The organism is Paenibacillus sp. A14, from assembly GCF_036864815.1.
GTDB lineage: Bacteria > Bacillota > Bacilli > Paenibacillales > Paenibacillaceae > Fontibacillus > Fontibacillus sanfengchensis.
Window position 1 is genome coordinate 55,975 of record NZ_JBAGJD010000001.1, and the last position, 230,686, is coordinate 286,660.

General features: G+C 50.1%; 216 protein-coding genes, 5 pseudogenes and 2 riboswitches (2 of these 223 running past the window's edge). Of the genes and pseudogenes, 51 read left to right on the top strand and 170 right to left on the bottom strand.

The window, feature by feature from the left end; all coding sequences use genetic code 11:
• Both V4U88_RS00300 and V4U88_RS00305 read left to right on the top strand, forming a co-directional pair.
• A protein-coding gene (locus tag V4U88_RS00300) for a helix-turn-helix domain-containing protein (protein ID WP_334071220.1) crosses the window boundary here: on the top strand, window positions 1-169 show its final stretch. 746 nt of this gene lie to the left of the window's left edge; 169 of the gene's 915 nt are visible here — the last part of the coding sequence; its start codon lies off the left edge, out of view; the stop codon is at window positions 167-169.
• A 40-nt stretch (window positions 170-209) separates the two neighbouring features.
• A complete protein-coding gene (locus tag V4U88_RS00305) occupies window positions 210-989 on the top strand; it encodes an HAD family hydrolase (RefSeq protein WP_334071221.1) in 780 nt (259 codons plus the stop codon).
• Between the two features lie 51 nt (window positions 990-1,040).
• Here the strand turns inward: V4U88_RS00305 and V4U88_RS00310 are convergent, their stop codons facing one another.
• The 8 genes and pseudogenes from V4U88_RS00310 to V4U88_RS00345 all read right to left on the bottom strand — a co-directional run bounded on the left by V4U88_RS00310 (window position 1,041) and on the right by V4U88_RS00345 (window position 9,391).
• Entirely contained in the window at window positions 1,041-3,302 is a 2,262-nt protein-coding gene (locus V4U88_RS00310) for a type IA DNA topoisomerase (protein WP_334071222.1), read from the bottom strand.
• Window positions 3,303-3,465: 163 nt separating this feature from the next.
• Complete coding sequence (locus V4U88_RS00315; protein ID WP_334071223.1) at window positions 3,466-4,953, bottom strand: glutamate synthase subunit beta; 1,488 nt, start codon at window positions 4,951-4,953, stop codon at window positions 3,466-3,468.
• A 126-nt stretch (window positions 4,954-5,079) separates the two neighbouring features.
• Window positions 5,080-5,580, bottom strand: coding sequence for a dihydrofolate reductase (locus V4U88_RS00320; RefSeq protein ID WP_334071224.1), 501 nt, complete (start codon window positions 5,578-5,580; stop codon window positions 5,080-5,082).
• A 30-nt stretch (window positions 5,581-5,610) separates the two neighbouring features.
• Complete coding sequence (gene thyA / locus V4U88_RS00325; protein WP_334071225.1) at window positions 5,611-6,405, bottom strand: thymidylate synthase; 795 nt, start codon at window positions 6,403-6,405, stop codon at window positions 5,611-5,613.
• A 54-nt stretch (window positions 6,406-6,459) separates the two neighbouring features.
• Window positions 6,460-7,055, bottom strand: a pseudogene (locus V4U88_RS00330) (AAA family ATPase).
• Between the two features lie 15 nt (window positions 7,056-7,070).
• The gene (locus V4U88_RS00335) at window positions 7,071-7,508 is read right to left on the bottom strand and encodes an NUDIX hydrolase (protein WP_334071226.1); all 438 of its coding nucleotides are present in this window, start codon (window positions 7,506-7,508) and stop codon (window positions 7,071-7,073) included.
• Between the two features lie 53 nt (window positions 7,509-7,561).
• Entirely contained in the window at window positions 7,562-8,020 is a 459-nt protein-coding gene (locus V4U88_RS00340; protein ID WP_334071227.1) for a GNAT family N-acetyltransferase, read from the bottom strand.
• A gap of 516 nt (window positions 8,021-8,536) precedes the next feature.
• Complete coding sequence (locus V4U88_RS00345; protein ID WP_334071228.1) at window positions 8,537-9,391, bottom strand: undecaprenyl-diphosphate phosphatase; 855 nt, start codon at window positions 9,389-9,391, stop codon at window positions 8,537-8,539.
• Window positions 9,392-9,753: 362 nt separating this feature from the next.
• Here V4U88_RS00345 and V4U88_RS00350 point away from each other — a divergent pair, with 362 nt between their 5' ends.
• Window positions 9,754-10,044: an ArsR/SmtB family transcription factor gene (locus V4U88_RS00350; RefSeq protein ID WP_334071229.1), complete on the top strand. Its 291-nt coding sequence runs from the start codon at window positions 9,754-9,756 to the stop codon at window positions 10,042-10,044.
• Window positions 10,041-12,560, top strand: a complete 2,520-nt coding sequence (locus tag V4U88_RS00355) for a DsrE/DsrF/DrsH-like family protein (protein WP_334071230.1) — start codon at window positions 10,041-10,043, stop codon at window positions 12,558-12,560. The genes V4U88_RS00350 and V4U88_RS00355 overlap by 4 nt, the downstream gene beginning before the upstream one ends.
• Window positions 12,561-12,638: 78 nt before the next feature.
• Here the strand turns inward: V4U88_RS00355 and V4U88_RS00360 are convergent, their stop codons facing one another.
• From V4U88_RS00360 to pdhA, 6 genes are all read right to left on the bottom strand, one after another.
• A complete protein-coding gene (locus tag V4U88_RS00360; protein WP_334071231.1) occupies window positions 12,639-13,010 on the bottom strand; it encodes a cupin domain-containing protein in 372 nt (123 codons plus the stop codon).
• 14 nt (window positions 13,011-13,024) lie between these two features.
• Window positions 13,025-13,732: a hypothetical protein gene (locus V4U88_RS00365; protein ID WP_334071232.1), complete on the bottom strand. Its 708-nt coding sequence runs from the start codon at window positions 13,730-13,732 to the stop codon at window positions 13,025-13,027.
• A gap of 176 nt (window positions 13,733-13,908) precedes the next feature.
• Window positions 13,909-15,324 (bottom strand): dihydrolipoyl dehydrogenase, encoded by a 1,416-nt coding sequence (gene lpdA / locus V4U88_RS00370; RefSeq protein WP_334071233.1) that lies wholly within the window; start codon window positions 15,322-15,324, stop codon window positions 13,909-13,911.
• Window positions 15,325-15,330: 6 nt separating this feature from the next.
• Window positions 15,331-16,647, bottom strand: a complete 1,317-nt coding sequence (locus V4U88_RS00375; protein WP_334071234.1) for a dihydrolipoamide acetyltransferase family protein — start codon at window positions 16,645-16,647, stop codon at window positions 15,331-15,333.
• A 42-nt stretch (window positions 16,648-16,689) separates the two neighbouring features.
• Window positions 16,690-17,670, bottom strand: a complete 981-nt coding sequence (locus tag V4U88_RS00380) for an alpha-ketoacid dehydrogenase subunit beta (RefSeq protein ID WP_334071235.1) — start codon at window positions 17,668-17,670, stop codon at window positions 16,690-16,692.
• Window positions 17,671-17,706: 36 nt separating this feature from the next.
• Window positions 17,707-18,774, bottom strand: a complete 1,068-nt coding sequence (gene pdhA, locus V4U88_RS00385) for a pyruvate dehydrogenase (acetyl-transferring) E1 component subunit alpha (RefSeq protein ID WP_334072032.1) — start codon at window positions 18,772-18,774, stop codon at window positions 17,707-17,709.
• 255 nt (window positions 18,775-19,029) lie between these two features.
• Here pdhA and V4U88_RS00390 point away from each other — a divergent pair, with 255 nt between their 5' ends.
• Complete coding sequence (locus V4U88_RS00390) at window positions 19,030-19,758, top strand: alpha/beta hydrolase (protein WP_334071236.1); 729 nt, start codon at window positions 19,030-19,032, stop codon at window positions 19,756-19,758.
• Between the two features lie 91 nt (window positions 19,759-19,849).
• Here the strand turns inward: V4U88_RS00390 and V4U88_RS00395 are convergent, their stop codons facing one another.
• Window positions 19,850-20,485, bottom strand: a complete 636-nt coding sequence (locus V4U88_RS00395) for a trimeric intracellular cation channel family protein (RefSeq protein ID WP_334071237.1) — start codon at window positions 20,483-20,485, stop codon at window positions 19,850-19,852.
• Window positions 20,486-20,625: 140 nt separating this feature from the next.
• Between V4U88_RS00395 and V4U88_RS00400 the strand changes: the two genes are divergently transcribed.
• Both V4U88_RS00400 and V4U88_RS00405 read left to right on the top strand, forming a co-directional pair.
• Window positions 20,626-21,267 carry a thiamine diphosphokinase gene (locus tag V4U88_RS00400; protein ID WP_334071238.1) on the top strand — a complete coding sequence of 214 codons (642 nt, stop codon included), beginning with the start codon at window positions 20,626-20,628 and terminating at the stop codon, window positions 21,265-21,267.
• 287 nt (window positions 21,268-21,554) lie between these two features.
• Window positions 21,555-22,064 (top strand): C40 family peptidase, encoded by a 510-nt coding sequence (locus tag V4U88_RS00405; RefSeq protein ID WP_334071239.1) that lies wholly within the window; start codon window positions 21,555-21,557, stop codon window positions 22,062-22,064.
• A gap of 112 nt (window positions 22,065-22,176) precedes the next feature.
• Here V4U88_RS00405 and V4U88_RS00410 read toward each other — a convergent pair whose 3' ends face one another.
• The 20 genes from V4U88_RS00410 to metH form a co-directional block, all read right to left on the bottom strand.
• Complete coding sequence (locus V4U88_RS00410; protein ID WP_334071240.1) at window positions 22,177-22,833, bottom strand: response regulator transcription factor; 657 nt, start codon at window positions 22,831-22,833, stop codon at window positions 22,177-22,179.
• Between the two features lie 146 nt (window positions 22,834-22,979).
• On the bottom strand, window positions 22,980-24,014 hold the full coding sequence (locus V4U88_RS00415) for a MoeB/ThiF family adenylyltransferase (RefSeq protein ID WP_334071241.1): 1,035 nt from the start codon (window positions 24,012-24,014) through the stop codon (window positions 22,980-22,982).
• Between the two features lie 72 nt (window positions 24,015-24,086).
• The gene (locus tag V4U88_RS00420; RefSeq protein ID WP_334071242.1) at window positions 24,087-25,637 is read right to left on the bottom strand and encodes an ABC-F family ATP-binding cassette domain-containing protein; all 1,551 of its coding nucleotides are present in this window, start codon (window positions 25,635-25,637) and stop codon (window positions 24,087-24,089) included.
• Window positions 25,638-25,778: 141 nt separating this feature from the next.
• Window positions 25,779-26,774, bottom strand: a complete 996-nt coding sequence (locus V4U88_RS00425) for a hypothetical protein (protein WP_334071243.1) — start codon at window positions 26,772-26,774, stop codon at window positions 25,779-25,781.
• Window positions 26,761-27,315, bottom strand: a complete 555-nt coding sequence (locus V4U88_RS00430; protein WP_334071245.1) for a hypothetical protein — start codon at window positions 27,313-27,315, stop codon at window positions 26,761-26,763. The genes V4U88_RS00425 and V4U88_RS00430 overlap by 14 nt, the downstream gene beginning before the upstream one ends.
• A 12-nt stretch (window positions 27,316-27,327) precedes the next feature.
• Window positions 27,328-27,762, bottom strand: coding sequence for a hypothetical protein (locus V4U88_RS00435; RefSeq protein ID WP_334071246.1), 435 nt, complete (start codon window positions 27,760-27,762; stop codon window positions 27,328-27,330).
• A 4-nt stretch (window positions 27,763-27,766) separates the two neighbouring features.
• Window positions 27,767-28,258, bottom strand: coding sequence for an ABC transporter permease (locus V4U88_RS00440; RefSeq protein ID WP_334071247.1), 492 nt, complete (start codon window positions 28,256-28,258; stop codon window positions 27,767-27,769).
• A 20-nt stretch (window positions 28,259-28,278) separates the two neighbouring features.
• Entirely contained in the window at window positions 28,279-30,072 is a 1,794-nt protein-coding gene (locus V4U88_RS00445; protein ID WP_334071248.1) for a hypothetical protein, read from the bottom strand.
• 277 nt (window positions 30,073-30,349) lie between these two features.
• Window positions 30,350-32,089 carry an ATPase, T2SS/T4P/T4SS family gene (locus V4U88_RS00450; RefSeq protein ID WP_334071249.1) on the bottom strand — a complete coding sequence of 580 codons (1,740 nt, stop codon included), beginning with the start codon at window positions 32,087-32,089 and terminating at the stop codon, window positions 30,350-30,352.
• A 134-nt stretch (window positions 32,090-32,223) separates the two neighbouring features.
• On the bottom strand, window positions 32,224-33,060 hold the full coding sequence (locus V4U88_RS00455) for a hypothetical protein (protein WP_334071250.1): 837 nt from the start codon (window positions 33,058-33,060) through the stop codon (window positions 32,224-32,226).
• A complete protein-coding gene (locus V4U88_RS00460) occupies window positions 33,057-33,734 on the bottom strand; it encodes a hypothetical protein (protein ID WP_334071251.1) in 678 nt (225 codons plus the stop codon). The genes V4U88_RS00455 and V4U88_RS00460 overlap by 4 nt, the downstream gene beginning before the upstream one ends.
• Window positions 33,735-33,750: 16 nt before the next feature.
• Window positions 33,751-34,659, bottom strand: coding sequence for an SAF domain-containing protein (locus V4U88_RS00465; protein WP_334071253.1), 909 nt, complete (start codon window positions 34,657-34,659; stop codon window positions 33,751-33,753).
• Window positions 34,660-36,162, bottom strand: a complete 1,503-nt coding sequence (locus V4U88_RS00470) for a serine/threonine protein kinase (protein WP_334071254.1) — start codon at window positions 36,160-36,162, stop codon at window positions 34,660-34,662.
• 172 nt (window positions 36,163-36,334) lie between these two features.
• Window positions 36,335-37,420 (bottom strand): SAM-dependent methyltransferase, encoded by a 1,086-nt coding sequence (locus V4U88_RS00475; protein ID WP_334071255.1) that lies wholly within the window; start codon window positions 37,418-37,420, stop codon window positions 36,335-36,337.
• Window positions 37,417-37,764, bottom strand: a complete 348-nt coding sequence (locus V4U88_RS00480) for a cyclic-phosphate processing receiver domain-containing protein (protein WP_334072033.1) — start codon at window positions 37,762-37,764, stop codon at window positions 37,417-37,419. Before V4U88_RS00480 ends, V4U88_RS00475 begins: the two co-directional genes overlap by 4 nt.
• A 34-nt stretch (window positions 37,765-37,798) precedes the next feature.
• A complete protein-coding gene (locus tag V4U88_RS00485; RefSeq protein ID WP_334071256.1) occupies window positions 37,799-38,653 on the bottom strand; it encodes a deoxyribonuclease IV in 855 nt (284 codons plus the stop codon).
• The gene (locus tag V4U88_RS00490; RefSeq protein ID WP_334071257.1) at window positions 38,643-39,461 is read right to left on the bottom strand and encodes an Fpg/Nei family DNA glycosylase; all 819 of its coding nucleotides are present in this window, start codon (window positions 39,459-39,461) and stop codon (window positions 38,643-38,645) included. The genes V4U88_RS00485 and V4U88_RS00490 overlap by 11 nt, the downstream gene beginning before the upstream one ends.
• A 35-nt stretch (window positions 39,462-39,496) precedes the next feature.
• Window positions 39,497-40,303 (bottom strand): TIGR01457 family HAD-type hydrolase, encoded by an 807-nt coding sequence (locus V4U88_RS00495; RefSeq protein WP_334071258.1) that lies wholly within the window; start codon window positions 40,301-40,303, stop codon window positions 39,497-39,499.
• Between the two features lie 218 nt (window positions 40,304-40,521).
• Window positions 40,522-41,454 (bottom strand): ribonuclease Z, encoded by a 933-nt coding sequence (rnz, locus tag V4U88_RS00500; RefSeq protein ID WP_334071260.1) that lies wholly within the window; start codon window positions 41,452-41,454, stop codon window positions 40,522-40,524.
• A 121-nt stretch (window positions 41,455-41,575) separates the two neighbouring features.
• A complete protein-coding gene (gene metH, locus V4U88_RS00505; protein ID WP_334071261.1) occupies window positions 41,576-45,013 on the bottom strand; it encodes a methionine synthase in 3,438 nt (1,145 codons plus the stop codon).
• 191 nt (window positions 45,014-45,204) lie between these two features.
• Here metH and V4U88_RS00510 point away from each other — a divergent pair, with 191 nt between their 5' ends.
• Complete coding sequence (locus V4U88_RS00510) at window positions 45,205-45,744, top strand: 1,2-dihydroxy-3-keto-5-methylthiopentene dioxygenase (protein ID WP_334071262.1); 540 nt, start codon at window positions 45,205-45,207, stop codon at window positions 45,742-45,744.
• A gap of 63 nt (window positions 45,745-45,807) precedes the next feature.
• Here the strand turns inward: V4U88_RS00510 and V4U88_RS00515 are convergent, their stop codons facing one another.
• The 5 genes from V4U88_RS00515 to V4U88_RS00535 form a co-directional block, all read right to left on the bottom strand.
• The gene (locus tag V4U88_RS00515) at window positions 45,808-46,230 is read right to left on the bottom strand and encodes a FixH family protein (protein ID WP_334071263.1); all 423 of its coding nucleotides are present in this window, start codon (window positions 46,228-46,230) and stop codon (window positions 45,808-45,810) included.
• Window positions 46,231-46,268: 38 nt separating this feature from the next.
• Window positions 46,269-47,063 (bottom strand): HAD family hydrolase, encoded by a 795-nt coding sequence (locus V4U88_RS00520; protein ID WP_334071264.1) that lies wholly within the window; start codon window positions 47,061-47,063, stop codon window positions 46,269-46,271.
• A 59-nt stretch (window positions 47,064-47,122) separates the two neighbouring features.
• Entirely contained in the window at window positions 47,123-47,656 is a 534-nt protein-coding gene (locus tag V4U88_RS00525) for a hypothetical protein (RefSeq protein ID WP_334071265.1), read from the bottom strand.
• A gap of 51 nt (window positions 47,657-47,707) precedes the next feature.
• Complete coding sequence (locus V4U88_RS00530) at window positions 47,708-47,881, bottom strand: DUF896 domain-containing protein (protein ID WP_334071266.1); 174 nt, start codon at window positions 47,879-47,881, stop codon at window positions 47,708-47,710.
• A 131-nt stretch (window positions 47,882-48,012) separates the two neighbouring features.
• On the bottom strand, window positions 48,013-48,270 hold the full coding sequence (locus V4U88_RS00535) for a LysM peptidoglycan-binding domain-containing protein (RefSeq protein ID WP_334071267.1): 258 nt from the start codon (window positions 48,268-48,270) through the stop codon (window positions 48,013-48,015).
• 286 nt (window positions 48,271-48,556) lie between these two features.
• On the opposite strand from V4U88_RS00535, the gene lexA reads away from it, so the two are divergent.
• The gene (lexA, locus tag V4U88_RS00540) at window positions 48,557-49,183 is read left to right on the top strand and encodes a transcriptional repressor LexA (RefSeq protein WP_334072034.1); all 627 of its coding nucleotides are present in this window, start codon (window positions 48,557-48,559) and stop codon (window positions 49,181-49,183) included.
• A 334-nt stretch (window positions 49,184-49,517) separates the two neighbouring features.
• Here the strand turns inward: lexA and glnA are convergent, their stop codons facing one another.
• From glnA to V4U88_RS00640, 20 genes are all read right to left on the bottom strand, one after another.
• Window positions 49,518-50,846, bottom strand: a complete 1,329-nt coding sequence (glnA, locus tag V4U88_RS00545) for a type I glutamate--ammonia ligase (RefSeq protein WP_334071268.1) — start codon at window positions 50,844-50,846, stop codon at window positions 49,518-49,520.
• Window positions 50,847-50,864: 18 nt separating this feature from the next.
• Window positions 50,865-51,275 carry a MerR family transcriptional regulator gene (locus V4U88_RS00550; protein ID WP_148452392.1) on the bottom strand — a complete coding sequence of 137 codons (411 nt, stop codon included), beginning with the start codon at window positions 51,273-51,275 and terminating at the stop codon, window positions 50,865-50,867.
• A gap of 110 nt (window positions 51,276-51,385) precedes the next feature.
• Entirely contained in the window at window positions 51,386-52,639 is a 1,254-nt protein-coding gene (locus tag V4U88_RS00555; RefSeq protein WP_334071269.1) for a methionine gamma-lyase family protein, read from the bottom strand.
• 29 nt (window positions 52,640-52,668) lie between these two features.
• Window positions 52,669-53,982, bottom strand: a complete 1,314-nt coding sequence (gene hflX, locus V4U88_RS00560) for a GTPase HflX (RefSeq protein ID WP_334071270.1) — start codon at window positions 53,980-53,982, stop codon at window positions 52,669-52,671.
• A 13-nt stretch (window positions 53,983-53,995) separates the two neighbouring features.
• Window positions 53,996-54,973: an AAA family ATPase gene (locus V4U88_RS00565; protein WP_334071271.1), complete on the bottom strand. Its 978-nt coding sequence runs from the start codon at window positions 54,971-54,973 to the stop codon at window positions 53,996-53,998.
• Between the two features lie 146 nt (window positions 54,974-55,119).
• Complete coding sequence (locus tag V4U88_RS00570; RefSeq protein WP_334071272.1) at window positions 55,120-55,794, bottom strand: YdcF family protein; 675 nt, start codon at window positions 55,792-55,794, stop codon at window positions 55,120-55,122.
• Complete coding sequence (locus tag V4U88_RS00575; protein WP_334071273.1) at window positions 55,781-56,356, bottom strand: DUF402 domain-containing protein; 576 nt, start codon at window positions 56,354-56,356, stop codon at window positions 55,781-55,783. Before V4U88_RS00575 ends, V4U88_RS00570 begins: the two co-directional genes overlap by 14 nt.
• 138 nt (window positions 56,357-56,494) lie before the next feature.
• Window positions 56,495-59,167 carry a transglycosylase domain-containing protein gene (locus tag V4U88_RS00580; protein ID WP_334071274.1) on the bottom strand — a complete coding sequence of 891 codons (2,673 nt, stop codon included), beginning with the start codon at window positions 59,165-59,167 and terminating at the stop codon, window positions 56,495-56,497.
• 157 nt (window positions 59,168-59,324) lie between these two features.
• A complete protein-coding gene (gene hfq, locus V4U88_RS00585) occupies window positions 59,325-59,564 on the bottom strand; it encodes an RNA chaperone Hfq (RefSeq protein ID WP_334071275.1) in 240 nt (79 codons plus the stop codon).
• Between the two features lie 25 nt (window positions 59,565-59,589).
• Complete coding sequence (miaA, locus tag V4U88_RS00590) at window positions 59,590-60,564, bottom strand: tRNA (adenosine(37)-N6)-dimethylallyltransferase MiaA (RefSeq protein ID WP_334071276.1); 975 nt, start codon at window positions 60,562-60,564, stop codon at window positions 59,590-59,592.
• A complete protein-coding gene (locus tag V4U88_RS00595) occupies window positions 60,557-61,333 on the bottom strand; it encodes a class I SAM-dependent methyltransferase (RefSeq protein ID WP_334071277.1) in 777 nt (258 codons plus the stop codon). Before V4U88_RS00595 ends, miaA begins: the two co-directional genes overlap by 8 nt.
• A 17-nt stretch (window positions 61,334-61,350) precedes the next feature.
• The gene (gene mutL, locus V4U88_RS00600) at window positions 61,351-63,402 is read right to left on the bottom strand and encodes a DNA mismatch repair endonuclease MutL (protein WP_334071278.1); all 2,052 of its coding nucleotides are present in this window, start codon (window positions 63,400-63,402) and stop codon (window positions 61,351-61,353) included.
• Window positions 63,403-63,687: 285 nt separating this feature from the next.
• Window positions 63,688-66,483, bottom strand: coding sequence for a DNA mismatch repair protein MutS (gene mutS, locus V4U88_RS00605; RefSeq protein ID WP_334071279.1), 2,796 nt, complete (start codon window positions 66,481-66,483; stop codon window positions 63,688-63,690).
• 57 nt (window positions 66,484-66,540) lie between these two features.
• Entirely contained in the window at window positions 66,541-68,049 is a 1,509-nt protein-coding gene (locus V4U88_RS00610) for a putative amidoligase domain-containing protein (protein WP_334071280.1), read from the bottom strand.
• 241 nt (window positions 68,050-68,290) lie between these two features.
• Window positions 68,291-68,836 carry an outer spore coat protein CotE gene (gene cotE, locus V4U88_RS00615; RefSeq protein ID WP_334071281.1) on the bottom strand — a complete coding sequence of 182 codons (546 nt, stop codon included), beginning with the start codon at window positions 68,834-68,836 and terminating at the stop codon, window positions 68,291-68,293.
• Window positions 68,837-69,019: 183 nt separating this feature from the next.
• Window positions 69,020-70,012 (bottom strand): aromatic acid exporter family protein, encoded by a 993-nt coding sequence (locus V4U88_RS00620; protein ID WP_334071282.1) that lies wholly within the window; start codon window positions 70,010-70,012, stop codon window positions 69,020-69,022.
• A 1,053-nt stretch (window positions 70,013-71,065) separates the two neighbouring features.
• Complete coding sequence (locus tag V4U88_RS00625; RefSeq protein WP_416367235.1) at window positions 71,066-71,905, bottom strand: ABC transporter permease; 840 nt, start codon at window positions 71,903-71,905, stop codon at window positions 71,066-71,068.
• A gap of 3 nt (window positions 71,906-71,908) precedes the next feature.
• Window positions 71,909-72,694 carry an ABC transporter ATP-binding protein gene (locus V4U88_RS00630; protein WP_334071284.1) on the bottom strand — a complete coding sequence of 262 codons (786 nt, stop codon included), beginning with the start codon at window positions 72,692-72,694 and terminating at the stop codon, window positions 71,909-71,911.
• Window positions 72,695-72,733: 39 nt separating this feature from the next.
• A complete protein-coding gene (locus tag V4U88_RS00635; protein ID WP_334071285.1) occupies window positions 72,734-73,729 on the bottom strand; it encodes an ABC transporter substrate-binding protein in 996 nt (331 codons plus the stop codon).
• Window positions 73,730-73,896: 167 nt separating this feature from the next.
• On the bottom strand, window positions 73,897-75,525 hold the full coding sequence (locus V4U88_RS00640) for a sensor domain-containing diguanylate cyclase (RefSeq protein ID WP_334071286.1): 1,629 nt from the start codon (window positions 75,523-75,525) through the stop codon (window positions 73,897-73,899).
• 448 nt (window positions 75,526-75,973) lie between these two features.
• Between V4U88_RS00640 and V4U88_RS00645 the strand changes: the two genes are divergently transcribed.
• Complete coding sequence (locus V4U88_RS00645) at window positions 75,974-76,441, top strand: CBO0543 family protein (protein WP_334071287.1); 468 nt, start codon at window positions 75,974-75,976, stop codon at window positions 76,439-76,441.
• Window positions 76,442-76,459: 18 nt separating this feature from the next.
• Here V4U88_RS00645 and V4U88_RS00650 read toward each other — a convergent pair whose 3' ends face one another.
• The 3 genes from V4U88_RS00650 to V4U88_RS00660 all read right to left on the bottom strand — a co-directional run bounded on the left by V4U88_RS00650 (window position 76,460) and on the right by V4U88_RS00660 (window position 80,063).
• Complete coding sequence (locus V4U88_RS00650) at window positions 76,460-77,659, bottom strand: Acg family FMN-binding oxidoreductase (RefSeq protein WP_334071288.1); 1,200 nt, start codon at window positions 77,657-77,659, stop codon at window positions 76,460-76,462.
• A complete protein-coding gene (locus tag V4U88_RS00655; protein WP_334071289.1) occupies window positions 77,656-78,324 on the bottom strand; it encodes a TetR/AcrR family transcriptional regulator in 669 nt (222 codons plus the stop codon). Before V4U88_RS00655 ends, V4U88_RS00650 begins: the two co-directional genes overlap by 4 nt.
• Window positions 78,325-78,545: 221 nt before the next feature.
• A complete protein-coding gene (locus V4U88_RS00660; RefSeq protein WP_334071290.1) occupies window positions 78,546-80,063 on the bottom strand; it encodes a carboxypeptidase M32 in 1,518 nt (505 codons plus the stop codon).
• A gap of 135 nt (window positions 80,064-80,198) precedes the next feature.
• Here V4U88_RS00660 and V4U88_RS00665 point away from each other — a divergent pair, with 135 nt between their 5' ends.
• The 3 genes from V4U88_RS00665 to V4U88_RS00675 are packed head-to-tail and all read left to right on the top strand — an operon-like array spanning window position 80,199 to window position 82,319.
• The gene (locus tag V4U88_RS00665; RefSeq protein ID WP_334071291.1) at window positions 80,199-80,528 is read left to right on the top strand and encodes an iron-sulfur cluster biosynthesis family protein; all 330 of its coding nucleotides are present in this window, start codon (window positions 80,199-80,201) and stop codon (window positions 80,526-80,528) included.
• Between the two features lie 30 nt (window positions 80,529-80,558).
• Window positions 80,559-81,134 carry a beta-class carbonic anhydrase gene (locus tag V4U88_RS00670; RefSeq protein WP_334071292.1) on the top strand — a complete coding sequence of 192 codons (576 nt, stop codon included), beginning with the start codon at window positions 80,559-80,561 and terminating at the stop codon, window positions 81,132-81,134.
• A gap of 3 nt (window positions 81,135-81,137) precedes the next feature.
• Complete coding sequence (locus V4U88_RS00675; protein WP_334071293.1) at window positions 81,138-82,319, top strand: MalY/PatB family protein; 1,182 nt, start codon at window positions 81,138-81,140, stop codon at window positions 82,317-82,319.
• A gap of 135 nt (window positions 82,320-82,454) precedes the next feature.
• On the opposite strand, the gene V4U88_RS00680 is transcribed toward V4U88_RS00675, so the two are convergent.
• Entirely contained in the window at window positions 82,455-82,604 is a 150-nt protein-coding gene (locus V4U88_RS00680; RefSeq protein WP_334071294.1) for an aspartyl-phosphate phosphatase Spo0E family protein, read from the bottom strand.
• A gap of 456 nt (window positions 82,605-83,060) precedes the next feature.
• Between V4U88_RS00680 and V4U88_RS00685 the strand changes: the two genes are divergently transcribed.
• Both V4U88_RS00685 and V4U88_RS00690 read left to right on the top strand, forming a co-directional pair.
• Window positions 83,061-83,330: a hypothetical protein gene (locus tag V4U88_RS00685; protein WP_334071295.1), complete on the top strand. Its 270-nt coding sequence runs from the start codon at window positions 83,061-83,063 to the stop codon at window positions 83,328-83,330.
• A 21-nt stretch (window positions 83,331-83,351) separates the two neighbouring features.
• Window positions 83,352-83,504, top strand: a pseudogene (locus V4U88_RS00690) (ATP-binding cassette domain-containing protein); the annotation flags it as partial.
• 30 nt (window positions 83,505-83,534) lie between these two features.
• Here V4U88_RS00690 and V4U88_RS00695 read toward each other — a convergent pair.
• Window positions 83,535-85,064, bottom strand: coding sequence for an ABC-F family ATP-binding cassette domain-containing protein (locus tag V4U88_RS00695; protein WP_334071296.1), 1,530 nt, complete (start codon window positions 85,062-85,064; stop codon window positions 83,535-83,537).
• A 285-nt stretch (window positions 85,065-85,349) separates the two neighbouring features.
• Here V4U88_RS00695 and V4U88_RS00700 point away from each other — a divergent pair, with 285 nt between their 5' ends.
• Window positions 85,350-86,090, top strand: coding sequence for a TetR/AcrR family transcriptional regulator (locus V4U88_RS00700; RefSeq protein WP_334071297.1), 741 nt, complete (start codon window positions 85,350-85,352; stop codon window positions 86,088-86,090).
• 32 nt (window positions 86,091-86,122) lie between these two features.
• Here the strand turns inward: V4U88_RS00700 and V4U88_RS00705 are convergent, their stop codons facing one another.
• The 15 genes and pseudogenes from V4U88_RS00705 to V4U88_RS00775 form a co-directional block, all read right to left on the bottom strand.
• Window positions 86,123-86,503 carry a VOC family protein gene (locus tag V4U88_RS00705; protein WP_334071298.1) on the bottom strand — a complete coding sequence of 127 codons (381 nt, stop codon included), beginning with the start codon at window positions 86,501-86,503 and terminating at the stop codon, window positions 86,123-86,125.
• Window positions 86,504-86,528: 25 nt separating this feature from the next.
• On the bottom strand, window positions 86,529-87,134 hold the full coding sequence (locus tag V4U88_RS00710; RefSeq protein ID WP_334071299.1) for a TetR/AcrR family transcriptional regulator: 606 nt from the start codon (window positions 87,132-87,134) through the stop codon (window positions 86,529-86,531).
• 137 nt (window positions 87,135-87,271) lie between these two features.
• Window positions 87,272-87,499 carry a hypothetical protein gene (locus tag V4U88_RS00715; protein ID WP_334071300.1) on the bottom strand — a complete coding sequence of 76 codons (228 nt, stop codon included), beginning with the start codon at window positions 87,497-87,499 and terminating at the stop codon, window positions 87,272-87,274.
• Between the two features lie 158 nt (window positions 87,500-87,657).
• Window positions 87,658-89,475, bottom strand: a complete 1,818-nt coding sequence (locus tag V4U88_RS00720; protein WP_334071301.1) for an ABC transporter substrate-binding protein — start codon at window positions 89,473-89,475, stop codon at window positions 87,658-87,660.
• 125 nt (window positions 89,476-89,600) lie between these two features.
• Window positions 89,601-91,022, bottom strand: coding sequence for a hypothetical protein (locus V4U88_RS00725; RefSeq protein WP_334071302.1), 1,422 nt, complete (start codon window positions 91,020-91,022; stop codon window positions 89,601-89,603).
• A 17-nt stretch (window positions 91,023-91,039) separates the two neighbouring features.
• Window positions 91,040-92,761, bottom strand: coding sequence for an extracellular solute-binding protein (locus V4U88_RS00730; RefSeq protein ID WP_334071303.1), 1,722 nt, complete (start codon window positions 92,759-92,761; stop codon window positions 91,040-91,042).
• A gap of 50 nt (window positions 92,762-92,811) precedes the next feature.
• On the bottom strand, window positions 92,812-93,699 hold the full coding sequence (locus V4U88_RS00735; RefSeq protein WP_334071304.1) for a carbohydrate ABC transporter permease: 888 nt from the start codon (window positions 93,697-93,699) through the stop codon (window positions 92,812-92,814).
• 27 nt (window positions 93,700-93,726) lie between these two features.
• The gene (locus tag V4U88_RS00740) at window positions 93,727-94,692 is read right to left on the bottom strand and encodes an ABC transporter permease (RefSeq protein ID WP_442951861.1); all 966 of its coding nucleotides are present in this window, start codon (window positions 94,690-94,692) and stop codon (window positions 93,727-93,729) included.
• A gap of 82 nt (window positions 94,693-94,774) precedes the next feature.
• Window positions 94,775-96,415, bottom strand: a complete 1,641-nt coding sequence (locus tag V4U88_RS00745) for a response regulator transcription factor (RefSeq protein ID WP_334071305.1) — start codon at window positions 96,413-96,415, stop codon at window positions 94,775-94,777.
• A complete protein-coding gene (locus V4U88_RS00750; protein WP_334071306.1) occupies window positions 96,412-98,151 on the bottom strand; it encodes a sensor histidine kinase in 1,740 nt (579 codons plus the stop codon). Before V4U88_RS00750 ends, V4U88_RS00745 begins: the two co-directional genes overlap by 4 nt.
• A 155-nt stretch (window positions 98,152-98,306) precedes the next feature.
• Window positions 98,307-98,747 (bottom strand): annotated as a pseudogene (locus tag V4U88_RS00755) (LacI family DNA-binding transcriptional regulator); the annotation flags it as partial.
• A gap of 155 nt (window positions 98,748-98,902) precedes the next feature.
• Window positions 98,903-99,469 (bottom strand): delta-aminolevulinic acid dehydratase, encoded by a 567-nt coding sequence (locus V4U88_RS00760; RefSeq protein WP_334071307.1) that lies wholly within the window; start codon window positions 99,467-99,469, stop codon window positions 98,903-98,905.
• A 473-nt stretch (window positions 99,470-99,942) separates the two neighbouring features.
• Window positions 99,943-100,590 (bottom strand): FusB/FusC family EF-G-binding protein, encoded by a 648-nt coding sequence (locus tag V4U88_RS00765; RefSeq protein ID WP_334071308.1) that lies wholly within the window; start codon window positions 100,588-100,590, stop codon window positions 99,943-99,945.
• A 387-nt stretch (window positions 100,591-100,977) separates the two neighbouring features.
• Window positions 100,978-101,310: a DUF4064 domain-containing protein gene (locus V4U88_RS00770; protein WP_334071309.1), complete on the bottom strand. Its 333-nt coding sequence runs from the start codon at window positions 101,308-101,310 to the stop codon at window positions 100,978-100,980.
• Between the two features lie 178 nt (window positions 101,311-101,488).
• Window positions 101,489-104,617: a hybrid sensor histidine kinase/response regulator gene (locus V4U88_RS00775; RefSeq protein WP_334071310.1), complete on the bottom strand. Its 3,129-nt coding sequence runs from the start codon at window positions 104,615-104,617 to the stop codon at window positions 101,489-101,491.
• A gap of 251 nt (window positions 104,618-104,868) precedes the next feature.
• Window positions 104,869-104,955, top strand: a riboswitch (cyclic di-GMP riboswitch).
• Window positions 104,956-105,045: 90 nt separating this feature from the next.
• On the opposite strand from V4U88_RS00775, the gene V4U88_RS00780 reads away from it, so the two are divergent.
• Window positions 105,046-105,699, top strand: coding sequence for an anthrax toxin lethal factor-related metalloendopeptidase (locus V4U88_RS00780; RefSeq protein ID WP_334071311.1), 654 nt, complete (start codon window positions 105,046-105,048; stop codon window positions 105,697-105,699).
• Window positions 105,700-105,751: 52 nt separating this feature from the next.
• On the opposite strand, the gene V4U88_RS00785 is transcribed toward V4U88_RS00780, so the two are convergent.
• From V4U88_RS00785 to V4U88_RS00800, 4 genes are all read right to left on the bottom strand, one after another.
• Window positions 105,752-109,540 carry a MucBP domain-containing protein gene (locus tag V4U88_RS00785; RefSeq protein WP_334071312.1) on the bottom strand — a complete coding sequence of 1,263 codons (3,789 nt, stop codon included), beginning with the start codon at window positions 109,538-109,540 and terminating at the stop codon, window positions 105,752-105,754.
• A 157-nt stretch (window positions 109,541-109,697) separates the two neighbouring features.
• Window positions 109,698-109,789, bottom strand: a riboswitch (cyclic di-GMP riboswitch).
• Between the two features lie 305 nt (window positions 109,790-110,094).
• Entirely contained in the window at window positions 110,095-110,250 is a 156-nt protein-coding gene (locus V4U88_RS00790; RefSeq protein WP_334071313.1) for a hypothetical protein, read from the bottom strand.
• Between the two features lie 753 nt (window positions 110,251-111,003).
• Window positions 111,004-112,509 carry a hypothetical protein gene (locus V4U88_RS00795; RefSeq protein ID WP_334071314.1) on the bottom strand — a complete coding sequence of 502 codons (1,506 nt, stop codon included), beginning with the start codon at window positions 112,507-112,509 and terminating at the stop codon, window positions 111,004-111,006.
• Complete coding sequence (locus V4U88_RS00800; protein ID WP_334071315.1) at window positions 112,490-113,071, bottom strand: RNA polymerase sigma factor; 582 nt, start codon at window positions 113,069-113,071, stop codon at window positions 112,490-112,492. The genes V4U88_RS00795 and V4U88_RS00800 overlap by 20 nt, the downstream gene beginning before the upstream one ends.
• A gap of 127 nt (window positions 113,072-113,198) precedes the next feature.
• On the opposite strand from V4U88_RS00800, the gene V4U88_RS00805 reads away from it, so the two are divergent.
• Both V4U88_RS00805 and V4U88_RS00810 read left to right on the top strand, forming a co-directional pair.
• Window positions 113,199-113,672, top strand: a complete 474-nt coding sequence (locus V4U88_RS00805) for a MarR family winged helix-turn-helix transcriptional regulator (protein WP_334071316.1) — start codon at window positions 113,199-113,201, stop codon at window positions 113,670-113,672.
• Between the two features lie 35 nt (window positions 113,673-113,707).
• Window positions 113,708-114,448: a bleomycin resistance protein gene (locus V4U88_RS00810; RefSeq protein WP_334071317.1), complete on the top strand. Its 741-nt coding sequence runs from the start codon at window positions 113,708-113,710 to the stop codon at window positions 114,446-114,448.
• Between the two features lie 78 nt (window positions 114,449-114,526).
• On the opposite strand, the gene V4U88_RS00815 is transcribed toward V4U88_RS00810, so the two are convergent.
• From V4U88_RS00815 to V4U88_RS00860, 10 genes are all read right to left on the bottom strand, one after another.
• Complete coding sequence (locus V4U88_RS00815; RefSeq protein ID WP_334071318.1) at window positions 114,527-115,612, bottom strand: sensor histidine kinase; 1,086 nt, start codon at window positions 115,610-115,612, stop codon at window positions 114,527-114,529.
• Window positions 115,605-116,285 (bottom strand): response regulator transcription factor, encoded by a 681-nt coding sequence (locus V4U88_RS00820; protein ID WP_334071319.1) that lies wholly within the window; start codon window positions 116,283-116,285, stop codon window positions 115,605-115,607. Before V4U88_RS00820 ends, V4U88_RS00815 begins: the two co-directional genes overlap by 8 nt.
• Window positions 116,286-116,340: 55 nt before the next feature.
• Window positions 116,341-116,922, bottom strand: coding sequence for a class I SAM-dependent methyltransferase (locus V4U88_RS00825; RefSeq protein WP_334071320.1), 582 nt, complete (start codon window positions 116,920-116,922; stop codon window positions 116,341-116,343).
• Between the two features lie 77 nt (window positions 116,923-116,999).
• On the bottom strand, window positions 117,000-117,479 hold the full coding sequence (locus tag V4U88_RS00830) for a DedA family protein (protein WP_334071321.1): 480 nt from the start codon (window positions 117,477-117,479) through the stop codon (window positions 117,000-117,002).
• Between the two features lie 189 nt (window positions 117,480-117,668).
• The gene (locus tag V4U88_RS00835; protein ID WP_334071322.1) at window positions 117,669-118,571 is read right to left on the bottom strand and encodes a hypothetical protein; all 903 of its coding nucleotides are present in this window, start codon (window positions 118,569-118,571) and stop codon (window positions 117,669-117,671) included.
• Window positions 118,572-119,180: 609 nt separating this feature from the next.
• Complete coding sequence (locus tag V4U88_RS00840) at window positions 119,181-119,660, bottom strand: SRPBCC family protein (protein WP_334071323.1); 480 nt, start codon at window positions 119,658-119,660, stop codon at window positions 119,181-119,183.
• A gap of 422 nt (window positions 119,661-120,082) precedes the next feature.
• On the bottom strand, window positions 120,083-120,541 hold the full coding sequence (ahbB, locus tag V4U88_RS00845) for a siroheme decarboxylase subunit beta (RefSeq protein ID WP_334071324.1): 459 nt from the start codon (window positions 120,539-120,541) through the stop codon (window positions 120,083-120,085).
• On the bottom strand, window positions 120,528-121,022 hold the full coding sequence (gene ahbA / locus V4U88_RS00850) for a siroheme decarboxylase subunit alpha (RefSeq protein ID WP_334071325.1): 495 nt from the start codon (window positions 121,020-121,022) through the stop codon (window positions 120,528-120,530). The genes ahbB and ahbA overlap by 14 nt, the downstream gene beginning before the upstream one ends.
• A gap of 3 nt (window positions 121,023-121,025) precedes the next feature.
• Window positions 121,026-122,042: a radical SAM/SPASM domain-containing protein gene (locus V4U88_RS00855; RefSeq protein WP_334071326.1), complete on the bottom strand. Its 1,017-nt coding sequence runs from the start codon at window positions 122,040-122,042 to the stop codon at window positions 121,026-121,028.
• A gap of 22 nt (window positions 122,043-122,064) precedes the next feature.
• The gene (locus tag V4U88_RS00860) at window positions 122,065-123,240 is read right to left on the bottom strand and encodes a radical SAM/SPASM domain-containing protein (protein ID WP_334071327.1); all 1,176 of its coding nucleotides are present in this window, start codon (window positions 123,238-123,240) and stop codon (window positions 122,065-122,067) included.
• Between the two features lie 146 nt (window positions 123,241-123,386).
• On the opposite strand from V4U88_RS00860, the gene V4U88_RS00865 reads away from it, so the two are divergent.
• The 5 genes from V4U88_RS00865 (at window position 123,387) to V4U88_RS00885 (ending at window position 127,578) form a co-directional block, all read left to right on the top strand.
• Window positions 123,387-124,355: a hypothetical protein gene (locus tag V4U88_RS00865; RefSeq protein WP_334071329.1), complete on the top strand. Its 969-nt coding sequence runs from the start codon at window positions 123,387-123,389 to the stop codon at window positions 124,353-124,355.
• A 33-nt stretch (window positions 124,356-124,388) separates the two neighbouring features.
• Window positions 124,389-125,306 (top strand): helix-turn-helix transcriptional regulator, encoded by a 918-nt coding sequence (locus tag V4U88_RS00870; RefSeq protein ID WP_334072037.1) that lies wholly within the window; start codon window positions 124,389-124,391, stop codon window positions 125,304-125,306.
• 82 nt (window positions 125,307-125,388) lie between these two features.
• Window positions 125,389-125,907, top strand: coding sequence for a DinB family protein (locus V4U88_RS00875; RefSeq protein WP_334071330.1), 519 nt, complete (start codon window positions 125,389-125,391; stop codon window positions 125,905-125,907).
• Window positions 125,908-125,911: 4 nt separating this feature from the next.
• The gene (locus V4U88_RS00880) at window positions 125,912-126,481 is read left to right on the top strand and encodes a YdeI/OmpD-associated family protein (RefSeq protein ID WP_334071331.1); all 570 of its coding nucleotides are present in this window, start codon (window positions 125,912-125,914) and stop codon (window positions 126,479-126,481) included.
• A 188-nt stretch (window positions 126,482-126,669) separates the two neighbouring features.
• The gene (locus tag V4U88_RS00885) at window positions 126,670-127,578 is read left to right on the top strand and encodes an EamA family transporter (protein ID WP_334071332.1); all 909 of its coding nucleotides are present in this window, start codon (window positions 126,670-126,672) and stop codon (window positions 127,576-127,578) included.
• 692 nt (window positions 127,579-128,270) lie between these two features.
• Here V4U88_RS00885 and V4U88_RS00890 read toward each other — a convergent pair.
• On the bottom strand, window positions 128,271-129,128 hold the full coding sequence (locus V4U88_RS00890) for an AraC family transcriptional regulator (protein WP_334072038.1): 858 nt from the start codon (window positions 129,126-129,128) through the stop codon (window positions 128,271-128,273).
• A 106-nt stretch (window positions 129,129-129,234) separates the two neighbouring features.
• On the opposite strand from V4U88_RS00890, the gene V4U88_RS00895 reads away from it, so the two are divergent.
• The gene (locus tag V4U88_RS00895; RefSeq protein WP_334071334.1) at window positions 129,235-130,389 is read left to right on the top strand and encodes an epoxide hydrolase family protein; all 1,155 of its coding nucleotides are present in this window, start codon (window positions 129,235-129,237) and stop codon (window positions 130,387-130,389) included.
• 61 nt (window positions 130,390-130,450) lie between these two features.
• Here V4U88_RS00895 and V4U88_RS00900 read toward each other — a convergent pair whose 3' ends face one another.
• From V4U88_RS00900 to V4U88_RS00980, 17 genes and pseudogenes are all read right to left on the bottom strand, one after another.
• Window positions 130,451-130,837, bottom strand: coding sequence for a retropepsin-like aspartic protease (locus tag V4U88_RS00900; protein WP_334071335.1), 387 nt, complete (start codon window positions 130,835-130,837; stop codon window positions 130,451-130,453).
• Window positions 130,827-131,084 (bottom strand): hypothetical protein, encoded by a 258-nt coding sequence (locus V4U88_RS00905; protein WP_334071336.1) that lies wholly within the window; start codon window positions 131,082-131,084, stop codon window positions 130,827-130,829. Before V4U88_RS00905 ends, V4U88_RS00900 begins: the two co-directional genes overlap by 11 nt.
• Window positions 131,085-131,174: 90 nt before the next feature.
• On the bottom strand, window positions 131,175-131,855 hold the full coding sequence (locus V4U88_RS00910) for a serine/threonine protein kinase (RefSeq protein ID WP_334071337.1): 681 nt from the start codon (window positions 131,853-131,855) through the stop codon (window positions 131,175-131,177).
• 124 nt (window positions 131,856-131,979) lie between these two features.
• Window positions 131,980-132,549 (bottom strand): histidine phosphatase family protein, encoded by a 570-nt coding sequence (locus V4U88_RS00915; RefSeq protein ID WP_334071338.1) that lies wholly within the window; start codon window positions 132,547-132,549, stop codon window positions 131,980-131,982.
• A 64-nt stretch (window positions 132,550-132,613) separates the two neighbouring features.
• The gene (locus V4U88_RS00920) at window positions 132,614-132,892 is read right to left on the bottom strand and encodes a DJ-1/PfpI family protein (RefSeq protein ID WP_334071339.1); all 279 of its coding nucleotides are present in this window, start codon (window positions 132,890-132,892) and stop codon (window positions 132,614-132,616) included.
• A gap of 653 nt (window positions 132,893-133,545) precedes the next feature.
• On the bottom strand, window positions 133,546-134,478 hold the full coding sequence (locus V4U88_RS00925) for an aminoglycoside phosphotransferase family protein (RefSeq protein WP_334071340.1): 933 nt from the start codon (window positions 134,476-134,478) through the stop codon (window positions 133,546-133,548).
• A 185-nt stretch (window positions 134,479-134,663) separates the two neighbouring features.
• A pseudogene (locus V4U88_RS00930) lies at window positions 134,664-135,447 on the bottom strand (SDR family oxidoreductase).
• A 161-nt stretch (window positions 135,448-135,608) separates the two neighbouring features.
• The gene (locus V4U88_RS00935; protein ID WP_334071342.1) at window positions 135,609-135,818 is read right to left on the bottom strand and encodes a hypothetical protein; all 210 of its coding nucleotides are present in this window, start codon (window positions 135,816-135,818) and stop codon (window positions 135,609-135,611) included.
• Between the two features lie 127 nt (window positions 135,819-135,945).
• Window positions 135,946-136,422, bottom strand: coding sequence for a hypothetical protein (locus V4U88_RS00940; protein ID WP_334071343.1), 477 nt, complete (start codon window positions 136,420-136,422; stop codon window positions 135,946-135,948).
• A gap of 26 nt (window positions 136,423-136,448) precedes the next feature.
• A complete protein-coding gene (locus V4U88_RS00945; protein WP_334071344.1) occupies window positions 136,449-136,841 on the bottom strand; it encodes a hypothetical protein in 393 nt (130 codons plus the stop codon).
• A 63-nt stretch (window positions 136,842-136,904) separates the two neighbouring features.
• Window positions 136,905-137,285, bottom strand: coding sequence for a VOC family protein (locus V4U88_RS00950; protein WP_334071345.1), 381 nt, complete (start codon window positions 137,283-137,285; stop codon window positions 136,905-136,907).
• 126 nt (window positions 137,286-137,411) lie between these two features.
• On the bottom strand, window positions 137,412-138,254 hold the full coding sequence (locus V4U88_RS00955) for a nucleotidyltransferase domain-containing protein (RefSeq protein WP_334071346.1): 843 nt from the start codon (window positions 138,252-138,254) through the stop codon (window positions 137,412-137,414).
• Window positions 138,255-138,483: 229 nt separating this feature from the next.
• On the bottom strand, window positions 138,484-138,657 hold the full coding sequence (locus tag V4U88_RS00960) for a hypothetical protein (protein ID WP_334071347.1): 174 nt from the start codon (window positions 138,655-138,657) through the stop codon (window positions 138,484-138,486).
• Between the two features lie 156 nt (window positions 138,658-138,813).
• The gene (locus V4U88_RS00965) at window positions 138,814-139,605 is read right to left on the bottom strand and encodes a CPBP family intramembrane glutamic endopeptidase (protein WP_334072039.1); all 792 of its coding nucleotides are present in this window, start codon (window positions 139,603-139,605) and stop codon (window positions 138,814-138,816) included.
• Window positions 139,606-139,759: 154 nt separating this feature from the next.
• A complete protein-coding gene (locus V4U88_RS00970; RefSeq protein WP_148452267.1) occupies window positions 139,760-140,728 on the bottom strand; it encodes a helix-turn-helix transcriptional regulator in 969 nt (322 codons plus the stop codon).
• Window positions 140,729-140,923: 195 nt separating this feature from the next.
• Entirely contained in the window at window positions 140,924-141,403 is a 480-nt protein-coding gene (locus V4U88_RS00975) for a hypothetical protein (RefSeq protein WP_334071348.1), read from the bottom strand.
• Between the two features lie 180 nt (window positions 141,404-141,583).
• Entirely contained in the window at window positions 141,584-142,051 is a 468-nt protein-coding gene (locus V4U88_RS00980; protein WP_416367234.1) for a DJ-1/PfpI family protein, read from the bottom strand.
• Window positions 142,052-142,207: 156 nt separating this feature from the next.
• Between V4U88_RS00980 and V4U88_RS00985 the strand changes: the two genes are divergently transcribed.
• Window positions 142,208-142,537 (top strand): hypothetical protein, encoded by a 330-nt coding sequence (locus tag V4U88_RS00985; protein WP_148452263.1) that lies wholly within the window; start codon window positions 142,208-142,210, stop codon window positions 142,535-142,537.
• Between the two features lie 25 nt (window positions 142,538-142,562).
• Complete coding sequence (locus V4U88_RS00990; protein WP_148452261.1) at window positions 142,563-143,285, top strand: hypothetical protein; 723 nt, start codon at window positions 142,563-142,565, stop codon at window positions 143,283-143,285.
• Window positions 143,286-143,630: 345 nt separating this feature from the next.
• Here the strand turns inward: V4U88_RS00990 and V4U88_RS00995 are convergent, their stop codons facing one another.
• The 9 genes from V4U88_RS00995 to V4U88_RS01035 all read right to left on the bottom strand — a co-directional run bounded on the left by V4U88_RS00995 (window position 143,631) and on the right by V4U88_RS01035 (window position 150,098).
• On the bottom strand, window positions 143,631-144,131 hold the full coding sequence (locus tag V4U88_RS00995; protein WP_334071349.1) for a hypothetical protein: 501 nt from the start codon (window positions 144,129-144,131) through the stop codon (window positions 143,631-143,633).
• 19 nt (window positions 144,132-144,150) lie between these two features.
• A complete protein-coding gene (locus V4U88_RS01000) occupies window positions 144,151-144,522 on the bottom strand; it encodes a hypothetical protein (RefSeq protein WP_334071350.1) in 372 nt (123 codons plus the stop codon).
• Between the two features lie 217 nt (window positions 144,523-144,739).
• Complete coding sequence (locus V4U88_RS01005) at window positions 144,740-145,159, bottom strand: hypothetical protein (protein ID WP_334071352.1); 420 nt, start codon at window positions 145,157-145,159, stop codon at window positions 144,740-144,742.
• A 243-nt stretch (window positions 145,160-145,402) separates the two neighbouring features.
• Window positions 145,403-146,068: a hypothetical protein gene (locus tag V4U88_RS01010; RefSeq protein ID WP_334071353.1), complete on the bottom strand. Its 666-nt coding sequence runs from the start codon at window positions 146,066-146,068 to the stop codon at window positions 145,403-145,405.
• Window positions 146,069-146,126: 58 nt separating this feature from the next.
• A complete protein-coding gene (locus tag V4U88_RS01015; RefSeq protein ID WP_334071354.1) occupies window positions 146,127-146,519 on the bottom strand; it encodes a hypothetical protein in 393 nt (130 codons plus the stop codon).
• Between the two features lie 52 nt (window positions 146,520-146,571).
• On the bottom strand, window positions 146,572-147,210 hold the full coding sequence (locus tag V4U88_RS01020) for a hypothetical protein (RefSeq protein ID WP_334071355.1): 639 nt from the start codon (window positions 147,208-147,210) through the stop codon (window positions 146,572-146,574).
• A gap of 106 nt (window positions 147,211-147,316) precedes the next feature.
• On the bottom strand, window positions 147,317-147,775 hold the full coding sequence (locus V4U88_RS01025) for a hypothetical protein (protein ID WP_334071356.1): 459 nt from the start codon (window positions 147,773-147,775) through the stop codon (window positions 147,317-147,319).
• A 259-nt stretch (window positions 147,776-148,034) separates the two neighbouring features.
• Window positions 148,035-148,349, bottom strand: coding sequence for a hypothetical protein (locus V4U88_RS01030; protein WP_334071357.1), 315 nt, complete (start codon window positions 148,347-148,349; stop codon window positions 148,035-148,037).
• Window positions 148,350-148,649: 300 nt separating this feature from the next.
• Entirely contained in the window at window positions 148,650-150,098 is a 1,449-nt protein-coding gene (locus tag V4U88_RS01035; RefSeq protein WP_334071359.1) for an SEFIR domain-containing protein, read from the bottom strand.
• Between the two features lie 330 nt (window positions 150,099-150,428).
• Between V4U88_RS01035 and V4U88_RS01040 the strand changes: the two genes are divergently transcribed.
• On the top strand, window positions 150,429-151,622 hold the full coding sequence (locus V4U88_RS01040; protein WP_334071360.1) for a hypothetical protein: 1,194 nt from the start codon (window positions 150,429-150,431) through the stop codon (window positions 151,620-151,622).
• A gap of 483 nt (window positions 151,623-152,105) precedes the next feature.
• Here V4U88_RS01040 and V4U88_RS01045 read toward each other — a convergent pair whose 3' ends face one another.
• From V4U88_RS01045 to V4U88_RS01060, 4 genes are all read right to left on the bottom strand, one after another.
• Window positions 152,106-153,020 (bottom strand): hypothetical protein, encoded by a 915-nt coding sequence (locus V4U88_RS01045; RefSeq protein WP_334071361.1) that lies wholly within the window; start codon window positions 153,018-153,020, stop codon window positions 152,106-152,108.
• Between the two features lie 601 nt (window positions 153,021-153,621).
• On the bottom strand, window positions 153,622-154,599 hold the full coding sequence (locus V4U88_RS01050; RefSeq protein WP_334071362.1) for a hypothetical protein: 978 nt from the start codon (window positions 154,597-154,599) through the stop codon (window positions 153,622-153,624).
• A gap of 262 nt (window positions 154,600-154,861) precedes the next feature.
• A complete protein-coding gene (locus tag V4U88_RS01055) occupies window positions 154,862-156,673 on the bottom strand; it encodes an ATP-dependent nuclease (protein WP_334071364.1) in 1,812 nt (603 codons plus the stop codon).
• A gap of 425 nt (window positions 156,674-157,098) precedes the next feature.
• The gene (locus V4U88_RS01060) at window positions 157,099-157,374 is read right to left on the bottom strand and encodes a DUF6809 family protein (RefSeq protein WP_334071366.1); all 276 of its coding nucleotides are present in this window, start codon (window positions 157,372-157,374) and stop codon (window positions 157,099-157,101) included.
• 150 nt (window positions 157,375-157,524) lie between these two features.
• Between V4U88_RS01060 and V4U88_RS01065 the strand changes: the two genes are divergently transcribed.
• Window positions 157,525-157,743 carry a helix-turn-helix domain-containing protein gene (locus tag V4U88_RS01065; RefSeq protein ID WP_334071367.1) on the top strand — a complete coding sequence of 73 codons (219 nt, stop codon included), beginning with the start codon at window positions 157,525-157,527 and terminating at the stop codon, window positions 157,741-157,743.
• A 95-nt stretch (window positions 157,744-157,838) separates the two neighbouring features.
• Here the strand turns inward: V4U88_RS01065 and V4U88_RS01070 are convergent, their stop codons facing one another.
• From V4U88_RS01070 to V4U88_RS01095, 6 genes are all read right to left on the bottom strand, one after another.
• Window positions 157,839-157,973, bottom strand: a complete 135-nt coding sequence (locus tag V4U88_RS01070) for a hypothetical protein (protein ID WP_334071368.1) — start codon at window positions 157,971-157,973, stop codon at window positions 157,839-157,841.
• A 153-nt stretch (window positions 157,974-158,126) separates the two neighbouring features.
• Window positions 158,127-159,527 (bottom strand): ABC transporter substrate-binding protein, encoded by a 1,401-nt coding sequence (locus tag V4U88_RS01075; protein ID WP_334071369.1) that lies wholly within the window; start codon window positions 159,525-159,527, stop codon window positions 158,127-158,129.
• Window positions 159,528-159,608: 81 nt separating this feature from the next.
• Window positions 159,609-160,409 (bottom strand): endonuclease/exonuclease/phosphatase family protein, encoded by an 801-nt coding sequence (locus V4U88_RS01080; RefSeq protein ID WP_334071370.1) that lies wholly within the window; start codon window positions 160,407-160,409, stop codon window positions 159,609-159,611.
• A gap of 11 nt (window positions 160,410-160,420) precedes the next feature.
• Complete coding sequence (locus V4U88_RS01085; RefSeq protein WP_334071371.1) at window positions 160,421-161,143, bottom strand: carbohydrate ABC transporter permease; 723 nt, start codon at window positions 161,141-161,143, stop codon at window positions 160,421-160,423.
• 101 nt (window positions 161,144-161,244) lie between these two features.
• Entirely contained in the window at window positions 161,245-162,057 is an 813-nt protein-coding gene (locus V4U88_RS01090; RefSeq protein ID WP_334071372.1) for a carbohydrate ABC transporter permease, read from the bottom strand.
• Between the two features lie 205 nt (window positions 162,058-162,262).
• A complete protein-coding gene (locus tag V4U88_RS01095; protein WP_334071373.1) occupies window positions 162,263-162,976 on the bottom strand; it encodes a GntR family transcriptional regulator in 714 nt (237 codons plus the stop codon).
• A 147-nt stretch (window positions 162,977-163,123) separates the two neighbouring features.
• Here V4U88_RS01095 and V4U88_RS01100 point away from each other — a divergent pair, with 147 nt between their 5' ends.
• The 4 genes from V4U88_RS01100 to V4U88_RS01115 all read left to right on the top strand — a co-directional run bounded on the left by V4U88_RS01100 (window position 163,124) and on the right by V4U88_RS01115 (window position 168,786).
• A complete protein-coding gene (locus V4U88_RS01100; RefSeq protein ID WP_334071374.1) occupies window positions 163,124-163,729 on the top strand; it encodes a TetR/AcrR family transcriptional regulator in 606 nt (201 codons plus the stop codon).
• Window positions 163,710-164,216 (top strand): flavodoxin family protein, encoded by a 507-nt coding sequence (locus V4U88_RS01105; RefSeq protein ID WP_334071375.1) that lies wholly within the window; start codon window positions 163,710-163,712, stop codon window positions 164,214-164,216. Before V4U88_RS01100 ends, V4U88_RS01105 begins: the two co-directional genes overlap by 20 nt.
• Complete coding sequence (locus tag V4U88_RS01110) at window positions 164,213-164,869, top strand: hypothetical protein (protein WP_334071376.1); 657 nt, start codon at window positions 164,213-164,215, stop codon at window positions 164,867-164,869. Before V4U88_RS01105 ends, V4U88_RS01110 begins: the two co-directional genes overlap by 4 nt.
• A 785-nt stretch (window positions 164,870-165,654) precedes the next feature.
• Window positions 165,655-168,786 carry a CBM35 domain-containing protein gene (locus V4U88_RS01115; RefSeq protein WP_334071377.1) on the top strand — a complete coding sequence of 1,044 codons (3,132 nt, stop codon included), beginning with the start codon at window positions 165,655-165,657 and terminating at the stop codon, window positions 168,784-168,786.
• Between the two features lie 208 nt (window positions 168,787-168,994).
• Here V4U88_RS01115 and V4U88_RS01120 read toward each other — a convergent pair whose 3' ends face one another.
• From V4U88_RS01120 to V4U88_RS01150, 7 genes are all read right to left on the bottom strand, one after another.
• The gene (locus V4U88_RS01120; protein WP_334071378.1) at window positions 168,995-170,119 is read right to left on the bottom strand and encodes a DUF4432 family protein; all 1,125 of its coding nucleotides are present in this window, start codon (window positions 170,117-170,119) and stop codon (window positions 168,995-168,997) included.
• Entirely contained in the window at window positions 170,109-170,591 is a 483-nt protein-coding gene (locus V4U88_RS01125) for an HAD-IA family hydrolase (protein ID WP_334071379.1), read from the bottom strand. Before V4U88_RS01125 ends, V4U88_RS01120 begins: the two co-directional genes overlap by 11 nt.
• Window positions 170,572-170,817, bottom strand: coding sequence for an HAD hydrolase-like protein (locus V4U88_RS01130; protein ID WP_334071380.1), 246 nt, complete (start codon window positions 170,815-170,817; stop codon window positions 170,572-170,574). The genes V4U88_RS01125 and V4U88_RS01130 overlap by 20 nt, the downstream gene beginning before the upstream one ends.
• The gene (locus V4U88_RS01135) at window positions 170,798-173,056 is read right to left on the bottom strand and encodes a glycoside hydrolase family 65 protein (protein WP_334071381.1); all 2,259 of its coding nucleotides are present in this window, start codon (window positions 173,054-173,056) and stop codon (window positions 170,798-170,800) included. The genes V4U88_RS01130 and V4U88_RS01135 overlap by 20 nt, the downstream gene beginning before the upstream one ends.
• 51 nt (window positions 173,057-173,107) lie before the next feature.
• A complete protein-coding gene (locus V4U88_RS01140; RefSeq protein WP_334072040.1) occupies window positions 173,108-173,932 on the bottom strand; it encodes a carbohydrate ABC transporter permease in 825 nt (274 codons plus the stop codon).
• A gap of 20 nt (window positions 173,933-173,952) precedes the next feature.
• Window positions 173,953-174,828 (bottom strand): carbohydrate ABC transporter permease, encoded by an 876-nt coding sequence (locus tag V4U88_RS01145; RefSeq protein WP_334071382.1) that lies wholly within the window; start codon window positions 174,826-174,828, stop codon window positions 173,953-173,955.
• A gap of 87 nt (window positions 174,829-174,915) precedes the next feature.
• Window positions 174,916-176,277, bottom strand: a complete 1,362-nt coding sequence (locus tag V4U88_RS01150) for an ABC transporter substrate-binding protein (protein WP_334071383.1) — start codon at window positions 176,275-176,277, stop codon at window positions 174,916-174,918.
• 287 nt (window positions 176,278-176,564) lie between these two features.
• On the opposite strand from V4U88_RS01150, the gene V4U88_RS01155 reads away from it, so the two are divergent.
• Both V4U88_RS01155 and V4U88_RS01160 read left to right on the top strand, forming a co-directional pair.
• On the top strand, window positions 176,565-178,364 hold the full coding sequence (locus V4U88_RS01155) for a sensor histidine kinase (RefSeq protein WP_334071384.1): 1,800 nt from the start codon (window positions 176,565-176,567) through the stop codon (window positions 178,362-178,364).
• Window positions 178,357-179,964: a response regulator gene (locus V4U88_RS01160; protein ID WP_334071385.1), complete on the top strand. Its 1,608-nt coding sequence runs from the start codon at window positions 178,357-178,359 to the stop codon at window positions 179,962-179,964. The genes V4U88_RS01155 and V4U88_RS01160 overlap by 8 nt, the downstream gene beginning before the upstream one ends.
• A gap of 41 nt (window positions 179,965-180,005) precedes the next feature.
• Here the strand turns inward: V4U88_RS01160 and V4U88_RS01165 are convergent, their stop codons facing one another.
• The 6 genes from V4U88_RS01165 to V4U88_RS01190 all read right to left on the bottom strand — a co-directional run bounded on the left by V4U88_RS01165 (window position 180,006) and on the right by V4U88_RS01190 (window position 188,543).
• Window positions 180,006-181,577: a response regulator transcription factor gene (locus tag V4U88_RS01165; protein ID WP_334071387.1), complete on the bottom strand. Its 1,572-nt coding sequence runs from the start codon at window positions 181,575-181,577 to the stop codon at window positions 180,006-180,008.
• A gap of 77 nt (window positions 181,578-181,654) precedes the next feature.
• Window positions 181,655-183,502, bottom strand: coding sequence for a cache domain-containing sensor histidine kinase (locus V4U88_RS01170; protein WP_334071388.1), 1,848 nt, complete (start codon window positions 183,500-183,502; stop codon window positions 181,655-181,657).
• Between the two features lie 101 nt (window positions 183,503-183,603).
• The gene (locus tag V4U88_RS01175) at window positions 183,604-185,241 is read right to left on the bottom strand and encodes an extracellular solute-binding protein (RefSeq protein ID WP_334071389.1); all 1,638 of its coding nucleotides are present in this window, start codon (window positions 185,239-185,241) and stop codon (window positions 183,604-183,606) included.
• Window positions 185,242-185,289: 48 nt separating this feature from the next.
• On the bottom strand, window positions 185,290-186,162 hold the full coding sequence (locus V4U88_RS01180; RefSeq protein ID WP_334071390.1) for a carbohydrate ABC transporter permease: 873 nt from the start codon (window positions 186,160-186,162) through the stop codon (window positions 185,290-185,292).
• 79 nt (window positions 186,163-186,241) lie between these two features.
• Window positions 186,242-187,198, bottom strand: a complete 957-nt coding sequence (locus V4U88_RS01185; RefSeq protein WP_334071391.1) for an ABC transporter permease — start codon at window positions 187,196-187,198, stop codon at window positions 186,242-186,244.
• Between the two features lie 223 nt (window positions 187,199-187,421).
• Window positions 187,422-188,543, bottom strand: coding sequence for a glycoside hydrolase family 88/105 protein (locus V4U88_RS01190; protein ID WP_334071392.1), 1,122 nt, complete (start codon window positions 188,541-188,543; stop codon window positions 187,422-187,424).
• Window positions 188,544-188,655: 112 nt separating this feature from the next.
• Between V4U88_RS01190 and V4U88_RS01195 the strand changes: the two genes are divergently transcribed.
• Window positions 188,656-189,528, top strand: a complete 873-nt coding sequence (locus V4U88_RS01195; RefSeq protein WP_334071393.1) for an AraC family transcriptional regulator — start codon at window positions 188,656-188,658, stop codon at window positions 189,526-189,528.
• Here the strand turns inward: V4U88_RS01195 and V4U88_RS01200 are convergent.
• Together V4U88_RS01200 and V4U88_RS01205 are read right to left on the bottom strand one after the other, a co-directional pair.
• A pseudogene (locus tag V4U88_RS01200) lies at window positions 189,518-189,871 on the bottom strand (glycosyl hydrolase); the annotation flags it as partial. The gene V4U88_RS01195 and the pseudogene V4U88_RS01200 overlap by 11 nt on opposite strands.
• An 82-nt stretch (window positions 189,872-189,953) precedes the next feature.
• The gene (locus V4U88_RS01205) at window positions 189,954-190,121 is read right to left on the bottom strand and encodes a hypothetical protein (protein ID WP_334071394.1); all 168 of its coding nucleotides are present in this window, start codon (window positions 190,119-190,121) and stop codon (window positions 189,954-189,956) included.
• Between the two features lie 236 nt (window positions 190,122-190,357).
• Here V4U88_RS01205 and V4U88_RS01210 point away from each other — a divergent pair, with 236 nt between their 5' ends.
• On the top strand, window positions 190,358-191,251 hold the full coding sequence (locus V4U88_RS01210) for a S8 family serine peptidase (protein WP_334071395.1): 894 nt from the start codon (window positions 190,358-190,360) through the stop codon (window positions 191,249-191,251).
• Complete coding sequence (locus V4U88_RS01215; RefSeq protein WP_334071396.1) at window positions 191,197-192,243, top strand: S8 family serine peptidase; 1,047 nt, start codon at window positions 191,197-191,199, stop codon at window positions 192,241-192,243. Before V4U88_RS01210 ends, V4U88_RS01215 begins: the two co-directional genes overlap by 55 nt.
• 331 nt (window positions 192,244-192,574) lie before the next feature.
• Here the strand turns inward: V4U88_RS01215 and V4U88_RS01220 are convergent, their stop codons facing one another.
• Entirely contained in the window at window positions 192,575-193,969 is a 1,395-nt protein-coding gene (locus tag V4U88_RS01220) for an ABC transporter substrate-binding protein (RefSeq protein ID WP_334071397.1), read from the bottom strand.
• A gap of 391 nt (window positions 193,970-194,360) precedes the next feature.
• Here V4U88_RS01220 and V4U88_RS01225 point away from each other — a divergent pair, with 391 nt between their 5' ends.
• Window positions 194,361-194,789: a hypothetical protein gene (locus tag V4U88_RS01225; protein WP_334071398.1), complete on the top strand. Its 429-nt coding sequence runs from the start codon at window positions 194,361-194,363 to the stop codon at window positions 194,787-194,789.
• A 589-nt stretch (window positions 194,790-195,378) separates the two neighbouring features.
• Here V4U88_RS01225 and V4U88_RS01230 read toward each other — a convergent pair.
• The 4 genes from V4U88_RS01230 to V4U88_RS01245 are packed head-to-tail and all read right to left on the bottom strand — an operon-like array spanning window position 195,379 to window position 200,608.
• Entirely contained in the window at window positions 195,379-197,004 is a 1,626-nt protein-coding gene (locus V4U88_RS01230) for a response regulator transcription factor (RefSeq protein WP_334071399.1), read from the bottom strand.
• Window positions 196,983-198,752, bottom strand: a complete 1,770-nt coding sequence (locus V4U88_RS01235) for a cache domain-containing sensor histidine kinase (RefSeq protein ID WP_334071400.1) — start codon at window positions 198,750-198,752, stop codon at window positions 196,983-196,985. Before V4U88_RS01235 ends, V4U88_RS01230 begins: the two co-directional genes overlap by 22 nt.
• A gap of 59 nt (window positions 198,753-198,811) precedes the next feature.
• Entirely contained in the window at window positions 198,812-199,693 is an 882-nt protein-coding gene (locus V4U88_RS01240) for a carbohydrate ABC transporter permease (RefSeq protein WP_334071401.1), read from the bottom strand.
• Between the two features lie 18 nt (window positions 199,694-199,711).
• Entirely contained in the window at window positions 199,712-200,608 is an 897-nt protein-coding gene (locus tag V4U88_RS01245) for a carbohydrate ABC transporter permease (protein WP_334071402.1), read from the bottom strand.
• Window positions 200,609-200,830: 222 nt separating this feature from the next.
• Between V4U88_RS01245 and V4U88_RS01250 the strand changes: the two genes are divergently transcribed.
• A complete protein-coding gene (locus V4U88_RS01250; RefSeq protein ID WP_334071403.1) occupies window positions 200,831-203,404 on the top strand; it encodes a heparinase II/III domain-containing protein in 2,574 nt (857 codons plus the stop codon).
• Window positions 203,405-203,446: 42 nt separating this feature from the next.
• Window positions 203,447-203,767 carry a cupin domain-containing protein gene (locus V4U88_RS01255; RefSeq protein ID WP_334071405.1) on the top strand — a complete coding sequence of 107 codons (321 nt, stop codon included), beginning with the start codon at window positions 203,447-203,449 and terminating at the stop codon, window positions 203,765-203,767.
• A 65-nt stretch (window positions 203,768-203,832) separates the two neighbouring features.
• On the opposite strand, the gene V4U88_RS01260 is transcribed toward V4U88_RS01255, so the two are convergent.
• On the bottom strand, window positions 203,833-204,921 hold the full coding sequence (locus tag V4U88_RS01260) for a right-handed parallel beta-helix repeat-containing protein (RefSeq protein ID WP_334071407.1): 1,089 nt from the start codon (window positions 204,919-204,921) through the stop codon (window positions 203,833-203,835).
• Between the two features lie 331 nt (window positions 204,922-205,252).
• Here V4U88_RS01260 and V4U88_RS01265 point away from each other — a divergent pair, with 331 nt between their 5' ends.
• The gene (locus tag V4U88_RS01265) at window positions 205,253-206,332 is read left to right on the top strand and encodes an ankyrin repeat domain-containing protein (RefSeq protein WP_334071408.1); all 1,080 of its coding nucleotides are present in this window, start codon (window positions 205,253-205,255) and stop codon (window positions 206,330-206,332) included.
• Between the two features lie 101 nt (window positions 206,333-206,433).
• Window positions 206,434-206,595, top strand: coding sequence for a hypothetical protein (locus V4U88_RS01270; RefSeq protein ID WP_334071409.1), 162 nt, complete (start codon window positions 206,434-206,436; stop codon window positions 206,593-206,595).
• Between the two features lie 315 nt (window positions 206,596-206,910).
• On the opposite strand, the gene V4U88_RS01275 is transcribed toward V4U88_RS01270, so the two are convergent.
• The 3 genes from V4U88_RS01275 to V4U88_RS01285 form a co-directional block, all read right to left on the bottom strand.
• On the bottom strand, window positions 206,911-207,948 hold the full coding sequence (locus tag V4U88_RS01275) for a FecCD family ABC transporter permease (RefSeq protein ID WP_334071410.1): 1,038 nt from the start codon (window positions 207,946-207,948) through the stop codon (window positions 206,911-206,913).
• A gap of 220 nt (window positions 207,949-208,168) precedes the next feature.
• On the bottom strand, window positions 208,169-208,330 hold the full coding sequence (locus tag V4U88_RS26920) for a hypothetical protein (RefSeq protein ID WP_442951869.1): 162 nt from the start codon (window positions 208,328-208,330) through the stop codon (window positions 208,169-208,171).
• Window positions 208,331-208,617: 287 nt separating this feature from the next.
• On the bottom strand, window positions 208,618-209,187 hold the full coding sequence (locus tag V4U88_RS01285; RefSeq protein ID WP_334071411.1) for a TetR/AcrR family transcriptional regulator: 570 nt from the start codon (window positions 209,185-209,187) through the stop codon (window positions 208,618-208,620).
• A gap of 171 nt (window positions 209,188-209,358) precedes the next feature.
• On the opposite strand from V4U88_RS01285, the gene V4U88_RS01290 reads away from it, so the two are divergent.
• Entirely contained in the window at window positions 209,359-210,288 is a 930-nt protein-coding gene (locus V4U88_RS01290; protein ID WP_334071412.1) for a ketopantoate reductase family protein, read from the top strand.
• Window positions 210,289-210,381: 93 nt separating this feature from the next.
• Window positions 210,382-211,113 carry a type II toxin-antitoxin system prevent-host-death family antitoxin gene (locus tag V4U88_RS01295; RefSeq protein ID WP_334072041.1) on the top strand — a complete coding sequence of 244 codons (732 nt, stop codon included), beginning with the start codon at window positions 210,382-210,384 and terminating at the stop codon, window positions 211,111-211,113.
• 87 nt (window positions 211,114-211,200) lie between these two features.
• On the opposite strand, the gene sstT is transcribed toward V4U88_RS01295, so the two are convergent.
• The 3 genes from sstT to V4U88_RS01310 form a co-directional block, all read right to left on the bottom strand.
• On the bottom strand, window positions 211,201-212,430 hold the full coding sequence (gene sstT / locus V4U88_RS01300) for a serine/threonine transporter SstT (protein ID WP_334071413.1): 1,230 nt from the start codon (window positions 212,428-212,430) through the stop codon (window positions 211,201-211,203).
• 317 nt (window positions 212,431-212,747) lie between these two features.
• On the bottom strand, window positions 212,748-213,059 hold the full coding sequence (locus tag V4U88_RS01305; protein WP_334071414.1) for a YbjQ family protein: 312 nt from the start codon (window positions 213,057-213,059) through the stop codon (window positions 212,748-212,750).
• Window positions 213,060-213,242: 183 nt separating this feature from the next.
• On the bottom strand, window positions 213,243-213,872 hold the full coding sequence (locus V4U88_RS01310) for a YfbR-like 5'-deoxynucleotidase (protein WP_334071415.1): 630 nt from the start codon (window positions 213,870-213,872) through the stop codon (window positions 213,243-213,245).
• A 48-nt stretch (window positions 213,873-213,920) separates the two neighbouring features.
• Here V4U88_RS01310 and V4U88_RS01315 point away from each other — a divergent pair, with 48 nt between their 5' ends.
• Window positions 213,921-214,112: a hypothetical protein gene (locus V4U88_RS01315; RefSeq protein WP_334071416.1), complete on the top strand. Its 192-nt coding sequence runs from the start codon at window positions 213,921-213,923 to the stop codon at window positions 214,110-214,112.
• Here V4U88_RS01315 and ybaK read toward each other — a convergent pair.
• The 3 genes from ybaK to V4U88_RS01330 all read right to left on the bottom strand — a co-directional run bounded on the left by ybaK (window position 214,106) and on the right by V4U88_RS01330 (window position 216,688).
• A complete protein-coding gene (gene ybaK, locus V4U88_RS01320; protein ID WP_334071417.1) occupies window positions 214,106-214,597 on the bottom strand; it encodes a Cys-tRNA(Pro) deacylase in 492 nt (163 codons plus the stop codon). The genes V4U88_RS01315 and ybaK overlap by 7 nt on opposite strands.
• Before the next feature lie 224 nt (window positions 214,598-214,821).
• Window positions 214,822-215,838, bottom strand: coding sequence for a serine hydrolase domain-containing protein (locus tag V4U88_RS01325; protein ID WP_334071418.1), 1,017 nt, complete (start codon window positions 215,836-215,838; stop codon window positions 214,822-214,824).
• Window positions 215,839-215,863: 25 nt separating this feature from the next.
• Window positions 215,864-216,688, bottom strand: coding sequence for a MerR family transcriptional regulator (locus V4U88_RS01330; protein ID WP_334071419.1), 825 nt, complete (start codon window positions 216,686-216,688; stop codon window positions 215,864-215,866).
• Window positions 216,689-216,853: 165 nt separating this feature from the next.
• On the opposite strand from V4U88_RS01330, the gene V4U88_RS01335 reads away from it, so the two are divergent.
• The 4 genes from V4U88_RS01335 to V4U88_RS01350 all read left to right on the top strand — a co-directional run bounded on the left by V4U88_RS01335 (window position 216,854) and on the right by V4U88_RS01350 (window position 222,408).
• A complete protein-coding gene (locus V4U88_RS01335) occupies window positions 216,854-217,837 on the top strand; it encodes a LacI family DNA-binding transcriptional regulator (protein WP_334071420.1) in 984 nt (327 codons plus the stop codon).
• 154 nt (window positions 217,838-217,991) lie between these two features.
• Complete coding sequence (locus V4U88_RS01340; protein WP_334072042.1) at window positions 217,992-219,467, top strand: glycoside hydrolase family 32 protein; 1,476 nt, start codon at window positions 217,992-217,994, stop codon at window positions 219,465-219,467.
• A gap of 27 nt (window positions 219,468-219,494) precedes the next feature.
• Entirely contained in the window at window positions 219,495-220,481 is a 987-nt protein-coding gene (locus V4U88_RS01345; RefSeq protein WP_334071421.1) for a carbohydrate kinase family protein, read from the top strand.
• Window positions 220,474-222,408 carry a sucrose-specific PTS transporter subunit IIBC gene (locus V4U88_RS01350; protein ID WP_334071422.1) on the top strand — a complete coding sequence of 645 codons (1,935 nt, stop codon included), beginning with the start codon at window positions 220,474-220,476 and terminating at the stop codon, window positions 222,406-222,408. The genes V4U88_RS01345 and V4U88_RS01350 overlap by 8 nt, the downstream gene beginning before the upstream one ends.
• Window positions 222,409-222,566: 158 nt before the next feature.
• Here the strand turns inward: V4U88_RS01350 and V4U88_RS01355 are convergent, their stop codons facing one another.
• Together V4U88_RS01355 and V4U88_RS01360 are read right to left on the bottom strand one after the other, a co-directional pair.
• A complete protein-coding gene (locus tag V4U88_RS01355) occupies window positions 222,567-223,016 on the bottom strand; it encodes a DMP19 family protein (protein ID WP_334071423.1) in 450 nt (149 codons plus the stop codon).
• A gap of 269 nt (window positions 223,017-223,285) precedes the next feature.
• A complete protein-coding gene (locus V4U88_RS01360) occupies window positions 223,286-223,600 on the bottom strand; it encodes a thioredoxin family protein (RefSeq protein WP_334071424.1) in 315 nt (104 codons plus the stop codon).
• Window positions 223,601-223,710: 110 nt separating this feature from the next.
• On the opposite strand from V4U88_RS01360, the gene V4U88_RS01365 reads away from it, so the two are divergent.
• On the top strand, window positions 223,711-224,013 hold the full coding sequence (locus V4U88_RS01365; protein ID WP_334071425.1) for a putative quinol monooxygenase: 303 nt from the start codon (window positions 223,711-223,713) through the stop codon (window positions 224,011-224,013).
• Window positions 224,014-224,255: 242 nt separating this feature from the next.
• On the opposite strand, the gene V4U88_RS01370 is transcribed toward V4U88_RS01365, so the two are convergent.
• From V4U88_RS01370 to V4U88_RS01400, 7 genes are all read right to left on the bottom strand, one after another.
• Window positions 224,256-225,482: an MFS transporter gene (locus V4U88_RS01370; RefSeq protein WP_334071426.1), complete on the bottom strand. Its 1,227-nt coding sequence runs from the start codon at window positions 225,480-225,482 to the stop codon at window positions 224,256-224,258.
• A gap of 113 nt (window positions 225,483-225,595) precedes the next feature.
• Complete coding sequence (locus V4U88_RS01375; RefSeq protein ID WP_334071427.1) at window positions 225,596-225,772, bottom strand: hypothetical protein; 177 nt, start codon at window positions 225,770-225,772, stop codon at window positions 225,596-225,598.
• 100 nt (window positions 225,773-225,872) lie between these two features.
• Window positions 225,873-226,901, bottom strand: a complete 1,029-nt coding sequence (gene splB, locus V4U88_RS01380) for a spore photoproduct lyase (protein ID WP_334071428.1) — start codon at window positions 226,899-226,901, stop codon at window positions 225,873-225,875.
• Window positions 226,898-227,167 (bottom strand): transcriptional regulator SplA domain-containing protein, encoded by a 270-nt coding sequence (locus V4U88_RS01385; RefSeq protein ID WP_442951862.1) that lies wholly within the window; start codon window positions 227,165-227,167, stop codon window positions 226,898-226,900. The genes splB and V4U88_RS01385 overlap by 4 nt, the downstream gene beginning before the upstream one ends.
• A gap of 161 nt (window positions 227,168-227,328) precedes the next feature.
• The gene (locus V4U88_RS01390) at window positions 227,329-227,886 is read right to left on the bottom strand and encodes a polymer-forming cytoskeletal protein (RefSeq protein WP_334071431.1); all 558 of its coding nucleotides are present in this window, start codon (window positions 227,884-227,886) and stop codon (window positions 227,329-227,331) included.
• A 131-nt stretch (window positions 227,887-228,017) separates the two neighbouring features.
• Window positions 228,018-228,641: a response regulator transcription factor gene (locus V4U88_RS01395; RefSeq protein ID WP_334071432.1), complete on the bottom strand. Its 624-nt coding sequence runs from the start codon at window positions 228,639-228,641 to the stop codon at window positions 228,018-228,020.
• Window positions 228,625-230,686 carry the 3' portion of an ATP-binding protein gene (locus V4U88_RS01400; protein WP_334071433.1) on the bottom strand. 257 nt of this gene lie beyond the right edge of the window, so only the last 2,062 of its 2,319 coding nucleotides appear in the window; its start codon lies off the right edge, out of view; the stop codon is at window positions 228,625-228,627. Before V4U88_RS01400 ends, V4U88_RS01395 begins: the two co-directional genes overlap by 17 nt.

Consider the following 230,686-nt stretch of genomic DNA (forward strand, 5'->3'; position numbering starts at 1 on the left):
GGAGGAATTGCAGGAAACCGAAGAGCACTTGATGCATCATTTGATGAAGCTCCGCGTTGCCGGATTGCTACGGGTGCATCTCGTTGACCGGGACACCGAGAAATTCAGCATTCGCCCGGACGGAACCTCCGAACTCAATATGTTTCTTGAATCTTATATCCGGCTGTAATTGTTTAACTCTTGCCGTTTAGCAAAAGGAGTGACCCGTGATGAAATTGCCGCTGCGGCAGCAACTTATTTTTGACCTGGATGATACACTGGTGCATTGCAACATTTACTTTGAACGCATTCTCGATGAATTTGCCGGGCTGATCGTCTCTTGGTTAAGCGATTCGCGGATTTCGGCCGACGAAGTCCGCGGCAAGCAAATCGAAATCGACGTCGCCGGCGTCCAGAAAATCGGATTCGTCAGCACCCATTTCCCGCAATCCTTGATTGATACGTACCGGTATTTCTGCCGGCTGCTTGGCCGGGAGATTCGGCTGGCCGAAGAAGACAAGCTTCTCAAGCTCGGGATGAGCGTCTATGACCAGGAGGTCGAACCTTATCCCGGGATGGAGCTGACGCTGGAATTGCTTGAGCGCCAAGGGCATGAACTGTATCTTTATACGGGCGGCGAAACGGTCATCCAACAACGCAAGATCGAACAGATGAAGCTGGCCAATTACTTTCAGGACCGGATTTACATCCGTCGGCATAAAAATATCGATGCCCTGGAAGAGATTTTGTCGTCCCGGACTTTTGACCGTAAAAACACCTGGATGATCGGCAACAGTTTACGTACCGATATCGCTCCGGCCCTCTCCGCGGGAATTAATTCGATATACATTAAACACCCCACCGAGTGGTCCTACAATTTGATCGATTTGAAAAAGACGACGGACACGCAGATGTACACCGTCTCCTCCCTGACGGAAGTGCCGTCGATTATCGCCGAAAGCGTCACGGTTCGCCAGCGGAGGGTTAACTTCGCCTCTTCGAAGAAATAGAAAAGCAGCAACCCGGAATCGTTAAACAATAGTCCCGGGTTGCTGCTTTTGTTATGCGGTTGGCGATGCGGCGCGCTCCACTTCCAGCTTCCCGGTCGAACGATCCGCAAGCCGGATCCGCGCCTTAACCTCCCCGTCCGGTTGCTTGAAGGTCAGCAGTTGGGTCTGGCCCTTTTCCAGCAGAGCGTTTAGCATCGGGAGGGAAATTTGCTTGCCAGCGAATTCCTTCCAGATGACGAAGCCGCAGCCCTGCTTGAAATGCGTACAGCCGTATCCTTTGCGGCCTTCGATCAACTGGCCGCCGCAGCCTTCGCGCGGACAAGGCGCCAGCGGCTGCAGCGCGCCGGAACCCGAAGGCGCCGAACGGCGGGCTGCAGCCGCCGGCTTATCGCCGGTGTCTTTCGCGGCGGTCTTCCTCCCGCCGGCAGCGCGCCCGCGCTTGCCCTTCTCCGCTTCGCCCGGCTCGAACAACGAGGCGTCCGCCTTCGGCTGGGTGCGGACCTTCTCGATGATCGAACTGGTGAATCGCTTCACGTTCTCCATAAAAGCCTCCCGGGCGGCCTCCCCCTTCGAGATCTGATGCAGACGGCGCTCCCAATGCCCGGTCATCTCCGGTGAGGTCAGCAGCTCGACGCCGGCATGGCGGATCAGTTCGATCGCCGTCCGGCCCTTTTGTGTGACCGTGATCCGTTTGCCCTGCATTGTAATGTAGCCGACCTTCTTCAGCCGCTCGATTGTAGCTGCCCGCGTCGCGGGCGTTCCAAGCCCCGCTTCCTTCATCGCTTCGCGAAGCTCCTCATTTTCGAGCTGCTTCCCCGCGCTCTCCATCGCTTTCAGCAGCGTCCCTTCGGTGTAAGCCTTCGGCGGCTGGGTCGCTTTCTCCTTGGCTTCGGCCTCGGCGCACCGGACCGGCGCGTTCCGATCGATCGCAAACGGTTCGCTGACCAGCTCTTCCGCCTCTTCGTCCTCTTCCTGCTTCTTGCCGCGTCCGGTGGATTTCCCGGCATTGTCCTCCCCCGGGAGACAGACTTTCCATCCCAGCGAGCGGAGTTCCTTGACATTCGTTTTGAACGTTTCTCCTTCAACTTCCGTCAAGACCGTATGCTGTTTGTATTCCGCCGGGGGATAGAAATGGGACAGAAAGCGGCGGACTACGAGATCGTAAATGTTCTGCTCCTCTTTCCCCAGCGCCCCCGGACGGCGCAGCGTAGGCAGGATGGCATGGTGATCCTCAACCCGGGACGGATTGCAAACCGCCTTGTTGTTGACGTTCACGATCCCCGGGTTGCCGCCCTCCGCCAGCTCTTTGTAAGGCGTTGATTTCAGCATGTGCAGCGCTTTGTGCATGCCGTCGATATTTTGCTCCGTGACATAGTTGGAGCTCGTCCGGGGATAAGTGATCACCTTATGTTTCTCATAAAGCGCCTGCGCCAAATCGAGCGTTTTTTTGGCCGAATAGCCGTATTTGGCGTTGGCCTCCCGCTGCAGCAGCGTCAAATCGTAAAGCCTGTAAGGATATTCCCGCGTATCCTTCACTTCGTATTCCGCGATCCTGCCTTGCTTTCCGCGAACCTTATCGGCGATGGAGGCGGCGCGATCCTTATCTGTCAGCCGGTCCCCCTGCCAAGTCCCGGTGTACCTGCGATCGCCCTGCTCGAATTTGGCTTTGATTTCGTAGTAAGTCAGCGAATCAAAGTTTTCGATTTCCCTCTGGCGGTCGTAAATCAGCGCCAATACAGGCGTTTGTACGCGTCCGACCGACAGCAGGGTCCGGTGCTTCGTCGTAAACGCCCGCGAGGCGTTCATGCCGACGAGCCAGTCCGCTTCGCTGCGGGCCCGGGCCGCCAGCGTCAGATTCTCGAACTCGGCGCCGTCGCGGAGCTTCTCAAACCCTTGGGCGATGCTCTCCGCCGTCAAATCGGAGATCCAAAGCCGTTGAACCGGCTGCGTCAGCTTCAACTGTTGCTGGATCAAGGCGAAGATATACTGCCCCTCCCGCCCCGCATCGCACGCGTTGACGATTTTGTCGCAGCGTTTGGCCAGCTCGCCGATCGTTTTAAGCTGGTCCTTGGTCCGCGGGTTGGGGACGATCTTAAATTGTTCCGGCAGGATTGGCAAATCGCCGAAATTCCACCGCTTATATTTGTCGTCGTAGGCGTCAGGCTCGGCCAGACCAAGCAAATGACCGATCGCCCAGGTAATGATGCAGCGTTCCCCCTCCAAATAAGTCCGGTTGTTCTTCGCCCGCGGCTCGATGACCGCGGCGATCGTCCGCCCCATGTCCGGTTTTTCGGCGATAACGAGCGTTTTCATTGGTACGGGCCCCACTTTCCTAGCTTCCAAAGCGTTAATGCTTCCAGAATATAATAGAATTCATAAGTCTGCTCAAGAAAAAGGGCCGCGCGCCGCGCAGCCCTGTAGCTGAATCTATTATATCATATTTTTGGAGTCCGCTGAATACCGGAAGCTCGAAAAACTAGGCGAGAACGGTGGCGCCCATCAGGAATTTATCCACTTCGCGCGCCGCTTCGCGGCCTTCATGAATAGCCCATACAACAAGGCTTTGCCCGCGGCGCATATCGCCGGCCGCAAACACCTTATCGACATTGGTGTTGTACTTGCCGTAGCGGGCTTTGACATTGGACCGCCGATCCGTTTCCAACCCCAGTTCGCCAACGATCCCCTGCTCCGGACCGTCAAAACCGATCGCGATCAGCGCGAGCTGAGCCGGAAACACTCGTTCCGTGCCGGGAATCGGCTGGTAAATCTTGCGTCCCGTCTCGTCCACAATACGCTGGATCTGCACCGTGTGCAGCTCCTTCAAATTCCCCTGCTCGTCCCCGACAAACTTCGTCGTCATGATGGAGAACTCGCGCGGGTCGGAACCGAACAGCGCCTTGGCTTCCTCCTGGGCATAGTCCAAGGAATAGACGTTCGGGAACTGCGGCCACGGATTGTTGACAACGTCCCGCTCCAGCGGCGCTTTGGCATGCGTGCCGAATTGAGTGACACTGCGGCAGCCGTGACGCAGCGATGTCGCCACGCAGTCGGAACCGGTGTCCCCGCCGCCGATGACGATGACGTCCTTGCCTGCCGCCGACAAAAACTGGCCGTCCTGAAGCCCGGAGTCGAGATAGCTCTTGATCGATCCGTTCAAGAACGGCATCGCATAGTTCACACCGTTCAGGTTGCTGCCTTCGATATTGAACTCACGCGGTTTGGTCGCTCCTCCGCAGAGCACCACCGCATCGAATTCGTCCACGAGCTGCTTGGCCGGAATATCTTTGCCGATTTCCGTATTCGTGACGAACTTTACGCCTTCCGCCGCAAGCAGGTCCACCCGGCGCTGCACGACGGCCTTGTCGAGCTTCATCGTAGGAATCCCGTACATCAAGAGTCCGCCGATACGGTCGGAGCGTTCAAACACGGTGACTTCATGTCCCGCCTTGTTGAGTTGAGCGGCGCAGGCCAGTCCGGCCGGGCCGGAGCCGACGACGGCGACCCGGCGGCCGGTACGCTGCTTCGGAGGCTCGGGCACGACCCAGCCTTCCTCGAAGCCTTTATCGATGATCGCTTGCTCGATCGTCTTGATCGTCACAGGCTGTCCGATTAAACCTACCGTGCAGGAGCCCTCGCAAGGAGCGGGGCAAATTCTTCCCGTAAATTCGGGGAAATTATTCGTTTTATGCAGCCGGTCCAGCGCTTCCTTCCAAAGGCCGCGATACACCAGATTGTTCCACTCCGGAATCAGGTTGTGCACCGGACAGCCGGAAGTGCCACCCGTCATATCCATTCCCGTGTGGCAATAGGGCGTGCCGCAATCCATGCAACGGGCGCCTTGCGTCCGGAGTTCCTCTTCCGACATATGCTTATGGAACTCCTGCCAGTCCTGAACCCGTTCGGACGGGCTCCGGTCCGCCGGAAGCTGTCTTTTATATTCCATAAACCCTGTTGGTGTTGACATCTCAAACTTCCCCCATCCGTTTCTGTGAGAGTCCCCAAAAGCGGGGAAACTCTCACATTTCAGTGTATCTTGATGTTAGCATCCGGGGGAAACGTTATTAATGGATTATTGATATGATAATTTGCACTATTGCGCAGCAGGCTTTTGTCGTTCATAAGTCAAAAAGCGGTAATGGTAAGGATTCTTCTCATCACGAATTCCCTCTTTTTCCTGAACTAGCCTAAACTCCGACCCATCGAAATGCGGAAAAAAAACATCCCCTTCCACCTCTTCGTCGATCCGGGTCACAAGCAGCTTGTCGGCATACGGAAGAAAATGCGAGAAGACGCCCGCACCGCCGATCACCATCAACTCTTCCCCTTTGGCGAATTCCAACGCTTCCTCCACGGAATGGACGATTTCCGCCCCTTCCGCCCGGTAAGCATGGTCCGCGGTCAAGACGACGCTGCGCCGGTTCGGCAGCGGCTTGCTCCCCATCGACTCCCAGGTTTTACGGCCCATGACCATCGTCTTCCCGGTGGTCTGCTCTTTAAAAAACTTCAGGTCGGCCGGCAGCCGCCACGGCAGCTGATTATCGCGGCCGATGGCTCCGTTCTTTGACATCGCCCATATCAGTGTAATTCCCATCGGTCTTGGCCCCTTTCTCTCGGATTTCGGCTATACGGCAACGGTCGCCTTAATCGTTGGGTGATGCTGATAGCCTTCAAACTCAAAGTCTTCGTACACATAATCAAAGATCGACTCCGGCTTCCTTTTGATAATGAGGCGCGGCAGCGGATAAGGCTCGCGTGTCAACTGCGTCTTCACCTGCTCCAGATGATTGCTGTAAATATGGACGTCCCCGCCGGACCAGATGAATTCTCCCGGCTCCAGTCCGCACTGCTGGGCCACCATGTGCGTAAGCAGCGAGTAACTGGCGATGTTGAACGGCAGCCCCAGGAACGTATCGACGGAGCGCATCGTCAGCATGCAAGAGAGCTTCCCTCCGGCCACGTAAAACTGAAATACGAAGTGGCAGGGCGGCAGCTTCATGTTGTCGATCTCGGCCACGTTCCAGGCGCTGACCAGGTGACGCCGGGAATCGGGGTTCTTCTTGATCGCTTCGATCACATTGGCAATCTGGTCGATCCGGCGGCCGTCCGGCGCCTCCCAGGCCCGCCATTGCGAGCCGTAAACCGGTCCCAAATCCCCGTTCTCGTCGGCCCATTCATCCCAGATCCGCACGCCGTGCTCCTTAAGGTAGGCAATGTTCGTTTCCCCTTTCAAAAACCATAGGAGCTCATGAACCACCGATTTCAAATGGATCCGCTTGGTCGTCACCAGGGGAAAACCTTGACTGAGATCAAAACGCAGCTGTCTGCCAAAAACAGAAATCGTCCCCGTCCCCGTGCGGTCCTCTTTCGGCGTTCCGTTATCTAAAACGTCCTGCAATAAATCCAAGTAATTTCTCATTTCGACACCCTCTATCGATCAAATGACATCTTGTTTATTATAGCAAAGGCTTTTCTATTTCCCAATCCGGATATGTTTTAAAGTAAGGATGGCCCGGTCCCAAGCCTTCTTGAGTCGGGTTCGCTCGTCGGGCTGGAGCCGGATGCCGCAGTCGGCGGCAATCCGGACGACCACCTCTTCCCGGCTCAGACGATCGGTGTCCAGATGCTGCTCGAACAACGGATTCGCAAGCTCCTCCAGACAGCGTTCCACCTGCCGGGCCGGCCAGGAGTGTTCGCCATCGCCCCGCCTCTTCAACCGGGTCAGCAGCACTTCCCGTGAGGCCCATAATGTAAAATGCCGAACGGGTACGCCCTCGGTCCTTAATCTGCCCACAATTTCGCTAAAGTACGTCGCATTCGTTACGGTCATCGGAACAATCAGAATGCCGTTATATTCGGCGGCGATATTTTTCAGCATCGCATAGTTCATCTCACGCCACATCGGATAATCTTGAAAGTCATCCCTGCTCATCCCGCCCGGAAGGCGCTTCCGGATAAAAAACCGACCTCCTCGGGATCATAAACAAAAGATCCGGGAATTCTCCGGTGCAGCGCATAAGCGGCCGTAGTTTTGCCGGAGCCGAAAGCCCCGTTAATCCACACGATCATTCGGATCTCCTCCGTCTAGGTCCCCTTTTCTTTGCCTTCATCGCAGTAAGGGACCTCGTCCCCGTTCCGTACCAGCCCGCTGATCCCCGCCTCGTAATACGGCATCAGAGCATCCGCCCGGTCGATATCGATCCACGAGACCGCGGATATTTCCGAAGGGACGTTCGTTTCTTCTTTCCCGCCGAGGTGGTCGGCATGGAAGGTAAGCAGCAGGTAATGTTCCTGTTTCTCCGGAAAAATCACTTCATTCACCGCGGCCACCCCGCGAACGGCAATGTCGACGCCGGCCTCTTCTCTCACTTCGCGGATAAGTGCCGTTTCCAGCGTTTCGCCGGGCTCCACCGTACCTCCGGGCAACGTCCACGTATCGCGATTGTCCAGGTTTTGAACCATTAACACTTTTTGGTTGTCGGGACTTACGATCAAGGCATACACTATATCGATTCTTTTCATCCTATGCCATCCTTTTTCGAGGGATTCATCAAGCAGCCCTTCCCGGCTACCTCTTACAACGTCAAATAATAATGATAGAACCTCGTATCCCGGACATACCCCATGCTTTCATAGAGTTTCTGCGCAGACAGATTGTCCAAGGCGGTTTCCAGGGCAATGCCTTTCGCTTCGGTTAGCCGCGCCATTTCGGCCGCCGCCTTCAGGAGCTGCCGGGCGACACCTTGATTGCGCCAGTCCTCAAGTACGAACAGATCGTTCAGAATCCACGAGCGCTGCATGGAAATCGACGAGTATGCCGGGTACAGCTGGGCAAAACCGATAGCTTGTCTGTCGGCTTCGGCTCGGGCCAGCAAAATCACGGACTCGCGATGCTCCATCAATGTAAACAGAAACGCCTCGGCCCCCGCCTCATCGGAATCTTTTCCATAGAAAACCCGGTAATGATCAAACAGCCGTGCCACATCGGGCAAGTCACCGAGAGCGGCTTGGCTAATTCCAAATTTTGCGCTCATCAAAGCACCCTTTCTCTCTTCCCGTATTCTTGAATTAACCTCTACTATACCATCAATGTTCACTTCGTATAAACTATATAGGTTGAACTAAAGAATTGGCGTTGGTAAGGATGTGAAATGGTTTCGGAGATAGGTTGCCAACATCCACAATTGTAGATTTAAAGCGCCCCCGTCCGAGTCTACACATTAACGGGAAAAGCTCCCGTTAATGTACCGCTCTTGGTTCCTTAATAGGATTTAGCTGGAAAAGCTCCAGCTATTTCGCAGCCATTTTGCCGATATACACCATTTCAGACGGATTAGCGGGAGGTTTTCCAGCTAATTCGCCTCTGCAGCCGTTACACACCAAATTAACGGGTAGAATTCCCGTTAATTTGAACCAAACCATGAGTTGTAGGCCAAACTTGTGAAAAGAAACCTTTACACCGCTGTCTAATATGCAATTCAATAGTTCAACCTATAAACGAAAAAACCCAGGCCGAATACAATCTTCGGTCTGGGCCCGATCGGATCCTGCTAGTGGAACAAGCCGGCAATCCCGGCGATCAGGACGATAATCGCAAAAATCATCCGATAATAAACAAACACTTTCATCGGTTTCTTTTGCAGGTATGAAATAAACTTGCTGATGACGGCCAGCGCGACGAGAAACGAAACGACAAAGCCGACGCCGAGGGATATCAGTTCGGTCGAGGTCATCGACGAAAACCCGCCGATCTTCATGATTTTCAGGAAGCTCATGCCGACCATGACCGGAATCGCCAGGAAGAAGGAGAACTCCGCGGCAGCCACCGTAGTCAAGCCGGCCACCCAGCCGCCGATGATGGTCGAAGCGGAACGCGACATCCCCGGAATAATCGCGAGGCACTGGAAGGCGCCGATGATCAACGCCTGCTTGATCGTGACGTTCAACTCGTCGCCGCCGCCGTTCAATCCGTTGTTGCGGAATTTTTTCTCCGCGTAAAGCATCCACAGCCCGCCAAAAAACAGCGTGAACGCCACGACGACCGGCGTAAACAGATGTTCATCGGACCAGTCGTTCAGCAGAACGCCGAACACGCCGCCGGGGATACAGGCGATCGCCAGCATCAGCCAAAAGCGGAACCCCGATCTTTCAAAGCCGACCTTTTGCGGGAAGAAGTTGACCAGCGTATCCTTAATTTTGCCCCAATACAGGACGATGACCGCCAATATAGCCCCCAGTTGGATCACGTACGTATACATCTCCACATAAGACGGGGTCGTCCCTTTAAAGCCCAGCAGGTTTTCAAAGATGACCAGATGGCCTGTGGAAGAGACCGGCAAAAATTCGGTAACCCCTTCCACAATCCCCAAAATAATCGATTTCAGGATTGAAAAAATAGTTTCCATGCTTTAGAACTCTCCTTTTCCAGAACACATTCCGTTATTAAACAGTCTTGCGGTTAAAATAGACTGGCGTTGCTGCCAAGCCGCACATCGAGGCAGTAAAGATGACGACGAAAGACCGGACAGGTCGTACGGGTTGAATCCCACGGTTTTCATGCATCTTTTCAGCAGCCTGCACAGCTCCGCTTCGTCATCGACGATCAAAACAATCCGTCAAAGGTTCCCCCCAATCATGCAAGCTGTCCTCTATTATATACCTATCCAATACCAAGGTTCAAAAAAGAGTTTTTCCCTGGCCGATTGACATCAAAATCAATATATCGTAATATTCGAATATAACGATTTAAATTTTGGAGGTGTCCGGTTTGGACAACAACATAAAAGCTTATCATGACGCGGCCGAGATGCTGAAGGCCTTGGCGCATCCCGTACGACTCTGTATCGTGAAAGGACTGCTGGAAAAAAAGGAATGCAACGTCACATACATGCAGGAATGTTTGGATCTCCCTCAGTCCACGATCTCGCAGCACCTGCAAAAGCTTCGCACTCTCGGCATAGTAGTGGCCGAAAGGCAAGGTTTGGAGGTTAATTATCGGATTAAAAATCCCAAAATTGAGCAATTGATTACTATTTTACTTGAGGAGGAACTCTCTTGAACAACAACAAAGTGATCATCGTCGGAGGGGTCGCCGGCGGCGCCACCGCCGCCGCAAGATTACGGCGTCTGGATGAAGATACGCATATTATCATGTTTGAACGCGATGCCTATATATCCTTCGCCAACTGCGGTCTGCCTTATTACATTGGGGAGGCGATTAAGGACCGCTCCAAATTGCTGGTCCAGACCCCTGAGGCCATGTACAAACGGTTCAACATCGACATTCGAACCGAAAGCGAAGTCATTGGCCTGAACCCTCGCGAAAAAACGGTAACCGTACGCAGCAAATCGCGTGGGGTATACGAGGAATCTTACGACTCGGTTATTTTGTCGCCCGGCGCCAAACCGATCGTGCCTTCCCTGCCCGGGATCGACAGCGAGAAAATTCACACGCTGCGCAATATTCCCGATACGGACCGGATCAAGCGGAAAGTGACGGAGGAAGGCATTTCATCGGCCATCGTGATCGGCGGCGGATTTATCGGCGTGGAAATGGCCGAAAACCTGATAGAGGCCGGGCTGGAGGTGACTTTGATCGAAGGGGGACCGCAAATTCTCGCCCCATTTGATGCGGAAATGGCCTCCTTGTTGGCCAAAGAGCTGGAAGAGAAAGGCATCGGCCTGCTGTTCTCCGAGAAAGTTACGGCTTTTGAGGAACAAGGCTCAAGGATTGTCGTGAAAACTGCCAGCGGACTCGCGCTTTCGGCCAATATGGTCATTCTGGCCATCGGTGTCTCCCCGGACACGGAATTTCTCCGGGAAAGCGGGATTGAATTGGGGCCGAAAGGTCATATTCTCGTTAATCCTTACTTGGAAACGAGCGAGAAGCATATTTTCGCCGCCGGAGATGCCGTTGAAATCGTGGACTATGTCAACGGGACGAAAACGGCTATCCCCTTGGCCGGACCGGCCAATAAGCAAGGACGGATCGCCGCGGACAATGTATGCGGTTTGGGAACCCTCTACAATGGGACCCAGGGGACATCGATTATCAAAGTATTCGGTCTGACCGGGGCCGCGACGGGCAACAATGAGAAAACCCTGCTGCGCCTCGGGATTCCGTACCACGTTACTTATGTACATCCGAATTCCCATGCCGGATATTATCCGGGGGCCAAGCCGCTAACGATCAAACTGCTCTTTAACGGCGAAGGCAAAGTACTCGGCGCCCAAGCGATCGGAGCTGACGGCGTCGACAAGCGAATCGATGCGATCGCCACGGCCATCCGGCTGCGCGGCACGGTTCAGGACCTTACCGAGCTCGAACTCGCTTATGCTCCTCCGTATTCCTCCGCGAAGGACCCGGTGAACATGGCGGGATATACGGCAGAGAATATCCTCTCCGGCCAAACCTCCGTTTTTGTTCCGAAGAATTTGGACTTGCGCGATCCCGAACGGACGCTGCTGCTTGATGTTCGTACGGAAATTGAGCACGGAAACGGGCATATTCCCGGCTCGCTCAACATTCCTGTTGACGATTTAAGGCTCCGTCTTTCCGAACTGGATCCTGACAAGGAGATCTGGGTTTACTGCCAGGTCGGACTACGCGGTTATACGGCTTCCCGGATTTTGCGGCAAAAAGGTTTCCAGGTCCGCAATCTGACCGGCGGATACAAGACCTATCTGATGGCGACCTACCGGCCCAAGCCAGCCGGTGGAGCTGACAATGCCGGAACAGGGAGCGAAAGCTTACGCAGCTTCTCACCGGTCGTGGCTGCCGCCGAAACCGCAGCTACCGCTCAGGAACCGGTCGGCAACGAACCGAAGGCGGACGCCGAGCTGGATGCCTGCGGCCTTTGCTGCCCCGGCCCGCTCATCCGGGTGAAGCAAACTATCGATCAGCTTCAGAGCGGTCAAGTGCTGCAAGTCACCGCCTCGGATCCCGGATTTTACGAAGATATCCGGGCGTGGGCCGGTATGTCCGGCAACCGGATGCTGAACCTCCGCAAGAATCCGGACGGTATGATCGAGGCGTCTATTCAGAAAGGGATGTCAACAACCTCCAATCTTCGTTCCGATGGTGACACAGTTGTAACTCCGACGCCGGAAGGAACCTCGATGATCGTGTTCAGCGGGGATCTCGACAAAGCGATAGCCTCTTTTATCATTGCGAACGGAGCGGCGGCCAGCGGCAAAAATGTAACGATGTTCTTTACATTCTGGGGTCTGAATATCATACGCCGGCCGGAAAAGGTTCGCGTTTCGAAATCTCTCATCGGCAAAATGTTCGGTCGAATGATGCCGCGCGGCAGCCGGAAGCTGTCGCTTTCCAGACTGAATATGCTGGGACTTGGATCAAAAATGATTCGCGGTGTGATGAAAAACGGCAATATTTCCTCACTGGAAGAACTCATGGAGACCGCCCTGGCGCAAGGCGTCGAACTTGTGGCCTGTCAAATGTCCATGGACCTCATGGGCATCGACCGGACTGAACTGATCGATGGTGTTAAACTGGGAGGTGTCGGGTATTATTTAGGCAAAGCCGATCAGTCGGGCATTAATCTCTTTATTTAATTTAAGAATTGCGGAGAGGCCGACCCTTAAGCCGTCAAAACGACGCTGGGTCGGCCTCTTTACGTGCAACTATTCTACTTATTGGGCTCCACTTTCAGCTTCATCTGTCCCGCCGGGCGCCGGATACCGGTCATTTGTAGTGGGGGGCTGTGATATCACCAGAAACTCCAGATCTTCGCCGGATTTATTGAACACTTGGTGCGGCAGGTTTGGCGGGACGTTCAATCCCTCATGGGCCTGCAGTACCGTTTCGACTCCCCCGGCCTCGAGGGTCATTGTACCGGACAGCACAAAGAAAAATTGTTTCGCCTGTTTATGAAAATGCCGGGTTTCACACGTTCCCGGGGGCATTTTTTCATGGATGATGCTTCGGTCCTGTTCATGTACCAGCCGCCACCCATCGCAGCGGTCTCCCCAAATATAATGCTCCGCGTTCTTTTTACTAATCAATCACGATAGCTCCTTTATTTCTGCTCTACAAAGCGGGTTCCGTCAAAACGAAAGATCTGGAGTGTCGTTTCGCGCTGGCCCTTCATCGTCTCGTCATCATCTTCAAGCAGGGTCAAGGTATTCCAGCTGTACAGCGTATCGTCAATCACCTGATAACCTCCCGCGACAAGCGAATGTAACCCGGTTATCATCGCATTCCGCTCCTTGAGAACTCCTTTCCACGCTTCAACCCATTTTCCGTTTTCCACATGCCACAGGTGGACGTACTTTATGTCTAATCCCGTTCCGCCCGTACGTTCCACCGTTTCAAACAATTTCTTGGAATTCATTTCGATTGCCGGCCCCGGATGCAGCCGTTCCACTTTCCAATCCTTTTCTGCAATGAGCTTGTAAGTACCTGCTTTACTCCGATCGAAAACGAAAAATTGGCCCAAATGCGAGGCCCCGTCAATCCCCGCGATCACCTCAAGCTCCTCGTCATTATCCAGTTGCATTTCGACAAAAGACAAACCTTCAAAATAATAGTTTACCTTTCTTGCCCCTTGCTTTTTAATCCATTGCGTCACTTGTTTCTTGGACAGTGTCGTTTGCGTCTGCGGCTTACCGCCAGATTTGGCCTTGCTTGTAATTTCAGCCTTCGCCGGTCCCGATAGCGTCGTACCCGCGGCGAACATCATAACACAGAGAGCCAGTTTCCAACCTAACGATTTCCAATTCTTCATCTCTTCCTCCCACAGTACAATTCTATTAATAACAAAACGTATCAAATAAAGGAAAAGTTCGGCCAGACATAAAAAAGAGGGCAAGACCCAACATGCCGGTCCTGCCCTATCCATTTGCTTAGGAGAAATCCGCGTCCGCCGGAGATCAGGAGGACGCAAAAATGAGAGTTCAAAAATTAACGGGAGATTACGTGGATCGGATGACCTTCAACGAGTTCAGCCGTTTCCATGACGATTTCACCCAAGGTCGGGTGAGCGTGAATCGTCAGCGAAATGTCTTCCAGCGTAGCGCCCATTTCGATGGCGAGACCAAGCTCGGCAATCAGGTTGGAGGCTTCGATACCGACGATTTGCGCGCCGAGAACCACGTTGTTCTCCTCGTTAGCCACGATCTTGATGAAGCCGTCGGGCTGGTTCAGCGAAGTCGCACGGCCGTTACCCGCGAACGGGAATTTGCCGGCTTTGACTTTGAAGCCTTTTTCCTTCGCTTCTTTTTCCGTATAGCCTACGCTCGAGCATTCCGGATCCGTGAACACAACCGCAGGGATCGCTTTGTAATCCACAACGGATGGAAGACCGGAAATTACTTCGGCCGCCACTTTACCTTCATAAGAAGCTTTGTGGGCCAGCGCAGGTCCGGCAACGATGTCGCCGATCGCAAAGATGTTCGGGTTGCTAGTACGTCCTTGATGGTCAACTTCCACCAGACCGCGGTCGGTCAGCTTAACGCCGGCCAGTTCCAGACCGAGATCCCCGTCCGTATTTGGGCGACGTCCAACCGTAACAAGCAGGTAATCGGCGGTCACTTCTTTGGTTTCGCCGTTTACGGAGTACTTCACGGTCACGTTCTTGTCCGTTTGCTCGGAACTTTCGGCTTTGGCGTTGGTGATGATTTCGATGCCCGTTTTCTCCATGCTCTTCGTCACGAGACGGGTCATATCCTTGTCAAACCCTGCAAGCACGGAATCCATGCCCTCGATGATCGTTACTTTCGTGCCGAATTTCGAGAACATTTGACCGAGTTCGGCGCCGATATAGCCGCCGCCGATAACAATCAGGCTGCCGGGGATTTCTTGCAGATCCAGAGCTTCCGTGGAGGACAGGATGCGTCCGCCGAACGGGAATGCTTTCAGCTCGATCGGACGGGAGCCGGTAGCCAAGATGCAATGTTTGAAACGGTAGCGCGGCGATTCGTGTTCGTTGAACGCACGGGCTTCGTTTTCATTGATGAACATCACTTCACCGCTGAAAACCTCGATTTTGTTGCCTTTCAGCAAACCGGTAACGCCTTGGGTCATTTTCTTAACGACGCCGTTTTTGAATTCTTGCGTTTTCTTGAAATCAACCTTCACGTTTTCGGCAGTTACGCCGAAAGCGTCGGCATGCTGTGCGTTTTCGTAAGCATGCGCAGCGGAGATCAGAGCCTTTGAAGGAATACAGCCGCGGTTCAAGCACACGCCGCCGAGCTCCGATTTGTCCACGATAACAACTTTTTGACCCAGTTGGGCGGCACGAATGGCCGCCACATATCCGCCGGGACCTGCACCTACAACCAGTGTATCAATATCCAGAGAAGCGTCTCCTACTACCATGTTGTATTACACCTCCATAACAAGCAGCTCAGGGTTCGCGAGCAGTTGTTTAATATAATTCATGAAGTTTTGAGCCGTTGCGCCGTCGATCAGACGGTGGTCGAAGCTGAGCGACAGAGCCATCACCGGAGCGACGACGATTTCACCGTTCTTCACGACCGGTTTCTCGCTGATGCGGCCCGTACCGAGGATCGCCACTTCAGGATAGTTAATGATCGGCGTAAAGAACATACCGCCGGCGGAACCGATATTCGTGATGGAAATCGTGCTGCCCTTCATTTCGTTCGCGGACAGCTTGCCTTCACGGCCGCGGGCCGCCAAATCGCGGATTGCATCGGCGATCATCCAGATGCTCTTACGGTCGGCATCCTTGATCACAGGAACGATCAAGCCGTTATCCGTATCGGTAGCAATCCCGATATCGTAATGTTTCTTGTAGACGATCTCGTTGTTCTCTTCGTCGATCGATGCGTTGAGCGCAGGGAATTGACGGGAAGCGGCCACGAGCGCTTTTACGATAAACGGCAGGTAAGTGACCTTGATGCCTTTCTTCTCGGCCATCGGTTTCATGCGGGTACGGAACGCTACCAGCTCGGTTACGTCCACTTCGTCCATAATCGTAACGTGCGGAGCGGTGTAAGCCGATTTAACCATGGCGTTGGAGATCGCTTTACGGATTCCCTTGAACGGAACGCGTTCTTCTTCCGCGCTCACGCTAACCGGAGCCGCCGCTTGCGCTGCAGGAGCGTCCGCAGTTTTCGCCGCGCCGCTTGCCGCAGGTGCCGCCGCGCCGCCGCCGTTTTTGAACGCGTCGACGTCTTCGCGGGAGATTTTACCGGCTTTTCCGGTGCCGCTCACTTGTGTGATGTCGATGCCTTGCTCGCGAGCATATTTGCGCACGCTAGGCGTAGCCAGCACTTCACGGTTAGGAGCAGCCGGTGCTGCTGCGCCAGCGCCGCCTTCTTTGGCGTCAGCCGGGCTTGTTGCAGCCGGGGAATCCTTCGTTTCGGCTCCGCCTTGCGCCGCGTCGGCTTCTTGCGAGCCTGCTTGTTCCGGAGCGGGTTCCTGCTCAGGAATATCGCCTTCCGCGTCGATCACAGCCACAACTTGGCCCACGCGGAAGATCGCGCCGTCCGAACCGAACACTTCAAGTACTGTACCGTTTACCGGGCATGGAACTTCAACGACCGCCTTGTCGTTTTGTACCTCCATGACGATATCTTCATCTGTTACTTTGTCGCCGGCTTTGATGTGCATTTTAATAATTTCGCCTTCATGCAATCCTTCGCCGAGCTCTGGGAAGCGATATTCAAATTTTGCCACCTGGAAGACCTCCTGTTTTTCAATTTTTCGTATGCCGTTTCATTAAAATTCAAGTACTTTGTTGACGCCCTCGATGATCCGGGCCGGAGTCGGAAGCCATTGGTCTTCGATTTGCGCGAACGGATAAACGGTATCCGGAGGCGTAATGCGGAGCACTGGAGCTTCCAAGTGCAGGATCGCTTTTTCATTGATTTGAGCGATAATTTCAGCGGCCATACCGGCGGATTTTTGCGCTTCCTGTACGACGATAGCGCGGTTCGTTTTCTTAATGGACGCAAGAATCGTATCGATGTCCAGCGGCACGAGCGTGCGCAAATCGATCACTTCGGCTTTGATGCCTTTGCTTTTCTCCAGTTCTTCCGCCGCTTTTACCGCGGTATGAACCATCATGCCGTAGGCGATAATCGTTACGTCGGACCCTTCGCGGACCACGTTCGCTTTGCCAAGCTCTACTGTATACTCGCCTTCAGGAACTTCCGCGCGGAAAGCATGGTACAAGTTCAAATGCTCCATGAAGAATACCGGGTCATTGTCGCGGATCGCGGAAATCATCAGACCCTTTGCATCATACGGATTCGAAGGAATTACCAGTTTAATACCCGGAGTTTGCGCAATCAAACCTTCCAGGGCATCGGTATGCAATTCCGCCGCTTTAACCCCCCCGCCGTAAGGCGTACGGAATACAACCGGTGCATGATAGCGTCCGCCGGAACGGTAACGCATGCGGGCAGCCTGAACGAGAATTTGGTCCAACGCTTCAAAAATAAAGCCGACAAACTGGATTTCCGCAACAGGACGGAACCCTTGAATCCCCAAACCGACGGCCAGACCGCCGATGGCGGATTCGGCCAGCGGCGTGTCGAAGACGCGCTCTTCGCCAAATTCCTTTTGCAGTCCTTCCGTTACGCGGAACACCCCGCCGACATTACCAACGTCTTCCCCGAAAAGCACGACGTTCGGATCCCGATTCAACTCCACGCGCATCGCGTCGCGAATAGCTTCTTTCATATTCATTTGTGCCATTGCTTCATATCCTCCTCATTAGAACTTCTTCAAGGCTTATTTAAAATCGGCTTTTTGCTCTTCCAGATGCTTAGGCGTTTGTTCGAACATGCTGTCGATCAAACCAGGAACCGTCATCTTCTCGGTTTGTTCCGCCTTCTTGATTTGCTCGTTCACTTTCGCTTTCGCTTCCTCTTTCACGCGAGCCGTATCTTCTTCGGTCCAGAGGCCTTTCTTCTCCAGATACTTGGCAAGACGGGCGATCGGGTCCTTCTCGCTCCATTGTCCTTCTTCTTCTTTCGTACGATACTTACTCGTATCGTCGGACAAGGAATGCGGACGGAAACGATAAGTGACCGCCTCGATCAAAGTAGCACCTTCGCCGTTACGGGCACGCTCAGCGGCTTCTTGAACCGCGCTGATGACCGCGAACACGTCCATACCGTCGATCTTCACGCCGCGGATACCGGCGGCAACCGCCTTATGAGCAATGGATAATGCGGCGGTTTGTTTCGAGAATGGGGTCGTAATGGCATAGCCGTTATTTTGCACAAAGAAAATAACCGGCAGTTTGTAAACTCCAGCGTAGTTAAGCGCTTCGTAGAAATCGCCTTCGGACGAACCGCCGTCTCCCGTGTAAGTAATGGCAACTTGTTTTTGCTTCTTCAATTTATAGCCCATGGCGATCCCCATGGCATGAAGCACTTGAGCGCCGATAATGATTTGAGGCATAAGTACGTTGACGCCTTCCGGAATTTGTCCGCCATGCTGATGGCCGCGAGAGTACAGGAAAGCTTGATAAAGTGGAAGACCATGCCACACCAGCTGCGGCATATCGCGGTAGCCCGGGCAAACGAAGTCGTTCTTGTCCAAAGCGAACTCACTGCCGACCATCGTGGCTTCTTGACCGGATACCGGCGCATAAAAGCCGAGGCGGCCTTGGCGGCCCAGGTTGATGGCGCGCTCATCCCATGTGCGGGTGAAAACCATACGGTACATTAATTCTTTCAATTGATCATCTGTCAAGTTCGGGGCTTTATCTTTGTTGACAATCTCACCATCCAGTGAGAGGACGGTTAAAGCCTCGACTTCCTCGGTATATACTTCATAAGGAATCTTGCTCATTTTCTTCACCTCGACAAAATATTTGATTATCATGTTCCGCTGTTATAGAATTATTATACAACTGTTTCAGTCGTTAAGTCAAAGGAATTGCGCGTAAATGACTTAATTTTTTATCTTTGTTTATATAACAGCAGTAACACAATTATGTAACACAATCGGGTTCTGGTAGTGAATGCGTTTACCTCTCCCAGGGCTATCTTAACGTAATGAGGGGTCAAAAGCAAAATATCAAGACGATAAGGAGCGAGCCGAATTATGACGGATTCACGCTATTTAAAGCGGACTATTGTCAGAGAGGAAATCGACTGCAACAACTTGGGGGAAAAGCGAAAACTGCGCATTTACCTCCCTCCGGGCTACAATGAAATACTTAGTTACCCTGTCGTCTACTGTCAGGACGGCGAAGAGTTTTTCAACTTCGGGCGGATTGCCACCCATGCGAACAAACTGATTCTGGATGACGGTCTCGAGCCTTTTATTATTGTAGGCATTGAAGTCGACACTGCTGTCCGAACGGAAGAATACGCCCCTTTCGGCCATCGGTTCGAAGCCTATTGCCGCTGTATTACAGAAGAGATTATACCCTTTGTCGAACGCAATTATCCGGTACGGAAAGAGCCGGAGGAACGCGTGCTTGCCGGAGATTCTTTGGGCGGGTCCTTCTCTCTTCATCTGGCTATGAAAAATCCCGAACTGTTTTCCAAAATTATCAGCCTGTCCGGAGCCTACTATGACCGAACGCTCGCCATGATCGAAGCTGAACCGGATTTGTCCCATCTTTCCTTATATATGGTCGTCGGCCTTCAAGAACAGCAATATACCACCGACACGGGGACCTATAATTTTGTAGAGTTGAATCGCCGGGCCAAACAATTACTGGAGGAACGGGGCGCAAAGATAGTTTATTACGAGAGAGACGGCAAGCACCTTTGGGGCTTTTGGCAGCAGGAGTTACCGGGTGCGTTGACGCATTTTTTACAATAAGGTTTCATAGTCTTCTGACGAAAAAAAAGGATACCGCCTTATCCGGGCGATATCCTTTTTCTATTAATATGAAGTAACCATAATTTCGGGCTTACCCCTGTTCCGATTTGGTCCCGATGCTTCCCGTGCGAAGAGACCGGCTAGGCAGCTTCCATTTATAATGAACGGAAAGCATCCGGAAGAAGACAACCAAGCCGAACAGCAGCAGCAAACCGACGGTAGACGTAAAAAACTTCAACCCTACGGCGAGCCCGGCCAACATCGCCCACACGGCATAAATCTCATCCCTCAGTACGAGCGGCTTGCGTCCGGCCAGCAAATCCCGGATAATCCCGCCGCCGATTCCCGTTAGTACCGCAGCCACCAAAATGGCGCTGACCGGATGATTCATGCCGTTGGCATACAGCGCTCCCTGAATGGCAAAAGCGGACAAACCGATGGCATCAAACAGCGCTTCTGTCTTCTTCCAATGATGAATCCATTTCAGAGGCAGAACGAAAGCGACAAGGACCGATAAAACCGCAAGCATGATTAAATCCCCTTGAGCCCATAACGTCGTGACGGGAACTCCGATCAATACATTGCGGACAATTCCTCCGCCAAAGGCCGTTACGAGCCCGAGTACAAGCACGCCCAGAATGTCATACTCCTCTTCCATTGCCACAAACGCACCCGACATCGCAAACGCGATAGTTCCGATAATACTAAAAATGTCAAATAAGTGCATTTCTTACGCTCCGGCTCCTCTCTTCGGCGTTCAGTAACATTTGACCAGTCCATTGTATGCTTGACCCGTTCAATTGTGCAAGAGAAAAAACTGAACTATACTGGTAATAAGCGGGCCTACAACAGAAAGGGAGTTTTCTTATGGTAGCGAAACGAGTGGTTATTTTTGCCGGCGGAACCATCGACCCTGATTTCATTAAGGAAATTCGCAAGGAGGACCTGATTATCGGAGCTGACCGGGGAGCTTTATTCCTCGTCCAACACGGAATCCGCCCCGATATTTCGGTCGGAGACTTCGACTCCGTCATCCCGGAAGAATTGGAGCTAATCAAAGCGAATAGTCGGGAAATGATCGCTTGCGATGCGGTTAACAAAGATCTGACCGATACGGAGCTGGCTTTCGACCTTGCTATTGAAAGGCACGCTTCCGAGATCGTGATGACCGGCGTGATCGGCACGCGGATGGACCATACGTTATCCAACATACAGATGATGCTGCGAGGCATGCAGCACCAGATTACCAGCGTAATTTGGGACGCCAACAATTATATTACCCTCACCGGAACGAGCTGCGTCGTCGAGAATCGCGGTTATAAATATGTTTCCCTGCTTCCTCTGACCACGGAGGTAACAGGAATTCATTTGGAGGGATTTATGTACCCCTTGGACAACGCGACGCTTAAAATGGGGCAGTCGCTGGGAGTCAGCAATCGTTTGAAGGGCGACAAGGGAACGGTCCGAATTGAAAGCGGACTTCTCCTCGTGATTCAAAGCAAGGATTAAGGAACTTCACACGTTTAAATTAATACAAAGTTGTAACCTTTGTGCCGCCTTATTTTTACTAGTCAAGCACAAAAAAAGCCTTGATATATCAAGGCTTTTTTTGTGCTTCTTTACATTTACCCATCATTATTTCTTACTTTTTTGTAAACTTTAATTGTATTTTAATAATCGCCCTGAAACTCGCGCGGGCCCTGCATTTATAGGCGGCTTGCCAAAATTTAGGCAGTTAAAAACCTGTTATACTTCAATTCGAACCGGTCGACAAAAAAATTTGGAGGTACTACAACATGAAATTGCACAAACTATTCCAAAAAGTATTGACGGTAGGGATTGTCTCAACTATCGGATTCAGCACTCTGCTTGCAAGTGGAGCTGGAGCCGCACCGGCCCAAGCTGCGGAAAGCGTAGCGGTATCCAAGGGAACTCAAGTTGTTAACTACGGAAAAACGTTTATGGGCACTCCTTATAAATTTGGCGCATCAACATCGACAACCCGGGTTTTTGATTGCTCTTCCTTTATGAAACGGATTTTCGCCAAATACGGCGTAAATCTGCCCCGGACTTCCGTGGCTCAATCGAAAGTGGGACGTGCCGTCTCCAAATCGAATTTGAAAGCCGGCGATCTGGTCTTCTTCTCCAGCGGCAGCCGCGCTAACGGAAGAAACGTGACCCATGTCGCGGTTTATATGGGGAACGGCAAGATCCTGCACACTTACGGCAAACCGGGTGTTACGATTTCCAATCTGAATTCCGGAACCTGGAAAAGAACTTACTTAAAAGCTCGCCGCGTCCTCTAGTTTAAACAAACTTACCGAATTACGTCCAGAAACATCTTCAACCAAATCAGTAAGTTAACCGATGCCCGATAGCCTCTCTATCGGGTTGTTTGGTTTCTTGGGAGAATTCGTTTTATTGAATCACGTAGCCCGTTCCCCGGACCGTGTGAATCAGTTTACGGGGCCTCCCCTTATCGATTTTTTTGCGAAGGTGACGGATGTACACATCGACTACATTGGTCCCCGTTGCAAAATCGTAGCCCCAAACCTCTTGTAATATCTGATCCCGCTGACAGACATGCTCCGCCCGTTTGACCAAATATTTGAGCAAGTCGAATTCCTTCGGAGTCAGCTTAAGGAGCTCGTCGCCCCGGTAAGTCTTTCTCCCCTTTAGCTCGATCTTAAGGTCCTCGTAGTTCAGTTCCGAGACGTAGTCTTCGGTAAACCGGCCATAAAGCCGAATCAGGCTGCGGATCCGCGCCTTAAGTTCAACAAAGGGAATCGTTGCTTCAACAACTTCGATCATCCCGGCTTCCAAGGCGGTTACCAGTTCTTCGGAGTTCCATTCCTCCAGCATTACCAGGACGGGAAAACTGGAATATCCCCCCAACCGCTCCATCTCCCCATATAATTCACCGCCCTCTTTTTCAACCTGAAGCAGCAAAATACCGGGCATGTCGTTGATCAACTCGGCGGCGGTGTCCTCAAAATTAAAACACAAGCGAACCTTATACCCCGCTTCTTCCAATTTATTTTGTAACTGTATGCCGGCGGCATCGTTTTTGTGCATCAAAAGCACGCTATCCTTCATATCCTCCCGCCTCGCCCTAAACTTGTACAATCTTCGTAGTACTAACATGGTCAAAAAAAAAACAAACCATTCCGTCTGAACCGCGAAATGATTCGTTTTCGATAGAAAGTCAATCAACAGCTTACCTAACCCAAATACCGGTCATAGAGGGCTTTAGCCTCGGAAATATCCTTTGTCCCGTGAACGAGCGCTCTTCCGTCCTCGAACAAGACCATACGGATGTTATCCAGCGAGAAGGAAAGCAGAAAGGGATTGACCTCCACCTTTCCGTCCGACAGCTTCCCAAGCTTACCGGCCATGTCCGGAAGCGAAAGCGTGCGTTTGGAAGCGGGCCGGATTTGTACCGTATCCCTGCCGCACAGAACCTCGGTTTTGCGGGAATGGGCTGCGGATAAATAAGGGAAAGTTTTGTGCTCGCCGCAGGATAAACAATCCGGTCTTCTGGCTGCTCCCACCTTCATTTCCGTCTGCTCATTGCGCCACAGATCGAAGGTAAGCAGCGTCCCGCGCAGAGCTTCCTTATGACCTGTGAGCAATTTCAGCGCTTCCGTTGTCTGATGGGCCACGACCAGTTGAACCGCCGGTGGAATGACTCCAGCCGTATCGCAAGTGTCGCCCCCCAGAGGGACGACGCCAAGCAGACAATTTAAACAAGGGGTTTCCCCCGGCAAAATGGTCAACGTCATGCCATAGCTGCCGACGCATCCGCCATAGATCCAGGGAATTCCCTGTTTCTGCGAAATGTCGTTAATCACCAGACGGGTGTCAAAATTATCCGTAGCGTCCATGATCAGATCTACACCGCGGGAAAGTTCGTCCATTTCCTCATGCGTCACGTCCATGACATGACTTTCTACAATAATCTCGCTGTTAAGCGCCCGCAAGTGTCGCTCGGCTGCGACCGCCTTGGGAAGCCTCTGGGCGGCATCCGCCTCATTATAAAGTTGCTGACGCTGCAGATTGCTCCATTCCACATAATCCCGGTCTGCCACAATCAGGCGTCCGACGCCAGCGCGAGCCAGCGTTTCGGCGATCCCGGTTCCCAGCGCTCCCGCCCCGATAATCAGAACCGAGGATTCCGATAATCGCTGCTGACCCGCAGGGCCGATCGGCGGGAACAGCTTTTGGCGGGAATAGCGATCATGCCGTGCTCCATTCATCTTTACCTCACTATCCTTCCGCTCAGATATCCGGCATTATACACTTGACGTACGGACTACACTTTGTCCAGGTTATGCCCGGGTGGACCAGGCCTCAACGTCCCAAATCTTAGTGACCCAATCCTCATAGAAGTCAGGTTCGTGGGATACGAGCAGAACCGTGCCCTTGAAATCCTTTAAAGCCCGTTTCAATTCCTCTTTAGCGACCACATCCAGGTGGTTGGTCGGTTCGTCGAACAATATCCAGTTCGTCTCCCGCATCATCAGCTTGCATAGACGGACTTTGGCCTGCTCTCCACCGCTCAATGCCCTGAGTTGACGGGTAATGTGCTCGTTCTTTAGTCCGCATCGCGCCAGATGGGCACGGACCTCATGCTGGTTCAGATGAGGGAATTCGTTCCACACATCGTCGATCGGCGTCCCGTTTCCGGGACGGACCTCCTGCTCAAAATAAGACGGAAAAAGGAAATCGCCTTGATAGGTTTTCCCGCTTACCGGCGGGATTTTGCCCAGAATCGTTTTCAGCAGGGTCGATTTGCCCACCCCGTTGCAGCCGACGATAGCGATTTTTTCGCCCCGCTCGATAGTCATGGACATTTTGGGCAGCAAAGCATGCGTATAGCCGATCTCGAAATCGATGCCTTCAAATACGGTTTTGCCGCTGGCTCTCGCTTCCTTAAAACCGAAAATCGGCTTGGCCGCTTCCTCCGGCTTATCGATCCGCTCCAAGCGGTCCAATTGTTTCTCCCGGCTCTTGGCGCGTCCGGACGTCGAATACCGCGCCTTGTTGCGCTGGATGAAGTCCTCCTGCTTTTTGATGTATTCCTGCTGCTTCTCATAAGCATCGATATGCTGGCTTTTATTGATGTCGGCCATTTCCAGAAACTTATCATAGTTCGCAGTATAACGGGTCAACTTGGCGAATTCGAGATGGTAAACGACATTGACGACTTGATTCATAAACTCCGTGTCGTGGGAAATCAAAATAAACGCGTAAGGGTAATTTTGCAAATAATTCGTCAACCATTGGATATGTTCCACGTCCAGATAGTTGGTCGGCTCGTCCAGCAGAAGTACGTTCGGTTTCTCCAGCAAAAGTTTCGCGAGCAGCACCTTGGTCCGCTGTCCCCCGCTTAAAGCGGCAACATCGCGGTCGAGACCAATCGCGGAAAGCCCGAGGCCGTTGGCCATCTCCTCAACCTTGACATCGATGAGATAGAAATCGCCGATCTCCAGCTGCTCCTGGATTTCCCCCATCTGATTCAGAAGTTCCTCCAGCTCTTCCGGCGTAGCGTCCGCCATTTTATCCGTAATTTCCATCATTTCCTTCTCAAGCTCAAGCAGCGGAAGAAACGCGTCCTTCAATACATCCCGAACCGTTTTCCCGGGGGTCAGCTTGGAGTGCTGATCCAGGTATCCGTAACGCACCTTCGGGGTCCATTCCACCTTACCCTCGTCCTTCAGAAGTTGTCCGGTCAAAATATTCATCAGTGTGGATTTGCCCACACCGTTTGCTCCCACTAGTCCAACATGTTCCCCGGCAAGCAGCCGGAATGACACATTTTTAAACAGCGTTCTTTCACCAAAGTTGTGGGAAAGGTTCTCTACGGTCAATAAACTCATAATTAACGCACAAGCTCCTTCTATATGAAAAATAGGTTTGTTTCTTTCAAAAAGAGACATTCAAGAACCTATTTTAACATACGGAGAAGACGTCCGTAACCTCTCCGGATTAAATGATTGTAAAAGTTCGCACGCCTGGGGTCAAGGTGCCCGCAAAGGACAATGGGCTTCAAAATAACCTTTCCCCGCCGCATCCCTTTGGCTGGCGAATATTTCTAACGGCACAGTTCCGGATCCGTAATAACATGGGCTACCGCCGGCGAACCGGATTCCGGTCTCAGGGTCGCTCCACCCGTATACCGGCCTTTGTTTTGCAACCCTCCCGCCACCTAGCGCGTAATTGTTATAATGCTTGCTTCCGACCGGAATGCCCTGCAGAAAAACAAGGATTCCCACATCATCGATCGTATTGTTCCACGCCTCCCGCGGAATCGTCGGGAGCGTAAATATATAGTTGAAGCCAAGACTCCTCGCAAACACATTGTGATTGTCGATGACGCTGGACAAATCTGCTTCGATGGCGGAAACGATGACCGATCTGCGGACATTCTCAAAGGTTTCCTTTTGCTTAAGAAGCTCTATGGACAAAGCACCCCCGAGTTCTTCCCTTAAACCACGGTGCACTTCCCCCGAAGCTGTGTCGATTACCGTAATCTGCTCATCCAGGGTAAAATATATCGTGTTCCCTTCCGCATCGTGATAAACGTAGGCTTTCTTGGGCCACCAACGATGCCGAGCCAAAAGACTTCCGTCCTCTCCCGCTATCTCTTGTACTGCGTAAACATAGTATCCGTCATAATCGATCACTATGACCGCCGGGATGTAAGTCATCAATTGATCGCGGGATATCGCATCCTCATGCTCGCCCAAATTCAACATCAACGTTTCCAGCAGAGCGGATAGAGCCGCTTCCTTATCAGCCCGCATAAATTTGGAAGAACCGTAGCCCGATTCATAGCGCTGAAGCTCGTTTAGGCTTAGCATGCTTCCCGCGTCTTGAACCGCCGTCCTAAGCGCTGCCGTGTACTTGATCTGCAGCCGATTCGCCTCCCTGAGTTGCTCCGAATCCCAATGCAGCATAAACAGGGCCGGAAAGGCGAGAAGGACAAAAACGACGGCCCAATCAGTAATCTTCATTCAGCACCATCCCCCCGTAGGTGATCCGCTTGCCCGCCTCACTCCTGTTCCCCGGGCCGTAGACGAGATCCGCCAATGCATGAGAAGTGGGCCGGGTTTTGGGCTTCAAGGTGACTTGAACGAAGTCCCCCGCTGCCAGCTTGTATAATCTCTCTTCCGCTTCGGTTCCGCTCGCGTTCGCCGGAAAAAGAACCTCGAGGATCCGGTCAGTATAATAAGAGTCGTAAACCACGGAATACCGCCCTTGAAAGGTTGCAGGATCGGCCGGATCGCCGTATTCCGGATGGTATTTTTTTCTCCGGTGCTCGATTTCGATGTCGTACACGTTCCCGCCCATCTCCAGGTCCCGGGAAAAACCACGGTACATCTCCGGTGAAAAATATCCCTTATTCCTTACCGCGTCCGTAAATTGAACCAGCGAGTTGTACGCCGACAACATCTCGAAATCCGCCTCCCGCTGGGCAAATTCCACAGCAGGATATAAAAACAGGAGGATCAGGGCCAGCAGGGCAGCCGCGATTTTGGACAGCGGGTTACTCAATCCGCAGACCCCCTAAATTTTAATAAACGCAAGCTTATATAGTCGCTCCTGATGATCGTAATAACAGCGCGCTCTGTAATCGCCCTGCAGGTCGAGCACGGATAAAGCCAAACGTAAATCCCGATCCCCGTTCCCGCCCGGCTCATACACCGGTTCTCCATAATAAGGGATCTGTTTGGAATCCACGGTGACCTCCACTCCTTCGCCCGCCCACTCTCTTAAACCATACAATATATGCATCCCCTTATACCTCACCGCCTTATGCAGCCCCTCGGCTACCCTGCCGAACGTTGAAACGACGCTCACTCTCTGACCTTGAACAAAAGGGACTAACTTTTGCTGGGCCATGTCGAAATGCCGGCATTGTTCCAGCGTAAGGATGAGCGCGGTAAAACAAACGGATACGGCCGCTCCCAGCCATAGCATTTTTTTCAGGGAATCCAGCATAGGTTTACGACGCTACCGTCGTCTGCGTGAAAATGATCCCTCGCACTACGTTGGAATTGTCCTTAATGACCTTCGCTTTAAATTTCCCGCTGGGATTGACGTATTCGTTGAGTTTTTCATTCCATGTATTTCCGATATCGGCCGGGCTCCGGCCGCTCACCGAACCATACTCTTCGTTGGTAAGGGGTCCGCTGATGCGGAGGATGTCCCCGTACCATTGCCCTCCCGAGTTTTTCCCTGTTTTGATTTGAATTCCGAACTCTCCCCGGTCCTTGAATTTCCGCAATGCGTTGGTCACCTGTGATCCGCTCACCGTCGTGTCGTCATATACCGTAAAGGAAGCTTGCGACAGCTCGGTCTGGATATCCGAAAAATTGTTTTGGGCCGTTTTGGTTGCCTCCTGGGCGGATACGAACAAAATCACCACAATCGTGATGAGTGCGATAGTCAAAAAGATCCCTGCCGCCACCTTCAAGGCGGACGATGCGTTATTCATAAATTACAGCCTCCCGATTTTTAAATGTGCTGAATCTGCTTGAAATAAATGTCCATCTGTTGAAAACTCATCCATATTAGCGGGATAACAAGATAAGCAAAAATCAGGCAGTACATCGGGCAAAAACCGAGCATTCTTCCCCATCCCGCTTTAACATCCAGCGATTTCTCATAATCGAGCCGCCTCCGCTCGAATTGGTAGGACATATCACTTTCCAATTCGTCGAATGCGTCGCGGATCGTGATCTTCTCCGCGGCCAAAAGCAGCTTATCGCAAAGCTGCCTAAATTCGTCCAGCACTGCTTCTTCTTTCATTTCCCGCAACGCGTCTTCTCCTCCGTGGCCGTAATGGAGTAAGCATTTCTGCAGCGGTGCTTTAAAGATAACGGCATAGTTATGCAGCCAATCGAGAATCTCTTCCACCGAGATGCGCTCAAGCTCCCGTAAAATCGAAATCATCGTTTGAAACTGGTATACTTCATGCCGCATATCCATAAGCCTCATCCTGCGCTGAAATTTCAAAACCCAAAGCGGCGTAAAATAACCGGCGCAGCCCGCAAGAACGGATAAAAGCAGCTCCCACCATTTCATATACTCCTGATTCCAGCGATCCATTTTATCTAGAATTCGCTGCGTGATCGCGGCAAGCTGCTTCTCGTCCGGCTTCCCGCCGACAGCGGACCATCCCGTCGCCACGGCCTCCGCGATTTCCTTAGATTCAAGCTCCGCCTTCATGCCAAGCTTCAGCATGATCTGCCTATCCTGTTTGGCCTCCTTTGCGGCCGTTCGGCTGTCCTCTTCGGACATTGTTCCGAAGAAGACAGTATTGGCTGGCGGTTCACGCATAATCCACCCCCGGCTTTGCCCGTGCATATAGAAAAGGGAGCCGGTCGCCAAAAGCGTGCATATTCCGAAAACGGCTATCCTTCTGATTTGAAACTGCCCAACGTTGAGGTGATGATTGTTATCTTTCAATAATTGCTCAAGCCGGGAATAGGCTGCCGTAGACGAGCTTGGCGTGAATATTCCCCCCAGCTTGCGAACAAAGCTCAAACGCTGCAACTGAACTTCCCAAGGCAACCGCCGGCTTTGTCCTGCCCGGTAAGGCGGCATCACCCGGTCGCCCTTCAGCTTTTGCAGCAGAACATAACAAAGCAATATAACCACAAAAATGCCGATCTTGACGACCAATCCCAACTTGCTCAAATAAAACTGGTTCATCAGGGGAAAATTCATTCTCGCCCACCATTCAATCGGCTTGGTGAAGAAAAAAGGCACAAGTGCGATGATATTTAGCCCTTGCAATAAATAGTCCAATTTCTTGCGGCGAATCAGCTCCAGTTGAATTTCCTCGGCGAGTCCGGAAATTCCCCGCAAATATAGCGATCTGCGCTCTGTTTTTCGGTCCCCGAATTCCATGACAAGCCGGGATATTCCGGCAAACACTTTAAGGAAACGATTTGGCGCCGTTTCATAGTACTTATCCAACGCCTCATCCGGCTTGCTGTCGGTCAGAGCCGCATAAAGCATTTCCGCGTGGATGCCGATCTCCGCCGGAACCTGGTCAATCGATTCCTGAATGGAATCTTCCACCATGCCATGCCGATGAAAAGCATGCCTAACCGCCGTAAACCAGTCCAGCATTTGTTCCAGCAATTTTTGCTCCAGCCGATTCACGTATCCGTCGAGGAGATTCCCCTGAATCACGGCGATGGCGAGCAAAAGCGACACCGCAAAGACCAAGCCCGGATTCCAGGCGGTCAGCAACCCGAAGGCAGAGCCAAACAGCAAGGCAAGCAGAATCACGAACTTCATGGTGGCTCTTCTTAAGCTGAACTCATCATATCGATGAAGTAATGAAAGGCGCTGGCGAACTTTCATTACTTCATGGCGAAGGAGCGGGATTTTTACCGCTAACGCATAGGATCTCAGCAATATCGCGGAAAGTGTATTCCGCAGCCTTGACGGTATATTTTGCTCCGGCGTCCATGCAAGTCCCCGTTTTCGCTCCCTAATGCTTAACAGCCGGCCTAATCCATAAAGCAATGCGAACAGACAGAGAGACAGCCCAAAGATGACAACAAGAAAAGATTTAAGCTCCAAGCCGCTCCCCCCAATGCTTGTCCAAAAACTCCCCGAAACGAGCCGCTTCCCTTGGGGGCATCTCCCGAAGCATTTCTTCCTGGCACCTCATGGAAAGAGGTTCGGCCGGGAAATAACCGCCGTTGCGGTATTCCACAATCACTCTTTCCCTATACCCTTTGGAGCCCCCCGAAAGTCCGCCCAGGTTGTGCCGGCCTGCACCTTGTTTACTGCTCCCTCCAAGCTCATCATGCTTGCAGCATTCCGAAATCCGTTCGATATACCTGTTTCCTTGACGATCCTTGCAAAGATGAATATCGAAATCGAGCACCTTGGCCACCTGTGCCTCCGCGATCCGCTCATCCCGGAAAACACCCGTTTTAAGGAGTGAATTCCGTAGCGAATCCACCAGATCACGAAACGTTTTGGCATGGTGAGTAAAAATAGTAAACAGGCTGGCTACCTGTCCCATCTGTATCATCCAGGCCGCAACCTCATCTGTCGCAACTTCTCCCAGAATATTGACGGTCCCATCGGTTTTTTTCTGTACATCGAGCCCTTCCTGACCGGAGACGTACTCCGTTTCTCTAAAGCTCAAAATATTCCTTGCGGTATACATATGGCGGAGATGAAGCTCGAACGACATCTCTTGAACCCGCAGCGTGTAGGAGGGATCGATATGTTTTACAAGCGCCATGAGCAGCGTCGTTTTGCCGGAACCCTGGGAACCGGTAATAGCGGTAATCCGGTTGCCCTTCATCAAGAATTTCAATAGCTCGACGGGCAACTCCGCGTTTTTCCCTTCTACCAGACTTTCCACCGAGGCGCTCTTGACATCGAATTTGCGGACAAAAAACGCCCACGTCTCGGCAAAGGGAGGACGTACGACGACGACTCTCGAACCGTCCTTCATTTCGTTGACTTTAAAGCAGTTCGCCTCGGACAATTGGCCCGGCAAATTGAACTTGTAAATGTTTTGACATACCCGCTTTAGTTCGGCTTCATTTCCGAAGGAAAGGAAGGATAAACGCAGGCTCTTTCCTTTGTAAAAAATCCATACGCTATCCCAGGCGCGCGTCACCTTTCTCCCGTCCTCATCCAGCGGAATTTCCGGCCACTCTCCCGCAAACTCGGATACCGAGTCCCCCCACGCGGCGCTGTTTCCCGGCATCCCGCTGACTCCTCCACTGACCCCGTCGATATGCTGCTCCCGTATGGTATCGATTACGGAAAAGCCTTTATACATTTGATAGATCCGCTGCACGACCAGGTCAAGCTTTTCGGGGAATGAAAGCAGCCGGAACTCCCGGTAAAAAATCCGGTCCACATCGTCGGCCGTAATTTCAAAAACCTCCCCGCCCCCTTCCTGTGGGACCGGTTTCGGCCGATCGAGCCCATACTCTTCGATCATGGTCGATAGCCCGTCCGGACCATGTCTCTTCTCGTATAAGTAAAGTAAGATATCAAATCGGTCCTGAGCAGTCAGTTTTTCGCGCTCATCGAAAGGAATAATCCGTCCGATATTGCTTTCGTTGATACCGTAGCTTCCTTGCAGCAGATCGCGTATAAACATTTTCACATAACGTTTATCCTGCATATCGCCATGCACACATCCCTTAAGCGCCTGACGCAATTCGGCACGGGATTTCACTTTTCGCTTCCATGCCTCTTCGTTCATCCCCCAATCGTTGGCAGGGTTGCGGCTCAGCTCATGAATCTGATGTTTGATACAAGCAATCAGTTCGTCCATTGAATAGCGGTTTCGCGCATTCGTTTCATTCCCGGGCTCATCTTGGGCAATTCTGGCTCTAAACCACACAGCCAACAAGCAAGAAAGGATCAGCGCTAAGCATCCTAAGACGTTCACGGCTGCTCTGTCCACAGTTATGCCCCCTTTTCGCCGGACAATGGAGTTCCGCGTCCAGCCAACGTATATATCGCTTGGCAAAAGGGCATCAGCCCCCGCAGCATTTCATCCCTCACCTTTTTATACTGAGGCGCCGGGCAGTGGAGCCTGAAAAACTTCAGCAATTCCCGGTTATTCCACGCATCCGCGAATTTGGTGCTGTAGGAAATGCCATACACGGGAAGCGTGCATGCAAACCTCCGGCAAATATTGCGCACCGTCCACTGTGACCCGGGATCATAAGGATAAACGACGAGAATTTCCGCGACAGAAGAGCAGCCGGCTTCGCACTCCATTCCCAGAAAAAAAGCCTCGAGCTCCGACCGATCCTGGCGTAAAACCGCTACCCTCAAAGGGGCTGGCCCCCTTCTATACAGTTCCTTGGATTCGGTGCCGAACTTACCGGAGAAGGGGGTACGGGACAAACAAATATCGTAGACTTGTTCCGCGACCGAGTAGATGTTTTCCTTTTCCTCCATGCCTATATACGGATCAGGTCCACCCCGAGAACATCCGGTCAAAAGATCCAGTCTTCCCGTAACGACGGGCAGCGTATAATCCGGGAAGTTGTGCTTTGTCAGCTTTTGATTCGCGGCAAGTCTTCGTATCGCATCCATCCCGTTTTCCGCAAGAGGCGAAAGCGGAGCATAATAGTTTGCTTGAACGGAGAATCCTGCCTCCACCCCTGTCCCGCCGGGCTCTCCATTTAAAAGCAACAAACGCCCCGGATAAGTCAACGCCATGCCTATTGCGCTTGCCGCCGCCAATTGCGATGAACCTCCCCAGCCGGTATCCCCAAACACAATCCGGCTCATGCCCTTCTCCTTTCCGCTTGCCGGAGCGTCTTTCTAGTATCCCTGCCGGTCCATCCGGCCAATTCCTCGAGCATGATTCGCAGCGCCTTTTTATAGGACCTCGATAACCTGCCCATCCGCAAAATGTGGCGATGCTCATTCTCCAGCTGAACCGCCAGATTGCCCTCACACCACGGGATATCAAGCCCCTCCCTGGACCATTGAACCGGCAAACTCTCCATGCAGCTCAAAATATATTCCGGCTTCAAAAAACTGTCGACAGTCCGGATAAAAACCGGCCAAAGTTCGAGCCTCGACAACTCGGGCCAGCGTAAAAACAACTGCTTAAACCACTCCACCGTACGTTCCACTTCAAATCTGTCGAAAGAAGTGACCCATATCGCCTCATCTGCCTTGCTCCAGAGCTCCCTAGTCCCATAATGCATCGTTTCCATATCGTACAAACAGAAGTCGTACTCACCGGCAGGTTCAGCCAAAATCCCGTCACAAATGTCAAAGCCGCAAAACTCGGTGATCGGCATTCCCGTAGCGCCGCCACCAAGGATGTAGCGGTATTTCCCGCCATCGGTCAAATCCACCAGCAAAGCCCGCTTCCCCGCCTCGCTCAACGCTTTGCAAATATAAAGCAATAAATCCCTCTTATCGCTCTTTCCGGTAAAAACTATGCGTTTCAAAGCTACTTTCCCCCCTTTAATCGGATGGCCGCATAACAAACTGCTCTTCCTTCCCGACGGCCGTCGCCCCCGGGGCATTGCCGGACGCCTGGAGACCGGCAAATTCCGCTGCCGTCTGTGCCGACATTCCGGCCAAATCGGCCTCCAGTCCCGCGCGCGCGGATCGATTTAATGCTTGTTCCGCTTGACGTACGATGTTGGGGTCCTTCCGGATTAACCCAAGCACCGCATCGTTTGCCGGATATGTCGGTACCGCTTTGGCCTGCAGTCCCGGTTCCACATACAGTAAGGCGTAGATCGATGCTTTGTGCAGATAGGCATCGACGATGGCGCTCGATAGCGACAAAATCTCGGCTTCATTTAGCGTCATCGTGACCACGCCATTCGAGAGGGAACTCACCCGCTTCTTGGACAGTAAAATATAATCCTGACCCGTTGGAAATTGGATCCTTACATCCACGGTATCCTGTTTGGACAAAGTTCCGGGAAGTTGAATAAACCCCATCTCCCGGTAGCGCAAATCGGCGGATGTCGGCTCTTCCTCATATATCAGCGATTCCGTCAGCAACGTATTGGCCTGAAGCGGGAGCTTGACAGCTTTGCCGACAACCATGTCCCTGGAATTTAACAAGTCTGCGGGGACGGCTTGAGCCGGTAGCTCGATCGGGACCACATCCTCGGCCCGGATCATATACCCGGCAGGGAGGGGCCGGGAAGGGGCCCACCCGCGAATCTGCCGTTTCTCCGAAGCAGCTTCCTTCAACCGATTGATTTCGGCTTCCATAGCCTGTCGTATGGCGGCCGTCTGTTTTGCATGCTGATTGGTTTGAATAATCATCCAAGCTGTAAAAATAGCGCCGGTCACCCCCGCACCTATAGCGGCGGCCAGCATCAGTTGCTTCGTCTTTCTTCTCCATGGAAGCAATCAATCACGTCCCTTCCGTAGTTTTCGATTCCAGCGGATTCCATTGATCCTCCCTTTCTTTCCCGGAGGTGGAACCATCCCTTCGCACACCTCCATGAGGGCTTGTTCCATTAATTGACCTGGAGAAAACGGGCAGTTGTCGGCCGGAAGCCCGTACACCCTGACATCCCCCAATTGTTTGCGGAGAAATCGAATGACGTCCGGAGAGGCCATAGGGAGACAGCACGTCCAATTTCCTTTGCCAGCCAAGGGATACTCCATAAAAGCGAGTAAATCATCTTGCCTCCACCCCGCCCCCGGTGTAACCAATATCGACAGATCCGCCCGGGAAAACTCCTCCATCATTTCCTGGCGTCTGCTGGATCCCAGATCGCAAACGACGAACTCGTAGTGATTCGAAAAAATTTCTAGCAGTTCCATTTTGCTAGAAATATGAATGTATTCCACGCCGTGAAGCCTGAAGCCCCGAAAGTTCCCAGGGTGCTTTTGGCTTTCCTCTTCCCCGGCCCATCGGGCAATAGCCCGGAATGCCGTGGATCTCTCATCCGCCTCCACGACCGCTACGCTTCGTACGCTGCGGGATAACACGTGGGCCAGACTGATGGAGAGATGCGTGCCTCCGGAACCCGGAACGGTGCCCATCACGGCGATGATATGCGGGCGGCGGCCCCGCGACAAAGCTCCCGCCACCTCCTGAGGTCCGGGATGGCAAAGCCTCTTTAAAGCTCTCCCGGCTTCCTCGGCAGAAGCGAACCGTTCCTCCGGATTTTGTTGGAGCAGCTTAAAGACCGCCTCTTTCAGCGCCCCATATCCCCTGCCCCGAAACTCCCGGTCCGCGGCTTCCGACCAGGAACTGAAGCGGCAACCTGTCCCCAAATAAAGAAGTACAGCGCCAAGCGAGTACAAATCCGCCCTCCCGTCGCTTTGCCTCCCCCCATACTGTTCGGGAGCCGCAAATCCCGCCGTCCCGAGTTGAATCGTATCCTCAGACCGCTCCGGCTTATACTTGCGAGCGATTCCAAAATCGACGAATCGAATTTGTCCTTTGCCGTCGACCAGCAGATTGGATGGTTTTAAATCCCGGTGCACGATCGGCGGCCGACGGCTATGAAGGTACTGCAAGCCTTCGCAAATTTGCGACCCGAACCCGGCCAATTGCTCCACACTAAGCGCTTTTCTCTGATCCAGCACAAACCGGTCCAGATGAACCCCTTCCACTACATCCATGACCAAATACGAATGACCGGATTCTCGGAGTTGAATAAAATCCACAATTTGCGGCAGCCGCGGATGACTCAATCCGATCAAAAGCTTGGCTTCTTCTTCCGGACGGACCCCAATTCCCTCCATGCCGAAGCTTTCCTTCACGGCCCACTGCTTTCCCGGCAGCTTTAAATCGGAGGCAAGATACACCCGGCTCATCCCGCCTTCACCGATCACCCTCTCCAATCGATATCTGCCCGCCAGAACATCGCCAACACCAAAACCCGGAACGGACGGCACTTGTCCCCTCCTTTCCCGACGAAAAAAAAGCATCCCCTGTCCCGATCCGGTCAAAGACCGGACGGACAAGGGATGCTTTCCCATACGTCAAATTTGTATAATTTTGGAACTATTATAAACCAAAATATCCCAACCTGTAAAGAGGTTTTTTGTCTACTATTAATTTATCACATTAATATTTTATCATATACAATGTAATTTCATCACGGTTGTGAAACAGCTGCTTGGCCCGCTGGATCTGAAGCCGGGAAGCTTCAAAGGTTGCGGTAATCTCTTGGATGAGCGCCATAGGTTTCTTGCTCAGCAGCTTTACCGTCACAATGGCCGTTCCTCCGGGAACAAGAGCATAGAGCAGCTCCGTCACAAGTTTGGCGGTCAGCTTTGGATTCCAGCTCATGTCACAAACGAGGAGATCAAACTGGTGTTCGCGAAACTTAACGCTGTTCGCATTCTTTCGCAGATGGGTGAGCCGCGGATTTCGCAGCACATCTGGATGCAGTTTGGCCGGATCGACGGCAGTCACCTTCATCCCCCGCTCAAGCAGAAAAGAAGTCCAACCTCCCGGCGCCGCTCCGATATCCACAGCTTCCTGAAAAGAACTAAAGTCAATGCCGAAAATCGCCTCGGCCTCAAGCAACTTGAATTTGGCCCGGGAGATTTGCCCTTCCTCCCGCTGAAACCGGATCGCTCCGCCATTCCAATCGGATAAATTGTCCGCGGGTGCGGTTATGCCGGCCAGTATCCGTTCCTTGGCGGCAAACACGGAAACAATCCAATCCGCCTCTCTGACGACGATTTCCGCATCAATACCGTCCAGGCGCGCCTGGAGTGCCTCCTTCAGTTCGGCGGCGCTGCCTTCCCAGACCGCTTGCTCTGATTTACGCGTTTGGATCGCAATCTTGGCTCCATGTAGCCTAGCATCCGCCCGCAAAAAACGGGCAAGTTCCTCTAGCCCGCACTCGCTGTTACCGGATGGCTCTTCCTCCCCGCTAACCCACTCCCATTGCACGGCGAACAGATGGCGCAAAAATATCGGTTCTTTCTGGCGCAATGACGCTGCCACCTGCTGTTGTCCAGCCTTCAGCGACACGAGGAAAACCTCCCCGGGCACCAGCATCGTGCTTTTGACAGCCCCGAATTGTCTGCGAAGCTCTTCCTGCGCGTATGGAGCAAAGCCATGGTTGGCCGAGCATACCCATCTTGTTATAAATTCCGCTCCCGAATCCGTCCCGGTTTCCCGCTCTATCTCGTTGTTCAAAGCTTGCGCCCTCCCGCTTTACGTTCAATTTCCTCCAGCAATTCGAACGGAATAGGCCCGTTATGCAAAATGACATGCTCAGGCTTGTTTTGGTACAAAATTTCGTACATACTCTTCTTTCCGTACATGCTCGAGGTATGGAGGTAAATTTCGCGGGCGTACAGCCCTTCCCGCGCAATGGCGGCAGCCGCATCGGAACCGGTCTTTTCCCCCGGTCCCATATCGTAGTCCAGCGACAAGATGTCCACCTCCGCCACCCTAAGCAGCTCCAGACATTCATCTACGGACCTGACTAAAGTAAAACCTTCGGGACAACGTCGAAAGTCGTCCATATACACATGAATCACAGTCGTTCTTCCTTTCCGCGGTATTTCAGCCCTAGCCTTCCACCCATTGCCTGATCCGGTCCATATCTTCTCTGTAAGTGCCGTCGCTTCCGGCTTCACTCTCCAGAATTAACGGCTTCTCCTTCACCGGGCTGTTTTTTAGCAGTCTGCGAAAGCCGTTTTCTCCGATGTATCCCTGCCCTACTCTTGCATGGCGATCCTTCCGGGACAATGCAGGGTACTTGGAGTCATTTAAATGAACCGCGGCCAACGCGTCCCAAAAACCCAGTTCATTCGCTTTAGCCGCAAACGTGCCGTCCCGTTCTCCGGTCCACATGCCTGCGGCGAACGCATGACAAGTATCGAGGCAAAAGCCGACGAGCCCGGGGAAGTCGCACAACTTACGAATCTGCACAAGTTCCTCCACCGTCATCCCCATGTCTCCATGATCGCCGGCCTGGTTTTCGATCAGCAGTTTGGACTGTCCCTGCCAATCCCGAAGCACCTCATTAATACATTGTATAATATTTTGGTATCCTTGTAAGGGGTTTCTTTCCTTATATATTCCAAAATGCACAACAATTCCCACAGACCCGCAAGCCTCGGCAATTTCCAGATCATTCCTTAACGAATTCACCGTTCTTTCGAACTGTTCCTTCTGGGTCACGGAACTCACGGCCAGATTGCTCGGATAAGGCGTATGCGCAACGGATAAAATGTCATGATCCTGACAAAATTTTCGGCAGCGTGCCGCATCCTTCTCATCAAACCTTTTCACGGTCAAACTTCGCGGATTTTTGGGGAAATACTGAAAAGCTCCCGCTCCCATGCGGTATGCGGCCTCGGCGGCGCCGTAGTAGCCACCACGGATACTCATATGCCCCCCGATTTTAAGCTTAGCGGTCATACTGACAGCCCGGACTATAGAACACCTTGCGTCCGTTCAACTCGGTTTTTACGATGGCATCGCCGCAGCGAGGGCAGTTTTCCCCTTCCCGATCATAAACCCGGCACAATTCGTTTGCTCCTCCAGTCAGTGTATCGTTCTTCGTCAGAGGAAGCTCCATATATCCTCCGGCTTGCGTCATTTCCGTCAGAACTTCCTGCATGGCTTTGTAAACTGAAGCCACTTCGGCATCGGTCAAATTCTGCACTTTGGCCGAAGGTCTGATCCCCGCGGCAAAAGCGATCTCATCCGCATAACAATTGCCGATGCCCGCAATCACTTCCTGATTGACAAGCACGGTTTTCAGGCTGCCCCGGCGTTTCCGCAAAAGTTCGGCAAATAGCGCTTCATTCATTTTACGGCCAAACGGTTCGGGCCCCAGATGAGACAACGCTTCCTCCGCTTCTTTCGCGCTGAGCAAATGCAAATAGCCGAGCCTTAACCCTATAAAATAGAGGATCAAATCCTCGCCAAACGTGATTTCGATCTGCGTGTTCCGATCCGGGCGATCCGTCCCGGACCCCAGGTAAAGCAGCCCGCCCAACATCAGATGCAGCAGCAAACGGCGTCCGTTGTCCAGGTGAAACAATAAATGTTTGGCTCTCCGCTCGATAAAAATGACCTGTCTGCCTTGGAGTTCTTGAATGAAGTTCTCTTGAGGCAAATTGAGCGATTTCTCCCGGTTCACAACCACTTGAGAAATTTTAAGGTCCAAAATATGCTTGGAAAGCTGAATTCGGTAATTTTCCATTTCCGGCAATTCCGGCACGATACATCTTCCCTTTCATTCACGATGTAAAATATCTATGAAGAGCTGCCGATAAGCTTGCGCACTTCATTCAAATCCCGGCAGATTATATCCGGGCGGACCCCCGAGGCCTCAACATAGCCATCGAGGTTCTCCATGTTCGTTACGCCCGTCAATGTTAATATCGTCCCGCAACCTGCGCGAGCGCCCGCCGAAATATCCGTCAGCATATTGTCTCCGATCACCGCCACCTCTTCATGGCGGAGACCAAGTCTATCGATCGCATGCTTCATCAAGATGCCCGAAGGCTTACCGATCACAACCGGCTCCACACCCGATGCGGCCTGAATTGCTGCGGCTATTGTGCCCGCACCCGGCATAAGACCATCCTGGGAGGGAAGGAGCAGGTCCGGATTCGTCAGGACATATCCGGCTCCCCCCCGAATCCAGCGAGCGGCTTGTGTCAATGTTTCGTATGTAAAGTTCCGGGCGATTCCTTGCACAACATAATCCGGACGCTCCTCCACCAGCTCAAGACCCGCGTCCCGCAATGCCGTCAGCAGGCCGGTCTCCCCGATGGGAGCCACTCTGCAGCCCGGGTGACGATCCGCAATATACTCCGCCGCGGCGACCGCCGAGGTGCAAACTTCCTCACTCCGAGCCGGAATCCCCATGACCTGAAGATGCTCGGCCACCTCGGCGGGGGTTCGGGAGGAATTGTTGGTGACAAATAAATAGGGGATCCCTTGATCCCTTAATTCAGAGATAAGCTGGTCCGCCTGAGGTATCATACGGCTGCCATGATATAAAGTTCCATCCAAGTCAATCAAATAGGCCTTCCAGGCCGGCTTGGTTGTATTCATTTTCTTCACCTACTTGTATCCATTGTACAAATAAACCCGAGCCCCAAGCAAATTTCCCGGGCGCTTCCGCAGGTTTTCCGTCAAATGCCCAGTCACCCTTGCCAACTCCCGTCGAACGGGATCGAAGATGCCCAAATAACAAGGCTTTCACGCTATCAAAGTTTGCAACCGCCTGTCATTTCCTGCGCTTTCCCGGAAAATAAAACAGGCGCAGCTCCTTATTCCCCGCCTCTTTTGACCGGGTACAATTCGTGTTCCCTGGCGAGATGCGCATTCGGAAACACCGCCTGTGCCTCCTGCTGCAGCTCCTGAAGCTGGTTCTCATACTTATAGCGCGAACTGAAATGAGTCAGGTACAGATTTTTCGCCCCGGCTTGTTTGGCGGCCTCCGCGGCTTGTCTGGCCGTACTGTGATGATAGGTGAATGCCGTTTCAGCCAGATCATGCATAAACGTGGCCTCATGCACGAGCGCATCCGCTCCTTCCGCCAGAGGAACTACAGCCGGACAGGGCCGGGTATCGCCCAGAATGGTGACAACTCTCCCCGATTTGGGACGGCCGAGTACCTCCGCAGGTTCTATAATCCTGCCTTCGGGCGTCGTTACGCTCTCGCCCTTTTTCAGCTTGCCGAATAAGGGACCGGGTTGAATGCCGTATTGTCGGAGCAAATCGATATCCAGCTTGCCGGGAAGGTCCTTCTCGATCACCCGGTACCCGTAACTCGGAATCCGGTGATCCAGCTTGGCGGCTTCCACCCGGAACGTTTCGTCCTCAAACAGTCGCCCGCCTTCATGCTCCACAATCTCCAGCTTGTAGTTGATTCGCGATTCGCTAAGGCCGAGCGCCATTTGAACGAATTGCTTCAACCCCGGCGGGCCATACAATATTAAAGGAGTATCGCCGCCCTGATAAGCTCTGCTGGACAGCAATCCCGGCAGGCCAAAGAGATGATCCCCGTGTAAATGAGTGATAAAAATACATTCCAGCTTGCTTAGCTTCAAAGGTGAACGGAGAATTTGATGCTGGGTCCCCTCCCCGCAGTCAAACAGCCAAAAGGAACGCCGTTCATCCAGCAGCCGCAGCGCAAGCGAAGAGACGTTTCTTTCCAGCGAAGGTACTCCGGCATTGGTTCCCATAAAATATAACTCCATCGCATTACCTCCTAACCGGACGCTAATCCGTTGGTCTGCCCCAGCCCTCCATCTATAGGTCTATTCCATCGTCAATCGCCAAAACCCTCCGAAAACTCGGAGGGTTTGCAGACTGGGGTGTTTAAGCTTTATCCACGTTAAAATACTGCGCTTGCGGATGGGCGAATACCATCGCCGACACCGAGGCTTCCGGCTCCATCATAAAGCCTTCCGTCAGCTGAATCCCGATATCTTCAGGCTTCATCAATTCAAACAGCGGCTGCTGGTATTCGAGATCCGGGCAAGCCGGGTATCCATAAGATACACGAATCCCTTGGTATCTGGCGCCATGGCGCTGCTTCATCGTCATTTCCGGCGGATCCGGGAATCCCCATATATCGCGCATAATATGATGAACGCGTTCCGCCAAGGCCTCGGCCGTTTCCAGCGCCACCGACTGAAGGGCATGCGACCGCAGGTAATCCCCCTTGGCTTTCCACTCTTCCGACAGTTCCCGCACTCCCTGGCCTGCGGTGACCACAAGGAACCCGACATAGTCCATCATACCGCTCTCTACGGATTTTAGGAAGTCCGAAAGACAGAGAAACGGTTCTACACGCTGTCTTGGGAATGTGAACGTTTTGAGTACCCGGGTAAAGTCTGCCGGATCGTAAATGATAATATCGTTCCCCGACGATTGGGCCGGGAAGAAACGATACATCGCCTGGGCCCGGATGATCCCTTTCCCGGCGGCATCCCGCAGAATTTCGTCCACCGTCTCCTTAAGCTGGACGGCCTTCTCGTCCCCTTGAGCGAGCAGTTGGTCCACCGAACCGCGCAGGCCCAGATGATGGCCGAGCAGCATCTGCATATTAATATACGGAATAATATGATTGATCGGGTAATCCCGCAACACATGCCTGTCCAGGTCCGGCGGAATAAACACAGGAGCATCGGTCGAGATATTCGAGCGGACCGCCCGGCTTAATTCCGGCATCGGTGCCGCAGGAGCGGCTTGTGCATCGGCTTCCTTTTCCGCCTCGATGTCTTTCCGGATTACTTCACGGTGCGACGGATCCATCAGCTTATTGGCCAGATCCAGCCCGTCCATCGCGTCCTTGGCGTAAACAACCAGACCGTTATACTCCGGGCGTATCCGGGTTCTGGTAAATTTGCGGGTTAAAGCGGCGCCGCCGACGAGGATCGGCACGTCAATTCCCGCATTGCGCAAATCCTGAGCCGTGGTGACCATCTGCTGCGCCGACTTGACCAGCAGCCCCGACAAACCTACCGCGTCCGGAAGCTCTTCCCGACACGCTTCGATAATGCGCTCCGGTGGTACTTTTATACCCAAATTCACAATTTTGTAACCGTTATTGGCCAAGATGATCTCCACCAGATTTTTTCCGATGTCGTGAACATCGCCCTTAACGGTCGCCAGCAATATTTTCCCTTTAACGGAGGATTCGTTCTTTTCCATGAACGGCTCCAGGAAGGCCACCGAAGCTTTCATGACTTCCGCGCTTTGCAGCACCTCGGCCACGATCAGCTCGTTATTGTTGAACAGGCGGCCGACCTCTTCCATCCCCGCCATCAACGGCCCGTTAATAATTTCCAGAGCACTGTATTTTTTTAGGGCTTCTTCCAAGTCCGGGATCAGCCCGTCTTTCGTTCCTTCCACGACGTAGGAAGCAAGCCGTTCTTCCAGGGAGAGATGCACCGCTTTTTCCTGCTTCTCCACCTTTTTGTTTCGGAACGCCGCAACGAATGCGGCCAATGTCTCATCATTGGTGTTGTAAATCAGCTCTTCGGCCAGCCGCCGTTCCTCTTCCGGAATGGAGGCATAGCGCTCCACCTTCTCGGTGTTCACGATCGCATAGTCGAGCCCCGCTTTGGTGCACTCATATAGGAAGACGGAGTTAAGGACCTCACGCCCGGCTTCCGGCAGACCGAAGGACACGTTGCTGACGCCGAGCACCGTATGGCAGGAAGGCAGTGCCTCTTTAATCAGGCGAATCCCTTCGATCGTTTCCTTGGCCGAACCGATGTACTGCTCATCGCCGGTGCCGACCGGGAAAACAAGCGGATCGAAGATCAAATCCTCGGAATTCAGCCCGTAATTGTTCACCAGCAGATCATGCGAGCGTTTCGCCACTTCCAGTTTGTCTTCGCGCGTGATCGCCTGCCCCCGCTCATCGATGGTCCCTACGACGACCGCGGCCCCGTATTTGTGAATCAGCGGTGTTACTTTTTCAAACTTCTCTTCACCGTCTTCAAGGTTAATGGAGTTAATAATCGATTTGCCTTGGCAATAGCTGAGCGCCAAATCGAGTACTTGCGGGTCTGTCGTATCGATCATCAGCGGAACCTTGACCTTTTTGACGACCAGCTCCAGGAACAACTTGATATCCTCCGCTTCGTCACGGTCCGGATCCTGCACGCATACGTCGATCACCTGCGCTCCGTTTTTGACTTGGGCACGCGCGATTTCCGATGCTTCCTCGTATTTCCCTTCCACGATTAGCCGCTTAAATTTTCTCGATCCGAGAACATTCGTTCTCTCCCCGACCATATACGGCCGGTTGGCCGACTCGATATAGACCGGCTCAATCCCGGAAATCGCCGGCGGATGGATCCCTTCGATTTCACGGGGACGATATTGCCTCATTTTTTCCGCTAGCGCCGCTATGTGGGCCGGTGTAGTCCCGCAGCAGCCGCCGGCGATATTGAGCCAGCCCTGCTCCGCGAAAGCGGCCATCTTCTGGGCAAGCGAATCGGGCGACTCATGGTAATTCCCGTTTTCGTCCGGGAGACCGGCATTCGGGTGGCAGCTGACGCCCGCCTTCGCCATCTCCGAAAGCGTCCGGATATGGTCCCGCATAAATTCCGGGCCCGTAGCGCAGTTAAGTCCGACGGATATCGGGTTAAGATGCTCCAGAGAAATATAGAAGGATTCGATGTTCTGACCCGCAAGCGTCGTTCCCATCGGCTCGATCGTCCCCGAAATCATCAGCGGGAGTTTTTTGCCGGTGGTCTCGTAGGCCCGGTTGATCCCGATGCTTCCCGCTTTGACGTTCAGCGTGTCCTGCGAGGTTTCCAGCATCAGCGCATCGACTCCCGCATCGATCAAAGCCACGGCTTGTTCCTCATAGCTGGCCGTTAATTCATCAAATGTAACGCCACCGGTCACCGACAGCGTCTTCGTCGTCGGGCCGATAGCGCCTACGACATATCGCGGCTTGTCCGGCGTGCTGTATTTCTCCGCTGCGGAAACTGCCAAGCGCGCGGCCGCCAGGTTGATCTCCCGCGCCCGGTCCTGTAGATCATATTCAGCCAGTACCACGGAAGTCGCGCCGAACGTATTGGTCTCAATCAGATCGGCCCCCGCTTCCAGATACTGCTCATGAATCGTTTGTATGACATCCGGACGGGTAAGCACCAAAATTTCATTACAGCCGTCCAGTTCCTCTCCTCCAAAATCATCAGCCTTGAGGTCCACTTGCTGGATCATGGTTCCCATCGCTCCATCAAGGATCAATATTCGTTCTTTTATTAAAGATTCCAAGCTTGGTTTACTCATGATCTGTTCCCTCCCGTAAAACGTTAAGAATTAGTTTAACAGATTAAAGCGTCCAAGGAAAGGGAGATTACAAAATTGCTAACCCGCGTTCTCCCTGGATCAATCCCTTTTTATAATGAAAAGAAAGGGTCGACAACAGCGCCTCTTTCAGCTATAATTCAATCAAACTATTTAGAAAGCGGGGTAATCCTATGGCCGAAATAAGAATAAGAAAGACGAACGAAATTATTTCAGGAGAAGAAAAAGTTCGTGATTTTCTGGATAAATATGAAGTAATTTATGAGCATTGGGATACGAAAAAACTCCCGCAAGAACTGCGCGAGAACTTTTCGCTGAGCGACGAGCAAAAAGCAGCCGTCCTGGAAGCCTATCAGTCCGAAATTCAGGAACTCGCCGCCCGCCGCGGCTACCGGACCTGGGACGTCATCACCCTGTCGGAAGCGACGCCAAACATCGAAGAATTGTTGGCCAAATTCGAGCAAATCCATACCCATTCGGAAGATGAGATCCGGGCGATCATATCCGGAGCCGGCACTTTCATCATCAAAGGCGACGAACAAACCGGTTACTTTGACGTTAATCTCGTACCGGGCGATTTGATTTCCGTACCGGAAAACACACCGCATTTCTTTACCCTAACCGATGAACGCAAAGTTGTGGCCGTCCGCCTCTTTGTGGAGGAAGACGGTTGGATCGCCCACCCTTATGAGGATCCTTCCTTTCAAAAGTAAATCCATCTAAAAATGCAAACAAGGCTGCTTCCATAACGGGAGCAGCCTTGTTTTTGAGTATCGTTATTTAATCGTAAATCCCTCGGAAGGCATGGAATGCTGATCACGAGCGGTCACATGGGAAATGACATGGTACGTTCCCGGTTCTTCGAACGTCTTCTCCAATACGTAAAGCCCGTCGCCCGAGCCAGCAACTACTTCCTTACTGTGCTCATCTTCCGGTGAACCGTCCTTCCAGTACTCAAACATAACTTCTTTCGCATCATCGACATTCTGACCCTGGTGGGTAACCTTGGCTTCGAACCTTACAGGCTTTCCTGCGGTAACTTCCGCGGGATTCACCCGAAGCTCCACCTTTATCGGCTCAAGCATATTGGCATCGGCCGCAATGTGGTGGTCCGTCCCCTTAGGATTGCCGCATCCGCTTAAAAGCACCGCAAACAGCAGGGTCAAACCGATGATCCACAAACCGTTCTTTTTGTTCATGGCGTTTACCTCCCTACTACTTGTTCCGTCTCCAACGCTCAAGCATATTTCGCGATAATGTCATGCAGCTCCGCAAGATGTTTGATTTCAAAATCCGGTACAATTTCATCGTTCCGGCTGCGTCTGTGCCGGTTAACCCATACCGTGATCATTCCCACGCTAAGCCCGCCGCAGATGTCGGTCGTCAACTTGTCGCCGACCATCAAGCTTTCCTCCGGTTCCACCCCCAACCGTTCCAGCGCATGGTGGAAAATGGCCGAATCCGGCTTTCCTTTTCCAAACGATCCGGAAATGATAATTTCATTGAAATAAGGCGACAGTTCCGGAACACCGTCAAGCTTCTCTTGTTGCAGGGCGGGACATCCGTTGGTCAATAAGAGAAGCTTGACCTTGCCCTTCAATTCGCCGAGAATGCGAAAAGTCTCTTCGTAAACATGGGGCCGGGAACGGCGTTCCCGGCCGAACTGCGCTGCCAGCTCCCCAGCGAGCGCCTCGTCCTCCACACCGAGCGACTTTAAACCGCGGAGCCAGGATTCCTTCTGGTAAACGGGGGCTAGTTGTTCCAGTTGGCGGAATTCCGGCTGTTCCCCTGCCGAGAAGGTCGCCCACAATCCCTCAAACGGATTGATCCCGATCATTTTGGTAAACGGATAGGTTTCATAAGACGCGTACAACTCTCTGGCTTCCTTGCGCACCGATTCCTCGAGCTTCTCAGGATCGATCCCCACCGCTTCTCCCGCTTTCAGGCAAGTCGCTTCAAAAGATTCTTTAATACTGCGCTCATCCCACAACAAAGTGTCATCCAGATCAAAACATACGGCCTTGATAGTCATAGTTCACACACACACTCCCCCAAAATATTGACAACCTCAATTTCAATCTATACTAACCCTTATTCCTTCTCAAAGGAAACATGGTGTACTTTCGCATATTGCTCCAGATGTTCTCCCATCGCCTCCGTGTCAAAACGGTTGCGGACGCGGTGGAACACCCAATTGACGTCTTTACTCTTCGGAGTAATCGTGATTTTGCCGCGGCCTACCTTTATTTTGCTGATGTTGTTTGCTTCCAGAGTGCGGTCGCGGTTAAATTTGGACGTATACAGCCAGCCTTTATGAATTCGCAAATACGGCTTCCTGAGAAAAATCGTCAACGCCAGGATCAGATAAAGTACGATCGTGAGCCAAAACAAAACCGAGTTGACTTCCGAGGCATTACCGATCAACCCGACCACGGCATACAGAAGGGCAAGCAAGACCAGAGCTGCCGGAAGAAGAATGTTTCTTCCTCTAAAAACCTCTCCTTCCCCCTTGGCGCCTAACGAATACCGGGGATCCTGCCCCCCGCCGCCGATCCGGCTCGGCCCCTTTCCTTTCTTGTTCATGCGAACCCGATTACGTTCCACTTTCCTGTCAAACGAAGCCATGAAATTTCCTCCTACACCTAATGTTATGTAAGCCGAACCTTGCGGCCGGCGTTATTTATCCACGATTTCGATGGATTCAAGCTGTTGACGGAAGTTGTTCCGGATGTTCTGCAAATAAGTTTCCCGGAGCTGTGCCCGTTCCAGCTTCTCATCCTCCGTTAAGCCCACCGTTTTGTTTTTGCGGGCCAATTCATTGATCCGTTTCACCAGTGTATCTATATCCACTACATTTCCTCCTGTCTGATCATCCATATTCTATAAGCAACAATTCTTACTTTGACATGAGAAAAAGAGCTTGTCAAGGCAGCGGCCCCCGAATCCAAGCTCTTTCAGTTTCTTCATATATATAGGCGTGTTCAATCCGGCAAAACCAGTGTGTCCCCAGGATGAATATCGCTTACGGATAAACCGTTCACCCGTTTAATAGCCTCCACATACACACGGGTATCCTTTCCGCGGGGCTTATGATCAACCGCGATTTCCCATAGCGTGTCTCCAGGGGTAACAATGACGGTTTCCTTGACATGGGACCCTCCATCATTTGCTGCGGCAAAGGCGGTAACCACTCCGGTGCCGGTCATCGTCAAAAGAATCAACAGAAACGCAATCTTCATTACGCTTTTGCTCCATTCCGGAGAAAAACCGGGAACATGCCTCCACGAACGGGCAACCGGCTTATTATAAATACTTTGGTATGTAGTGTATCTTGGCATATCGAATCACTCCCCAAACAAATGTTCTTATCTCTTGATCTCAATATAACACGAACACTTGTTTGTTTCAATAGTTTTTCAGAACAATTGTTCGCATATATTAGAAAGCTTTAGAACTTATGTTTGTACGAACGACAGTTCTATGTTATAATTTTTCCAAACGTTACTAATGGGGTTGATGATCGTTATGTCCAAGGTTTCCAGCCGACAACAGGCTATTTTGGAATTTATACGCAATGAAGTTCGGATGAAGGGTTACCCTCCTTCAGTACGTGAGATCGGAGAAGCCGTCGGACTAGCCTCCAGCTCGACCGTGCACGGCCACCTCGACCGTTTGGAGAAGAAGGGCTTTATCCGCCGGGATCCCACCAAGCCTCGGGCCATCGAATTGCTGGGGCAGGAAGAATCGGAATCGCTCGGCATGTTCGCGCACAGCGTGACCCGGGTTCCGGTCGTCGGCAAGGTTACCGCCGGCATGCCGATTACGGCAACGGAGAACATCGAGGACTACTTCCCTCTCCCGCAGCATTATTCTTCAGACGGTGAGATCTTTATGCTTTCCGTTGTCGGGGAAAGTATGATTGAAGCAGGTATTCATAACGGGGATTATGTGATCGTTCGCCAACAGCAGACGGCCAACAACGGCGATATCGTCGTGGCTATGACGGAAGATGATGAGGCTACGGTGAAGACTTTTTATAAAGAAAAGGATCACATCCGCCTTCAACCTGAGAACTCGACAATGGAGCCGATTCGGCTCAAGAATGTCGTTATTCTCGGCAAAGTCGTCGGTTTATTCCGCGACCTGCACTAATCTATTCCCTAATTCGCATGATGAAGAGGCTCCCTTTCCCTGGGCAGCCTCTTTTCATTTTGCAATAAGTTGCCTATACGTTCGTTAGATCGTCCTGCGGTAAATAACGTTTCATTCCGGACCGCTCTTCCCGCCAAATTCGCTTCAACCACAGTCTGCGCCGATGGTATTTTTTCAATGCGAACACCATGTCGTATCAGCTCCTTGGCGTTAGCATGCCCAAAAGCCTGATTTTCATCAGTCGTCCCGTCATGGAATGCACATATTGGCGGAAAACCACAATCCAGTCTCATAAAAAAAGCCCCTGATGCCTAAGCACCAAGGGCTCTTCCTATTAATACAATGTCATGTACTGATCGCGTTCCCATTGATGGACTTGCGTGCGGAACATGTCCCACTCGATTTCTTTCAGTTCATAGAAATGAGTCAACGCATGGTCGCCGAGGGCATCGGTGATGATCTCGCTGCGGATCAACTCGCCGAGCGCTTCCTTCAAGTCGGATGGCAAGCTTGGAATGCCTTCTTCCACACGCTCTTCTTCGGACATCACATAGATGTTCCGGTCTACCGGATCCACGAGCGGCAGTTCGTTCTTGATGCCGTCCAGGCCGGCTTTGAGCATAACCGCCAGTGCCAGATAAGGGTTTGCGGCCGGGTCCGGGTTGCGGACTTCGACGCGCGTGCTGAGGCCGCGGGAGGCCGGAATCCGGATCATTGGGCTGCGGTTGCTGGAAGACCATGCCACATAGCAAGGTGCTTCGTAACCTGGAACCAGACGTTTATACGAGTTCACGGTCGGGTTCGTGACGGCGGCAAAAGCGCGGGCGTGCTTCAAGATCCCGGCCATGTAATGACGGGCTTCCTTGCTCAGGCCGAGTGTGTCGCTCTCGTCATAGAAAGCGTTGACGTCATCCCGGAACAACGACTGGTGACAATGCATCCCGGAACCGTTCACGCCGAACAACGGCTTCGGCATAAATGTCGCATGCAGGCCATGCTGACGCGCAATCGTCTTTACCACGAGCTTAAAGGTTTGAATTTGGTCCGCCGCCTTGATGGCGTCGGCATATTTAAAGTCGATTTCGTGCTGACCCGGCGCCACTTCATGGTGGGAAGCTTCGATTTCAAAGCCCATTTCCTCCAGAGTCAAAACGATTTCGCGGCGGCAATTCTCCCCGAGATCCGTAGGAGCCAAATCGAAATAACCGCCTTGGTCGTTTAATTCCATCGTCGGGTTGCCCTTTTCGTCGGTTTTGAACAGGAAGAACTCCGGTTCCGGACCGACGTTCATCGACGTATAACCCAACTCTTCGGCTTCCTTCAGCACACGCTTAAGAATACCGCGAGGATCCCCGGCGAACGGCGTGCCGTCAGGCATATATACGTCACAAATTAAACGGGCTACGCGATCTTCGGCAACCCATGGGAAGATAACCCAAGTATCCAGGTCAGGAAAGAGATACATGTCGGATTCTTCAATCCGCACATAGCCTTCGATGGACGAACCGTCGAACATCATCTTGTTATCAAGCGCCTTCTCCAATTGGCTGACGGGAATTTCCACGTTCTTGATCGTTCCCAGCAGGTCGGTAAATTGCAATCGGATAAAACGAACATTTTCTTCTTTGGCGATACGTAAAATGTCTTCTTTTGAGTAACTCAAGATAACCTCTCCCTACGTTTATATTTTGAAAAAGCGGGACAGCTCGCCTTGGATCAAAGAAACCTGACCCGGTCTTTTCCCAGTGATGAGCTGCTGTTTCAGCATACGATAAAGCTGTGAATCTGTCATTTCTTTTCGTTTCTCTTCCGTATCTTTCGTGATGATCGTAGCTTCTCCGGAATCCTTATTCATCGGATTCATGACCTGCTTGATCCCGGCAATGTTTACGCCTTTGTCGATCAAGCCCTTGATCTCAAGCAACCGCTCGACGTCATTGAAGGAGAATAACCGTTGATTCCCCGAAGTCCGGGCGGGTACGATCAGCTGATGCTGTTCGTAATAACGAATTTGTCTAGCCGTCAAATCCGTTAACTTCATAACGATACCGATCGGAAACAAGGCCATGTTTCTGCGAATTTCGTCACTCATCGCTCTCAACCTTCCAGTAAATTAATCATGGATCTATTCTATGTCAACTATCCTAACATGTCAATAGATATGTTAGAAATACTTACAGAGATGTTTGGGCTGCATGTCAACTATATGAGGTCCCGCTCCAGCATCGTCTGCAGTGCCGTTAGTAGACCGAATTTCACATGAGAGTAGGTTAAGCCGCCCTGCATATACGCTATATAGGGCTCGCGAATCGGAGCATCCGCCGAAAGTTCCAGACTTCCGCCCTGGATGAAGGTCCCAGCCGCCATAATAACGGGGTGTTCATACCCCGGCATGTCCCACGCTTCGGGAACGACGTGTCCGTCCACGGCGGCGGCGCGCTGAATCCCCTGTACAAAGGCGATCAGCTGTTCCGGACCGCTGAAGGCGATAGCCTGAATCAGATCACTCCTTTTGGCGTTCCATCCGGGCCGGCTTTCAAAGCCGGCCTGTTCGAACACGGCCGCCGCCAGGACGCTGCCTTTCAAGGCCTGTCCCACCGTGGTAGGAGCCAGAAACAACCCCTGATAGATTGCCCGGGTCGTCCCCAGCATCGCGCCCACCTCGGCACCGATTCCCGGCGCCGTCAGCCGGTAAGCCGCCCGCTGTACCAACTCGGCTCGTCCGCAAATGTATCCGCCGGTTTCGGCCAGTCCACCCCCCGGATTTTTGATCAATGAGCCCGCGATCAGATCCGCCCCAACCTGGGTCGGTTCCAATTCTTCGGTAAACTCGCCGTAGCAGTTGTCCACAAACACGAGACAATCCGGCTTCAGCGCTTTTACCTTGCTGACCATTTCGCCGATCTGTTCCACCGTAAAAGAATCTCTCCAATCGTAACCCCGGGAACGCTGGATGCCGATGACCCGGGTCCTTTCGTTCACCTTGGCGGCGACGGCTTCCCAATCGACCGATCCATCGGGCAAAAGGGCGGCTTCATCGTAATGAATTCCAAAATCCCGCAATGAGCCCGTCCCATCCCCCGGTTTCCCAATGACCTTATGCAGCGTGTCGTACGGGCGACCGGTAATGTACAGCAGTTCGTCGCCAGGTCTTAGCATCCCGAAAAGCGCCGTCGCGATCGTATGGGTCCCCGACGCGAAATGCGGACGCACCAGCGCGGCCTCGGCGCCAAACACTTCCGCGTAGACAAGGTCCAGCACCTCGCGCCCCCGATCATTATAGGCATATCCGGTCGATCCGGCAAAATGGAAATCGCTCACTTGGTACTTTTGGAACGCTTCGATGACCTTCCACTGGTTGCGATCGACGATCCGGTCAATCTCCCGGTATTTTAACTCAACCCGCTGCTCTGCCGCTTCAATCCATTGAACTATTTTTTCCGCAAAAACCGCCATGATGACTCTACCTCTCCCCTTAAGTAACTTTATCTCTCATTTATCGGACATTCATGTGTCGGGATGGTGTAAGGAGCGAGGAGGTACCCGTATTTTTGAAAATCCTCCAAATTCACATTCACCGAATAAATCATGTCCTCTTCCTCGCATCGCTGCGAAACCACATCCCCGATTTTGTATACAATGGGGGTCAAATCTCCGCGCCGAGCGGGAATGCGGAAAGAACGCATCCCGCCGGATAGGAATTGCTGGACCGCTTCACCGATCCGTTCCATGTCATTCTCATTCAAGGCGCTGATTTTCAGCGCATCCTTGACGGCCGGCAGCATCTCCAATTGCTCAGGCTCGCACAGGTCAATTTTGTTATACAATACGAGTCTAGGTTTGTTCCCGGCCCCCAACTCCTCCAAAATCCGGTCCACCACCGCCATTTGCTCCAATCGTGCTTCGGACGAGGCGTCCACGACATGCACAATCAGATCGGCTTCATTCGCCTCTTCCAACGTCGCCCGGAAAGCGGCAACCAGATCATGCGGAAGATGCTGAATAAAGCCGACCGTATCCGTTAATACCACCTCTTTGCCGCCCGGCAGCCTCATGATCCGCGAGGTAGGGTCCAGCGTGGCGAACAGCCGGTTCTCTACCAGCACGTCGGCGGCGGTCAAAGCGCGAAGCAGCGTTGATTTCCCCGCATTAGTATAACCAACGAGCGCCAGTTGGACGACGCCGTTCTCCTGCCTCCGCTTCCGATGCAATTTGCGGTGCCGCGTCACTTCCGCCAGCTGTCGCTTCAGCTCGCCAATCCGCCGGCGGATATGGCGCCGGTCGGTCTCGAGCTTGCTCTCGCCGGGACCGCGCGTGCCGATGCCGCCGCCCAGCCGCGACAAATTTTTGCCCTGCCCGGATAAACGCGGCAGCAAATACGTCAACTGGGCGAGTTCTACCTGAATGATTCCTTCCCGCGTTTTGGCGCGTTGGGCAAAAATATCGAGGATCAGCTGGGTCCGGTCAATAATTTTGACATCCAGCATCTCCTCGAGATTGCGCACCTGCGCACCGGAAAGCTCCTGGTCGAAAATCGCCGTATTGGCTTGATGTTCCTGCAGAAGCCAGCGCAGCTCCAGTACTTTTCCCTTGCCGAGACAAAAACGCGGGTCCGGCTTCTCACGATGCTGCACCACCCGATCCGTGACTTCCACCCCTGCGGTATCGGCAAGCTGAACAAGTTCCTCCAGCGAATAGTCCGGATTGACCCCTTCCTCTCTGGTCCGTTGTGTAATCAGGCTGACCACAACGGCCCGGTCAGGCACCAGGGTCTGTGTCTCGTAGGGTGTTTTTGTCATCGTTCACGGCTCCTTACTTCTTATCCAGCCTCAAATCCTCCGTGCGAATGGTCATCAGTTCCAATTTGCCCGGCGAACCGCTGGTATATTGATTTAGCAAACGCACGGCTTGCTGGCGAATCGAACGTTCGATAATGTTGCGCACATGCCTGGCGTTGCTGAACAGGTGCTCGCTCTCACATTTTTCGCGTAACAAATGCTGCTGTAATTTGAGTATCGCCTGCGGCATCAAAATATAATCACGCTCTTTGACCATCCCCTCGGCGATCTGAATCAATTGATCGATCGTATAGTCCGGGAAATCGAGCTGAATCGGAAAGCGTGAAGGCAGTCCCGGATTCGTCGCCAGGAAGAAATCCATTTCTTCCGAGTATCCAGCGAGGATCAAGATAAATTGATTCTTCTGATCCTCCATCGCTTTGACCAGCGTGTCGATCGCTTCCTTGCCGAAGTCCTTCTCCCCGCCGCGCGCCAGGCTGTACGCTTCATCGATGAACAGTATCCCGCCGAGCGCTTTCTTGACCAAATCGCGAGTTTTTTGCGCCGTATGGCCGATGTATTCGCCAACCAGGTCGGCGCGTTCGACCTCGATCAAATGCCCTTTGTTCAAAACGCCCATTTTCTGAAACATCTTGGCCACAATCCGGGCCACCGTCGTCTTTCCCGTTCCCGGATTGCCTTTAAACACCATATGATAGACCTGGGCTCCGGATAATAACCCCGCTTCGGAACGCATGGCCGCTACTTGAAGCAAAGCAAAAATTTCGTACATCAGCTCTTTGACATGTTCGAGCCCGACCAATCCGTTCATTTCCTTTTGCAAGTCGGCAAAAAGCCCTTGATGGGGTAAACTTTTAACCCCGGCCGCAGCTTCGCTCTCCGCGGAGCTTTGGGAGACCACGGGAGGCTCGGAGCTGCGCAGAATGACATTGATTTGTCGGGAAGGTCTGTCCTCGGAAGAACCGCTTCTCGCCATTACACGCCCTGACATGTATGGATCACCTCTTATCGGAGTTGTTCAAGTCCGTACAAACGCGATACTTGTGACGATTGAACAAGCGTTATCGCCGGGAGACGGCAAACTCTTCTTAAATGTATTCTCTCTCCCGCTCCGTTATTAGAAGTTTTCCCTTTTTTCTATAACCACCCCAGGTAAAGAAGCAGCTGATCCAGTTTCCATTTGCTATACGCCAATACCTCACGCAACGTCGTTTGCGTTGGTTTCAGCACACTCGTTTCGGTCAGCGACAGCCCGGGATTGCGATAATCCAGCATTTCGGCGACTTCAAGCGCCCGGTTGCCGTGATACGTATGCGTGACAATGACCGCGGAATCATACCCCTTCTCTTGCATCAGATCCTGGCTGTACCTCAAATTCTCATATGTGCTCGTCGCCTGATTTTCCAAGAGCATATCCGAACGCGGGACCCCTTTGGCTTCCAAATAATTGGCCATTCCCTCCGCCTCGGTGTAATGATAATCCGGACGATCCAGGCCTCCCGTCAAAATAAACACACGAAACTTGCCGGCCTTATAGTCGCTCAAGGCACGTTCCAGCCGTTCTTTTAATCCGGGACTGGGAGCATCGCCCCACATCGACGCACCGAGCACGATGCCGACATCCGCCGGTTCGTCATACGTTCGATATGCGGCCGGATTCCGCTCCACACTGCCGATCTGGGCCAAACAAAAGAGAATCCAGCCGATTACGGCCGCTGCACAAAAAGCAAGCAGCCAAAACCAAATCCTGCGGCCCCTCTTCTTCTTCGTACCCAGGTTAAGCCCCGTCATATGCCCGTTATATCGTGTCATGCTTACCTCCCGGCCGCATGGAGTCGTTCAGGACGAAACCGGTGCGATAGTGCTCAAGCGACATTGAAAAATAAGGAAAGCGATGTTCCCGAATTGAATGCAACACTTCGCGGGCCGTCTCCATCGCCATATCGTAATCACGCACCGTGATGTACCCCCGGGTGAGCGCATCGTCCAGCTCATCCTCATCCAAAAGAAATACCTCTCCGTTCTTTAAGACGACGATATCCAAATACAAATCATCAAACCAAGGTACGCCCTGATCCGTCACCCCTTGGATTTTGCAGACATCGATATACCATTCCACGATTTCGCCCTGGTCGTCAAACATGGCGGTCACTACGTAATGCGCGCCCTTCGGGTAATACTGCAGCCAAGTGTACCCTTTATCGGCGATCCGGAACGTATGCCCTCCGTACGTCTTCCAAAGCGGGTCCTTTAATTCGTGAATACTGTACATCGTGACATAACCGGTAAACATATCGCTGTTCACATACCTGGATTTGAACTGCCGCTGCGTCACACGGCGCCAATTCGCGCGGTCTCCGAATTTTCGCTTCATAAGTAAGTTCCCTTTCAACACAATGTACATTCAGCTTATCACATTTAAAAGGGAGTCTCAAAAATGAAATTTTAAAATAATTCATAAAAAAAGCCGGTCTTTCAACCAAAGTGTTGAAAGACCGGCCTAAATCTGATCTTAAAAACCGCTGTTCGTGCCGTTGTTGCCGGCCGGATCGGAGATGTCCCCCCCGGTGATGCTGTCTCCGTTCTCATCCGGCGGAAGACCGGACCCGGAAGATCCGGCGTTGCCGTTCCCCGCCCCGTCAGGGGTCACTCCATCTTGGCCGTTTCCGGAGCCGTTGCTGCCGCCGTTTCCGCTGCCGTTTCCGCCGCCGTTCCCGGCCTGCCCCCCGTTGCCTTGACCATTTCCGCTGTTTCCTCCGCCGTTGTTTCCTGAGCCTGGGCCTCCATCGCCGCCATTCCCCGGAGGCAGAGTTCCTTGATCGCCATCCTGGCCGCCATTTCCTCCTTGGCCGGGAACTGCGCCCCCGTTGCCGGACCCATCGGTTCCGCCAACGTCACCCTGTCCGGGATCGATGTCATCCATCGGCGGCTCCTCGGCTTCAATCATGATCTGAGTAATATTGGAAGGATCGCTTTCAACATTGTTGACCGCATCATAGGCTTTTACGTAGTATTCGTAACTGCCGCCTGCCGTTACCCCGATATCCTCCGCACCGGGAGCCGCCGCTTCCATATAAAGAGAAAAGTCGGCTTCCGAGGCCTCGCGGCGGTAAATCCGGTACACTGCGCCCTCGGTGCTGACACCCGTCCAGTTCAGCGTGACTACCCCGGTCTCCGGACTGTACGTCGCCGAGAGATTCGCGGGCTTCGTAACCGCTGCTTCTTCCTGTTTAGGCGGTTCTTCCTTCTTCAAATTTTTCGGAACCGGGAAGTCCTTCACCGGTACGCCTTCGAGCGCCTCGGTCATCACCGCCGAGAATAACGCGGCCGCCTGACCGCTGCTGCCGTTCAGCAGGTGGTTTTTGTCCGGTTTATCGTACCCCATCCAGATCGCCGCCGTCCATTCCGGCGTGTAACCCACAAACCAGACGTCCCGGTTTTTGCTGCTTCGGAGGCCCTTGATCCCGTGCTGGGTCGTCCCCGTCTTACCCGCTACAGGCCGGTTCAGTCTGGCGCGTTTCCCCGTTCCGTCGTTAACGACATTTTGCAGCATTTGTGTCATTTGGTAAGCCGTTTGCTCACTGAGCACCCTTTTGGCCTTCGAATCATGTCTGTATCTTTCCTTACCGTCATGATCCACGATAGATTTGATCGAGTAAGGCTCGTTGTATTGCCCGCCGTTGCCGAACACACTAAAAGCCCCCGCCATCTCCAGCGTATTTGTCCCATGGGTCAGACCACCCAAAGCAATAGCCAGGTTGCGGTCGTTCTCGTCCATTTTAATGCCCATTTCCTGGGCATACTTGACGCCCGTTCCCACACCGACCTCGTTTAGGAGCCAAACGGCCGGAATATTCTCCGATTTCGTCAGCGCGGTCGTCATGTCGATCGTTTTGGAGTAACCATGCAAGTTCTTCGGACAATAGTCTCCAAAGCACTGTTTCTCATTGCTCAGCAGCGAAGTCGGAGTAAACTTGCCGCTTTCCAGAGCCGGCGCGTAGGAAACGATCGGTTTAAACGAGGATCCCGGCTGACGCCGGCTGTCCAGACGGCTGAACCCTTTCCGTTCATAATCGCGTCCGCCAAGCAGCGCAACCAGACTGCCGTTCTCATGGTTCATAATGACGATTGAACCCTGAACCTGCTGCTCATCCTTGCTCTTTTCAAAAAAGTCGTTGTTGGCAAACGCCTTCTCAACCGCTTTTTGCGCCTGGGCGTCCATCGTTGTGTAAATTTTGTAACCGCCGCGGTTCAACTGGTCCTCGGTAAGACCGAATTTCTCCTCGGCTTCGTTAATTACGTAATCTTTAAAGGCCTGATAACTGTCATTTTTAGCCGGTGGCTCATAAGTGTAATCCACTGCCTTCGCCTCGTCCCGCTCTGCGGCGGTGATATAGCCTTCCTCGTACATTAAGTCAAGCACCACGGAGCGCCGTTGCTTCGACAATTCCGGGTTACTGACCGGATTGTACTTGGACGGTCCCTTCGGGATGGCCGCAAGGGTGGCTATTTCCCATAACTTCAGATCTTCCAGGTTACCTTTGCCGAAATAACGCTGGGAAGCCGCTTTAATGCCGTAGGCTCTTTGACCGAAAAAGATCCGGTTGAGATAGAGCGTAATGATTTCATCTTTTGTATTATGGCGTTCCAGGGCCATAGCGATAGACATTTCGGTTGCTTTACGGAAAAACGTCTTATCGAAGTCAAGGAACATGTTTTTTGCGAGCTGCTGAGTAATCGTACTGCCGCCTTCTACCAGGGATCTGGCCATAATATCCTTGACCGCCGCACGGCTGATGGACCACAGATCTACCCCGTTATGCTCATAAAACCGTCTATCCTCGGTAGCGACAAATGCTTTTTTGACCAAATCAGGAATTTTATCAACCGGTTCGCTTTTTTCGATGGACAACTCCCCCATCAGCTTGCCGGTACGATCATATACTTTCGACGTTTCATAAATAACCAGTTTGTCTCTGTTTTCGTTGAGAATTTTCTCACCGCTAACCGTGATGTACATAAAGCCCGCAGTCCCGCAAAATATGGCAAAAGCAATCGTGAAAAACGCGGTCCACAGCAAGCGCTTGGGCGTAATCTTTTTTTTCTTCTTCCCAGGTTTCTTCGCTCCCGGTTTCGCAGAAGGTTTGCTGCTCCGCTCCAATCTGGAGGGTCTATTGGTAGACATGGTTTTGACTCCCTTCTTCCCGTCTCTATCTCTATCTGTATAATAGGGCCGCTGCCGGTTTGGGCCCGGAAAGAAAAGAACAACCTATCTTCAGGTTGCTCCGCTTCATTTCCTATACCATTAAACGTGCTGCAATCAAAAAAGTTTCAACTCGGACTTACCCCTCATTCTGGGAATCCTGCATAAGCGAAACATTGCGCTGAGGCTGGAACGTGGAGATCGCATGCTTGTACACCATTTGCTGGCGGCCGTCACTGTCGATCACGATAATATAGTTATCAAACGCTTTAATCGTCCCTCTGATCTGGAACCCGTTGATCAAGAAGACCGTGACCGGGATGCTCTCTTTACGCATTTGATTCAGACATGTATCCTGGATATTAATGGACTTGTTCATTCGCCGTACCCCCAATAGGAATCAATTAGTGTTTAGAATTATATTCAAGATCAGTTGAAAACTTTCCTGCTATTATAGCACGTACGGCCTCAAAATTCGCGGAAAAATTTGTGCCGTCGCCCACATCCACCCAGGAAATATCCTTCATATGGCGGAACCAGGAAAGCTGCCTTTTCGCGAAACGACGGGTATCCCGCTTCAAGTTGTCCACCGCGACGCCCAGCGGAACACCGTCCACGAGGTGCTCGGCGATCTCCTTGTATCCAAGCCCCTGCATCGATACCAACTCTGTGGTGTATCCCCGGTCCAGAAGTTCTCGTACTTCTTCGACCAACCCCGAAGCCATCATTTCGTCGATACGCTGTTCAATACGGTTATAAAGCATTTGGCGGTCCATTGTCAAACCGACCAGACAAAGGTCATAGGGAGATTGCCTGCTCTGCCGCGCCAGACTGGCGGACAGCGGTTCTCCGGTCATATGGTAGACCTCTAGGGCGCGAATCACCCGGCGCACATCGTTCGGATGCAGCCTTCCCGCCGTTTCGGGGTCGATGGCCGCAAGTTTGGCATGAAGCGCCTCGGGCCCCTGTTCATCGGCCAGCCGCTGCTGCTCCGCACGAAACGCCTCATCGGCCCCCGCTTCCGTAAATTGGAATTCGTAGCAGACGGATTCGACATAGAGCCCCGTTCCCCCGACGATGAACGGCAGATGTCCTCGGCCATGAATCTGCGGGATGAGCGACCGGCATTCCTCCTGAAAGCGCGCCACGGAAAAAGCCTCGTCCGGTTCCAACACATCGATCAAGTGGTGAGGAACGCCGTCCATTTCCTCGGGGCGGATTTTGGCCGTTCCGATATCCATTCCCCGGTACACCTGCATGGAGTCGCCGGAGATAATTTCGCAGGAGAACGCCTTGGCGATCTCGATGCTCAGCTTCGTTTTGCCGACGGCGGTCGGGCCGACCAATACCAGCAGCTTCGGTTTTTCATGATTAGTCAAGCGAAATCACTCCGTAGGCAATTTTGGTATGGGAGCGGGACTGCGTTTCGAAACCGAGACGCTCAAATTCGCCGCTTCCTTTCTTCTCCTTGAGGACCACCGTTCTGCGAGCAACCCGGCAGGCCTGCCGGATCGCCTCGGCATCCAGGCTGTTATTGTTCGCATAAGCGCGAAGCGGCGAGATGGCTGACGATTCTTGCACCGGGTCGCGGAACATCGGGTCGAAGTAAACCACGTCAGCGCTTTTGTCGGGCAGCCCCCTCAGCACCTCAAGATGCTCGGCCCGCTTGATAGTGACGCGCCGCAAGGCCTCGTCAAATTCTTTTACCCCGGATATGTAGTAAGCAAAACCTTCGTGCAGCAAACTCCACAACGGAAGCGAATCCTCCAGCCCCAGGACGCTTCCCTCGGTTCCGGCGCCGAGGGCGAACACGGCCGCATCGGCGCCGAGACCGGCGGTGCAGTCGATGATCGTATCGCCCGGACGAACCCGGGCCGCTTCCAGCATCGGATCACTCTCGCCCCTCAGCAATCGCTTGGCCCTGACGAAAGCCATACTGGGATGAAACTTCATTTCTTCCTGTTCCGGCCGATAAAGCCGCGCCCCGCCTTCCAGAATGACCAGAATGTCCTGGTCCCCGTGGCGGGCGGACAGCCTGGATAGCGATGTCCGGTTCCGCGGAATGTAGGGCACACCCGCCAGAGCCGCGAGAGCGGCAGCCCTGGAAACCGCCTCGCGCGCGGGATGATCTCCTGTCGTTATGATCACAATTCTCTTTCCTCCGTTCACATCACCCGTTTAAACAGCTTTTCCAGATCGTAATTGGAAAAGGATACAATAATCGGCCGGCCGTGCGGACAAGTGTACGGCTGCTTGCAGGCCGACAGCCGCTGCAAGAGCGTATCCGCCTCTTCGGTCGTCAGTTTCTGGTTCGCCTTGATGGAAGCCTTGCAGGAGACGAGGATAGAGGATTTTTCGCGCAGCTTGGCCAAATCGATGGCCCGCTCGCTGAGCACCCATTCCGCCATTTCCCGGATGATTTCGGCTTCCTCCCCTTGCGGGAACCAGTACGGGCAGGAGACGACCCGGAACGTCCCGCCGCCGAAATGCTCCAGGATAACGCCGGCCCGCTCAAACCACGACAGCCGTTCTTTCAGCTTCTCGCTTTCGGCAGGCGTGAATTCCAGCGTGATCGGAAGCAGCAGCTCTTGCGAGGCATCCGCCGGGTTACCGAATTTTTCATAGTAATATTCGTAATTCACCCGCTCATGGGCGGCGTGCTGGTCAACGAGATAGAGCCCTTGTTCATTCTGGGCGATCAAATACGTGCCATGATGCTGTCCGATCAGCGACAGCTCGGGAAATGCCGGCAGCTCGGGCGCCTGGTCCGGAGCGCCGTACAGCGCCTCCGGCACCGCCCCGGCCGCAGGCCTGCCGGCAGCGGCGTAGCCGCTCTGCGGCGCACGGACGCCGGGCTGGCCCGCGGCCGGGGCCTGGCGCGGCGGCTCTGGCGGCGCATAGGCGCCGGTGCGCGGCGGAGCGGCGGCCGCTCCGCCGTAGGCCGCGGCCTGCTCGCGCAGCGCGGAGCCGCCGGCCGCGCCCGCAACCGGCCGCGCCGGCGCGGCGTAGGCGTCGCCCGGCGGCGGCGCGCCAGGCCCCTGGGCCGCTCCGGCGGGCGTGCCCGCCTCGGCCGCGGCTGACATGGCCCCGCCGGGCTGGCCAACGCCGGGTTCCGCGGGCCACGTCGCGGCGGCGTCCCGCCGGGCCGCCGGGAAGTGAAATTGCTCCTGAATCACGGAACCGGAGCCAGACTTCCCGAGCTGCTGCTTGACCACCTGCGGAATAAGCACCTGCTCCGACAGCACGGCGCGGATGCTCTCTTCGAGGAACGCGTTAAGCTCCGCTTCCTTGCTGAACCGCACCTCAAGCTTCGCGGGATGCACGTTCACGTCAACCAGCGAAGGATGCATATCCAGCGAAATAACGACCAACGGATAACGATTGATCGGCAACAGCGTATGATATGCCCGAAGAATCGCCTGGTGCAAACCCTGGTTGCGGATATAGCGCCCGTTGACGATCGTGGACATGGCGCTCCGGTTGGAACGGGTCAGCTCCGGCAACCCGATGAACCCGGAAATTCGGTAATCCGGATTTTCGGCCGCGAGCGGAATCATCGATTTCGACGTATTGATGCCGTAGATGGAGGCGATGACCTGCAAAAGATCCCCGCCCCCCTGGCTTTGCAACAGCACGTTCCCGTTGTGTTTGAGCGAAAAGGCGATCTCCGGGTGGGCCAGCGCTTGACGGTACATCACGTCAGAGACGTGGCCGAGCTCCGTCTGGATCGTCTTCATATATTTCAGCCTTGCCGGGGTATTGTAAAATAATTCCCTAACCGTAATTTCCGTCCCTTGGGGAGCCGCCGTATCTTCATTTTCTTTAAGCGTTCCGCCCTCGATCGCGATCACCCGGCCCAAACCGCTGTCATCGCTGGAGGAGACCAGCCGGACCTTGGCCACCGCGGCGATACTCGGTAAAGCCTCCCCCCGGAAGCCCAGGCTGCGAATTTGGAATAGATCCCGCCCGGCCGTAATCTTGCTGGTGGCATGCCGGTAAAAAGCGGTCTCGCAATCCTCGGGCTCGATCCCCGAACCGTTATCCGTCACCCGGATCAGTTCAAGCCCCCCTTCTTCAACCTGGACTTCGATTTTGGTCGCACCGGCGTCCACCGCATTTTCCACCAGCTCCTTGACGACCGAAGACGGACGTTCGACCACTTCCCCCGCGGCGATCTGGTTGGCGATATGCTCGTCCAATATCGTGATTTTTGCCACAGCTCGTCCCTCCCTTGCTCAGCTGCTCGATTTACCGATTTTTCCTGGCTCCCGAGTAACGGGATGCTCTTCTTGAAATGTAACGGACGCAGCAGCCGCTATTTGTGCAAAAAAAACACCCATCCGGCTTTTAACGGAAGCTACAGCGCTTATTTTCGTTTTTTACCGCAAAGCCGCTGATTTTGAGTAAAATAGCGGCTATCATTTCCGTTACCACTTTAAAAAGGCCCTTTGAGGAGAAATAGCGCCTTTTATTTCCGTTAAAATGTTTCAGACGGAGTTCCGTCACAAATGTTTGGCTTTCTGCTTAAGCTCGTTAACCAGTTGCATGGCTTCGAGCGGCGTCATATTCATCAGGTCGGCGTTCTTCACCATGTTCACGATTTGACGCATTCCGGCATCTTCCGGAGCCGTTTTCGGCTTCTTCGCCGGGATCTCGTCGTCAAAAATAGACAACTGCACGACGCTTGTCTCGGCCTCCTGCGAATGACCGCCGGCTTGCGCCGCAGCGATCTGCGTTTCCATCGTCATCCCTTGGGTTTGCACCACTTGAGCCTGGGCCTGCGCCTGCTCTGTCACACTTCGAACCGCCTCACTTTGCATCGCCACGACTTGGGCCGCCGCCCCGGTCTCTCCCGTACCGGCTGCCGTTGCTCCCACCTCGTCCAGGCTCCCCGCGGTCACGGCGGCGGCGGCTTGCTCAAAGCCTTGCAGCAAGCCGTAAGCCCGCTCGATTATGCCGCCCGGCAGGCCCGCAAGCCGGGCGCAGTAGATGCCGTAGCTCGTATCGGCCGCGCCGGGGACGAGCTTGCGGAGAAAATGCACCTTGTCCCCGCTTTCCTGGACGGCCATCCGGTAATTGCGCAGGCCGGACAAGCTGTTCTCCAGGTGCGCAAGTTCGTGAAAATGCGTCGATACGAGCGCCTTGCAGCCGATATAATCGTGCGCGTACTCGATCACGGCTTGCGCGATCGCCATGCCCTCGCTCGTCGAAGTCCCGCGGCCCAGTTCGTCGATGATGATCAGACTGCGGGAAGTCGCTTTTTCGGTCATGACTTGAATGTCCGCCATTTCCACCATAAAGGTGCTCTGCCCGCCGATCAGATCGTCCGCCGCTCCGATTCGCGTGAAAATCCGGTCCACCAGCGGTATTTCCGCCCTCGCGGCCGGAACGAAGCTGCCGATCTGCGCCAGAATGGATATCAGCGCAACCTGTCTCATGTAGGTGCTCTTGCCCGCCATATTGGGACCGGTGATGAGCAGGATACTCGCTTCTTCTTTTTTCAGTTCCGTGCCGTTCGAAATGAAAGCCGTATCCTTCATCACGGATTCGACCACCGGGTGGCGTCCCTGCTCCACAACGAGATTGTAGCCGTCGGTCAGTACCGGCTTGACAAACCCGCCCTTGGAGGCGACCACCGCCAAGGAACGGAGGACATCGATCTCGGCGATCTTTTCGGCGAGCCGCTGCAGCCGTTCGATCTCCGCGGCGATCTTTTCGCGGATCCCGTTAAACAACCGGTACTCCAGATCGGCCATCTGTTCTTCGGCCTCCAGGATCAGCGTCTCCTTCTCCTTCAGTTCCGGCGTTACGAATCGCTCGGCGTTGGCCAGCGTCTGTTTCCGTTCATAACGTCCTTCCGGGAGGGCCGACAGATTGGATTTCGTCACTTCGATGTAGTAGCCGAACACCTTGTTGTAGCCGATCTTCAGCGATTTTATGCCGGTGGCCCGGCGCTCCGCCGCCTCCAGCTCCGCGATCCAGCGCTTGCCGTTCGTGCCCGCTTCGCGCAGCTCGTCCAACCGGGGATGATAACCGCCCTTAATGACGCCGCCATCCCGGACCGAGACCGGCGGCTCGTCCGCAATCGCCGTTTCGATGAGATCAGCCAGGTCGTTGCAATCGTCCATATCCGCCGCGATTTTCCGCAACGTGGAAGAAGTGGATGCCGCACAGAGCTCCTTGATCGCCGGAACCTTCCGCAGCGATCCCTTCAAAGCGATCATATCGCGCCCGTTGGCGCTGCCGAAGGCAATCCGCCCGGTGAGCCGCTCCAGATCGTAGATTTCCACCAGCGACTGGCGCAGGTCTTCCCGCAGGATAAACCCGCTATACAGGGTGTCCACCGCTTCCAGCCGCTCTTCAATCCGGCTGCGCTGCAAGAGCGGCTTGTCGATCCAGCGCCGCAGGAGCCGCGCTCCCATCGACGTTTCCGTCTTGTCGAGCAGCCAGAGCAACGAGCCTTTTTTCGACCGTTCCCTCACGGTTTCCACCAATTCCAGGTTGCGGCGGGTAAACGGGTCCAGAATCATATACTGCTCCGGCTCGTAGGCGGAAACTTTCGTCAACTGGCCGAGCGAACGCTTCTGCGTTTCGGCCAGATAGCCGACGAGCAGGGCGATGCACTCCCGGCGCTCGGTTTCCAGCCGGATCCAGGCGGCTTCGCCAAACTGCTGGCGCCCGGCTTCGTCTTTACCTTTATCCCAAGGGGTGAAGACGATCGCTTTGCCCAGCGGAGAAGCCTGCTCGCGGATCCAGTCCAGCAGCGCCCCGTCCCCGATCACTTCGGACGGATCGTAGATCCCCACTTCATCGCGCAGCCATTCCTTGCTCGCCGGAGCCGACGTAACGTAAAGTTCGCCGGTCGAAAGATCGCAGGACGCCACCGCCATCAGGCCGTTCCGCTCCGTGACGCACATCAGATAGTTGTTGGCGCGTTCGCCGACGGTTTTCCCTTCCATCACTGTCCCCGGCGTGATCACCCGAACGATTTCCCGCCGGACGACGCCTTTGGCGGCGGCGGGGTCCTCCACCTGCTCGCAGATGGCGACCTTGTAGCCTTTTTCGATCAGCCGGTGTATGTAGTTCTCCGCCGAATGGTACGGCACCCCGCACATTGGGATTTTTTCCTCCATGCCGCCTTCGCGACCGGTTAGCGTTATCTCCAGTTCTTTCGAAGCGAGCAACGCATCGTCAAAGAACATCTCATAAAAATCCCCCAGCCGAAAGAAGAGAAACGCATCCTGCGCCTGGGCTTTGACACTTAAATATTGTTGAATCATCGGCGTATAAGTAGCCATGTGCACCCTCCAAATTCCCTTTCATAGATTTCTATTATACCAGAAAGGAGGGAAAGCTTACGAGTCGGTTTGCAGTTTCCACGGGCCGCGGATGTCCGCGGATTCGTCCCAAACCTTGCCGGACTGGACGGCGTCCAGAAAGGGGGCGATATATTCCGCATAGTCCGGATACCCGGGGGAAGCGGCGATATCCCTCGCCAGCGGAGGCCACGTCTTGCGCAGCACCTGCTTGCGCGCCTCGTAGAACGCCTTTTGAACCGTCTGATCCTGCAGCGGGCGCCGCTGCAAGGAGCGATAATCTCTAAGGATAAGCGCCGCCAGCCCCAGAACGCCTTTCGCCACCAGCGGCGAAATCAAAAAACTGGGCAGCGTACGGTATTCGAAGCCGCCGTAGTCCTTGCGCCGGAAATCGCCCAAAAAGCCGTACAGCGGCCGCCTCCGCGCACTGCGGCTGTCCTCGAGCAGAGCCATCGGGAGAGCGAGGTAATTGTCGAGCGTGCGAAGCAGTTCCCCGGTCAGCGGGACTCCGCTGAAGTGCAGATGCCCGCCCAGGGGGAAGCCTCGCTGCGGCATGCCCCCGGCCTGCCAAAGCAGTTCGCCGTCGGTGATCGCCGACTTCGCCGCGCGGAAGGCGCGGAGCAATTGGCGCACGGAATCCCGCGGCTCCCTACCCGGCTCGGGCCGCAGTTCGGCAACCGGGAAGAGGCGCCGGCCCCGGTAGCGCAGGACATCGCAGCCCGCGATACCTTGCCGTCCCAAATATCGGGAAGCTTGCACCACTTTTTTCGTTTTGCCGTTGTAGAGCAAAAATTCCGGGTCCATCCCGATCAGCCGCTCGGAAAACCGGGCTTCCGCCTCCTCCAGCTCCCGAAGCAGCCCGGCCATCGCTTCGGCGGTAAGGGCCGCGGCTCTCATGCCCCCATAGGACGGAGAGGTACCCATCTTCTCCACCGTGAAGCAGCCCTCCGCGCCTGCCCGGATCACTACTTCCCCGAAATCGAGTCCAAAGGTATAAAGAGCCCGGACGGCGGTCTTCTCCAGGCGTCGCCAAAGCGGAGAAGCCGGTTCCGGTTCTCCCCCGGCCCCGGAAAACGGCAGGGTAACGGTCGAGGCCTGGACCGGAACCACGGTCAGAGCCCGCAGGTTGAACACGCTGACGGCGTATCGGCGTACATAGCCGCCATTCCGTCCGGTGGCTGCCCGGCCATCGCCGAGTTCCGCCAAAAGCCCGGCGGCCCGCAAACCGCCCTCGACCTTTTCCCAAGGGATTGCGGCAAATCGGGCCGCTTCGTTATTCAGCCTCCATTCCGTCACCGTCACCGTCACCGCCATCGCCGGATCAGCGATATAACTACCAGGCAACCCGTAAATGAATCCCCCCTCTTCCCGAGAAGCCCTTTCATTACCCTTCAAGGGTCCTCTCAGCAATTCATAAGGTCCTCCCTGATTTATGAACGCCCGCATTAACCTGCTGCTGAAAACCCCGCCTTCCAGCTTGATTTTCAGCACATGCTTCATTTCCATGCTCCGGCCCCTCTTTTCTCCGCAGATCACTACTTTATTCACAGGGAAATCTCCTGGTCATATACAGCTGCTCTTGGCTCGCGGCTCGCGGATCCGGTTTATCCGGAAAAGTTCCCTCGATTTCGCGGCCCAATCCCGAACCGTTTCAAGGCTTTTGATAAAAAAAATTTGAAAAATAAAACAAAAAGAGGGCAGCCGCCCTCGACGACGACGCCCCTGCCGCATATAGTAGACCATACCTGCAAATTCAAATTGCCGGGAAGATTAATACAGCTACAGCCGCTTACAGTTCGTCGTCGAGGAGGTCCGGATCCAGATCCTCGTAATCCCCGAGCTCGGATCCAAAATCATAATCTTTGTCCCCGTCCTCACCGCCAGGCACGACAAGAACATTCAGCTTCGTTTCGGCCACAAGCTCAACGGCGAATTCCCGCTCCACGCGAATCGCCACCCGGCCGTCTCCCGATACGCTTGCTTCAACGGTGCTCGGTTCCTGCGTCGCCTCCGCAAAAACCTCCACTGTCGAAGCGCGGTGTCTGGAATCCAAGTAACTGAGCGGCACATTTTCCACATACGACACGGTCTCCTTGGCAACCTCGGTCTGCGAATTTCTGTCATAGGAGTACCAGATGTTGATATCGTAAGTACCAATAACTTCAATTCCGTCTCCCGCCGCTACCGCCTCGTACTGGTGGTTGATGATCCACGCCCCCAGTATGCTCGTCGGTTTGTGTGGCGGAGTCACGGTATGTGTTACGGTAGAGAACTTACGACCTTTTCCGCAGATCGCTTTCGTGATAATCTCTCTACTTTGATATTTCAATGACATGATCGAAACCTCCTCCATACATCATTCATTACATATGTATGCAGGAACTGGGCGAATGTTGATTAGCCCAAGAGAAATAAATATGTGAAAGAAGCCCGGCTCTTTCGCCAGGCTTCTTTTTTACTGTTTATTCGCGCACCCGGCAGGATTTTCGCCGTGAATCCCCCCTAATCCGAAACTTCCTCAGCGTCCTCCGGCCACTTGACCCTTCTCTTTCCCCGTCGATTTGAGCGATGCGGGCGCCTTATCTTTTTTGGCGATATTCAGGTAATACGCTAGTTCCCGGCAAAGCTGCAATATCGCGGAACGGATTTCGAATTCTTCCCGGGTCGCCGGCAGTTCCATCCGCCTGAACTCCTTCTCCAACTCCGCAAGCATCAGTTCCGTTTGCCCCGTATATTCCTCGGTCAACACGTCCTGGCTCAGCCGATCGAACAATAAAGCCGTAATTTGTCCCTGCGGCATCCGCTGGTAAACAAAAGAGACCAACTCCAGCATGCTTTCGATCCGGCCAAGCTGCTCCTTCCGCATATAAAAATAAACGGACCAGGCATCGCTCGCCGAGATTAACTGATTCTCCAGAGCGCGCTTGGCCGAAGTCAGACCTTCGTCGACCCGCTGGCCCGCTTCAATGATTTCCTTCCCGTCCCAAAGGTGGTAAGGGTCGCGAAGAGACTGGGCGAGATGGCTGAAAATCACCGAAAACAACCCGTCGACTTGCCGCCGGATCTCGATCAGCTTCTCCTCCGCTTTGGGCATATAAGCCAGGTTTACCACCATGGCCGCCCCCAGCCCGATCACAAGCAGTTCGATCTGCGTAAGCATGACATGAGCGCTCAGCTCCTCTCCCCCGAAGACGCGAAACACGACAACAGAGCTGGTGACGATACCTTCTTTGAAATGAGCCCTGGTTATGAGCGGAAACGCGATAAGGATATACACAACCAGCACCCAGATATGGAATCCGAATATGTAAAAAAGGCCGAAGGCCAGCAGCAGTCCGAGCACCGACGCAAAAAAACGGGAGGTAACGGTGGCGATGCTCCGCTTCCGGGTGACATCCACCCCGAGGATGGCCAATAGACCGGCGGATAACGCCCCTTCCACACCGGCCAAATCCGCGACAATGATTGCGATTAATGTGGCGATTGCTGTTTTAATGACGCGAAATCCCATGAAACCACCCTATCATTCTCATAAAATATAGAAAAAAACGGCCTATTTCTTCATCCTATCGTACTTGATTTCCTCCCTTCAAACAATGGGGGGCCAAGAAAGTCAAATCCACCGACCAAGGCGGCGGCTCCCGTCAGCCATGGCGCTGTCCAATTTCAGACTTATTCGCCGCCTTAGCGAACTGGAGCCGGCCCCCCCGCAAAATCCTCCTGGACAGCGCTCGCCTTAGCGGCCTTTTGGGCCGCTATTTCGGCCCAGCGGGAATAATAGCGGTCAGGAAGGGCCTTAATTCACGGGAGCGGGCTCCGAAATTAGGGTTTGGTCCGCTTTTTCCAAAAATAAGGCCCTAAACGGCACTAGCGATGCACTAACCTTAACATGAAAGAAGAGTGTGGTTAAAAATGGGGTCCTATCTTACGCATGGCGTAGTCTTCCTTTTTTTCGGGAAAATTTCCATTGCCCTCCAAGACTTACCTGCATTGATCGAGTATGAATTCCTGCAAAAGGTCAGGCTTTCCGGCTGGTACTAACGTCTGAGAGGACTCTAACGGCTGTAGCAGCCGCTATTTAACGAAAAGTAGCCCTTTCGAAATTCTAACGGTAGTGAGCGCCGTTATTCCCCTGGATTCTCGCCTTAAAAGCCTGTTTATGCGAAAACAAGCGCCGTGGCGGCCGTTAGAATGGGAAATCGGCGTTTTCAGGACAAATAACGGCTGTGGCAACCGTTAGTGTTAATTTTCGTCTTTCTTGCAAGGCTGCTCATGCGACGGCGGTTAGGGAAATGGGACACGCCGGATCCAACTCGCCACACCGAGGCGACAAGTTTCAAAATAAGAAGTACCCTGTCAGGTTTGATGCAACTTCAGTGCCTAAACGGCCTCTATTTCACACCAATGAGCCGAATTCGACAAAATAGCTGCGCATAAAGCCCCTATTCATCTGTCCGGCTTCAAAGGGAAGCTGGCCGCCAGCCACTCATCCCTTGAACTCAATGAGAGGGGTCAGTGCAAAAAAGCCGCAGCTCATCGCTTCGGCTCATGCTGAATAGGGAGATCAACGACGTTCCTTGAGCAATATCCGCTCCACATACACGACAAGCTGATACATTCCCGTGGCGACAACCGCGATTATGACGAGGCTCGCCAGCACCAAAGTGAAGTTGAACACTTGAAACCCGTAGACGATTAAATAGCCCAGCCCGATTTTGGCGACGAGGAACTCCCCGACGATAACGCCTACCCACGCCATCCCCACATTGACCTTTAATGTGGACACGATCGCGGGAAAAGAGGCCGGCAAGATCGCCTTCATGAATACATCCCGCCGGTCCCCGCCAAAGGTCCGAATCACTTTAACGAGATTGTCGTCCACTTCGTTAAAGCTGTTATAAACCACAAGCGTGGTGACGATCACGGTGATGGAAAGCGTCGTAATCACGATCGCCGTGAATCCCGCGCCGAACAAAACGATAAAAATCGGACCGAGGGCGACTTTGGGCATACTGTTGAACACGACCATATAAGGTTCAAGCACCCGCGACAGAAAAGGAGACCACCAGATCAAAACCGCCAGCAGCGTACCGATTAGTGTACCGAGAAGAAAGCCGACCGCGGTTTCCCCCACCGTTACGGCCAAATGCGGCCACAATTCCCCGTTAAGGACATCCTTGACGATCTGCCCGCCCACTTTGGAAGGATAACTGAAAATCAGAACATCGACCCACCCCAGCCGGCCGGCCAGCTCCCACAATCCGATCAGGACGGCCAGCAACAGAAGCTGGGTCGCCAACACCAGCCGGCTCCCCCGCCGTTTGTGCCTCAGATGGTCGCGCCATTTGTCCTCGATCCAGGCGGACTTAGGCCCGCCCTTCTTGTTCGACATAGCCTCAGCCAATCGCTATTCCCCCTTTCCTTCAAGCGATTCGAGGTCCCGCCAGATTTCGTGAAACAGCTCATTGAACCCGGCCTCCTCGCGCGCATAGAACGGTTGGGCCTGGCGGATATTCTCCGGGATCACATAGGTGCTGCGGATTCTTCCCGGCCGCGCCGCAAGCACGATGACCCTGTCGCTGACCGCGATGGCTTCGGACAAATCATGGGTGACCAGTACACCGGTTTTCCCTCGCTGCCTTAAAGTATCCACCACCAGGTCTTCCAGTTGCAGCTTCGTCAGATAATCCAGTGCGGAGAACGGCTCATCCAGCAGCAGCAGATCGGGATTCGTCGCCAACGTCCTTACCAGGGCCACACGCTGCCGCATTCCGCCGGAGAGCTGGTGGGGATACCGATCCGCCGTGCCCCCGAGGCCCATGCCTTCGAGCAGCTCAAGCACGAAAGCTTGGCTGTCCTCCGACAGCCGCTCCGTTAGTTCCAGCCCCAACAAGGCATTGCTCAAAATGGTGCGCCAAGGGAACAAATAGTCCTGCTGAAGCATATATCCGACTTCCGGGGACGCCCCGGTCACCGGCTTGCCGTGCAGCAGGACCTCCCCTCTCGACGGAGGTAACAGGCCGGCGATCACGGACAGAAGCGTGGTTTTGCCGCATCCGCTGGGACCAACCAGGCTGATAAACTCGCCGGGCATGACCGACAGGTTCATCCCTTCCAGAGCAAGCACGGCCTCGCGGTCCGTCACATACACCAGATCCAGGTCTTTCAATTCAACGACAGGGACTTGACTCACTAAAGTCTCACGCTCCTTTCCCGCCCTTGTTATCCGACATTACTTGTTTGTGGACTCCGCAAAAGAGTTATCGGCCAGTTCTCTGAGTTCCACCCGCGCTTTCAACTCGCCCGCGTTTTCCATAACATTCAGCAGATTGTTCCAGCCCGCTTCCTCCAGCAGGGGAGATTCGGCGTACGACCCCTGCTCCAGATAACGTTTCACGGAGCTCGCCAGTATTTCTTGATCCGTGTCTTTGAAATAAGGAGCTATCGTTTTTGCCGTCTCCTCCGGCGAGTGCTCCTGTACCCAGATCTGCGCCTTATGAATCGCGTTCGTAAATTTTTGAACAAGCTCTTTATTCCGGGCGATATAGCTTTGTTTCGTCATATAGACGGTATAGGGAAGCCGGCCGCTCTCCGTGCCGAAGGAGGCGACGACATGCCCTTTTCCCTCCCGCTCGAAGATGGAGGCCTGCGGCTCGAACAACTGGACGTATTGTCCCGTGCCTGAGGCAAAAGCCGCGGCGATATTGGCAAATTCGATATTTTGAATCAGTTCCAGATCCGAGCGGGGATCGATGCCGTGTTTTTTCAAGGTGAATTCTCCCGCCATTTGCGGCATTCCGCCCTTTCTTTGGCCTAGAAAAACGCTCCCTTTCAGGTCGTCCCAGGCAAAATCCAGCGCCTCCTCCCGGGAGACGAGGAAGGTACCGTCCGTTTGGGTGAGCTGAGCAAAATTGATCACCGGATCCTCAGCCCCCTGCTGATACACGTATATCGAGGTTTCCGCGCCGACCAGGGCTACATCGATCGCACCCGACAGCAGCGCGGTCATCGTTTTGTCACCCCCCGCCGTCGTCTGCAGCTCCACCTTAAGCCCTTCCTCCTTGAAAAAACCTTTTTCCAGCGCGACATACTGTGGAGCATAAAAGACGGAACGGGTCACTTCGCCGATCTTCACCGTCGTATTCCCCTTGCCCCCGCAGCCGGCCAAAGCCCCCGCAAAGAAAATAACGAGTGTCATGGCCAACATGGCATAGCGCTTCCCCTTCATCTCTATCACCTCTTTTCTTGAAACTAGGATGATATCTATAGTGTAGTGTATGCGGAGGTCAAACAAATGGTTATGGACCTATCTCGATCCCCGCTCCCGCCCTGATGATTGGCCCATGGCAAAAAACCGCACCCTCGCAGGATGCGGCTAGTTCCTATGTCGCCCGGTTAGGCCTTGTCCTGTTCCTGAATCATCACCGTACGGTTGCGCCCGCTTTCCTTGGCTAGGTACAAGGCGTTATCCGCAAGATGAAACAGCTCCATGGCTGTGGAGGAATGCTGGGGGTAGAGAGCAACCCCGATAGAAATGGTTACGGGGTGATCGGCTACAAGAACCGCCTGTTCCACCGATTTACGAATCTGCTCCGCTCTCAGAAAGGCTTCGGAACGATCATGATTGCGCAAAAGGACCACAAACTCCTCACCGCCGAAACGGGAGCTGACATCCTGCTGGGTTACCCCCGCCCGAATTATGCCGGCCACCTGCTTCAACACGGCGTCCCCCGTCTGGTGTCCGAAGGTATCGTTGATGGTCTTGAATTTGTCGATATCCAGAACCAGAATGGCAAAAGGCATCCTTTGATCGATCCAGCTCCGGATCGTGTCCTCGAACGTTCTGCGGTTCATCAATCCGGTTAGGGCATCCGTCATTGCCTCCTGGGTTAACTGTTCGTTCTGCCGCCGGAAATTGTGGAGCGCCCTCACAACCGTTCGTGTCAGCAAATCCGCTTCCCGATTCCAATGGACCCGCGGCTTGGGCAGTTCCACGCCATCTTGTTCAAACTTCTGGACCAGATTGGTCAGAAAAACGAATGGATTGGCGATTTGGCGGGCCGTCCACACAACAATAAAGATTAAAACGGTAAGCGGGAGCAGCATCTGTAAAAGAAGCAGAACGACATGGATATACAGCTGATCATAGATCATCTTTGTAGGCGACACTACGACGATGCCCCAGCCGGTAGACGGAATCCGGGTATATCCCGCCAACGAATCCACTCCGTCTAAATTGATATACTGCTGCTTTCCGCTTTTCCCTTTCTCGAGTTGCTGGACAATCAGATTGGCGCTGATATCCTTACCGATCCGGTTATTGTCGGGATGATACAACACCTGCCCTTTGGAATCCACAATATAAAAGTAAGAAGTTTCGTTCTTTTCAAACTGACCGCCAAAGATTTGATTGAGGATGTTTTTGTCCTGCAGATAGATGGTGCCGCTGATAAATCCTTTGTAATTCCCGTTTCGATCAAAGATGGGCTCGCTGATAAATACAATGATTCGTTTGGTTACGGAAGTCATATACACTTCGGATATAAAAGCTTTCCGCGACCGCAAGGCGGTTAGAGCAGCCTGTGAAGTAATATGTGAACCGGCGGTCCCGATGGATTTCGGGGAGATGGCTCGAACCAATCCGGTTTCATCCACCAGCACAATGGAGTTAAAATAACCGCTGCTGTTTCGGATAAGATCAAGCCTGGATTCAAGCTCTTTTTTTTGCAGGGATACTCCCGACTCGCCAAAGGTAACGGCCGCATTGGTTAAACCTGACTGCATGAACTGAAAAAGCGAATCCATGGTTTTACTCATTTGAACCGCGGTGGACAAATTCAGGGTTAATGTATTATGGACTAGGGACCTTTTCTGCGTCTGTGTGGATGAAAGGATGGAAACGGTTAGGGTCAGCAAAACCGAGAGACTTACAAAGCCGGTAAAAACGGCTGTCAAACTAATCTTTCTTCTCTTCTGTTGCGGTTTGTAATGTGGCTTATGGTGCGGCTTGAAAAGCGAAATCATCTTTTGCGTCTCCCCCGAAGCTGATGCAAGCATTTACGATGATATAACATTAATGAAAAAGAACCGACAAGGCCGGTTCTCTGAAATTACGAAATAATATAACAGGAGGTTTCATGTCCTCCCCAAATGGGAGCCACAAAAAAAGCGGCGGACTCATCCACCACTATATCGAAAATTGGACTTAAAATCAACGAAATCTACAGGATTTGAAATACGGGCCGCTCCTTGACGAAATGTACGGGAACTCCCGGGAAATGCACCGATTGCTTTTCCGCCAGCAACCTCATCACGGGATTGATTCAGCAGCGAACCCCATCACGCTCATCCTAGCATGTTCGGCGAGAAGGGGCCATTGTATTTCAAGCAAAAATTTACTCAAATCTGCCTGGAGCCATGAAAAGGATTTAGGCCTGCCTGAAAGGGATATACTTCTTACGAGGTGGTTAAATTGCTGTTAAATTGGATTGTCGGTTTTTTGATTCCGTGGATCCCCGGAATTTTCTTGGTCAAACGGGACAAGAACGCGATGCTTATTGCCTTTCCTTCGGCCGGACTTATCTCGCTTCTGTTTAACGATTACGGGGTCTATAGAGAGTGGTGGATATTGACTCCGAAAGACATGGAATCCGTCCTTACTATTCCTTTTAACTTGGGCATATATCCCGTGGTCGCGTGCCTGATGCTCTACTGTATCAGACATACGAGTATTCACCCTGTGGTGATCGTCGCCTTGTCTTCCGCCTTGCTGACCGGTATGGAGCTTATCTTAGTCTGCCTGGACAGACTTCATTATGGAAAAGGTTGGAACGTAGGCTTGACGTATATTTCCTACATTGTGGCCCTAGCGTTGGTTTACGGATATTACCGGTTACATGGGTATTTTTTTACATCGCGGTCCCGGAGCGACAATCATTGATCCAAAAGCCGCCTGATTTTATTGGCTGGCGAGCAGTTCCCTGACGTCACGACGCATCGTTTGCGGAACTTCCCGTGTGGGACGGCCTATGCGAACGAGCATCTGGATGACTTCTCCGTCAGGGGCATACTCGCGGTGAATGCCATCGTACAGCTCCTTCATCTCCGGGTACTCCTCAAGCGCCTGGCTCAGCGGTTGCATCACCAGGCCCCTGCGGTGCGCTTCCAAGATTAAATTACCGTAAGCCATGCCGCTTTCAATCTGGCTTTTGCGGCTATTATCTTTCGAAAGAATCATAACATAGGCCGGCGTGCTGCCGACTGACTTCTCGGCCGATTGCACAAACCTTTCGCTCGCGGCTTGGCCGGTGTTCATCGAGGGAAATAACGTAACCAGCCCCTGCACCAAATACCGCATGAGCCCGCCGGTGCCCTGACCCTCGACGGAAAAACCGGACCGGTATGCATTTTTTTCACGTTCATTAGCGCGGAAAATATCGTCTGATTCCTCCATGACGCGGCTTACGCCCGCCTCGACAATGGCGGCCCTGAGCGCGTAACTTCCCAGCTTGCTTACGTTTGGCTCGCCCTGAAACACCTTTACGGTTACGCCGTTGTCCCCGCTTATGTCTTCGAGTGCTTTGATTTCGTCCACCGTAAGCCTGTCCGACCGATAGGCCGCTCTGTTCGTATCCGGCAGAAATAGGAAGTCATACAAGGACTCGCCTTGCCGATCGCTTTGTTCCAGCGTGACTCGGGCCACCGGTTTGGCATCCATGCTGGCCCGCAAGTTCCGTTCATCGAATGCCCCGCCCGGAAATAAAGCGATGTCCGTAAGGTAGCCCAGTTGCGATCCGGCAATCCGAACGTTCTCCAGAAACGTTCCCTGACTCACCATCGTCTGCCGGGAGAGCGGATCCACCATATCGGCCAAGCGTTCACTATCGGCGTACAGATAGAACACGTTCGGATTACTGCCGTCAAGCTTGATCTTCCACGGCTGCATGTTATGTCCGCTGGCGGCGAGCAGACCGTGAGCGGACAGACGAACGCGCGGGTCGCCAGATTGCTGGGCAACGTTTTTTTGCCAAGGCTCCAAATACTTGGGCGCCACGAACGCCCCGCCGATCAGCAGCAATGCCGCAACAGCGATCAGCGCCAATATCCCGATACCGCCTATCGCCATCATCACGATTTTCTTCCCCCTTCTTCGGTTCATTGGAAGTTTCCTCCATGCCCGGCCCGAATGGACGAAATCATCAACGCGAACGATTCCGAAATCAATCCCTCGGCCGTTAGCCCGTAATAGTTGTTAATATACTTTTCTTTCTTGCCCGCCGTATTAAAAACGCCGATGATACAGGCCCATAATACCAGCGCTGTATTCGCGGGATCCAGATCCGCGCGAACGGAACCCTCCGCAATTCCTTTTTTCAGCAAGCCGATTAAAACACCCATGACTTTTTCGCCAAGCGCATAGCATTCTTCCCTGGATTCGTCAGGAACCCCTTTTTGGAAATCGCGTTCTCCGGTCTCGTATTCCATGATGGCTTTGAAATAATCCGGAAACGTGCGGCTGAACCGGTATAGCGTCAAGGACATCCGCTTGATTTCCTCAATCGCGTCCGTAAAATCCCCGCTCTCCATATCTTCCTGCAGCATGGCGATAAGCCGCTTGTAACCCCGAATCATGATTTCGAAATAAATCTGCTCTTTGCTGTTAAAGTAGATGTATACCGTTCTTTTGCTAAATTCCGCTTCTTTGGCTACGTCGTCCATGGTGGCATATGGATACCCTTTGGCGAAAAATACCCGCTCCGCCGCTTCGATGATATCATTCCTGCGGATTTCCTGTTCCTTCTGTCTGCGTTCCCGGCTTCCCAATAGACTCCCTCCCTCGTTTTTTGCATTATCATGCAGTAAAGTAAACTGTGAGTTTACTTTATTATATCCTCTTGACTGCGCTTGTCAATGAACCTATTTAGGATGTTCATGCAAGCATATTCCCGCGTAAGCTGCTGCCCCCACTTTCAAACGCAAAAAAGCCGCCGTTGCATCACAATGGATGCCCCCGCGGCTTTTTTTCGCAGACCATTCGTCCGTGCTTACAGACCGTAGATAGCCTTGTACTTCCCTTCCAGATAGTCGGCCAAATATTCGGGATTCAATTCCTCTCCGGTCACGCTCAAAATAATTTCGGCCGGCTTCAACGCTTTGCCGTGCTTGTAGATTTTGTCGGTCAGCCATTCCTTGATCGGTTTGAAGTTGCCTTCCTTCACAAACCCCTCAAATTGCGGCAGCTCTTTCTGGAGCGTGCGGGCAATTTGCGCCGCGTACATATTGCCGAGCGCATAGGACGGGAAATAGCCGAAGCTGCCGCCGGACCAATGCACGTCCTGCAGGACGCCAAGACCGTCGTTCGGCGGCGTGAGTCCGAGATAGGTTTTATATTTCTCATTCCATACTTTAGGCAGCTCGCTGATCGGGAGATTTTCGTTAAAGATCATCTTCTCGATTTCATAACGAATGATGATATGGAGGTTGTAAGTGAGCTCATCGGCCTCGATGCGAATCAACGAGTTCTCCACCCGGTTCACGGCGCGATAGAAGTCGTCGACCGTTACGTCCTTCAACTGATCGGGGAAATGCTGCTGCAGGTCGGCGTAGTAGCGTTCCCAAAAGGCGCGGCTGCGTCCGACGAAATTTTCCCAGAACCGCGACTGGGACTCATGAATCCCCATGGATGTCCCCTCGCTAAGCGGGGTTCCGTTCAGTTCCTTGGCGACATTTTGCTCATACAGCGCATGGCCGCCTTCATGGAGCACGCTGAAGATCGAGCTCGTTACATCATCCTGCAAGTAGTTTGTGGTAATCCGGACATCGCCCTGATTCAGCGTAATTTCAAAAGGGTGCACCGACTCGTCCAACCGTCCGGCCTCGAAATCGTATCCGATCTGTTCGAGCAAATACCGCCCGTATTTTTCCTGCTGTGCTTTATCATACAGCTGATTCAGAAACGGAGCCTGCGGTTTATGCGGCGCAGACGTGATCTTGTCCACCAGTGGAACCAACCGGTCGCGCAGCTCGCCGAACACCTGATCCAGCTTTTTCACGGTCAATTCAGGCTCGTACATATCCAGCAAGGTATCGTAACGCGTTTCCTTCGGACCCCAATAATCAATGAATTCCTGGGTGAGTGCGACAATCCGGGTTAAATAGGGTTCGAAGCCGGCAAAATCCCCGTTCTCCTTGAAATCTTCCCAGAGCGTCTCGGCATGCGCCGTTAGCTCCGCGTATTCTTTGAATTTGTCCGGGGGAATTTTCACATTGCGGTCATACTCCTCTTTCACCAGCTTCACCAGGCGGCGGCCAGTTTCATCCAGTTCACCGAGGACGGTTTCGTGATGCAGGTAGCTCAAATACTCTCCCATTTCCTGAGAGGTTTGCAGCTTGAAAGCTTCCGTTGAAAGCACGCCGATCGTTTCCGAACGGGCTTCCGCTCCCTTCCGCGGCGCTCCGGTCCGCAGATCCCAATGCATCATCGCCACCGCTTCATGATAGCTTTTAATTTTCCGCAGTAGCTCTAGAAAGGATTTCCATGTATTTGCCGTTTGCTGCTTCATAATGGATCCCACCTCTATCCTCTAATTTTTCCATTCCTCTTGATGATACTTTTTACAAAACGTATAATCAAATTTTAAGACGGCCTTTTTGGTTTTTTCAAATGTTTTTCAGCAAAAATAAAGGAGATGTCGCCGATGAGAATTGAATTGGACTCGCGTGCGGAACATATGATCCGGGAAGCGATCGGGGATCAACCCGGTTTGATGCGGCTGGTCTATGATACGGAAAATTGCGGCTGCGGAATGAGCGGCGTTCCCAGTCTGCAGATTGCCCAAGAGCCCGGGCCCTATGATATCCCCATGGAAAATGACACCTTTCCCTTTTCCATCGACCGGATGCAGGCTGTCTTTTTTGAAGAACAGTTGATGCTTACCGCCGAGGAAAGCGGAGGAACATTCCGTCTGGACGGTGTCTCGCAGTTTTATAAGTCAAATATCCGGCTCACAGATCGCCGGCAACTGTAAAGTCCAAAATCGCGAAGGAGGAAGATCGTTATGAGTCAGCTACAATCCATTCTGGAGTACAATCGCACATTTGTTGCTAACAAAGAATATGAGGCCTATATCACGGACAAGTTTCCGGAGAAAAAAATGGTCATTGTCACCTGCATGGACACCCGGCTGGTCGAGCTCCTTCCCAAAGCCATGAACCTGCGCAACGGCGACGCCAAGATCATTAAAAACGCGGGCGCCGTCATTTCCCAGCCGTTCGGGAGCGTTATGCGGAGTCTGCTCGTGGCCATTTACGAGCTGAAAGCCCAGGAGGTTTACATTATAGGCCACACGGGCTGCGGGATGGCCTCGCTGAATTCCGAGCGTATGATCGATTCCATAAAGGAACGCGGCATTTCCCAGGACGTGCTGAGCACGCTGGAAAACTCGGGGATCAAACTAAAGAAATGGCTGCGCGGGTTTAACAACGAAAAAGAGGGGGTAATTCATACTGTGGAGATTGTGAAAAATCATCCACTGCTTCCCCCCCAAGTACCTGTTCACGGCATGCTCATCGACTCCACTACGGGAGAGCTTGAGCTTGTCGTGGACGGTTACGCCTCTCGAGGGGATGAATAGCCGATGAGTCATGATTTTAACGAACGCACCCAGCGCCGGGGAACACGGTCCTATAAATGGGACCAGGGCGAGAAACTGTTCGGGGACCCCGATGTCCTGCCGTTGTGGGTAGCCGACATGGATTTCAAATGCGCCCCGGCGATCGTTCAAGCGGTAAACGAACGGGCGGCTCAAGGGATCTACGGATATACGATCCGCACCGAAGATTATGTAAAGGCGATTACGGACTGGTTTCAGCGCCGGCATCATTGGACCATCGATGCCAATTGGCTGACCGATTCTCCGGGCGTTGTACCGTCGCTCAGCATCGCCGTTCAAACATTGACCGACCCGGGAGATGCCGTTATCCTGCAGTCTCCCGTGTACAACCCGTTTTATGACGTGATCCTGAAAAACGGGCGCAGACTGGCGGAGAGTCCGCTTCTCCTGAAGGAAGGCCGGTATGAAATGGATTACGGCCGGCTTGAAGGCCTGATGAAAGAAGGCGCCAAGCTGCTGCTGCTGTGCAGTCCGCAAAATCCGGGCGGCCGGGTCTGGACCAAGGAAGAGCTTGTACGTCTCGGTGACCTTTGCGTCAAATATGATGTCAAAGTAGTGGCCGACGAGATCCATTGCGATTTGGTATTTCCGGAGCACCGTCACTTTCCTTTCGCTTCCCTATCGGAAGCTTATGCCGAAAGAACGGTCACCTGTCTGGCCCCTTCGAAAACCTTCAACATTCCGGGGCTGCAAACGTCGTTTACCGTCATTTCCAACCGGGAGCTTAAGCGGAAGTTCGATCAAACGATCGAGGCTCTGGGGATCGGATCCGTCAACTTTTTCGGTCCGTCCGCCACGATTGCGGCGTACGATAAAAGCGAAGACTGGCTGGACGCGCTGCTCGGTTATGTAAAAGCAAATCAGGAATTTGCGGTTCGGTATTTGGCCGAGCATCTTCCCGACCTGATCCCCTTTCCGTCCGAAGGTACCTATCTGCTCTGGGTAGATTGCCGGAAGCTGCAGCTCTCGTCTACGGAACTCAAGCGGCTCATGTACAAGGAAGCCAAAATCGCCTTTACCGAGGGCTCGCTGTACGGCAAGAACGGCGAGGGCTTCCTGCGAATCAATCTGGCTTGTCCGCAGGATTTCCTGAAGGAAGCGCTCGACCGCTTTACTTCGGCAGTAACTGCCCACAAAGGTGTATAAAGTATAAATAAGCGGAATGCAGATCAATGCATTCCGCTTTTTTTTGCCAGTATCCCATTTTCGTTCCATCAACCCTATAATGTTCCGTATCCCTACGGATAAGCAGGGAGCCGCAGAACGCGGACTCCCTTTGCATTACTTCGCTTGCTGGTCCTTTTGAAACTCATTCAGCAACCGATCAAGCTTCTGACTCAAATTGACCAATTCCCGGTCGGCCAGGCGTTTGTACACAGCGAGTTTATTCAGTTCAGACCGGAGTTCCTCGATTTTGCGGATCAACTCCAAAGCGAACACTCCTGTAAATTCAAATATCTATGCGATACGTCCGCTGTGCACTGGCGACCGTTATGCGGATCCCACTCCGGCATTGTCCGCACCAACCCAAAAGTGGTATTACATTCTTTCGACAGTTTCACCTAAATAACCTCCTAAAAAGAGATTTTATGTAAAATTTAAAAGACACCCTCGACGTTCATTCTCGTCTATTCCTTGTTGTCCGAGCCGGGCGCTTGATCCCTGAGTTATACATCCATATAATAGATTAGACCTACACCAAATAATCCGGGAGGAATTGCCCATGGATGTCGATATTCGCGAAGAGCTCGATCCCATTTTCGAAACGATGGGTCTAATCTATGTAAGCTGCCACGCCGAAAAACAAAAAACGGAAACCATGCTTGAATTGCCCTTATCCGCAACAAGCCGATCCTCGTACTGGATGAGGGAACGTCCGCCATTGACATGCAGACCGCTTATGAAATTGAAAGCCGGCTGCTCACGTTGAAGGATCTGACGCTGATTACGATCACCCATAATATGAGCGAAGACCTCCTCAAACAATATGATGAAATTTTTTATATGGAAAACGGCCAAGTGGCCGAAAGAGGGACCTTGCAGGAATTGCTTCGCTTCGATGGCGGTTTCAAACGCTTTTACACGTTGGAACGAGAGCAAACGCCACCCTCAACCCGGGAGGAACAGTTGCCTTTACCAGTGGCTTCCCCTTCATAACGCACCTTGCTCTCCAACGACGAAACGTTGTCGGGCGGCATACAGCGTCGGCTGAGCATGGCGATGGCGTTGATTACGAACCCCCGCATCCTTTTCCTGGGCGAACCGACGCTCGGACTCGATGTGCTTGCCCGGCGTGAGCTGTGGAACGCGATTCTATGCAAAAAGCCAAAAAAGGCTGCCGATTGAGGCAGCCTTACTCTATCATCCTTCGATCTTCATCACCCGGTCCACCCATCCCCGATAAAAGGAATGCTCGTGCGATACGACCAGCACGCTGCCTTTAAACCGGACAAGGGCCGCCTGCAATGCCTCTTTGGTTTCCGCATCCAAATGGTTGGTCGGCTCATCCAGAATCAAGAAATTACATGGCGAAAGCATCAGCCGGCACAATTTCACCTTGGACTGCTCACCGCCGCTGAGCGTTCCGATCGCCTGGGCGGCGAGCGTGGCATTTAAGCCGCACTGCGCCAGACTGCGCCGGATTTCCTTCTCCTGCATCCGCGGATATTGCTCGGCCATGTAGCGAATTGGGGTAAGCTTAAGGTCTTCCCAAACGAGTTCCTGCTCAAAATAACCGACCCGGACGCTCTCCGCGAATTGAAAGCGTCCGCCAATCGCGGGGATGCGCCGAACCAGCGTATTCAGCAGCGTCGATTTCCCGATACCGTTAAAGCCGGTAATCCCCACCTTTTCTCCGCCTCCGACCGAAAAACTCAGCCCCGGCAGCAGCGGCCGGTCATAGCCGATCCGAAGCCCCTTGACTAAGAGCGACAGCTCCCCCGCAAGCGGGAGCTCCTTAAAGAAGAAAGAGGGCTTATGGACAAAAGCCGGCGGGGCCAGCCGCTCCATTCGCTCCAACTGCTTGCGGCGCCCTTGGGCGATACGGCTGTTGACCCCGGCGATATTTTTGCGGATGTACGCCTCGGTCTTTTCGATCTTCTTCTGCTGTGTGTGATATTGCCGCAGGTAATCCTTGCGCAGATGCTCCTTCTGACGAACAAAGTCGCTGTATTTGCCCGTATATTTCCGGATCGTTTCAAACTCGATGTCACAGATACAAGTCGTGACTTTGTCCAGGAAGTTGAAATCGTGGGAGACCAGGATAAACGCGCCGCCAAAACCGGACAAGAAGCCGGACAGCCAGTCCACATGCTCCTGATCCAGGAAATTGGTCGGTTCATCCAGCAGCAGTACATCCGGCTGCTCCAGCAGCAGCTTGGCGAGAATGACCCTCGCCCTTTGCCCTCCGCTCAGCTCCCGGATCGGCCGGTCAAGGCCCATAGCCTGAATGCCGAGCCCTTGGGCCACCTTATCAATCCGGCTGTCAATGGTGTAAAAGTCTCCTCCCTCCAGCTTCTCCTGAATCTTGGCCGCCTGCTCCAGCTTGTTATATTCGCCGGAAGCGGCCATCTCCGCATAGAGCTCGTTCATTTTATTCTCCAAGGCATACAGCTCGGCGAAAGCCGTTTTCAAATACGCCCGGATCGTATCCGTTCCCCGAATTTCGGCGTGCTGATCCAGATGACCTACCTTGAGGCCAGGCTGCCATTTCACCGTTCCGGAATCCGGAATCAGCGCCCCGGTCAAAATTTGAATCAGCGTGCTTTTTCCCGCTCCATTCTGGCCGACGATGCCCATATGCTCACCCTTGAACAACTGCAACCCGGCATTCCGGTACAGGGTTTTGTCCGCAAACCGGTGCGTCAAATCGTAAACTCCCAATAAGCTCATTCTTTATTCCTCTTTTCCATACATAATAAAAAAAGAGCAGAAAACCGCGCGTCATCAAGACGCCGGCCCTCTGCTCTTTCGGTTGGCTGCCACGGGAAAGATAGGCAAAGCCCCGAACCAAACACAAAGGGCCACGGACAAAGCATTGTCCATGGCCCTTTAATCAAGATAAGCACCGGGTTATAGCCGCACTGAAATAAGCGTAACGATTTCTACGCTTTTCGCGCTAAGCCATAACCCGATGAATACGGGAATCTAGGCGATTCCCCGATTAAGCTCCGCACAATGCTTCATCGTGAACAGTTGTACGGAGCGGAGTTTTCTAACCAGTTTGACAAGACGAATATACATCGCTTAAACACCTGCTTTTTCCAAAAATACGCCTTTATCATACCACAGAAGTTCCGATTTGGAAAAGAGAGCCCGAAAGGAACCTTGGGCCGGCCGCGGAGCGAGGCGGCGAAAAACGCCGTTTTTCAGGCGACGCTTGAGTTGATCGAACAGGCCGGTTCCCCCGGTTTGACGATCGATGCGGTTGCCGCCCACGCCGGGGTAAGCAAAGCAACCATTTACCGGTGGTGGCGGGACAAGACCATGCTGGTGCTAGAAGTGTTTCTGTCGCTGCTATCGCCTTGGGTGGATTTTGACGAAACCTTGCCGGTCCGGGACAACTTTATCCGCCAGTTAAAAGGGATGGCCGCTTTGTTCGATCAGCCGCTGGGCCGTTCCGTACTGTTCATGATCGCGGGCAGCGAAGCGGATTCGCAGGTGGTGGAGGGCTTTCATTCCTCCTATCTCAAGCCGAAGCGAAATGAAGCCAAGACATTCCTTGAAGCCGGAATCCGCAGCGGCGAGCTCCTCCCCGACATTGATTTGGACATTACGCTCGACCTGATCTATGCGCCTGTATATCATCGTTTCCTGGTGCACAAAAACACGCCGGACAGCACCTATATTGAGAAGCTGGTCGATTGCGTATTGAACCCTTTTACCTGCGATAGCAAAAAGCGGCAGCAGGGCTTATAACCCGGCCTCCGCTTTTATTTTCTTCAAGCCTATTAATTCAGTCTGTGCACCATCTCGTATTTGTTTCCGCAAGGATCTTCGAAATAGAAGGCATAATAGGTTGGACTGATGGGAAAAAGCTGCGGACCGGCATTAATCGTTCCCCCGCTCTGTTTGACCCGTTCGGCGATGCGATCCACTTCCTCCCGGTCGCTTGCCCAAAAGCCGATCAGGTTCCCGTTCGGCCGGTGTTCCGGGTCCTCGGTAATGGCAAAGTAGGGTACATCCGGTAGATTGCCCTCCCCGGCAAACACCTTCCAATCGGCACTATGATAAGTTTGCGTAAATCCCAACTCGGGCAGCAGACTTTCGTAAAAATGCGCAACCGCCTCCCAACGCTTAACCCTTAGATCGATATGACTGTATTTGTTCATCTCGTAACCCTCTCCTTTTTCGCTTTTATAACATATCGCGCTCCGGCTTCAATCCCCTGACAAACAAATCGGTGCTGGATTCAATAAACTCCGGAATGGAAAACCGGGACATCGCCGCTCCCCCTAGCAGCCGGGACATAAACGCCCCATAGTTCACCCACATGAAGTGAATAGCCTGGTCCTCCGCATCCGTTTGCATGATTTCTCCTTTATTCTGCATGTCCTGAAAATAATTCTTCAACAGCTCAAACAGTGCCAAAGGATGCTTCTGTGCGTTTTCGCGTATGTCCCTCAATTCTTCGTCCCTCAAAACAATCAGGAACAACTTGCGGTTTCGATCCATCATTTCATGATACACTCGACCGATCATCATCAGATCCGCTTTCAGATCCCAAAGGATGTTCTCTTCAAAAATTTTCGTCATCTCGACGGAATAATGGTAACGGTCAATTGCGCTTTCCAGCAGCTTCATCTTGCTGCCGAAATTCCGGAACAGGGTCATCTCGCTAAGCCCGGCGGCTGCGGCGATTTCCTTCGTCGACACGCCCTTGTACCCTTTTTCGGCCATCAGCTCAATGGCCTGGTTCATTAATTTGTCTTTCGTTTCGTTAACAGATGATTTGGTTGGCAAAGAGGATCCTTCCTTTAGTTTGGTTTGTTTTATTTGTCTGTTATCAATGTTTGTTAGTGCTCACTATCATAAAATATATGATCTGCATCCAAATGTCAATATATTCTTCCACGATGTCCCGCCGCATTTGGCTCGCTTTAAAATTCCTGCAAATCCGCAGGCTTTTTCCCGCGTTTCGGGCGAAAATTAAAAAAACCTGCAAATCTGCAGGTTTTTCCGGCATGACAAGCTAAATCGGCGAATTGTCCCGAAAATTGTTGCAGATTTGCAGGAATTTCCTGTCCCCAATCGTTCGGATTAAAAAATTCCTGCAGATCTGCATCTTTTACGTTCAGGCCACGCTTTTTTGTCAGCTCTCGGTTCAAGTCGTCACCCTTTTCGCCCCTCTACCTTTACACCTGTTCGCGCTTTACTCCTGATCATCTGCAACCTTTTCACGCATTACAAACCTATCCGTACTTTACTCCTGTTCACACCGGACTCCTGTCCGTCTTTCCTCCTGTTCGTACTACCCATGCCCGCTTTACGCCTGTCCGTTCTGCACCTGTTCGTACCTATACCAAAGCTCCCGGAAGTCCGCCCAGCCCCGCGAAGTGAACGCTACGCCTTCCAGCGACGAATCGTACGTAATATCGATGATTTTATGAACGAGGAACAGCATGGCTCCCTCATCGGCAAAGTACTGTTCCATCTCCTTGTACTCACGGAAACGCGCCGCCGGGTCTTCTTCGTTTTTGAGCCGGTTGACGTAGGCCTCCAGCCTGTGCCTGTGCTCGGGATCGAGGAACGGATAGATGAACCCCCATTCGAACAAAAACAAGTCAAACATCGAAATCACGCCTTCATGCGGTGTCGCCTCAAAGAGGAGCATATCGGTTTGCCGGAGGATTTCCGGATTCGGGACGTCGGCCCAATCCAGAATTTGCAGCTGAATCCGCACCCCATAGCGGAGCAAGGTCTCGCGAATGCATGCGGCATCCGGCTCATGCCGGTGATACGTCGTAAGCACCAGCGTTTCTCCCAGGTATCCCGCGTCCCGCAGCTCTTGTCCCCAATCTACCGCGGATGGCAAGGTACTCGCGTTCTCATGCCGCGCCCTGCCCGCCGTCTCGCTAAAAGGAAAGCCGCTGGCGATCCCATGCCGGATCCCGCCCAACGCCAGCAAGGCCTCGCGGTCGATCATCCGGTCGAGGATCCGGCGAAACGACTTGTTCTGAAGCGGGCCTTTCTTGCGCATGTTCAGCGTCAGCACATTCGTTCCGGAATACCGGGCTTCCGACTGGCCCAACCGGGTGGGAAACGGCGGAAGCTGCCCTTCCCCCAAATTCATAAACAACTGCCCCGATCCGTCCAAGCTCTCCTTGAAATATTCCGAGACCCGGACTACCTCGATCCGGTCCAAATGAGGCCGGTAACCGAAGTAGGCATCGAAGGCGGACAGAATACAGTGGTCCGGTGTTATTTTTTCGAGGACAAAGGGTCCCGTCCCCACCGAAAATCTCACGAAACCGTCGGAAATCCCGGATGTATCCACCACTGAAGCGGGAGTGAAGGCGACAAAATGCAAAAACAAGGCATTGGGACGTTTCAGCCGAAACAGCAGAGCATGCCTCGATTTCACTTCCATCACGTCAATGTCGTCCACCACCCAACGGTGCGGAGAGTCGAACAGCCTGGTGAAAGATTGCTTCACCGCTTCAGCCGTTAGAGGCCGGCCATTGTGGAAAACGACGCCTTTTCGCAAATGAAAAAGCCATTCGGTATACGATCCATTGGTTTCCCAGGCATGGGCCAATGCGCCCGAGAAGGCTTCGCGGTCCGCGTCGTATTGCACCAAAGTATCGAACACCTGCATAATCAAATGCGCATCCGAATCAAAGATCACCCGAGTGGGGTCCAGCGTGGTGATCGTCCGGTAAATCGGGATAACGAGCGCGTCTTTGGCTTCCTGATGGGGGGCATGAAGTTTTTTGTAGCCGAAAAAAGAGTTCACCCAGCCCACCAAGAAACGATCGGCTTCCGTCCCTTCACCAAATTCCTTCACCAGCTCAAGAGCTTCGCTGATGGCCCGCTCATTCAGAAGCGCCTCGGTTTTCCCCAGCAAAAACGCATCGAATTCCCGGTAAAACATCAGTTTCGATGTATTCCCGCGCCCGATCCCCGGCCTGAAGTCCAGCAATCCGTCCTCGACCAGCTTGTTCACAACAAGCTTGACATTGCGAGGCGTACAAACAAAAATTCCGGCCAGTTCCTGGGAAGACACCGGAATCTCTTGATGATTGGGGCAGTGCCGATAGACCTGCCTTAATCTGAGAAAATAATAGTCGTTGGTTGAGAGCATCGAAAAAACCACCTCTACCCGCTATTGTACCGGATCGGGTAGAAAAAGTCGCCAAGACAACCATCAAGTGATCCGCAGAAAACCGGACGTAAATATCTACGCCCGGTTTCTCCCCTCAGTCTGCGTTATTCCATGATGTCCAGCTCCGTGAAGACCGCTTCCCCGTGCTCGACGAAGAGTCCCAGCCCCCCGGGTTCGTAATCGTAAGCTCGGGCGGCCAACGCCGTATCGTTGACATAAAGGATCACAATATTTCCGCTTGTGATTACCTTAATCTCCGCCTCTTGCTCACCCGCTAACGGAACATACCTTTCTTCGACAAACAGCTGATCCCCATCGAACTTGTTGGAGCGGTCAAAAATCACCCTGTTCCTTGAAGGCTCCAGCCGAACCTGGCACCATTTCTCCAGCCGCTCTCCCTCGGTATGCAGTATGAGCCCGCATGCGAGGGTCTCCGGCGTCCAGCTTAGCTTCGCTCTAACCAGACAATCTTCGGTCATTCTTGCCACTTCAGCCCAGCCGAAACCGAAAGGTTCATGGCCGCGTATCCCGTTTTCAACCGTCCAAGTCCCGCGGCGAGCCACGGTTGCTTGAGGCAGCGCTTTACGGTACGAATCCTCCAAAGCTTGTACCGGCTTTACGCCGAGTGTGCCGTCCGGACGCTGTACCAATTCGTGCACCAGGGTGCTCCCCCCCCACTGGTACGGCTTCCTGTCGTCCATACCGGCGCGGAAGGCCTGCCAGCCGACCAGAAAGCGGTTTTTGCCGTCTGATACCGTTTTCGCGGCGTAAAAGCCCCGGCCGTCAAACATATCGTCGACCGCCGGCGTGATCCACGGCCCCTTCGGACTTTGGGCCATCCGGTAACGCGTCTCCCACCAGCGCGTATAATTTGAGAAGACCATGTACCACCAATCGCCCATTTGGAATATATCGTGGCATTCATGCGTAGCAAAGGTTCCAGGGGCGTAGATCGCCGTTCCGGCACGCCAGCTCGCCAAATCGGAAGACTTCATAATATGGGTGCATCCGCCGCGGTTGTGATCCGCGTCCTTCTCGGTCGCCGTCACGGCCATCCAATATTCCTGCTCCTGATCGTTCCAGAACACCTGGGGATCTCTCCAATGCAACCCGCCGTAATGCTCCGTGTCCGGCGCCACTTTAAACGAGGCATCCTTCTCCCAATGGATGAGATCGGTGCTTATAGCCCTCATCAGCACCTGTTCATGCTTGCCCGGCGTGTCCCGGTAGCTCTCGTTGAATCCGGTATAGTAGAAATGAAAAACTCCTTTGTGTTCCACGACGCTCCCCGTGCCGATATGCCAGTCCTGATCCTCCGGACTTCCGCAGGGGATCGCCATCCGCGGCTCTCCGTAATGAACGAAATCCTTTGTGAGGACTTCATAAACGCAGTACTTGTGCAAATAAAACAAATGAAAGATTCCCTGATGGTAGAACGGCATAAAGTCGCCGCAAGTATCCGGTCCCGGCATATTCTCGCGCTCGGCCTCGTGCAAATAAAATCGGTGTCTGCTTCCCTGTTTCATCTATTGCTGGCCTCCTCCTATTTGGCTTCAAAAGTGGTGTTATACCATTCATTCACTTCTTTGGTAATCTGGTCACCGCCAAGCTTCTTCCAATTCTCTACGAACGCATCAAAGTCGGAGACCGGAGCGCTGCCGGTGATGATCTTGATGAACGTCTCCTCCTGCAATTTGTCCAGCGTGGCGCCCTTCTGGCTCATCGTCGCCGTCGGCAAGCCGAACCAGGCCGACCGTTCGAGCAATTGGTTGTCGCGGTAATAGCCGATCACCTTCCAGGAGCTATCGGGACCGAGGAATTTATAGTAGTTCCAGCCCAGCGGATCGGCACCCTTATCCATCCCGTTGTCCATATAATTCTTGATCGTGTTGTAGTAACGGATCGCTTCCGGATGGATGTTTTCCACCTTTTCCTTGCCCTGCAGCACGTCGTTGATTTGCTTGAAGTATTTATTCGGTTTGTCCTCGGACGGATCGAGTCCGCCGAAGGCGTAAGCGGCGAAATTAATCCCGCTTTTCGGATCCACACCAAACGTATTCAGCGTTTCCATGGTCGTTTTCGGATTGTTGATTTTGTCCTGGAACAGGTTGATGATTTTCAAGAGCGCTTCCGGATGCTTGACATCGGCACGTACGGCAAAATAACGCTCCATCGTCACGGTCGTAACGGGCTTGGCCGGCTGGCCGTCGGCCGAAACGATCGGAACACAAATCCAATCAGCCTGCGGATTGTTCACGATGGCGTCCTTGGCGCTCATCCACGGCAATCCTTCCCGTCCATAGAACAGGCCGACCTTCCCCGCCGCGATATCTTCGCCGACCTTCTTCCAATCCTTGACGCCGAACTCTACGTCAATCAGATCCTCCGCGAACAGCTCTCTCAGCTTCGCCAAGGCTTCTTTCATCCCCGGCTTGATGGCTCCGTATGAAATCACCCCGTCTTCGCCGCGAATCCAAGCCTTGCCGTAGGCATGATAGGCGGCAAAGAAGCCTTCAAAGCTGCCGGTCGAACTGACTAGGTCTTTCTGAAAACCGATGCCAAACGTATCTTTGATGCCGTTGCCGTCAGGGTCTTCATTACGGAACGCCTTGGCGATCTTTACGACATCATCCAACGTCTTGGGGACCGGGAGATTCAGCTTTTCGAGCCAGTCCTGGCGAATCCAGATCATATCCGCCGTCGCGTCGAAGCCTCCCGTCTGCGGAATCCCGTAGAGCTTGCCGCCCACATACGCGGTCTTCATCTGGTTCCCGCCGTCCGCGTTTAAGGTGGCCTTCAACGTGTCCGAAGCGTATTTGTCAAAATACGGCGTCAAGTCGGCCAGCTTTCCCGCCTTGGCAAGTGTAAAGTAATCTTTTGCCGGAAGCGTCATCAGCTCGGGCAGATCGTCGGAGGCTACCGCCATCGTCACCTTTTGCTGGAAACCTTCGCCGGCTACCGCCCATTGATAATTGATTTTGATGCCTAGTTCGTTCTCGTAGGCCCGGGTCCAAACATTGTTGTTCAGATCGTCGCCGGGAAGGTATCTCTCATCCCCGTACAGGTTCTTCATCGCGGACAGCTCAATGGCCGGCTCGTACTTTACCAACGGACCGTCGTTTGCCGGCGTCGAAACGGCCCCGGTATCGGGCTGCTCCGGCTGACCCGATTTTGTCGCGCCTCCGCATGCCGTCATGGCGGCCATCGTCAGCACAAGCAGTATAATCAATGATCCTCTCAGCGCTATCGTTTTCCGTTTTTTCAAATTTCTCTCCCCCTTGATTAAACGTTGTTATGTCACGAATACCGACTTTTCTATCCTTTGACGCTCCCCAAGAGCATCCCCTTGACGAAAAATCTTTGCAAGAACGGATAGACCAGCAAAATCGGCAGCGTGCAAGCAAGAATCATCGCCGATCGCAGCGACCTGCCGGTGATTTCCAAAAGCTGCGGATTGTTCGCGAGCGCCGTCGACGAAAGCTGCGACAGATCCAGGTTCAGGACCATCGTTTGCAGAAAGGTCATCAGCGGATAACGGTCCGGCATGTTCATGAAAATCAGCCCGTCGAACCAGCTGTTCCAATGGCGGACGAGGATGAACAGCGTGATCGTTGCCAGTGAAGGCAGACTGAGCGGCAAATAGACCCTTACCATCGTAACCAGCCACCCGGCTCCGTCGATCAGAGCCGCCTCCTCCAACTCGCCGGGAATTGTCCGGAAGAAATTCAACATCAGCAGCACATTGAACATGGCCACCGCTTCAGGCAAAATCAGCGCCCAAACGGAATTGACCAGATGTAGCTCGTTGACCACAAGGTACGTGGGAATCAGGCCTCCGTTGAACACCATGGTCACCATGAAAAACCAAACGTAGAACCCTCTGAGGCGAAACACCTTTTTGGACTTGGACAGAGGATAGGCGACCAGAATGGTCAGCACGAGTTCCATGCCCCAGCCCAGGAAGGTCCGTTCCACCGTGATCCACAGCGATTTGAAAAATTGTGGATTTGCAAAAATGTATTGAAACGAGCTGGTATTAAAACCTTTTGGCCAAAGTCCGACCTGATTGGCCTCGACCACCGAGCGAGAGCTGAACGAGACCGCGATCAAATTCAGGATCGGCAGCAGGCAGATAAAGGCCATAAACGACAAGAGCAGAGCGTTAAAAACCACAAATACTTTTCTGGATGCGGAATTTTCCATAGCCGTAGCCCCCTTTCGTATAAGCGGCTAGAAAACCTTGTATCCTGCCCATTTGTTGGCCAGCTTATAGCCGATCACGATCAACACGAAGGACACGACCGATTTGAAAAAGCCGACGGCGGTGGCAGGGCCGAACTGCACATCCACGATCCCGATGCGGTACACAAGGGTGTCGATAATATCTCCTGTGCTGTAGACCTGCGGACTGTACAAGTTGTAGACCTGGTCAAAACCGGCCTGCAGCACATTACCGATACCGAGCACCATCAGCAGCAGCATGACCGGCGCCAGGGCAGGCAGTGTGACGTGAAGGGTCTGTTTCCATCTGCCCGCCCCGTCGATAATAGCAGCCTCGTATTGCGTCGGGTCGATCGTGGTGATCGATGCGAGGTAAATGATCGTCCCCCAACCGAATTCTTTCCAGACATCGGTGAAGACGAGCGTGTACGGAAAGGTTGCCGGGTCCCCGAGAAAAAAGATCGGCTTCATCCCCAGCCCGGCCAGCAGATTGTTAACGATGCCCGCCGACGGAGACAAAATATCGATGAGCACGCCGGCCAGCGCCACCCACGACAGAAAATGCGGCAAATACAGCATCGTCTGTACCGATTGCTTGAACCACCGGTTACGGACTTCATTAAGCAGCAGGGCGAACACGACCGGTACGATCAGATTGCCGACGATTTTCATCACGGCGATAAACAAGGTGTTCCACAGCACGTTGAAAAATCCAGGTAAATTGAAAACGTATTCAAAATTATCCCAGCCTACCCACCTCTGGTCGGAAAGACCGAAAACGGGTTGATAGTCCATAAAGGCGATGGATAAGCCCGCGATGGGAACATAACGGAAAATGAGGGTCAGGATGACCGCCGGCAAAAGCATGACATGGAACGGAAGCTCTGCCAGAAACCATTTTCTCTTCGGATTGCCGGATACTGCGATTCTAATCTCCCCCTTTTTAAAGCGCTTACTTTGCGATCGCAATTTCATTATCCGGCTTTTCGCGTTCCATTCCCATGCTAATCTTTGGACTTTTATCTCTATCCCTTTACCTGTTTTGAAGCTCCTCCCTTTAAGCGTGGCGATTCCTGTACTCCTGCGGCGTAAGGCCTTCTAGTATTTTGAAGTTTCGGATAAAATAGTTGGTGTTCTCATATCCGCATTTTTGAGCAATCTCGTAAATTTTCATTTTCGTGTGGGTCAGCAGCGAACGGGCCAATTCGATCCTGCAGCGGGTGATATAATCGTGGACCCCAATCCCCACCTCTCGTTTGAACATCCGCGAAAGATAACTGGGGTTGAAGCCTGTCGCCCGTCCGAGCGCATTCAAGGAGAGATCCGCCGCCAAATGCTGGTTGATATATTCTTTGATCCGGCTTATGGTCGTCTCCGCATTGGCCCGCCGCTCCGTGTCCGCCGCTTCGCACAGCGCGCGGCCCAGCTTGTTCAGATACGCGGCCCGCTCCACCCAGCTCGGCATTTGCGTGGGCGAGTACAGCAGCGTCAAGTCGATGTCCTCCGGCAGCGCCGAGTATATGCGGGTTTCGTTCAAATGACCGAGCAGCGTCTTGCCGGCCGCAAGATAAAGCTCCATCGTGTGCAGCGGGTAGGCGTTGCGAAGCCGGGACAACACCCGGCACACCTCGTCCAGAAGACTCAGGAACGAATCCAGATTGCCGCTTTGCAGATGAGTCCTGAGCATTTCCACACGCGGCAGCAAACGTAAGACAACGGCGCACTCTTCGTCCTCCGAAGTGAACGACTCTCCGGGATATCTGTCTCCTTCCGTGGCGATTCCTTCCTGGCTGCACAGATCAAAGAGCGCCAGCGTTCTTTGAAGCGACCGGTAAACGCGGCCGATTTCCATCCAGCTTCCTGGTTGTTTCGCTAGCACAAAAGAAAGCTTGCATCCCGTGCGTTCCGCCAGAATCGCCTGAATATCCTCCAGGAGCGGCATCGGCACGGTAGGCGGGCCAAGTTCACTGTCCCGGCCGACCAGAAACCAGAGAATATCTTCCCGATGGCTTGTGCTGAGAATTTGCAGGGGTGAAGGTTGCAACTGGGCCTTGAGGATTTCCTCCACGGTCAATTGAACGAGCCCTTTCCTCGTGAAGGACAACTGCTCGGAGCAGTTTCGCCCGAGGAGAACCAACACGGGGTGACCCGGCATGAATGCATCCCCCAGCTCGTTCATCGCCCGGAACATCGCGTCCGCGTCGGGCGAAGATTCGGCAAGCAGCGCCGACAGCAGATGATCCCTGAACACCGGAAGCATGGTGGCAAGGCGAGCCTGGGCCTCAACATACTGGCTTTCCAATCCTTGCTCATACGCGATCCGGTCCAGGGCCGCCATGACCGCCGCGATCACTTTGTCGTCTCCCTCGGTTTTCAGAATATAGTCGTAAGCGTCTTGCTTGATCGCCTTGTAGGCGTACTCGAAATAATCGTAACCGGTCAGAAAAATAATTTTGACGGCGGGGAGAATTTCGCGCATCCGTCCCGCCAATTCGAGCCCGGATATACCCGGGATGTGAATGTCAAGCAGAACCACATCCGGGCGAAAAGCCGTAAATAGAAAAAGTGCATCTTTCGAAGAATAAGCGGCCTCCACTGTCAGCCCGAGGTCCTCCCGCTCCCGAAACATCATCCGTAATCCGTCGGCAATGGTGGGCTCATCGTCCACGATCAGCAGTTTTTGACCCGAATTGTTCATGATTTCCCCTCGCTTTCTCCGTTCGGTATAACAATCTCGACACAAAGTCCGCCAAGCCGTGATTGCGATATGCTCAGTCCGGCACGTTCATCGAAATAAATTTGCATTCGTTTATGAATATTCCTTAATGCCGTGGTCTGTCCGGCCTTACTCCCCGGCTCGATCAAGGTTCGGATATGCTCTAACGCGCTCCTGTCGAGGTCTCCGCTGTTTTCGACTCGGATGACCAGTTCCTCGCCATGTTCCCGGAAGGAGACGCTTAAGATGCCGGCCGTGTCCGAAGACACTTTTTCAAACACGTACTGAAAGGCGTTTTCCAACAAGGGCTGGAGAATCAGACGGGGAACCGGCGTGTGGGTCCACCGGGCAGGCAGCTCGGAAAATTCGATGTTCACGCGATTTTTGAAGCGAAAACTTTGAATGGACGCATAGTTCCGCGCGTGCGCCACCTCTTCCGCAAGCGTTTTTTCATCCTCGCCGTCGCGGGTAATGTACTCATAAAATTTACCGAGATGCTCGCAGAATACGACGCTGTTATCGTAATCTCTCATTTTGATCATGCGATAAAGAAGATAATAGCTGTTATACATGAAATGAGGATTGATCTGCGCCTGCAGGTGCTTCAACTGAGCATGGCTGATCAGAAGCTGCTGCTTTAAATCTTTTTCAATCAAGAAATCGATCTGGCCGACCATTTCATTAAAGCTGTCGTACAGCTTGGCAAAATACGTCTGTTCGTAGTGGAGTATCCTGTACTTGAAATTACCGGATCGCACTTGCTCGAAGGCATCCTCCAGCAGAAGCTTCAGCGGGTGGTAGACGCGGCGGTAGGAGTCGAGAAAGCCGGACAGTACGATGATCGCGATGATTGCGATAAATAACAGCAAAAGCGTAAGTCCGATTCCGATCAGAACCTGATTCGAGTTATCGACATACAGCCATAGAAGCCGGGTCCCGAGAACTTCGGACTCGCTTCGGATCACGTCGAATTTCTTGTCGGCGAGTTTCACGCGCTGCTCGGAAATCACCTCATCCATAGGCAAGGTGTAGCCCTCGTGCCCGCTGGCAACGATAAACGGCCGCTTGCCTCCGGTGAGCACGATCATATCCTCGTCGGTCAGCAGAGCGTTCTTTAACTGTTCTTCGATCGCCCGCTTGTCCAGTTCCACGATCAGGACGCAATCCAGAGACGGGTTGTCCTGCGCATTAGTAACCCCTTCTATAACGATTAAGCGATTATGGTAGGTCATCAGCGTGGAAGAGTTTGGAAATAAAACCTGCTCCATCTCCATCCAGGTGTTGGGTTCCATATCGTTAATTTCCTCGCCGCCGATCACTTTGCCGATAGATTTAAAGTAAATGGCCGCGTCCGATACCAAGCGGCTGCTGTTTTTCAACGATTTCATTTGATCCATCATCGAATGGATCATTTGATAGCGCAGGAAGTAAGGGCTGGATGAATAGAGATAGCGCAAATTATCCACACTTTCGTCCATCAAGACTCCGTACTGAATGCGTTTGATCGTTTCGATTTCGCTTTCGATATCGCGATGAACGAATTTTAGCCGTTCGACCTGTTTGTTATAAATGATCTCCGAATAATACCGCTGACTGCGCAAAAACAAGGCGACGCCAAAAATAATGGCGATGATCAGGATGGAAGCGATCACCAGAAGAAAACGTTTATAAAGCATGTTGAAAACGAGATTGTTTTTTTTGTGCGGTTTGCTTTTCATAGAAGACAATCCCTCCCTTGATGTCGCTTGGTTTACCGCGTTCGTCGTCGCCAAGAGCCGAAGCTATCGGGGTCTTTGGGGTGAGAAGTGGCGCTTGAACGCCAATTAGGAAGCGCTATCATAAATAAGTGAAACGTTTCCACTTTTGAGTAAAACTTCCGGTCGAAACGCCGGTCGATGCTGACCATCGGAATTTCCGGGCCGACGCTATTCTCAATATCGTTATAAGTAATTCCCAAAATCCCCGCCACCTTGTTCTGCCGGAGCATATCCAGGTAGCACAGCTCCTTCTCCGGTTTGCCCCCGCTGTTGCAGAGCATCAGCTTGAATCCGCTTTGATCAAGCTCATCCTCGATATAGTAAGCTAATTCGGAAAAAAACGGATGCCAGATACTGGGCAGCAGCAGCGCAACCATTTTGGACTTCTGCATTCTAAATTTCCGGGCTACTTCATTGGGCACATAGTTCATCCGCCGGATGACCTCTTCCACCTTCCGGCGCGTTTTCAATTTGACCGGTCCCGAGTTGTTGATCACCCGGGAGACCGTTCCTACAGCCACACCGGCTATTTGCGCGATATCCTTGATACTCGTCATAAAACTCCCCCGTTATTACCTTCTCTGAACATCAGCATAACATTGGAATGGAAACGTTTCAATATATAGGATAGCCGGATTAAAGTCTGTCTATAAAACGAAGAGCAGAAGATCTCCATGATCTCCTGCTCTCAGGTTTAAGTTTAAATTTTCTTTTAAGCCAACGCCTCGTTTTCATAGATCCGATACATCGTCATGTTTTCTTCATCCATGGACCTGGCAAGTCGGTAAGCCTCTTTCAATGATTTCAGGTTTTGGCACATCTCGTAAAAAAGACGCAGCATAAACATCAGAGCCGCATTGCCCTCCGGGTAATCGTCCGGTCCGATGTAAATCCGGCAGCCGCCGTCCAGAAAAGCCCGGGCCAAAGCCGGGTCCCCCAGCGTGCATCCGTTGCCGAACACGGTTTTCCCTTCAAGCTTCGCATACCGCCGAATCTCGTCCGGGCCAAAATCGCCCCTGGGCTCCCCGTCTTCGTAAACGTCCTCGCCCAGTTCGGGCATGATCATTTTGCCTTCGTCCCCGTGGAAATGAAGCACGATCAGATCGGTACCCGGATAAAGGTCCTCCCCGTTCAAGACGGAAATCAAGTCATCAGGCCGGCCGATCCAATACGTAAATACTCTTACGCCGAATAACTCCAAGGCAGCACGCATGGCCTGCATCTCCATATCATTATCGGGGCCGCATACCAAAGCCACATTCATTAAGGGTTTGCTCATTTCCCATTCCTCCACATTCTGGATTTGTTGCGTCGAGTCCTCATACAACCAATCGAATCATGGAGGCGCCCGGGCCCTAGATCCAACCGCAACCGCTAGGCGTTAATGTTTGAACTTCATGGGTAAATCCTCCCTGTATCGTCGTCCTTCTTTTAAAACCAACACCTCAATCCCTTCTAGAAAAGTCTATGATAATTAACGGGAATAGAGATTGCCACCATCATTTTACCCAATTATTCCCTGGGGGACAAGCTGCCTGCCCTTTTGTTTTGACCGTTTAATCTAATCAAATAATATGAAGGGAAGAACAACGATGAGGGGTCGACCGTAAGAAAATTTCTTTGGAAAACGGATGACCATGGCCGGCTGTACTCATGCCTTGGGCCTCAAGAGCCCACTCAATCCGTCGAGCCTTTTCCATAAAATCCTCCATCCATATAACCAAAAAGGCTGCCCGGAAGGCAGCCTAGGTTTTATTTACTCACCGAGAGAATAAACTTCTCCAGGGATCCGGTATCGGTAATACTCTGGTTACACCCTTGGTTGTCCATACATACGTAGTGACCAACTGCGGAGATATTATCCGGTGAAGCATGGGGAGACTTGGTTCGGACCGAGAAGAAGGCAAGCTCATGCTGTCGGTTGCAGAACAGGCAATACCCCTTCTTGTTGATCGGTGTAATTCTCCCCTCCACGCCGATGAACCGGTCTTCAAACGGATAAACGATAAATAACCGGCTCGTGGCGATATCCACCCAACTCAGATAGGTCACATACCGGAAGTCGACGGAGTTTAAATCCGGTACTTTCAGCTTTTTATTTTTAGGGAATAGCTTCTGAATCTGTTTCAGCGTAATGGGCGGATACGGTTCCAGATAAGGTTCCAACTCGTTAAGATATCGCTGGAATTCGAAGGCCGTCTCGAAGGTCGATATCTGTTCAAGCCTCTTCTTCTGTTCCTCGGACAAATAGGGAAATGCTTCAACAATATTCGCCGCGGCCCGATATCTTACCGTTTCCAGAACACGCCGATCCGCAACCGTCCGCAACGTATTCTGAAGAAATTCCGCTTGTTTCTTAATGATGTTAAATTGGTGGTTTCTAATAAATGGTGTACTCATAGCTTTCAGCCCCTTATTTGATATGAACGTAATTCTCAATAAGGTGCAAAGCCTGTTATTAGAAACGATAAAATGAAGAGTTTGGGCGATCGAATTCATCCTATCGCACCTCACGCAAAGTATCGCCCCAGATCAGGCTTTGCATGAGGACTTCCTAGCAAATGAGCAATCCAGCATTGCCATCTCCACAACCCCCTATCACAGATCATGCGCAAAAGTATAGCACCAATCTCCAGTTAGCGCAATTCATAGCGTTCTCCCTGCCCCCATACTGCACGGTGGACCGGTTGGAGCACGAATCGGCAAACACGCTACCCTGCCGGAGCGTCTTGGGGAACCCGAGCATCACGGCGAATAAAAAAGCCCCCTTACAAAAGGGGGGCCGGATTATGCCGCTACGTCTGGAGATTTCTTTTTACTAAGAACACCCATGAATCCTGCAACTACGAACAGAACCCCGGATAGTATGTAGAACATCGAAATGCTTATAAAACCGCCAACACCACTTACCAACATAAACCAACCGGCCAGTTTAGGTTTGGACTTCGAGAGAGACGCCCCCACAATACCCAAGATGCTTAATAAGAGTGCAGCGATACCCAATCCTGTAACACTGGACGATCCACTGACCGATAAAGCCGACCCGAGGCCTCCGACAAACATTGCGATAAGGGACGCAATAATACCGAAAATTCCCGCAATTAATCCCATTGCAAACATACTTGTTTTCCCCCCTACATTTTATAGTTCAAATATACCAGATGTCATTCCGCACGACTACCTATTTTCCTATTTTTTCGAAAATAACCGGTTCGTAGCGATATCCACCCCAATTTTTCCCGATATCACGCCGGTTTGGTGCCCATCGGATGCCCGGGAGATTCACAGCCCACTCCGCTCAGCCTCTAAACTTCTCGGGGAGGAACGAATCGTTGGCCGCTTGCTTCGGGACGACAAAAGAGACGCTCGTGTCCTGTCCGGGCGCCCCCTGCACTTGCAAGCCTTTCCCGAACAGTTGCTTTAAACGTCGGTCGGTATTGGCCAGGCCGACCCCCGTTTTTTTGCCGAAGTCATCCACCGGGGACAGAACCCGCCGCAGCGTGTCGAGGTCGATCCCGACTCCGTCGTCTTCAACGGAAATTTCCGTGCAATCCTCCCTGTCGATAACCCGAATCCGGACGGTGCCTCCCCGGCTGCGACGAAGCAGGCCATGACGGACCGCATTCTCCGCCAAGGGCTGGATGGACAGCGGCGGAACCAGCAACTCGAGGCGGTCGTCCACCTCCCACTCCACCTGAAGGCGGTCTCCGAAGCGCTCTTTCTCAATGTACAAATAAGCTCGTACCAAATCCAGCTCCTTCCGCAGGGGCACCAACCGTTCCAGGTTCGCGAAGTCAAAGCTGGCCCGCAGGTAATCTCCGAACGCCAGCAGCAAGCGCTGCATGCGGTCGGGGTCGATTTCGACGAGCGCGGCAACGGAATTCAGCGTATTAAACAGAAAATGCGGTTGAATTTGAGCCTGCAGCCACGCCGCTTCCAAACGCGATTGTTCGCGCGCGGCTCTGGCGACGTCCGTGAGCGCCTTCACCCGAGCTTTCAACTCATGGACGTCGACGGGTTTGACCAGGTAATCGTTGGCCCCTGCTCGAAAACCCGCCTCTATATCTTCTGTCCGGTGCCGGGCCGTGAGCAGCAGGATCGGCAATTCGGAGTGCGAGAAAAGAGTCCGGACGTTCCGGGCTACTTCATAGCCGGACATGCCCGGCATCATGACGTCCACGACAAGCAAATCCCAGGCACTCGAATTCATAATCGACAGGGCCTCGGAACCGCTGGTGGCCGTCCTGAGCTCATATTGATCCGGGGCGAGCGCGTTGGTCAGAACGCGCAGGTTCACCGCGTCATCGTCGACGGCGAGAATGCGGGGCCGGTCTCCGCGTACCGGGGTTTCCGAAGCGGCAGCGATATCCGCCTCGACGCGGGAAATCCCTGCCTGCGCTTCTAACGGGGGTTGTGCGATGGCCTCACTTTCCGCCGTTTCGGCTTCGTCTGGCTTAGCTATGGGCAACGTAAACCGAAAGACCGAGCCTGCATTCGGCGTCGAGCTGACCGTCAGCTCGCCCCCATGAAGCCCCACCAGGTGCTTGGTGATCGCAAGGCCCAGACCAAACCCCGACGCGTTCGTTGCCGTCCGCTCCCCGCCTTGTTCGTAAGGCTGGAATATCCGGCTCAAGGAGGCTTCGTCCATCCCGATCCCGGTATCCGTAATACGGACAACGACCGTATCCCCAACGGTTTCCGCTTCGATCGCGACTCGCCCTTCATTCGTAAACTTTACCGCGTTATGCAGAAGGTTGAAGAGAATTTGCAGCAGCCGGTTCTCATCCGCAAGCACTGGCGGCAGCGAATCCAGAATATGGCTTTCAAGGCGGATCGCCTTCCCTTCCGTCATAAACCGGACCATATCGAGTGCCCCCGTCACCTGCGCTTGAAGGCGCAACGGCTCCGGATTCAGCCGAATGCGGTTCTCCCGCAGCCGGTTCAAATCGATCAGGTCGTTGAGCAGAAAAGACATCCGTTTGCCCACCGAAACCAGCAGTTTCAGACGATCGCGATTGACTTCCACATCCGATCCGCCGCCGCTGTCGAGCACGGTCTGGGCCATGTTCAACATGCCGTGCAGCGGATTTCTCAGCTCGTGCGAGGTTTGGACCAGGAACTCGTCCTTGCGTTTGTCGGCTTCCTGCAACTGCTCCGCCAGTCTCGCGCTCCCCTCGGCATTGCGGAAATACTGCTTAAACCAGTACGACGCAAAGGCGATAAACAAAGCCAGAAAATCAAGTGGGTAAAAGCCCATATCGAGAAAGAACGAATAACTTAGGAGGCCCCAGATCAGATTCGAGGCAACGGCTACCATGCCGAGCAACAAGTAAATCGCATCCGGCACACCTCTCCGTACCGCCAGATAAAGGAAAACCGGAGCTGCTCCGAAAGGAATCAGCATCAGCACCGTATGCAATCCGTCCGCATAGGTGATCAACCTGACCGGCAGCGCCAAAATAAACAACCCGAAAACGCCGCAGGCGATCAAGTGCCACCGGGAGAAACGGAGGATCCGGAACCCCGGGAGCAGCCCTTTTATAAATTGCAGCAGCAGCGCGGCCGCCCCCAGGTACGAAAGGTAGTAAACTTTATGGGCCGATTCATAATCAACCCCGAACCAGGCCGACAAAATTTGGTCCTGGTCGACGGAGAGAGCGGCCGCCCCGCATAGCGCCAGCAGGGAGAAAATCAGGAGCGTCTTTTGTCGGGCGCCGATGAAATAAAGAATGAGGGCGTACAGGGCATGCATGAGCATCAGCAAAAACATCGCCGCCTGGGACCCTGCGGAGAGCCAATAGACCCGTTCCATCACTTTCTCCGTCCCGAACATGACGGGCTCCGTCAGACCGCCCATGACGCGGTTGTCATAATTGGCGACGTGCAGCGCGATATCCAGCACATCGCGGTCGGCCGCGAACGTGACGGAATAGGGCACAATGCCGGCTTTATAGGACGAAGCGCGATCCGCCGGATGGCCGGAGCTTCCCAGCAACCGTCCGTTCACGTACAAAGCCGAAGAGGCCGAAAGCCTCGGCACGCGAACCGTTAAACTCGGCAAGCCTTCGCCTTCGGTCGGCAGTAAAATACGCAGACGGTATGTTCCGTATCCGAAGGTGGAACGGCGCGGCGGCGAAAAATCCCGCTGCCAGCTCCCGGGAATCGCCACCGTTTTGACGGCGCCGCCTTTGGGCTCAATAGAACCTCCCGAATCGGGCCCGAGCCACTGCGAAGGATAGAATTTCCATTGTCCCTCCAGCGAAAGAACCGGCTTGGAAGAGAAGGTCCATTGGCGTAAGTCCAACAGTCCCTCTTCGGCTTCAACCCGTGTCGAAGTCGTTTGTATATTCATCCATACGAGGCGAACCACCGTCAGCACAAGCAGGAACAAGCCGACGATAGCCGCAATTTTTCTTTTTCTCATCATAGATAGGCAGATTCGACAGTTACCCCCGAAACTCCTTCATTTTTTGGTTATGGTGCAATCGTCGTATCATCCATTAAGAACCGTTTGAAACAGTTGTCCGCAAGTCATAGGCAACAAGGCCCGAAACAGTCGGCGGATCGACAAAATTTTGCATAGACCTCTTGACGGCATAGTCTTTCGGACTTATTCTAAAGCTAGATTTATAGATTCAGATGTTTCGGCCATTCGACTCATTTAGTTCTCTATCTTCATATTGATAAAGGCAAATCCATCGAAAGATGGGGACGCAAAGCTATAGGGGCTACCACGGGGAACCGTTATGCCAGCCAGTTGCCGATATGGAAGCCAAACGCAATTTCGCGGAATTTCGTTACTTCCTGATTCGGTCAGAACGCATTGCTTGCGATGCTGTTTAGGGAGGAACCGGGATGAAGCGTATTTTGTATTTGGCAATTGCCCTCATTTTTTCTATGAATCTAGCGGCTATTCCCGCGTATGCGGAAGACAACAGCAGAAGTCTGGTTAGCGACATTGTCGTGCTGCCCCAAGGTGACTACAGCAAGAACGAAGCCGACATAATGATGAGCCGCCTATCCGCGATTCCCGCTTCCCTGCTAATAGGCCTGCAAGACAACGGCGTCAAAATCAAACTGGTAAACGGCAAAATTACGGATGAGCCGGAGTTTGCGGAGTACAAAGACGTTACTCCCAGAGGATGGGAGAACACCGGGTTAACCTGGGACGATGTGCCTGGAGTAAGTTCCAATGTGGTCATCGTTAGAATCGGATACAGCAACAAAGGCAATGGCCATAATGGACAAAATCTGGAGCTGCATGAAACCTTCCATGCGATTGACAGAATCGTTTTGAACAACGTCAGTTCGTCGCCCGAATTTGTCGATATTTGGAAGAAAGAAGCAGGCAACGATTACGGTGGCGATGGCTACGTTTCGGTTTACTCGACTGAATATTTCGCGGAAACCGCAACCTTGTACTTTTACAGCGACAAAACCCGGCAACAGTTGAAAGAAGACATGCCTTTGACTTACGCATTTTTGGACAAGCTGTTCGCCAATAAATAGATTAATAACAGAAGGCACCCTTTCGGTCATGGAAAGGGTGCCTGTTCGCTCATTAAGGATAAATCCGGTTAGGTTTTATTTCTTTCCAAACCTCGGCAGCGGATTGTTCCCTGGTGTATTCATGATGGTTCGTCGCTTCCATAATTTCGTAGTAGTACCAGGTTCCGTAAATATTGTCCGGCCATTTTTTGGCATCCTTATGAATGCCGTTGTTTTCGACTTTTCTGTTCAGTACACTGTTGATGAACTTGGCGGCTTCAGCCCGGGTAATGAATTGATCCGGTTTGAACGTTCCGTCCGCATAGCCTTTAATCCAGCCTTTGTTGGCTGCGGAAACGATATATTTCTCCGCCCAGTGCCCCGTGATGTCCGTGAACTTATCGTTTCGCCGCTCGTCCAGTTTGTCAAAACGGGAAGCGATCGCCGCAAACTCGGCTCGGGTAATATGTTGCTCCGGCTTAAAGGTTCCGTCCGGATATCCCGTAATGACGCCGGCATTCTCCATGGTGGAAATATGCTTATTGGACCAACGTCCGGCTTCCACGTCGGATAGTACAGTGCCGGTTTTCAAGAAGGCGGAACGGCTCTCATCATTCAGCAACCGATAGAAAATCGCCGCGACTTCTTCCCGGGTAATGTTGTTCAGCGGCTTAACCGTGCCGTCCGGGTATCCGTTAATGTAGTCGTAGTGGTTTTCCGTTTCAAGCTTCGGCGGAACGGCTGGCAGCGGCGGCAATGCCGGCAGCGGAGTTATGCCCGAAGAGCTTGAGGAACGTGAAGAGCCCGATGAACTTGAGCCACCCGAGTTGGACTTATTTCTAGTGTAGTAGAAAATGTACTCTTGGCCTTCTTGATCCTTAAAAGTGTAGGTACCGGTTGATTTCACCGGAGTGTAGCCGGATACCGATAGGGCCGTCAGCGTCTTCGTCTCCCCCGGTTTCCCCGTAATAACGGTCGGGCTTGCCACCTGCTCCGTCGTGCCGTTCAGCAAATACTTGACGGTGAGCTGCCGGTCGGCCGGAGCCTTTTTCGTGTAATAAAACACATAGCTTTGATTCGGATCACTGCCTAAAATGTAAACGCTGCTCGCAACTTCCGGTGTATACCCCTCTATTTGCTTGGCGGTGAGCTTGATCTCGGATGCAATCCTGCCTTTGATGATGTCTTGCCCGGCAAGCTCGGCGCCCGTTTCTTTATCGCGATAGGAAACGGTGAGCTGTACTAGATCGACCGGTTCGCCTTTCAAATAGTAGATGGTAAATTCCTGTTCCGGATCCGGCGTAATTTCGAAGGCGTACTCGGGTTGTTCCGGGTAATAAACGGCATCGGTCACCGTTATCGGCTCGGGATACAGCACCAGAGTTTTCCCGGCAATGCCTGTCGTGGCCGTTGGGGCCTTAATTTCCTCATTTGTCTCCCTGTCGACATGATGAATCAGAACGAAACGTTCCGGGCCGGATTCGTCCAGGGTATACCGGAACTCAAATTGCTGCACCTGTTCTTCGGTAAAAGTGTACGAAGTTTCATAGGTATGCGGCTTGTACACCGCCCCCGTAACGGTATCCGTATAATCGGCGGCGGCAAGCGTGATAGCTTCACCGACTTTACCCGTGCGTTCGGTCGGAGCCAGCAGATCTTTGCCCGTAAGCTGATCCACATATCTGACGGTCAAAATTCTGTTGTCATCCGGTTTGTTTGCTGTATAGTAGAAGATGTACTCGTTACCTTCGGGCAGAATCGTATACTCATAAGACTCGTGTTCCGGGGTGTAGCCCGGAATCTCCACGGCCTTCAGGGTAACGGTTTTGCCCGTAAGTCCCATTATCGTTTGCGCTTCGCTCAGTTCTTTCCCCGATTCCTTATCAACGAACTTCACGATGACGCTTTGATCGTTCGCCGTATAGTAAAACACATGTGCCGGATTTTCCACGTCGAACGTGTAGCTGCGGCTTGCTTCGACCGGGGTGTAGCCCGGAATGCTCAAAGCCTTCAACTCGACTGTTTCCCCGGTCACACCGGATACTGTGGTCGATTTGGCAAGTTCTTTTTCCGTGTCCAGCTCGAGGTACCGCACCTCCACATTTTGCTCCCCGGCAGTGTAATAGAAGGTGTACTCGTTGGCTTCGGCTTTCACCGTATATTCGACCGTATCGTTTTCCGGGGTGTAGCCCGGAACGTCAGCGGCCTCAAGGGTTATCTTTTGCCCGATAACGCCCTTTACGGTTTGCGCCGGAGCAATTTCCTTTTGCGAAACTTTGTCCATAAACTTGACATTGACGGTTTGTTCCGCCACTTCCGCATAACCAAACCAGATCGTTGGCGTCGGATGGATTGCGGAAAGTTTAACGCTTACAGGGCTGTCGCCCGCTTTAAGCTGGTAACCCGCAATCTCTTTGGCCGTTACGGAGTACTCCGCTCCGCCAACAGGCAAAGCCTCATTCCCGTTTTGATCTTTGTAATACTCGCTGTAAAGGGCTTCCGCGAATTCCGGCCCCGTCACTTGAACGCCTTCGGCATTGACGGGTTTGCCGTCCGCATTGACTTTGTAGCCCTTGATGAGAATGGAACCGTTGCCGATGCTTACCTTCGGCACCTCAAAATCCTTCGAAGTTTTCCGGTGGTTTACGTCCTTATATTCCAAGGTCGTCTTCCCGTTCGTCGGATAGAGGACATCAGAAACCGGGTTTTTGGATGGGTCCATGACCACTTTGTAAATAAATGTGGCGGGCTCGCCCTCGGCGATATTGCCGACGTCCCAAGTAAAGGTCTCGGACGCGGCGTTCCAGGTGACCGTCCCCTGCGATACGGAATAATCTTGCGGGCCGACTTGCGCGCCCTGCTGCTTGAGATTGAACATCTCTCCCATAGGGTCGACCACCTTGGCTTCTTGAGCCGCGTAAGCGATTTTTCCGGCCAATTCGCCGAAAATTTTGCTCAAATCCTCATTGCTGGCGGAATAGTAGCCTTCGCTCTTCACATTCTTCAGTACTTTTTCCGCTGTGCTGTTGTTGGAGACGTCCAGCCCGACCGAGAAAATTTTGAACCCCGCTTCTTTGGCGAATTTCGCCTCGGAGAAAGTGCCGATGCCGTTGTCTTCAACTTCGTATTTGTATTCGCCGAAAAGTCCGCCGACCCAATTCATTCCGTAGGAATCGAATTTGAGATTATAGCTGTTGCCAGTGCCGACAACACTGCCATAATCGAACGAGGCGATCGCGAACTTATGATGGCTGTCCGGCCAGTTGTAATCGATACCATGAGTTCCTTTGTAACTGAAGGTTGGCTCCCCGTCGCTCAGCAGGACAATAAATTTTTGATCGGCATGAGATGAATTGCCGGCCAATAGATCCCGGGCCCGTTTCAGTCCGGCCTGGATGTTCGTCCCCCCGTTGGTACTGATTTTTTTGATGGCATTCTTCAAGGTGTCTTTTTGGCCGGGACTTTTAAAGTCGGACACAAGCTCGGGGGTTTGGCTAAAAGCAACAACGGCAATTCGCGTGTCCGCTCCCTCCAGCAGCAAATGGTCCACGAACTGGCTTGCCGCTTCTTTGGCTTTATCCATCTTCTTATGCTTGTTGATGGTATCGTCCATACTGTCGGACTTGTCAATCACCAGCACCACGTCGGAGCTTGTTCTGACGTTTTTCCCCTCAGCCTTGAGCGTAATTTCCCACTCCCCCGGCTTCCCCGTTGGTGTGGCGGTTTTGCTGAGCTGAATCGCTCCGGGGCTTGGCCAGACGGGATCGCCTGAGCTCGAACTCTCGCCGAATACGGACATCGGACTAACGAAAAGAGAAAATAGGCATAGCCAGGATACTGCAATTTTTAACCCGCGTTTCATAGGTTCCTCCTCATTTTTTCATGGAATTCCTCCCTTTCAAGCACTATTCTTCTACCCTCCTTACTGCTTGGGTATGTTTATATCTCACGGAAAAAATCCGCTGAGAACACAGGTAAAAACAAAAAACCGGCTGCATCAAACAACGAAAAATCCATTGCTGTGCAGCCGGACGATCATTAATCCGCTTACGGATTGGCAGACTCCAAGGCTTTGCGACCTAATCTTTCGATTAGTGTGCCGAATATGTAGTTTTCGATCAGTAAATTAATACCAATTCGCTAATGACAAATTCAATATATTTCAAAAAAATTCCCCTGTCAACTTGTAAAAATGAGAAAAATCTCATAGTTGATAAAAATACCTATAAAGTGGTAGACCACAAAACAAAGTTCAACAAAAGGCGGCAAATAGCGTCAGGATTAGAAAAAGTCCCCTGTGGCTATGGCGGACTGTGCCCCTCCCCGTACCCCGGAAGAGGTATTCATGATTTTGAAGAAAAAAAAGAGCCCGCCACGCACGCGGACCCTTTGATCAAGCTAAATAGTGTTCTCTTGTCACTCTCGCATAATGCTTTCCGCAATCGCGACGAGTTCTTCTTTCGTCAGAGGGCTATTTTTATAGACGGAAATCCGGTACTCCAGCTGGGTTGCGTTATCCTCCCCTGCATTTATTGGGAGCTGATCCGGATCACGGAAATACGTTGCCGACATCCACAATTGTAGATATAAAGCTCCAGCGTCGGAATTTACAAGTAACGGGAAAACCTCCCGTTAATGTACCACTCCTGGCTCTTCGTTCGGATTTAGCTGGAAAAGCTCCATCTATTTCGCGGCCCTATTGCCGATACACACCATTTCAGGCGAAATAACGGGAGGTTTTCCAGTTAATTCGCCTCTGCAGCCGCATACGCACCAAATTAACGGGAAGAATTCCCTTTAATTCGAAACAAAGAACCCTTTACCCCGCTGTATTGTGCCCCATCAGACAGCGTAGTAGGAGAAAATAAGACTCCGCTGCTTCAACTATGATTTGGAGTGAGGTGCTCGATAATTAAGTAGTCTCACGCCCACAGACATCCAAATCCGTATTAAGCCCACGGCTAGGTTATCAAGGTGCCTAGCGCACTTCCAGCTCCAACTCCAAAAGATGCAAATCTGCAGGTATTACTAGCGATTTTAGAGGAACGGGCCTATTTCGTCGGAAATTCCTGCAGAATTGCAGGAATTCTATGTTAATCAAGGTTGTCTAACGGGTTACTGGTATGCAAATCAATAGTTCAAACTATATAGCGTAATAGGTTTTACCTTTTGCCTCTGCTTTGAGTTCTTTTAGCATAGTTTGATATGTTTGGCTAAGAAAATGAGGGTATGGCGGCATGATTTCGCTAGACTGAAAAGCATATCCTTCCGGTATCCTATCAGGCTGTTTTAACGCCGGGGCTTGTTATTTCTCTTATCCGGAGTTCAGCGAAGATCGAAATCTTCCGTTTTATCAATCAGAACGGGATCCGTCTCCCGTTTCATGCGAATTTCATAGGTATCCTGTTTGGGAACCAGGAAGGCCAATTCGTATTCCTCTTTCCCTTCGGACGGAATAATCAGTTCCTTTCTCAAGTCCGCTTTTTCCCCATAATACTCCTCCCAAAGCTCCGGGGATTTCTCCTTGTCGGGACGCAAGGATGGAATATCAAAACGGACGCTCATGCGGTCTTTCGCCCGCTGTAACACCTTCAGCTTTAAAAACCCATCCTCATACCGCGCTTCCGTAATCGTCATTTCCTTGGTTTTAAAAGTGATCGGTTTCGGCAGTTCTCCGTTGAGGTCGAGCGTAAAGTAAGCGCTCTTTGCCCAGTCCGTCACTTCCACGGCGCCGACGTGAAGCGTGAGACGGTTCACCGTTTCGTCAAAAAACGGAGAGGAATTGAACGTCAATTTGATCACGCCCGGCTGAAACCGGTCATTCACCGGCTGATACTTCGTCCCGTAGGAATCCAGCGGATACACCTTGCCGTTGTTGTCGGTTAGTGTAATCGCATCCCGCATCCCGTCCTCGCTCAACCCAAGATCCAGCATATAATCGGCGCTGTTGTCCAACCGAAGCTCGGCGTAGGTATTCAGCGGAGTAATCTGGATGTTATCCAGCACCACGGCCCCGATATCCGGGTCGCCCGCAACCTCGATCCGGCGGTTGGCCTGAATGATCCGGTCTTCCACCCGCTGAGCGGGCGAAAACGGTACATTCATGGCATACTTCCGGTCCGCCTGGCCGGATGCATGATTACCCACAAAAATTTCAAAACGCAAGGTATCGGGGTTTCCCTTCAGAAACGCTTGAACTGCCTCCGAATCCAAGTCAATAATGTCGGAAATCACGAAAATCGGCTTTCCCGTCTCCTGGTCGGTAATCACCTCCTCGCTACCGTCCCCTTTAACCATGTCAAAATCCAGGCTCTCCACGGCGTAAAAGTTGGCTGTTCGGTCGAGGCTCAGGCTTCCGTCGGGATCTTTAGCAATATGGCCCTGAAGTTCATCCGTCTGAATGAAGGCTTTGTACATCAATTTGTCGCCGGTCAGGTAAACATCCGCCAAGCTCACCTTCATCTCGCCAAACTGCTGCACCACCGGTTCAAAAGGCATGTACTTATGGGCGGCGGCGTTCTCGACCCCGTCCCGGCTGCGGATGGAATCCAGCCATTCGGCGGCGACCGAAACGCCGGGAATTTGCTTGAGCATGCTGGCAAACGCCGGGGACAGCTCGGCCGTAACGAACAGGAGCGAAACGGCGGCGACCCCCGCGGCTACCCCGGTGATCCAGGGCCTTCTCACCGTCCTACGGCTGTCTACCTTTTTGTTTTCACTGTACAGCGCGATATTCCGGGCGAAATCCCGCAGCGACTCGGGAGCGGCCAACTGGTCCAGCGACTGTCCGATCTCTTTTTTTATATCCGCTTCATTCCTTACATCCAACACGTTTCATCCCCCTCTTATTCTCATCTGATTGATAAAGCTTCAGCAGCTTATGCCGCGCGCGGTGCAACCGCGATTTTACCGTTCCCTCCTTCACGCCCAGCACGGTCGAGATCTCCTCCACGGACATCTCTTGATAGTAAAAAAGCAGCACCACAGAACGATGTTGGAAGTCCAGCGACATGACTTGGGAAAGCAGGCTGTCCTGCTCTTCTTTTTGCAAAAGTGCCTCCATCGGCTGCGCCTGCTGGTCCACCGGTTCCGATTGTTCCAGATCCCCCGCCGTCATCCGGTGAATCTTCGACCGCTTTCTAGCCAAATCGATCGCCCTCATTGCGGCCATTTGTTTAAACCAGGGAGCAAAATGGCGGATTTCCTTTCCGTTCATAATTGCCTGATAGGCTTCAATCAGCGCGTTCTGTACGGCGTCCTCCGCCAAATGCGTCGAGCGTAAAATCACTGCCGCCGTGCTGTAAACCCGATCCAGCAGCGGTTCCACCAGAACGTAAAAGGCCTCGCGGTCGCCCTCCCTGCAGCGCTGAATCCACGCTTGTTTCTCTTGCATTATCATCACTTCCTAAGTTGATCTTCAATATATAGGCGAAGCATATCGTTGAAAGGTTCCCTTTCGGTGGTTTTTTATTTAAAAACACTTTGACAACACCTTGTCATTTTGTTAATATGTTGTCATTATGAGCCATAACCTAACCCCTGAAAGCAGCGCTTTTTCCGACCTGATCATCGAAATATTCCGCCTCAACCGCCAATTGCTGGATGCCGGGGATCAACTGACTCAACCCGTTGGACTCAGCAGTGCCCGCTGGCAAGTGCTTGGTGTTGTTGAGCACGGACCTGTTACCGTACCGAATGTGGCCCGTGAAATGGGGCTGACGCGGCAAGCGATACAACAGGTAGCCGATTCCTTGGTGGCTGAAGGGTATATGCGGTATGAGGACAATCCCCATCACCGCCGGGCCAAGCTTATGGTGATCACGCCAAAAGGTCGAACTGCGCTGGATGAAATTCAACGTCGTCATGCCGTCTGGACCAACCACATCACCGAGCAGCTCTCCAGCGAAAGATTAACTCACCTGCTGGATGAAATTCGCTGCATTCGAGAACTCCTTGATCAAAGCAACTCCCTTTTTGAGTCACCGGATATGTAACGGTCATATTCAATTTCACTGTGGAGGTGTTCTATTTGTCGATGGAACGGAGTCAAAATGTCATCCCCCTGCTTCCTTGCAAGTCTATTGACGAGCAGCTGGATTTCTATGAAACGTTGGGTTTCGAAATCACCTATCGTCAAGCCAAACCGAATATATATGCCTGTGTCCGGCATTCCATCGCGGAACTTCATTTTTTCGGCCTAAAGCAGCTTGTCCCCGCAGAATCCTACGCCATGTGCTATATTCATGTTCCTAACGTGGATGAAGTCTATGAGGATTTTTGTGCCCGCTTTAAACGGACGTACAATAAAATCCCGCGGTCCGGAATCCCGAGAATCACCCGCCTATCCGATTTATCGGAAGACCGCCGATTTAATCTGATTGATCCTGCCGGAAACCATCTGTTAATCGGACAAAGACACGACAGTTCCAAATTGAAACAGCACGACGAATCCATCTGGGATACTCCAAACCAACCGCTGAATACCTATGAAATTGCGTACCGGTTGGCCTATTCGAAAGACGATCACGCGGCGGCCAGCAAAGTGCTCGATAAAATGTTGGCGAGCGATAAGGAAGTTTCGAACGAACTCCGCTATAAAGCCCTGATCCTGCGGGCGGACTTGGCTTTTTCCAACGACGATCCAGATCTTGCAGAACAATTACTTACCCAAGCAAAACAGCTGACCCTCACGGATCAAGAGTTTGATCGGGTTAGCGAGGATACGGATAAAATGAATGAGTTGCTGGAGTCTTTAGGGAGCAGCATGTGAAGGGTTCGTTAAATTTCAAAAAGGTGAATAAAAGCCTCACTCTATGAGTGGAGGTTTTTATTCACCTTTTTGCTTTCTTTATCGAGGCAAAATAATAGTAAATTTAAAGATGTTATTTATATGATTGAGGGTTAAGGTTCCCCCATGCATCTCAATAATGTTTCTGGCAATAGATAGGCCTAATCCGGACCCCGTTTGAATGCCTTCGCTGCTTCGTGAATGGTCGACTTTATAAAAACGATCAAAGAGTTTATTTTCTTGTTCAAGCGTTAGTGGATACCCTTTATTTTCGACCTCAATATGAATTTGCTTAGGATTCGATTTCATGAAAATACGAACGGCTCCCGGTTTTACAGAGTACTTAAGGGCGTTCATAAGCAGGTTATCGATGGCCCTGGCAATTTTTTCACTGTCGATAAGGGTTATAATAGGTGAGTCCCCTATTTCTTTTACAATATGGATCCCGTTCTCTTGGGCGATCGGTTCAAATTCAAACAGCAACTGATCGAGAAGTTGGAATACATCGATCTTCTTTAGGTCCAGTCGGGTTTCGATCGAAGTAAGTCGAGTATATTCAAATAAATCATCGAGCAATTTTTTCAAATGAAGGGCTTTGTTATAGGTGTTTTGAACAAATCGCGTATATTCTTCCTTATCTTGAAATGAGTCTGTTCTTAAAAGCTCAATGTAGCCGATAATACTTGTTAGAGGCGTACGCAAGTCATGTGAAATGCCTGTGATCATCTCCATCTTGGATTTTTCTGCTTCACGCTCCTTTACAATCTGCTGTTGCAAACGCTCTGTCATTCGATTAATGTTAAACGCGACCCGCCCGAGTTCATCTTGCCGATGAACTGATACCCGATAATTCAAATCCCCCTCCGAAATAATTTGAAGCCCATATTCCAAATTGATTAAGTCTTTCACAATTCGTCGTGTTAAAACTAAAAAAGTAAGAATAAAGCTAACAATAAACAAGGGCGTAAGAAGATAGGGAAAGAAATGGAGAAACCCATCCCACCCCATTTCATTACCAACCTTTGAGAATAGTAAAATGAGCAAATCATTACTAGCGATTGCAATAATTAAACTTAGAACTGTTCTGATTAATATGTTGACCTGGATCTTTTTTTTCCTTATCGGCTTTTGTACATGTTCAGTCAATTTTATAGCCAACTCCCCAAACCGTTTTGATATAGCGGGGCTCTCTTGGAGATTCCTCTATTTTTTCCCGCAAATTTCGAATGTGCACCATTACTGTATTATCTGAATATCCATACGGTTCTTTCCAAACGCTTTCGTAAATCTTCTCAGAGCTAAATACTTGTCCAGGGTGGCTTGCAAGCAGCTCTAGAATTGAGAACTCAAGCGGGGTCAGCGGGATCTGGTTTCCTTTCAACAAAACGGAATGTTTAGTCTTATCAATAACAAGGTCTTTGATGAGGATCAGAGAGTTAAATTCTTCTTTTCCTATTAATGCTTGTCGTCGCAGTTGAGCTTTTACCCGAGCGAGCAATTCTAACGGATTAAAGGGTTTTATCATGTAATCGTCCGCTCCGGTAGTAAGACCTGTGATTTTGTCGATATCTTCTTCCTTGGCCGATAACATGATAATGGGAGTGTTCGAAATTTCCCTTATTTTAATGCAAGCTTTAATTCCATCCATTCGCGGCATCATGACATCCAGGATAACGAGTTGGATCGAGGTCGTTTTTATGATATCCAGCGCTTCCAGACCGTCTACAGCTTCTATGATATGGTATCCTTCATTACGCAAATATACATGAATGACATCTCTAATTTCCGAGTCGTCATCTACGATAAGCACGGTATTCATTTCATGCTGCTCCTGTTCTGTTTTATAGTATGGCTACTAAAATCGCTCCAAGCTATTACTCTATTTCATTTTGAATTATTCCCCTCTTGCGACAAGTATAAACAAAAGCCGGGGGGAAATTGAAGGGCACGAACTCGATTTTTTCAATAATTAGTTCTTCGGCAAATTTTTTTTTCATTTGAAGAGAGTACTGATAAGCGACAAAAATCCCTCCTGGTTTTAGTGCCTCTATAATCTGGCGAAGTAAAGTTTCTCGCATTTCACTCGTAAAATTAAAGAATGGCAATCCACTAATAATACAATCAAGGTGACTGATGTCCTCTTGATTCATTTTTTTAACTAGTTGGCATGCATTCGAATAACATACGAAATCGGGATATTCTGTCTTCAGATTATTTCTCATCTTCTTATCTCTTTCAAACAATATCACTTTAGTTGCTCCGGTTAGCTGTGTTTTCATGAAACGTGTGATAGCACCTGTACCTGACCCGAGCTCCGCTACCGACTTTACCTCATTCCATGGTACAGACTGAAGCATTTTAGCGGCTAAAAATCGAGAACTCGGTATAACACTTCCCACTCGCTGTGGATTTTTGAGAAAACCTTGCAAAAAAAGCAGACATTCACGGATATTCAACAGTTACTCCCCCAATATGATAATTTTTTTCTCGTTGTTGATGGGCTAGAATTGGCGATAGAATCAATTATGTGAATTTAAAATAGGATTCCCCCCAAGCACCTGCCAGCCGTAAAAAATGTGACCGTCCATAATAAAGCGCTTAATGATGATACCAGGGCAAATTTTCTGAATCTAACCCCGCTTAATCCAACAAATAAAGGGATGATATACCGAATAACTGGAATAAAAAATCCAATACATATGGCCCTATCTCCTTGTTGTTTTAAAATCTTTTCAGCTTTCTGGAAGTGGCGATGATGTTGAAATCTTATTTTTAATTTTTTCCCAAAAATTCTGCCTGCAAAATAAGAACTCGTAATGGATGTCAACAGGCCAACTAAGATGAAAACATATGTTTTCCACGGGTCTAAAACACCGGCGTTACTCAGAATACCGCCAGTTAGTATTGTTATTTCATTGGGGACCGGGACTCCGAATGGACCTAGCGAGAAGGCTAAGAAAAAAGCAAGATAGCCATAGTGCTCAACGAACTGTATGATGGTATTACTGATCATGTTTCTGCTCCTCGTTGTGTTTTAGACAGAAACATAATACCGAAAAATTCTAAGGAATTTGCGAGGATAAATCTAAAGAAAAGCTGAAGGAGTCTTTAAAGAGCAACTTGTATTGGTATAGTTTAAAAAAGAAAAAGCCTTCACTCATATGGAGTGAGGCTTTCTTGTCTATGTTGCAAATCGCTTACGTTAAACCTTTCGAAAGATCTCACGTTCCAACTCCCGGAATATTCCCTCTTCCATCCTCTTACTCAGTTGCAGATACTTATCCGCTAGCGGATGATCATGTCCAAAATAATAGCCGATTCGCCCGGTTAGCGAGTCATCCTGATGCTCGGTTCTCCATTCGAACAATTGCGTGTACAATTCCATTAAGTCCTCTTGGACTTCCTGGACAAACCGAAGCGAACTCAACGGGTGACTCAGCTTAAGGTCAAGCAAATCGTGAAGTACGTCCAGCTTATGTTCTATGAGCTGCTTATCCACTTCTCCCGAATCGCGTTTCTCCTGTTCCAATGGGGTATCATTCTTAATATCCGAAATAAGTTCGCGGAAAGATAACTTTACCATCTGCATGCCAAAGTAAGCCCACCAGTGACTTCCGGTTCCTATGCTGTACAACTCCCACCCCGGATTCCAGAGGAGCTGCTTCATCCTCTCCCGCTGACTTTCCCCATAAGCGGCGATACCCAAAAGAATCCCGGCGTTGCAATCCGTGGAAGCCTGATCCCCCCAAGCCTGAAGCCGCGGAACGATCTCAGGACCGCAAAATTTAAAAGAAAGCGCCGGCAAAAACTCGGAAAAAAGCGGCTGCCCGTACACCTTTTCCATTTCCGCCCTCAACCGGTCCTCATGATGCGGTCCGATCGGAAGGTGCATAAGCCCGAGACACGCATCCTTGGATAGATACCAGTCATCCATTCCGATGCAATCTACCATATAGTCCGTGTATTTTTCATAGCCCATATAGCCCAATACATGTAAAATATCGCTCGGCATATCGTCCTTTAGTCTACTTTGCTCAAAGCAATCACGATCGATCTCTTCCGCAAGCGCCGGATCCCCGCATCGCATTACAGGGTTAAGCACCATAACATGTCTATAATCCCCAGGCTGCTCCAGAAAAAGCCTAAAAAGTGCCGCAGCGTCTTCACGTTCTCCATATAACGCAATAACTTGACAATAGGATGACAGGATAGCTGCGGGAAGCCTCGGCTGACTCCTGAGAAGACGAATTAGTCGTTCCGTGTGTTGAAGCATTGTGTTCTCCTTTTTTCCCTATATAGGTTGAACTAAAGATGCTCCGTCAACATCCACCATTGTAGATATAAAGCGCCACCGTTGGAGCTTACACACTTAACCGCGATATATTAACGGGAAAACCTCCCGTTAATATATTGCTCTAGGCCCTTGGATCCAATTTAGCTGGAAAAGCTCCATCTATTTCGCGATTAAATTGCCGGTACACGCAATTTCAAGCGAATTAGCGGGAGGTTTTCCAGCTAATGTGCCCTGCAGCCGCATAGGCACCCTATTAACGTGAGGAATTCCCGTTAATTTGATTTAAATCATTGGCGTCGAGCAAGATTGTGATAAGAACAGAGCTCACACTGCTGTCTTTTATGCAAAATCAATAGTTCAGCCTATATAGTACGAAATAATTTCATATATGTTAATTAATAGTACCGGCGCTGAGAGCTGTCAGCCATTAACGTGCGCGTCCGGAAACGCATCACTCACAAGATTCAGCATAATCCCATGTTCAAGCAGAGCTTTCAGACCGCAAACCACAATCGTGTATCCTCCTTTTGCGTCGATGGCTTGCTTTACAATTTCTTCCTGACCCCCCGTGAACCCCGCGTTTTTAATCGTGACCAGGGTTTCATGGTCCGCTCGCGGCGTAAAAGTCCATTCGACTGTAGTGCGATCGTCGAATTCAATGAAGATTCGTTTATTCTCTTCGATTTCTTTGACCTCAAGGTCGGCTCCAACCCCGTACATCTCCCAATCCCAACGGACACGCTTTCCCTGTTCCAATCTTCCGCTGCTTTGGGTGAACCAGAATTTGGTGGTGATCGCAGGATCGGCAAAGGCCTCAAATACTACATGAATCGGCCTTTTGATTAGCATTTCTACCTGAACTGTCGATAAATCATCGATGGATTGAAGCTTCTCTTGCATGATTCCCGCATCCCCTTCCGCACTTGTTGGATTGCCTGCAACGGCATTCTTCCGGTCCGTTTCATCTCCTGTAGTATTCCCCGTTAAGAGTAAAACTTGTCCTGCTCAAACGCTCCCCTTCTCGCCAGTCTTGGCAGCTAACGTATCCCATACGCTAATCAGTAGAGAGATGGCCGCGTCAATAACCTCGTAGGGAACCCCGTCCCGGGCTTGCATTGAAATTCCCCCACCGCCCCGTCACGGTTAAATGCGCGAGGGCGTCCCGTTCGTGGCATAAGAAGACCTCCATTATTAATTCTATACTAATCGTTCCAGAAGTCCTTGACAAGGCAGGAGCATTCCAATCAATATATAGAACGATCAATCCATAAGCGTCGTATTCGGATGTGGAAAGTGCCGGATTACCTCGGGCAGCCTGCAAATCAAAGCGAAAAACTGCTCTTCTTCAACTCCTCGGTACTGAACAAGGTATCGTAAAGGACAACGGCTTCGTTCCGGACAAAATCGTCAACGATCCGGAGTACATGTTCCTCCGACGTACCGTGTATCATCGCGTACAGGTTGTATGGCCACTCCGGGTATGGCGTCCGCCGGTAACAGTGGCTGACTTCACGAACTGCGGCGAGCCTTTGGCCGGCTTCATCAACATGCTCCACCGGAAGGAGGCCGACGAACATACCGTTCGCGATAAACCCGGTGTTCCGGTGCTTCAGGACGGCCCCGACCCGTTTGAGCGCACCGGATTCCCGCATTCTTTGCAGCCGCAGCAGAACCTCTTCGACCGCGCATCCCGTTCTGCGGGCGATATCGCCATAGGGGTCAGGCGAAACTCGAAGCTCCCCTTGCAGCTCGCGGACAAGCCTCAGATCAATATCGTCCAAAGTCTCCCTCGCCTCCCCTTTCCTGTTCCTCCATATTAAAAAATACCTTCAGCTTATACATCCGCTCCGCCGGAAATTCAAATATTTTAGCCTGACCCGCAGCCTCCCGGATCTCCCCCAGGATGCCCGCCCGTTCCTCTTCCGTCCGCGCCGATAACGTAAACCACATATTTAACCGGCTGCGGCGGCGGTAATTATGCGTCACGCCCTTGAAACTGTTCACTACCGCGGCTACATCATAGAAAAGCTCTTCCTTGACTTCCATCGCGTATAATCTTCCCGAAAATCCAAGCTTTGTCGGATTAAAAATCCCCCCGACCCGGCGGATCATCCCCTCCTCCGTTAGCCTCCCCATCCTTTGCAGCACCTCCTGCACCGGCATGTTCAGCTCTTCGGCGATATTCTCCCAGGGCAGCTTTACGAGCGGAAGCCCCTCCTGCACCCGGTTTAGCAAGACCCTGTCTTTCGCATCCAGTTCCACCTCTTATCCCTCCATAACTTTCCGCGCTGGCGGTCTTTTGTGACACCACGGTTCCTCGGCTAGAAAATTGCCGCCGCTATAGTAAAATGACCGGGCCCGGCACCCTCCGCAAGTCCCGACATCGGGGCAGGAGCCGCAGGACCCTTCATATTTTTGGAAGTTTCGCAAATCTTGAAAGACGGGATGGTTGCGCCAAATGTCCGAAAACGAGGTTTCACGGACATTCCCCACTTTCACGGGCAGATACGGGCAAATGTGCACATCCCCGTCCGGCAGCACCGAGCAGTAAGCCACGCCGGCGAGGCAGCCCCTGGTATAGCGCATTTCCATATTCATGGTTTTGGCAAGCGGCATGAATTGCGGCGCGCAGGTCGGCTTGATCTCGATCCGGGTTCCCTGCTGTTTCTGCAGCACCTTGCGGAGCACCATATAATAACGTTCATGTTTGAGCGCTTCTTCTTCCATGTGCACGGCACGTCCCGTCGGAACGAGAAAAAAGGGGTGCAGCGACGCCACGTTCAACTCCTCCGCGAGCTGCGCCACCTGTTCAAAGTCGTCCACATTGTCTTCTTTCAACGTCATGTTGATCTGAACCTTTAATCCGGCGGCCTGGGCATGCCGGATTCCTTCCACCGCCTTTTCCCAACCCTCCGCCGCATGTCTGAACCGGTTATGGGCCGCGGGATCAGCGCTGTCGATGCTGATGGCGATGCCGCCGAGTCCGGCATCCCTTAGCTCCCGGGCTTTCGCGGCGGTCAGCAGCGTGCCGTTGCTGCCGATCGCCGGCTTCAGCCCGATCGAGGCCGCATAGGCGACCAGCTCCGTCAGGTCGCCCCGGATCAGCGGTTCGCCGCCGCTGAAGATCAGGAGTCGGAATCCGGCCTCCTTGATCTGGTCCATGAGACGGCGTCCTTCCTCGGTCGTGAGCTGACCTTCGAGGGATGCCTCCGGACCCGAATCACGGTAACAGTGCTCACAGTACAGATTGCATCGTTTGGTCACATTCCAGGATACAAGCATCTTCGGCCTCCTTTTTGACTTTTTACACCAACTTGATTTCCCGGTCGCTTAAATAGCAGGCCGGATCGGCATCCCAGTAATCGCCTCTGACCGATGCGGCACGGGCGCGGAAATTTCCGTTGCAGATATCGAGCCAGCCGCAATTTTTGCAGCGCCCCTTCAGCAGCAGCTGCCTGTCCCTCAGGCCGGCAAGGACGGGATGAGACGCTTCGCTCCAGAGGTCGCTGAATTTCCGCTCCCGGATATTGCCGATTTCCACGTCCCGCATGAATTGATCGGGGTACACGCGCCCTTGCCAGTCGACGCAGCCGATCGCCAGACCGGAGCGGTTGCCGCCGTTGCGCCGCAGCAGCTCAAGCAGCGCGGCGGCCCGTTCGGGATCGCGCTCCTTCATCCACCGGTACAAATATACGCCGTCCGCATGGTTGTCTACCGTAAGCAGCTCGACGGCCTTGCCTTTTTGGTGGAGTTCCAGCGTCTTGGCAATGATCTTCTCCATCGCCAGCCGGGACTGCTCGCGGGTAACGTCCTCTTTCCTGAGAGCGCTGCCGCGTCCGGAATAGACCAGATGATAAAAACAGGCGCGCGTTATATTTTCTTCCTCGATCAATTCAAGAATTCCGTCCAGATCGTCATAGGTATTGCTGCTGATCGTAAACCGCAGGCCGACCTTCAAGCCGGCGGTCTGGCAGTTGCGTATGCCGCTAAGCGCCCGCCCGAACGAACCTTCGCGCCCCCGAAACCGGTCGTGCTTGCCTTTCAGCCCGTCGAGGCTGATGCCCGCATATTTGACTCCCGCCTCTTTGAGCAGCCTGGCTTTGCCGCTGGTAATTAGCGTGCCATTGGTTGACAAGACCGGGCGCAGCCCTTTGCTTGAGGCATAGGCGATCAGTTCAGGCAGATCTTTGCGCATCAGCGGTTCCCCGCCGGAAAACAGCAGCACCGGCACGCGGAAAGCGGCCAGATCATCGATAAAGTCCAGCGCTTCCGCCGTGGTCAGTTCTCCCTCATCTTTGGAGGGGCAAGCATCGGCATAGCAATGGCGGCAGCTCAGATTGCAGGCGCGCGTGGCATTCCAGACGACGACCGGACCTTTCTCGGCCGTTGTCCCTAGCGGTCTTGACCCGACCGGAAGCGAATACCGCAGATGATCTCCTTCTCCGTCCACACCGGTCAGCAGTTTCGTTACATTAATCATGCCTGTCCCTCTTTTCGCGATTGATAGTATCTATTCTTTTCACTATTTGTGAAAAAATACACATTACAGAGTTTCAAAACATTCGGTGATAAATACCTTTCTCGCAGCGTCTATTCTATATAGGTCAGAGAGGAGATAACCCGTATATGAAAAAATGGATCATTGCGACGATGCTGACATCCCTGTTGACGTCGCTGACCCTAGGCTGTTCCAATCAGAGCGGTGACTCGGGAACCGGGAAGGAAGAGGAAGCCAAGCCTACGGTGGAATCCCCGTTAAGGATTAACAGTGGCACAAACGCTCCGACGAATGCACCTGATGATCACCTCGATGAGAAAAAACATTTCGCGGACATCAAAAACCTAAGTCCCTTATTCGGGTTCGCGAATGCGGACGGCAGCCAAATCATCGTCACCGGGCAGAAAGCCGGGTTGGAAGCGTCCCTCTCGAAATACGGCAACATGATCGGAGAAGGCGGAAAAACGTACGGCGTCCGATTTGCGAAACGGCAAAAAGGCTCCGAGCAAAGCAACGGCCGGGACACCGCCAACAATTTCGCTAACCTGGAAGGTTATATTTTCGATGTGATTGACGGGAAGGCCGCTCCCAACGAGACCTATTATGTGGTGAATCAACAGGACTTTGACCTCCAATCCTTGCTTGAGATCACTTCCCCGGTGCAGACGGGAGCGGATGCGGAACATGAGGCGGAGGAAGAAACACTCATGGAAAACATCTCCCTCATGAGAGACCGCGATGTGGCTCAAATGTGGACGCTTGCCGGCATCGGCTCGGGACGTAAGCTTTATCTTGTCAGATTTGAGGACAAGGGGAAGGACCGGCTTTTCAGCATCGCCTTGTTTAATGGGGAGAATTTCTTATTTCGGGATTATCCTGCGGTAGCTGAGGACGATACATCCGTCTGGCGCGTGGATGACGGCGGTGAGGTGTCGCCGGACATGTTCCCGCTGCTGCTGGCCGCCGAAACGAAGCAAGGTCTCCTGCTGGGGATGTCGTGGTGGGGAGCGGAAGGCGTTGATTCCTTTTTCCTGCTGGAAGACGGGGAGAACCTCGGAGAGTTGGACATAAAGTATGGGCGGTATACATCGCCTTGACCATTACAATAGAGCAAACGGACGGTGATACCTATCAAATTGGAGCGATTGATCTCCATCATCTTCAAGCTGCTGAATCACGAAGTTTTGTCCGCCTCCAAGCTGGCTGAAGAGTTTCAAGTTTCGCAAAGAACCATCTATCGGGATATCGACGCGATTTGTGCGGCGGGGTTTCCGGTGGTATCGCATCAGGGAATGAACGGCGGATATGGCATTATGGACGGATACAAAATGGATAAGAGCCTGCTCGGTTCATACGATGTCAATTCCTTGATTACCATACTCCAAAGTCTCTCCACCGTGTTTGAAGACGAGCGTGCGCAGGGCACCATCGAGCGGCTGCAGTCGATCGGACCGGAGCATCGGACTACGAATTTGTCCGTCGATTTGGAAACCCGCCGCACGGATCTGGGCGCGCTTCCTCTTTTACGCATGGCCATCATGCAGCGAAATATCATCCGTTTTGATTACGTCAGTGCGCAGAATGAACGGACAACCCGCGTGATGGAACCGGTGCGGCTTCATTTTAAATTCGGCAACTGGTACATCTATGGGTATTGCCGAACACGACGGGATTATCGGGAGTTCCGGCTATCCCGGATGCTGCATCTGACGCTGACGCAGGATACCTTTAATCCGCATCACGAGGTACCGGAGGACGCGGGGGCTGCAAAAAAGGCCTGGGATGGCCAGGTTGAAGAAGTCGTAATCCGGGTAAAGCCTGAGGCTTTGGCCGAAGTGATGGATCAGTTCCACCAGGCGGAGAAGCAATTTCACGCCGATGGGAGCATGACCGTGCGGATTCCCGTTTATCGGCCGCTCGAGGCACGTTGGCTTTGGTCCATTCTGCTCAGTTTCGGCAGCGGGGCCGAAGTCCTCGAGCCTCCCCCGCTTCGGGACATTCTCAAAGAACAGCTTCAGCATGCGCTCAAGCTTTATGAAGAAGTATGACAGACTGTTGTCATACTTCTTTTTTTATAATCCGGACAGAAGCAAAAAACAAATCCATGACAAGTTGAAGGAGACGATACGAATGACGAATCATCCCGTAGAAATGTACCAATACCACACCTGGGCCAACCAAACGATCCTAGGGAGAATCAAGGAACTCCCGCCCTCCGTGCTGAGCCAGGAAGTGAACAGCTCATTTCCCACCATCGCCCACGCCCTGAGTCATATCTACTCTGTAGATACGATGTGGTATCTGGTTTTAACGGGCATGGAGATGCCTGAGGCTTTTCAATCAGCGAAACCGCTAAATGAGAATGTCCTGGGTTCCGTGGATGAGTACGCCAACGCCTTTGAGCAGTTAGCCGAACAATACGGACAATGGTTCCGAAGCCAAGCCGATCTGGAGCAAACCATTCTGCTTGACAATCCGTTCGCCGGAATCCGCCAAACCCGCTTATCGGAAATGGTGCTGCATGTGGTTAATCACGGGACCTACCACCGGGGCAATATTTCTACGATGCTCCGGCAATTGGGCCACGCATCCACTATGAACGACTACGCGCTTTTTTGGTATATGAAACCGGCTGCAACCATGAACTAAATCTATGGAAATTGAAAATCTCCTTCCCGTCAAATCGAGAGAAGAATTAAGGATTTGGCTTTACGAGCACAGCAAGACCGAAAAAGCTTGTTGGGTGGTAGTCGGCATGAAGCCGACTCCGGGTACGCTCTTATATTTGGACGCGGTCGAAGAAGCTTTGTGTTTTGGCTGGATCGACAGCATCAAAAAGAGAATATCCGAAACGGAGACGGCGCAAAGACTGTCACCCAGAAGCAAAAAAAGTTCATGGACCGAACTCAACAAAGAACGTGTCCGCCGCCTCGAAAAGCTGGGGTTCATGACAGACGAAGGAAGAAAGGTACTTCCCGACATGGACCCCGATTCTTTTGAAATGGATAGGGTGATAGAGCAAAGACTGCGAGAGGAACCGCAAGTTTATGAGAATTTCTTGGCTTTTCCGGCGCTGTATCAAAGAGTTCGGATCGACACCATCCAAAGCGTCATAAACCAACCCGGATTGTTTGAAAGCAGATTAGACAAATTTATAACAAACACGAGAGAAAATAAAATGTACGGGCAATGGCATGATGATGGTCGCCTGCTGGATGATTAAGTTGTTAAGTGGATTAAGGATTGACAACGCGCCAAGAATGCTTTTATACTGTTTACCGGAACGGAATACGATCTAAAACCTAATCAGGATGATGTGGACTTTTCTGGAGACTATCTCTATTTTCGCCACACGGAAGGCCTTACCGGTCTTTTGTGTGGCTTTTTTGCGTCCACCGAAGGAGGAGAATCATGAAATTTTGGCACTATGCACTGATTGTGTTTTTGGGAGGCTGCTGTTACGGGATTTTATCCACTTTCGTGAAATTGGCCTATGCTGCGGGTTTCACCGTGTCGGCCGTGACCGGAGCGCAGTATTTCTTCGGGGTTGTGTTGGCCTGGATTGCCGTCCTATTGACCAAAAAGAAAAAACTGACTCGCAGGCAAATTACCAAGCTGATCTTATCGGGGATTCCGTTCGGGTTAACCGGTATCTTTTATTATCAAGCCTTACAAACCCTAAACGCTTCCCTCGCTATTGTATTTTTGTTCCAGTTTGTTTGGATCGGGGCCCTGCTGGAGTGGGTGTTCCATAAGAGAAAGCCTACAAAGCGTAAGCTTGTTTCGATTGGGTTGCTTCTGGTCGGTTCCATTCTGGCAGCCAATATCCTCTTTCAGGAAAGCCTCACGTTGTCATGGCAGGGAACCATATGGGGAATGCTTGCGGCATGCAGCTTTTCCACCTTTGTTTTTTTGAGCAGTTCTGTCGAAAAAGCGGCACCGCCCATTTTAAAAAGCGCTCTGCTGTCCACGGGAGGCGTAATCACTGTCTTTCTCGTATTTCCGCCAACGTTTTTATTCGACATGGATGGTTTAGCGGGGGTGCTTCCTTATGGATTAGCGCTGGGTGTGTTCGGGGTCGTCCTTCCTCCCCTCTTGTTTTCCATTGGAATGCCGCATGTCGGCTCAGGATTGGGGACCATTCTTACCTCCTCCGAATTGCCGGTGGTTCTGATCATGTCCTCTTTGGTACTGGCGGAACCGATCAGCTTGCCGCAGTGGATTGGGGTAATCATTATTCTGCTAGGGATTGTTAGCAGCAATCTCCGGGCGGGAAGCTCGAATCCCAACTCTTTAAACGTTCAGAAGTCTGCCGGTTAGAGTAACAAATCATAACCACCCGTCAAACGGGTAGTTTGCTCTTAGGTTATAAGCCTTTATTACCAGCTCGCGTCTAAAGGCGCTAGCTTTCACTTCGTTCAAGCTACTATACCGCTGCCGCTTTTGACTACCCCATGAAGGGGTGCGATTATTACTAGCACCCCGTCAAACAACCTCGATAACATAAAATTCCTGCATATCTGCATGCTTTTTTCCTGTTTGGACTCAAAATTTCTAATTACCTGCAAATCTGCAGGAATTTTCGACGAAACCGGCTCGTTTCTCTAAAAACGCTGGAAATTCTTGCAGATTTGCATCTTTTTTCGCATCCCCTCGGAAATCGGCTTAAATACCTGCAGATTTGCATCTTTTTGAAGTTGGAAGTTTGGAAGCACTCTAGGCGCCAACTTTTTTGGTTTATTCATCAGGGGTAACTTCAATTCGGTCTACAATAAACTCATTTAGGGTTTGATTATACTTATAGGTTACTTGAACAGTGCATACGTGATCTGGAAGCACCCCATTCACGGGGCTCCGTTTAATACATGAGCTTCATTCGTATCTAAATTAGTACCCGTCCGGTAACAAGAATAACGACCACTTCTTCTCTACCATCCCTTGTAAGATCAACATAGGACATCCATGGATTAGACACTCCGCCAAGTATTTTCCAATGGATGATAGTAAGCCTCCTACAGAAATGCCGCTAACTTCCGAGAGGTCACCCGATATGTGGTCGGCGATAGTCCTCTCTTGGACGTGAATTGTTTGATGAAGTAGGTGTCGTATTCAAATCCGGTGGCACGTGCGATATCGTTCAGGTTCATATCCGTATGCGTTAAAAGATCGCCCGCTACCTTCAAGCGATGCGAAAGCAAGTAACCCATGGCGGTAGTTCCGCATCTTTCCTGAAACAGCTTGTTCAGACTCACCCGGTTCAAGTGGGCACACTTCGTCAGATCTTCCAAAGCAATTTTCCTGAAATAATTCGTATGGATATATTCCAGAACCAGATCCACCGGCGATTGTTCGCTGCTCCGATTTAAATCCTCGAGCATGCCCAAAATCTGGATCAGGTATTTCTTGATTCGGCACCTCCACCGTTCATCGCTTTGCGCCTGCACTTCCGTACCAAGCACAAAAAACCACTCGAACAGGAGCGGATAGGCTTTTTCGGTTATACGGGGCAGACCTGTATGTTGGGCATCATTTCTTTGAAAAAGGGAAAGGCCCGTCCGGATTCTCGGAGCCATCCGAAGGTCGCGCTGCGTCTCGGAATCCGGTACGGAGTTCAGAAATTCGCGTTGAAAATGAAAGGATTGGGCGGCCACGTTCTGCTTCTCCGTGATTTTCAGCTCATCCTCTTCCGCCAGGCACAAGATACAGGGAGCGGCAATCGATAGGGGACGTTCGTTCAACATCCCCCTCATACTCCCGGACGTAACGAAAACGAGAGAGAGCCGATCGGGGTAAGGAAGATGACTCAGATCCTCCACGGCGGCAAATTCAATGTTCACCAGGCGGTTTTTGTAACGGTCGAATTGCGGCATAGCGTTCACCTATCAAATAGTATAGTCAGATCCTTCATTTATGCCAGTGTACCACACCAGGGGGAGGGATATAATGACGTTGTAGCAACAAAAGGAGGAGTCAAACATGGCTGTTGAACGTTTTCATATTCACGTTTCCGATGAGATCCTGGACGATCTGCAATACAGACTGCGGCACATCCGTTGGCCGGATCAAGTCGAAAACACGGGTTGGGAACGCGGCACGGAATTAAACACATTAAAATCGCTGGTTTCGTATTGGAGAGACCAATATGATTGGCGCGTACAAGAATCCGCCTTGAACCGCTTTTCCCAGTTCCGCTGTCATATCGACGGCTTCGACGTACATTTTGTACATGAGCGCGGGAAGGGATCTAACCCGTTGCCCCTGATTCTTACCCACGGGTGGCCAGACAGTTACCTTCGGTACCAAAAAATCATTCCGCTTCTGACGGATCCGGCCAGCTATGGCGGTAACCCCGAGGATTCTTTTGACGTGATCATCCCTTCCGTACCCGGATTCGGGTTCTCCAGCCGCCCTAAGCAGCCCGGCGTTAACAATTTGCGTGTCGCCGACATGTGGGCCAAGCTTATGACCGAAGAATTAGGCTACCCCAAATTTGGCGCCGCTGGCGGGGATATCGGCTCCGGCGTGACCAGATACCTGGCGGCAAATCATCCCGAACTGTTATACGGAATTCATCTTACCGATATCGGAATTATAAGGGATCTGATGTCCGCTGCCGATGAGGCCAAGCTTTCGGAAGAAGAACGGCGGTACAAGAAAGCGGCTTCGACATGGATTGCTCAGGAGGGAGGTTACATGTCCATTCAAACGACGCGCCCCCAAACGCTGGCTTATGGACTCTCCGACTCGCCGGCAGGATTGGCAGGTTGGCTTATGGAAAAATTCCAGGCATGGAGCGATTGTCGGGGTGACCTCCAGCAAAGATTCAGCGAGGACGAACTCATCACGCATATGATGATCTATTGGGTGACGAACACCATCGGATCGACAGCGCATCTTTACTATGAAAACGCGCATTCTTTGCCGCCGCTCGGCTACATCGAGGTTCCGACAGCCCTAGCCTTATTCCCGGCGGATGTCTTGCTGCCGCCTAAAGCGTGGGCTGCGCGCCACCTGAATGTAACCCGTATGGCTTCGATGCCCCGCGGCGGGCATTTTACCGCATGGGAAGAACCGGAGGCTTTGGCCGTTGATATTCGGGAGTTCTATAGGCCTTTTAGGGTGAAGAATTGAGAAAGAATTTAAAGAGGCTAACCGCTCGGGTTAGCCTCTTTAAATTGGATGAGGGCAAAATTTATTTGGGATTCGAATAAATCTCAAGGCGATATAAATCGACAATAAACCCGCCAGGAATTAATATATCCAGCCCTATCAAGCCATCTATTTTGTTATCTGTATCGATGCGGCCAAAATCAATAGAAAAATTAACCACACGGAATGAATGAAACCCAACTTCATGTATCTTCCTGCGCACGGCAGCCTCTCTGCCGCCGATACCATTCATGAATCGAATCTGATCCCCTGGCTCATAGGCATCGAACAGTTCTTGTGCTACATCAATGGAGAGAATGGATTCTGCCGCTCCAGTATCAATAACGACATTTGGGAATTGAAGTGTCTTCCCGTTATGGGTAATTTCTATATTCGAGAACAACAAACCGTCTTTATATTCAAGATTCATTTTTAGTCCTTCTTCTGATCATCGGCTTGTCCCGTACTTCTATAACAATAGCTTCGTTGGAAGTATGGTAAACAAAACGCTCATTCTTGGCGGCAAACAATTCCTTCATCGCTTCCTCCGAATCAGAAATAGGCTTGATGATAGCTACTTCTTCTACATGAAGCTTATTTTCTTCATAATGAGACTTCAGTTCTTCAACCAATACAAATTGATCGGGAAAAAGTTCCCTAACTTCCGCCCATAACAACAGGATCGCCTCCTCTTTAATCATATTTTACCATGTTGAATGATCGAGAAAAACAAATTTGAGGCTAAAGCACAACTTCCGGCCCTCCACTTATTTACGCTTACCGAAGAATAACCCGCTCACTCGCTTAGCGAAGTCTTCGATCCCAAAGCTTGCCGTATCGATCCGGTTGTACCAGTTGGTCACGGTTTCCAGCATCCATAACGGAACCTTTGTCCCTTTGACCAGCGGATAAACGTGCTGATATGCCCAGACCAAATGCTCCCAACGATTGTCGTTCCCCTCTTGGATGTATTCCGAAACATCGAGGACTTTTCCTCTCCCCTCCTGCAGGAGAACGTTCTTAAGATGAATGTCCCTGGGATTCAACCCTCGACTTCGGACGAACTGACGCGCTTCCTCCACGTCCAGGATGGCTTGCTCGGGAACCGGCACACCCTGCAGAAGACAATCGTAAAACGTCATTCCCTGTTCCAAACTTAAAACCAAATAGTTAGGACCCACACCATAGCACCTGGCAAAATAACGCGATCCTTCTAACCGATCATAAATCCCTGCCTCAACATCCTTCTTTTCTAATGCCTGCGCGGTATACACTTTATACGCGTATTCAGGAGTGGCCGGATCATAAAAAACAGCAGCATCCGTACCGATCCCGATACAGCGTAAATTTTCCGGGACATGAATGACCGAAACCGGCTTATTGTTTTCATGACCTGTCACCTCAACAAGCTTTAAGGCTTCCTCCGCCCGCATCCATTCCGATTCCATGGTCACCTGCTCCTTTTGTTTCGCCAACGGTCCATTGTTTATTTTCGAGTAATTGTGTATAACGTTACCCTATTTACGACGTTCCATCGACTTAAGTTTCGTCAGGAGGCCAGCTGTGATGCGTCTAATGGAGCTTTTTTTCCCAGAGTCTTGTTGTACTTACTAATTTCTGTCCTTGAAAAACTACTTTATATATGTCCGGCATCGTTGTAGTGCGCCAGAAGGAATAATCATATTGGGGGTCAAAATGATTCATCATTAACGTCATGATATCTCCGTGAGTCCCGATTACAATATTCTTGCCTTCGTATTTATTGAAAATCTCCAGTATAACCTTTACAGCTCTTTTCTGAGCTTCTTCACTCGATTCGCCTTCCGGGAATGCAAATGAAAGGTTCTCAAATAACATCTGCTTTGCTTCTATAAATGAGTGGGGCGAAAAATCGCCAACCCTCCTTTCTTTTAAATTTTCCTCTAGCTTGATTTCTTCTTCGTAACTCTGTGCTGTCGGCGCTATTGTTTCGATGGCTCTTGCACACGGACTGGAAATGAAATGATCTATGTTTTCCGCTTTTAATATTTCTTTGACAGTGAGTGCATCAAGCTTCCCCTTATCGGATAATCCTCTGTTTCTTTCCTGTCCTTCAACAAAGATGGACTCACCATGTCTCACAAAATAAAGGGTAGTCTCCATTTGTCGGATCCCGCCTTTCTCGCAAACCAGGGTGTGGATATACAGCGTAACTGGCTTCTCTTATTTACCTTATAAAATGTGCCCTTTCCTCTTGTTTTGAACTGAATAAATCTCCCCCGCCCATACAACCAGGTATCAAAATACTGTCCAGACTCTCAATATCGGCATCATATATTGTACAATCGGCAACACACTTTAAATCTGACTCCCCTCTAATCATATCTGAGGTGATTCCAATGGTTGCTATTGGATGGTTTCCTTGTTTCAAAATAGATAAGGCAACAGTTAATTCATACTCGCTAAAAAGAGGAAATAGGATTACCCCTGTTTTTTTCATACTCATCTTTGTATTTTCATCCTTTTTAATATGACTTACTCCCATGTTGTATTACCTTGTGACTTCGGGTACAGAACAATCTTCATGCATGTCTTCAATATCTAAGTAAGTGATGGGCCTCAACAAGATCCGCTTCGTTTCAAGAATCGGGAAGTTTTCTAAATGTCTAAGTTACTTCATCCCTCGTCTATAGTTAAAGTAGAATCGTTTTAATGATAACCCAAGCCAAAATATAAAACTGGGTACGAGATTCAAAAGCAACATGATTACATAATAATATTCAAATTCGGATTGTCTTATCATAACAATCATACTGAGGTTATTAAAGTACGCATATAAAACCCAAATCAAATCAGGCATAAATCCGCTAGAATCCGATATATAGGAAAAAAAGAACAGCAACCATATTGAGATTCCTACAATAGCTATTGTTGAGACGGAAAAGTAATCAGAAAGATAGGTTTTGTTATTTTTTAACACTGTGAAACCTATAATAAGATAAATGATTAACGACACACCAGTGACCAAATAAAACACTACTGATTGGTTATTATAATAGAATAAGATGACGTCTCCAGCGACTTGTATAATTATGTATGCGAGAACGGACAGTGCATTATTCGTTACTATGTCTTCAGAACGTTCCATATGAATTCCTTTCATATTAACTGGTTATTATATATTCGTTTCAAAAGACTTCTTCCATACTCTCTAACTGTCGGTGAGTTATTTCGAGTTCCCCAATAAATATCGCCGATGGCCATCTTAATGCAGCATATTTTGATTTGCCTACTTTTCTCCTTAAGCACTTCAGGCCCATAGCCTTTAAAAAAAGCCCTCTTCGCGATTTCATCGCCTGCAAAATACCTCTCAAATAAAATTGAGAAATTATCGACATCTAAGCCCCATAACATATTTTCAAAATCAATCATTCCGGTAAAAACACCATTTCCATCCACTAGCCAATTCCCGGGAGTTGAATCCCAACTAATCGGTACCGGTTTTGTGTGTTCAAAAACCTCCACATTCCGAAATGCCCATTCCAGCAATTCAATTTCCGAAGAGTCCAATAATTGTTCCTGTACGGCTCGATCTGCTAAATCCCTAATTGAGCGGTGAACGTAGTTAACGGGATCACGATCATGGTACAACTCAATCGGTGTTCCATTTTGATCGGGACGTCCAAACCATTCCCCAACCTGCGAATCATGCAATAATTTTGTAAGTTCACCAGCTTTACAGTAAGCACCTTCAATAGCATCGGGATCCAATCTCGTATCTCTCATGATCGTACCCTCAACAGAAGTAATTAGGATGCCTTGCCAACCATCCCCCTCAAAAGCCCTGATCATTTCAGGGACATAGGGCTTCAGGTGGCCGACCCAATTTTGATAAGCATAGACCTCAGGGTGCCATCTCTGCTTTCTGCTAAAAGTCTTCAAGTAGTAATATTTATGATCAACATTCGAGCTTAGCTTCCAAACCCCGGTTCTCGAGCTCTTTGGCCTACAATTGGTTATGATTTGGAAAGGGCCGATAAGGGATTGCACGAATCCATACAATTCACTCGGATAGATATCAAATTGTTCCATGGGATCCCCCTATGTACTTGTATATACGAAACGCCCCAACCTTAGATAGCTCTTATCTAGGTTGGGGCGTTTGTTGTCTGTACTGGATGTAACTGCCCACATGAATTGCCTGCACTTCCACTATTCCAACTGCCTTAAATGGATAATCAAGCTGCTTGAACCCCGCGGCCTTAGGTTAATACAAACTAACCCCTTTGAAATCCGCCCTCCGAGTGAATAATTTGTCCTGTTAACCCATTCAGCTTCTTCACTTGCAAGGAAGGAAACTAAACGTGCTGCATCTTGAGGTAATCCAACTCTTCCCGTCGGAGATTTAGTCAAAATATACGCTTTGACCTCATCATTCATCCACCCCGTATCAGTGGGACCAGGATTCACCGCGTTTACAGTAATACCTTTAGATGCAACTTCAGCAGATAGGGTTAAAGTAAACGCATCTATTGCACCTTTTGTGGAGGCATACGCTATGTTTCCTGCCATCGGCCCAAGCGATTGTCCCGACGTTAGATTTATGATTCTACCTCCTCTGGAGCGGTCGAAACGACGGGCAAATTCTGCACTTAATAACATCGTTCCCTGGATATTAACCTGATAATGTTTAGCAAGTATCTCAACGGATAAATCTTCATAACTGACATCAACGGAATAGGTCGCATTATTGATTAAAATAGAAGGCTTCCCAAGCCTTTCTTCAACGGAATTCATCAAATTCACAGGTGTATTTGAGTCGGAAAGGTCCATTTCAAGTTTCTCGCAACGTACTCCGTATTTTTGTATCACTTCTTGTAAAATGCCCGGTTCATGCGAGTTCATCCCCCATGGCATTTCCAAATCGTAGGCACTCCAATATGTAAAGAATACATCAACACCTTTGCTCGCGAGTTCTTTACATATCGCTGCTCCAATCCCATTCAACCTTGAAGCTCCAGTGACTACAGCTATTTTATGGTTACTAGACAATTCTGACATCGATGTAGACACTCCTTTTTAATGTTACGAGTAATTGCGTATAACGATTATGTGTTCACGAAACTGAAAACAACTTCCCCGAAATGCCTCTTGCGGAAAGGACGGCAGCAGCCGGTCAATGCATGAATGCGTTGTTATACAATGTGCTTGGCATCTTCAAATTAAGTTTCAAACAACTCGCTTCTATGCCCATAAAACTTTTTCACCAACGGATGTTCACGCTCTTCTAATTGCATTTTATAAAATCTTCTTCTTCGCAATCTCCTATCTACTATACCAAATGCCTTATATATTGGGTTATTAGATTCTATTATTTCTTGAAAAAATAACTTCATCTTGTCCCATGGATATCTATTCGTTTTCCCTTTCATGTTTTCCCTGCGTTTCGTATAACGTTCTTGTATCCACGAAATGACCCAGCCTTAGATAGCTCTTATCCTTGGCTGGGCTGTTTATTGCCTTCGCTTCTTCCATGATTACACATCCGAGAACGCTTGATTATTTGCTCACAAGTTTAACAGGGATATAGCTCTCCATCAGAGCATATCCGGTTGCCTTAATCACTTCCGGCGGCGTGATGATATGCCCCATCGCATAATGATTCGCTCTTTGGTCCAGCTCAAAAACATCCGAATTCTCAATCCATGACAGAGCTTCATGATACAACCGTTCATTCTCCTCATGATCTCCGTCTTTGTAATGATAAGTCACATAATACCCGCCATCAAAATCTATAATCTCGTACCCTTCAGAATCCATATAGTCAGTCAAGGCATAGATCCATACCAATCCCTCTTGCTCCGCATCATAATACAAGAAATCTCTTGGTACAAAACTGTCTTGCGGCCCTGGTTTCAGCTTTGAAAAATAAGCGTCAAACTTGCCAAGCACACCATTTTCCGAAAAATCAAAGTGCTTATCAACACCAGAGGATACCGCCTTAAACGGTGGGATCGAGATGACTCTAAATTTCATAGTCTTCACGCTCCTTCTTCAAATCTTTATAGTTCTTGCACAGGCATCCAAAAATCAAGGTATGGAGGATTTTGGGTGCAGGAAATGGGTTGAAATTCCATGATCGGCTTGTTACTTTCAAAATCCAGTCTATATCCAACGTCCTCTATGCAATGATCTACTAATGTACGTTCATGTACATTCTCAAACTCCTCGTGAGACGAAACCCGAACGGGACTTGAAGTATAGATATTCCACTCTCCGACATTTTCTTTTTGGGAAGAAAACAGTTTATGGTACCTTCCGTCCTGAACAATACCATCAAAAAATTTGTAAAGCTCTGCCTTATTCCCCTCAGGCATAACTTGTTTAATACCCAATAAAATCATTTCATCTCTTTCAACAATGGAATAATTGAACTCCTTTTTCCTCCGCTCCACGTAAACTCCTTCTCTGTTACAATGGAAAAATCTTGTTCCACTACATACGCGAGCCTTGTTTTGTCATATAGCGATCCACCAAAAAACGCCGAAGCGGTCGATCAAGTTTGAACAATACGGATTCCAGTCACACGGACCGAGCGGGTCGATGACGGTACCGCCGTCTTTCAGGATATCGTAGGCCTGCCGGACAGCTTCCTCACTCCCCATGTCGTATACATTAAAGGCCATGGTCTGCCATGCCGTTTTTGGACGGGTATCGCATTCCTTAGGCGCTTCACTGACGGCCATGAACAGCTTGCCGTTTAGCGTCAACTCGCAGTGCGCATATTCATTTTTTGCCTCGTCCTTGATTTCAAGGCCTTTCTCCAAACCGAATGCCCGGCAATATAGACCGGCAGCTTCCATACTGCCTTTAACATAAACCTGTGAGCTGATGTTCATAAGGAGCCCTCCTTTGCACTTGAAAGCCCTTTCGTTTTTTTCTATACCATGCGTACTTATTCGGACCGTCATCATTGTAAAAATGAACCAACGCGCCGAAACTTTTGATCATTACAATCTCCTCCATTACAAATTAATAATAGATCCGGTTTTTATAATCCAGTCCTGCTTGATAAGATCGATGGCTCTTGGGCTGAGTATGCTTTCATCCGGCACTGCGATTTCTCTGACATCGTCCTCAAACCATTCCATGGCTTGCAGGAGGTTCTTTCTGACCATCACCAATTCTTCTGTACAGCCATATTTCATCAAATGCTTTTGTTTTGTTTCATCTATATAATGTAGCTTGCTGGCAGCGCCGCCCCAGGTGATTTGATCATATGACGTCAACAGCAAAGAGCTATGCGTATCCATCAATATGCGCAGGACCCCGTTTAACTTAAAAAAGTCTTTGCGTGCAAAATATTTGGCTGACATCTGCACATGAAACCAGTAAGTCGTGATGAGCTTATGCAGGTCATCCTGCCATAGCCCCCCTTTAATACCTTCGTTTATCAACGCTTGCACACTACCATCCCGATCAAAGACGATATCCTTTGCTTGCAACTCGGTGTAATGAATCCGGCACATATCGTCGTCTATTTTCCCTTTGTTTAATAGGAACACATCATACTGAAACAGATGCTCCTTCTGCCGTAAAATATAGCCATAGTTTTTGATGGCCTGGCTGTTAAAATCCTCCGGCCAACAAAGGATAACTTCATCACATACGTCTTCAAGCATAACTGTGAGTTTTTCATCCACCAACGAATAAGCGCCTTCTTCCACGAGAAAAACAATGTCGATATCGGAATGAACGTCCATTGTCCCATGAGCGGTAGAGCCAAAATACCATGCCCCCAGCACACCTTGTTCTACTTTCATGACTGTTATAAAGTCGTTATGTACGGATTGAAGTTCGTTTAACATCGTATATCCTCCTTGTATAGTTGAATTGCCTGTTTACATCGAACCTTAAAATGAAGATTAGGTGTAATCTGCATCAAACCCGCCTCCTCCTCAGCCAAGGGATGCCTTTTTCAACTCTGTATATTTCTCGCGTAGCAAGGCTGTCGCCTAGTCATATGAGTCCGCCGGACTCCAAGCGAATTTCGAAAGAATCGATGATATTGGTTACCTAGTTTTGTATCTGCAAGTTCTAAATTTGCTTTATTAGAGTCTTTAAAGTAACACACCGAAGCTTTGGAATTGTTTTCAAAATGTGTTGCCTTGTGATTGAAGTAAGTGTAGCGACCTTAATCTCTTTAATCATCAAATCCGCCTGATTTTCAATCTCAGCTATTCTTGCCTTCTGAATCTCTGATGCTTTCATGGATCGCACCCTTCTTTTCTTTGACTGGAATTAATAGATCTTCAAGCTAGCCGAACATATTTCCGGCATCCCAGTTGCCAGCATTTAAATTGCTCATGCCTGATCTCCTTTCTCATACAGATCATAAAGTGCAACACGACGTCAATGTCAAGGGATTCAAATATGCCTCTTGTCGTACAATACAACGGTTACAATTGAAACAAGAACAATCAGAGCATTTGCGGCAATGGTCCCCGCCCAAGTCATAGTCGTCGTGCCGAAGATGGGAGATGCGGCATTGAACATGGTGTGGAATAATACGCACATAAACACACGGCCTTTTCCTGATATTGTGTAGATTGCTCCGTAAAAAAAACGAAACGCCATAACTTGAACGGCAAACATCCAAAAGTTAATGAGTCCCTCTCCGTGATTCGTCCCCGGAATGAAGAAAAGAGGGATGTGCCATGCAGTCCAAATAATTCCGGTAAAAATACAAGATAAAACAAAGCCGTATTTTTTGCTGAGTTTAGGCTGCAATATGTACATCCAGCCAGCTTCCTCCAAGCCGCCGATTATAAGATTACCTGGCAGTGAAAGAAAAAGCGTATAGAATGGAAGCGCCATTTCCGTGCGGCCTGAAACCGCGATATGTATTACGAAGTATAAAACAAGCCCTGCAACAACGAACAAATAGGGAAATAGGTTGTTTTTGACATAGAAAACCGTTTTCAACCATTCCATAAAATCCACTACTTTTTTGTTTTTCTTCAGAACGATATACGAAGCAATAGCGGGCGACAAAATATAGATTGCAAAAGGAATATTCATCATGAATTGCTGGAATGTGTGAACCCAATTGTGAACCGAATATCCGAATGGCCCAAGAGCAATCAAAGCACCGGATACAAGAAATGCTATGAAAAATGTCAGCATAGTAAATTGTACTATGATCTTTTTGTCCGTCATGGTTTCTTCACCCTCACGTTTTATTGAACTATATATTAATTTTAGCTTATGGGCGCTTTGACTTTTATCACTTGGTTGAGGAGCGGTGTCATCAGGACTTAATCGTATGTAGTAAAGCACCTGCCGCATTGGGCAGGTGCTTTACTACATACGATTATGACTTCCGCACCGGTCTGATATACTTAAAAAACCGCTCCGGATCATGATACATGTAAATGATTCTGCCGGGGGAAGCATCCAGACAGTAACCGGTGCCTGCAAAATCAAAAGTTGCCATTGCTTGTTCCAGCTTTTCCTCCACACTGCGATTTTCCTGTTCATAATCGAACGGCCCATGTTCAAAGACAAGATAATCGGCTTCGGGAACATCAATCAATAGCATTTGTGGGGGGACTTCGCCTTGATAATCCAAAGGAAGTCGCACACCATAACACTCTGTACGTGGAATCCCCCAACCGCAGAGTCTGCCGCCCGGGTCAATGATGTACGCCATAATCTGACCGCTGCCGCTGTTCGTTACGCTCCCGCCATCGTCATCCAATTTACCCTTGATGCTATCGAGCAAGCCGCATATGGTTTCGCAGTCCTGGCCGGGAATAAGACTTTGCTTTTGCCAAAAATCCCAATACCCATTACTCTCATCGTTTTTGATATGCAAAAATTTGTGCGCGGGAATGGTTACAAAATAAACGTTAACCCCATCTGCCGATTTGATCATACCGATCTCTCCCAATCCGAAAAAGTAGCGGTCGAAAGGGGTGATTTTTGTACGAAGGGCAACAGGCATAGGCTGTTTTCGGTATTCACTTGGAGTTACACCATAGGTTCCCTTAAAGGCTCGGGTAAAAGCTTCATGTGATGAAAAACCATATTCAAACGCAATATCCAACAGGCTTTTGTCACTATCCCGTACCTCTTTTAGGGCAAAGGCCAATTTTCTATGCCGCAGATAATCCCTAAATTGCATACCTGATATTTCCTTAAATTTTCTCGTCGTATGAAATTCGGAATAACCTAACTTGCGGGAAAGAAATCCAAGAGATATCGCTTCACCGTTACGATGTTGAATACACTCGTCAATTTCGTCAACGATGATTTGGATTTGCTTGTGCCACTCGTACATTCGTCTGTTCACCTCGTTTCAACGACTCTATACCCATTATAGAGTGATGGAATTTTCATTGTTTGATTTTACTTGCTGAAAGCGAGGATATAGCTTCTTCCCTAACTCGCCCAATATAAATTTCAGTTGACATATTTTCTTTCACTTTTAAAATACAGAGCTAACGCCCGCCCATATTGCAGAAGCCGGTTTCCATTATAGGGAGCCGGCTTTTGCCTTCAGTATGTTATTTATCAATATATTCTTCAAGCTTTCATCTGAGAAAATAAAGAGTGTGGACTCACCATTTTTTATTGATTTAATCTTTACAAATTTTTCGTTGGAGGGGTCGTTGTTTACTCCGGTTACATGAATTTTCTCTGTGCTGCTTTGATCGCTTGGGTCGTAAATCAATGAAACCTCATAATCGGAAGAACCTTTTCGGTACACATACGAATACATGTAGCCTTCCTCTTCATCGGGATCTTGAAGAATAAAATATCGGTCTTCATCCCCGGTAGAACGGACCTGGTCTAACCATTGCTTTATTTCATCGGGGTGTTCTGCCTCTACTTCATATTGCTTGTATTCAAGAACAGCTTTCATACGGTCTTCAAAATTTACTTTTTCTTGTGTTGAGCATCCGCAAATCACAATAAGAAAAGAAACCATAAAAATCCGAAAGAAAATTCGCATCCCCTACTCCCTCCACTTATTTATTATATACACGAACGCCCCAACCTTAGATAGCTTTTATCTAGGTTGGGGCGTTTGTTGTCCGGGCCCTCTTCCATGATTATACATTTTACGAGCAAGGGGCGAAAGACCCAATATACAAACACGGTTTTGCAGGATTCAACGGTCCACATAAATTGCCTACACTTCCACAATTCCAACTGCCGTATATGGATAATCCAACTGCTTCTTCACCACATGGGCCGCTTCCGCTCCAGCAAACAATCGAATTATTAAAAGGCCTAAATCAATGGATGTCGCTACTCCTCCTGCGGTGATTACGTTCCCATCCTTCACAATCCGGGATGGAATAACCTCTGAACAATAAGGCTCCAACAATTCATAGACATTGGGGTGAGTTGTTGCTTTTTTATCTTTCAAAAACCCCGCCACTCCCCACAACAATGAACCCGTACATACCGATACCTTAAACTTAACCGGCCCCGCCGTCTTGATCCAATCGATGAAGTCCGCATCATCTTTGAGCTTCCTCGTCCCCAAATCAATGCGATCCTTATGAAAACAATCCTTTTTCTGTATCAGTTGTATTTTCATATAGGAGATATCTATTATTACAAATAAATAGAAAAATAGATATAAATGGTTCACAAAACCGCCCTTTTGATCTATTATTAGGGAAGGGATATTTTGGTATATAAAGTAAAATACCCCTTTAAAATTCGAAAGGGAGGGATGACTATAAGTTCATTTTTTTCTGTTAACATTACCATGAAACAGCCAGAGGTATAAGTATGGAGGAAGTCAATGGGTATTCTTAAAAAGAAGGATCTGACAAGTCATGATGTATTTGAGTTTATGCAAGGGCGCTTGAGTGGCACTCATTGGCTGGAAGATTCAATTTATTTAACTGAAGAAACTATAGCTGAAACACAATTAGTAGATTATTTGACCCTTACTCTTAGGGATTTCAATTACTATGGTCCTACTGAGGTTACTCAAGAAGAGTGGAACCAGATTATGCAGAACGTAAACGCATCTAATTCTGAGATTGCTAAACAGTTAGTTAATGAGATTGATGAATGGGCTAAAAATTGTTTTAAGTCTCATTCCTGCTTCACTATCTGCGGCATATAATCTAAGAAATAGGAGTGTGTTTTCGATGAAGAAAAAAATCCTTAGCTCGTTATTAACTTTTCTATTGTTGTTTTCTTTGAGCTCAACTGTATTTGCAGAAAAAAGCCCTGCTGTATCTGATAAGTATGCTCCTACAGCTACCTTCCAGGTAGGTGATGGTAGAGTACATCCTATGGTACCAAATGGGATTCCTATAACTGTTACTCCTAGCTATAATGTACTTTCTGTGTGGGTAGGTAATATTGGAGTTGACGCCTTAGATAATGTAACAGTAACTGGTTCTGCAACTGATTATGGTAGGTTACCTGCAAAATCGGGCAAGGTACCGGCTGTTGTTGGAAAAACATTCACATGGAATATTCCAATGACAAAGACTACCATGAATTATTACGTCACAATTACAGTTGTTGACGGGAGTGGGACACGGGTATTAAATGGCGATGCTAAATTAGAATATGATGACACAAAACTTGCTTCCATAGGTTGGCATAAAGGGACATTTTCTACTCGGGCAGCATCGTTACAATATCACTTTGACAAACATAAATCTGAAGTCAGCGTAAACAATATTTACGACTACTTGGTAAAAGCAGGTGAATGCAGGGATGATGTCGCAAATAATCCGTCGAACTATACAAAAACAGTGAACTCTGGTGCAACACCAGCCCATAAGTACAAGAACAAGTACGATGGCAGATTTATCATCTTATCTGATGCTGGCAATGAGATCCTTAGTTTTGGAAGATAGATGCACACGGGAAGCAGCCAAAATAGCTGCTTCCCATTTTGTTATGAGACTCATTATCCGACAAAACAAAAAAAGTTTCTAATAATAATCAGCGGAGTGATACCATAGAATCACCTTGAATAGATAACGGATATTCAAATTTTATTAGAGGCAATATCATTATATTTTAAGTTCCGCAGTTAATAAGGGGAGTTTAGTGTCAATCAAAATCTTTCTATTTATTGGTGGATAAGAACATAGTCCCACCAGAGCCCGTATCCAGCGGGGGGTTCTAAGCCAATTTCTTGTCATATTCTTGAAACTAAAACTTGGTCCCTTTGCGCAATATGGTGAAAAACCAGGCATCTAGGTCTTAATGATCTTTGAATAATATCTTTTGAACATATTTCCGCTACTTTCATCGGTAACTTCTTCTGCTGCCCCCTCTTCGATATGTAATCCATTATATAATGCGTTCTCAGCAAACCATTTCACCAGATCGTTCAACTCATAACGCCCTTCATCATCTTGATTCTCATAAAAAGACGTCACCGTTAATGTAAATCCAGGGATTCCAACGTCCCCGTAAATGATGAATTTGAAGTCTTTATTCTTATATATATTCTTTAAATATTCCTCTATCTTGCCTTCTAAAAAAATGAATGATTGCGTGACATCATCTAAACTTATAGTTCCTTTTCTTAATAAACGAGTAAAACCATGAATATATCTATAATTAGTTAGCGCTTCTAAAGGTGTTAGAGTTCTGTCATTTGAAAAGAGAAAGTTCGGTTCCTCTATAATTCGCAGAATTTCTTTATAGGCTTTTTGCGCATGTTTGCTTAAATAAGTAAGCGTGTCGATCACATCCTTTGCTGCTAGACAATTAATACTTCCTTATTATTTCTGAACGGGGAACTCCCGTTATTTCTTCTATTTGCTTTGGATCTATTTTAAGTTGTCTCATTTTTCTTATCAGGTTATCTCTTTCAGTCCAACTTCCAAATAACTTTCCATTAATAAATCCATCTGCTCGAGCTTCCTCAATTTCTTTTGGAATCGTTATTACTTCAGAAATGATTTCCCCGCACCAAGAATCCTGCTCTTCATCAAACATGATTCTTGCATTTACTTGAATATCTTCTGTGTATATGATTACTTCTTCTCCCTCAGAGAGTTTAAAATAATCCATTTCCTCTTTTGATATTCTCAGTCTATTGGGATTAGGGCCATTAAAATCAGTCCAGATTTTTTTCATCTTCATTTTTTTCTCCTTGGTTTTTCAACAATTACACAACGTTCTAGGGATTAAACGAAACGACCCAGCGTTAGATAACTCTATCTTCGGCCGGGTCGTTTGTTGTCTGAGCAGCTTATTTCCATGATTATACATCCACAGTCAAAGCTCGCAAAATCGATATTTTGCTTACATAGACAGATTTAAAGCTGCGCCAAAGGCCGACCACAGCTAAGCTTTAACCATTTCTCTTCTTCCAACTTTCAATTTGCTTAATAAATTCCTTTGAACTAAATGTGCTTTCCAATTTATTTATCTGACTAAGGTCAATTTCATCTGATTTTATTGCACTTATTACTCTGCTTTCTAGTGCAAGATAACGTTCCTCTTTATATATGTTGATCAGTTTATCAAGCATCTCATCCGACCAAGATAATTTATAAAAATGCAACCAAATGATGTGCTCTTTTACACTTGAAGCAATATCGATATTGTCCTTATTTTCAGTAATTACTTCAATTGTGGATTCATTTAATAAGCTATGTATTTCATGTTGAACACGGATGTCCATTACATTTATTAGCTTTTCTATTTCTTTATAATTCTTTTGGTTTGCTGCTATATCAATCAGTTTAATGATAGAACTGATGTCAGACATTCAGATTCACCTTCAATAATTAATCATACGCTGAGATTACTTATAAAGTTTGAAAAAATCCCGGCTAACCAAGGGGGGGATGGCCTGCCTCCTTCGAGAAAAACTTTTAGAACGTTATTGGATCCCTGCAGTTCCAAATGTCTTATTATCGCACTTTCATAGTCTCGCCACCTAAAATAAAATGGCCCTAATGAATAGGTTTATTATCTTATCAGGAGGTGAAGTTGGAGCCTTTCTAGAGTACTAATAGGTCTTTAATCCCCAACAATCTGCAAAAATATAAAGCGAATCGGATGATTCACGTTGCGTTCCGAAGATACAGAACAATCTTTTTTCTTGATGATTTTTACTTAATGCAGTATCGGGTATCTTTAAATGCCTAATACAATACTCTATATTTGGCGCTTCACAATCGGACAAAATAGTAAAATTAGAAATGCCTTTCAGATGATCCACTACTATTTCGTCATTAACTAGATGATAGGAAGATATAACATTGTAAAACGTAAGTTCTGCTCTTTCATATTCCCACGAATCAAGCTCTATGAACATTCTAATATCTTCATTTTCTCTTGAAACTGAAACTAACTTTGAATCATGAAATCCTAATAATCTATTGAAATCAGAAGGCAGAGCTCCGTAATTTAAACCAAGCGGCATTCCATCATGCCCAAATAAAATAGGTGTTTTTCTTGGATAACCCAAACATTCAAGCCAAAATAATTGATAGTTTGCTTCTGGATTATCTAACTTTTCCAGCTCATTTAATAGTTCTCTGTAATGACTATTCCAAACTTCCTCTGTAAGTTTTCTTATAGTATTAAATGTCCTATTATACTGGTTATCAGCGATATCATAACAGGAGACTTTATACACAAGCTCAACAATTTTCTCGATCTTTTTCTTCATAAAAATACCCCTTGTATAATTTAATTCGCCCAATTGCATCCACGTCGTCTTAGAGATCTCAAAACATAAAATCGGTTATCTGTAGTTCATTAGTTTGAATCTTAATCCACTTCCCTGCCTCATACTTTGAGGAGTCATCTACTTCAATCAACAAAATACTGTGACCTAGACGAACAGCTATAATATTATCGTATTCAATTTGTTCCACTCGACCAATGAGATTTACTTTATCCATACTTATAAAAAGCTTCGGTTCTTCATCCATAGATTCGACGATATCTTTACCAAAGCACAGTGTTCCCGGAATATCTAACTCAACTACTACCTCCATGCCCTCTTTAACATGATTACTTGAATTCCAATAACCAAAACCTATACCTAAATCAGAAGAAAAAGTAACATTTATCTTATTTTCCTTCAGAAAACGCAATTCTAGAAGCTTTATCTTCATAGTGATCACCACCAAAGTGCTGATTTTCTTATATTCGCCTTTTCAGAGAAATTCAATTAGTCCATTCAAATCCGTTATGTATTTTATTTAAACTTATATTTTTCGAACCCCACTCCAACTTGTTATAGAGGATGTCATTTATAATGATCTGTTTAAAAGCATTCATTCTACGGGTTATTCGACTCGAAGTGATATTCTCCACTGAATAACTAGAATCAGGCCAGCATACATCCGTATCAAAGAAAGCTTTTACATCTTCTTCAAAAGCACACCCACCCACAATAAAATGGATCTCATTAAAAATATCTCGCAGCAAATTATAAAATTCTTGCATCTCGTCTTCTCGGATTCCAGGTTGTCCCCATTCGTGCGCATCAACCTCTGAACCATAGAAGCAAATCGAGAAGCAGAGAAGATCGGTGTTTATTCTCTCAACAAAGAGTAGGGATTGGCGAACTCTATGGGTACAAACCGTTAAGTTCAGACAAACTTGATGAACAGTTTTCCCTTCCGGATCGTCTTCATCAAACGGATACCCTTCGTAAAACCCATCAATCTTTTCAGGCGGATGATGCAGCACTATTTTTACTGCTAAAGAATTTGTTATTTTGTTTATCGTTTGCAGTAGTGTTTCAGATTCTTCAATTAAAAAACTGAGTTCTAAGAATGGGCCACCCTGTAACCAACTCATTAAGATTCTCCTTCCTCAGTAACGGTAGATAAAAAGCTGCGGATGGGTTTCAGCCGCAGCTCTTTTGTAAAAGGTTGATGATGAGACTGTTGTCCTTTACCGTCCATTAAGGAAGTGTTACTTTCTCCGCCTTATTTTGGTAATCACTGTATGACCACGTCCACTCACCGTCCTTCTGAAACGGAGCCAAGTACTCAAAATTCGCTTCGCCGTTCTCATCCGTATCCATCGCGACGACGATATCGGGTGGAAGGCGATCTTCCTTGCTGAACGCTTCGTAATAAGACGCCAACACTTCAGTCTCGAAGTTTTCCGTACGCAAATAGCTATCCGTCCGCTTGACGATGTCTTGTTGAACCGAGAGATCCGGCTTCGTCTCAAATGTATACCGGAATGTGACCCGTGTCGGTAAGGCTACCGTCTTCAAGGACTTGATCTCCGGGAACGCCTGGCTAACTTGTTCCTGGAATGCCTTCAATGAAGGACTGTTCAGCTCCTTGTGGGAAGTACAGCCGCCTAGGAGAACGATCCAGACAAGCAACATCATGATTCCGATTTTCTTCATGGAAATTACGCTCCGCTCGTTATTTGAAATACCTGAACCCTCCCCCTAGGCTCAAGAATGAGGTGATGGCGTCGAAATGGGTCCGATAGTTGATGCTGCGCCGGTCACCCATGTCGAAACAGCGATCCAACGGTTATCGTTCGTGTCGCGGTAATATTTCGTAATTGTCATCCAGTGCCATTCATACTCATAGCTTGAAAACTTGGACAGATTGATTGAGTGTGGCGACCGGGGAGTCAATCATAAGGCCTGCTTTCACTTATTCGGCCGTATTGTCCAGCGTGAACGAGGCATTACTGATACCGGCGCTCACCGTTACCTTCTTGTCTGATGCGTATTTCTCAATAGCGGAGGAGAATGACGATGTCGAGGTTTCCCCGAACGGCCTCGGGCTGATATAGCTGTACTTGGTATCCATGTGTCCGAGGAAATCATTGTAGTTATTAATTGATTTCGTGAACAGATTACCGTATTTGCTCGGATTTGTAATTTTGGCTAAGTAGGCCGTGATATTGGCGGCAGCCACAGGACCGCATCCTCTGTTTTCTTTCTGTCCGCCGTCCGACCACCACATTTGTTGCCTCCGTAACTATATTTGCCTGTGCTGTATTCAACCGGTACAAATAAATTATAGTTTCGTTCGGTGGAAAGGGCGACATCTTCCTTCGTGACGGCCATAGCAGATACCCCTGAGGTATTCAGTTGGATACGCGCACGATTCTCGTCGCTGCGGATATGTGTATAGACGCGTTCAATTTCTGCATAGTTGCGCTGAAATCTGGTCGGTGACATCAACCGGCGGCCGGTTATCATCGAATGTAATTTCTGCAAAAGATTTCAGACCAGCATTGTTCGATTTGATCAAGTAGAGCACTCATGGATTAATACCTATCTCCTGAGGTTTTATATGTGCTTGCAGTTTTTGGATTCCATAATGTGACCCATGGAATCTATAGTGGTCATCATGATTATAATTCTGGACTAAGTCTCTTAATTGCATAATATCAGTAACATTAAACAAAGAAAATGCTTGTTCAGCCCTTCTTTTAGATCTTAACTTTGCTAAAAATCTTATTGGAGATTGTTTGTATTCTCTGTAAATGTAAGTAATCGGAAACCATCTATAGCCACTCTTAATTAGAATTCCAGACAAATAAAATAAAAGAATGTCGCAGTCAATCAACTCTTGTTTACTAATAATTTTTTCATTTACTCTTTCGACTAAAATTTGTGCATGTAAACTAATTTTTCTTAAGCCAAGACGGTTATTTCTACTTTCCAATGAGGCAAGATGAAATCTAAAAGCCTCAAAACTCATTTCACTTTCTCTATACTTACTAATTGGTAAATAGTCTGTTAAAAGCAATACTGATAACGATTGGTATTGCTCATACTTGATCAAGATGGCACAGGTATATAGAAATAATTCGTGTAATATAAATTTATATTGATCGAATTGAACTTCATAATATGAACCACTACTACTTAATTCTGTAAATGAATACAACCGCTCAAACAACTCTACAATCCATTCGGTGTTAATCAAATCGCTTTCAGCTAGTTGTTTTATTGCATCTAAGTAGTTGTCTCTCAAAGGAGTGGAAGCATTAATTTTTTCTACTATTGTTTCATCGATCTCGGTTCCCTTGAGATCTTCATACATTAACTCTAATTCCTTCATATCTTCAATAAAAATGTCAGCAAAACTTCTCATTAAACCTTTAACTCTAGTAGGATTTGATTCAAGTGTTCTGCTTATTTGCCTGACAGTATTGGTTGATTTAAAATAGTTTAAACTTTCTTCATCTAAAAAAACTGGTCTTTTACCTAAAGACGGTTTTCTATACAAAGGGGCATTATATATATTCCTCACCAATTTCTCATAATTGTTCTCGAACGAATTGGCATCTGATAAGTCTATATAAATCCTCGATTTTATAAAATTTGGCATATACTCTTTACCGTTCTCATCTCGTTCAGCAATTATTGGTATGATTTTGGTTTGTTCTACATTTTCCAAAATCTCAGGAGTTATTAATAATTTTTCCGTGCCTACCCCACCTGTATTTGCATTAGCTTTTTCCTTGTAGCCTTCATCACATATTATTAATACTTTATCAATTTCGGGAGAAGTAACCATGCTTTCCATAAAGGCATATTTATCGTAACCCTCTTTTAGGTCCCATTTGTCTAGCTTAATATCTACTCCATCGCTTGACCGTAATCTTTCAGCTAAATTATACACCCATTGTTCGTGTTCAGGGGTAGTCCAACTATAAGACACGAAGACTTTAGGTGGTGCATTATTAGGATTTGGCTTCATAAATCGTTCCTCCAAGATTTTGAATATTTTTCCTGTATTTCATTTTAACATTTACATATTAGAAGCAACTATTCAAATGATCATTCTCAGAAAAGGGTATGGATTACTTCATACTATATCCATACTAAGTAGTTTTTAAAAGCGATCGATAATGAAGTTAATCTTTCATCATTCAATTTTTAATCAATCCCAACGCCTATCTATTTCTTTCCCCAAAAAAAGTTTCTGCAAAAAATCTACTACTTTAATCCCGTTTTTATAGGTCTTATGTACTTTTAATAACCCACATGTTAATATTATCCTGTTTACAAAAAACTAGGAGGCAATTTCATGAACAAGAAAATTAAAGTACTACTATCATTAGTTCTTGTTTTATCTTTTGTTTTACCCTTATTAATTATCGTTCCAAACCCAGTTCAAGCTAAGTATGTAAACGGATATTACCGTAAAGACGGTACTTATGTACGAGGGTATTATCGAAGCGATCACAATAGTAACTACACTTATACACCTTCTTATGATACATCTTCCCGAAGATCCAATACAGATTATACGATTTATCTCTATAAGGGAAACTCCTATTATAAAACAGTTCCGAAAAGCAATTTAATCTTTGTACAAGGGTATTATCGAGCAGATGGTACTTATGTAAGACCACATTTTAGAACTCATCCGAACGATTTTTTAACGGATAACTTTAGTTATCTAGGAATCTCATCATTAAAACCACTTCAGAGGTACACAAATTTCAAGTACAGTGACAATTTAAGTATTGCAGAAATTGAAAATTACTTGGCTTATGAAGTCAGTGATATTAGTTTAAATGTTGACCAGTTAAACAGTCTGAAGAATTATGCAAGTTTTATTCATGCTTCTACATCTGACAGTAGCAAGACCCTTAGCGCCGTAACTACCGGTATTGAGTTCTACACAAAACTAGGAGTATCAAAGGAACTCGCATTAGAACTGGTTGCATTTGATATTAGTGGTAAGTTGACCCCATCATCTTATTTAAGTCAGATTTTATATCAAAACAATATATATTCCTTATCAGAAGAAAATTATTATCTTTTTAAAGCTTACGCATTTGCGTTAGCAGGCAGTAAAGATTCTCAATATGGAGAATTCTACGCCAAGCAAACTAAAAAAATCGGAGAATTTTTATATACTAAAATCGGATTAAGTAATCCAACAATACAAGTTGAGATGGATATTATGCAAAATTTCTTATATAGCGACGAGCATCTTCAAAATTTTTCCATGGATGTAGATGATATGTTTCTAATCAACAAATCAGGCTATTCTACAGATGAAGTGAACTACTATTTAAACACGATTATTAAGAGTTATTCGGGGACTGGAGTAGATTATTCGCGATATGAAGCTTCGCTATGGATACTATCAAATGATAAGTCTATGCCTAGATATTTAGTTAAAAATGGTTTTGATCTGTATAGTAAAGTTGGTTTAAGTACCGAACAAACAATATGTCAAATTTCAAAAGATATTGTGATGTTCTTTTAATTTTTGAATAGGCTATCAAAAAAATGATAGCCTATTTTTTCGTTCAAATTTTAACTTCACGTAATACAACATTTTTAATTACGTTTTTGTTTGCAAGAATAAACCCAACCTTAAATAGCACTTAGGCTGGAACTATTGTTGTCTGAGCTTCTTTCATAATAATATATCTGTAAATAGACCAAGGGGAATCCTTGTATATTGTTGATTACTGTATTGTCTCTTTGTTGTCTATACTTCAACTATTTCTTCGTCATTGTATCTAAAATCGACTTCATTATTCTCTAATCGAAAAACGAGTTTTCGGTTATATTAAACAACACGTCCTTCTAACCATCGAATTTCAATAGCCCCTTGTACATAATGTATTTATGGTTTGGAAGTTGTTTTGAATATTATAATGTTCTACTACTCACTCAATTATCCTCTCTAATACTCATCTTATTGCATACCATAACACAGCTATACCATATTTTTATTCTCCATTTATATCATATAATCTGACTGTAATTCTTTTTCACTACTCTTAATATTCTCATCACTAAATTTCCATAAATTCACCAACAATATAGACTTAATAATCTCCCATTTGCTGTGTTCTTCACAGTAACCAAACCTCAGATATTTTGTTTTCCTTCTAGTTTTATTACATGCTCTACAGATATATAGCCCAGACTGCGGTACCTTATCTTCGATTGTAAAATAGCCCTTTGATTTACCTATCTTTTTGAGTATTGGTTCTAAATACTTGGCAGGAATCATTCCTATTCCAATAAATGTTGTCGGTAAAGAAATAAATACTGTAAAGAGAAATAATACATTCAAAATGGGATTTTTTATGATTGCAGAATCCTTGTTGAAATAATAGTATAAACAACTCATTATTATGCACATATAAAAAAATATGGTTATTATAATAAAAGACTTCCCTATTACTTTTAGAATTTTTTCATAGATCTTCTCAGTATACTTCTTTTTATAGCTTTCGAAATGATTATTATATAGTTCTTGAAGCTCTGTAAATTCTTTATTAAAACGATTTTTAACACTTTCTCTCAACGCTTGATACTCTTCACTCTCAAAAAAAATATTGCTTCTTTGTTCGAAAAGAATTAAATCTGTAATTTCATTTAATGTATCCGGATTTAAAAGATAACCATACTTATTAACTATATCTGCTACTTCTCCGTTAGTTAACGTACTATTATTGCTTTTTGAATAGAAGGTTACTTTTAATGGAAGATAGATATTTTCAAGCTTTTCCCTAAGATTTCTTTCAAAATAAATTCTCTCCTCATTTTTATTTTTGTTCGTTGTAACCATAGTAGTGACTATCAATGCAGCTATTGCTATAGCCCCAGATATTATTGAAGAAATAATTGTGGGTGAAAGATTAATCATAAAGCTAGTTTCCCCTTCGGAACCTTTAAATATATTGAATTCTTTACATTTAATTGCCTTAATTCAAAACTTAATCTTGTAGGATAGCTTGTCTGGTTTTACTTTTTTACCTAACACGGGCAAAGAACTATAACGCCCTCCATAACGCTAACGTCTCTCTATAACTCAAAGGGCTGTCTGAAGATACCGCGCCACCACAAACGTATTTTTGCATAACCAAAGGCCAGCCCGCTGGGACTCTATCATAAATAACGGAAGTTGTCATCAATCATCTATCTCCAGCTATTATTGTTCCGTAATATGTTTAATTGGACTCCGATGATAATAAGAATTAGAAAGGAAGTAATAGAGATTGATCATCATAATACATCAATAATAGATTTGAAATGAGTTATTACAAAATATACATTAGTGCCTTAGTTAATTTTGTTAACATTCCTGTGTCACGACGTCACACCGGCTCCGTCAGGAACCGCCCGCGATACGTTAGTCGGTGCAGCACATATCCGGTGATTCACTTCTATACCAATCGCTCCTTGCTGACGAGAAGCCGTTTAGAATCAAGGCGTGAATATGGATAGGCAAATTTGTGCTGACTTCGTTAAATTACCTTCCAAAATAAGTTAAAGTCGGAATAATAGGCTAGCCTTGGAGGTTTTCTATTGCCTAAGCTACTATTAAATATTTCATAATATTTTGATTTTATTGAATCAGGAAGACTATCCCAATAATCAGGTGATATATGAATATTCTCAATATAAGTTGCAATTAAATTTGATACGATAATCTTTTGTTGTTCTATCGGAACATTGACTATTTGCGAATTAATAAATGTATATCTATTCTTATCTTTAGTTAAGTAACTTAGTAAAACAAATGTAAATCCCTGTTGTGGAAATATAGTGAAAAAAATTGGGGTCATATATGAGTCTGGAGAATTAATAATGTTTCCAATATTATCTCTTCCTAAGAAAAACATTGATGTTGAAGCAATTCCATATTCACTTGGCCAAATTAATAAATCTGTAGTAATTCTATCAAACCTTCCATTCCGCAGGTTCGAGTTCAGTGTGTTCTTTAAACGCTCTATTAATTTGAGGTGCTCTTCATAATCTTTAACTCGACTTTCCAATTTATTAATTGAATTCAACTTTTGTTCTATTGCTTCTTGCAACCGAAACCTATACATTTGATACGAACTATAACGTTCATAATATCCTAACGCAAATGCTCGATAGGCAAATAAATAGTTTTGATGTAAATTTCCTCTAGTGTATTCATTGGCTTCAATTGGTTTAAAGACTTTGCTATCATGATTATTACAAAACCCTGTGAAAGTGGATGCCTTTGATATAGCTACTTCATGTAACCTTACCTTTCCCTTATCCGCTATAGACTTACTAAAATCTATTGTAAGTACCATACTATTTCTTGCTAATCTGTTTAGTATACCATTCTCTTGAAGGGAGTGAGCATGGCTAACTCCGTTGCAAGTATCATCTTGCAGGATACAACCCGAAAAAATCGACTGATTTCTTATTTTTCTATACTTTCTGATTTTTTCTAAGTTATTGTTCAAAATAGTCACACTCCTTAAGAATGAAATTCAAAACTATTCTCGCCAGCACTTTTTACACGACTGTTCCCACGATCGTAACCTCACCGACATGAAACCCGAAGGATTGACCGCGCTGCGGCTAGCGGTGCAAATGTGTCATCTACTATCTTAGGTTGGACGTTTGTTGTGGGGACTTTCTTCGAGAAAATTATAATCTTACAACAAATAGCGATACCTTTGGAGCATGAATACAGTATAAGGTAAAATAATTGTTATCTTAGAGCTATCCAATCTTTCTAAACAAGTCAAGTTTAAGTAATAAATTCTTAAGGTCCTCTGGTATTTCGCTCACTGAAAATTCATCGATGATTTTAAAATCAGTCAAACTAATATTATAAATTTTTTGAAGCTCTGCTCTTAATTGTTTTAAAACTTCCTTGCCGGGAACTATCTCCATTCTAGTTTTAAGATCCCTCCACTTATCTTCAAATATCCCCATAGAATCTCTATTTATTGTTGCTTGATCAAGCCCTGAACTCCTTAAGTATTCTGCTCTTCTAGCTAAGTATTGTGATTGAATGTCTATCTTCATTGAGGTTGTAATGTTATCGAGAATCCGAAAAACAGATTCAGATTCAGCTATTTCATTTCCGGTTCTTTTCTCTCTATCACGTATAGCCTTTTTTATTGCTTTATCAAGAACATCCGGTTCTAATAGATAATTTTCAATTTCCTTTCTTTCATGTATATGAGAAAATTCAAGATGTTTATTTAGTTCAACTAGTATACTATTTATCTCTTCACTACACCTGTAATCTTTATCAAAGACTGCCCCGATATGCAGTGAAGAATTCAATGTTTCTTTAAAGCCCCAAGCAAATGAACGAATAGTATCCCAATATGAAAATCCACCGCATTCAAATGCAGTTATATCATTTCCTGTTGCTAATTCAACTAATCCTAAGTTCTTAGCAAACCTCCTTAATATCTTATAATCATCCAACCCCTCTACGAATAATAATCTTCCTGTCCTTGCTAAATGTGTTAGGGTAATATTTTGAATTGATCCAACAGCATCCATTGCTTTCTGAATATCTTCAATATCTTTTAGTCTTTCTGCCGATCGCAACGATTTATTTATCAAAAGAATTTCGGATGCGTCTGCTTCACCCATAATTTCAGTAGAATGTGATGCTATTATTATATCTGGACCACAGTCTCTAAGTATTCCCAATAGTTGTCTCTGAACATCTGGATGTAAATACACTTCTGGCTCATCTACAATCAAAATTGAAGACTCTCTACAACGTGAAATATGTGTTAAAAGCTGGCACCAAATTTGAAATCCAAAACCCGACCAATAAAGTTCACGTGCTATACGATTTTCATTACAAAACATTATAAGTTCAGAGGACATAACGTTTGTTTGTTTTGGAGGCTCTATGGTCATTCCCGGCCAAGTTTTACTAACTAGTTCAGAAAATTCTTCAAAGCCTTGTGGATAATACCTCCAATAATTCCGGAAATGTCTAGAGGCTCTGTGGGTAGTTAGTCCTTTCCTCACAGTTTCTTCTGAAATTATTTGTTCATTTTGCTCGATTGGGCCTAACACTGGAACTATTTCTAACGAAATAGGGAATTGTTCCTTAAACTGCTTTGGGCCGGTGACAATTTTACCTTTAGTTTCCGTTAACAAGTAACACCCACCTGAAAAGGGGAAAAATAAAATTAGACGATTTCCATTTGATAAACGGAAATTTACTATAGAATCAATTTCAGCATAGTCGGTATGAACATTTTCTAGAGACATTGGCAATGCTTCTTCAGAGATTGGATAGCCGAACTTATCACCTTCGGGAGTGTTAACAATTGATGCTTTTTTTGAAAGAGCTTGTCTAATACCTACTCCTAATGCCCGAAACGCACTTATTATTGTAGATTTCCCACTATTATTTGGTCCCACCAAAATATTCATTCGTTGTAGCTTGACAGAAAAATTTTTAAGAGCTTTAAAATTTTTAAATTCTACAGAGGTTATACTTGCTTTGCTAGTCATATATATTTGTTCCTCCTTAATTTGGTTATTTAAATCCACCTAACGTTTCTCCCATTTACGTAACTCCTCAGGAATAGCAATAATTCCACTTTATGACTGAGGTCCCTGTTTGATATTCAAAATATACCTATCGACTTTTATTATTTTTACTCTTTTAGCTAAACTGCCCAAGTTTCAATTTTTTCCTCTTAGCACCAATTTCAAATAACGCTCTGTCTACGAATTCAGAAATTACAAGAATACGAATAAAATAAAATGCCTATTAGAAATAGTATTTATGGCCTATAGTCCTATTCTACAATATAATTGGAATAATATGCCGAACAAATAACTATTTTCTCGAAAATAAAAAACTTCCGCTAAAATTAGCGAAAGCATTGAATCTATATTTTATTTATACGCCAAAAAGTACTTACAGCTTCCCAATTTTATTTATCAAGCCCCAGCTCCGCCTTCCATCAATCTCACTTCCCCTCCCCACAAAACACCTCGACCATCACCAAAGCCCCCATCCTAAACCCCTGAACAAAAGCCTCACTTACTACCATAGAACTAGATTCCCCGTTCAAATCCAAGATCTCCTCAAGGGTTTTGAAATCGCCCTCCGAAAATCTTTGCTTGGCTTCCACCATCAAATCAGATAGTTTTCTATTGAGCTGGCGATATTCGGGATCGGTAGGGATCATTCGCTCTTCTGGGTTTAGATTGCCTCTGTAAAGCTCCTCCAAAATACTCTTCATTCGACTCACCCTTTAGGAATTATGTAAACGGTATAGTTTAGAATCTTTAAAACGGCCAACAATTCAAGTATAAATAGATTTTATGCGAAAAATGCATAAAACTCAATATGCAGTTTTCGCATAAATTAAACTTAGCTTGGGTGATGAACGATGTACAAGAGAATACGCGATTTGCGTGAGGACAGGGATATGACGCAACAACAATTGGCAGAGTATCTAAACATCTCTCAAGCAACCTATTCCCGATACGAAAACGGGAATTTGGACGTACCGAGTTCTGTGTTGATTAAGTTATCCGGATTTTACAACGTAAGTATCGACTACATTCTGGGTCAGACAAATATCTCTAAGCGACCTACGGAAAAATAGTTTGGTTAAATAAAAAATAAACAAGCCCAAGTTAATATACAACTGAGCTTGTCTTTTTTCCTCCCCCTACTTCTCCACCAACGCCCCCTGCAAATTCACCGTGTTAAACTCGGATCCGCTCCAATCGTGGTGTCTCCCGCCGCTTTGGCCTTCTCCAGCGCGGCATTATATCGCGCGTTCAAATCGCTCAATACCTTGTCCAAATTCTGGCCGTCGAAGATGATAGCCAAGCGATCCGGCGATACCCTCCACCTGCATTCCCCTCCAAGCACACTCCTTGATCGAGCCATTTACAACAAAAGAACGTGCATGGGCCGATCAAGGCTTCCCATGCACGTCTCATATTTGTCATTACAACACGATTATCAAGGACTACTTTTTATTTACTCTATTGTAGTCTTCTTATTTACTCTATTGTAGTCCTCCAAAGCTTTGTTGGAGGCGGCGGCCATATCTTTAATGGCTTGGTCGATATCTTTTTTGCCTGTAACATAGGCCAGGGTTTCATCCTTTATCGCGCGGTTGAATTCACCGGAGACCGGGTTCATGGGTTCCTGAGTTTCCGGAGACGACGCGTGCAGTTGCTCGATTGCGGTTTTAAATAAAGGATTGTCCTCCAAATGCTGCTTCATTTCAGGCAAATCATAGGTTTTTTTGTTGACCGGGAAATAACCGGTGCCTGTATGCCATGTAAATTGGGTTTTTGGAGAAGTGCTGTATTTCATATATTCCCATGCGGCATCGATGTTCGATGGTTCGCCTCTGTCCACCAGGTACAGCGCCGAACCGCCGACAGCTACTCCGCCTTTGTCACTTTCATGGACCTTAGGCAAGAACGCGGTGCCTACTTCAAATTTATCGCCCACCGCGGTTAACGTTCCTTTTACTCCTGCTGTAGAATTAAGGAACATACCCAGCTTTCCTGCAGCAAAAACCTCGTTCGTTTTTACTTCGGGGCCCGTTTGGATGCCGCCGTATTCCACAGCCTTTTTCCAAGTGGTTAGGAATTCTTTCATCGTACCTGTCGAATCAAATTCTACTTGGGTCATGGTGTCTTCACGACCGTTTTTGTTATTGCCGATATAGCCTCCCTGCATCCCGATCCAGCTCGACAAGTGGTATTGGTCCGGCGTTACGGAAAGACCCCATTGCGTCACTTGATCTCCGTTTCTCTTCGTCATCTTGGCGGCGTATTGGCCCATTTCATCAATGGTTTGAGGAGGTTTATTCGGGTCCAACCCCGCTTCTTTAAACATGTTTTTATTGTAGTACAACAAAACTGTAGAGTTGGCAAACGGAACTCCCGCCAATTTGCCTTTGAAGCTGAAGGAAGAAACGGTATTTGGCTCTAAATCCGCTATATTGAAAGACGGGTCTTTATCGATCATCGATTGCGCCCAGATAATACTAGGCACATCCTTGATATATGCCGTGTCCGATGCGGGAACTTGTACGATATCCGGCAAGTTTTTGGTATCCTTCGCCTGGACGGCCGCTTTTACTTTTTTCAGCAAGTCCTGGTAACTGCCTTGAAATACCGGCGTAACTACGATCCCCTTTTCCTTACCTATCGTATCGTTGAAATTTTGGACGACTTCTTTAACCACACCTTCATTCGTGCCCCCCATGGCATGCCAAAATGTTAAATTAACCGTTCCGGATTGGCTGGCTTTAGCCATCGCGCTGCTGCTGGCGTCCATGTGAGATGCGGTTGTGTCGGTTTTCGTCCCGCACCCGGTAAGTAGTATGATCGATGCGGCTAGTACTGCAATGGTTTTCCTCATTCCCAAATCCTCCTAATGGTTATGTGTGTTTTTTATATTAACTACCTATCAGTGCGCTGGGTCTGCGTCTGAATGGGCAGATTAATCTGCTTGCATTTCCATATGGGCCACGATCGGATAATGATCCGACGGGTACCCCTCTTCAACCTTGTCTCTCACAATCGCACTGGATTTAAAGTCAATCCCTTGACTGCTCATAATGTAATCGATAGGGCTGCCTTCTGTGCCCCCCTGATAGCCGTGAAACGTTCTGCTATGTTTCTTCTCTTCCTCGGACATGAGGTCGAAGCAGCTTGTCATAGGCTCGAATTCATGGATCACATCGAGCAATCCGCTCTCCGGAGTATCGTTGAAATCGCCGGTTAGTATGACCGGTAAGGGGATGCCCAGATTCTGTTCCCGCATGTTTTTCAAAATCAGTCTCAACCCATCTGTTCTAGCCACCTTGCCTATATGATCCAAATGAGTATTAAAAAACCTTATCGCGGGCTTTGTCTCGCCATGAAAAGCAAGCTCAACCCATGAACAAATTCTTTCGCATTGGGCATCCCAGCCAAAACTGCCGATCACATCCGGAGTTTCCGACAACATAAACGAACCGCTTCGCAAGATGGAAAAACTGTCCCTTTTAACAAAAATAGCGCTGAATTCCCCCGCCTCTTCCGCACGGGTTCGATTGACCCCATACACGTCATAGGTTCCGTGGAATCGGTCTTTTAGCCAATCCAGCATAGGAACAGTCGCTTCCTGCGTACCGATCAAATCCGGCTTGCGGTCCTCGATGATTTCGGCTACCCAATGCTTTCTTTTTTCCCATACATAAGGGTCTGTAGCTACTACGGTACGCAAATTGAATGTCATCACTGTAAATGCTCTGCTCACTTCAACGCCTCCTATCCTTTAATTGCGGAAAATGTAATCCCTTGTACCAACTGCCTCTGGAATACGAGGAAAATAAATACCGATGGAATCAGAATGACCGTAACCCCCGCCATTACCGGACCGTACACCATGCTTTCTTCGAATTGGAGCATAGTAATTCCAACCTGCACGGTTCTCATATGCTCGGTGTTGGTAACCAATAAAGGCCACAAGTAAGCATTCCACAGCCCGATAAAAGAAGCGATAAATATGGACGACAATACGGATTTAGACATCGGCAACAGGATATTCAGAAAAAAACGCAGATCCCCGCAGCCATCGACGAACGCGGCATCCCTGAAATCCCTCGGCATCGTTTTGAAATGCTGCCGCAGCATAAACATAAACGTAGCCGAGGCGATCATGACAATCATAATGCCTGCGTAGGTGTTGATTAATTTCATATTCGCTACGGTGATGTAATTGGTAATAATGAGCATATCGCCCGGAATCATCATCGTTCCCAGAATAATCAGAAACCAAAAATGTTTGCCTTTAAAATCGAAGAAAGCAAAGGAGTACGCCGCTAAGCTGCTTGTAATTAATCTTCCGATCGTTCCGATCGACGCGATCAAAAAGGAGTTCCACATAAATAGAAGAATAGGCGTGGACGTAAACACCGTCTTGTAATTCTCCCAATATAAGGTGCTTGGAAATAACTTCGGAGGATATGAGCTTAGGTCAGACGCGCTCATGAAGCTTACTCCCACGCAATAAATAACCGGAAAGGAGACAATCAGTCCTACAAGAAGACAAAGAATGCTCATGAACAGCTTGTGTACATACCTGGATCTCATCATGTGTAATGAACTCCTTTTTTCTCATATACAAAGCTCAGCAAAGTAACCAGCATAACAATGACGAAGATTAAGACCGCTACAGCGGATCCGTATCCGTATTTCGCATTCTCAAACGCCTCGATGTACATCCAGTACATCATCGTTTCCGTAGATCCCATAGGCCCCCCTTTCGTGATAATCCATACGGGACCGAAAACCATCAATGAACCGATCAAATCCGTACAAATTAAGAAAAAAATCGTCGGAGAGATTAAGGGCATTTTTATGCTTACCAGCTTCTGAAAATAGTTGCAGCCTTCCATATCCGCCGCTTCCAGCAACTCTGACGGCACATTGCGGAGCGCCGCAAGCAAAAACAAAAAGCTGAATCCGAGTCCCATCCACACGCTAAGGATCGAAATGCCTACCATCGCATATTTTTCATCGCCAAACCAGTCGATGCCTAAGCCTGTCAAATAGTTAAACATACCGATTGTCGGATTCATAAGCAGTTGGAAGATCATGACTGCCGAAGACATGGATACCGCCATGGGCAGTGCGAACATAATTTGATAGATGTGATTTCCTTTTCTCTTCTTTTCCGCCAAAAGCGCCAAAGCCAAACTGATCAAAAATGTAGCGGGAATCGTTATCGCCGTATATTCCAACGTATTTAACAAGGTATTGACCAACATCTTATCTTTGAAAAGATTAATAAAGTTTTCGAACCCAACAAACTCAACCGGGTTTCCATTCAGATCAACCAAAGTAAATCCCAAGTAGACCGTCTTGGCGAACGGATAATAGGTGAACAAAATAACAAACAGCAAACATGGCAACATAAACAAATAAGGTTTGATTATTTTTTTTATCCAGCCCATACAGGACTCCCTTCCCATTTTTCAAGAGGTATAGACATCTTTGCCAATATCGTAACGTAAAAGTATTCGCCGACTGTCAAATCGATTTATATGTTTTGTAAAGCAAAAGAACCCGCTCTGTAGAAACAGAACGGGCTCCTCGCGGTCAAATCGGCTAGATCGTGCGTCTTATACGGAACGTGAAGACATCGTTGCGCAAATAATCCAGCGAGTACAGGACTGGCTGATTGACTTCGTCATAATGAGTCTGCTTCAGCAGCAGCACGGTCGTTTGCGGGTGCAGCAGAAGCCGCTGGCAATTGCGGTCGATATGCAGCGGTACGCTGATTTCCGAATCGGCCGTCACGATCTTGCGGCCAAGCTGCTTCTCGAAAAATTCCAGCAGCGAGCCTTCGAACTGATCGTTATCGAAGCGATCCCCCGCGATCTGCCGGGGGATGACGTTGATCGAATAGGAAACCGGCTCTCCGTTGGCCGAACGAAACCGCTCCAGCATAATGACCGGATCATCCGGCTGAATGCCCAGCGCTTGGGCAGCTTCCGGCGCGCATCGCTCCGTCTTGAGCCGAACGCGTTCCTCGCCCTCATCCAACCGGGCGGCCTGAATCATCGAGCCGATGCTCGACAGCTTCTCAAGCGAACTTGAGATGAGCGGCAGCGGCTGGATCACGAACGTTCCCACTCCGTGCTTGATGAGAAGCCTTCCTTCCTGCTCCAGCGCACGAACAGCCGAACGAAAGGTTTCGCGGCTGACGCCGAACTCCTTGGCCATCACCAGCTCCGAAGGCATCCGTTCGCCGATTCGCAGTTCCCCGTTGTCAATCATTTCCGTTAACCGCTGCTTGACTTGATAGTGTTTGGCCTGCATAACTACGTCTACTCCTCTAGACAACTTTATTCAATTCTGCTGGATATCCGTATCCGTTGTCAAGTAGGACATGACAGCCTTCAATCTTGACAGCGTCAAGATTTAAAGTTATCTTTACATTGTAAAGTTAAAGAAGGAGCGATATTTTTGAAACCTAAACCCTATCATCATGGAGATTTACGTAACACCTTAATCGAAACCGGCATTGAGCTGATTAGCGAGGAAGGGTTGGGAGGTTTCTCCTTGCGTAAGGTTGCAGCCAAATGCGGTGTCAGTCACGCTGCTCCTTACAGTCATTTCAAGGATATGCAGGAGCTGTTGGCGGCCATGGCAGATCATGTCACCGAGCAGTTTACGGCTTCCCTACAAGCCTCCATTGAAGGGCAAAACGACCCCATGTCGGCCATGGAAAAGCTTGGAACGGCCTATATTACTTTTTTCGAGCAGCATCCCACTTACCTGCCGTTCTTATTTTTTCAGTCGGGCATCATCATTCAGGTAGACGAAGGAGCGGAAGATGTTCCCCCTTATCCACCGTTTGCGGTATTCCGGGAAACCGGCTACCGGCTGTTCCGCAGTTTGGGTCTTCCACCTGAGCTGGACGGCACAATGCTGATGGCTTACTGGTCGCTTGTACACGGCGTGGCATCACTACTATCCAGCAGCGGCATTCGATATTCAGGCAATTGGCAAAAGGTATGGCAAATCATTCTTCAATCGGGAGGAACAGCAAATGAGACTGATTGTCCATGATCTAGCGAACCATGATTATGATGCTTGGCTAAGCGGCTTCAGCAGGGATACGGATGAAGTCATTGGAGAGTCCGGTACCATTCGTCATTGTGTAGGCTGCTTTGGTTGTTGGGTTCGCACTCCGGGAACCTGCGTGCTTAAAGACTCCTATAAGCACATGGGCGAACGGTTCGCCGCCTGCGATGAATTGGTGCTGATCAGCCGCAACGTGTATGGAGGATACAGCCCGTTCGTCAGCAATGTGTTGAACAGGTCATTACCCTATGTCCTACCCTATTTTGTAATCCAAGACGGTGAGACACATCACCAGCAGCGCTACAAGCAGCGATTCAAGTTCTCGGTCCATTTCTATGGAGAAGGAATAACGGAGGCGGAACGCCACACGGCACAAGCATTGACCCGGGCCAATGCAATAAATCTGGATGCGTCCCATTATAGTGTTTCTTTTCACAACACACTTCACGAGTTGGCGGAGGTACAACCATGAAAATTGCATTGATTAATGGCAGCCCAAAGGGTGGACCAAGCAACTCCGGATTTCTGCTGGAAAAGCTCAAGCCACTCATCACCGAAGGCAACGAGCTCCACTCGTACCGAGTTAATGCAAAGCAGTTGAAACCTGAGCAATATCGGGAGCTTAACGAAGCCGATGTCATCGTGCTGGCATTTCCGCTTTATTTTGATGCCATCCCTTCGCATCTGCTGCGGATGATGGTCGAATTGGAGAATTACCGGCAGAGTGAGCCAGGGAACCCGAACCTCATCGTTTATGCGCTAATTAATAATGGATTTTTCGAAGGGCGTCAGTGCACCCTTGCAGCAGATATGGTGAGTAACTGGTGCATACGCTGCGGCTTCCGTTTTGGAATGGCCGTTGGCCACGGAGCAGGAGAGATGTTCCACAACTTAAAACAGGTGCCGCTGGGTAAAGGCCCACTGAAGAATCTCGGCAAGGCGATGACCCGGCTCTCCACGGCCATCCTCACCCGCAGCAGTGCAGAATCGCTGTTTATTCAGCCAAACTTCCCGCGTATTCTATGGCGTTTGTCCGCTACCCATTTCTTCTGGCACCGCAAAGCAAAGCAGAATGGACTCCGGCCGAAGGATCTGAGGAAGCAGCCGTTTCAGGAAAACCGGTAACGAGGATAGATCATGCGTTTCAATGATATGGAGATGCTACTTGTCCCAGATCCACCCCATGCCCCTCGCTGACGGACAAAGCAATCAAATGCAGGAAAGGCGGAGCTGGGCAAGGATGTGATAGGGTTTCGAATGTACGTTGCCAACAGTAGATATAAAGTCCCGCCGTCGGAGTCTGCATCATTAACGGGAAAATTTCCCGTTAATGTACCTCTCTTGGCTCTTCGATCAGATTTAGCTGGAAAAGCTCCATCTATTTCGCGGCCCGATTGCCGATATACACAATTTCAGGCGAATTAACGGGAGGTTTTCCAGCTAATTCGCCTCTGCAGCCGCATACGCACCAAATTAACGGGAAGAATTCCCTTTAATTCGAACCAAACCCTTAGTTGCGGGTCAAGCGTGTGAAGAGAACTCTTTGCACTGCTGTCTAATATCAAATCAATGTACAGAAAATATCAAACCCCGCGGGGATTTCCGCGGGGTTTGTCTTCGTCATTCAAAACTGTTTATTATTGTCACAGAAAGAGCGGCAGCTTGTCCTTTAGCTTCAACGCCCCGCCGCCCGCAAGCAACGGTTCCGGTTAAAGTAAAAAAATCATAAGAAAGCTAAAGAAAAATTAAGAAAATCGAGTTTTCATTTAAAACCTTCCTTCTGCAAATATAATCCCTCAAAATATTGTATAACATGATGCTGAAAAACAGTTCCGTTCTTAATTTATAATGAATCTGTAGCGCTACAAAAAAATGAAAGCGTATTCAAATAACTGAAGGAGGAGATTACAATGAGACAAAAAAGTCTAATTATACTTCCCTTTGTGATGATCGTTTCATTATGGCTATCAAGTTTGACAAATGCAGAGGTAACATCTAGTTATACGAACCCACTGATGGGCGGCGCCGACCCTACCATTGCCAGGGCTGCCGATGGTTACTACTATTCTGCTTCTTCCGGTGACAACAATATCACTTTAAAAAGACATGAAACCATTCTTGGAGTGGCCACTGCCAAGAGCAAAGTAGTCTGGAAAAAGCCGGATAACTTCGGATATGTATGGGGGCCATACATTTATAGACTGGAAGGCAAATGGTATCTTTATTTCTCTTCCGGTCCAGAGAACAGCTTCGGTTACGGACATCCCAGCTCTTACGTCCTGGAGAACGCTTCTCCCGATCCTTTTGAAGGAACTTGGGAACTCAAGGGGGAATCGGCGAATGCCGACAGCGACGGACAGATTACCACCAAGAAGGGGCTGCTAAATACGGAAAGCTACGGCCTGGCTTGTGGCATTGTAACGATCAAGGGGGAAAGCTATTTCACCTATACCAAATACTACTATTACCCTGACCCTAATGATCCTGCCAAGACGAAATTCGACGAAAGTCCAACTATCGTTAAGATGGAGAACCCATGGACATTGGAAGGCTCAGAAGTTACCATCGCCATGCCGCAATATGACTGGGAGAAGCACGGTGACAACATCAATGAGGGGGCTGCTGTAGTTGAGCGAAACGGCAAAACCTATTTTGCCTACTCGGTGAGCAGCTTTATGAATGATAATTATGCCGTTGGCGTCTCCGTAGCTGACGCAACAGCGGACGTGATGAATGCCTACTCTTGGCTGAAGCATCCCGAGCCTATCATGAAGCGCTCCGATGAGAATAGCTCTTACGGGCCAGGATCGCCTCTGTTCCTGAAGTCTGAAGACGGTACAGAGGACTGGATCATGTACCACGGAATTCCGACTCATGGCCAAGGTGGAGGGAACCGGGGCATCCGGGCCCAAAGAATCCATTGGGACGATCAGGACTTCATCAATCTCGGGATTCCTTCCAATCCGGGTACGGTGCTGAACAGACCTTCGGGTGAGGAAAACAGCGAAACCTATGAAGCTGAAGACGCCTTGCTGTCGGGAGTTTCCAAGGTTATTGGCAAAAGCGCGTACGCTTCGGACGGTGTCTATGTCAAATACAATAAAGGCAGCAACAATGACTATGTGGAGTTTACGGTTAATACAAAAGCTCCAGGAAAGTACTCTCTGGATTTCAGATACAACAATAATACGCCAGATTTAATTAATATGAGGCTGGGAGTGAATCAAGAGCAACCGCGAGTTGTTAGCTTTGCGTCCAATGCAGGTTTTAATGCCAACTTCGATATTCAATCCGTTCATCAAATCCAGCTTCATGCCGGAAGCAACAAGATTCGTCTGGCTGGCAAGAGCGCTCTGGCTCTGGACGCCTTAATTATTAAAAGAAGCAACTTATATGAGGCAGAACAGGCCGAACTATCCGGCAACGCCAAGGTAGACACGGACCATGCAGGCTATAGCGGCACTGGATTTGTAGGCGGATTATGGGTGCCGAATTCAGCCGTTACCTTCAAGGTCAATGCCCCTTATGCAGGCAATTACTCTGTTAACCTGGGCTACAGTTTAGGGTTTAGTGGGGATAGGAATCTAAGCATGTATGTGAATGGTCAGAAAATCAAACAGGTTGATTTCTTTAGCTTAGGAAGCTGGGATAAGTGGGCCGACCGTTATGACAATGTGTTCCTTAACGCAGGGGAAAATACGATAATGTACAAATATGATGACGGCGACACCGGCAATGTCAATCTGGACTATATCACCGTTACCGAGGCAGCGACCTGGCATTACGGAGCAGAATATGCTCAAACCACCGGTGCGCCAGATACCCATGTCGTTTACGAGCAAGTTGGAAATCAGGGAATCGGTTATGTAACGGGGTTGTCCCAAGCCAATTCATCCGTTGAATTCTCCGTGCATATAGAGAATGCGGCGTCCTATGATGTTAAACTGAGATACGCCCATGAAGCAGCCGGCAAAACCCTAGCACTGTATTTGAATGGCACCTTTGTTAAACATGTAACTCTCCCTGCTACCGGAGGGCTCACTGTCTGGAAGGAACAGCTTGATTCCCTAAACCTGCAAGAGGGAAATAACACGATTACCTATAAGAATGAAAACAATCATTCTGGCATCATTAACCTGGACAGCATTCATCTGAACAAACGGACGCCTTGGAGGTATCAGGCAGAAGAAGCTGGTCGGAAAGGCAGCTTAAAAGTTGCCCAGGATCATCTAAGATATGAAAATAACGGATTTGTCGCAGGGTTTGAGCAAAAAGGGGATGCCATTACCTTTGAAGTCAACGTGCCCAATACAGCTTCCTATACTTCTACATTGAGGTATTCCGGTGCACAATCATCCCATGTAACCATGACCCTGTATGTGAATGAAGAGCGCATCAAACAAGTCTCCTTGCCACCAACGGCGAATTGGGATACCTGGGCGGATGCTACCGAATCCATTCATCTAAGAGCAGGGAAAAATACGATTCGACTCGCCCGTGAAGCAGGAGATACCGGGAGATTCAATATTGATAGCCTCACCATTGATAAATTCAGTGGCGGAAGCATAAGCTCCAATGCCAAGAAGATTATTCCGGAAAAGATGGTAAAGATCCAGCCCAAGCATAGCGGGAAAGCCCTGGATGTGGACCGGGTATCAAGCGAACCTCAAGCGGTCATTAACCAGTGGGCCAATGGCGACGGAAATAATCAATTATGGCGCTTCCTGGACCTTGGCACAGGGTACTATCAGATTCAATCGGTTCAAAGCGGTCATGTCATGGATATCCTTCCTGGTTCAGCCATTCAGCAAATCTGCCAAAACACCAGAGCCACCGGGGCCAACATCCCCGATACGCAACAATGGAAGTTAGAACAAGACGGGGACTACTATAAAATCATCAACAAAAGTAATGGAAAAGTCATTACTGTAGAAAGGGCCTCCTATACCAACGGTGCCACGGTAAGGTTGGCTGTTGACCAGGGCAACGACAATCAACGCATGAAGGTTGAAATTCGCAATCTAAGCGACAGTGAATTTTAATTGAGGAAGTCCGTGAGATAGATTTAAGAGAATAGCTGCAAGGTGAAGCCGCCAGTCGCCCGGAAATCTCCCGGTGACTGGCTATTTTTAAGGCAAAAAAACACCCCCAAGGCTCTCTCGTCTATCCTGCAACAAGACAGAATTTCAGCCTTTTGAAGGTGTCTTTGCTTGGTTCACGTTAGGAGATAATAAACTTCTCTATGACTACTTACTTCGCAGCTTGTTCAATCAAGCTCGCAAGGGTGGCAATCTCTCCGGGATTACGTGTCGCCCCCAAGATGATCCAACCCGTGCACTGGTCCCGGGCGCCAACATAGACAGTCTCACCGTCTATCGTCTTTTGCTTCAAGGAATTGGGTCTTGTCTTGCAAGGCTCCAGGGCATACATTGGGTCCGTCATCGCCCGCTTGGCGATTAAGGAACGAGGATAACACGCCAGTGAACGGATGACATAGGCTGCTGCGTCTTTGTCTGCATTCACCAGCATCTCGGCCGTCAGTTCTTCATCAGTGCTGGCGGCCGTGTGGTAGTCTCGAACCTGCGGCAGTGCCGACAGTCCCTCTACTGGCCCTGGGATATATTGATAGCAACGAATTGGGTCCAGCTTAGTCCGCGAATCGTAAATCATAAGCGGATCTTCCTCCGGAGGGGCAGCATCGCGTAACAGCAGGTGTTTGCTCAATACTGGCAGAACATACCTGCCACCGCCGCTCATATACTGCCCCGCCAGTTGAATGTGATAACCATCGTCTACGGGTTGCGCACTATCCGTTAGATTACGTACGGTATCCTCACGATACAGCACTTCTGCTCCATAATTCGTTACCATCCGAATTGATTTCTCATAAATAGGCAGTGCCCCATACCCTCTTACCGGTACTGTTCCCTCTAGACAAATCCCCCGATCATCCCAAATCAATCGAATCGATTCCAGGCGTGCCGGGGAGTAAGAACCTGTCCCGTGGACGGTTCTCACTTCATCCGGAGTGCCAAAGACTTCAGGGCCAATAGCCGCCACCGCCGCATAGAAGCCTGCATCCCAACCTGAATGCTCATTGTCGGAGAGGTCTACATGATCAGGGTGCAGTAAATACCTTATGTCCCGCTCCCAACTGATCTTTTCCGACTCAAGCCTGAGTTCCCCTATATCCATTCCCCGTTCAAGAATTACGGTAAAAACAAGCCTGCCATTGGATACGGTAAGCAAATGCAGGCGCGAGTCAAAACGGTCTGTAAACAGCTTCAAGGTAACGAACCCGCCGTCAGGCAGCATATAAGGAACATCCGGTTGAAATTGCGACAACATCAACTCACCTGTGGGTTTACTGTTCATACGGACGATCTCCCATTACGCCAAGATCGGATACGCCAATTCGGCTTAGCAAAAAAACAGGCTCTAGCTGCTCAAAACTCGTGACAGTCACATGGGCGCGGGCAAGCAATGACTCTGTTCCAACCCCAACCACTCGCATGCCTGCCCGGATTGCTCCCTCAACACCAGCGGCCGCATCTTCAAACACATAACATGCGGACGGAGCCACGTTTAGAAGTAAGGCTGCCTGCAAGAACACCTCCGGGTCCGGCTTGGCTTTGACAATACTATTCCCGTCAACCACGGCATCGAACAACGGCCCAATGTTCACTTTGTCCAAAATCAGCGGTGCATTTTTGCTAGCCGATGCGATGGCTGTCTTGATGCCATTTACGCGCAAGTGCTGAAGAAAGCGGGCTACGCCCGGCAATACATCTGCGGGCGTAAGCGTAGCGAGATACTCCTTGTACCACTCATTTTTCCGGGATGCCAACCTCTCCTTCTGCTCCCTTGTCAGATTCGTTATTCCTCCCGCCCCGAAGCAGGAGCTCAAGCGAATCCATACGGCTGACACCCTTCAATTGCTCATTCTCTTTCTCACTGAAAGCAAACCCCAATTCCTCAGCAAGGCGCTTCCAGGCTTGATAGTGAAATTTAGCGGTATCGACAATAACGCCGTCCAAATCAAAGATGGCTGCTTCAAATGGTTTGACTGGCAACAGATTTCCCCCCGTCCAGTTTGTTTATCTCATAAGCATCCGGACGAACTGTTATTCGATAGCGTTCCCCTCGCCAAGCGATCCGAAAGCTCAGTTCCTTCCAGTCCGCAGGCAGTCGGGGCTCAAGATGAAGCTCCTCACTCCACATCGCGGTGCCTATACCGGCAAAGCCGTAAACAATAAGCTGCCACAGTCCGCCACAATTGGCAATGTGAATCCCCTCGGCAGCCCCTTTCTTCTCCACAGAGAGATCGATCGCCATCACTCGCTGCAGAAATTTGGCCGCTTCCTCCTTCTGGCCCAGCCAAGAAGCCACAATGCCATGAACCGCTGCGGATAAGGAAGAATCATGAGTCGTGATCGGCTCATAATACGCATAAGCCGCCTTCATCTGCTCCCGGGTGAACTCCTGTGGAAAGAGCAACATTAATTCAAGCACATCAGCTTGCTTGAGCGCCTTGGAGCGATAATTTCGTTCCTGGGAAATGAAATGACCAAACGGTCTGGAGCGGTCCGTCCAGAGCTTATCAAATTCGACGTCAGCATACTGGGCGAAATCGTCGGATTGTGGGACAATTTCCGTCTGGCTGTCGTACGGCAATCTCAGCTTCTCCGCTGTGTGCCGGAAGCGCTCCTGTTCATCCTGACAGATGTTCAGCCGCTTTACCGCAGCCGCATAACCATCCGGCTTACTATGTTGCAGGTTGTCGAGGCATAGAACGGTCTGCTCCAGACTGAATTTGACCATTCGATTGGTGAAGGCATTGTTGCGGGTGAACGGCAGATACTCATCCGGCCCCATCACGCCAAGCAGCTCCCCGTACCCCTCCGGGTTCCAATCCACTCGATCACACCAATAACGAGCCGTTTCTACTAAAATGTCAATGCCGTAACGCTCCAGAAATTCATCGTCTCCGGTCGCGTTCACATAATGGTACAAGGCATACACTACATCCGCTGTAATGTGAATTTCGTGATCCGCATACTGCCAGTTTGCACATTGCTCCTCGCCGCTTAACGAGGACTCCCAGGCATATCGGGCTCCCCGGTAGCCGTACTTCCGGGCATTGCGCCGCGCCCCCTCCAAGGTATGGTAGCGGAACAGCAGCAGATTGCGGGCAGCCTGGGGGTTCGTGTGCAGGAAGAAGGGTAGCAGGTTGACCTCCGTATCCCAGAAGTATCTGCCAAAATAAGCCTCACCTGCATAACCCTTCGCACAGATCGCCACCCGGTCATCCTGCTCCACATTGGAGCGAATCAGGTGATAGAGAGAAGCCCGGACGTTGACTTGTGCCGTGTCATCTCCCTTGATTCGAATATCCGCATTCTGCCACTTGCTTTTCCATTTAGCCGCATGGCGATGATATAGCTCTTCCCAGCCCAACTCGCGAGCATGACCCAAATACATCAGCGCCCGGTCACGGACTGTCCCCTCCTCCAAATCCCGATCTGTCGTTACCGCAGTCAGCTTGGAGATCGTCAATCGGTCACCAGCCTTCAACGGGCACTCAACTTGGAGCGATGCTATCATCTCGGTATGTTCAGCTTGCCAGGTTACCGCTTCCGACACTTCCAGCACAGACTGCATGAAGATTTGATTGCCTTCCTCCGTCAGGATGTCGAGGGACAAGCTGCCCCCGGACTCCGCCCCAGGAACAACGCGGGCAAAATGATTCATTCCATTGGTGCGCACATTAGCCCGGAGCGTTGGCTTCACCTCCAGGCTCCCTTCACCTGACAAGACTTCCATTTGCACACGCTGGACACAGAGATGGGAGTCTGCCATGCTGATGTACCGGTGATAGGTACAGTACAGACGTATGCCCTTTACCGTTTCCCATATAAATGAGCGATGCAGGCTTCCATCACGCAAATCCAGCCAGCGTTGGTAGCTGCCAATATGGCACCGGTCCATGTCCAGACTTTCCCCATCGGACTTGAATTCAAGCCCCAGATAATAAGGGAGATTGACGATTTCCTCCTTCAGCAGCGGATGGTGGCCGACAATCCCCGGAATGAAGGTGCCCTGCTTCGATTTGGGATGCCTTGGCTTCTCCAGTGTGACATTATCGGGAAAACGCAGATACTCCTCATTCTGGGGTGCATCACTACACCCTTCCTCAAAGCTGCCACGCACATGCATATACCCATTCCCTTGGGTAAAGAGCCCCTCATAATATTTGTGCAGTTCGGCGTGATACCCTTCTTCCTTCAGACGCCACAGCTTTTCCTCATTCATCTGCCATCCCTCAATTCTTCGGTCTTTTCCCTTCGTTTCTCTTCCAGCAGGTCAACCTTTAACCGCACCTGCAGCAAGTCCGGACACCACTTGCTTCTGTAGCAGGATATATACCAGAATACTTGGGATGATCACGACCATCGTAGCCGCAAACATCACACCGTAATCACTGGCGAATTGGCTCTTGAAATAGTAAAGTGCCAGCGGCAGCGTTCGGCTCTGATTGCCCGTTGTCAGAATAATAGCGAACTGGAATTCGTTCCAGCAGAGCAAAAATTGCATGACACCAGCCGTACCGAAGCCCGGCTTCGAGATCGGCAAGATGATTTTGAAGAATGTCTTGATGAAGCCGGCACCATCCAGATAAGCCGATTCCTCCATCTCCTTAGGAATCGTCAAGAAATAGCTTGTTAGAATATAGAGCGAAACTGGCAAACCGAAGCCAGCATATACAATAATGAGTCCAATCAGCTTGTCATAAAGGCCCAATGTATTGACGGTCAGATAGAGCGGTTGTAGCATGGCAGCACCCGGAATTAAGAGAGATAAGGAGAACGCTGCCATCAGCAGCTTCTTCCCCCGGAACTGAAAACGTGCCAGAGCATAGGCCGCCATTCCAAGCAGAAGCAAATTCAATACGGTTCCAAAAATCCCTACGATTACGCTGTTAATATAGAACCTGGAAATCGGCGCAATTTTGAAGGCCATTAAATAATTGGAGAAGCTGAAGCTGCTTGGCCAGCCCAGCGAATTGGTCAAAATCTCGGCATTCGTCTTGAAGGAGGCCAGGAATACCCATAGGAACGGACCGAGCGACAGCAATATAATCAGAAGTACAAATCCATACTTAAGCACATTCAAACCTATTTTCATCATTCTCACCCCAGTCGCTCCATTCAGTTATGGGAGCTGCCTATTCTGAACAGATTTCGGCACAGCAGAACAAAAATCAAGCCAAAGCCGATGAGGAAAACACCCACCGAATTGGAATAGCCAAAGTTGTTATCCATCAGTGCGGTCTTGTATATATAAATGGGTAAATTCATCGTTTCATTGCCAGGTCCCCCACCAGTAGTCATCATAATGATATCCATTTTCTGCAGCATGCTGGTTCCCGCCAAAATCACGCAGGTGCCGATAATATTGCGGAGCATAGGAAGGAGGATATACAGATTGATCTTCATCTCGCTAGCCCCGTCGATACGCGCTGATTCGAACAAGCTTTCCGGAATGGCGGCAATTTCAGCCAGAATCAGAATCGTAACCACAGCCGCATAAGGCAGCCAGGTCATCGTAACCGAGAGAAAGGCCGTTGCGTAATCCATGAACCAGTTCTGAGCGTAATCCGCATTGCCAAACAAGCGGACTATGCTGTTCACCGCCCCAAAGTCAGGGTTGAGCAAGCACAGGAACAGCATACCTACGGCTGCGCCTGAGATGATGTTAGGTAACATGTAGACAGTTCGCGCAAACTTCCAATAGAATTCCTTCAAATTGAGAATGATGGCGAATAGCGTACCAATGGCGACGTGAATCGTGGACTGAAGGAATACCCAGATCACGGTATTCAGAAAGCTCTTGCCGAAATTGGAATCATTGGTGAATAGTTCAATGTAGTTGGCCAGACCAATAAAAATCGGCTTGCGTCCGGCCGACCACTCGGTAAACGATGTGCCGAACAAAATAATCAGCGAAACGGCATAAACGACAATAAACAATGCAACGGTCGGCAACAAGAACAGCGTAATATACCTTCTATTTTTTCTTACCATACATATGGTCCTCCCCAATCGAATCTCCAGCAGGCAGGCCCGCCGGAGATCCAATTACATTTCGTACACTCAATCATCAGCTAGTGTTTATTTACTCTTAGCGGCAATATCGGTCAGTTCTTGTGTAATATCCTCTGCTGCCGAGCGGCCGAAGACCAGCTTCGGATAAAGTGTCTTCCAAGCGTCGGTAACGTTGGGATAGACGATAGCATCGAAGTTCCGGTAATGAACCTCGGTCTGTTGGGCCACCGCTATGGATTCAACAAACAACGGATACTTCTGTCTAAGCGCCTCGGAAGGCTGTACTTCATCGGATACGGGCATAACATTGCCATATTCCAGCGCGATGGTCTGTCCCTCAATGCCCGTCTTGAAACGGATAAATTTTTCGGCCGCATCCCGGGTCTCTTGCGTTTTGGCCCCAATCATATACCCCACTTCATAGGTCGAGACCATGCTGTTGTTCGGGAACGCCGCGACTCCTACCTTTTGATCAAAGCCTTCACTGCATTTGGTTGGGTCGCTAAAATCTCCGATCATCCACGGCCCATTAGCAATGATTGCCGCTTTGTTCTGACAGAAGTTATTCGCCGCATTCGCGTATCCGGCACCAAGCGCATCCTTGGTCGCATACTTCTCGAGCATCGTCTTCATGAGGTTGAGAGCTTCAATCATTTCAGGCGTATTGAAGTCGGTGGGATGCAGCGTATTCATAAATGAATTGCCTGCCTCGCCGCTGGTACCAACAATCGCCGCAAGAATCAGGTTGGTCGTCCAGGCGTTCTCCCCGGTCATTAACGAGAGGGGGATGAAGCCTGCTGCCTTGAGCTTCTCATTGTTGCTCATAAATTCATCCCAGGTCTGCGCCGGCTTGATCCCTGCCTGCTCAAACATTTCCTTGTTGTAGAAATAGCCGATATTTTGCTTCTGATCACTGATAGACCAGACCTTCCCATCCCGGGTATTGGCCGTGATGGCGGCCTCACCAATGGCTGCTTTCCACTCCGGGTCCTTGTCCAGATACTCATTGAAAGGGGTTGCAAGATTACTTTTGATTAATAGGTCATTAATCCCGTTCTTACCCATGACCACATCCGGAACATCCCCGGAGGCAGCCAGAATTTTCAGTTTATCCTCGTAGGCGGAATCACTTGGAATCTCTTCAACCACAACCTCCACTTCCTCGCCATACTTGGCATTGAACTGTTTGATCTGTTCTTCCTCCATTTTGGCTGATGCATGGGTCCCTACCCGGAAGGTCAAGTAAGAGATTTTCACCGGTGCCTTGGTGGTTGGAGCGGCATCGGCCTGATTCGATTCGGAAGGTGTAGAGTTAGCAGGTGCCCCCTTGTGCTCTGATGCATTTGGTGATCCACATGCCGAGATAGACATGGCTAACATGAGTGTGCTTGCTAGAATAAAACTCGATTTGTAGAATGACTTTCTCAAATCAAATCCCCCTTTAGGATATTGCGATTCGTTACAGCCCTCATTGTAGAACAAAGGATAGGGCAAATGAATTGGTTTTTCGGCAGGATCTTTTATAATATTTTGAGCAAATAGAGAAAAGAGGTCCGTCTTTTGAAAGGGCTTTCAGTTTTCTTTAACTCTTTGTTGATTTCTTTACCAAATGGCTAGGGAAGGCCCTGTTCGGCTATTCGACATAAAGAAAAGATTATATAATAAAGGTTGTCCGAACCTTCTACTATAGCGTCATTAGCCAAGGAGCAGATAGCATGTCCAATGAACATCTCAGTTTTATCTCCCGCATTCCGGTAAGGAATAAGATTGTCATTATCATTTTTTTGCTTATTCTTCTGCCTATGACCTTCGCCGGCTACTATTTCTATTGGAGCCTCTCCGGAGTTCTAACAAGGAATGCCAATGACAATCTGTCGCTTCTGATCGGCCAGACCAACGACAATATCGAGAAATCCTTCCAGGTGATTGATAATACCTCACTGCATTTCCTTGCCAACAAAACGGTAAGAGCGTGGTCCATTGAAGACGTGTCGATGGGAGATGACTATTACAAACTATTTATCAATAAGCTCGAAATGGAAGAGGACCTGAAGTATAGCCTGATGTTCAATAACGCTTGGAATATCAGCCTATTATCAACCGCTTATGTTTTCTTTGATGCCGACAATTATGTATCTGTTATAAAGTCTCAGCCTAACATCGAACAAATTAACAAGAACAACCTCGCCATCTACCATTCGTTGCATGATATAGAGCGCGGCAAGGAGATTGTCCCGCCAAGCGATGAGGATCGTACGATCTACTTCACCCGAATTGTGTCCAATGTTAACCTTCCCCAGCACCGCCTTGTGCTGATCTTCGGGACGAAGGAGTCCGATTTAGCGGATAAGTATGCCGAACTACTCGCCTTCCCGGGCGCTATCGCCTACATTATCGATAATCAGGGAACCGTCTATTCCACGGCAGATAAGCAGGCGCTGGGTTCTATCGTTTCACCCGCCGTCTATGCATTGAAGGATCATGATGAAGTAGGTGAAGTAAAGATTAACCAGGAGAGCTATCTGGCGGTCTCCCGCAGCATCGGTACAACCGGTTTGACCTTCGTCGCAGGTATTCCCAAGAAGCAAATTCTATCTACCTTGTCCGAGAGTATGCGAAGATATATCTGGATTATCGCTCTAATCGCTTTCGTGTCCCTCGCCGCAGGCGTCCTGTTATCCCTTCGCTTTACGCGAGTTGTGCGTGATTTGCTACGGAGCTTCCGCAAGGTCAAGAAGGGCGATTATAATGTCAGAATGCCGGCCTACAAGGATGTAGAGCTCAACCAGGTAAGCAGCACCTTCAATAATATGACGGAAGAGATCAATTATCTGATCAAGGAAGTTTACGAGAAGCACCTGTTAGTCAAAGAATCTGAAATCAAATTTTTGCAAGCTCAAATGAACCCTCACTTTTTATTTAATACGTTGATAACCATCGGTTACAAAGCCAAGTTATCCAAAGATGAGACCGTTTACAAGATGGTTACGTCTCTGACGGAGCTGCTACAGGCAAGCATCTATTCCAACAGTATGGCCAAGGTTCCGATTCGTCAGGAACTGGACTTCATTCAATTTTACCTTTATCTGCAGAAGGAAAGATTTGAGGATAAAATCGAGTATACAATTGAGATTGAAGACGAGGCTATACTCGATCTGCTGCTTCCCAAGCTGAGCCTTGAGCCCTTGGTAGAGAATGCTGTAGTGCATGGTGTGGAGAAGAAGCTGGGCAAGGGGCTCATTCATATTCACATCTATCGCCGCAACGACTCCATCTATTTTGAGATTACGGACAACGGGAGCGGGTTCGAATATGTTCCGCGAGATTGGAATGAATTTGAAAGCAAAGCTAGGCGCAAACAAGGGCACAACAACATTGGCTTGATCAACACACAAAAACGGGTCAAGCTAATCTATGGCGAGCCTTATGGAATTCATGTCGAGAGCGAATTTGGAGCGGGGGCCAAAGTTACTTTACATATCCCCGCTGATCAGGGGGAACTAGCGCATGTATAACGTCATGATTGTGGATAATGAGCCTGTTATCAAAAAAGGGCTGCAATGCTTTATCGATTGGGAAGCTTTGCAATGTGAGGTGGTGTGCGAAGCCTCTAATGGTATGGAGGCCGTTGAATTGCTGAGCCAATACAATATCCATATTATCGTCACCGATATCCGTATGCCAGGGATGGACGGTCTGGCGTTGTCAGATTATGTACACCGGACTTTCCCGCAAATTAAAGTCATCATCCTTACCGCCTTCGCCGACTTCTCTTATGCCCAATCGGCCATACAGTATGAGGTAGTCGATTTTGTGGTCAAGATCAACCCTACAGAGAACCTTCCTGTGGCCATTGAGAAGGCCACGCGATTGTTGGAGAAGGAGAAAGAGCAAAAGGAGAAATTAAGACAGCTAGAGAACAAAATCAATGATCATCTCTCAGAAATCAGTGAAAAATTTCTGAAAGAAGCCGTTGAGGGCTTAATTAGTGAGGAAGCAAGCTTGTTCAGCCGCTCCACTGAACTTGGGTTACAGCTAGAGGACTATTTCGCCGTCTATTTGGAGTTTGAGGATACGCATAGCTCTCCCTCAACCCATGAATATCAACGGTTCCTCGTTTCCATTCGCCAATTCCTTGCACTAGCCTTTGAGGAACGTCCCTCATATATGATGGCCATGGAGCAGAACACCTTGCTCGCCATCGTCTCTATGGACAGCGATCATGCTGCGATCCCAACACAGGCCTTGCTTACGATTTGTAACGAGCTTCTCTCCATGGCCAAGAAATTTAGAAGGTACCACTTGAATATCGGGATCAGTTCGATGCACCGGGATGTGCTGACATTGTCAACAGCTTACCGTGAAGCGAAGGAAGCACTGCAAGGCAATTTCTATAGCGATAATCATGTTGCTATTTATAGGCCATATACCCACCAAACGCTCACTCCCGGAGCGCCTCCTCATCATGACGCAGAGCAAATTGCCGAATATCTGCAACATGGGCAAAGCGAGCTGGCCATTCAGCAACTGGATCAATTACTCGAAAGCTACAGAAGCACGCAGGAGCCCATCGAAAATGTGAAAGTCGCTTGTCTGCTGATTGGTTCGTATTGCTTTCGCTTGTTGAGCGCCAGCCAGCCCTTTGCCCCCGAGCCCACCGAAAGCCAAACTACGATATATAAGCAAATTCAGGAGAGCAAGGGCATTCAGCAGTTAACAGACATTCTCAAGCGTTTGATTGAGAGCTGTTTAAGGGCCTTGACGTTTAATGACAAGCAACCTAATTACATTGTGATTGAATGTCAGAAATATATCCGGGAGCATTACAACCAGAACCTGAATTTGCAAATTATTGCCGACCATATCCATATCAACAGCAGCTATTTAAGCCGCCTTTACAAAAAGGTAACCGGTGAATCCATTATCGACGCTATTAACAAGTACCGGATTGAAAAGGCTAAGAAATTGCTCAGGAACCCGGCAAGCAAAGTATTTGAAGTCGCGGAAGCGGTCGGGATCGAGACACCTGCTTATTTCACCCATGTGTTCTCTAAATATACCGGAATGAGTCCCAAGGAATACAAGCTGAATTATTCCCAGACTGAATTGAGATAAAAGCCTTCGCGGCACCCAGGCAGGGACGGACTCCCTCCGCATCAAAATCTATCTGCAACTCCCTCCGGCGCCCTCGCCGCCCGCTTGCGGTATTCCTTCGGCGAGAGCCCTTCTATTTTGTTGAATGTATTCGTGAAGTAATTGGAATCGTTGAAGCCGATGGCCTGGGCGATTTCGAAAATTTTCATGTCAGTGCTTTTGAGCAGGATCTTCGCTTTCTGCACGCGCAGGTTTTGGATATAGCCGGTGACGCTTTCGCCGGTTGCTTTCTTGAACAGGTTGCTGAAGTAGCTGGGGTTGAGATGAACATGGGCCGCCACCTCGGCCAATCCGCATTCGTCCATATATTTCTCTTCAATAAACCGGATGGCTTGCTTGACCGGATTGTCTTTCTTGCCGGCAAGCCAGTGGTTATGGGAACGCAGGAATTCATGGATATACACCTGCAGCCAAGCCGCAATCTCTTCGGGCGTCTCGCATTTGTAGACGGAACCCCACTCGATGGAACGTGCGGCCATCCGCCATTCGGGAAACTGTACTTGCACCAGCCGGAGCAGGGCCGCGGCCAGGAGCAGGGCTTCGATTTTGGCGGTTTGCGGGGGCATACTGCCGATCCGCACCACTTGATCCAGAAGCTCCTTGTTCAACCGGCCGTTGTCTTCCGACATCAGCCAGGATACGATTTCCTTCTCCTTTTCGAAAAGCGCCGTCTGGTTAAGTAAAGATTCATAGGCTGTGCTGCGCTCACCGGCCGCCTCCCGGCCCGGTCCGCTGCAATATCTCTCGTAAGCCTGGCGCAAGTCCTCCGCCGTGCGGCATCGTCCTTGTCCGCAGCAGGCAAGCGCCAGTTTCAAATAATGCTGAATCGAATCGGTGAGGGTCTCCAGCCAGGAAGAATGCATTTCCGGCCGGGAAGCCGTCCGGTCCACCAATAAAGCCCATTCCGATGAACTCAAGGAGAAAAGCCGGAAGCCGCCGCCATACCATTTATGCAAATGCTCCCTGACAATGTTGCCGAGAGCAAATTGCAATAGCGGCATATCCTGGGTGGAATAGTGTTTTTCCGCGGAAATATAGGTAGGGATGCTCAGAAAGTAAAGCTCGAATTCCTTCATCTGCCCAAGCAAGGCCTTCACCTCCCCTTTGTTGCAGGACATGCCCATAATCGCCGAGCGAAGCTGGCTGTCCTCATGCTGGCGCTTCCAATCCTCCACCAGCCGCCCGGATTGATTCTCTTCGATCAGCCGTACATAGGTCCGGTCGAGCATGCTTAATATATCCGCTTCTACGCAAGGTTTCGTGATAAAGTCCAGCACTCCGAACTTGAGGGCGGACTGGGCGTAAGCAAAATCCTTAAAGCCCGTGATGATCACAATCTTGGTCCCCCAGCCGCGGGCCTTGATTTCCTCGGCCAGCTCCAGCCCATCCATATGGGGCATGCGGATATCGGTTAATAGCAAATCAGGGACGTTTTGCTCCATCGAAGACAGGGCCGCCCGGCCATTTGCCGCTTCTCCCGCCACCACCCACTCGGCGGACCGTTTCCCGGCCAGCTTGAGCAGTCCTTTGCGAAAATTCGGCTGATCCTCGGCAATAAACAGCTTGCCTTTCATCTGTTTCCCTCCTCAAAGTTTTGTTAGCGTTACCTCCTGAATCGACCTCGAGCAAAACTCGCTTCGGAAGCATGGGCTTAGTACTCTTGCGGCATCGTCTGAATGGGAAGCCTGATGTGAACGGTCGTTCCTTTTCCCTTGACGCTGGAAATCTCTACTCCGTAAGGAGCCCCGTACACCAGTTCAATGCGCCGCAGCACGCTTTTAAAGCCGATTCCCGTTTTGTTGTTCTCCGGCAGCGCATCCTTAACTTCCTTCAAAGCATATAAAGTGCTGTCATCCATGCCGCAGCCGTTGTCAGCCACCTCGATATACAGCGCTCCATCCCGTAAAGCAGCCTTCACCCTGAGCACCCGGTCTTCGTCCATATTGCGGAAGGCATGCACAAAAACATTCTCCACCACCGGCAACAGCAGACATCTCATCATCCGCAGACCCAGCAACGATTCTTCGGCCTGAATGATCGTTTCCATCTCGCCGGTAAACAATTCGGTCTGAATCTTAATGTAATTCCGTACCTGCTGCAGCTCTTCTCCCAGCGTCGTATCGGTCTTTACGGATTGAAGCGAATACTTCAGCATCTCCGAGATGGCGTTGATCAGAAGAGCCGCCTCCGCCTGGTCGTCGTTGTACAGCTTCCAATACAGTTCATTGAACAGGTTATGCAGATAATGAGGGTTCAACTGCGCCTGAATGGCTTTTAATTCCGATTCCCGCTGGCTGATCTGGGCCAGGTACACTTTGCTGATCAGGGTGCTTACTTGCTCCGCCATGCTGTTGAAGCTCTCGCTGATAAACCCGAGCTCATCGCCGGAACGGACGCTGATCCGGGCCGAGAAATCCCCCGAACGCAATTTGCGCAGCCCCCGCATCAGATCGGCCAGAGGCTTCAGCAGGGTTCTGGTAGAAATCGTAATCAGCAGCGCGCTGAGAAGCACAACGCCAATTCCGGCAACAACAAAGATATGGATGATGTCTTTGTTTTTGCGCTGAATCTCCTCCAGAGAAACCCCTCCGTATAGGGTAAAGCCTGCCGGTTCCAGACGATGGCGGACAAATAAATAGGTGACCCCATTCATCTTGGCATATTGGGGATCGCCGGCATCGATCAAGCGCATGAGTTGCTCCGTCTCCTCCTGATTCGTATTGGAGTAGAGCAGTCCCCCCATAGGCTCCAGCAGCAGCACCTTGCCGTTGCCGTTCGCCGTAAGATCCCGCAGCACTTTGGATACCAGGCTTTCCTCCATCACCACCACCATGGTTCCGTACGGGATCAGCTTGTCATTGAGCATCCGTCTGGCGGCGATCAGCACCGTCCGGCGTCCGCCGGGATCGACGGCACTGGGCAGACTGGCCCGACCCCAGACCAAGTTCCCCCGATGCGACTCCAGCTTTCCCATCAACATGGCCATTTCTTCAGGTCCGGGTTCGCCTGACGCCCCATTTTGGGAGAGAATAGCCAAATCTCCGTTTTCATTGAACAGAAAGATGGAACGGATCGACGGCGCATCCACTTGCAGCGTGATCAGTTGCTCCTCCACGTACTTACGGTTCTTGAATTGAGTATAGAGATCCCCTCCGGGATCCAGGCTCTCTGTGACGAACAATTCTATAGAAGGATTCAGGATAATGGATTGGGATACCCGGCTTACCTCCTGGAAGGTGAGTTCCAATCTGGCTAAAGCCTGTTCATTGGCGATGGAGAACTGCTTGCTGATCTCGTCCTCCATCAATTGGACATTTAAGCGGTAGACCAGCCACCCCGCTAAGGTGAAGGCTAGTGTGACCATACACGAGAGCAGTACAATCAGCTTCAACTTGAAGCTGCCCTTCATTTTTCCGGCAATCCTCCCCGGCCAGCTCATCGGATTCAGTCTGGCTCCCTCCCCGAAACGATGATGTAATCCGTTTGTAAACCCTTTCATCGTATTTTAAAACAAACTTGGCCCGGCTGCTACCGGACCAAGTCCTTATTTGCTTTATCCTCTTCATGAACGGCTTCGTCATGGAAAGATGACTTTTTGAACTACCTCTCTAATTGAGACCGGACCATTTCCAGTACATCATCGCCCAGGAAGGCCGTGTCTTTGTTTTCTTGATACCATGTATTCATGTATTCCTCGATCTGCTTGCCGCCGCCTTTCTCCCAGGCCGCTTTGGCATCCGCAATCGCTTGCTCGGACGTATATTTGGATCCGCCGATGATTCCTTTGACAATGATGTCTTTCACTTCTTTGTCCACGTTGGTATTGATAACGACCAGGTCGCTTGGCAGAACCGGCATATGCTCGTAGTGACTCAGAGCGGGATATTTGGCGTCCGGATTGAGCAAGAACTGGTCGGCTTGCTTCATCATCTCCAGCCCCGCCTTCTGATCCGGATCCTCCACATTAAATGCCGATACGGAGGTCAAAAATTCGTTCTGCGGGAGGGAATAGAACATGGTGTAGTCCGCAGCCCAATCCACTTCCTTCATGTTCTTTTCGAGATCATTCACGACGGGCGCGCCGTCCGCCCCCTTATTCCAATGCTCTCCCTCCAGTCCCTTTCTCAGCGTCAACGCCGTATCCGGTTGGAGCATAAAGTTGATATATTCCATCACAGCCTTGGGATCTTTGGCCGCGGCGTTAACCACGGTCGTCATCTGAATCGGGTTGGTCACGTGATGGGTGAACTGTCCCATTGGCGACTTGGGCTGCATCATCGGGGCAATTTCCGCTTCCGGGACCACTCTTCTGATCGTCTTGAGATCGGTGACCGTACTCTCAAACCAGTTATTGATTTGCGGAGGCAGAAAAACGCCCACCTTGCCGTTCAAATAATCCTGCTTTGCTTTGGAGCCGTTCGTGTCGGCCAGGTAGTCCGGGTCGATCAGCCCTTCCTCGAACAGTCTCTTCTTGAATTTCGTCGCCTCCAGTGTATTATCCCAGCTGCGGATGATTTTGTCGTCAGCCGAGATGGCCCAGCCGCCTGCGCCGAACATGGAATCTATCATACCGCCGGAGGTATAGCTGATATTCGTTCCGTACGTATCCTTCTTGCCGTTGCCGTCCGGATCTTGCTCTACAAAAGCCTTCAGGACGGTAATCAGCTCATCGGTCGTCTTCGGCACTTCCAGGTTCAGCTTTTTCAACCAATCCACCCGGATGAGCGCCACGCTTTGCAGATGGGGCTCGTTAATTTTGCCGATTTCATATAACTTGCCGTCCGGCTTGGTGCCCACCTCACGCAGCCCAGGATACTTCTCCAGCAATTTTTCGTATTCAGGGGCATACTGCAAGTAATCGTCCAGAGGCAGCAGCTGCTTCTGCTGGTACAGGGAATCCCGGAAGCCCGTATCATAATCATTGACCATATCCGGCGCACTGCCGGATGCGAACATCACATTCAACTTCTGGACCGCCTCCGACCGAAGCACAGGCACAAACTTGGCCTCAACCGGAGAATGTTCGTTGATCCATTTGGTCCAGCGGTTCTCCTCCACGGTTCCCTCCGCGGCCGGGATATTGCCTCTGTCATAGTTGGACACAGTAATGACGGGTTTATCTCCGCTTCCCCCCCCTTCTTTTGGCTGGCTGCAGCCGGCAACCCCCGCCGTCAACACGATAGCCAGTAATGCGGATGACCAGACCCTTTTATTCCACTTGGATGTTTGCTCAATCATTTGCAAGCTCCTCTCGATCTATGATCTAAAATGAATGGATGTGTGCCGCTAACCTTTAATGGAACCGAGCATGATTCCTTGAACGAAATACTTTTGCAGAAACGGATAGACCACCAGCATCGGCACCACCATCACCATAACACCTACCGCCTTCAGCTTCTCGGAGATCAGTTCCTGCTGCTGCATGATATCCATTGCCATCATGTTGTCCATGCTCTGAATCTGCAGCATGCTCTGGACGACTACCGTGAGATTCTGCAGTTCCGTCCGATTAATGTAAAGAATGACGTTCATGAACATGTTCCAGTAACCAACTCCGTAGAATAACGTCAATGTGGCCAGCATGGGCAGGGATAAAGGCAAAATAATACGCAAAAGCAGTTGCATCTCTCCGCAGCCGTCAATCTGAGCCGATTCCGTCACTTCACCCGGAATGTTTTCAAAGAAGCTTTTCATGATTAACATGTTATAGGTACTGATCAGCCCAACGAACCATAAGGACCAATACGTGTTCGTCAAGTTCAGATTGTTCATCACCAGATAAGTGGGAATCATGCCGCCGCTGAATAACATCGTAAACAGCGCGGCTGTTGTAAGCGGCTTGCGGGCATACAGATAGCGGCGGGACAAGGGGTACGCCGTCAGCACCGTCGTCAGCATGCTAAGCGCCGTTCCGCCCAGGGTGATGAGGACGCTGTTGTTAAATGCCCGCAAGGCCGGGGTGTTCTGAAAAAAATACTCATAGGCTGTAAAATCAAGGCCCACCGGCCAGAAAAAGACTTGGCCCAGATCCACCGCATGCCCTTCGCTTAAGGACAAGGCGATCAAATGCAGGAAAGGCAGAATACAGGTGAGTGCGATGATAATTAGAACCGTATGAACGAAGACCGAAAAAATCTTTCCGCTAGTTGATTCTCTCAATGTAGTTCCCCCTCCTAAAAGTTTTGTGGGCTTTACTTCCTGAATAAGCTTCGAACAAAACTCGCTTCGAAAGCATAGGCTAGAATAATCCCTGGTCGAACTTCCTGGCCAGCGCGTTAGCCGACAACAGCAGCACCAGGCCGACAAAGGACTCGAATAGACCCATGGCCGTGGTCAGACTGAATTGGGCCTTCTGCAGCCCCACTTTGTACACATAGGTGCTGATGACCTCGGCTTTTTCCAGGACGGTGGGATTCTGCAAGTTGTAAACCTGGTCGAACCCTACCTCCATCAGGCGGCCCATGCCCAGGATCAACAGAAGGATAATCGTAGAACGGAGGCCCGGCAGCGTAATATGCCAGATCTGTCTTAGCTTGCCCGCGCCGTCCAGGGCGGCGGATTCGTACAAGCTGGGATCAATGGACGAAAGGGCGGCGAGATAGATAATGGCGCCGAACCCCATCTCTTTCCACATCCCGGAGCCGATAAAGATCGTGACCCAGGATTCGATGCGGTACAGAAACGGCACCGGCTCCATTCCCCATTGCTCCAGCAGCTTGTTGACGGTGCCGCCGTCGATCGAAAACAAGGTGAGAACCAGCCCCGCTATGATGACCCAGGACAGAAAATGGGGCAGATAAATAATCGTTTGAATCCAGCGCTTCAGCCATCTTTTTCGAACCTCGTTCAGCGCGATGGCGATAATGATCGGCGCGGGAAAACCGAAGATTAGATTCAAAATACTTAAGGAGAGGGTATTCCAGATGATCTGCAGCGTAGCGTCGGACTGAAATAAAATCTTGAAATACTTGAGTCCCACCCAAGGGCTGGACAAAATGCCATCGTGGAAGTTGTAATCCTTGAAAGCGATCACAAGCCCGCCCATAGGAAAATACCGGAATATCACGTAATACAGGATCCCCGGTACGAGCATGAGGAACAGCGGAATATTCTGCCGAAACCTCTTGGTCTCGTGAAAGGCTTGTTTGGCCTTCGGCACGCTGTCCGTTCCGGCGGTCGCAGGTGTTGTTGGCATGTTCTAACCTTCTTTCTTGGTTGATTGCTTTTCGATGATGTTTATACTGTACCGCAGTCCCTCCGGTGCATACCTTAAGAATCTCTAGGTTTTTCTATAGATTTTTTGTTTTTCGCGTACAGAAAAAGGACGCGAATTCGCTCGCGTCCTTTTTTGCGTTTCACTTTTCCGTTTGCGTTAGCTTTTCATCTAGTCGCCAGGGCTTGATTGAACCGATGCAGGCTTACAACGAAGCCCGGTCCATTTCCATACACATAAGAATAAAGGCCCCAGCGCCATGCAAATCGTTCTCGCTGGTAGGGCGGGCAATATAGTGGGCGTAATCGCCGATGTTCGTCCCGACGCAAATACGGCCGATGATCACGTTGCCGTTCTCGTCGAATTTTAAAGTATCAATCACGCCTTGATAGCCCTTCCGAGCAACATTCAAGTACTTGGCGTCAAGATAACCAAGGCGCACGGCTTTGGCAATAGACAGGACGTACATAGCAGAGCAAGAGACTTCCAGCCAATTATCCGCCCGGTCGCCTTTGTCGACAACCTGGTACCATAAGCCGGTGGTTGCATCCTGGTATTTGGACAGAGAGACGAGCAAATCCCGAAGAATGTCGATCAGCTTGGCCTTGTCCTTGTGACCTTCAGGAAGGAATTCGAACATTTCTAGTAGAGCCACAGGGTACCACCCCATCGCGCGGCCCCAGAACTCGGGAGCCAAGCCGGTAACCGGATCCGCCCATTCAGCCGCTCTGGTCTCGTCCCATCCATGGTACAGCAAGCCGGTCTCGGGATCCCTGGTGCGCTCAGCCATCAAAATGGCCTGATAGGTCATCATCCCGAAATATTCGCTTGCATCGAAAGTCTTGCCGTACTGGGTGGCAATCGGCCCGGCCATATACAATCCGTCCAGCCACATTTGATTCGGAAAATGATTCTTATGCCAGAACCCTCCCGAGGGGTTGGTCGGCCAGGATTTCAGCAAGGGGACCAGCTTATCCAAGGCCTTTTTATAACGTTCGTCTCCCGTTTGCTCATACAAGTTAAACAGCAGCACGCCCGGCTGAATATCGTCCAATTCACCGGTGTGGTACTTCTTGATGCTGCCGTCTTCGAGAACCTGGCTATCCACCCAACGCCTGATATAATCGAAGTATTTTTGCTTCCCAGTCTCCCGCCAGCATTTCTCCATGCCGGACAGAAAAACCCCCTGATGATAATGGAACCAGTCCGGCGGAAGCTGTTCCGGCTCGTATTTGGCCATCAACGCTTCGCAGGCTTTCTCCGCCCATTGAAGGGGAGTCGGCGCTTCATGCAGCCTTTTCTCAAAATCGGTTTGTGCTGAATTCAATCCTCTCATTCCTCCTTGTTATGTTCTCAAGCCACATACTAGCACAGGAATATGTACATTATTTGCTGCAAAGCACAGATTCTTCTTATATCTTGCGTTAATTAAAGGTATAATGAATACCACAATCGGAATTAAGGCGGTGCGCAGCTTGGGAGATATCCTGTACGATAACGATAAAAGAACCTTCTCGGTATCCCACCGGAAGGCATTGAGTATTCATATGCCGAGCAGCCATTTTCATAGTACGTACGAAATCTATTATTTGCTGGCCGGCAAACGGGATATTTTTATTAAGGACCGGACAATCGTGATTGAGGCAGGGGATATCGTCATCATCCCTCCGAATATTCTGCATCGGACCACCAACGCGAAAATACCCGAACACGAACGGCTTATCGTAAATATTCATGAAAAGGAAATGATTCTGGCGAAAAACTCTTCTCCGGACATCCTGCAGCCGTTGTTTGAGAAGGAATATATCCTTATAAGAAGCTCACAGCTTGACCAAGTATCCATCCAGACGCTGGCGCAGCAAATCATACTGGAAATGCGCGAGGCGAAACCCGGCTTCGAGATGTATGCGCTAACTTTAACGCTGCAGTTCCTCATCATTTGCTGCCGGCATGTGAAACAAAACAGTCCGGAGCCGCCAGTATTTCCAAGCCCTATGCATGAACGGATTTCGGAGATTGTTCGTTACATTAACGACCATTATTCAGAGAAGTTGTCGCTTCACTTGCTAGCGGAGAAGTTTTACGTTAGTCCCTATTATTTAAGCCGCTGTTTTAAAGAAGCGACGGGTTTTACCTTTGTGGAATATTTGAACAGCATTAGGGTCAAGGAAGCCAAGAAACTTTTGGTACACTCCTCCCTGAAGGTCAACCTGATTGCTAAAAAGGTAGGTTTCGGTAGCGTCACGCATTTTGGCCGAGTATTCAAGCAAGTCACCGGGCACGCTCCGTTATTTTATAAAATGGACAAATAACTGTTTCTATATATAAATTGGTTTCCGTCGGCTTGTAGGTGGCGTCCTTCCAATCCACAAACTCCCCAAGCTGATAGGCGGCGAAATCACGGGGCACATTGATATGCCAGGCAGCGGTCGCGATCCCGGCCCGGTTATTCACCCAATCGATCATCCGATCGGTGGTGCCGTCCTCCCAACCGTAGAGCGGATTATAGTTCATAAAATCGAAGCCGCGGATGGCCGGAACTTTTCCGGTTAAATTGTAGATCCAGTCAAATTCCAACTCATAATTGCCGTTATTTCCGCCTCCGTAAATCTCCTGCTGGCCTGAGATAATATGGTTGCCGTAAACCTCCGTTAAAAGCTCCTTGTTCAACCGGCCGGAGTCTTCCGACATCAGCCAGGATACGATTTCCTTCTCCTTTTCGGGAGGAATAGTGTTTTCAGGACATGCCCATAATCGCCGAGCGAAGCTGGGTGTCCTCATGCTGGCGCTTCCAATCCTCCACCAGCCGCCCGGATTGATTCTCTTCGATCAGCCGTACATAGGTCCGGTCGAGCATGCTTAATATATCCGCTTCTACGCAAGGTTTCGTGATAAAGTCCAGCACTCCGAACTTAAGGGCGGACTGGGCGTAGGCAAAATCTTTTAAATCCCGTGATGATCACATACCGTTTCCCTATGAAACCTAACATCTGTATCTGGTTTCATCAAAATAATGTTCGAATCATATCGAAAGTCAACACATCGATTTAGGCCGTGAATCCGCCCTCCCGGAGGTATAACTGTTTACAAAAGAGATATCCTAACGCCGTCGAGACATTTAAGTAAAGGAGAAGGAATTAAATGAAAATTAAGGAAACGACGGAGCGAATATCCCCAAACATCGATCCAAGAATCCAAAGGGTACTTTCTTGGAATCAAAATAACGAGGAACGGGCCCACCCTGCCGAATCATTTACTGAGGAGGCGATCCGTGAAAGTATTGAAATTGCTGTAATCGCCAAAGTAAACGATATTGAAAAGTGGAAGCAACTGGCCGGAGTACGCCAGATTGCCGACCTGGGCAATGTCCCCGACGAAAATGAAAATGTAAGATTGGTTACGGCCCGGGTTGCTTCCAATCGGATCGAGGAAGTACGCAAATCTCCCATTGTCCTTAGTCTTAAGGCCTCGCAAATACTGAATCCGCAGCTTAAACGAACCGTCGAAGAAATCAAGGCCCTGCCGGATCTGCTGCCGCCGGATTCCCAAAGTGACGGCGGAAAAGGCGTTGTCGTTGGTATTGTTGACTATGGCTGTGATTTTGCGCATCAAAATTTTATAAATCCGGACGGGACAACCCGGCTATTATGTTATTGGGATCAGAGTGCTATTGGCTACACGGACACCGATTTCGGATATGGGAGATTAATTAGCCGCCAAGAAATCAATGCTGCTCTGAAAACTCCAGATCCCTATGCCGCATTGAATATCCCTGACCCGCGTAAGGATACGGATCCGCAAACAGGGGAAATCGATCATTGGCATGGAACGCATGTAATGGATATTGCTTGTGGTAATGGCAGAGCAGGAGCATCGGGTGTAGCCCTAAAGCGGATATCATCTTTGTACAAATTAATGCTGATGACGTTCCATGGATGGGAGCAAAAGTTGTCGAAGGTAACTTCGCGGGCTCTGCCCATATGCTCGAGGCCTTGCAATTTATCAGTCAAACGGCAGGCGATTCACCTTGCGTGATGAATGTCAGCTTGGGGACAAACGGTGGCGCTCACGACGGCAAATCGCTTGTGGAAACAGGGATCGACACGATTGTGCATGCGAAATCCAACCGGGCCATTGTATTGGCAGCCAGCAATTCTTATGCCGACGGTATTCATGCCAGCGGTACCGTCAAGCAAGGCGAAACTTTTGATCTGAATTGGATTGTGGAAAGCCATGATTTCACCTTTAATGAGCTTGAGCTTTGGTATGACAAAAAGGATGAATTTTCATGCGAAATCATTACGCCTCAAGGAAAAAGTTTAGGGGAGCTCAAGCTTGGAACCAATCATCAAATACTTGGTCCGCACAATGAAATTCTCGCGTTTATGGCCCATAGAAAAAATGATCCCAATAATGGCGATCATGTTATCAACATTTTTATGGAACGCTCCCAAATGAACAGCTTAGACCCGGAACACAACTGGGTAACTGTAGGGAAGTGGATGATCAGGTTGAAAGGCCTAAGAATCGAATCCGGAAAATTCCATGCCTGGATTGAAAGAGACGATGCGGCGCAGTCCCATTTTGATGCTCCTTTGGACAATTCGCATACCATCGGGTCGATAAGTTGCGGGATGAAAAGCGTAGTGGTGGGTTCTTATGACGCTAAAGCTCCGGACACTCCCCTTTCGTTCTTCAGCAGTTCAGGACCGACGCGCGACGGCAGACAAAAACCGGAGATCAGCGCTCCCGGGCATCGGGTGAGCGCAGCCGCATCCGGTACGGAAACTGGACATATTCAGATGTCAGGGACCAGTATGGCCGCCCCTGCGGTAACAGGAGTGATTGCATTAATGCTTGCTGAGGCTCATGCCCACGGACTGAAATTGTCCAGCGATGAAATTCATGAAATATTGAGAGCATCCGCAAGACCCATGGCCAACGGTTGGCACGACAGATACGGTTACGGCCGCATTGATGCCAGCGAAGCGATCAAAAAGGTGGAGGCTTTATTGCCCGTACGTTAATCAAATTGAAAACTAAGGGTTGGCTCGGCCATACAAACAGCCCGTAAGCAGGAGACAAGCTGCCTTACGGGCATTCTTTAAACATAGCCATTCTCAGGGGTAAAGTCCATTCCAATAAACCGCGTAAAAAGTAACTGTAAGAGTTTCTATTAGTACTCTCAATTATGGTATTCCATTTATCGTTATACCACATCCGCCCCTGTTTTATAACAAATTAGGCGATTTATCCCCAGTCGAATACCGGGAACAAATCGCCGCTTTAAACTTTTTTTACTGTCTACTTGACCAGCCCAAGCTGATGCAATGGGCTTGTCTTTTGTATTGTCTCCCCCTACTTCTCCACCAACGACCCCTGCAAATTCGCCGCGTTAAATCCCGAATCCGCTCCAATCGTGGTTTCCCCCGCCGCTTTGGCTTTCTCCAACGCGGCATTGTATCGCGTGTTCAGATCGCTCAATACCTTGTCCAAGTCCTGGCCGTCGAAGATGAATTTGTTGAAAACGTCGACTTTCTTCGTGCCTTCGACGCGGCCTTCGGTGGCGACCAGCGGGGTGGCGGGGTAGATGCCGTCCATCGCGGTCGGCAGGAAGTTCTCGATGCCGGCGATGTCCGGGGCTTTGGCTTTGGCCGCCACGGACGGGATGACGGAGACGCCGTAGCCGCCTTCCTGGTATGCGACCTGTACGTCGTCGCTGTACATCCACTCGATGAACTTCCAGGCTTCTTGTTTGTGCTCGGAATTTTTGCTCATAGCCAGATAGCTGCCTGCGATAACCTGGTCGGCCCCGTTTTGCTTGCCGTCAATCGTCGGCGGCATGGCCACGGCCCAGTTGATGTCCGTCGGGAACTGCGTCTTATACACGCTCGGCTCTACCGAGTGGTTGAAGTACATGCCGATCTTCCCTTGTGCGAACTGGGCGCGGAGCGGGTCGATGTCGAGCGATTCCGAGCCGGGCAGCATGCTGCCGTCCGCACGGATTTGATGCAACGCCTGCAGCACTTCTTTATACACGGTAAAATCGAACTGCCCGGTTTGGAAGTTAAAGCCTTCGTTCCCCGTGTTCTTGCTCAGCGAGACAATCGGGTAGGCGATCCGCTCAAAGCCGCTGGCGCTCTTGAAGTTGCCGGCAAAGCCGTAGGCCCCGCTGTCCTTGCCCGCTGCCGTGATCTTCTTGGCGTCCTCGACCATTTCGGCAATCGTCGTCGGCGGCCCGTCGATCCCCGCTTTTTCAAACAGATCGACGTTGTAGATCAATCTCCAGAACTGGCCGATATTCGGCAGCGTGTAGATTTTTCCGCCGACCATGTTCTTCTCTTCGATCAGCACGTTTTTGAAGTTCTCTTTCATTTCGGGCGTTATGTAGTCATCGAACGGCTCCATGTAACCGCGCTTCACCCAGGTCGGCACATTCCCCGTATCCACCCGGAATATATCCGGTCCCTGGTTGCTGGCAAAAGCGATTTCCACGGACTGCGCATAGTTATCCGCCATGACCTTCATCTCGATGTCGATGTTGGGGTTCTTTTCCTCGTACTCCTTCACTTTTTGCTCGATAAAATCAGTATCGTGCCGGTCGATCGTCCAGTAGGTCAGTTTCGTCTTGCTGGCTTCGGCATCGGCTGCTGCCGTGTCGGTTTCCGCCTTGTCGCCGCCCGATGAACAGGCCGCCAAAGAGCATGCCATCAGCAGCGCCAGTCCAGCCAAGCCCCACTTGTTAAACTTCATTGAACCTTGCCCCCTTAGGATGATGTAATCGCATTCATTTTTCACTAAAAATATAAATCATCCGCCCTTCCGCGCGTGAAGGAAAAAACAACTATTCAGGGGAGAGGAAACCACTCTTTAATTAAGATCTCTTCTAATTAACTGCAAATAGTTGATGAATAAGATTTTACGAAGAAGATCAACAAAATTCAACAATTTTATCCTTCTCTACACTTGCGTAAAAACTTCATCATCTCAATCAATATTCAAGAGGTGTTCTTTTCCTTATCTAGAGGGAAAAAGTTGACTATGTCGAAAATCATAAAAGAAGGGGGAATTATGATGAATGATAAAGTAAAAGGTTTAGCACTTGGGATTTGTATCGGGGTTCTTTTGACGGGAGGAACAGCGTATGCAGCGAGTAATACAAACCATAAAGGTAGCATTTCAAAAACTAGGAATTTATGTGGATGGGACAAAGAAAGCATCAACAGAAGCATTAATCTATAAGGGTACAACATATGTACCGATAAGATCCGTTGGGAACTCAATAGGTAAGCAGGTAGGTCTAATCCATGGCGGACTTTACATAGGAAAGCAGCCAAAATTAAAATACACCGAAGATCAGGCCATAGATCTGCTTTATAAGAAAATCAAAAACGATGCGAATAAATATAAGCTGCATTACACGATGGATGGTACTGACGGTTCTCGATACATTATTCGTGCATATGAAGACTTTCCTGATCATATAGCCACCTATGGATTCTTCTATGTCGATATGTATACTGGTAAAGTGACTATGCTGGACACGGTAACTGCCGAAGAAAAGAGTTTGTAAATCTAAGTAAGGAGGGGACAAACCAATGTCTCCTCCTTTAGATATTGATCTGTAGCTGCCATTAAACTATATACTAAATCCAACCAAGAACGCTCAGTTACTCGAACTGTCGGGGGTTGTCCTTGATATCTATAATCTATACTTCCTTCATCATCAAAAGTAAATAAAGGACAACGTGAATTATCTGTAGACAACAAAATGTACCAAGTTGTTATATAAAGTCCCACCGTCGGAGTCATTAACGGGAAAATATCCTGTTAATTTACCGCTCTTGGCTTTTCGATCAGATTTAGCTGGAAAAGTTCCATCTATTTCGCGGCCCTATTGCCGAAATACACAATTTCAGGCGAATTAACGGGAGGTTTTCCAGCTAATTCGCCTCTGCAGCCGCATACGTACCAAATTAACGGGAAGAATTCCCTTTAATTCGAACCAAACCCTTAGTTGCAGGTCGAGAGTGTGAAAAGAACCCTTTGCATCGCTGTCTAATATGATGACCTTTTCGCTTTTGCCACTACTCACCTCACACCCATACAGCTTGGAAAATGTCTTACGACAAGTTGCATAAATTTTTGAATTTCAGTTATTCTCATATCTTTTCCATTTTCGCCGCATACTGCGTCCTGAACTCCGTCGGCGTCATCCCCGTATGCTTCTTGAACAATTCGGTAAAATACGGGCGATCCTCATAGCCGAGCGATCCGGCGATATCCTGAACCTGCATCCCTTCGAGAACGAGTTCCTTCGCCTTCTCCATCCGGCAGTGGGTGATATATTGGGCCAAGGTCACTCCCATTTCTTTTTTGAACAAGTTGGAAAAATAACTCGGACTTAAATGCACCGCTTTGGCGCAGTCCGCCACGGACAAGTTCTCGTGCAGATGCCGCTGGATATGCGCAACCCCCCGCTCGACCAGCACCCTGGACTCGCTAACCTGGCGCTTCCGCAAATAGCCGCAGCCCTGCCGGCAAAATTCCCGGATCAAGCCGCACAGTTCCTCAAACGTGGCCGCTTTGTTCATATCCGCCAGCTTGCCCTCCAGCTCCTGGATCTCCTCGACCGTGCCTTTTTCCGCAAACGTCCGGTGGATCGCATGGGCCAGCTCCAGGCATAGCGTCTTCAGAACCGAAGGATTAGGATTCTTCCCGGCGGAAATCCACCCGTCCCAGATTCCTTGCAGCTGCTCCTCCGCCTTGTCGAGGTTCGCGGAACGCAGGCAGAACAACAGCTCTTTCTCCTGCTCGTAAGAGTATTGCGGCTCGTCCGCCCCCCGGAATTCCCCCTCTTTGTACAGATAAACGCTGTTTCCCCCCGACAAAAACGTGTTGGCCAACGCGGCCAGCGCCTGCGCGTACGAAGCGGCCAATTGCGACGTATCCTTCACCTCCTGGCCCACGCCGATCGATACGGTTTGGTACGTGTGCTTGCACACATGTTCGCGGCATTTCTCCGCGAGCTGCCCCGCGTCCATCGCGGCGGCCGGATTGGCGACGATCACGAACTGGTTGATATGTTCACGAAACACAATGCCGCTGGTATGGGAAGACACGGTCTCCTCCAAAATATTCTGCACGGCAAAGCGGATCAGCTCCACCTCGCCGACCGGCAAATCCGCCGTCCGTTCCGGGAAATGATCCATCTCCGCGACCATGACCCAGAAGTCGTTCTTTTCCATCTCGATGCCATAGAAATCCCACTGTCGGCTCTGGCTCTGCTGCCGGGTACCGTAACGGATCAGCAGGCGCATAAATTCCTGCCGCAGATAGGGCAGGCTTTCCCGCAGCTTCTGCTCCATCCCCTGCATATACGCGGCCTTGCTGCGCTCCCGCTCGATCGACGCCTTCGCTTTCAGCGCCACATCCAGCACATTACCGGGGGTGAAGGGCTTGACGATGAAATCGAACGCCCCCAATTTGACCGCCTCCTGGGCATACGAGAAATCGGTATACGCCGTAAAAAAGATCACCTTCATCTCCGGCTGCTCCGGCAAAACCGTCCGCATCATCTCCAACCCGTCCATCAGCGGCATGCGGATATCCGTCAGCACGATGTCGGGGCGGACGCGGCGCAGGCATTCGAGCCCCTCTTGCCCGTTGGAAGCCGTGGCTGCGACGGTCATCCCGTGATCCTCCCAGGCAATCCGTTGGGACAGTCCGCGCACCACCGCCGGAATATCGTCGATAATACAAATTTTTATCGGTTCATGACGTTCCATGGTTCATCCATCTCGCTTTCCATTGGAATGGTAAGGACGGCAACCGTTTCACCGGGGCGGCTGAAAAAGCGCAGTCCCGCCCCCTTGCCGTAGTACAAAGCCAGGCGGTTGCAAATGTTGGACAAGGCGTACCCTTTGCCGTCGGCGGGCAGCCGCAGTTTTTCGTTCATCATTTCCGCATCCAGTCCAACCCCGTTGTCCGTTACGGTAATGATCAGGTTCCCGCCCGCCGACTCCGCCGCGACCCGGATCAATCCGGCCTCCCGTTTGTCCTTCAAGCCGTGAAGGATGGAGTTCTCCACCAAAGGCTGAATAATGATTTTCAGGACAGGCAGCTCCATCAGTTCGGACGGCGCATGGATCGAAAATTCGAACAACCCCTCATAACATTGCTGCTGCAGGTTTAAATACTGGCGGGCGTGCTCCAGTTCTTTGCCCAAATTCGTAATCTCTTTGCCCTGATTCAGTCCTAGGCGGAATAACGCCGACAAGGACAGGACCATCTCTTTGACATCCTCATACTCGTCCATCTCGCATTTCCAGTAAATCGTATTTAACGTGTTGTACAAAAAATGCGGATCGATCTGCGCCTGCAGCGCCTTGATTTCCGCTTTGCGTTTCTCGTTCTCCGACGCCTTCACCTCGACGATAAGCTGCCCTATGCGGTCCAGCATCTGATTGAATTTCCGTCCCGCTTCCCCGATCTCATCCTGGAAGGGACTTGCGAAGCGCGCCTGCAAATCCTCCTGTTCGACGCGTTTCATCGTTTGTTGCAGCCGGAGCAGCGGGGAGAGCAGCAGGTCCGACAAGAACCGGGCCAGCAGCAGCGCCATCAGGATACAGAACGCCATGATCGCCAGCACCAGCCATTGAATCTGATGAACGGGAGCCAGCAGATCCGCTTTCGACAGATAGCTGACCAAGATCCAATCGGAGGCAAACGCGGAGGAGGCATAGCTGACCAACATCGTGCCGTCCGAGCTTTTATACTCAAAATTCCCGCTTCGGTTCGCCGTCAGCTTTTGCATAAATTCCGGGGACTTCGTCCATTCGGGCCGACCCTGATCCCCGAGTACGCTCGCTCCGGAGCTGTTGATGAGCAAAAAGTGGGCCGAGCCCGGGTTAAGCCCTTCACTGACCGCCTCACCCAGCATCTTCGCATCGATATTGACGATGAGGAACACATCGGGAACATATGTATCTGTAAGCGATTGCAAAACTAGTGTAACGACCTGTTCTTTTCCGGTAAACAGTTCATCCTCATGACCTTCGATCCACCGCGTTTCGGGCTCTTCCTTAATCCGCTGATAAATGGCCGTGGAGTTAAAAGGAACATCGAATTTTCGCGTCTTGCCGCTGGAATAGAAATCGCCGCACGGCGTGCTGATCAAAATCGAGTCAATGGCATTCTCCGTCAACTCGGCCTGCGTAAACAACCCTTGAAGTAGCGAAAAATTCGCGAAATACCGGCCCCGATTGTCGGCCTGAATATCGCGAATCGTTTGTTTGTAAGTTTCGCTTAGGGTCATCGTGGACGAAGCCACGACAATCTGCTTCAGCTTCTGGTCCAGCACGTTGACGGACTGGTTGAGCACGCTGTGGTTCAACTGGGTGGAATTGCGCTCCATGGCGCGGGCGGCGATTACGTAGGAACATAAGCCGGTGACCGCGATACATAGTACCGTGAGGCCGGCAAAGGAGACCCACATTCTTTTTTTCAAGGAAGTCCGGTAAATCCATGTCTTCAAACGCTCTCACGCTCCTCGTCATCCCTGCCCGCCGCCCCTTCTCCATAGAACGCCGTCGTCTACCCTTTGACCGAACCCGCCGTCATCTGCATAAACGATTTATTGGCGAACACATACACCAGCAGCATCGGCAAAATGGACAGGCAAGCGCCGGCCAGCATGAGCTGCGGCTGCGCGGCATCGCCCACGCCGTACTTCAGGCTGGCCAGTCCGACGGTCAGCGTCTGCAGATCGGGCTGGGTCATCGTAAAGACCAGGGGCAGGATATATTCGTTCCACGCGCCGCGGAAGGACCAGAGTCCGGCAACGCCCAAGGCCGGGGCCAGTAAAGGCAGGATAATTCTGGAATAGGTACTGTAAAAATTGCAGCCGTCAATATACGCGGCCTCGTCCAGCTCCTTCGGGATGGCGCGGACAAAGCCGATCAGCATGAAGAAGACCGTGGCATGGGCGCTGATCAACAGCAGAATCACGCCCCACAGGGATTTTTGCAGATTCAAGGCCACCATCAAATCGAACTGGGGTCTTAAGACCACGGCGCCGATCGAGATAAACAAGGTGCTTGACTGCAGAAACACATAGAACTTTTTGCCGATAAAATCAATCCGTGCCACGGCGTAGGCGGCCATCGTTCCGATCAGCAGCGTTCCCACGGTTGTAAAGAAACTGATAAACAAGCTGTTCCAGGTAAAACGGGCGAAATTGGCCACTTCCCAGGCTTGCGCGTAATTGCTGAACTTCCACTCTTTCGGCAACAAGCCGGAACCTGTCGTGATCTCCAGATTGGACTTCAGCGAGCCGAAGAAAGCCAGTAGGATCGGAAATAACGTAAATACGGCGACGATCAGCAGAAACAACCACAACAAGGTGCTCGATGCCAATTTGCGCCAGGGGAGCGCTTTTCTTTCGGAAGCGGTGATGGACGGATATAGAGTATTCATCGGTTGATCTCCTTTCGTTCAATAGAGTTCGTTCAGTTTTTTGGACATCCGGAAATAGATCAGCGTGATCACCCCGACGATCACCGCCGTCGCAAAACCGACCGCGCTGCCGTAGCCGAACTGCTGGGCGCTCATTCCCCCGCTCGATACCGGGAAGAACAGCTTGTACAAATAGAGATACATCACATTCGTTTTGCCGTAAGGCCCGCCTTCCGTCAGCACCATAATGCTCTCGTACCCTTTGAGCGAAACGGTGATCGCCAGCATGATGATCATCTGCAGGACCGGCCCCAGCATCGGCACCGTAATGCTCCACATTTTGCGGACAGGTCCGGCCCCGTCCAGGGAAGCCGCTTCGTACAGATCTTCGGGGATATTTTGCAGCCCGGCAATAAACAGCAGCATGTAGTTGCCCACCGCCCCCCAAATCGCGATGATGATCGAAGTAAGCAGGGCGTATTTCGGTCCCAGCCAATCGATCGGAGCCGACACGATGCCGGATTTCATCAGCAGTTGATTGATCATCCCGTTGTAGGAGTTGAACACGACATAGAACACGATCGCCATCACGGAGGCGCTGACGATGGTCGGTAAGAAATACACCGCCCGCAGCAAATGCCGCCCCTTGAAAGCCCGGTTCAGGATGACCGCCAGCACGAACGACAAAGGAATCGTCACCAGCAATTTCCCGCCCGCATACACCAGCGTATTCAGGACCGACTGCCAGAACTCCGTATCCCGGAACAGCCTCGCAAAGTTATCCAATCCGATAAATAAAGGTTCTCCATATCCCTGGTAATCGTAAAACATGTACTTGAGCGCCCAAACAATCGGGTACACCCCAAACACCAGCGTTAAAAAGAGACTCGGCGCGACGAACGTCCAGGCATGGATTTGGCGTTTTGTATGATTCACAAGTTTTTTCCTCCCGTCATGAAGCGTTGCCTTTCTTAATCCTAAGATAAAAGTCCGCGGGCCGGAGCGGTTATGGAAAAACCCACTGTGTGCAGGGGAGAAAATCACTTTTCGGCCGATTCAGTCGATTTGTCCCCTCTCCATCGCTCGATTCTCCATCCCGAAAAACACTTCGTGCTTGTTAAAATAAGGAAAGAAATCGTTAGGAGGTGCACGAGATCGATGAAGCTACGGAGCGGCGAGGATCCGGGATTCTATGGCGGATTGATTTCAGCGGAGGAATTGGAGGCGATGCGAGAACGTGTCGGTCGTCATCCGACGCTGTGGCAAGAGTATGCGCGGCAAAAGGAGCTTTCGGAGCAATTTGCCGTGGAGGCCATGAAGGCCCCGCTGGCGGAACAAGCGAATGAGCGGACGCAGCCGTTTGTGTTTCCGGTACCGGAGGGAGCAGGGTACCTTAAGATCTCGATACATATCGCGGGACAGGGGTCCGCGCGAATCCGGGAAATGCGGATGACGCATTCCCAGCGGGGGCTGCCCGTTCAGCTCAGCAACGCGAACTTCGCGCAGGATCTGGCCCATTGGCGGGTGGAGGTCAAAGAAGGCAGCCGACTCGAACTCCAGCCCGTTCTCACGAACGCAGCTGCCCTGCAGCCATCGGGCGTCACACCGGCAAGCGGAACGGACCCTGTCCATTTGGGCAACGCTCAAATGGTTTGTATCGTCAATACGCTCGAGGAAGCCGACACGGTACTACATTACGAGACGCCGATTCCCGTCCGGGAAGGAGATTACTACAGCGTCCAGGTGACGCTGGGGTTGGAGGCTCCTTTAACTGTAGGGGTCTATACGAAGGTTGGTTTTTGTGATGCTGAAGGCAACCCGCTACGCGCTGCTTCCCTCTGTTCGCCTCCCTTCAACCGGGCGACGCCGACGCCCTGGGCCTATTTTCTCGAAGCGGCCGGCGCGGAGGCCAATCATTTTATGCTGGAAGGCGACACCGCGAGCGCGGAACGCTGCAAGCAAAAATTGCTGTACATGCTCTACGATATCATCCCGGGGATGGGGATTTTTAAAGAAACGGGCTGGCATGATGACGATATTTACGGGGCGGTCCATATCGGCCGGGGGCTGGCCGTCCTCTCGGTCATTTATCGTCAAATCGCTCCTTCCGGCGTTATTGACGAGGAGGAGACCGCGATGCTGCTCGCGTACTTTCGCTATATCGCCAAGCTGATGATGGATACGGGGTATTACCGCTTCGACCTTGAGGAGTTCCCCGATGAAAAAGGCGGCAAGCGCAGCAACTGGAACGCGGACCGGGCCACGGGTCTAGGAGTCTACGCCCTCCTGTTCCCGGAGGAAAGGAATGCGGAGGCCTACCTGAAGCATGCCTTGTCGGTCGTGGACTGGCAGCTTGAGCAAGTCGTGGACGACACGGGGGCCTGGCCGGAAAATATCAGGTACCATGGCGCGGTGCTCCACCGTTATTTTCTTTTCTTTGCCCTGCTTAAACGGTTTAAGGGGTTGGATTATTTCCGGCATGGGAAGGTCGAAGCCATGTACCGCTTCCTGATCGGCACCGCGGTGTCCCCGGATCGGATTCAGGCGGGACCGGACGGTGCCCCCGTCATGCTGACGCCAGCCGTGGGAGACGCCAATGTGCAGGAACACTGGTTCCGGCTGCTGGTGTATGCGGCTCCCTTCTACCGGGAAACCGATCCGAAACTGGCCGGGGAAATGATGTGGGCTTGGCGGCGCGGCGGATCGCCGGTCCGGGATAGCGGCGCTTTTCCCTACCCTTTGGCGCCTTTATGGTTTGCCGATCCGGCTTTGCCGGAAGAAGCGCCTGAGTTGCATTCGATTCACTATCCCGGGATGGGCTATGTGATCTTCCGCAATCCTCAGAGCCCGAATCGCTATGAACATTATGCGATCTACGAGGCCTCGCTGCTCACCTACCATGCCCATCATGACGAGGGCCATTTCTCGATCTGGTGCGATCAAGTGCCGCTGGCGCTCGATTCGGGAACGGGCGGTTACTACAATGGCGACCGCCATTGGTATGTATCCAGCGCGGCCCATAATGTCATGCAATTTGCCGAGTCTTCCGGAGCATGGAGGGAAGTCCCGCTTCGCAGTCAATGGGAGAAAGTTCATTTCTCCGCCGAGCTGGATATGGTCGTGAGCCGCATTCCCGATCCGACCGTGAAGGCGTATCGTCGGCACTTTGCCTTCATCAAAGCCGGATTGGAAGTTTATCTGATCTGGGATCACATTCAAGGGGATGCCGAGCGGGTGTGGAACCTGCATACGCTGAGCACGGATGCGGAGATCGGGGAGCAGCACATTGAGGCGTGTTGTCTGGGTGAGATGCGCTTAAGCACCCTGATCGCCGAGCCCCGGCAGCCTTTGATCGAGGCTGATCTAGGCGCCTTGGCCGGCAACTATCCGTTGTCGGTGCAGCAGCATTTCAGGGTGCAAGGTCATGCCACCGAAGACTTTCTGATTCTGCTGCATCCCCATCGGGACGGGGAGCCGCCGGTGCACCTCGAAGACGTCCCATTGGAGCATTCATTGCCGGAAGTACGCTGCTATAAAATCGTTCATGCTGCCGGTGCGTGGTGTGCTGTTGTCGTGAACGGTTCCCCCGGCGTTATAACCATAAATACAGGAGACGCTTTGGGTCCGGTGAGATTGCCCGGCGGACAGGATCGGACGATCGGCGGCACACTGGACGGAACTTTTTTGGAGATGGAAGCCGGAAGTTTTTGCATCCTGCTGCCTCAAGATTAAGTAGGAAGATCCAATTTACGGAAAACAGGAGGAGTTTCATTTATGAGCAATATCGGAGTATGGGAAAATGCCGAACCGGGCGTGAAACGCTGTATCCTAAACGCCGCCGACAGCCTGATGATGATGGAAGTCCGTTTTGCCAAAGGCGCGGCAGGCTACGAGCACAGCCACCCCCATCAACAAATGAGCTACTGTCTGCGCGGAAGCTTCACTTTTCGCATCGATGGCCGGGAATACCCCCTTAAAGCCGGGGAAACGATTCATATTCCCCGAAATGCGGTCCACGGGGTGACCGCGCTGGAGGAAGATTCGGCCTTGCTGGATGTGTTTACGCCGATTCGCGAGGACTTGGTGAAACGGTAGCATTTAATAAACGAAAAACACCCGGGACCGATGAAATTTGGCCCGGGTGTTTGCTCGAGATAACTTCATAGTTCCGCTACCGACAAATCCGCTCTGCCGGTGCCGTTGTTATCCGCATATGTCCCGTCTTTGAAAGTAAAGTCCAGATGAGACCGTAAGGTAACCTGCTGTATTGGAGAGTCGCCCGAAAAAGCGACCAGCTTCTTAAGGTTCTGGGGATACCCGCCCAATTCATCAATCAGGACCTTCTTCCCCCTCACAACTTCCACAAAATAATTACAGACCGGCTGCCCCCCAGTTTGCTTGGAAGCAATAGCAAGGGTACTGTCCCGAAACCAAATACTCTTGCATTCTGTCGTTGCCCCCAGCTTTACATAGCTTGGCACCGTAATTCCCAGAGCCCCCATCCCTTCAAACCAGCATCCCGAAAACCTGATGGAATTGCACCCGTCCAACTGAACCGGACTCACCGTTGCGCTGCCTTCTTTTACAAATTGGCAATCATTCAATCGCGCTCCCGTAATCCCGCTAAAGTTCAAAGTAATGTCATTTCCAAAAGAGTACAGACCATCCACTACCAATTGATCAGAGCCTGCTTCTAAATGAATAGCTTCCTTATTGTAGTGAAAATTACAGTTTACAAAACGGTTTATGTCACTCTGTATTCCCCATATTCCCCAATGAAAATGCTCAATCTGCACGTTCTCAAAAACCATGCCGCCGCCTCTCCATTCCCTTACAGCACAAGAATTCTTGCCGTAATGACGCTTTGCATTCCCTGACATGGGGTTCGAAAGAGGCGTCTGATTCGGTGACTTATTCACGAGCGAAATATTCTTCAGCTTGAAGCCTTGGTAGCCGTCGTAAACTCCAATACTGCTATCCCCTATCTCAAATAAATCTCCCGAACCGTGATATTCTATAATCGTCGCATTATCTTCTTCCCGTCCATAATTATTGCCTATAAAACAAACTCCTCTCTTTCTTACCCTCAGTGTTCTTGAAATCTTGAATCTGCCGCTGGGTAAAATAAACACTGTACTCGGATCCGAGTTCAACATCGCTTGAAACAGATCCGTGTTATCGGTTACCCCATCACCTACTGCACCGACTGAAGATAAAAATAATCCGCTATCCCTGCTCGTGTCTACCATTACAAATCCTCCTCTAATGTGGTTTTGATTTCAGCGAAGCAAAATAACCTGCCTTACATCGTATATTCAATTATAGAACGTATGTTCTTATTTTACTGTGACAAATTACACTTCTTTTGACAAAATTCCTTGAAATTAGCATTCATTCTTTTTTTGCTGTAGTCTACTTGATATCAACTCGTCGGTTTTGACCGTTTTGCCAGACTTTTTTCATCATTTTCTATAAAATAAAGCCCAAAATGCCGACATGATAGAGGGAGTGGATGGCGGAGCCGCCAAACTCATCGGAATAGATTTGTCTATATAAATGGGATACTGGAGTGAAACTACCATGAAAAGATTGTTGGGAATAGGCGGCGCATTACTTTTAATCGGCATGCTGCTTGGCGCTTGCGGCGGCGGGACAGAATTAAGTAAGGACAAAACCCGGGCGGACGTAGATGTCGCGCAGGAGGCAGCGATTGAAGATACGAAAGAGAAATGCGAGTCTTTTTATCCGCATGGCGGCGGGGCATTGGATGCCGATATCGTGGTGGATGACGAGGGGCCTACGGTTGTATTGAAGGCCGGGGACGGCACCCGTACGGAATACGGGATATCCGGCGCGGCGATGAACGCAAAGACGGAAGCGTTAAAGAAGCTTAAGGCCTGCGGGGTAGACCTGAATAAACCGGCTGATCGAGGTGAGACGCCCTTGCTGCTGGTTGTCGAAAGCAAAGCGTCTGCATCGAATACTGAGGAGGCGGCCAAGTACGACGAGGTTGTCGATTATTTGCTGGAGCAGAAGGTTAACGTAAATGCAAAATCGCAAGCCGGCAAAACCGCCTATACGGTCGCTTATGTAAATCAGGATCACCGAAACGCCGAGAGATTGGAACCCTTTGCAACGAGTGAAGAACGCGCCACGGCAAAATTGTATACGGAACTCGATAAGCTTACCCTGAAAGAGGTGAAGCGGTTGGTGGAGCAGGATCGCGCCGATGTGAATGCTGGTTTCGGCCAGCAGGAATATCCGGCCTTCTTCGTTGCCGTGGAACTTGGAAGGACGGATATTGCCGCCTATCTGATCCGGCATGGAGCCGATTTGTCTCTGCGGCCGGGGGAAGAGGGCGGAATATCGCTGCTGCAATATGCGGTGTCGTCTGGAAACCTGCCGATAACTGAGTTGCTGCTGGAAGGGAGTTACGGCTTTGATGTCAATGAGGCGGATGATGAGGGATCTACCTTGTTATCCAGGGCTGTAAGTCAATCGGATTATGAGATGGCCAATTATCTGATAGAGCAAGGGGCCGAGGTTAACGTGACGTATTGGGATTCTGGTGAAGAGCTTACGATTCTTCAAAGCGTCGACGAAGAAAATCCGAACGGTCGCAAAATCAAGCAGTTGTTGCTTGCCCATGGCGCCAAATAAATGGATGCCGCCAGCAAACAAACTCCCGCCCCATCATTTCATGACGGAAGCGGGAGTTTGTTTTATTTCTTTACCGGTAAAGATTCAGCTCGACGCTGGCCGTGCGACCTTTTCAGTCCTGTCTGTTCCGGCTGTTCCGGCTGCGGCTGGGCCAGCGCGAATTCAACAAGTCGCCCAGCGTTTTGGCGCGAGTGCTGTTCATGCCGGGGCTTTCGTTTTTACCGTTAACATTGGAAATCACCTCTTTTGGCCAGTTTTTATAACGAAACCCGCCAGAGGATATCCTGGCTAATTCTTTGGTTCAAATTTACGGGAATTCTTCCCGTTAAATTGGTGCCTATACGGCTACAGAGGCGATTAGCTGGAAAACCTCCCGCTAATTTGCCTGAAATTGCATAGATCGGCGGTTGGACCGCGAAAAAGATGGAGTTTTTCCAGCTAAATCGGATTCAAGGGCCAAGGGCGGTATATTAACGGGAGGTTTTCCCGTTAATATATGGTTAAGCGTGTAGACTCCGACGGAAGGCGCCTTTCTTTTCATCCACTCTCCTTTTTATTTCACAATGTCTTCGACTCATCTATTGTTGAGTTTGCCTTTGCTGTTTCCTAACAAGCGCTTCCTTCACGGTATATGTACATAATAAATAAATCATGATCGGAGCGCCGACAATAGAAGGGATAAAATTCCATGGAAGCTCCATAGGCGCTATTAATGTACGGTTGACTACACTGATCACTACCATTAGAATAGCTCCGAGAATAACTGAAACAGGCAGTACCCAACGATCCTCCCCGCCTACCCATCGTCGTACCAACAGCGGCACCACTGTCCCTACAAAAGCAATTGCGCCAAAAGCCAGAGCCACACCTACAGATAATTCCATTACCACGATTAACGATAGAATCATCAGCCGTTTTCTCCCAGGCTCGGTAGCGGGCCGCGCGAAAATAATCCAGAAAGCGCCAATTAGACCTACTGCGAACCAAGGAATAAACCATTCAAACATGGGCAACCCTAAACTAGAGGCTGAAAAATTCCATCCAATCCTAAATTGATCGGTATTTTTTGCAATTAGCCTCACACTAACAGTCATAATCAATAGGATTAGCACGCCCGTAAACATACTTCGAATCGCCATACTGCCCCTTTTCACTCTTGAAGCAAGGAACCATACCATTCCGCTTGTCGCAATGGACCCTACCGTTGAAACCGCAAAGAGCTGAAATATAGTTAGATCGGTTAAATAGAGGACCGCCAGTTTTACAGCAAAAGCCCCGCCTCCCGTCATTCCCACTGTTCCCGGATCCGGCAGCGGATGTCGCATTATGCGTTGGAGAATGACGCCTGCCGCGGCTAACCCCATCCCCCCAAAAATGGCAATAAGGACGTTAGGTAATCTCATTTCATAAAGAAATTTACGCATATTGCTTTCTTCAAGGCCTTGAAGGCTATCCCATACTTCCGTAAGCGATACCGTAATAGCCCCGCGGGTCAAGGACCATACCGATATTAACAACAATAGAATAATTAAAACTATTAGCAAGAGCATTCGATTAAGATGTTTATGATCGGTGTGCGGGTCATCTTCATAAGTAAGTTGAGCATCCTTTTTCAATATACTTCCCTCTCTCCATTTATTTTCAAGGATTTTATACAAAGTTCTCTGCCATGAGTGATTTATCCTCTATGCCGCGAACTCCATGCTAAGTTGTCCGCTCCTATAGAGAACCCCACAGAGCAGTTAGCGAAACTCTGAACCTGCCTGCACAAAAAGCCGCTACGCAAGTCTGTTTTCGGCTTGCGTAGCGGCTTTCCTAATAAAACTGTTCCGTTGATCATCCTTCAATCCGCCTGGCATCAAACCTGCAAACAAAACCGATGCCGCCGAGCTCGCGTAGTACGGGCAGCACCTCGTCCTCCACTTCGCGGCTCCAGAGAGAGTATTCCGTTTCCACCGCCGCCAGAGGATAGCGCCGCCCCGTTCCGAAAGGTCTCATCGTCCCGATCGGACGTTTTCGCGGAAAAAAATGCCGAGTCGATGCCTTGAACTGCCTCAATCCATTTGTCCGTCCACTTATTAACGGGAAAATCCCCCATTAATTTTCCGATCTTGGCCCTTCGATCCGATATAGCTGGAAAAACTCCATCTATTTCGCGGCCCTACCCGCCGATATGCATAATATCAGGTGAATTAGTGGGAGGTTTTCCAGCTATTTCACTTCCGCAGCCGCATAGGCACCGAATTAACGGGAGGAATTCCCGTTAATTCGGCGCTTCCCTTTTATCATCCCCCAAGCGCCTGCTCCGGCGGCAGTAAATTTCGCTCCAACAGCACTAGCAATTGCTCCACCATTTCCTCCGGAGCATAAGGCATCGATTGGACGATCCACCATTCCACTAAACCGGCCATCGCACTGGACAAAAACTTGACGAGAACTTCGGGCCTCACTCCCGCATGGATGTTGCAGCTTAGTATATGTTCCCCGATTCCCTGCTCCACCATCGCCATCATCCGGTTTCGGAAAGCAGGCACGCCTTTACTCGTTAGCAGAATGAAATAGACAGCGGCGTGCCGCTCCATAAATTCGAAGGTGCGGAGCAGCAGCGCTTTCGTCGGCACCCTGCTTGCCTCCCCATCCGGCATACAACTCTCGTGCAGGAGCTGCAAATAAGTTTCGACGCACTGCTCCAGCAAGTCGAACTTGTCCGAGAAATGCAAATAGACGGTCCCCCGGTTCACGTTCGCCCGATCCGCGATTTCGTGAATCGTCACTTTTTCAAATCCTTTTTCCCCCAGCAAGCCGACAAAAGCTTCCATAATCGCCTGCCGCGTTTTAATAATTCTTCTGTCCATAATCTCTCCTTCGCGCCTTCCTCAACATTTCGGGCCCATCTGTTGAATATTCAACGAAAGCGGTAGTTTTACCGATTGCTCCGGCTTTCCACAAGATGCTAAGATCATTGTAATCAACAATCGTCATTTATACAACAAATGTTCATTATACAAAAAAAGCGAGGGATTCCCATGAAAGTTTTGATTTACGGTGCAGGGGTGTTGGGCAGTTATCTGGCCCATGCTTTGATCCGCGGAGGCAACGACGTATCCGTGTTGGCGCGCGGCCAACGTGCGGACGAATTGGAGAAAGACGGCCTCGTCATCCGCCACTACTTCCAGCTTAAAACGTCGGTCGATTCCGTGCGGGTAGTCCGGACGCTGGAGCCGGACGATATCTACGACCTCATCTTTGTGGTGATGAAATTTAACGATTTCCCGAGCGTCCTGCCGGTACTGGCCAGGAGCCTGAGCGGCAACATTGTGATAGTAGGCAATAATCCCGGCGCACGGGATATGCAGATCTACCTTGCGGAGCACAGCTCTACCCGCAAAAATGTCGCCTTCGGATTCCAGCTTAGCGCCGGCCGCAGGGAACCCGACGGCCTCGTCGTCAGCGTTCGCGGCGGGGTTCAGCTGGTGATTGGCGGATTGGACGGCCCCATTCCCTTTCGTGCGATGTTGGATCAAGCTTTTGCCAAAACCAATTATAAACCGGTATACCATGACGATATCGACGCTTGGCTGAAAAATCATATCATTCCGATTTTGGCCATCAACTACGGTACCCTCATTCATGACGGCAAAATGAAAAAAATCGCCGGGGACAACAAGCTGCTGCGCCAAATGGTCGCGGCCATGGATGAAGGCTTTAGCGTGCTGGAAGCGCTCGGTTACCCCCTAGTGCCGGCCGGACAAGCGAAATGGATCCGGAACCATCCTGCGCTGCTTCGTTTACTCCTTAAAATTTTTCATCTTCTCCCGGTCAGCCGAATGATCGACGGTTCTCCCCATGAAATCGTCGCATTAAGCCGCGTATTTGGCGAATGGAAAAATCGGGCCGGCATTCCTACTCCTAACTGGGATATGCTGGAGGAGCGAATAAGCGCAGCCAAGCGGTAGCCCTGCTTAGTGTTCAGAATTAGCTAATTTTAATTGAAATTCACTAATGTATTAGCTAAAATATAATAAAATAGCTAATCCGAGGTGAATCCTATGCGAGTTTCTTCCACCGATATGCAGAACAATTTCGGGAAGTACTTAAAGTTTGCGGAGGCAAGCGAAGAGATTATCGTAACGAGGAACGGCAAGGATGTGGCCAAATTGACCGCTCTTTCCGGGGAGGATGAAACCTTCTTTAGGGAGGCCGCGGCCAACTATGAATTAAGCCGTGGCTCTGTGACCTTTGAAGAATTCCTTGAGCTGACGAAAACGTCGGAACAACGTTTTGAGCTGATTGACGGTATCGTGTATAACCTTTCCTCACCTTCGTACAAACACCAACATGCCGTGCAGGAACTGCTTGGTACTTTTTACAATTGGTTCAAAGGAAAACCCTGTAAACCGCTGACCTCCCCATTCGACATTACGCTGGAGAAGGAAGCAAATAATATTTGCGTCGTTCAGCCTGATGTGGTGGTCATTTGTGACAAGGATCGAATCGATGCAAACGGCAAATACAAGGGCACGCCGACATTGGTCGTTGAGGTGCTGTCCCCATCCACGCGAAGCAAAGATTTGATCCGAAAACTCGAACTGTACCGAGCGTGTGGTGTCATGGAATACTGGATCGTCGATCCGATGAAGGAGCAAGCGGCGGTTCACGTTTTGACCGATGGCGAGATCGCGGATGTCACTTATTATTCCAATGGCAAAGACCTTTACGTGGAATCGGAGTGGTTTAAGGGCTTGCGCGTTTCGACCCGCGATCTGTTCGCCGATTTTTAAGTGACACCGAACAAACGGAAACAACAAGAAGATCGCCGTTATCCTGGCCGAGATGGCTGCAGAACAGGCGATCTTTTGCTTTCATTTTTAGGCGTTTGCCGTCGTCTTCTTGCCTTCTTTACGCTTTTTTGCATACTCCGCGGTTGCAGTGAACAGCACGTCGGAAGAGGAATTCAGCGCCGTTTCAAAGGAATCCTGCAAAACGCCGATGATAAAGCCGACTCCGACAACTTGCATGGCAATATCATTCGAAATCCCGAACAAACTGCACGCCATCGGAATAAGCAGTAGCGATCCGCCGGCAACGCCGGAAGCGCCAGCTGCGGATACGGCCGACAGAACGCTCAGAATCAGCGCCGTTCCAAAATCGACGGGAATGTCCAGCGTATGCACGGCCGCGAGGGTTAAGACGGAAATGGTCACCGCCGCACCCGCCATATTGATCGTCGCGCCTAAAGGAATGGACACCGAGTACGTATCTTTGTCTAACTTCAATTTTTCGCATAACCGCATATTGACCGGAATATTGGCTGCGGAGCTGCGAGTGAAGAACGCCGTTATCCCGCTCTCTTTCAAGCAACTGAACACCAAAGGATAAGGATTCGACCGAATGTTAAGATACACGATCAATGGATTGATGACGAGCGCCATGAATAACATGCATCCGATGAGAACGAGCAGCAATTTCCCGTAATCAAGCAAGGAAGCAAGCCCGTTGGCCGTAATGGTATTAAAAACAAGCCCCATGATGCCAAACGGCGCGAACTGAATCACCCATTTGACGATTTGCGAGACCGCGTCCGAGAATTGGGTGAGCATGCTTTTCGTTTGATCACTGGCCCCTTTTAAGGCAACCCCCAGAAGAATCGCCCAGGCCAGGATACCGATATAGTTGGCGTCAAGCAAGGCTTTGACCGGGTTGTCCACGACATTGAACAACAGGCTCTGCAGAACTTCAACGATGCCGCCGGGCGGTGTCAGGTCACTGCTCCCCGTCGTAAGCGACAGTTGTGCCGGAAAAATAAAACTGGCGATCACCGCAAGGAGCCCCGCCGAAAATGTGCTCAGCCCATATAGCGCGAGAATCGATTTCATGTTCGTCCGGCTGCCCTTTTTATGATTGGAGATCGCAGCTATCACGAGGAGCAGGACCAATACGGGAGCGACCGCCTTTAACGCGGACACAAAAAAGGAACCGAAAATCGCTATGCCAGTTGCCTTCGGAACGGTCAAAGCCAGAATAACACCCACGATAATTCCCAGAAAAATACGTGTGACTAGACTTAACCGGTTCCATCTGTGCAGAAATGTTTTCATGTTTCTCCTCCGGTTCCTGATGTAATAAAACTAAGCAACGCCTCGACGCTGTAATGAGGCATAGCGCTAGTTTACCACGGAAGTAATGCGCTGTGTACAGGTGGAAAGATTTGTGCGCCAATTTTCACGGGAATCCATCGCACCCTGCAGTCTTTTACCACTATGATTCCCCCGAAGCCAAATCGGGCCGAAATAGTGCCCAAAAAGGCCGTTACTGCGACGGCGGCTCGGGTTTTGATAGGGGAAACAAAAAACAGCCATAGCCCGCAATTTGTGGGTTATGGCTGGTTACTGAGTTTTTAGTCGAATGCCCTTTGTTACACGATTACAGCCGTTCCGCTCACGGAAACCATCAGCATGCCTTCGCGGACGACTTCATAATCGATATCGACTCCAATAATGGCCGTTGCTCCCAGGCGGGAAGCCTGCTGCCTCATTTCTCCGAACGCGGTATCCCTCGCTTCATGAAGCTTGCCCTCGTATGCGCCGGAACGCCCCCCGACAACGTCTGTAATCGAGGCCAGAAAATCCCTGAATACATTGGCGCCCATAATCACCTCGCCGGTTACAATACCCAGATACTGCCTTACGGGATATCCTTCAATCGTTGATGTGGTGGTCATAATCATACCTTTCATCCTCCTTGTGCCTATCTATCAGTTTGTTACGCAGAACAGTCAAGTCGGTTTCATTATAAACCGGACTCTGGTTATGCTAGTTTCACCTATCCTTCGTCAAAAGGCACTGACGTGATTAGCCTTTAGCGCTTGTCCGCCCCACACTTGCCACGATTCAAATCGGATGCGGATGAATTAGCTCGCCAACGCTTCCTGCGTGATCCGTTTGATATCGATCGGTGACAGCGTCTCTTCATTGACCATGTCGGTTAATATTTCGGCAAGAAAATAATCGACGCATTTCAAGGGGATGTTTTTGATTTTCACCAACGCGTCGCGATACATTTTGACGAACTCTTTTTCCGTATTCCCTCTTTGCATCTCGGCGAACGCCTCGTAGACTTGATCCAGCTTGTCGGCCACCTCAAGAATCAGTCCCTCGACGGAATCGTCCTTGCCTTCGCGCAATTGGTTGCGAAAAATACTCTTAAACTCTTCGGGAATATGTTCTTCAATGAAATGATGAACCATGCCCTCTTCAACTTGCAGAATCAAATTTCGCAGCTCCACTGAAGAATGTTTAACCGGTGTTTTGATATCGCCGATAAAAATCTCTCCATAATCATGGCTGCTCGTGATCTCATAGAGTTTCTTCCAATCGATTTGCGCGCCATGGCGTTCTTCGATATCGGCCAGCGTTTTGGCGTACTGCACGACTTTCCAGGAGTGTGCGGCGACGCTATGTTCTTCGAATTTGAATTTTCCCGGACAGCGATAAATTCGCTCCAATTCGTTCAGCGATCTAAAATAAGTATGAATGCCCATCAGTATCAGCCATCCTTCTTAGAGATATACTCCGAGTATAGACGGCGAATGTTAACGAAGAATCAAGTCTGGCGAACAACCATAAAAAGGAGCCATGCCCAATGGCCCTTAAGCTCCGCCGGTGGCTTCGATGCCGCAAAGCTCGCCCGGAGTAGGACAGCGGACATCGGCATCAACAGCAGCCCCCCGTCCAAGTTTACGGTCGGCAACCGGGTGGACAGCGGAGACAACCGTCAGTAAGCCTCTTCCTCTTCCCGGATCAGCGGAACGAAGCTTCCCTTCACCTGGCCGGCCAAATCTTGCGGCGAGAGTTCCATCTGCAGCCCGACTTTTCCGGCACTGACCGCAATCGTGTCCAGGTCCTCCGCGCTGCCGTCTATAAACGTCGGATACAACTTTTTCATCCCGACCGGAGAACATCCGCCGCGTATATAGCCCGTCCGGTTCAGCAAATCCTTCAGCGGCAGCATCTCCACCTTCTTGGCCCCAGCGGCTTTGGCCGCCTTTTTCAAGTCCAGTTCCGCGGCAACGGGAATGACGAACACGAAGATGGCCGCCCCCTGATGAGCGACCAGTGTTTTATATACTTTCTCCGGCGGTTTGCCGATCTTCTCCGCGACCGCGGTGCCGTGAATCTGACCGTCCTCCGGATCGTAGCTGTGAATTTCGTACGGCGTTTTCGTTTTGTCGAGCATTCGCATGGCATTCGTTTTGACTTCGGCCATTTCTTTGTCCTCTCTTTCTCTATCACCGGCCCATTCCTTGGGGAATCATCGGGAATAACGGGACAAGTTCCCGTTAATTTGAACCCGGGAGCGGCTTTACTATTATATCTATAGTAGCACCTCCGCCGGCAATGAAAAAGCCCTCGCCCTCCTCTCCACTTGCTGCGCTTCGTATTCCAGTGTCACACTGTCCGTCTTCCCCGGGATCTTACCGGGCTCCCATTCTACATCTCCGGCAGTATCTTCTCTTTAATCAATGTCCAGCGATCCCGCGGATTTACCATGAACCCGGAAGCGATGGCGACTACCATGTCTTGTCCGGGGATACAGCAGATGATATTTCCTCCGTCGCCCATGGCCATGTACGCAAACACGCCGTCCTCTTCCCGCAGCCACCAACAGTATCCGTAGTGGTGGGGGGTCATCGCCGTGGACTCCCGCATCCAGGCCTCGGAAACCAGCGCATGCCCGTCCCACCTGCCGCGGTTCAAGCACAGCAATCCAAACCGCGCCATATCGCGCGGCGTCAGCGTCAACCCCCAGCCCCCCGTGGAATTTCCGTTCGGGTCATGGACCCATCCCTTCACTTTTGCGCCAAACAGCTCCTCAAACCCGAAGTCTTCCATCGCATAATCCGGAATCACCTTCATGCCGAGAGGCCCGAACAAGCGTTCATTGGCAAATTCACGGGCGCTTTGGCCCGTGGCGCGGGAGAGGATAGCCGACAGCAGGTGCGCTCCCGCAGTGGAGTATTTGAATGCCCCCAGCTCCCCCTTTTGTCCCAGCATATTCAGCGTATATTCGACCCAGTCGGGCTGCATACACAGCTTGTCGAGCGGTTCCTGCCAGTCCTCGAAAGGATAGGGGGCCGTCATCGTAAGCAGGTGGCGCAACGTGATTTCTTTTTTCACCGGATGATCCCGTTCCAGTTTATATTCTGGGAAAAAATCCAGCACTTTCCGCTCCGTACTCGGAATTAATCCGGCATCGACGGCCATCCCGACAAGGACGGAAATGATCGTTTTGGTCACCGACGCCACATGAAGCACATCGTCCGGTCCATAGCCGTTGAAGTATTTTTCATAAGTCAAAAATCCGTTCTTCACGATCAAGATTCCATTGATATTGCCGTAATTCGCCGCAATCTCGGGTTCCAGCCCCATCAGCCTATCCGCATCAAGCCCCAGGCTTGCGGGATCGGCGGTCCGCCATGCTTCAGTCGGCCACACATTTCTTGTCACCTTGCATTCCTCCTCATTAAACTTGCTATTTTTTCGCGACGGGAAAATACACTTCGGTCACCAGGTCACCCGCATCCTTGGTTTGTACGGGATCGGTCAGGTAGAGTTCAAAAGGCGCTTCCGTTAATGCGTAACCCTCCCGCTCCACCCATTCCCTTAACCTGGCATAGACCGAGGTCAGCTCGTGGTACGCGCCTTTTAATACCGACTTAGCGCAGAGTCCACCGGGAAAATCTCTCGTCCCCTTCACCGCCTCCTTAACGGGAATGGCAAATTCCGTATCATTGCCGGCCGGATTATACTCGGGGCTGTGGTAGATCGTCATCGGCGTCCCTTGCAGAGTGAGTTTGCCGGTGGCGATCCTTTCGTAGAGCTCGGCAAAATAAATCCCGTAGCCTGCGGCATAATCCTCGCCGCTCAGACTGCGGCGGATGGACAGGATATTCCGCGGGCGCGTTTCCACCAACTCCACTTCGATCCGGTCAAGAAAGGACATCAAGGGCCGCCCTAGCTCCAGGCTGGCGATATCCCGTTTCATTTGTTCCAGGATCGATGCGTAAGCCTGGATTTGCTCTTCGATGTGCTTTTTTTTGCGCTGCAGACGGAAGCACAGCTTTTCTTCGGACAGATCCTTCTCCCACGCCAACACCTCTCTGATTTCATCCAGGGAAAAATGATACGATTTTAGCCGTTGGATCAGGAGCATCTTTTCCAGTTGGGTCATCGAATAATATCTGTACCCGTTCTCGGGGTGGATCTGATCCGGGTGAATCAGTCCGATCTCGTCATAATAGCGCAGCGTTTTCGTCGAAACTCGGCATATTTTCGAGAATTCTCCAATCGATAGCATGAGTCGCCTCCTCTGTGTTTTCCAGTGTGCACCTTCCCCTAAGGGCAAGGTCAACCCCAATTTATTAAGGTTATATGCCCCGCGGTGCAGAAACGAGTATAATGTAGGAAGGTAGCGGCATGAAACATTCTAACTTAATATAAAGACTTTTACCGAGGGGTACTTATGACGAAAACTATAGCGGATATCGCCAAGCTGGCGGGTGTGGCCAAAAGCACGGTTTCCCGTTACTTGAACGGCGGCCCGGTCAGCGACCGGACCCGGGAAAAGATCGAGCTGATCATAAAAGAGCAGAATTACGTCCCCAACACCTTTGCCCAAAGCTTAAAAGCAAAGCGGACCAATTTCATCGGCACGGTGGTTCCCCGCCTCGATTCCTATGCGACTTCGCAAACCTTGATCGGCATCGACGAAGAACTGCGGAAGAACCACTACCAAATGCTGATTTCCAATACAAGCCAGGATATGGATCGGGAAATCGAAGCAATCTATGATTTTGCCAGACAGAAAATTTCCGGCATTATTTTGCTGGCCGCCCAGCTGACGGAAGCCCATTTAACGGCCATACACAAGATCAATATCCCCGTCATTCTGGTGGGGCAGCAACATGATCAAGTTCACAGTCTGGTACATGACGACAAGCGGGCCGGATGGCTGATTGGACGCCATGTTCTGGACAAAGGCCATCGCGATATCGTTTATTTGGGGGTCACGGAAAAAGACAAGGCCGTCGGCATACACCGGAAAGAAGGTATCAAGCAAGCTTTGGAGGCTTGTCCCGATTGTACTGTACGTTATTTCGAGACAAGCTTTAAAATGACCGACGCCATGGAGGCGGCATCGCGGATTCTGGAAGAAGGCAAGCCTTCCATCATCGTATGCGCCACCGACAATATCGCCCTTGGCGTGATTAAAGCGGCCCATTTGAAAGGCATCCGCGTCCCGGAGGAATTATCGGTGACCGGGTTCGGAGGTTACGATATCACGGAGATGATTCACCCCGCCCTGACGACGATAAAATATCATTATTTTCAGGCGGGCGAGCATGCGGCCCACAACATTATCAAGCTCGTGCTTGAACAACCCGTAGACCGGCTCTCCGTCATGGATGTGGAGCTTGTCCAGCGAGAAAGCGTTGACAATTTATAAGCGGATCGATTATGATGTTTTTACAGGAACCGGTTCCACCCTAATTAAAGGCGGAACCGGATATATTTCTTTTCTGCTGGAACCGGTTCCGGTTTATTTTTTCTCTTGTTTGGAACCGGTTCCCGACATAAATCGTTTCGAGATGGAGAACAACATGCATATGATGACGCGAGAAGAAAAATACAGGCTAATCGAACAAGCCCGGCCCGGCGAGCTGGCGCAACTCCGGGACCAAGTCGAGCGTTCTCCCTGGAGACAAAGCTATCATATCCAGGCGCCGACCGGGCTGCTCAATGATCCGAACGGCTTTTCTTACTATCAGGGCGAGTACCATTTGTTCTACCAATGGTTCCCCTTGGGGACCGAGCATGGGATGAAATATTGGTATCACACGAAATCATCCAATTTGGCGGTTTGGGAAGGCTTGGGTATCGGAATTGCCCCGGGCGGTCCTTATGATTCTCACGGCGCTTATTCCGGCAGTGCCATCGAGAAAGACGGTCAATTGTACATGATGTATACCGGCAATACGCGGGATGAGGCGTGGACAAGACATCCGTATCAATGTCTGGCCTCCATGGATGCAGACGGCCGAATCGTCAAACTGAACCGGCCGGTAATCTCCTCCGTGCCCCCGGGATACACCGATCATTTCAGGGACCCGAAGGTTTGGAAATCCGGGAAGGACTATTACTGCGTGATCGGCGCTCAAAGAACCGACTTAACAGGCTGCGCTGTGCTGTACCGGTCTGAAGATCTGCTGGACTGGACGTTTATGGGCGAAATGAAATCCGGCCTCTCCCCGTTCGGCTACATGTGGGAATGTCCGGATTATTTCGAGCTGGATGAATCGGGAGTGCTGATCTTCTCTCCGCAAGGTCTCCAGGCGGATGGCGATCTATACAACAACATTTATCAAACCGGTTATGTGATCGGCCAACCGCTGGATCTGTCCACGGGGGAATTTCGGCACGGCGCTTTTCGGGAGCTGGATCGGGGCTTTGATTTCTATGCGGCCCAGACCACGCAAGGACCGGATGGACGGCGGATTTTGGTCGCCTGGATGGGGCTGCCGGATGTAGCATACCCGACGGACACCCATGGCTGGTCCGGCTGCTTGACGATCCCCCGCCAACTTACGATCCAGGGCGGCAATAAGCTGATTCAGCAACCGGTCCCCGAGCTGGCCAAGCTCCGTAAAACCCAAAGCGGCGCCACGCTTACCCTGAAAGACGAAGTGAAACATCTAAACGGGTTTGACGGAACTTCCTATGAGCTGATATGCGAAATTTCAATGTTCGACGCGGAGGAATTGGGGCTAGAATTCCGGGCTTCCGGCCATGAGAAAACGGTGCTCAAATACGACACCGGCCAGAAAAAAATCATCCTCGACCGCACGTTCTCGGGTCAGGCTATGGATGAAATCAATGGAAACATCCGCCGCTGCGGCTTCAACGCGGACAGGCTCAAATTCCATCTGTTCGTGGACACGTCCTCCGTGGAGATCTTTATCAACGATGGAGAAGAAGTGTTTACAAGCCGCATTTTCCCGGATCCTGCGAGCAAGGAAATTCGATTGTTTTGTTCCGGCGGAACGGCGGAGTTCCGTGTCTGCAAATGGGATATCTAAACCAATTTTATGTTTGAAGGTGAGTACGTGGGAACATTATATGCAATTGGAGAAGTGTTGATTGACTTTATCCCCCGGCAGGCGGGTCAAGCGCTTAAAGATGTCGTTTCATTCGAACGCGCCGCGGGGGGCGCTCCGGCCAATGTAGCCGCGACGGCGGCCAAGTTGGGCAGCACCGCCTCGATCATTACCAAACTGGGCAATGATGCCTTTGGCGACTTTCTACTGGAACAGTTGACGGAAGCCGGAGTAAGGATCGATTTGGTCAAAAGAACCGGCGAGGCCAACACCGGTCTGGCCTTCGTATCTTTGCGCGCCGACGGGGAACGGGACTTTTCGTTTTACCGTAACCCGTCCTCCGACCTGCTCTTGACCGGGGAGGAGATCGACCCGGACGTCTTTCAAGCGGGCGACCTTTTACACTTCGGTTCGGTGGATTTAGTGGAAAGCCCGATGAAGCAGGCTCATGTCAAAGCGATTGACGCGATCAAAAGCCGGGGCGGAATAGTAAGCTTCGACCCCAATGTGCGCTTGCCCTTGTGGAACGATCATGAAGCCTATCGCCAAACCATACAGACGTTTCTCCCCAAAGCCCATCTTTTAAAAATATCGGAGGATGAATTGGGCTTCATTACAGGGATTCCGGACGAGGAACAAGCGCTGGCTTCCTTGTTTACCGGCGACGTTCAGGCCGTCATCTTTACAAAAGGCTCGCAAGGTGCGGATCTAATCCTGCCGCAGCAAAGATTTAAATCGGATGGCTTTAAAGTGAAGGCGCAGGATACGACCGGTGCCGGAGATGCTTTTATCGGCGGGTTCCTGCATCAACTGCTGGAGCATAAAGCCACGCCGCAAAATTTAAGCTCCATTTTATCGGAAGAGCATGCAGCTTTGCTACGATTTTCCAATGCCTGCGGAGCCATCACCACAACCGGAAAGGGAGCTATCCCCTCCCTGCCAACCGTTGAGCAAGTCGAAGAAATCATAGCGAAGGAGAATGAAAGCCATGTCTGAAAATCAACAAATCGCTAAAGCGGTTATCGAAGCAGTCGGAGGAAAAGAAAATATCGCTTCCTTCGCCCATTGTGCGACCCGCCTTCGCATCATGGTGCTGGATAAAGATAAAATCAACCAGAAGCAAGTCGAAAATATCGATAAAGTCAAGGGTGCGTTCTTCAACTCCGGCCAGTATCAAATTATTTTCGGCACGGGTACGGTGAACCGTATCTTTGAGGAAGTCGAGAAGCTTGGTATTGAAAGTACGTCGACCGATGAGTTGAAGAAGCAGGGAAAGAAACAGGGCAATGCCTTTCAACGCGCGATCCGTACGTTCGGTGATGTGTTCGTTCCGATTATTCCCGTGCTGGTGGCGACCGGTCTTTTTATGGGCCTGCGGGGCTTGTTGACCCAGGAACTGGTTCTTTCCTGGTTTGGAGCCGCGCCTGGAGATATCTCGCCTAATTTCCTGTTGTTTACTCAGGTATTGACGGACACTGCGTTTGCGTTCCTTCCTGCCTTGGTGGCCTGGTCCGCTTTCAGAGTATTTGGAGGAAGTCCGGTGCTGGGGATTGTGCTCGGCCTTATGCTGGTCAACCCCGCCCTTCCCAACGCTTACAGCGTTGCCGACGGTTCCGCGGAGGCGCTGACCATGTTCGGCTTCATTCCGGTTGTAGGATATCAAGGGTCCGTATTGCCGGCGTTCTTTGTGGGCCTGATCGGCGCGAAGCTGGAGAAGTTTTTGCGTAAACGTATCCCTGAAGCCCTTGATCTGATTCTGACTCCTTTTATTACTTTGCTGATCATGATTACCCTCGGGTTATTTGCGATCGGCCCGGTTTTCCACTCTTTGGAAGAGTGGGTGCTTCACGGAACGGTCGCTGTATTGGAGCTGCCTTTCGGCATCGCCGGTCTGGTTATCGGCTTTTTCCATCAAATTATTGTGGTTTCAGGCGTTCATCATATCTTTAACTTCCTGGAAATTCAGCTGCTTGAACAAAAGGGCAACAATCCGTTTAACGCGATTATCACCACCGCCATGGCGGCACAAGCCGCAGCATGTCTCGCGGTAGGAATGAAGACGAAGAACATGAAGCTGAGAGCGCTGGCTCTCCCTTCCTCCCTGTCGGCATTTCTTGGGATCACGGAGCCGGCCATTTTCGGGGTCAACTTAAGATACGTGAAACCCTTTGTTATGGGATTGATCGGCGGGGCGGTCGGCGGTTTCCTCGCTTCCCTTTTCCAAATGGCCGGTACGGGCATGTCGATTACGGTCATCCCGGGCACTCTGCTGTATCTGAACAGTCAACTGCCTTTGTACATTTTGACGAATGTGGTTGCTATGGTCATCGCTTTCACGTTGACCTGGTTCTTCGGTTACAAGAACGAAGCGGTTTCCGCGGAAGCCGAAGGATCAGTCAAGACCGATGCGCCAGCGCAAGTAGTTCAAGCGGTGAGCCCTCCGGCTCAAGGTAAAGTTGAGAAGCTGGAGATCCCTTCCCCGATTACCGGAGAAGCGGTGCCTCTTTCCGAGGTGCCGGACCCCGCTTTTGCGGAAAAGCACATGGGTGAAGGTATAGCGATCCAACCGGCGGAAGGTAAAGCGTTCGCCCCGTTCGACGGAACTGTGGCCCATGTCATGGACAAGAGTAAACACGCTGTCATCCTCGAGCATGAGAGCGGAGTGCAGCTGTTGATTCATATCGGCATCAATACGGTCGGACTCAAAGGGAACGGATTTACCACACATGTCAACACCGGAGACAAAGTTGCAAAAGGTCAACTCCTTATTGAGTTTGACATGGATCTGATCCGGCAGGCGGGACTTCCCCTGGTTACTCCCGTGCTGATTCCTTCCGGCCTGGATGCCGTTAAGCAGGTCGTTCCTTCTTTTGAAGGTGAGGTTAAGGCTAACGATGAAACGGTAATTACCGTCCAATTGTAAAAAAACAGGCAACCTGAAGAACGGTCGTTCTTCAAGGTTGCCTGTTTTTTTCGCTTCACCTGCTTGGCTGCATACGGCACATAACGCGGCTGTACAGGAGCCAATTACCGGGAACAATTCCCGTTTGCTTATTAACCGGCCGGTCTGTCACAGCGGAGTTACGGGGCGGGAATCCCCAATTTCACCGCATAGTACCGATAGGCGGTTTCCGCAATCCGGTCCGGATCCTCCCAAAATCGCTGGTCCAGTTCATCGAGCCGCGCCTCCTCCTCCGTGGTCAAAAACTTCGGAATGTCCCATAACTGCTTAAGACGGTCGTCTTGTTCCAATCGCTCGATGCAGGCGTAGCCCGAAGTGACAAGCTCCAGCGCCCGCACCGCTCCAATCGCTTGAAGGGCCCTGACCGCATAGAGATACGCCTCTTCGCCCCAGTTGCAAAAAAACTGGATAAATCCGCCGTTATACATATCGGCTTCCAGGAGCCATAACGCGGCGATTTCTTGTTCGTCCGAAGTCAAAACCTGCCACCGCAAGGATGACGCGTTCTTTTTATCCACAAAGGCCCCGGCAAAATCGTACCAAGCGTCATTTAAATTCGTCTCGCTCATTTCTGCTTGCCTTCTCTCTTCATTTGGATGAGTTGCACCTATCTCCGTTGATAGATTAATCTTAAACTATCCCTTGTTAACCCGGTAGACGACTTTAGGAGGAATAGCGAATGGATTGGAAGTCGATCTTTGGTAACAGGCATCATTACGTCTGGGATATGCGCGCGGACCCTCATGATCAGGAGTAACCCATCCTGAAAAAAACCGCAGACCCTTTCCATTTGAAAGGCCTGCGGTGCTGGTGTTTAACATGAAAATGCCTATTTCTCTTACAAACCCGCCAAATACTCTCTGACCTGGCCGGGCGTCTTGGCAAATTTACTGTGCAGATGAGCGACTTTCTCCCCGTTTTTGAATACGAGCAAGCTCGGGATGCCGCGTACCTCATTGGCCTCCGCGATCGGCTGGAATTGCTCCGCATCCATCGCATAAAAATCTTTGTCCGCATGCTCGGCCACGATATCACCGATAAAACGGTCCAGGTTTTTGCAGTCCGGGCACCAGTTCGTCTCGAATTTGATCACGGTATATTTGTCGCTCTGAATCGCCTGTTGATATTGTTCTTCCGATTGAATTTTTTCCAAGTTGGCCCTCTCCCTTATTTTAAATCTATATATTTATATAATAAATATTCAAACCATTGAAATGCAAGCGTCTTGTAAGATATGATACCCGTAAAAGAGGAGGTGTTAACATGAGCAAATTCGGAATGACCGCCAAACTTGTCGCACATACGGGTCAGCGGGATACTTTGCTGGATATTATGCTGGAAGCGGCTCAAGCGATGGAAGCGGCGGATGGTTGCGAACTGTACGCGATCAATGTGGACGAGGCGGATCCCGACTCGATCTGGATTATGGAAATTTGGCGGGATGCGGATGCCCACGCGGCTTCACTTAAGTTGGAGTCCACGAGGGCCGTAATCTCCAAAGGGAGGCCCTTTATTGCAAATATGGCAGGCACCCAATTAAAGGTCGTTGGCGGGTTTGGTGTCTAAAGCCCGTAATCCGGCTGGCGGCTCCCATGTCCCACCCGTAGGCAACCGAAAAGGATGCGAGGATGCAGTGATTTTTGGAAATTTCGGAGTTTGAAGCATCTTTCGCCTTACATAAATGCAGATTTGCCTCAATTTTATTAATAGAGCGCCTATGCAAAAAAAAACTGCAGATTTGCAGGTTTTTTCGCATCCGCCTTTGGGCTGCCGTTGTCGACCAGGTTCTCCCAACGTCAACGCTTTGGTCACTCGACTGCCCCCCGCTTCTCCGGCCTGCCCGCCTCGAGCAGCACCCGATTCCGCCCCAGAAGCACGGCGAGAAGCATAAGCATGACGCCAGTGCCCGCAAGGAGCCATTCGATTCGGACGGCATCCGCCAGCGGGCCGAAAATCAGCATGCCGATCGGCATCATCGACGTGGAAATCATGCCGAGGACCCCGAATACCCTTCCCATGAGGTTTTCGTCGACTTTTTCTTGAAGCAGCACCGTTGAAGGCGTATTGAACATCGGCATAGCGATGCCGAAGACAGCCATGAACAGCAGGTATGTCCAGAATACCGGAACAACTCCGAGCGCCAACGTACAGCCCCCCATCACCACGCCGGCAAGCATGACCGTCCGGATTTTATTTTTGAAGCCGCCCCAGACCGCGATCAGCCCCCCGCCCGCCATCATCCCGATGGAGAAGGCAATTTCGATGGCGGTTAACCGCCAGACATCGTCGCCGAAGCTGCGCGTAACTTGCAGCGGCGTCAAAAATGCGGCCGGCGCCATCAGCACGAACAGGACCGCGAAAAACAGAAAAAAGATTTTTAGGAAGCGATGGTTTTTTATGTAGAGCAGCCCCTCTTTCAAGTCGCTGAAATAGCCTGTCGTTTGCTTTTCGGCAGCCTTCTTGTGAGCAGGGATATTAAAGAACAAAAGCAGCGTGAGAATGGCGATGGCCGCGGTGATAACATCGATAAAGAAAATGCTTACGATCGACGCTTTCGTCAGCAAGGCCGCGCTGACCATCGGGGAGACAAACATGATCACCGCTTGCAGCGTGCCGTTCGTTCCGTTAACCTTCGTCAGCTTGTCTTGCGGCACGATTTGCGGCAGAATAGCGCCGACTGCCGGTGTCTGGATTCCTGTCCCTAAAGCGCGGATCGCCGATATCACGAACAGAAGCCAGGCCGCCTCGTAACCGAGCAAAAAGACAACGGCAAGAATCAGCGTCGCGGTGGCGATCATGCCGTCCGACAAAATAATCAGCCATTTTCGGTTAAAACGGTCCGCCCATACCCCCGCAAAAGGAGACAGGATAAAGGTCGGAATAAAGCCGCACAAAATGAACAGCGTCATCATAACCCCGGATTGGGTAGTCAGCGTAATGTGCCACATGATGGCATATTGGACCAAGGACGAGCCAAACAGCGAAATGGTCTGGCTGCTCAAAAACAGCACAATATCTTTTTTCCAGTTACTCACGTCTTTCTCCTTTTTATATGGAAAATTGGTTTTTATCGCCAATATTGTAACATGACTGAAGGCGGATTCAAACTGCCCAACGAAAGAAAAAACCGGGGAATCCTCCCCGGCTTTTAGCGGACAAATCCTTTTTGCTTCAGCGCTTCATATGCGGCGTTTTGCTGATCATCTTTGATCTGAAATTCCAGCGTCCCGTCGACTACCTTCGCGCAGCGCCCTCCGAACGGTTTAAGGGCCTCCTTGATCGCGCTAAGCTCAGGGCTGGCTTGTAAAGGGTATTGGACTTTCATCGGCTTACCCACCTCCTAAGGTAGGATTACAATAAAAGCCCCGCTTGTACAGTAACAAAAATCACACCAACGCACCCTTCCGCCTATTCCCCTTTCCGCCTTAAGTAAAATACTCCAGCTTCGCCTGCGGGAAAAACGTCTCCATATATGAAAAAAGGCGGGATTTGATATCCTCCTCTTCTTCCTTTTGATAGATGTATTTGCCGATCCCGTATTTGCCCCATTTGTACCTCCGCTTCTCTTCGTCCAGCTCGAGCTTGGTCATGGGGTAATTTTTCTCGATGATCCGCTTGGCCGGCTTGGTGAACCGGTGCTGAATAAATTCAAAGGTGATATCGTCTCTCGCATCGGCGGGCAATTCGGCGTCAAGTCGTTCGAACATGTGGCGATACCCATCCTCCCATCCCTCATGAAGATAGATCGGAGCGACGATAAAACCGAGCGGATAGCCGGCCCGCGCCACCTTTCCGGCGGCTTCAATTCTCTTGTCCAAAGGCGATGTCCCCGGTTCAAAGTTTTTGATCACATAGTCCGCGTTTATGCTAAAGCGAAAACGGGTTTTGCCGTTATGCCGGGCATCCAGCAGATGATCAACATGATGGAATTTCGTTACGAACCGAAGTTTCCCGTACTCCGACAATGCGAAATGTTCAATCGCCCGTTTTAAGGTGTGCGTCAGATGATCGATCCCCACAATATCCGAAGTGCAGGAGGCTTCGAACCGGGTCATTTCCGGCGCTCTCTCCGCCATATACCGATCCGCCGCTTCCAAAATTTCCTCCACGTTGACATATGTCCGGATATAGGGCTTGGTCCCCATGGTCGTCTGCAGGTAGCAGTAATGGCAATGGCCCATACATCCCGTCGCAAACGGAATCGCATATTCGGCGGAAGGCTTGGACGTGTCGAATTTCAGCGTTTTGCGGATGCCTACGACAAGTGTCGACTTGGCTACACGGTATTTTTGCAGATCGCTGTCGCCCGGCAAATTCCGGATTTGGTTGTGCGAGGTCGTATAGCGAATATCCAGCTTCATCTTTTCAAACTTTTGCATAAGCTCTCTGCCCAGCGGATAATCCAGAGCATCCGGCTCGAAATAAACAAGCCGCGGGGTAAACGGAGGATTCATTCCCAAATCCCCTCGGCGGCCGGCCCGTAAACATCGTTGTAGGCTTGTTCCGCCTCCTGTGCCGTGGAATAGACGGCCATCTCATCCGTCAGCGGATAGTAGGTCTCATACAGGAAAACCGCTAATTCTCCCGGCTTCTCCGGATGATTCACAACCGCGGCTTCCTGGATGTTAGCTACATCCTGGGTATGCGGGTTCCGGTAAAACACATAGATGATGTCTCCCGCTCTATAAGTTTGAGCCCCATTCTCTTGTTCATCGTACATTTCCATTCTCCTACCCTTCCTTTCCTCAAAAAATCACTTCAAGTAACTTATGTATTTCCCTTCGGGCAAGAAAATATTTACGGCATCCCAAACCGTAAAACTAAATTTCAAACACAAAAAAGGGAGCCGACTTGGCTCCCCCTTGTTATGCAGAAAACGGATTATTTCACTTCAGCAGTGCCCGTTACTTTACCATCGATTTTGGCGGACGCTTTGACATCCTCGTTGGCATAATAAATATTTCCGTCTACCGTTGCCGACTCATGCAGATTAAATCCGTTCGCTTCGACGTAGACGTCACCCTTAACCGTGCCGCCTTGAATTCTCAAGTTTTCGCTTTGCACCGTAAGCTTAGGCACCGTCAGGGTGAAAGAAGCGGTAATCTTATGGTTCTCGTCTTGCGTGTAAAGGGCGATTTTACGGTAAATATCGCCGTCCGGTTTGTTCTTGTCGTGGAATTCCCCAGCCACCACAACGTCCTTGTCAACCGTCAAATCACCCAAAGTGGCGATGATCCAGGTTCCTTTCTCACTAACCGCATTGATGAACGCATCCGCATCATTTACGATGGAAGCGGTCGTTACCGCATCCGGTTGTTCGGCGGTAGCGGTTTGCCCGGCAGCCTTATCCGGTTCAGCCGCTTTCTCCTCTTTGGCGCCGCATCCGGACAACAATGCGATGGCGACACCCGCAACCAATAAGCCTTTAAAGATTTTCACAGTGGTTTCCCCCTACTCTTTTTGATTACAAGTTGATTATAATTAAAAGCAGCAGCAAGTAATGTGACAATTTTCACAAGCATGTGATATTATTCACTTTTGCACTCCATTTTAGGTTTCGCCCGTCTCGTCTATAGCTGCACCGGTCCGAGAATTCCCAGTTCATATCCCTTGGCCACAGCGCCGATTCGCGTCTTGACCTCCAGCTTTTGGATAATCGAACTGATATGGTATTCCACCGTCCGCTGGCTGACCACCAGTTCCCGGGCGATATCCTTGTTGGTGAGCTCTCTGGCCACGAGGACCAGAACCCGTTGTTCCATAGGAGTCAACGGGTCTACCGGGAGTTTGGCGAACAGCTTCTCGGGCATCAGCACATGGCCTGTCATGCTCTGCCGAATTGCATTGATAATTTGCGGATACGTCGCCTGTTTGGATAAATAGGCGTTGACGCCAAGCTCGTAGGCCTTTCTGTAAAACTCGTCATACACATATCCGGACAACATAATCAGCTTCAATGAAGCTCCGTACTTCCCCTTCAAGATGGACGCAAGCTCAAACCCGTCCAGTTTCGGCATGGAAACATCCATAACCAACACATCCGGTTCATACCGGTCGATCTGATCCAATAACACCAGGGGATCCGAAAACGCCGCCTGAACCGAGAAAGTCGGCTCTTCTTCAAGCCGGTTCTTTAACCCCTCCATTACGAGCGGATGATCATCCAGCAGAATAATGTTAACCAAGTTTTCCATAATCGCCCTCCTTTCGTTCGTACGCCGCAAGCTTCAGCGTTACTCTCGTCCCTTTTCCGGGGGACGCCTGAAGCTCCATTTCTCCACCCAGATATTCAACCTGCGCGCTGACGGAAATAAGCCCGATATGCTTCCCCTCCAGAAAGCGGCTGTCGCGGTACAGTGAGACCGGATCGAATCCTCTCCCGTTATCGCTGACCACACAAGTGATTCCTTCCTCCGGATGACTCCGCACCCGTAACTCAAGATGCGTGGCTTCCGCATGTTTTAATGCGTTATTGGTCAGCTCGCGGATCATGCGGAATAAATTACTTCGAAGTAGCCGATCCGGCGGCTCCGCCAGCCCCCAATCGTAGCTCAGCACCGCGTCTATTCCCCTCTCTTCGGCAGATCTTACCAGCCACTTCAACGCCTCCTCCAAACCGGCCTTCTCCGCAATAGCCGGATGCAGATCATCGCAGAGCAGCCGGATGTCCCGCTGCGAATCATAAACGCACTTCAGCCAGATCTCCACCCGCCGGCGGTCCACCTTCCCCCGATCGGCGAGCTCCTCCAAATCCCGGGACAGGAAAATCAGGTTTTGCAGCAAATGGTCATGAAGAAAATACGTGGTCCGAATCCGTTCCGCGTGTTGGGCCTCCATCAGCATACGCTGCTCCAAACGCATATCGCTGACCCGTCTTTCAAACACCGCGTTCTGCTCCTTTGTCCGTTGATACTCCTGCTGCAATCCCGCCAGGCGGCGGGCGTTGATCAGGAGACGGATGGCCTCGTTTCGCATGCTGATGATCAGCTCCTTCTCATCCGCCGCCATAAGCGAAGAATTTCGCTTGGGACCGACGCAAAGAAAACCTTCGAACTCGCTCTCCCCCTCCATAATCAAAGGTTCAATATGGATAAAGTCAAACCTGGACTGCAAGTATCCGTGATTCAACCACTCCCCCTCCTCCGGGGGTAAAGAGGCGTAAGCCCCGGTACCGTGCACGATCAGCCGGCTTCCGTCCCGCCAAACCAGGCAAATCCCCGTTACGTCCATCACACGTTCCATGACTTCCCCGATCATATTGAGAATATCCCGGATATTTCGGGCTTCCGCCGTTTGAATCGACAGCTTCAGCGTTTGCCTGTCCAGCCACTCCTTGCGTTTTCCGGCGCTTCTCTCCGACCAGCGGAGGCTTTTCCGGTAAGCGAGGGTCACGCCCAGAAACGCCAGAAACAGCAGCGCCGGCCAAAACGGCTGCGGCAATCGCGGCCCCAGCAAGAATAAAATAAACACCGCGCCGAAATACAGGCTGTGAATCATGACGCGCGGGAGATATAACTTCATATCAACCAGGCTGCGCTTATTGAGGACGTACAACATCGTCGCCGATAGCGGCACGAGTCCAGTCAGCGCATATTCCGGCGGCACCATCGCGTCGCCCCGGATCAAATCCGGCAGGATATAAAGAAACACGTACGGTAGCAGGCTGAAATACATGCCGGTCACAAGCACCAGCGCCTGATTTTTTTCAATCCGGTCGACTTGTTTCCAATACAGGCCCACCGCCAAGACAACCAGCAGGAGTGCGACCATAAAAACCACATGCGCCGCTTCGCGGATCCAGCCGGGGATCTGCTCTCCGGCAACCGCATAAACAACATACCCGGAGAACAGGACGCAGAAAAGGCAAAAAGCGCGCAGCAGGTTGCGAAGCCGGCCCGATACCGACCGGATCACGAAGGAAACGCAAAAAGAAAGCAGCATATAAGGCAGCCAAATCGCGCTTAAAGACAAAATAAAATCCGACAGCCGCATCTCTGTGGAGTACAACGTCAGGATGACCAGCGCCATTACGAAATTAATCGCCGCAAATTGCCTGACCAGCCGGGAATTGGGGTTTTTCCGGTAAGCCGACAGGCCGATGGCCAGAAGGACGAGTTCCGCCAACACGGAAAACAGATTTTTTAGAGCATCGCGAATATCGGTCGAAACCTTCTTGTCGGAGACAGTTCCGTCCATACCCGCAAAACTGATTCCGGATACCTTGACCAGAGATACGGGG

What these genes read in the sequence shown, in the direction of transcription:
- cotE (WP_334071281.1), bottom strand. Translation starts at nt 68,836, where the DNA reads ATGTCATTGAAATATCAAAGTAGAGAGATTATCACGAAAGCGATCTGC.
- V4U88_RS01170 (WP_334071388.1), bottom strand. Translation starts at nt 183,502, where the DNA reads ATGAAAGGGTTTACAAACGGATTACATCATCGTTTCGGGGAGGGAGCC.
- V4U88_RS01240 (WP_334071401.1), bottom strand. Translation starts at nt 199,693, where the DNA reads ATGAATACTCTATATCCGTCCATCACCGCTTCCGAAAGAAAAGCGCTC.
- V4U88_RS00435 (WP_334071246.1), bottom strand. Translation starts at nt 27,762, where the DNA reads ATGCTGGATTCCCTGAAAAAAATGCTATGGCTGGGAGCGGCCGTATCC.
- V4U88_RS00570 (WP_334071272.1), bottom strand. Translation starts at nt 55,794, where the DNA reads ATGACACGATATAACGGGCATATGACGGGGCTTAACCTGGGTACGAAG.
- V4U88_RS00965 (WP_334072039.1), bottom strand. Translation starts at nt 139,605, where the DNA reads ATGACGGACAAAAAGATCATAGTACAATTTACTATGCTGACATTTTTC.
- V4U88_RS00580 (WP_334071274.1), bottom strand. Translation starts at nt 59,167, where the DNA reads ATGTCTACCAATAGACCCTCCAGATTGGAGCGGAGCAGCAAACCTTCT.
- V4U88_RS00365 (WP_334071232.1), bottom strand. Translation starts at nt 13,732, where the DNA reads ATGAAGAATTGGAAATCGTTAGGTTGGAAACTGGCTCTCTGTGTTATG.
- V4U88_RS00720 (WP_334071301.1), bottom strand. Translation starts at nt 89,475, where the DNA reads ATGCTCTCAACCAACGACTATTATTTTCTCAGATTAAGGCAGGTCTAT.
- V4U88_RS01010 (WP_334071353.1), bottom strand. Translation starts at nt 146,068, where the DNA reads ATGAAGAAAAAGATCGAGAAAATTGTTGAGCTTGTGTATAAAGTCTCC.
- V4U88_RS00390 (WP_334071236.1), top strand. Translation starts at nt 19,030, where the DNA reads ATGACGGATTCACGCTATTTAAAGCGGACTATTGTCAGAGAGGAAATC.
- V4U88_RS00425 (WP_334071243.1), bottom strand. Translation starts at nt 26,774, where the DNA reads ATGAAGATTACTGATTGGGCCGTCGTTTTTGTCCTTCTCGCCTTTCCG.
- V4U88_RS01255 (WP_334071405.1), top strand. Translation starts at nt 203,447, where the DNA reads ATGAGCAATATCGGAGTATGGGAAAATGCCGAACCGGGCGTGAAACGC.
- sstT (WP_334071413.1), bottom strand. Translation starts at nt 212,430, where the DNA reads ATGAAAACATTTCTGCACAGATGGAACCGGTTAAGTCTAGTCACACGT.
- V4U88_RS01285 (WP_334071411.1), bottom strand. Translation starts at nt 209,187, where the DNA reads ATGGACAGAAGAATTATTAAAACGCGGCAGGCGATTATGGAAGCTTTT.
- V4U88_RS01085 (WP_334071371.1), bottom strand. Translation starts at nt 161,143, where the DNA reads ATGAGCGCGTCTGACCTAAGCTCATATCCTCCGAAGTTATTTCCAAGC.
- V4U88_RS01340 (WP_334072042.1), top strand. Translation starts at nt 217,992, where the DNA reads ATGCATATGATGACGCGAGAAGAAAAATACAGGCTAATCGAACAAGCC.
- V4U88_RS00890 (WP_334072038.1), bottom strand. Translation starts at nt 129,128, where the DNA reads ATGCCGCAATTCGACCGTTACAAAAACCGCCTGGTGAACATTGAATTT.
- V4U88_RS01350 (WP_334071422.1), top strand. Translation starts at nt 220,474, where the DNA reads ATGTCTGAAAATCAACAAATCGCTAAAGCGGTTATCGAAGCAGTCGGA.
- V4U88_RS00520 (WP_334071264.1), bottom strand. Translation starts at nt 47,063, where the DNA reads ATGACTATCAAGGCCGTATGTTTTGATCTGGATGACACTTTGTTGTGG.
- V4U88_RS00525 (WP_334071265.1), bottom strand. Translation starts at nt 47,656, where the DNA reads ATGGCTTCGTTTGACAGGAAAGTGGAACGTAATCGGGTTCGCATGAAC.
- V4U88_RS26920 (WP_442951869.1), bottom strand. Translation starts at nt 208,330, where the DNA reads ATGAGACCTTTCGGAACGGGGCGGCGCTATCCTCTGGCGGCGGTGGAA.
- V4U88_RS00310 (WP_334071222.1), bottom strand. Translation starts at nt 3,302, where the DNA reads ATGAAAACGCTCGTTATCGCCGAAAAACCGGACATGGGGCGGACGATC.
- V4U88_RS01165 (WP_334071387.1), bottom strand. Translation starts at nt 181,577, where the DNA reads ATGAAAGGCAAGCTGTTTATTGCCGAGGATCAGCCGAATTTTCGCAAA.
- V4U88_RS00790 (WP_334071313.1), bottom strand. Translation starts at nt 110,250, where the DNA reads ATGTCGGCAACGTATTTCCGTGATCCGGATCAGCTCCCAATAAATGCA.
- V4U88_RS00840 (WP_334071323.1), bottom strand. Translation starts at nt 119,660, where the DNA reads ATGCAAGAGAAGCTTCAATCCATCGATGATTTATCGACAGTTCAGGTA.
- V4U88_RS01335 (WP_334071420.1), top strand. Translation starts at nt 216,854, where the DNA reads ATGACGAAAACTATAGCGGATATCGCCAAGCTGGCGGGTGTGGCCAAA.
- V4U88_RS01040 (WP_334071360.1), top strand. Translation starts at nt 150,429, where the DNA reads ATGAACAAGAAAATTAAAGTACTACTATCATTAGTTCTTGTTTTATCT.
- V4U88_RS00345 (WP_334071228.1), bottom strand. Translation starts at nt 9,391, where the DNA reads ATGGAAACTATTTTTTCAATCCTGAAATCGATTATTTTGGGGATTGTG.
- V4U88_RS00495 (WP_334071258.1), bottom strand. Translation starts at nt 40,303, where the DNA reads ATGAATACAACCAAGCCGGCCTGGAAGGCCTATTTGATTGACTTGGAT.
- V4U88_RS00315 (WP_334071223.1), bottom strand. Translation starts at nt 4,953, where the DNA reads ATGTCAACACCAACAGGGTTTATGGAATATAAAAGACAGCTTCCGGCG.
- V4U88_RS01315 (WP_334071416.1), top strand. Translation starts at nt 213,921, where the DNA reads ATGTTAACGAAGAATCAAGTCTGGCGAACAACCATAAAAAGGAGCCAT.
- V4U88_RS00740 (WP_442951861.1), bottom strand. Translation starts at nt 94,692, where the DNA reads ATGAAATTGCGATCGCAAAGTAAGCGCTTTAAAAAGGGGGAGATTAGA.
- V4U88_RS01265 (WP_334071408.1), top strand. Translation starts at nt 205,253, where the DNA reads ATGAAAAGATTGTTGGGAATAGGCGGCGCATTACTTTTAATCGGCATG.
- V4U88_RS00640 (WP_334071286.1), bottom strand. Translation starts at nt 75,525, where the DNA reads ATGATTTCGCTTTTCAAGCCGCACCATAAGCCACATTACAAACCGCAA.
- V4U88_RS00725 (WP_334071302.1), bottom strand. Translation starts at nt 91,022, where the DNA reads ATGAAACAGGGAAGCAGACACCGATTTTATTTGCACGAGGCCGAGCGC.
- V4U88_RS00675 (WP_334071293.1), top strand. Translation starts at nt 81,138, where the DNA reads ATGAGTCATGATTTTAACGAACGCACCCAGCGCCGGGGAACACGGTCC.
- V4U88_RS01160 (WP_334071385.1), top strand. Translation starts at nt 178,357, where the DNA reads ATGTATAACGTCATGATTGTGGATAATGAGCCTGTTATCAAAAAAGGG.
- V4U88_RS01075 (WP_334071369.1), bottom strand. Translation starts at nt 159,527, where the DNA reads ATGAGGAAAACCATTGCAGTACTAGCCGCATCGATCATACTACTTACC.
- ybaK (WP_334071417.1), bottom strand. Translation starts at nt 214,597, where the DNA reads ATGGCCGAAGTCAAAACGAATGCCATGCGAATGCTCGACAAAACGAAA.
- hfq (WP_334071275.1), bottom strand. Translation starts at nt 59,564, where the DNA reads ATGAACAAGTCCATTAATATCCAGGATACATGTCTGAATCAAATGCGT.
- V4U88_RS01065 (WP_334071367.1), top strand. Translation starts at nt 157,525, where the DNA reads ATGTACAAGAGAATACGCGATTTGCGTGAGGACAGGGATATGACGCAA.
- metH (WP_334071261.1), bottom strand. Translation starts at nt 45,013, where the DNA reads ATGAGTAAACCAAGCTTGGAATCTTTAATAAAAGAACGAATATTGATC.
- V4U88_RS00975 (WP_334071348.1), bottom strand. Translation starts at nt 141,403, where the DNA reads ATGCGAATTTTCTTTCGGATTTTTATGGTTTCTTTTCTTATTGTGATT.
- V4U88_RS01375 (WP_334071427.1), bottom strand. Translation starts at nt 225,772, where the DNA reads ATGAAAGTCCAATACCCTTTACAAGCCAGCCCTGAGCTTAGCGCGATC.
- V4U88_RS00950 (WP_334071345.1), bottom strand. Translation starts at nt 137,285, where the DNA reads ATGAACATCAGCTCACAGGTTTATGTTAAAGGCAGTATGGAAGCTGCC.
- V4U88_RS01330 (WP_334071419.1), bottom strand. Translation starts at nt 216,688, where the DNA reads ATGCTATCGATTGGAGAATTCTCGAAAATATGCCGAGTTTCGACGAAA.
- V4U88_RS00650 (WP_334071288.1), bottom strand. Translation starts at nt 77,659, where the DNA reads ATGAACCGAAGAAGGGGGAAGAAAATCGTGATGATGGCGATAGGCGGT.
- mutS (WP_334071279.1), bottom strand. Translation starts at nt 66,483, where the DNA reads ATGGCTACTTATACGCCGATGATTCAACAATATTTAAGTGTCAAAGCC.
- V4U88_RS00830 (WP_334071321.1), bottom strand. Translation starts at nt 117,479, where the DNA reads ATGATCAGTAATACCATCATACAGTTCGTTGAGCACTATGGCTATCTT.
- V4U88_RS00985 (WP_148452263.1), top strand. Translation starts at nt 142,208, where the DNA reads ATGGGTATTCTTAAAAAGAAGGATCTGACAAGTCATGATGTATTTGAG.
- V4U88_RS01210 (WP_334071395.1), top strand. Translation starts at nt 190,358, where the DNA reads ATGAAAATTAAGGAAACGACGGAGCGAATATCCCCAAACATCGATCCA.
- pdhA (WP_334072032.1), bottom strand. Translation starts at nt 18,774, where the DNA reads ATGAGCAAGATTCCTTATGAAGTATATACCGAGGAAGTCGAGGCTTTA.
- V4U88_RS00555 (WP_334071269.1), bottom strand. Translation starts at nt 52,639, where the DNA reads ATGGCGGTTTTTGCGGAAAAAATAGTTCAATGGATTGAAGCGGCAGAG.
- V4U88_RS00335 (WP_334071226.1), bottom strand. Translation starts at nt 7,508, where the DNA reads ATGAAAAGAATCGATATAGTGTATGCCTTGATCGTAAGTCCCGACAAC.
- V4U88_RS00620 (WP_334071282.1), bottom strand. Translation starts at nt 70,012, where the DNA reads ATGGGATTTCGCGTCATTAAAACAGCAATCGCCACATTAATCGCAATC.
- V4U88_RS00565 (WP_334071271.1), bottom strand. Translation starts at nt 54,973, where the DNA reads ATGTCAGGGCGTGTAATGGCGAGAAGCGGTTCTTCCGAGGACAGACCT.
- V4U88_RS00835 (WP_334071322.1), bottom strand. Translation starts at nt 118,571, where the DNA reads ATGGTGCTTAACCCTGTAATGCGATGCGGGGATCCGGCGCTTGCGGAA.
- V4U88_RS00960 (WP_334071347.1), bottom strand. Translation starts at nt 138,657, where the DNA reads ATGAAAGCATCAGAGATTCAGAAGGCAAGAATAGCTGAGATTGAAAAT.
- V4U88_RS00745 (WP_334071305.1), bottom strand. Translation starts at nt 96,415, where the DNA reads ATGAACAATTCGGGTCAAAAACTGCTGATCGTGGACGATGAGCCCACC.
- V4U88_RS00875 (WP_334071330.1), top strand. Translation starts at nt 125,389, where the DNA reads ATGACGAATCATCCCGTAGAAATGTACCAATACCACACCTGGGCCAAC.
- V4U88_RS01155 (WP_334071384.1), top strand. Translation starts at nt 176,565, where the DNA reads ATGTCCAATGAACATCTCAGTTTTATCTCCCGCATTCCGGTAAGGAAT.
- V4U88_RS00855 (WP_334071326.1), bottom strand. Translation starts at nt 122,042, where the DNA reads ATGCTTGTATCCTGGAATGTGACCAAACGATGCAATCTGTACTGTGAG.
- V4U88_RS01175 (WP_334071389.1), bottom strand. Translation starts at nt 185,241, where the DNA reads ATGATTGAGCAAACATCCAAGTGGAATAAAAGGGTCTGGTCATCCGCA.
- V4U88_RS01310 (WP_334071415.1), bottom strand. Translation starts at nt 213,872, where the DNA reads ATGGGCATTCATACTTATTTTAGATCGCTGAACGAATTGGAGCGAATT.
- V4U88_RS01025 (WP_334071356.1), bottom strand. Translation starts at nt 147,775, where the DNA reads ATGAAGAAAATCGGAATCATGATGTTGCTTGTCTGGATCGTTCTCCTA.
- V4U88_RS01020 (WP_334071355.1), bottom strand. Translation starts at nt 147,210, where the DNA reads ATGAGTTGGTTACAGGGTGGCCCATTCTTAGAACTCAGTTTTTTAATT.
- V4U88_RS00800 (WP_334071315.1), bottom strand. Translation starts at nt 113,071, where the DNA reads ATGCAAGAGAAACAAGCGTGGATTCAGCGCTGCAGGGAGGGCGACCGC.
- V4U88_RS00735 (WP_334071304.1), bottom strand. Translation starts at nt 93,699, where the DNA reads ATGGAAAATTCCGCATCCAGAAAAGTATTTGTGGTTTTTAACGCTCTG.
- V4U88_RS00880 (WP_334071331.1), top strand. Translation starts at nt 125,912, where the DNA reads ATGGAAATTGAAAATCTCCTTCCCGTCAAATCGAGAGAAGAATTAAGG.
- V4U88_RS01260 (WP_334071407.1), bottom strand. Translation starts at nt 204,921, where the DNA reads ATGGTAGACACGAGCAGGGATAGCGGATTATTTTTATCTTCAGTCGGT.
- V4U88_RS01035 (WP_334071359.1), bottom strand. Translation starts at nt 150,098, where the DNA reads ATGAAGCCAAATCCTAATAATGCACCACCTAAAGTCTTCGTGTCTTAT.
- V4U88_RS00405 (WP_334071239.1), top strand. Translation starts at nt 21,555, where the DNA reads ATGAAATTGCACAAACTATTCCAAAAAGTATTGACGGTAGGGATTGTC.
- V4U88_RS00900 (WP_334071335.1), bottom strand. Translation starts at nt 130,837, where the DNA reads ATGAATCTTGAATATAAAGACGGTTTGTTGTTCTCGAATATAGAAATT.
- hflX (WP_334071270.1), bottom strand. Translation starts at nt 53,982, where the DNA reads ATGACAAAAACACCCTACGAGACACAGACCCTGGTGCCTGACCGGGCC.
- V4U88_RS01305 (WP_334071414.1), bottom strand. Translation starts at nt 213,059, where the DNA reads ATGATTATGACCACCACATCAACGATTGAAGGATATCCCGTAAGGCAG.
- V4U88_RS00440 (WP_334071247.1), bottom strand. Translation starts at nt 28,258, where the DNA reads ATGAATAACGCATCGTCCGCCTTGAAGGTGGCGGCAGGGATCTTTTTG.
- rnz (WP_334071260.1), bottom strand. Translation starts at nt 41,454, where the DNA reads ATGGAGTTATATTTTATGGGAACCAATGCCGGAGTACCTTCGCTGGAA.
- V4U88_RS00635 (WP_334071285.1), bottom strand. Translation starts at nt 73,729, where the DNA reads ATGAAGGGGAAGCGCTATGCCATGTTGGCCATGACACTCGTTATTTTC.
- V4U88_RS00670 (WP_334071292.1), top strand. Translation starts at nt 80,559, where the DNA reads ATGAGTCAGCTACAATCCATTCTGGAGTACAATCGCACATTTGTTGCT.
- V4U88_RS00575 (WP_334071273.1), bottom strand. Translation starts at nt 56,356, where the DNA reads ATGAAGCGAAAATTCGGAGACCGCGCGAATTGGCGCCGTGTGACGCAG.
- V4U88_RS00340 (WP_334071227.1), bottom strand. Translation starts at nt 8,020, where the DNA reads ATGAGCGCAAAATTTGGAATTAGCCAAGCCGCTCTCGGTGACTTGCCC.
- V4U88_RS00305 (WP_334071221.1), top strand. Translation starts at nt 210, where the DNA reads ATGAAATTGCCGCTGCGGCAGCAACTTATTTTTGACCTGGATGATACA.
- V4U88_RS00915 (WP_334071338.1), bottom strand. Translation starts at nt 132,549, where the DNA reads ATGGAGACTACCCTTTATTTTGTGAGACATGGTGAGTCCATCTTTGTT.
- V4U88_RS00990 (WP_148452261.1), top strand. Translation starts at nt 142,563, where the DNA reads ATGAAGAAAAAAATCCTTAGCTCGTTATTAACTTTTCTATTGTTGTTT.
- V4U88_RS00770 (WP_334071309.1), bottom strand. Translation starts at nt 101,310, where the DNA reads ATGTTTGCAATGGGATTAATTGCGGGAATTTTCGGTATTATTGCGTCC.
- V4U88_RS00420 (WP_334071242.1), bottom strand. Translation starts at nt 25,637, where the DNA reads ATGAGTTTATTGACCGTAGAGAACCTTTCCCACAACTTTGGTGAAAGA.
- V4U88_RS01225 (WP_334071398.1), top strand. Translation starts at nt 194,361, where the DNA reads ATGCAGCGAGTAATACAAACCATAAAGGTAGCATTTCAAAAACTAGGA.
- V4U88_RS01395 (WP_334071432.1), bottom strand. Translation starts at nt 228,641, where the DNA reads ATGGAAAACTTGGTTAACATTATTCTGCTGGATGATCATCCGCTCGTA.
- V4U88_RS00775 (WP_334071310.1), bottom strand. Translation starts at nt 104,617, where the DNA reads ATGATGAGAAAAAGAAAAATTGCGGCTATCGTCGGCTTGTTCCTGCTT.
- V4U88_RS01015 (WP_334071354.1), bottom strand. Translation starts at nt 146,519, where the DNA reads ATGAAGATAAAGCTTCTAGAATTGCGTTTTCTGAAGGAAAATAAGATA.
- V4U88_RS00665 (WP_334071291.1), top strand. Translation starts at nt 80,199, where the DNA reads ATGAGAATTGAATTGGACTCGCGTGCGGAACATATGATCCGGGAAGCG.
- V4U88_RS00660 (WP_334071290.1), bottom strand. Translation starts at nt 80,063, where the DNA reads ATGAAGCAGCAAACGGCAAATACATGGAAATCCTTTCTAGAGCTACTG.
- V4U88_RS00955 (WP_334071346.1), bottom strand. Translation starts at nt 138,254, where the DNA reads ATGTTAAACGAACTTCAATCCGTACATAACGACTTTATAACAGTCATG.
- V4U88_RS01060 (WP_334071366.1), bottom strand. Translation starts at nt 157,374, where the DNA reads ATGAAGAGTATTTTGGAGGAGCTTTACAGAGGCAATCTAAACCCAGAA.
- V4U88_RS00885 (WP_334071332.1), top strand. Translation starts at nt 126,670, where the DNA reads ATGAAATTTTGGCACTATGCACTGATTGTGTTTTTGGGAGGCTGCTGT.
- V4U88_RS00695 (WP_334071296.1), bottom strand. Translation starts at nt 85,064, where the DNA reads ATGAGCTTATTGGGAGTTTACGATTTGACGCACCGGTTTGCGGACAAA.
- V4U88_RS01095 (WP_334071373.1), bottom strand. Translation starts at nt 162,976, where the DNA reads ATGCAGGCCAAACACTATCAAGTCAAGCAGCGGTTAACGGAAATGATT.
- lexA (WP_334072034.1), top strand. Translation starts at nt 48,557, where the DNA reads ATGTCCAAGGTTTCCAGCCGACAACAGGCTATTTTGGAATTTATACGC.
- V4U88_RS00550 (WP_148452392.1), bottom strand. Translation starts at nt 51,275, where the DNA reads ATGAGTGACGAAATTCGCAGAAACATGGCCTTGTTTCCGATCGGTATC.
- V4U88_RS01215 (WP_334071396.1), top strand. Translation starts at nt 191,197, where the DNA reads ATGCTCGAGGCCTTGCAATTTATCAGTCAAACGGCAGGCGATTCACCT.
- V4U88_RS01355 (WP_334071423.1), bottom strand. Translation starts at nt 223,016, where the DNA reads ATGAGCGAGACGAATTTAAATGACGCTTGGTACGATTTTGCCGGGGCC.
- thyA (WP_334071225.1), bottom strand. Translation starts at nt 6,405, where the DNA reads ATGAGAAATTACTTGGATTTATTGCAGGACGTTTTAGATAACGGAACG.
- V4U88_RS00895 (WP_334071334.1), top strand. Translation starts at nt 129,235, where the DNA reads ATGGCTGTTGAACGTTTTCATATTCACGTTTCCGATGAGATCCTGGAC.
- V4U88_RS01220 (WP_334071397.1), bottom strand. Translation starts at nt 193,969, where the DNA reads ATGAAGTTTAACAAGTGGGGCTTGGCTGGACTGGCGCTGCTGATGGCA.
- V4U88_RS00400 (WP_334071238.1), top strand. Translation starts at nt 20,626, where the DNA reads ATGGTAGCGAAACGAGTGGTTATTTTTGCCGGCGGAACCATCGACCCT.
- V4U88_RS00395 (WP_334071237.1), bottom strand. Translation starts at nt 20,485, where the DNA reads ATGCACTTATTTGACATTTTTAGTATTATCGGAACTATCGCGTTTGCG.
- V4U88_RS00925 (WP_334071340.1), bottom strand. Translation starts at nt 134,478, where the DNA reads ATGGAACAATTTGATATCTATCCGAGTGAATTGTATGGATTCGTGCAA.
- V4U88_RS00910 (WP_334071337.1), bottom strand. Translation starts at nt 131,855, where the DNA reads ATGGAATCGGAATGGATGCGGGCGGAGGAAGCCTTAAAGCTTGTTGAG.
- V4U88_RS00320 (WP_334071224.1), bottom strand. Translation starts at nt 5,580, where the DNA reads ATGGGAATTACACTGATATGGGCGATGTCAAAGAACGGAGCCATCGGC.
- V4U88_RS00515 (WP_334071263.1), bottom strand. Translation starts at nt 46,230, where the DNA reads ATGAACAAAAAGAACGGTTTGTGGATCATCGGTTTGACCCTGCTGTTT.
- V4U88_RS00445 (WP_334071248.1), bottom strand. Translation starts at nt 30,072, where the DNA reads ATGAAGTTCGTGATTCTGCTTGCCTTGCTGTTTGGCTCTGCCTTCGGG.
- V4U88_RS00750 (WP_334071306.1), bottom strand. Translation starts at nt 98,151, where the DNA reads ATGAAAAGCAAACCGCACAAAAAAAACAATCTCGTTTTCAACATGCTT.
- V4U88_RS01115 (WP_334071377.1), top strand. Translation starts at nt 165,655, where the DNA reads ATGAGACAAAAAAGTCTAATTATACTTCCCTTTGTGATGATCGTTTCA.
- V4U88_RS00765 (WP_334071308.1), bottom strand. Translation starts at nt 100,590, where the DNA reads ATGAGTACACCATTTATTAGAAACCACCAATTTAACATCATTAAGAAA.
- V4U88_RS01005 (WP_334071352.1), bottom strand. Translation starts at nt 145,159, where the DNA reads ATGTCTGACATCAGTTCTATCATTAAACTGATTGATATAGCAGCAAAC.
- V4U88_RS00700 (WP_334071297.1), top strand. Translation starts at nt 85,350, where the DNA reads ATGCTTCATCGTGAACAGTTGTACGGAGCGGAGTTTTCTAACCAGTTT.
- V4U88_RS01135 (WP_334071381.1), bottom strand. Translation starts at nt 173,056, where the DNA reads ATGAATGAGGAAAAGCTGTGGCGTCTGAAGGAAGAAGGGTATCACGCC.
- V4U88_RS01385 (WP_442951862.1), bottom strand. Translation starts at nt 227,167, where the DNA reads ATGTACGATGAACAAGAGAATGGGGCTCAAACTTATAGAGCGGGAGAC.
- V4U88_RS00450 (WP_334071249.1), bottom strand. Translation starts at nt 32,089, where the DNA reads ATGGACGAACTGATTGCTTGTATCAAACATCAGATTCATGAGCTGAGC.
- V4U88_RS00705 (WP_334071298.1), bottom strand. Translation starts at nt 86,503, where the DNA reads ATGAACAAATACAGTCATATCGATCTAAGGGTTAAGCGTTGGGAGGCG.
- V4U88_RS00380 (WP_334071235.1), bottom strand. Translation starts at nt 17,670, where the DNA reads ATGGCACAAATGAATATGAAAGAAGCTATTCGCGACGCGATGCGCGTG.
- V4U88_RS01120 (WP_334071378.1), bottom strand. Translation starts at nt 170,119, where the DNA reads ATGAACAGTAAACCCACAGGTGAGTTGATGTTGTCGCAATTTCAACCG.
- V4U88_RS00485 (WP_334071256.1), bottom strand. Translation starts at nt 38,653, where the DNA reads ATGACCGCTAAGCTTAAAATCGGGGGGCATATGAGTATCCGTGGTGGC.
- V4U88_RS00940 (WP_334071343.1), bottom strand. Translation starts at nt 136,422, where the DNA reads ATGAAATTTAGAGTCATCTCGATCCCACCGTTTAAGGCGGTATCCTCT.
- V4U88_RS00920 (WP_334071339.1), bottom strand. Translation starts at nt 132,892, where the DNA reads ATGAGTATGAAAAAAACAGGGGTAATCCTATTTCCTCTTTTTAGCGAG.
- V4U88_RS01365 (WP_334071425.1), top strand. Translation starts at nt 223,711, where the DNA reads ATGAGCAAATTCGGAATGACCGCCAAACTTGTCGCACATACGGGTCAG.
- lpdA (WP_334071233.1), bottom strand. Translation starts at nt 15,324, where the DNA reads ATGGTAGTAGGAGACGCTTCTCTGGATATTGATACACTGGTTGTAGGT.
- V4U88_RS00455 (WP_334071250.1), bottom strand. Translation starts at nt 33,060, where the DNA reads ATGAGCCGGATTGTGTTTGGGGATACCGGCTGGGGAGGTTCATCGCAA.
- V4U88_RS01030 (WP_334071357.1), bottom strand. Translation starts at nt 148,349, where the DNA reads ATGTGGTGGTCGGACGGCGGACAGAAAGAAAACAGAGGATGCGGTCCT.
- V4U88_RS00760 (WP_334071307.1), bottom strand. Translation starts at nt 99,469, where the DNA reads ATGAGCAAACCCTTAATGAATGTGGCTTTGGTATGCGGCCCCGATAAT.
- V4U88_RS00535 (WP_334071267.1), bottom strand. Translation starts at nt 48,270, where the DNA reads ATGAAGATTGCGTTTCTGTTGATTCTTTTGACGATGACCGGCACCGGA.
- V4U88_RS01185 (WP_334071391.1), bottom strand. Translation starts at nt 187,198, where the DNA reads ATGCCAACAACACCTGCGACCGCCGGAACGGACAGCGTGCCGAAGGCC.
- V4U88_RS00410 (WP_334071240.1), bottom strand. Translation starts at nt 22,833, where the DNA reads ATGCACAAAAACGATGCCGCCGGCATACAGTTACAAAATAAATTGGAA.
- V4U88_RS01110 (WP_334071376.1), top strand. Translation starts at nt 164,213, where the DNA reads ATGAAAATTGCATTGATTAATGGCAGCCCAAAGGGTGGACCAAGCAAC.
- V4U88_RS00860 (WP_334071327.1), bottom strand. Translation starts at nt 123,240, where the DNA reads ATGATTAATGTAACGAAACTGCTGACCGGTGTGGACGGAGAAGGAGAT.
- V4U88_RS01105 (WP_334071375.1), top strand. Translation starts at nt 163,710, where the DNA reads ATGAGACTGATTGTCCATGATCTAGCGAACCATGATTATGATGCTTGG.
- V4U88_RS00415 (WP_334071241.1), bottom strand. Translation starts at nt 24,014, where the DNA reads ATGAATGGAGCACGGCATGATCGCTATTCCCGCCAAAAGCTGTTCCCG.
- V4U88_RS00970 (WP_148452267.1), bottom strand. Translation starts at nt 140,728, where the DNA reads ATGTACGAGTGGCACAAGCAAATCCAAATCATCGTTGACGAAATTGAC.
- V4U88_RS01140 (WP_334072040.1), bottom strand. Translation starts at nt 173,932, where the DNA reads ATGATGAAAATAGGTTTGAATGTGCTTAAGTATGGATTTGTACTTCTG.
- V4U88_RS01230 (WP_334071399.1), bottom strand. Translation starts at nt 197,004, where the DNA reads ATGGAACGTCATGAACCGATAAAAATTTGTATTATCGACGATATTCCG.
- V4U88_RS01290 (WP_334071412.1), top strand. Translation starts at nt 209,359, where the DNA reads ATGAAAGTTTTGATTTACGGTGCAGGGGTGTTGGGCAGTTATCTGGCC.
- V4U88_RS01000 (WP_334071350.1), bottom strand. Translation starts at nt 144,522, where the DNA reads ATGAAAAAAATCTGGACTGATTTTAATGGCCCTAATCCCAATAGACTG.
- V4U88_RS01145 (WP_334071382.1), bottom strand. Translation starts at nt 174,828, where the DNA reads ATGGTAAGAAAAAATAGAAGGTATATTACGCTGTTCTTGTTGCCGACC.
- V4U88_RS00805 (WP_334071316.1), top strand. Translation starts at nt 113,199, where the DNA reads ATGAGCCATAACCTAACCCCTGAAAGCAGCGCTTTTTCCGACCTGATC.
- V4U88_RS00785 (WP_334071312.1), bottom strand. Translation starts at nt 109,540, where the DNA reads ATGAAACGCGGGTTAAAAATTGCAGTATCCTGGCTATGCCTATTTTCT.
- splB (WP_334071428.1), bottom strand. Translation starts at nt 226,901, where the DNA reads ATGAATCCTCCGTTTACCCCGCGGCTTGTTTATTTCGAGCCGGATGCT.
- V4U88_RS01250 (WP_334071403.1), top strand. Translation starts at nt 200,831, where the DNA reads ATGAAGCTACGGAGCGGCGAGGATCCGGGATTCTATGGCGGATTGATT.
- V4U88_RS00820 (WP_334071319.1), bottom strand. Translation starts at nt 116,285, where the DNA reads ATGAATACCGTGCTTATCGTAGATGACGACTCGGAAATTAGAGATGTC.
- V4U88_RS00685 (WP_334071295.1), top strand. Translation starts at nt 83,061, where the DNA reads ATGCAGACCGCTTATGAAATTGAAAGCCGGCTGCTCACGTTGAAGGAT.
- V4U88_RS00510 (WP_334071262.1), top strand. Translation starts at nt 45,205, where the DNA reads ATGGCCGAAATAAGAATAAGAAAGACGAACGAAATTATTTCAGGAGAA.
- V4U88_RS00935 (WP_334071342.1), bottom strand. Translation starts at nt 135,818, where the DNA reads ATGAAAGGGAAAACGAATAGATATCCATGGGACAAGATGAAGTTATTT.
- V4U88_RS01195 (WP_334071393.1), top strand. Translation starts at nt 188,656, where the DNA reads ATGAATACCACAATCGGAATTAAGGCGGTGCGCAGCTTGGGAGATATC.
- V4U88_RS01295 (WP_334072041.1), top strand. Translation starts at nt 210,382, where the DNA reads ATGCGAGTTTCTTCCACCGATATGCAGAACAATTTCGGGAAGTACTTA.
- V4U88_RS00865 (WP_334071329.1), top strand. Translation starts at nt 123,387, where the DNA reads ATGAAAAAATGGATCATTGCGACGATGCTGACATCCCTGTTGACGTCG.
- V4U88_RS01045 (WP_334071361.1), bottom strand. Translation starts at nt 153,020, where the DNA reads ATGATTAATCTTTCACCCACAATTATTTCTTCAATAATATCTGGGGCT.
- V4U88_RS00780 (WP_334071311.1), top strand. Translation starts at nt 105,046, where the DNA reads ATGAAGCGTATTTTGTATTTGGCAATTGCCCTCATTTTTTCTATGAAT.